Source organism: Providencia sp. LY12, from assembly GCF_057621555.1.
The window spans coordinates 2,130,388-2,361,073 of record NZ_CM172594.1 but is presented as its reverse complement, the minus strand read 5'-3'; the positions used below and the strand labels follow the sequence as shown (position 1 = coordinate 2,361,073).

The window sequence follows — 230,686 nt, the reverse complement described above, 5'->3', positions numbered from 1 at the left end:
GAATATGAATCACATTGGATTTGCGGGGGATTCTGCTGGTGCGATGTTATCCCTTGCTACCGTATTATGGTTACGGGATAAACAAATCCACTGTGGTGATATCTGCGCAGTTTTACTGTGGTATGGGTTATATGGTTTACAAGATTCAGTCAGTCGTCGTCTGTATGGCGGTGAATGGGATGGGCTAAGACCAGAAGATCTTCAAGAGTATGACAACGCTTACTTAGGCGAAGAAGGAAGCCGTGAAGAACCTTACTATTGCTTGTTCAATAACGATCTGACGCGAGGTATTCCGCCTTGTTTTATTGCGAGTGCAGAATATGACCCGTTACTTGATGATAGCGTGACATTATTTCAAACGTTCCAATCACATAAAATACCTTGTGAATATAAAATGTATCCAGGGACGCTGCATGCCTTTTTACATTACTCGCGTATTATGCCAACGGCAGATAACGCCATTCGAGATGGCGCGGAATATTTTAAAAAACGGCTATTTGGATGATTTTTTCGCTCGAACCTTCTGAATATTGGTCACTTGGCTTTCAACCCATCCATCATTTAAGCGAGTTTTGAGCTGTTGACCTAATTTCACCTGGCTGGTTTTTTTTAATACCGCGCCATCCGTGGTTTCGCTGATACTGAAACCTCGAGCGAGGGTAGCAAGAGGGCTGACAGCCTCCATTTTTGAGCAGGCAACAGCAAAACGCTGGCGGTAGTTATTCACTAACTGAGTCAGCATATTTTGCAAATGGTACTGAGTTTGCTGCAATTGTCGCTGTTGGCGTTGTAATTGAGGACGCAGGTCATTTTGCATCAAACGGCGTTGGTTTTTATCGAATACAAAGGTGGCGGATTGTAGCTGGCGGCTGATGGCATTGGTCAGTTTTTGGCGTAAGGCTGAAAGCTGATTTTGTTGCCGAGCAAGGCGTAATTGCGGGTGTTGCTGCTGTAAACGGTGCTGAAGACGTGCGAAACGTTGCTGCTGCGCTGCCAAATAATAATCCATCGCCATCTCTAGGTGCTGTTGCCCTGATTTCAATTGGCGCAGCATTTCGGTTTGATTGCGACTGACAAGCTCCGCGGCTGCAGATGGAGTCGGTGCGCGTACGTCGGCAACATAATCGGCGATGGTCACATCCGTTTCATGCCCAACGGCGCTAATGATGGGTAATCGACTAGCAAAAATAGCGCGCGCTACGACCTCTTCGTTGAATGCCCATAAATCTTCCAGTGACCCGCCTCCACGCCCCACAATGAGAACGTCGCATTCATTGCGCAGGTTGGCCAGTTCGATGGCTCTGGCAATTTGTGCTGGCGCTAAATCCCCTTGAACTGCCGTCGGGTAGATAATCACGGGAAGAGAAGGGTCACGGCGATGCAGGATATTTAAAATATCATGCAGGGCAGCTCCTGTAGCAGAAGTGATAATCCCCACGCGCTTTGCTGGAGATGGCAAGGCTTGCTTGTGAATAACATCAAATAGCCCTTGGGCATTAAGGGTTTGTTTGAGTAGCTCAAAGCGCTGTTGCAATAAACCTTCACCAGCGGGCTGCATGCTTTCAATGATTAGCTGATAGTCTCCACGCGGCTCATACAGTGTGACAGTGGCACGGACTAACACCTGTTGCCCATTTTGCGGACGGAAAGTGACGCGGGTATTCTGACCACGGAACATCGCCGCGCGAACTTGGGCACGATCATCTTTGAGTGTCAGGTACCAATGTCCCGAACTTGGTTGCGAAAAATTGGAAATTTCGGCCGTTAACCAAATTCGTCCCATTTGGGTATCAAGAAGTTCTCTTACCGTTTGGTTGAGCTTGCTGACTGAGTAAATTGCGCTATTTTGTTGAGTCGACATGTGAGCTAGATCAAATTTTAAAACAATGACTTAATTGACTGATACTAACGTAGCCGACGGACTTATCAAGTTTTTTTTGAAAAAAGTGCTGGAAGCAACCGATTACGGTGTGTATAATGCCGCGGCAATATTTTATACCTTTCATAACGCTGCCTGGTGGGATATTGCCTATGTTACGCATTAAAAAAGAAGCACTAACTTTCGACGATGTTTTACTCGTCCCTGCACACTCAACTGTACTGCCAAACACGGCAGATCTGTCCACTCAACTGACCGCAAAAATCCGCCTGAACATTCCTATGCTCTCCGCAGCGATGGATACTGTCACCGAATCTGATCTGGCTATCGCACTGGCTCAAGAAGGTGGTATTGGATTTATCCATAAAAACATGTCCATTGAGCGCCAAGCTGAAGAAGTCCGTCGTGTGAAAAAACATGAAAGCGGCGTCGTGACTGATCCTGTCACTGTTACCCCAGAAACCACAATTCGTGAAGTGCAAGAAATGGCTGAACGTAATGGTTTCGCGGGTTATCCTGTGGTTTCTAAAGATAATTCTTTAGTGGGTATTATTACAGGTCGTGACGTACGTTTCGTGACGGATTTAGACCAACCAGTAACTGCGGTGATGACGCCAAAAGAGCGTTTAGTCACCGTGAAAGAAGGCGAAGCACGCGAAGTCGTTTTACAAAAAATGCATGAGCAACGTGTTGAGAAAGCCTTAGTTATCGATGATAACTTCCATCTGTTAGGTATGATCACCGTTAAAGATTTCCAAAAAGCAGAACGTAAACCAAACGCATGTAAAGACGAGCAAGGTCGTCTGCGTGTGGGTGCGGCTGTTGGTGCCGGCGCAGGTAACGAAGAACGTGTTGATGCACTGGTTGCAGCAGGCGTTGACGTTCTGCTCATTGACTCATCACACGGTCATTCTGAAGGGGTTTTACAGCGTATTCGTGAAACTCGCCAAAAATACCCTGATTTGCAAATCATTGGTGGTAACGTTGCAACAGCGGAAGGCGCGAAAGCGTTAGCAGACGCTGGCGTTAGCGCAGTGAAAGTGGGGATCGGCCCAGGTTCAATTTGTACGACTCGTATCGTGACTGGCGTGGGTGTACCTCAAATCACGGCAATTGCTGAAGCCGCGGGTGCATTAGAAGGCACTGGCATTCCTGTTATTGCAGATGGTGGTATCCGCTTCTCTGGCGATATCTCTAAAGCTATCGCGGCAGGTGCAGCGTGTGTGATGGTCGGTTCCATGTTTGCAGGTACCGAAGAATCTCCGGGTGAAACTATCCTGTTCCAAGGTCGTACCTATAAAGCATACCGCGGCATGGGTTCTCTGGGGGCAATGTCTAAAGGTTCTTCAGACCGTTATTTCCAATCTGATAACGCAGCAGACAAACTGGTTCCAGAAGGTATCGAAGGTCGCGTGGCTTATAAAGGTCGCTTAAAAGAGATCATTCACCAACAAATGGGCGGCTTACGTTCATGTATGGGTCTGACAGGCTGCGGTACTATCGATATGCTGAGAACGAAAGCTGAATTCGTGCGTATCAGTGGAGCAGGTATTCAAGAAAGCCACGTTCATGATGTGACTATCACTAAAGAGTCTCCTAACTATCGCTTAGGGCAGTAATTATTGTTTAGGATAATAACGGCCATTTCGGGACGCTATTATCCTTTAAAACAGTAATCGAAAAGTTTCAGGGTGGCGCACATATTGATGGCGTCACCACCTTTTATTTTGACTTGAATTGCTGGAATTCTCCTCAAATGACTACAAATATCCATAAGCATCGCATTCTTATTCTTGATTTCGGCTCTCAGTATACTCAGCTGATTGCGCGTCGTATCCGTGAAATTGGCGTCTACTGTGAACTGTGGGCGTGGGATGTAACCGAAGAGCAAATCAGAGAGTTTAATCCTAACGGGATTATCTTGTCTGGTGGTCCAGAAAGTACGACAGAAGCTGATAGCCCACGTGCACCAGAGTATGTATTTAATGCGGGCGTGCCTGTTTTAGGCATCTGCTACGGCATGCAAACTATGTCCATGCAATTAGGTGGCGCGGTTGAAGTGTCTGGCGAACGTGAGTTTGGTTATGCGAACGTTGAAATTCTGGAAGATTGCGACCTGTTCCGCGGCATCCAAGATGCGCTGAACGAAGATGGCAAGCCAGTTTTAGATGTGTGGATGAGTCATGGCGATAAAGTGACCGCTATCCCGTCTAGCTTCAAAACGATTGCAAGCACCCCAAGTTGCCCATATGCCATCATGGCTGACGTTGAGAAACGTTTCTACGGTGTTCAGTTCCACCCAGAAGTGACTCACACTCATCAAGGTTTAAATATTTTAAAACGTTTCGTATTGGATTTGTGCCAATGTGAAGCGCTGTGGACGTCAGCTGCGATTATCGAAGATACCGTTGCTCGCCTGAAAGAGCAAATCGGTGATGATCATGTTCTGTTAGCACTGTCTGGCGGCGTGGATTCTTCTGTTACTGCGCTGTTATTAAATCGTGCGATTGGTAAGCGCCTGACCTGCGTATTCGTTGATAACGGTTTACTGCGTTTAAATGAAGCTGACCAAGTCATGGAAATGTTCCAAGGTAAATTTGACCTGAACATCATCCACGCCAAAGCAGAAGACCGCTTTATGAACGCACTGGCTGGCATTTCAGATCCAGAAGCTAAGCGTAAGAAAATTGGTCACGTATTTATCGAAGTGTTCGATGAAGAGTCGTCTAAGCTGCCAAATATCAAATGGTTGGCTCAAGGAACGATTTACCCAGATATTATCGAGTCTGCGGCATCAGCAACAGGTAAAGCGCACGTTATTAAATCTCACCATAACGTGGGTGGCTTACCGGAAGATATGAAGTTGGGTCTGGTTGAACCTTTGAAAGAGCTGTTCAAAGATGAAGTGCGTAAGATTGGTCTGGAGTTAGGCCTGCCATACGATATGCTGTATCGTCATCCGTTCCCAGGCCCAGGTTTAGGTGTTCGTGTTCTGGGCGAAGTGAAGAAAGAGTATTGTGATCTGCTACGTCGCGCAGATGCTATCTTTATCGAAGAGCTGCACAAAGCGGATCTGTACAATAAAGTTAGCCAAGCATTCACCGTATTCTTACCAGTGCGCTCTGTTGGCGTAATGGGTGATGGTCGTAAGTATGACTGGGTTGTTTCTCTGCGTGCAGTTGAAACCATCGACTTTATGACTGCTCACTGGGCTCACTTGCCATATGACTTCTTAGGTCGCGTGTCTAATCGCATTATCAATGAAGTGAATGGCATTTCCCGCGTAGTTTATGACATCAGTGGCAAGCCACCAGCGACCATTGAGTGGGAATGATTTAGCTATTATCGATAGCGATTTTTAGAAATCATTAATGTTAAAGGCATCGGTTAGTTACTGGTGCCTTTTTGTTTTTTCATTAATTGAATTACCATTCTAGCTCTTCACCTTTGTTGCTAATGTATTGCTTTGAGATTAGTTGCTGCTTTTTAGCTTGTTATTTCCTTAATTTTTTCAACGTAGACTCATTGAACTCCATTCTTATTCATAGCGTCCTTAAATAGGGACACAGCCAGTATAAAGATGATTTAAAGTCCATATTAGTGAACTTTAAATATGAGTTGCTTTCTTTCTAGGAACAATAGCCCCTAACGAATAGCATAGGCCAGTTAGCCCTGCGAGGCTTAACGGCAAAATCATGACGCTATCATTTTTGAGTGGGTTATCTAGGTTAAACATAATCACGATTAAAAATAAATTACTCGCAAAGGTGGCGGCGGTATAGATAACTGCCACCTTTTGAGGTAAACGAATTAACGAAAAATTTTCGGCAAACTTATCAAAATGCTCCCAAATAAGGTGAATAACTAAGTAAGCAAGAATAAGCGTAAAGTAAAATATGCTGAGTGCTTGTGTTGTTTGTGGGTGGAAAAACTCAATCATATTTTATCGAGATATAGATGAAAATAACGCTGAGTATAGCCGCTAGAATATAAATATTAGTGGTTGTTAAAATCAGAGATGGAACGATAAGCGATATAGCACCATTGAGTGCTAAGGCGGAACCAACTCCTCCTGTAAGAGGATTCATTATCTTTTGAATTATCCAATTCATAGTTTCCCTTATTAGTTAAAATAACGTGCGTTAAAAACGAGGTAACGGAACAGCCAACAAGGCTAAAATACAAGCCCCCAAACACAAACGCACCCAGAATAATATTATCTAAAAAGAAAAACATACCCCGAACAAGGTAATTTAAAGCAGAAAAAATGATTATGAGAGCAGCCTCGTAAAAAACATTATTGAGGTATTTAGAGGTAGTTGTATTGCGGTAAACAAGATATGAGAAAAGAAATTCCAGAGTGACTTCCATTATAAATTCACTTAAAGTGATTTTTTATTCAAATATTGGTAATTATTGCTTGTTCAATTAATTCATATTGTTATTATCAGTAGCCTATATACATTGAAAGTATATGTTCACTCCCCGTAATCATAATAATAAAGGTGAGGGGAAACTCACTGATCCATGGCTAAGGATAACAACGTGGCATTTCGTCTGAAATATCTTGCTCTTCTTCCTCTGCTGGTGGCGACTGCATGTCAGCAACCTGCGAAAACCAACATCATAGAAACTCCATCTGCACAAATTCAACCTGTGCTAGTTAACAATGCGTGGATAGAAATTTCTCACAGTGCATTGGATTACAATATCAAGAAAGTACAAGCATTATTGGGTGATAAAGCGGGTATGTGCGCCGTTTTAAAAGGGGATGCATATGGGCATGACCTGACGCTAGTTACCCCTGTAATGATTGAAAATAATGTCCAGTGTATAGGGCTCACCAGTAATACAGAATTGAAGCAAGTTCGTGATTTAGGCTTTAAAGGTCGTTTAATGCGTGTGCGTAACGCCACTGAAAAAGAGATGGCTCAAGCCACTGAATTTAATGTAGAAGAATTGATTGGTAACTTAGAAATGGCGCAGCGCTTAAATGCTGTAGCGGCGAAACAGGGCAAAGTTATTCCGATTCACCTTGCATTGAACTCGGCAGGAATGTCACGAAATGGCTTGGAGGTCAGTAATGCTGAAGGATTGCAACAAGCTAAGCTAATCTCGCAGTTACCTAATTTAAAAATTGTCGGGATTATGTCTCACTATCCTGAAGAGGATGAAGCACAAATCCGAAAAGATCTGGCTAAATTCAAAAAAGAGTCTCAACAAGTTCTGAATGTGACAGGATTGAAACGCGAAGATGTTACTCTGCATGTTGCGAATACTTATGCAACATTGACCGTGCCAGAATCGTGGTTGGATATGGTGCGTGTTGGTGGCATTTTTTATGGTGATACGGTTGCCACTAAAGATTACAAACGCGTGATGACGTTTAAATCGAATATTGCGGCGGTGAATCACTATCCGAAAGGAAATACCGTCGGTTATGACAGAACGTATACGCTGAAGCGTGATTCTGTATTAGCGAACATTCCTGTCGGTTATGCGGATGGCTATCGCCGTGTATTCAGTAATGCTGGGCATGTGTTAATCAATGGGCAACGCGTACCTGTTCTTGGGAAAACATCAATGAACACAGTAATGGTCGATGTCACTGATATTAAGAATGTACAGCCAGGGGATGAGGTTGTCTTTTTTGGTAAACAAGGAAAAGGGGAAATAACCGCTGAAGAAGTTGAAGATATTAGCGGTGCGCTGTTTACTGAAATGTCCATATTATGGGGTGCAACCAATAAGCGTATTTTAGTGAACTAAACCACATCATTTTAATAGAAGCCCGCTACAAATGAAGCGGGCTTTTTTATTGGCTAAATAGGAGTCAGATAAACTGCAATTTACAATAGAGATCCGATTAGTGCGGTTTAACAGAATTGTTATCGAATCCTTGGTGGCGATATGTTAGCTTGAGATAACCTTTTCAATCTGAATAATGTCAGAAGGCAAATAGAAGAATTAGAAGGATATTTTATGTATCAAGTTGATTTACATGCGCACACCATTGCCAGCACCCATGCATTTAGCACTGTTAATGAATACTTTGCGGAAGCTGCCGCTCGAGGAATGAAACTATTTGCCATTACCGATCATGGCCCTGAAATGCAAGATGCCCCACATGAATGGCATTTTGGCAATATGCCAATATTGCCGCGCATTATTAATGGTGTTGGTTTGTTATATGGAATTGAAGCAAACATTAAAAATAAGCAGGGTGAGACAGACTGCAATGAAAAGATTGCTCGTCATCTAGATATTATTCTAGCAGGATTCCATGAGCCAGTTCTAGAACCACAAAGTCTAGAAGACAATACAGAAGCGATGATTGCTACTATTCGTAGCGGAAAAGTGCAAATTATTACTCACCCTGGCAACCCTAAATACCCAATTGATATTAAAGCTGTAGCCCAAGCTGCTAAAGAGAGCAACGTAGCACTAGAGATGAATAACTCCTCTTTTTTGCATTCTAGAGTGGGTAGTAAGAAGAACTGCATAGAAATAGCGAAAGCGGTGAAAGAAGCAGGCGGTTGGGTTGCTTTAGGCTCAGATTCACATCATGTCAGTTATTTAGGGCGTTTTGATGAAGTGGTTGAGATGTTGAAATCCATCGATTTTCCAGAGTCCCGAATTTTGAATACCACACCACGCCGTGTTTTAGACTTTTTAGAGGCTCATGGACGTAAACCTATTCCTGAGTTTGCTCATTTTTAATTTTCAAATCGAATATCGTAACTTCAAAAGCCATTCAAAATTGAATGGCTTTTTTACTTGAAGTAAGCAGAAAAAGTTCTCTTTAGATAAAAATAAAAGTGAGCTTATCTTCAAAAAAAGAAACTTTATTAAATTGGCAAGATAAAAAGTGAGTTTTTAAAAGAAAAATGAAGAAAAAATAGATATCAAATAAATTGGAGTGAAGGTAATCTTTAAAATCAAAAAATTAACATCAAGGTTGTTTTTAATTTATCTAGTTGATATTTATAAATAAATTAATTTGCGGTGAGTCTGAAAAAGATTGGAAATTAACCATTTAAAAGTAAATGGAGTATCAACAAAATTAAAATATTTATTCATTAAAATAACCTATAAAAAACTTAAGAATCTTTAATATTCTCCTATTGCGAAATGATCTGTAGATATGATTTATTAATGTGGCAAGAACATCCTTGCTTAATAAATTAATCTTAAGGTACTTAGTATGAAAAAGTTATTAGCAATCGCAACTGTATTGTCATTAGCTGTTTCTGGTGCTGCATTAGCAAATACAACAACCAAAACTGAGCCAGTAGCGCCAATTGCTACCGCTCATCACTCAGCGAAAGCTCATCACGCAAAAGTGAAAACTGAGAAAAAAGTGAGTGCAACTAAAGATAAAAGTGCCGAAAAAGCCATTTAAATTTTTAGCTACACCAAAATATAAGTTTTATACCAATTACTCGTTAGTTTGAATTTAAATAAGGCGTTCAAAATGAAAAAATTATTAGCAATCGCAACTGTTCTGTCATTAGCTGTTTCTGGTGCTGCATTAGCAAATACCACTGCGAAAACTGAACATGTAAACCATGGTGTGAAAACGCACGAAGTTGCCAAAGCAGAGCATGGTAAAAAAGAAGTTAAAAAGAGTGAAGTGAAACAGCCAGGTGAAGTCAAAGCACCTGAAGCGGCTAAAGCAGGTAAATAAGTTCGCTATACTCCTCTAGATTACGTCACGGTGCCATGGGGTATAATTCCATGGCGCTGCTTGACAGCTTATATGGTATACTGAGCATTATTTTTAAATCAGTGTAACCATATGAATTATCAATGCCCCTTGTGTTTAAAACCCCTCAATTTAATTAACAGTAGCTATCGTTGTGAAGCAAATCACCAGTTTGATTGCGCCAAAGAGGGTTATGTTAATTTGCTCCCTGTACAGCATAAGCGTTCTAAAGATCCAGGTGATAGCCTAGAAATGATGGTTTCTCGTCGTCAGTTTTTAGATGCGGGTCATTATCAGCCAATGCGCGATAAGGTCGCTGACAAGCTCGCTCAATATCTACCTGAGAGCAGTGAAAATATACTCGATATCGGTTGTGGGGAAGGGTATTACACTGATCATTTTGCTCAGTCATTAAAGGCGGCATCTAAATCTGTTAGTGTGTATGGGCTGGATGTATCGAAAGTGGCAATCCGTTTTGCTGCTAAGCGCTATAAATCAGTTAATTTCTGTGTTGCTTCAAGTCATCGTTTACCGTTTGCGGATTCGAGTTTGAGTGCCATTATTCGTATTTATGCACCCTGTAAGGCGCAAGAATTAAGCCGAGTATTAACACCAATGGGAATTTTAATTACGGTAACGCCGGCAGCAGAACATCTGCAAGAATTAAAAGCCTTGATTTATGATGAAGTGAAATTACACCCTGCAAAAGACGAAGACCTTCCAGACTTTAAATTGATTGATGAGACTCGCTTAAATTATGTGATGGATCTTGAAGGAGAAGAGGCATTTGCATTGTTAGAGATGACGCCGTTTGCATGGCGAGCTTCTGAAGAGGTGAAACAGCAATTAAAGCAGGGAAACGTGAAAGATTATACTGCTGATTTTCTGATCCGAGTTTATCAATATAAAGACTAAAACCCGTATTAAATCTCAAACTGTTCCCCCTGAATGACTCAGGGGGAACAGGAAGATCATGGTGCGTACATAAATAATTCGAGATGCTCAAAGAGGATATTAAATCCAATCGCAATAAGCACCAGCCCGCCTAAAATCTCTGCTTTTTTTCCTAATAATGGACCTACGTAACGGCCAATCATCATTCCAATTGTGGCCATTATCATCGTGGTTAAGCCGATAGTCATCGCTGTATGGACGATATCTACTTGCAGGAAAGCCAGACCTAAACCAATTGCCATAGCATCAAGGCTGGTGGCGATGGCAGATAACACTAAATTTCCTGCACTGTGACTAGATGGTTTAGCGCAGCAATCTTCATCTTTGGTGGTTAGACTTTGCCAGATCATACGTCCGCCAAGAATGAATAGCAGGGCAAACGCAATCCAGTGATCCCAACGGATAACATACTGGCTGGCTAAAATACCAATGCCCCAGCCAATGATCGGTGTGATAGCTTCAATAAAACCAAAGATAAAACCAGTACGAAGAATTTCACGAAAACGAGGTTTATGGAGCACTGCGCCCTTACAAATAGCGACAGCGAAAGCATCCATAGAGAGCGCGAAGGCAAGGATGAGAGTTGCGTAAAAGCTCATAACAATAATCTCGGTTGGGTGTTTCCATATACACATAAATTACCCCCAACCAAAAGGCGTATTTATGTGTCTATGGTCTTGCCAACCAATAAATGGCATCCGCACCACGTTTAAAAACAAACGAGTATGTTGACACGGATTTTCTGGAAAGAATACATTCCAGAACAGGCTACTCCCCAATGACGTGGGACGAAAGATATCATAGATTTTAATAAAGGCAAAATATTAATTATTAATAAATATATTTTTTAAATGAGAATAATTTTCATTTTCGATATTAACAAAGTTAAGGTTAATTAAACATTTAATTAACCTTAATATTTATACCAATATATAAAGTAGTTATTTATGATTAATAAAAAAATCATAAATCTTTTGTAAATCATCAAGATGGTTGACTTGAATATGGACTTTTTTTTGCTCTAATCCAATCATTAAAATACCATCTTCAGATAAATTCATTGTTTTAATTCGCTCATATAAAATAAACGTATTGGCTAAATAAAAGCCGGTTTGTTTAAAAAATACTTTTGGGCGACGAATAAAAGCTAAATAAATAGCCATAAAAATAGTAATCATTAATAAATAAGTGGTTAATAAATTACCATGTCGAACAATATTTGTATAAATGACGATACAAATGAGAACAATAAAAATGATGGCATCCACTCGATGTTTACGTTTTAAGTTAACTTTTAATAGAGTTTTGCCTTTTAGTGTTCCTTGAATAAATTCATCATAGATTGCGTATACAAGCATGATCAAAATGATAATGGCTAAAACGACATCATTTAAGGTCATTTGAGTACCCATGACTAAGTGGACGAATTACCAAGCTTAAAAGTAAAAAAGGGAGGCTGCAACCTCCCTTTTTTATTATTTAACAGAAATTATGGCGCTAAGAAGTTTAACCAAGCACCCAGAATACCTAAACCGAAGAAGCCGATAATGATCCATAAAGCATTCACTTTACGGCGTAACAGCCACATACAGGCGAAGGTCAGCAATAGAGGAACTAATCCAGGCATTAATTGGTCGAGGATCATCTGAACAGTAGTGATATCTTCCACACCCGTGGTTTGGTTTTTGATCCGCGAAACTTCGAGTGGAATGTTGACGTGAGTCCATTTATTGACCAGCGCCCCCATAACAAACAGGCCTAGAATCGATGCTCCTTCTGTCAGTTTTTGCAGGAATCCACCGCCCATATCTTGAACGATATCAATCCCTTTCTTGTAGCCATAGGCCACGCCATAATAGCGAGTTAACAGACGTACAAGGTTAAACAGAACGAAGAACAGTACAGGACCTAACAAGCTACCTGTCATCGCGATACCAGCACCCAGAGCAGCGAATACAGGGCGCACAGTTCCCCAGAAAATTGGATCACCCACACCGGCCAATGGTCCCATTAGACCGACTTTGATACCGTTGATTGCACCATCGTCGATGTCCGCGCCATTAGCACGTTCTTCTTCCATCGCCATCGTTACACCCAAAATAGGCGCAGCAACGTAAGGATGGGTATTGAAGAACTCTAAGTGACGTTTAATCGCTTGTTTACGGTCATCATTATTTTCTGGGTATAAGCGACGGATCACGGGAACCATTGAGAAACAGAAACCCAGAGCCTGCATACGTTCAAAGTTCCATGAACCTTGGAATAAGTTAGAACGTAAGAAAACCCCACGAATATCGCTTTTTGTCAGCCGTTTTTCAGTAGATTGAGTTTGTTCAACCATTTTTACGTTCCTTCTAGTCTAATTCGTTATCAAGATTGTTGTTACTGTTTGATTGGCTGACAACAACTTGGGATTTGTTGTATTTCGGGCTTAGTTGGATGTACAGAATCGCCATCACAACACCAATCACACCAAGTGCAACAAGGTTGAAGTTAGTAAAGGCCGCAGTCACGAAGCCTAAATAGAAGAACGGCATCAGATAGCCAGCGCGCATCATGTTGATAACCATCGCATAACCGACCACAACAATCATACCACCTGCAATGTTCAGACCGTTGGTAACGACTTCAGGGATAGAGTTCAGTAAGTGCTGGACTTCTGAAGTTCCCACTGAAATTGCGACGATCAGTGCAGGGATTGCGATACGCATTGCTTGCAGTAATAACGCAGAAACGTGGATAATGCTCAGGGAGGTTAAATTACCGGAGACCGCAGCACGGTCAGCGGCGTGTTGGAATGCAACGGTAATAGTACGAACAATGATTGTCAGTACTTGTCCAGCTGCTGCCAGTGGGATAGCCAGTGCAATACCGGCACCGATACTTTGACCACCTGCAATAACCAGAATGGTTGAAATGATGGAGGCTAATGCAGCATCTGGTGCAACGGCCGCACCGATGTTCATCCAACCTAACGCGATCATTTCCAGTGTACCACCGATAATAATACCGGTTTTCATATCACCCAGAACAATACCAATAAGCGTACAGGCAATGAGAGGGCGGTGGAACTGGAATTCATCGAGGATCGATCCCATACCGGCGATACAAGCCACGACGAAGACCATTACTATTTGAACAACGGTAAGTTCCATTGTTTAATCTCCTGTAACCAACAAGTTTCTAAGTCTGTTTTTGAGTAACGGTTCAATAAGAACTAATTTCTAAAACATTATTTTTTGAGTTTATTAATTAAATCCATCATGTGGACTTTACTGTCTGAAGCGACTTTACGAACTTCTAACTCAATATTTTTGTCATTCAGATAATTGAATGCATCGATATCTTTTTGGTTAATTGATACGGCATTGGTGACCATGGTTTTACCTTCGGTATAGGCCATCCCACCAATATTGACCGAGTCAATCTCAACGCCTTGCTCAACAATACGCTGTACATCTGTTGGGTTAGTGAATAACAGCATCACGCGCTCGCCGGAATATTTCGGGTTGTTGTAAACACGGACACATTTGTCTACGTCAACAACGTGGGCGGTAACACCTGGAGGAGCAACTTGTTTCAGTAAGGTAGAGCGAACGGTATCTTTGGCCACTTCATCGCTGACAACGATAATGCGTTTAACGCGCATCTCTTTTGTCCAGCGAGTCGCCACCTGACCGTGAATTAATCGGTCATCAACACGCGCTAAAGCAATAATCATGTGTTCACCCGGGCCTGCAATAACAGGTTGTGGAGCAGGTGCACTGACCGCTGCGGGCGCAGGAGTTCCTGCAATAACTTCTTTAAACTTGAATGGACGGATGCCACCGCGACCTGTTTCTAGCGCGACGGTGATCAGCTCATCCATGGATGGGTTGTCATCGCGGCACATAAAGGTCTCGACGAGCATTGGGACATTTACGCCTGTAATGATTTCGTAATTGTCATGCTCATTGGCAATGCGTGTAGCAGCATTAAATGGACTACCTCCCCATGTATCAACAAGAAATAGCACACCCGCTGAGGTATCAAGAGTAGTCAGCTTTTGTGTGTATTTTTCAAATAGGGTGTCAGCATTTTCCCCAGGGACAAAGTCAATAAACGAGACGTTTTCTTGCTCGCCTATTAACATCTCGGTGGTTCGGAGTAGCTGTTCAGCAGCAACTCCGTGGGTACCAATCATAATAGCTATACTCACTATTTTTCCCTCTTAACAGATAAATCGAAACATCATTGACGATAGAATAGAAGTTAGAAACTGGACTCCTTCTCTATGTGTTTCCCCTGCACCTTAAATAGTAGCTGAATAAATTCAAACTAAGTGGCTAGCTAATAATTAGTTAAGTGCAATTATTAGCTGAATGGTCAGTCTGATCATATCACTAGGATTAATCTAAAAAACTTGTTTCGCGTCAGAAAAATAAAAACAGATCCAAATATTACTGATAAATAAACCTATAACTCTAAATATATAAATATTTACAGAGTATAATTTTGGTTTATTTCAATAAGAAAGAGTGACACTCTGTTATCGGTAACAAAAAATCGGTTTATTTGATAAGAAATTCGTCATGGAGAGTAAAAAGTGAGCAAAAACAGGGCTGACCAATAGAATTTAAAGGAATAACAGAATGGAAATAGCGATTCAAAAAATAGAATCCCGCGTGAGAGTACTGAAGAAATAAAACGTTCGTAGACGATAAAAATCGAAAGCTGAAACGAGAAAAGCAAAAAGAGGGGAGATGTTATTTTGATGAAGGTGTTGGAGTTTAATAGACTTAATTAAAAAAATTAAATAAGCGCAGAAAGAGTGAGGGTAAAGCTCCCTCTTCACCATTTAAATGAGCAATGAAGAGGGAGGCTTAATCTTACTGATTAATCACACTGGACTTTGATAGCTAAGCCACCACGAGATGTTTCGCGGTATTTGGCATTCATATCTTTACCCGTTTCGTACATGGTTTCGATAACTTTATCGAGAGAAACGCGAGGCTCGCTGGTTCTACGTAAAGCCATGCGTGCGGCATTGATAGCTTTAACAGAGGCGATTGCGTTACGTTCAATACAAGGTACTTGAACTTGTCCGGCAACAGGGTCACAGGTTAAACCTAAGTTGTGTTCCATACCAATTTCAGCTGCAATGCAGACTTGCTCTGGGCTTGCGCCAAATAATTCTGCTAAACCTGCCGCCGCCATTGAGCAGGCAACACCAACTTCGCCTTGGCAACCCACTTCTGCACCCGAAATAGACGCATTCATTTTATACAGAATACCAACGGCGCCGGACGCTAAGAAATAGCGCAAGTAAAGTTCTGGTGTAACGGGTTCAACGCAATGGTTGTAGTAGGCCAAAACAGCCGGAACGATACCACAAGCACCGTTAGTTGGCGCTGTAACAACACGACCACCCGCTGCGTTTTCTTCGTTAACGGCCAATGCATACATGTTGATTAAATCAACCACGTTCATCGGGTCATTAGACAGTTTACTCGCAGAGGTCACTAAGCGGTTCAGTGCCGGTGCACGACGAGGAACGCGCAATGGACCTGGAAGGACCCCTTCAGTGTTCAGGCCGCGTTCAATACAGGCTTGCATGGTTTTCCATACATCCGCAAAGTAAGCGTCAATTTCTTCACGAGGGTGCAAATCCAGCTCATTTTTCATCATCAGGCTAGAAATCGATAAGCCAGATTCTTTACATTTTAGGAGTAATTCACTCGCGGAATTAAACGGATAAGAGACTGGTTTACTGTCTGAAGAGGTTTGACCAAAATGTTCTTCATCGACAATGAAACCACCGCCGATGGAATAATAAGTTTTAGTGTAAATTTCCTTATCGCCAGCAAAGGCGTGGATAGTCATACCGTTTTCATGTAACGGTAAGTTATCTTGACGGAAATTCATGCCACCCTCACGTGGGAAATCAACAGTATGAGTGCCATTGGCTAATAGCAGCTTTTCTGTTTCTTCCACATTCTTGATAAAGGATGGAATTGATTCAATGTCAACGGTAGCAGGGAGGTTACCTGCTAAACCCATAATAATGGCGATATCGGTATGGTGACCTTTACCTGTTAGGGATAAAGAGCCATAAACGTCTACTGCGACACGGGTGACGGATGGCAATAATTGCTTATTGACCAAATCATCGACAAATTCTTTCCCAGCTTTCATCGGACCAACGGTATGAGAGCTTGAAGGGCCAATGCCCACTTTAAACATGTCGAAAACGCTTATCACGCAGGACTCCTTAAACAAAAGATGAAGATATAGTGATTTATTTTAAAGGGCGCTACTTTACTGTTATTTCGTAGTGTTAACCAGTAAGTTTAAAGTATTTTTTGAAATAAGGTAGTTACATAAGGTGGATTGGTTATAAATAGCACTAATTGTATTTTGGATAGTGGAAAAATGATTGAATAAAAGGATTATTGACTATGAAGACTAATCCAGTTGTAGGGCAAGCTGATGCAGGATGGATGCAGTTAGACCCCAGACTAAGTGATTGTTATACCAATAGAAAAAGATCCGTTTTTCGCGGCCGGAGCGGTTGATATCCACATATTTATGTTTTTGCAGGGATAACGCATCAAACAGGGGGATTTCAAAAATAGAGGAAACTTCGCTTGGATTCGCCTGATAACGAATATTATCGGGAACAAGACCCACAATTGGGGTGACTTGATACCCGCCAATACTGGAGATAGGTGCAAGTTGCCCTAAGACCTGTACTTTCTCTGGTGGAATGGCGACTTCTTCGTAGGCTTCTCGTAATGCGGTCGCAATTAAGTTTGAATCTTCAGGATCGCGTGAACCGCCTGGAAATGCCACTTGACCGGCATGAGAACGTAATAGTGGTGACCGTTGCGTGAGCAATAATGTCGGATTGGATTTATTAATAATTGGCAATAGCACTGCGGCCGCTTTACCCGCCGATGTGGCGGGTTGGCGAGAAAGCGGGAGTGTAAATTGAAAACGGTTAATAAAGCTATTTAGCTCAGTCATCGCTATCGAGTTTTCCTAGTTTTGGCAAAATCAGGCGTAATTTGTCAAAGGTTTCTTGGTACTCTTTATCTGCTTGGCTATCAGCAACAATACCGCCACCAGCCCAGCAATAAATCTGTTTTTTATCAGTTATCAGTGTACGGATTGTGATGTTCGTATCCATATTGCCACAGAAACTAATATAGCCGATTGCGCCACAATATCCATGTCGACGATTGGGTTCTAATTCTTCAATGATCTGCATTGCACGAATTTTCGGGGCGCCCGTAATGGAACCGCCAGGGAAACAGGCACGCAGTAAGTCGGTAGCTTTGTATTGGCTGTCTAATGTGGCAGTGATAGTGCTCACGAGGTGATGAACTGCGGGAAATGGCTCCACTTTGAAAAGCTCAGGAACGCGTACGGTGCCCGGCTTAGCAACGCGTCCAATGTCATTGCGCAGTAAATCCACAATCATCAAGTTTTCAGCACGATCTTTTGGCGAAATGGCTAACTTTTCTGCTTGGAGTTGGTCTTCTTCTGGTGAGTCTAAGCGAGGCAAGGTTCCTTTAATCGGGCGAGTTTGAATTTCACCTTTCTCTAGTAAAATAAAGCGTTCAGGAGAAACACTGATAACCGCATTATCGGGTAAGCGAATAAACGAGGAGAATGGGGCACGGTTGCTTTCATTCAGCGTTAAAAATGCATCCCACTCATTGCCCTTATATTTGGCTTTAAAGCGCTGGGCTAGGTTGATTTGGTAGCAATCCCCCTCACGTAAATATTGATGGATACGGGCAATATTTTCATGGTATTGCGCTTCGGTCATGTTGGCATGCCATGGGGATGTTAGTGCGAAGGCACTTTTACGAGAGGCTTTTTGAGCCTGCAACCAAGCGAGTCGTTGCTCGACATCTTGATGGCTGTATAAGGTCACACGCTGTTCATGATGGTCAACAATAAGAGCCCATAAATAGATGCCCACCGCCATATCGGGAAATTGCAGTTCAGTGGTAGCAAGTTCAGGAAGTTTTTCGATACGGCGACCTAAGTCATAGCTCCAAATTCCCATTGCACCACCTTGGAACGGCAGAGTTTCATCAGTAAATTTGGCGACTTGATATTGATCCATATATTGCTGTAAAAGGGCAAAGGGATCTTTTTCTGAAAACTGAGCAGGCTGATTTTGCGCTTGAATTTCCGTTTGCAAACCGCGCGTTAATAGGGTGACAGCTGGATCAGCGACAATCATATCGTAACGGTTATGAGAGTGTTCAGCTTGACCAGAATGAAGCAGCATGGCCCATGGTTGGTGCGATAACGGTGCAAAATAATCTAATGCCACATTGGGGCTGTAAGGGAGTTGTATTTTATTAATAGCCATATCAATCAATTAAAATCAGGTTCCACAAGTGAATAATGCCAGATTACCATATAATCTTACCTTATTAAGGCAAGAGCTGTTAAAATTTGCTGAAAATCTTAACGTATTAAATAAGTCTGCAATTTAAAGAGGTTGATTATGTTTTCAGGTATGCCAGCACTTTCCCACGCAGAGCAACAAGAAGCGGTTGAACGCATTCACCAACTGATGGCAGAAGGCATGAGCAGCGGAGAAGCGATTGCGCTGGTTGCTCAAGAAATCAGGGAAAACCATCAAGGTAAAGAGCAAATTGTTGCTCGATTCGATGACGAAAATTAATAATTAATAAACATCCTATTAACATTTAAAAATATTTCTGATAAATTCATATCAGTTAAGTCATTTTGCTCATAGGTTTGATTTTTACAACTACACTAAATAGACAACGTCTGCCTATACGCGCGTTGTTAATGATGCTGCAGTTTTGGTGAGTACAATGGATCTCAATTTCATCTACATTTCGTAGATGCCGGAGGACGGTATGAATGTTAATAAAAAAATAGCAATGGTTTTAGGCAGTTGTGCGCTTGTATTAAGTTCGTTTGCATTCAGTGCTAACAAGGAAGAAGGTAAAGCAGCGGCATTTGTGAGCTGTGGCAATCTTACTGAGCCACAAATTGCGGCGCAGGTTAAAAATGATTTTATGAATAACCGGTTACCACGTTGGGCGGATGAAAAAGCGGCCGTGGGTAAAAAAGCGGTTGCATGGATCAATGATAGTGAAGTGACGAAAACGGAAGATGGCTACTCGCTGCCTTTAGTGGTCAGAGGGTCGAAATCCGATTTGCATTATCGTGTCGCTGTGGATTGTAAAAACAATACCATCACCTATAACACCAGCAAATAATCTGTGGGTTTATAGAATGAAAAAGGAGAGTCTAACTCTCCTGAGGTTGATGACAAAGAGGGATAAAACGTGGTTGTTCCCTCTTTGTGTTATCAGGCGAAAATCAATACATTGATTTTCCTTGTTAATTTTACAACCCAAAAGAGCCATTTCCAAAACTATAGGTTTGAAAATGGTCAAAGGAGAATTACATTCTCCTTTTTTTGTGTCTAAAATTCCATTCTTAGCGATTTCTTGGCTCGTAGGGCATGCGAGCGAAATTCATCGATAACTGGCGATAGTGGACCAGTCTTTCACGAAAATAATCTCGCAAATGTTCTGGTTGCTCACGTTCGATGGCATCAGGAATAATGGGAATATTATAACGTTCCTTAAAAGCAACACCGGAAGCCAGCAGGTCAACGTTAATTTTGTCCATCTCTTCTTTTGGGAGGGTGGCAAGATTGTGGCTCATTTCAAATCCTAACGGTTAACAACATCAGCGTGAATTGTAGCAATTGAAGTTCAAAAAATCTTGATGAAATAGTGAGATGGTTAGCGAATAAAATTAAATTCAAACATGATAATAGTAAGCAATTAGGATTATCATGATGAATAAAAGCTAATGCGACTGATTCGTGTTATTTTTACAAAAAGTTATTGTTAATCAATAAATTAATTTTTATAGGAAGAATGTTTTCTGAATGCATTTATTATGTTACTGTGGGATATAACTTCATAAAATCATCATCATTAAGGTAAAGATATGTTAAAAGCTGACATGATTGAAGCGTTAAATAAACAACTGAATCTTGAGTTTTTCTCCGCTAATCTGTATTTGCAAATGAGTGCTTGGTGTAGTGATAAAGGTTTTGAAGGTGCAGCTGCATTTTTGAAAGCTCACTCACAAGAAGAAATGGAGCATATGCAGCGTTTATTTAATTACCTTAGCGATACAGGGGCATTACCACGCTTAGGCGCGATTGCTGCACCACCAGAAAATTTTGATTCTATCGCTGATGTGTTCAATAAAACGTATGAGCATGAGCAATTAATTACTTCAGAAATCAATAAACTTGCGCATTTAGCCATGACCACCCAAGATTACTCAACATTCAACTTCCTGCAATGGTATGTTGCAGAGCAGCATGAAGAAGAGAAACTGTTCAAATCTGTACTGGATAAACTGGGCATGGTGGGTGAGTCTGGTAAATCATTATTCCTGCTGGATAAAGATTTGAAAGGCTTAGCGGCAGCGGCACACGTTTAATTATTCTTTTCAATAACTCGATTTTTGGGTTATTTATCAAGCGCCAATTCAGAGATGAATGGCGCTTGTTCTATTTTTGCGAGTGAGTTTTATTCGCATTTTGTGCCAAGCCTCACAAGCTGAATGATAAAATCTGATTTTATCGCTGCGTATCGTATTATTTTCCGTATAATGATTGGCAATATATCTAAATTCACCTGCAAATTAAGAGGTTACTATGCCAATCAACCAAATAAAATCTTCTTGGCGTAAATTAAGCGCGGTCGCTGTACTGTTCTTAGGTATGTCATTCCAACAAGCATTTGCTCATGCGCATCTTAAAGATCAATTACCTGCTGAGGGCGCGGCATTAGAGCAGGCACCAGAAGCTATCACATTAAACTTTTCTGAAGGTATTGAAGTTAACTTTACTAAGGTCAATGTAACGGATGAGAACAAGCAAATAATCAAGACGGGTAAAGCCGCGTTAGATCCTAGCAATAACACCAAAGTTATTATTCCTGTTGAAAGCAAATTAGCCGCAGGTAAGTACGATGTTCAATGGAGCGTTGTCTCTGTTGATGGGCATAAAACCAAAGGGAACTATAGCTTCACTGTGAAATAATATGTCACTGGAAGCATTTTATACCTTAACGCGATTTGCTCATTTTATCGCCGCAATGTTGATGTGTGGAATGTCGATGTTTGCGGTGATAGTTTCCCATGGGCAATTTCGCGTACTACTCCAAGATACACTGAAAAAAAGCATTATATTTAGCGCAGTTATTACTATCATCACCACATTTTGCTGGATGATTGCACAATCTGGTTTGATGGGCGATGGCTGGGAAGATGCGTTGAATATGGATATTTGGCAAGGTGTACTTGGCACTACCTTTGGTCAAATCTGGCGTTGGGAAATCCTCAGTTCTGTCGGTTTGTTTGCCGTTCTATTTATACGCCCGATCACCTTAAAACTTTATCTCATTCTTGGTTTCTCCGTCATTACTCTGGGTCTGCATGCCTTTATTGGTCATGCGGCGATGCATGAAGGGTGGCTGGGAATTGCTCATCAAACTAATCAATTCATTCATTTAATTAGTTGTGCGTATTGGTTTGGGGGCTTGTGGCCTTTCCTTATTTGTATTCAATTTTTACGTAGTAAAGAACAGTTAAAAGCAGGGCTAGAAACGCAAATTGTTGTATCAATGAAGCGTTACTCGCAATTAGGGCATATTGCTGTGATTTGTGTACTAATAACGGGGATTATTAATAGCCTGATTTTATTGCCGGGCTGGCCATTCACCTCAACACTATCCGAATACCAATCTTGGCTATGGCTAAAAATTGCGTTGGTTGGGTTGATGGTGCTATTGGCATTAACGAATCGTTATTGGGTCGTACCACGTCTTCAACAGCAAGGGCAGATTAATTATTTGATAATAAATAGTTGGGCTGAATTGCTGCTTGGTACGATTGCCATCCTTGCCGTGGCTATTTTTGCTACCTATCAACCTGTATAATGGCGCATATCTTTGTATAACCCCGTTTGACAAGGTCATTTTCAATGAAATTCAAATTCATAATTTGTGCGTTAGTACTGGGTGGAACATTCAGTACGGCGATGGCGGCTCCACTGGCGAGCGTTAGCAAAAAACAGTTTGGCGACGATTGGCCGCTAAAGCGTGAAGAAGTAATGTTAGAGTGTCGAGCGAATGGCGCATTGGTGGTCATCAACCCATCTACGTTAATGCAGCATCCATTGAATGGTATTGCAACGGCACAAATGGAAAAGAAAGAGATCCAAGCACAACCGATTGATGTGCTATTAGCGCCTATCGAAACCACTAAATCAGTTGAAGAGCGAGTATTACCGCTGAAGCAAGCCGCCGAGAAACTGTGTGAGAGTAAATAGGATGTAGTTAGCCTTTAGCTAGAAATATCAAGGAGATGGCAATTGAAAGGTTTTGCTGATTGCTTAGATAGGTTTAACTTATCATGCAAATAGCTCAATCTTAGAAAATTAAGCAGTAAATTGTGTTAAAAATATGTAAATTAATTGCTAATTTAAGTGGTAAGAACGTAAGCTGAACGCTAGTATTAGGGAGTACTTTGTTACGTCTCAATGGCAATTTTAGCGCACGGCTCTGCCAGAGCCATTTCCCAAGGCCCGGTAATCGGAATCTACCAGGCCTCTTTTTTTTGTGTTATTTCCCATCTAACCGTTCTATTGAATACCACCATCTTCATCAAGCAATTCTCATTAGCCAATGATGATTTTCTTTATCATAACGCTGGCGATAGAGCAGAACCGGTTTTTCATCCAGTGTCGCAGGGATACTCGTGTGTTCATCCCAACCATCCAATTGCATACAAAACTCAGAATCGGAATCGCAAGGAATACTCACAGTATCACTACGCTTATCAGTCATGACTGCATCATTGATTTCATAGGAAGAGATTTTCAATTTAACTATGCTCATAACGTTTCCTCTTTACTCTTTATTTTTACAATAAAAAATCAGCCCAACGAAATTAAGCATAGTATAAATGGAATTCGTTTCCAAAATATATTTTCAGTAGAATGGAATAAAAAAGGCGTCATGCTGTGAAACATGACGCCTTGTGAGGGATTATTTTTTGGGAATAGGGGTTCCCCAGTCTAACCAGTCCGCAGGTGGCTCTAATTTCAGAATGAAATGCTGATCAGGCTTAGCTTTAGGTGCCAGTGGCACTGTTGGCGGGGTTGCCAGCGAAATTCCACCACGAACAAACTGCTTGAATGTACCGCTTTTCACTACGCCGCCTGTTAAACCAAAGGCGAGATTGTAACCGGAAGATAACCAGAACTGGGTATTATCGCGGATCAGATATTGGTATTCTTTACCTATGCGTGTTGCAATATAAACGCGATCGGAAAGTTCTCCCAAATAAAGCCCAGTGACGGTTCCGATTTCTAATCCTCTAAACAGAATTGGCGTTCCTACCTGAATAGACCCCGCTTCGCTAGCATCAAGGATAATGGTGAGACCATCGAGATAACGGGAATCTGTAATGTTGGCAGTTTGCAGTTCAAATTGGAAACGGCTCTTATTACTGCGCCCAGGCTCTGCACTGATATACGGTTGGATCAGCGTATCGAGGTTGTTAACCCCCGATGGGGAAAGTTCAGGGGTCACAATGGCGAAACGGCTGCCAATTTTGGTGAAGTTTTCTACATATTCAGGATACAGAATCGCTTTCGCTTTTACTTCGCGGTTATCCGCAGACAGTTTCAGTGATTCAATTTGTCCGATATTAATCCCTAGGTAGCGAATAGGCATGCCTTCGGATAGCTTAGACGCATCAAAGGTTGTCAGTGTTACCGCACTACCAATCGCTTTTGCCGCCGTTTCTGATGGATAAAGTGTATGTTGGCGTGAAGTATCTAAAGAGCCAGTTTGAATATTGTCAAAGCTAATTGCACCACTAAACGCACGGCTGAGCGGGGAGGCTTGAACTGTTAAACCTCCAGCATTTAACTGAACTTTAGCACCACCTTCAGCCCAGAATACGCTTTGTGGAGTCAATAAATTACGGTATTGACCTGAGATATACACATTCACTGCAAAGCCGTCATTGTTTGGTTTAATCGACACAATTTTACCGACTTCAAATTGGCGATATAACACCACTGAACCTTGTTGAATGTCGGGAAGGGTATTGGTGTTTAGCGTAATGGTGGTCGGTAACATGGAACCTAAAATACCCGCCTTGGCATTTTCATCGGTACGATATAACGGGAATGAGTCTGGTAATGTATCTTTCCCTTTTCCTGGAATGATATGTAAGCCACCTTCCAGCCATTCTTGAGGTGTCGCACCTTGGAATTGCAATCCGCTCATACCTAATTGCACATCGACACGGCTATTGGCGACAAATTTACTGTCTTGTTTAACCAAATGTTTAAATTCATTAAACACGGCAATTTGGAACTGAACATTGTCATCTGTTAAGTGACGTTGTAACACTTCACCGATTTTTATTCCGCGGTAGATAACAGGTTGCCCCACATTTACCCCGAAGGTATCCAATGCGGTGAGGGTAAGTTGCAAGTCTATATTGCCTTGCTGATCAAGCGGTTTGACATCCTCTTTACTCGGCTGCAATTCATATTGCTGCCCGGTTTGTGCTGGCAGGCTGTTTTCTGGGGAATCGAATGCGACAGCGCCATTGATCACTGCCGAAAGGCTTTCCATTTTGATACTGGCGCCAGTATTTAAGTCGAATCCTCCCTCAATACCAGAGATATTCCAAAATTGGCTATCCGATCGTACGAGATTCACGTAGCGTTTTTTAATAATAACCGCGATGGATACGCCTTTATTTTCAGGTAATAAGGAGTAATCAGAAATATAACCGACCGGAACTTTACGGTAATAAACAGGGGAGTTTTCGTTTAATGCACCTAAATCTTTCGCGGTGAGGTAAATGAGTAATTCACCTTCGTTTAAGTTTCGCTGAGGTGGTGTATCGAGCGCCACAAATTGGGATTTTTGCGAGCCAGTGCTTGGCTGCATCCCAATATAGTTCCCACCTACCAGAGCATCTAAGCCTGATACACCGGCTAGTGAGGCTTTAGGCGTTACTAGCCAAAAGCGCGTTCCAGAAGTGAGTGCAGAGCGCATATCTTTATTCACATTGGCGGTGACAATTACGCTTTTCATATCGCTACTAATAGAAACGGTTTGCACCATGCCAACATCCACACCTTGGTAGCGAATTGGCGTTCGACCTGCAACAACGCCAGAGGCAGATGAAAATTGAATGGTAATTTGCGTGCCACGTTCCACCCATTGTTGGAATAGCAGCCAGCCTGCGATCATGATCGCGATGATGGGAAGCAGCCAAAAGGGCGAAATTGTCGTCCTTTTACGGCTGATAACCTCCGAAACTTCATCCGAAGCTTCATTTTGATGGTTTTGATTTTCCATAAGAATCCCAAATTAATCGACTGTCTAACCACTCAACAGCAAGGATAGTTAAAATAACAGCGGTACCAAAATATAAAGCCGCAGGCCCCATAGTAAATGACATTAGCATATCGCGGTTAACTAAGGTCATCATCAAGGCGATGACGAATAAATCTAACATCGACCAACGCCCAATCCATGAGACGAATTTCAGCAATTTCATCCGTAACACAGGGTCTGTATGGCTTTTAAGTTGAATTGAAAATAATAACAGTATCATGATGATAATCTTTACGAAGGGCACCAAAATACTGGCAATAAAAACGATAATAGCAATCGGCCAGTTTCCTGAATCAATTAAGGAAACGACACCGGAATAAATTGTATCTTCTAAGCGTCGCCCATTTAAATAAAACGTCGAAATAGGCAGTAGGTTAGCAGGGATTAGCAATACCATGGCGGCAATCAGTGCGGCCCATGTTTTTTGTAAGCTTAAAGGTTCGCGATGGTGAAGTGGGCGGTGGCAGCGCTGGCACTTGCCTTTCTTATTGGGTTCGCCAGTAAAATGGCAGGCTAGGCAGGTTTCTGCATGAGGCGCATCTGCATTTTCTTCTAAAGGATAAAGCCGCCGCCACAGTTCATTGAGATTAATATGGATTAAAATGATAATACTAATCAAAGACATAGTGCTAAACGCAATCAACCCGTGCCCGACATAAACTGTCGCGTAATCTTGCATTTTAATCGCGGCGATACCCAAACCGACAAGATAGACATCCAGCATGACCCACTCTTTGAGATGCTTCATCATCAGTAAAATGGGGCGCATGTTGATGGACAGGTAACGCGCTAATACCAAAGATAAAATTGAAATAGGCAAAAGTAACGGTGCTGCTATCGCACAAAAAGCTACAATGCTGGCGGTAAAAGGGTCACCTTGCTCGCTAATTAAGCGGATACCATCAAGCACATTAGCATTGATTTGGGTGCCAAATAGATGAATAGAAATCAATGGCTGCCAAAAAGCGATGGGCGCAAGAAGCAATAAAGTGATAGATAATAGAGCAAGACGACGGAGTGACCATGAGCGCCCATCATTTAGTTGACTAGAACATCTTGGGCAAACAATGACTTGCCGTGGTTGAAAAGGCGGAGTCACTATTTTTTGGTTACAATGGCAACAACGTTGCAAATTCATGGCAGTATGATTAATGTGGGTCATATATATTGATTGTATGAATTAATTTGCTTGTAATCTAGTGTAAAAAAATTTACGTAAAAGTGACAACTTGCTAACCTACGGTCTACGCTTACTAATATTTTTTTACTTGTTTACGTATAACTGAAAATAAATATGGATAAAAAGAAGTATTATCACGAACTTTCAGATAGTTTATCTGCACTTATCGCTGGAGAGTATGATTTAATTGCCAGTTTGGCAAATAGCAGTGCGTTATTATTTGAACGTTTATCCGGTATCAACTGGGTTGGTTTTTACTTGAGTGATGGAAAGGAACTGGTTCTCGGTCCATTCCAAGGTAAAATCGCTTGTGTACGGATCCCGTTCAATAAAGGCGTCTGTGGTGCTGCATTTTCCGAAGCGCGAGTTCAGCGTGTGGAAGATGTGCATGCTTTTCCAGGTCACATCGCGTGTGATGCGGCAAGTAACTCGGAAATCGTCTTCCCTCTATGTGTAAATGGCAAGATAATTGGGGTTTTAGACATCGATAGCCCAAATATCGGCCAATTCGACGAAGAAGATGAAAAAGGGCTTCAATACCTTACAGACCAGTTATGCCAGCACTTGGCGATGTGTTCTATACCAAAATATTATTAATTATTGGTATGTAAAATCAATAGGAACGTGGCAATTGTCAGCAACACGATTATAATGTCCGCTTGTTCATGCCCGTGAGGTTGGCAAAATCGTTGTTATCAGGAAATTTCATGGAAAATCAACCTAAGTTGAATAGTAGTAAAGAAGTTATCGCATTTTTGGCAGAGCGTTTTCCACGCTGTTTTATCGCTGAAGGCGAAGCACGTCCGCTTAAAGTCGGAATTTTTCAAGATATCGTAGGGAACTTAACCGAAGAAGATGGTATTAGCAAAACGCAATTACGTTCAGCGTTACGCATGTATACCTCTAGCTGGCGTTACCTTTACGGTGTTAAAGAAGGCGCAAAACGTGTTGACTTAAATGGAGATGACTGCGGTGAATTAGATGCAGAGCACATTGCCCATGCGCGTCAACAATTAGCTGAAGCGAAAGCGAGAGTCCAAGCGCAACGCGCAGAGCAACAAAAAACGCAAAAGCGTCCTGCTGCGAAAAAGCCTAGCGACAAAGCACCTCGTCAAAATGATGCGAACAAAGAGAACTTATCTCGTCGCCGTCCATCAGACAAAAAAGAACGCCCACAAAATACAGCTCCGAAAAAACCTCGTAGCAATCCAGCCGAAGAAAATTTGAAATCAGTTACTGATATCAACACACTGAAAGTCGGTCAGACTCTGAAAGTGAAAGTGGGTAGCAGTATGATGGATGCCTCTGTGCTGGAAATTGCCAAAGATGGTGTTAGGGTTCAATTGCCATCTGGTCTGGCAATGATTGTGCGCGCGGAACATTTAAAGTTCTGATACGGAGGTCACTCAGGTCATGAACAAATTACTCAAAGTTGCATTTGTTGTGAGTCTCGCGACTTTCGGCACCGCAATAGCTAATACTCAGGCAGTGACTCCGGTCACTGCTGCTCAGTTACCTCTTTTAAAGCAGAATACACAGCACGGAACCGTGAGTGAGCGTGTGACATCACGTTTTACGCGCTCTCACTATCGTCAATTCGATTTAGACAAAGAGTTTTCTGGGAAAATATTTGACCGTTATCTCAATATGATTGATTACGGACATAATGTTTTACTTCAATCCGATGTTGACCAGTATGCAAAAGATAAAGCAAAAACGGGCGAATGGCTTGAAGATGGCAAGTTAGATAAGTTCTATGACCTGTATAACCTTTCTCAGCAACGTCGCTTTGAACGTTTCAAATATGCGCTGGCGCGTTTAGATCAACCGATTGATTTAAACGCGACGGATTCTATTGAGGTTGATCGAACTAAAGCACCTTGGCCGAAGGATAAAGAAGAACTAGACCGTTTATGGGACCAAAAAGTCCGCTATGATTGGTTAAGTTTGAAATTAACGGGCAAAGATGACAAAGAGATCAAAGACAAACTGACTAAGCGTTACAATTTTGCATTGAAACGCTTATCTCAGGCACAAAGCGAAGACGTATTCCAATTAATTATGAATGCGTTTGCTCGCGAAATTGACCCACATACCAGTTATTTATCACCTCGTAGCACTGAACAATTTAACTCAGAAATGAGTTTATCCCTTGAGGGGATTGGTGCCGTGTTACAACAAGATGATGATAATACGACAATTAATTCTTTAGTTGCGGGTGGTCCTGCGGCTAAAAGCAAAGAGCTAAAAGTCGGCGACAAAATCATTGGTGTTGGTCAAGTTGGTAAACCTATTGTTGATGTCGTGGGTTGGCGTTTAGATGACGTCGTCGCATTAATCAAAGGGCCAAAAGGTAGCCAAGTTCGTTTAGAAGTTGTTTCAGATACGAAAGGTGCTAAGCCACGTATCGTGACAATTGTTCGCGAACAGATCCGACTGGAAGATAGAGCAGTAAAACTGTCTATCAAACAGCAAGGTAAAGAGAAAGTTGGCGTATTAGATATTCCAGGTTTCTATGTTGGTTTGACCAACGATGTCAAAACTGAATTGCAAAAAATGGCGAAAGAGAATGTTTCGGCTCTGATTATTGACCTGCGCGGTAATGGCGGTGGGGCATTAACAGAAGCAGTCGCATTATCTGGGCTGTTTATTAATAAAGGACCGGTTGTTCAAGTTCGTGATAACAATGGTCAAGTTCGCCAAGATGCGGATGACGATGATGTTATCTATTATAAAGGTCCATTAGTTGTTCTGGTTGATCGTTTTAGTGCTTCTGCATCAGAAATTTTTGCTGCAGCAATGCAAGATTATGGTCGCGCTTTAATTGTGGGTGAACCGACTTTTGGTAAAGGAACGGTACAGCAGCACAGAAGTTTAAGCCGTGTTTATGACCAAATGCTAAAACCAGAATGGCCAGCATTAGGTTCAGTGCAATACACTATTCAGAAGTTCTATCGGGTTAATGGTGGAAGTACTCAGCGTGAAGGTGTGACTCCAGATGTGGTTATGCCAACAGGGCAAGATCCAGCAGAAACAGGTGAAAGCTTTGAAGATAACGCATTGCCTTGGGATAGCATCCCGGCTGCGAATTACACTAAATCTGGGGACATTAACGCTGATTTATCTCCGATTAAAACCAAGCATTTAGCCCGTATCAGTGTTGACCCTGAGTTCAAATATATCGATGAAGATATTGCGCGTTACAAGTCATTGAAAGCGACAAAGAATCTGATTTCTCTGAACTATGCTCAGCGTCAGAAAGAAGATAATGAAATTGATGCGACCAAACTAAAACGCATTAATGAACGCAATGCAAAACTTGGTAAACCGCTATTGAAGTCGATTGATGATTTACCGAAAGATTACGAAGCGCCAGATCCGTATTTAGATGAAACGGTGAAAATGGCAATAGACCTTTCGAATCAAAACACTAAGATGCTTTCTGGTGCCAAGCAGTAAAAATAAAAAGTATTTTCTAGAGCCAGCGTAAGCTGGCTTTTTTATATCTATTGATTTTGTAATTTATTGATTTGAAAATGATTTAATGTATTTAGTATTTTATTTATAGTCTCGGTTTCAACTAAACCTAAATTTTTGTTCAAAAAAATAGTAGGTTTTCTTTCGCTTTTTCAAAAATATCCTACACTTCAGTTAGTAATATCCCTTATTAATGAGGCAAAGCAATGCGTAAATTATCTGTAGGTTTATTAACTGTCATGGCGGTCATGATGTCGTCAATGGGTTCTGCGAATGCAAGTAACTACCCTTGTTCAGGCGCTAAAGGCGGAATTGCTCGTTGTGATGGCGGGCAATTTATCTGTAATGACGGAACAACCAGTCGTTCAGAGCAAGTCTGTACAAATGAGCTAAAAAACTCAATCAATAAAAGTGCAGGTATTGGGGCGGGTGTGGCAAAGCAGTCCAGCAAACCATCTGCGGTAGATTCTATCAAAGAGACAGGTGACAACATGAGTAAAACTGCAAAAGATAAAGCATCAAAAGCAACTGATAAGGCAAAAGCTGCTGAGAAAGAAACATCGAAAGCGGTGAAAGATAAGGCAAAAGCAACAGAGAAAGAGACCTCTAAAGCTGTAAAAGAGAAAGCGGATAAAGCCAAAGCTGCTGACAAAGAAACCTCTAAAGCCGTAAAAGAGAAAGCAGACAAAGCGAAAGCTGCCGACAAAGAATCTGCAAAAGCAGTGAAAGAAAAAGCAGATAAAGCCAAGGCTAAAGAGAAGGAAACCTCTAAAGCGGTGAAGGAAAAAACCGACAAAGCTAAAGCGGTAGAGAAAGACAAAACCAAAGCAGCAAAAGAGAAAGCAGACAAAGCAAAAGCGGATAAAGCAAAAGCCGACAAAGCTAAAGCTGCAGCAAAAACAACCGCAAAAGTTTCTAAAGGCAAACCAACTAAAGGTAAAGTGAGCTGATCATTTTCTCGTAGTGCCTTATCGTTATCATTTAAATGCCGTTTATTAAAACGGCATTTTTTATTGCTGTGTGTAAAGATATGTTATTTTATGACTTTTTCCTGTTAATGGGCTTGAAATGGTGTGAAAAAACCTTATTTATGAAGTAAATTTGTCGTGATGTTTGTTTTGACCAAGGAACCTATAAAAAATGATGAGAATTGCTTTATTCTTGCTCACAAACTTAGCTGTTATGTTTGTGTTCGGGATTATTTTAAGTTTAACCGGGATACGTGGAAGTAGTGCTCAAGGTCTGCTGATCATGGCGGCATTGTTTGGTTTTGGTGGCGCATTTGTGTCGCTGCTCATGTCCAAATGGATGGCGCTGAAGTCCGTTGGTGGGGAAGTTATCGAACATCCACGTAATGAGATGGAACAGTGGTTAGTTAACACTGTTAGCCGTCAGTCCCAGCAAGTCGGTATCAAAATGCCACAAGTGGCAATTTACCATGCACCGGATATCAACGCATTTGCAACGGGCGCACGCCGTGATGCTTCTTTGGTTGCGGTAAGTACGGGTTTATTGGAAAACATGAGCCGTGATGAAGCTGAAGCAGTTATTGCCCATGAAATCAGCCATGTCGCTAACGGTGATATGGTTACCATGACCTTATTGCAAGGTGTTGTGAATACCTTCGTTATCTTTATTTCACGTATTTTGGCGCAAGTTGCGGCTGGCTTTATGTCAAACAACAATGACAATGAAAGTGAAAGCAGCAATGGTAACCCAATGGTTTATTTTGCCGTTTCGATGGTATTAGAAATCGTGTTTGGTATTTTAGCGAGCATCATTACGATGTGGTTCTCTCGTCATCGTGAGTTCCACGCGGATGCAGGCTCTGCCAAATTAGTCGGCAGAGAGAAAATGATTGCTGCACTGCAACGCCTGAAAACAAGCTATGAACCGCAAGAAGAAGGGCGCTTGATGGCATTTTGTATCAATGGTCGTGGTAAAGCATTTAGCGAACTGTTTTTATCTCACCCACCATTAGATAAACGTATTGAAGCATTACGTTCAGGCCAGTATCTGAAATAGCCTACGATGTTAATACGATAAAATGAAAGGGAAACATCATGTTTCCCTTTTTTATTTACTCATCCTACCACTACTCCCGCCGTATTCGATTTATCATTTTATCTAACTATTTCAGCGAATAGTGCCAGTAAAGCAGTGTGCTAGTAAAAGAAAAGTGACGGGTATTTTATGCTGAAGAGAGTTAAATAAATATACTGAAAGAAACCGGCACTCAGATTGAATCGAATTAAACCCTCAGTTTAAAAATTACGACTATTTTATAGGTATTGACGCTTATTTATTGAGTAAATGTTGAGTAAATAGGCTAAATACTCCTTTGGGGTTATTTAAATCTAAATAAAGTTAGAAAGATATATACGCGTTATTGGCGTTAAATCATGTGAATAAAAAAATAAATACCACGTGTAATATTGCATATTTACGGTTAGCTAAAATTAATAGCCTGCCATTAATTTCTGAAGATTATTTACCATAATTAATATATTTATTTTATATATTTTTATAATTGCTTTCTGTAACTATTACTTTTTGAAAAAATCAAAAAATAGAGCATATTTATGCATTAATAATTATTTGTAATTTATTAATCTGTTATGTTATGGTGCGAAAGTATCCTTTTCAATCAAAGTAAGTGTCGAATTATCATAGGGTTTCTTCTCCTTGGGTTAAATCTGGCTTTACTCATCGTTGTTGTATATGCATAAAATGTGCATAGATAGCGCTATGTTTTGCGCGTCAAATGGAATATGACGATAATATTATCGGCTATGAGTAATAAACATTTCATTTTGTTTGGAATAAAAATCTTATCGCGCGGGAGCCAATTTTCTCAGTGAAATATCTCGCCATAAAATAATAGGAACTCAACATGCACAATGAATTTTTAGTACACGAAGCAGAGATGCTGGATTTATTAAAGCAAGTGGTTAATACCGAATCCGGTTCATACGATAAAGAGGGTGTTGATAATCACGCTGCATTCTGGTGTGAACGTTACCAATCAATGGGCTTTGAAGTTGAGATAATCCCAAATGAAAAATTGGGTAATAACTATCGTCTTTATCACCCATCTACCACGCCTGAAATTTTGATTTTGCTGCATCTTGATACCGTATTTCCAAAAGGAACCGTAGCGGAAAGACCATTTAGTATTGAGGGTGATAGAGCCTATGGCCCCGGTGTTATCGATATGAAAGGCAGCCATGTCATGGTGCATCAGGTGATCAAACAGCTTTATGCCACCAACGATGAACGCTACAAAAAAATTGAAGTGCTGCTGAACTGCGACGAAGAGATAGGTTCTATTTCGTCACGTCCGGTCATCGAGGAATGTGCGAAAGGCAAACGTTACGCGTTAGTGATGGAGCCTGCGCGTGCTAATGGTGCCATTGTCAGCGCTCGTCGTGGTGTGGGAACCTATGTTCTGACCATTCAAGGGAAAGCGTCTCACTCCGGTATTGCTCCTGAAGCAGGGATCAGTGCTATCCAAGAACTTGCTTTCAAAATCCAAAGCTTACATGCACTTTCTCAGCACGATAAAGGGCTGTCAGTGAACGTGGGTCTGATTACAGGTGGAACATCCGTCAATACCGTTGCGCCAAATGCGCGTGCAGAAATTGATGTGCGGATCTCTTCTGAGCAGCAAGGTATTGAAATCGACAAGAAAGTACGTGAAGTGTGCAGTCAGCCTGTTCTAGAAGGCATTCAGCTTTCACTGACCGGCGGGATCAACCGTCCACCAATGGCAAAAACGCCAGAAAGCGCCGCGCTTATCGACATCATCAAACAAGAAGCCGACAAACTGGCAATCACACTGGAAGACGTCTCTACAGGCGGTGGTTCTGATGCTTCATTTACCGCGGGTGTGGGGACGCCAACGGTAGACGGTTTAGGTCCAATTGGCGGCTATCAACATAGTGATAAAGAGTACCTCGAAATTCCCTCTTTAACTGAGCGCGCTCAGCTATTTTTCAATGTGTTAAAACGCATTACGCAGTAATTATGGCTAACAAAACAAATAATAATCCAACAGGATAAATCTATGGCAATAACATCAACAACACCACCACCACAAAAAAAGCGTTCTGATGGGATAAACCCGTATGTATTGCTCTTTTTCATCCTTGTCGCGGCAGCGGTTGCGACTTGGATCGTTCCTGCGGGGCAGTATGCCTCTGAAACGAAAGTTATCACAACTATCAAAGATGGTGTGGAAACCCAAGTTAAGAGCTCTTATACCATTCCAGGGAGTTATGAGCGTTTACCTGAACAGCATGGCGTCTTACCAGGACAGGTTTTCACGTCGATTGCTGACGGGCTAGTTAAAGCGGCTCCGATCATTTTCTTGATTATCTTTACTGGTGGCGCGTTACATCTGCTTGAAACGACTGGTGCAATCAATAAAGTCTTGAGTAATATTTCACGCAGTAAAAAGCTCAATGACTTTTTGTTGATCACTATCTTCTTTGTGGTGTTCTCCATTTTGGGTACCACTGGAATTGTTGTGAACTCGATAATTGCATTCGTGCCAATAGGTTTATTGGTGGCGAAGTCCGTTGGAATGGATGACAAGTTTGGCGCAGCAATTGTCTATGTTGCGGCTTACTCCGGCTTTAACGCCTCGGTAATGGCACCGATGACCGTAGGGTTATCTCAAGGTTTAGCTGACGTTCCGTTGCTATCGGCATTTGGCTTCCGTACTGTGGTTTATATTAGCTTTGTGATCGCAGGGATTATCTTTTTAACCTTGTACGCGAAGAAAAGCCGTCGCCAAGGGATGGTGCGCCCAGAAGTACAGATTGATGACAGCCAATTTGAGACCTCAAAAATCTCTTTACGCCACGTCATTACATTATCCTATGCCGCATTCTGTTTAATTGGCTTTATTTTCGGTGCCATCGAGTGGAGCTGGGGCGAAAAAGAGATGATGGCCATGTTTATCATCTTAGGCGTGGGTGTGGGTGTACTGAATAGAATGTCACCGAATGATATTGCAACCGGCTTCCTGAAAGGTTGTGCTGGCATGGTTGGTGGGGCATTTATCGTTGGTATGGCCCGTGCGATTGCGATTGTATTAGCGGATGGCATGATCTTAGACACCATCGTGAACTCGATTATTTCTCTGATGGATGGTTTACCGAAAACATTATCTGCATTATCTATGTTCGGTACTGCTGCTATCATGCACTTCTTTATTTCTTCAGGTTCCGGTGAAGCGGCTGTTTTAGTCCCTATTTTCACCCCAATGGGCGATCTGTTAGAAATCACCCGTCAAACTACCGTTCAAACGGTATTAATGGGCGAGGGTGTCGTGAACTGTATTAACCCAACATCAGGTATCCTGATGGCGGTGTTAGCGACGTCGAAAATCCCATACACTAAGTGGCTGAAGTTTATCTGGCCGTTGGTATTAACTTGGGTCATTATTTCGATTATCTCGATTGTTTACGCCGTCATGACAAATTTAGGTCCGATTTAAGTCTGTTTATTACGTTATTTAGACAGACAGGGTATTTATCCAAGCGCCACTCGAAAGAGTGGCGTTTTTTGTTTTTGGGTAATGAGTAGGCAGGATTTTAGGCAAAAAAAAAGCCCCCTTCATAGGGATCTGAAGGGGGAGCTAAATGAATAAAGAATGGTTTAATTCGAGATCAAAGATAAAGGATCCTAGTGGACGAAACTTAGGTTTTTGTGCACTTTAGTTCGCTGTTTTGAGTTAGCGTATAGAATCGCATTTATCGCTAAAGCTCTTATTGGCGATAACCAGTCTTGATTTGTTCTAAAATGTTTTTGTAAGTCTCAGCTTGCTTTTCATCTTCCATCGAAGCGACTTCGCGTTGCATTTTGATCAAAATTTTACCCGCATCAGCCTGACCGATAGCTTTAAGCATATGAGTAACAAGATTTTTTAAACAAGTTACTTCGTCTGCTAATGCGTTTACGTCTGGCTCAGTTGGAAAATGGGTTTTCATTTAGGAATTCCTGTAAGAATAAAAAGTAATTTGCAGATTGTAGCATAGAAGAAATGATTCTGTCGCTTTTCAAACTGACATGAAAATTAAAGGGGTGTGACTGTTTCTCTATGAAAAAATAGTGTGAACATGATAATTTTCAATCCTTTAAAGATGAATGGTGAATGTGATATTATTCACAAAAATGTACTAAAGGTTGTTCTTTACCTTAATTATCATCAACAGGATGTCGTAAACCATGTCCCAGGTTTCTCGAAGCACTGCATGGATCCGTGTATTGGCGCTTTCCGTTGCGGCTTTTGTCTTTAATACCACCGAATTTGTTCCTGTCGCATTACTGAGTGATATTGCTGAAAGTTTTGATATGACCGTTGCCCATACGGGGTTAATGATCACCATTTATGCGTGGGTTGTCGCGGTGATGTCTCTGCCATTAATGCTGATGACGGGGAAATTTGAGCGGCGAAAATTACTGGGAATTTTGTTTGTTGTCTTTATTCTCAGCCATATTTTATGTGGGATTGCGTGGAATTTTGAAGTGCTGATTATCGCGCGTATTGGTATCGCATTATCTCACGCAGTTTTCTGGTCGATTACTGCATCATTGGCGATCCGCGTCGCGCCTGCGGGTAAAAAAGCACAAGCATTGGGCTTGCTCGCAACGGGAACGGCACTGGCAACTGTGTTGGGATTACCGTTAGGGCGAGTGATTGGGCAATGGATGGGCTGGCGAGTGACATTTTTGTGTATCGGCGTGCTTGCGTTATTAACCCTGATTGCGTTATTACGCTTTTTACCACGTTTACCGAGCGAACATTCCGGTTCATTAAAAAGCCTACCTGTTCTGTTTAAACGTCCCGCATTGATGGGTGTCTTTGTGTTAATCACCGTCGTCATTACGGCTCATTTTACTGCGTATAGCTATATTGAACCTTTTGTGCGTGATATTGCCTTACAGAGCCAAAATTTTGCCACACTCTTATTATTAATTTTTGGTGGGGCTGGTATTTTTGGTAGCGTTTTGTTTAGCCGCTACAGTAGCCGCTTTACGCTCTCATTTTTACCTGTATCGATGACCTTACTGACGCTTTGTTTAGTGTTATTCATGCCACTAAGTGGCGATGTTTGGACACTGATTGGTACTTGTATATTCTGGGGTATGGCGATCATGTGTATTAGCCTCGGGATCCAAGTAAAAGTGTTGGATTTGGCGCCAGATGCGACCGATGTCTCGATGTCGATTTTCTCTGGATTATTTAATATTGGCATTGGGGCTGGGGCATTATTAGGGAACCAAGTGATTACCCATATGGGAATGACCAATATTGGGTATGTGGGAGCAATTATCAGCCTTTTAGCACTTGCTTGGTGTGTGTTTATCTATACCCGCTATCGCTCAGCTTTTGCAGAAAAACAGTCAACTACTGCTAATTATTAAGGTGGATTTATTCATTTGGCACTGTACTAATTAAAGGTTAGTGCGGTGCTTTTTTGTGTGTTAAATTTCTGCCAAATTTTAGGCTAAAAAATAGAGAAAGGTGAACGATGAAAGGATTGGGCTTCTTATTAATGTCCATTATTGCGGAAGTGATTGCGACAACAACGTTAAAAGCGTCGGATGGTTTTAGCCGTTTTTGGCCTTCTTTAGTGGTTATCATTGGCTATGCAGTCTCTTTCTGGGGGCTTTCCCAAGTCGTGAAGGTGATGCCACTGGGGATTGCGTATGCTATTTGGTCAGGATTGGGAATTGTGTTGGTTTCTGTGGCGGCTATCTATATTTATAACCAAAAACTCGATTTACCCGCAATTATTGGTATGCTATTAATTATCATTGGTGTATTAGTCATCAACCTGTTTTCTAAAAGTGGTACCCATTAATGAGATTCAAAACATAGTGGGACTCAAAACAGCGCTGATACTATCGGAGAAAGAGAATGAAAAGGAAAAGTCAGGCGCTGTTAAAAACAGTCGTGGCAATGGGTTCAGCTACCGTATTATCTATTTTGCTTTCAGCGTGCAGTAGTCCTGATAATAGTAAAATGACAAGAGCAGAAACGTCCGGTTCTCAATATGCTCAGCAAGTGGTGAATTTAGGTCCCGGTGCTCAAGAGGCATGTACTTCTGCTGGTGGGCTGCCTTCACTGAATTTAGAACTCAATGGTGAAAAGACCCCAGTTTGCCAATTTGCAAATGGGCGCCGTTGTGCCGTTTCGGCAATCCGTAGCGGGGCGTGTATCTAAGTATTTTTGTTAGCTAATGATTTGAATCGCCCATCAAGCATAGTTGATGGGCGAAAAAGAAAGGCTATTTTTTGCTCGGGAAGAATAGGCTGATCGCAACGATGATGCCAACTAAGATGTAAGCTGCAAAAATACCGACTAACCACTGCGGCATGTCTAACCCTAAGAATGCCCACTGTCTAACGGCACAATCACCTGTCGCTTCAAACACAGAAGGTACCCATTCTTGAAGTGGTAACCAGTCTGGGAAATTAACAAAGAAATCACAGGATGCAAACGGAGATGGGTATAGTTGCAGCATGGTATGTTCCCATGAAAGGTCTAATCCACGCCAACCCGCATACAGCCAAACCACAATCGCAATCACTTTAACGACGGTGCTTTTCGGTGCAATCGCTCCGATTAAACCGGCCGCAATAATTCCCATCAATGCAACGCGTTCATAGATACACATTACACAAGGTTGCAGTTTCATAATATGTTGGAAATACAGAGCAGCACATTCAAGCATAAACGCAGTGAATGCCATAAGCAGCCAAGCTGACCGTCCTTGAGAACAGTAATTAAAAAATCTGAACATAATAAATTCCCTTCATCAATAATCGGCTTATTTTGCCTCTATCTGGGTGATAAAAAAAGCAGCAAAATCAGATTAGAATAAGATTAGCTTAGTTTTTACGTTTTATTACAAAAAAAGCCGCATAAATATGCGGCTTTAAATCCAGAAACTGAACAATCAATATTGATTAACGTGGAATAGAAATTAACCCTAAGCTTTCCATCCAATCAGTTAATGGGATAAGCCATAGCTCAACACCTAACAGACCGACGATTGTCATCACAACCGTAAATGGTAATGCCATCCACACCATTCTACCGTAAGACAGACGAATCAGCGGAGACAGTGCTGAGGTTAACAGGAACAAGAAGGCGGCTTGTCCATTTGGCGTTGCAACCGACGGTAAGTTTGTTCCGGTGTTAATGGCGACCGCTAAGTGCTGATATTGCTCGGCGGAAATTAAGCCCGCATTAGCGGCTTTCAGCGCTTCCGTAATATACACGGTGCCGACAAACACGTTATCTGATACCGCAGAGAGCAACCCGTTAAACAGATAGAATAGGGACAGCTGCGATGATTCAGAGGATTGCAGTACATACTGAATGAATGGCGTAAATAGCTGTTGGTCAATGATCACGGCGACAACGCTGAAAAAGACCGTCAGTAGGGCAGTAAACGGCAGGGCTTCTTCAAAGGCTTTACCGAGCGCATGTTCTTCAGTGATCCCACAGAATGTCGTGGCAAGAATGATCACGGATAGACCAATCAGACCCACTTCAGCGAGGTGAAGTGCCAGCGCGACAATTAACCAAATTCCGATAAGACCTTGAACAATCAGCTGTGCTTGCTCTTTCTTACTGCGCTTAGCACTCATTTTTTTGTCGTGTTCGGTTAACACTTGGCGCACGGTATCAGGTAACTCAGCCCCGTAGCCAAATACTTTGAATTTCTCAACAAGGAAACAGACCACGAGCCCGCAGAGGAAAACAGGGATGGTCACTGGTGCCATACGCAGATAAAAGGTAATAAAATCCCACTCAACATGTTTGGCGATGATCAGGTTTTGGGGTTCACCCACCATGGTCATTACACCGCCAAGGGCAGTACCAATACCCGCATGCATCATTAAACTACGTAAGAAGGCACGGAACTGTTCTAACGTCTGCTTTTTCTCCGCCGTATCAATGAAGGAATCGTTTTGTAGATCCGTATTGCTAGGCTGGCTAGAGGCATACTGATGGTAAATGGAGTAGAAGCCAATAGAAACGCTAATGACCACAGCAATGACCGTTAAAGCATCTAAGAAAGCGGATAAAAACGCACTTGCTAAGCAAAATGACAACGCTAAAATTCGTTTAGAACGGACGTTTATTAACAGCTTCGTGAAAACATACAGCAGAAGTTGCTTCATAAAGTAGATGCCAGCCACCATAAAGATCAGTAACAGAACCACTTCAAGGTTATTACTAATTTCATGAGAAATCTGCGCTGGAGAGGTCATACCAATGAGCACGGCTTCAATGGCTAATAGCCCGCCAGGTTGCAATGGGTAGCATTTTAGTGCCATCGCTAAGGTGAAAATGAATTCAATGACGAGTAACCAACCGGCGATAAATGGGTTAACAAAGTAGAAAACAATTGGGTTTATTATTAAGAACAAAATGATAGCAAGTTTGTACCAATCTGGAGAATTTCCCAAAAAATTCTTCAAGAATGCTCTTTTTAAACTAAAATCCATTATGACTTTTAATCCTCTTTAACTGGTGTTGTGTGACTGCGCGTTACATACTACTCTTATCTTTTATAGAATTTAAGCTTATTTGCTAATAGATAATCCATTAATTATATGGGGTTTTTACGATTCACCTGCGGTTTATTAGAAAGCTAACTATCTCGGATTGTGACAATCTGGTATGCTTTCGCGTAGTCCGTCTAAAAATGTTTGGAATAATAAAAATATGGTTATTAAAGCTCAAAGTCCGGCAGGTTTTGCGGAAGAGTACATTATTGAGAGTATTTGGAACAATCGTTTTCCTCCAGGATCTATCTTACCCGCGGAGCGTGAGCTATCTGAATTAATCGGCGTAACTCGTACGACATTACGTGAAGTTTTACAGCGTTTAGCCCGTGACGGCTGGTTAACCATTCAACATGGTAAGCCAACCAAGGTCAATAATTACTGGGAAACGTCAGGATTAAATATTCTGGAAACGCTGGCGAAACTCGATCACGACCGTGTGCCTCAGTTAATTGATAACTTATTGGCAGTACGTACCAATATTGCGGCTATTTTTATTCGTACTGCATTTCGTAATGATCCAGAAGCCTCATTAGAAGTGTTATCAGGTAAAGATAAAGTTGAAGACAACTCGGATGCATTTAGCGATTTAGATTACAACATTTTCCGAGGATTGGCCTTTGCGTCCGGTAACCCAATCTACGGCTTAATTATTAATGGATTGAGAGGGCTATACACACGAGTTGGGCGTTATTATTTCTCTAACCCTGAAGCTCGTCGTTTAGCGTTAAGTTTTTACCAACAGTTGAGCAATTTATGCCGTGAGCAAGCCTATGATCGTATTATGGATTGCGTCAGAAACTACGGTAAAGATAGCGGCGTAATCTGGCACAATATGCAAAGCAACATGCCATCTGATCTTGCAAATAATATTTAATTCATCACTTCTTTTTCAATAAGAGCCAGTGCCTAGCGCTGGCTTTTTTGTTGTGGTTAATCATATTTAAAATATTAATTTAGTAAACAAGTGCAGGAGTCATCCATTGTAACGATGTTGTAGTAATCGACTTTTTTGTTTGATAGTTCTTTAACCAGCCTATCTATAAAATTATCATCTGACAAATTTATAGAGTCATCATTTATTATACAATGGAAACCCGCACGTACCGTACTTGTGGTGGATGCTAATGCATAAATTGGACATTTAGGTATGGGCATCGTGCTAAAACAGACATTGTCTCCATGAATCTCAACACGTGTTTTTCCTTCAGGGTCACAAAGCGCTGTTGCAAAACTCATGTGGGAGAATAAAAACAAAATAGCACTTATCCCCATTAATCGTCCTACAGAAAAGATCTTTCTCATCATGTCGCTACCCCCTTTAATTAACTTGTTGAATTTATATTGGATAGGAAATATCAATCACTGCAGATATTCCAGTTGAATAATCTAGAGGATTGTAACTTTTTAGTATTAAGTGAAGTGATCATGAAGTTAATTAAATTGGCACATAATATGTTGCACTTAAATTAAAGCACAAAATATTGAATTTTATTATTTTTTGGAAAATGACTTTTAAATTAATTGCATACAATTCAATTGGGTATGTTTTTTTGAAGATTTTCACCTGAAATAATACGCTGCATTGCAAATTTAAAAGGCTCTTAATCAGCTTTATTGTCTTTTTTGTTAAAAATGTTAATCAACTGTATTGGAAAATAAAAACTAGAATATTATGCTAACAGTAATTCCATTTTGTTCTCTTGAGGGGTTCTATGAAAGTTCTCGTTTTAGGTGCTGGCGTTATTGGTGTTACCACTGCGTGGTATCTAGCACAAGAAGGGCATGAAGTTTGCGTCATTGATAGACAGCTTGATGTGGCTGAAGAAACCAGTGCAGGTAATGCTGGGCAAATATCTCCAGGGTATGCAACCCCGTGGGGTGCGCCGGGGATCCCTCTTAAAGCCGTAAAATGGATGTTTGAAAAACATGCTCCTTTAGCGATCAAACCCGATGGTAGCCTATTCCAATTACGCTGGATGTGGCAAATGCTGAAAAACTGCGACATGCAGCACTACACCATGAACAAAAGCCGTATGGTGCGAATTGCAGAATATAGCCGTGATTGTATTCGCCAACTTAGAGCAGATACAGGGATTGGCTATGAAGGGCGCCAAGGCGGTACGTTACAATTGTTTAGAACCGCAAAACAGTTTGATAATGCAGCCAATGATATTGCGGTTTTACAGCAAGAAGGTGTGCCATACGAATTACTGACCTCAGAACAGCTCATTACGGCTGAACCTGCATTGGCTTTTGTAAAACATAAGCTGACAGGGGGGCTGCGCTTACCCAATGATGAAACGGGTGATTGCCAGCAATTTACTAAAAAACTGGCAAAAATGGCGGAGCAAGCTGGAGTAACATTCCGTTTTGGTTGTCATGTGGAACAAATTTTGACGGATGGCAAGCGCATTAGCGGCATTAAGGTCGACGGCGAGATTTTGCTGGCGGATCAGTATGTCGTTGCAATGGGGTCATATTCCACTCAGATATTGCAGCAATTGGTGAAAATTCCAGTTTACCCTCTGAAAGGCTACTCATTGACGATGCCAATCATCGATGAATCACGCGCCCCTGTTTCTACAGTGCTGGACGAAACCTACAAAATTGCAGTAACACGCTTTGATCAGCGTATTCGCGTCGGGGGAATGGCGGAAGTGGTTGGTTTTAATCTTGATGTACTGAAAAAACGCTGTGAAACCCTGAAAATGGTGGTGCAAGATCTCTATCAAGGTGGTGGAGATATTAGCCAAGCGCAATTTTGGACAGGACTGCGTCCAATGACACCGGACGGCACCCCGATTGTCGGACCGACAGAATTTAGCAATTTATATTTGAATACGGGACATGGAACCTTAGGTTGGACAATGGCTTGCGGCTCTGGCAAATTGTTGGCTGACTTAATTTCAGGGAATACGCCAGATATTGCGGCGGATGATTTATCGGTATTTAGATATACCGATGGTTTTAACACAAAATTAGTCAATACTGGTCATTTATCGCCTGCGCGTTAATTGAGCGACGTAAAATATCAATAATAAGGAATCGCAATGCCACGCCCAATTCGTGCTGTCATTCATCAACATAATTTAGAACACAATTTAGCGGTGATCCGCCAGAAAATCGGCCAAGCGAAGGTCTGGTCAGTCATGAAAGCGGATGGTTATGGTCATGGTATTAAACGAATTTGGCGTGGGCTAAAAGACTCTGATGGTTTTGCTGTTTTAGATCTCCATGAAGCCATTTTATTGCGAAATGAAGGGTGGAAGGGACCCATTCTATTATTGGAGGGGTTCTTCCAAGCGGAGGATCTGGCTGTTATTGACCAGTATCAGTTAACAACCAGCGTACACAGCCGCTGGCAGTTAGCCGCCATTAAACAAGCTTCACTGAGCAAACCTATTTCTGTGTATATTAAGCTCAATAGCGGGATGAATCGCCTAGGTTTTTCGGTAGATGAGTATGCGGATATTGTGTCTCAACTGAGCCAAATGGAAAATGTTGCTGATGTGACGCTAATGAGCCATTTTGCAAATTCAGATTTGGTTGAAGGAACTCAAGCGCCGTTAGCGAAAATTCAGCAATTTTCAAAGCTATCACTGCCGATCTGCATTGCGAATTCGGGGGCAGTTTTATGGCATAAAAACACCCATTATGATTGGGTTCGGGCTGGAATTGTGCTGTATGGCGCATCTCCGAGTGGCAAATGGGGCGATATTGCTGAATATGGTTTAAAAGCGGTGATGACGCTGCAATCGGAAATTATTGCAGTCCATGATATTGAAGCGGGTCAATCCATTGGTTACGGTAGCAAATTTACGTCAGAAAAACCGATGCGTATCGCGACGGTCGCCTGTGGTTATGCGGATGGGTACCCTCGTCATGCGCCAACTGGAACGCCTGTTTGGTGTCAGGGGCAGCGTTGTGCGTTGTTAGGTGCGGTTTCCATGGATATGCTAACGATCGATATTAGCGATTGTCCTGACGCGGCTATTGGCTCTCAAGTAGAGCTGTGGGGCGAAAACTTACCTGTTGATGATGTGGCACAATCGGCAGGCACAATCGGTTACGAATTATTATGTGCATTAGGACGTCGCGTACCTATTGATTTTTAATGAAAAAGGCCCTTATTCATTCACTTGGCTTATATTCTTGATTGAGAAAGATAGACAATCAAAGTAATTTAGCTTTAAATGTGAAGCATCTCATTAACGTGGGTGAAATTTCCCACGTTATTCATTGTTTATTGTTAACTTCATCTGAATAATTTGGGTTTAATTTAAAATGTCTAAAACAATCAAAATGACCACACTTGCCATTGCGTTAAGTGCGGTTTCAAGTGCTGCGTTTGCTGGAACTTGGTCTGTTGGTGGCTCTGTATTAGCGCAATCAACACCGTATAAAGGCATCAAAACGAGCGACTATATTTCGCCTGTTCCCGTTGTAAATTATGAAAGTGAAAATTTTTACTTCCGTACTTTAGCTGTAGGTTATTACCTCTGGAATGATAAAGTTGACCAGTTGTCTTTAGATGCATACTACTACCCACATTTCTTTAAACCAAAAGATAATGATGATGCTGACATGCGTAAGCTGGATCGTCGTCGCGATACTGTGATGGGTGGCTTTACTTACCGTCATAATGCTGACTGGGGTACATTGCGTTTCAATGGTTCTTTCGACATGCTATGGGAAAGCGAAGGGATGCGTGCAGAAGCAGCTTACCTGTATGCATTTAAAGGTGATAACTGGTCTTTAACGCCAGGTGTAGGTATCAAGTGGGATAGCGCGAAACTGAATCGTTATGAGTTCGGTGTGACATCCAAAGAATCTGCCAACAGCGGATTAAAGCGTTATGAACCAAACTCAAGCTGGACACCGTATGTGGAGCTGTCAGCTAATTATAAAATGACAGACAGCTGGTCTCTGTTTGCGCTAGGTCGTGTTGATAAACTGTCTAGCGAAGTAAAAGACAGCCCAATGGTCAATAAATCTTATTCAGCGATTATGTGGAGCGGTGTGACTTACACCTTCTAATTCATATTCTGGAATAGAATAAAAAACCCCAAAATGGCTAGGCTGTTTTGGGGTTTTATTTTGCATTTATTCTTACGCTTATTTTTCGCTTGGTTATTCTTGCTGTGGCTGCGGTTTATTTTCGCGACATACCATCACGAGAGAAAGGCGAGAAGGGCTTTGCGCTTCAGATTTCATTGGCATATGAATACGAGCCGTTTCCACACAAACCATCTGTTTGTAACCATTATTAGGCATATCTTGCATGCTGCACGATAATTCTGCCCAAGGGTTCCAGCACACCACATCACTGTGATGATAATGATGTAACTCAATGGTGCGATTCCAGCCATCATCACGTAGCAAGCTGTATTCTTCTGGCTCGGTGTATATGCGGTCAGTGTGCTTATTAAATTTCAGCGGCTCTGAAATATAAGCTTCTCTGTCAGCCACTTTATCAATGTAATGTCCACCAAGACCATAAACGGTGGCTTTCTGGATATCACTGATATTGAAATAGCTGTGTAATGCGGCAGTAGCCTCGAAGTCACCGTAACTTTCTAATTCAAGCTCGCAGGTTTCCCCGAGCTTCATTCGTAAAATCAGCGTGAACTCATGTGGCCAGAGTTTGCGGGTGTATTCGTTGTCCGTCAGGGTAAAGGTGAGGATCACGCCACAATCATGTTCATTATGAGCTGTAAATTGCCAAGGTAAGATACGGGCAAATCCGTGACTAGGGCTGTTTACAGGACCAAACCATGGCCAGCAAATAGGAATACCACCACGAATGGCAACCCCTTCTTTAAATGCACTTTCAGGGCTTAGCCAAAGACAGGGTTTTTGACCTGCGGGTTGCCAGTCAATTAAGTGGGCACCTTGTAAGCTCACAGCACCACGCACTTTTGGATGCGAAATGACGATCAGTGGTAAATCCCCAAGTTGACGTTGGGTAATGTAAGGGGAAATTTGTTTGATAACAGGTAAAGCAAAAATTTTATCATGCATTGTCTTGCGCCTGTGGTTGTTGGTCCATCATCACGACCTAAATCAGCGACTATAAATAGAACAGCGCCTATAAATAGGGCAGTAACTAGAAATAACAATATAACAAACTCACGATACTGCAAGTGGCATTGAATGGAGTGGGGGACGCAGCTTGGAGTATATTGAGCTGAGCTTTAATTTTGAATGTATGAAAGATACAAAAGAGCCGCCAAAAGGCGGCTCAGTCACACTGATTACTTAACAACGCTTATTTAGAGATGTGAGCGATCAGGTCTAGAACTTTGTTAGAGTAGCCAGTTTCGTTATCATACCAAGAAACCAGTTTCACAAAGTTGTCGTTCAGAGCGATACCTGCTTTAGCATCAAATACTGAAGTCAGTTTTTCGCCGTTGAAATCGGTAGATACAACGTCGTCTTCAGTGTAACCCAGAACGCCTTTCAGCTCGCCTTCTGCTGCTTCTTTGATAGCGTCACAGATTTGTGCGTAAGTTGCTGGTTTTGCCAGACGTGCAGTCAGGTCAACAACAGAAACGTTAGGAGTTGGAACACGGAAAGACATACCAGTCAGTTTACCGTTCAGCTCAGGAATAACTTTACCTACAGCTTTAGCAGCACCAGTTGAAGATGGGATGATGTTCTGAGAAGCACCACGACCACCACGCCAGTCTTTGTGAGATGGACCATCAACAGTTTTTTGAGTTGCTGTGGTTGCGTGAACAGTAGTCATCAGACCTTCAACGATACCAAATTTGTCGTTGATAACTTTAGCCAGTGGAGCTAAGCAGTTAGTTGTGCAAGATGCGTTAGAAACGATTTCTTGACCTGCGTAAGCTTTGTGGTTAACGCCCATAACAAACATTGGAGTGTCATCTTTAGAAGGACCAGTTAACACAACTTTCTTCGCGCCTGCTTGGATGTGTTTACGAGCAGTCTCGTCAGTCAGGAAGATACCAGTTGCTTCAGCAACAACATCAACACCGACTTCGTTCCATTTCAGGTTTGCAGGATCTTTCTCTGCTGTAACACGGATTTTTTTACCGTTAACAACTAAGTGACCATCTTTAACTTCAACAGTACCGTTGAAACGACCGTGAGTTGAGTCGTATTTCAACATGTATGCCATGTACTCTGCATCGAGCAGGTCGTTGATAGCAACGATTTCGATGTCAGAACGCTCTTGTGCAGCACGGAAAACGATACGGCCGATACGACCAAAACCATTAATACCTACTTTGATAGTCATAGTATTTCCACCAGCTATTTTATTTCGTGAATTAAGATGTACTTAAAGTTACCAAAACCTTGCCAGCCGTCAAGCGGAATCGTGTCAATTATTGAAAAAAATCAATTCTGATACCACTATCTGCATATTTGTCAGTCACTTCAGCAGCAAATACAGCCGCACGTATTATCGGGATTGTTCAGCATAATGAAACCATCCATCAGTGATATATGTGAGGCTCATCACAAATCAAACCGTAAAGTTCTAACCTTAATAGTCTAGAATAGTTTTCCACTGAGCGTTGTTAAGTTTTTGTTGCTTGAAATGGATGCAAAATCGTTTTAATGCGCATCTTTTTGAAAAAAAGTAGGTAATCAATGTCGAATAAAGATAAGCAAGCTATTGATTTATCAAAGCTTAACCAAGTCCAGCTGCATGTTACACAACACGCTGGCACAGAGCCCCCGTTTAGCGGCCAATTATTGCATAACCGTAAAGATGGCGTGTATGAATGCCTCTGTTGTGGAACCCCTTTATTCCTTTCTGAGACCAAATTTGATGCAGGCTGCGGATGGCCGAGTTTCTTTCAACCGATTGATGAAAGTTTGATAAAATTTATCGAAGATTTTTCTCACGGTATGCATCGAATAGAAGTGCGTTGTGGTAATTGCAATGCGCATCTTGGGCATGTATTTCCTGATGGCCCACAACCAACAGGACAGCGTTACTGCATAAATTCAGCATCGCTAAGTTTTACGGATGACCAAACGGGTGAAAAGACCCTAGGATAACGTGCTGAAGCTTGCTGAAGTGTCAAAATACATTTGGCAATAACGATTCAGCTAGTTATTCAAAATACACTATAGATATAACACCGCAAGAATAATTATCGAGATTGCCACTAGATTGATGTGATGAGGCGTAACGTGAGCGTAGAAATGGATGCACAACAAATAGATCAATTGCTGTCTGTCATGACCCCTGAAATTTACCAGCGTTTAGTGACTGCAGTGGAGTTAGGTAAATGGCCAGATGGTGTGGCATTAACGCCAGAGCAGAAAGAAAATACTTTGCAGATGGTGATGCTATGGCAGTCACGCCATAACCATGATGCGGAACACATGACGGTCGGTACTGACGGTCAAATTACCATGAAGAGCAAACAAGAGTTAAAAGCGCTTTTCCAAGGGAATAGACTTGCGACATTGAAACCGCAGGATAACGACTAAGTCAGTATCTCGCCCCGTCAGCTAACGGGGCGAATTTCAAACCTATATCATGGCTAGTTACTACAGCATTCTAGCGGGATGATGTGATTAGACTAGCCCCCGCACTCTGCATTTCCGCTAAAGCCTTCTGGCTATCTTCAGGGGCTAAATTAACGCCACGGCACCCATCCATTAGCACATCAACACGATAGCCCAGCCTCAGTGCGTCCAGTACAGTAAATTTCACACAATAGTCCGTCGCAATGCCCATAATCATTAAATGGCTGATTTGTTGTTGCTGAAGCCATGTATGCAGCTCTGTTTGACTGACTCTGTCATTATCAAAAAAGGCACTGTAGCTATCGACTTGCGGATTTTCACCTTTAGTAAATACCTTTTGAATAGCTTGGTGATTAAGCTCTGGATGAAAATCAGCACCATGGGAGCCTTGCACGCAGTGAACTGGCCACCAAACCTGTGGCAATCCATTAAGTTCACCAAGGGCACCAATAGGCTGGCCAGAGTTCACGGCAAAACTGAGATGGTTTTCTGGATGCCAATCTTGGCTGGCGATCACCGTGATACCCTGTTTTTGGCATTGCTCAATAACTTGGTTAGCGGTTTCAATAACCTGTTCGCTTTGTTTTACAGCGAGAGCACCACCAGTACAAAAATCATTTTGTAAGTCTACTAACAGTAATGCTGATTTCATCTTTCTTCTCAGTAAGTTATAGCTTATTCATCAGCGTAGCTTAATTCACCACGCAGGTTATTTTGCATTAATTCGCGAATAAGCTCAGAGGTATAATCTTGGCTTAGTAAGTAATGTAATTTACTCAATGCGGCTTCAAAAGTCATATCAAAACCACTGATCACTCCAGATTCTGCTAATGCATGTCCTGTGGCGTAACCTTCCATATTTACACGCCCAGAAATACATTGGGTGAGGTTGACGACAATAATGCCGCGAGAAGTTGCTTCACGAAGGATGCGTAAAAGCTCGGGTTGCTGAGGAGCATTACCGACACCGTAAGAGCGCAAGATTAGCGCTTTAACCGGTTGTTGAAGAATATTTCTTACGATTTCAATGGATAATCCAGGGTAGAGCGTGACAACTCCAATAGGTTGCGGGGTAATGCGATGAGTTTTTAATTCCCCAATGCCAATCGGTGCAGGGCAGGCATTGAATGTACGGATATGAATACCGGCTTCCATCAGTGGAGAGCAGTTTGGCGAAGTGAACGCTTCGAAACCATCAGCATGCGCTTTTACTGTGCGGTTACCGCGATACAGTTTGTTATTGAAGAATAAACCCACTTCGTTGATCGGGTAGTTTGCCGCTAAATAAAGCGCATTAAGCAGGTTGGTTTGCCCGTCGGAACGTAGGGCTTCCAGCGGGATTTGTGACCCTGTCACAATAATGGGCTTCTTCAAGTTTTCAAACATAAAGGAGAGCGCAGAAGCGGTAAATGCCATGGTATCAGTGCCATGTAGGATCACAAAACCATCATATTTATCGTAATTTTCACTGATGTCATCGGCGATATTTTGCCAATCTTCCGGTGTAATGTCCGAAGAGTCGATTAATGGCTGGTGTTCACGAATCGTAAATGTTGGCATTTCAGGGCGATGAAACTCAGGCATTTGGGCTAATTGTGCCTGTAGGTGACCAGAAACAGGAATATAGCCTTGAGGAGAATGGCGCATGCCGATGGTGCCACCCGTATAAACGACATAAATCGATTTCTTCTGCATTTTGTTACCTAACGATGACAGACGAAGTTCTGTATGAATAAGAAATTCAGTGTGTGAATAATTTGGATTATAAGGATTTTGGCTTATTTACTGGAGATAATCTATGGATAAAACAAGATATTGCAGATTGTTGTGATGGAAACTTCAGTTTACGCTAGCGTCATTCACCGTGTAATGGCAGCCCCCCTACGGTTGCTTTAAGAGGGGAGCCATGGGTGGAAATGAATAATTAGTTAATTTCTGCGCAGTTTAAGCAAAATGCGTAACGATTTTGTGGATCGTTCATTTTTAAGAAAAACTGAGCTTGGCGGCGAATATCAGTAGCGACTGCTGGCGGTAGGAATGTTTGCAATGCATCAGGCATCATGACTTGAACGTTGCTAGTCAGTTCAAGGATCAACTGATCCATAAAGGAAAGTTCAGGTTGCATCCAATCCAGCTCGACAGATTTTACTTTCGCTAATTCGGCGGCTTTTGCGACGGCATCATCGAAATCACCAAGTTCATCAACTAAACCAATCTTCAGCGCATCCTTACCAATCCAAACACGACCTTGGGCAATCTTATCGATTTCTTCCGGTGTTTTATGGCGAGATTGAGCGACTAAGCCAATAAAGGTTTGGTAGCCATTTTCGATGGTGATTTGCATCATATCGGAAAATTGAGGACTGATCCCCTTAGTGACAGAAACGCCCGCTAATGGTGAAGTCGAAACACCGTCAGTATAAACGCCAATGGATTCTAATGAGTTTTCAAAGGTATTGATCACACCGAAGATACCGATAGAACCTGTTAAGGTGCTTGGGCTTGCAATTATGTAGTCAGCTGGTGTTGAGATCCAGTAACCGCCTGATGCGGCCATGCCACCCATTGATACGACGACAGGTTTCTTCGCTGCGCGGGCTGCGGCTAATTCACTGCGGATCAGGTCAGAAGCGCTGACACTTCCTCCAGGGCTATTAACACGTAATACGATGGCTTTAATGTTTTCATTTAAACGGGCATCACGGATTTGAGCTGCTAGGGTTTCGCCACCAGCAATACCGGGAGTTTGCGGACCATCCATGATGGCACCTTGTACTACGATGACTGCAATATTGCCGTCGCTGTTGCTGGTATCGGCAATTTTAGTGGAGTAATCATAGATGCTAATGCCATTGAATGTTTTATCTTCTTTATTCCAACCAAACTGATTAGAGAACACATTTTCGGCTTGTTCGCGGGTGTAGATCTTATCCACTAATTTTTGCTGTAAAGCATATTGCGCAGTATCACCTTTGGCTGCGCGAAGTTGTGCAATGAGTTTATCCGCTCCCGGGAAGATTTGCTCTGCTTTAGATTGGCGATTCTCTGCGATAGAGCCTAAATAGTTATCCCACAAGGTATTTAACCAAAGCAGGTTAGCTTCACGGGCTTCAGGTGACATATTATCACGCATCATCGGTTCAACCGCAGATTTGTAGGTACCAACGCGGAAAATATGGGTGCTTACCTTGAGTTTTTCTAATAACGATTTGTAATACAGGGTATCCGTTGAGAAACCGTAAATACCCACGGCGCCATGGGGTGCGAGATAAATTTCATCTGCAAAGCTCGCTAAATAATATTGAGCTTGTGTATAGCTATCGCCCATGGCATAGACTGATTTCCCAGAGGCTTTAAACTCTTCAATCGCTTTACCGATGTATGCCATGGAGGGTTGATCCGCGCCAACCAGATTATCTAAACGTAGTATTAGACCTGTAATGCGGTCATCGTCAGCGGCGGTACGAATGGTATCGACGATATCGAATAGCGAGTTTTCTTGCATTAAGTTATTGGAGGTACCAAGTAATTCGCGGCTCATACGTCCGAAAGGATCTGGGGAAGAGACTTGGTCAACAACAATCCCTTGTAGATCAACAACCAGTGCACCAAAATAGTTTTTTTCTGGTTCGTTGTCGGATTGCAAGAGAAAATAACCGCCGATCACTAAAAATAACAACACGAAGAAAATTGCGTTGAAAACAAATTGTCGAATGAAATTAATGACTCGCCAGCTAAACTTAAAAACAGTGGCGAAAATATCCCAGAGTTGTCGCATTTTTTCTCCAGTGTGAGGATATCAATCAAGATGGCGGCATAAGATGACGCGCGAATGATTTAGAATATCATCTATTTGACAGATGATTAATAGATAGATTAATCAATAGATTTAATCCTATACAGTATCAAACGATGACAGATACCAAATAATGTAATACAGGATTATTCATAACAAAACCATTGTGGGCGTTGTACAATAGCCCGATAGTATTTCTATTTTGCTGAGCACTACATCAGCTTACTCTTAATCGGAGATCAATATGGATGCATTAACCCTTTTGTTGAACCGCCGTTCAGCTTCACGCTTAACCACTCCCGCGCCACAAGGCGAACAACTCGACAATATTCTTGCAGCAGGAATGAGAGCGCCAGACCACGGAGCGTTAAAGCCATGGCACTTTGTTGTTATGCAAGGAGAAGGTATCGCTCGCTTTAGCCAACTACTTGAAAAAGCAGCCGTAGAAGGCAAGCTAGGCACGGAAGTTGAAGAAAAAGCGCGTAATGCACCATTTCGTGCGCCGCTTATCATTACCGTGATTGCGAAAGTGAAAGATCATCCCAAAGTGCCACAGTGGGAACAAATCGTTGCCGCAAGCTGCACCGTACAAGCGATGCAAATGGCCGCTTTAGCACAAGGCTTTGGCGGTATTTGGCGTTCAGGCTCATGGACGGAAGATGCTATCGTGCGTGAAGGATTAGGTTGTGAAGAAAATGACCATATCGTCGGTTTTCTTTATTTAGGTACACCAGAATTAAAAGCACCTGTAAAAGCTCAACAACCGGATATGACAGGTTTTGTGACCTATTTTTAAAGAGACAGACAATGACAGAAAAAATTAGATTGACCCAATATAGCCATGGTGCTGGCTGCGGATGCAAAATCGCACCAAAAGTATTAGAGCAAATTTTACATACTGAACAAGCTAAATTTCATGATCCTCATTTATTAGTGGGAAATGAAACCAAAGATGATGCCGCAGTTTATGATTTAGGCAATGGCATCGGCATTATCAGTACCACTGACTTCTTTATGCCTATCGTGGATAACCCATTTGAATTCGGGCGTATTGCGGCAACGAATGCCATCAGCGATATTTTTGCGATGGGCGGTAAGCCAATTATGGCAATTGCGATCCTAGGCTGGCCGATTGAAAAATTACCACCAGAAGTGGCTCGCGAAGTGATTGAAGGTGGGCGTGCTGCTTGTGCGGATGCCGGAATTTCACTGGCAGGCGGCCACTCCATTGATTCACCAGAGCCTATCTTTGGTTTAGCGGTGACAGGGGTCGTAAACACAGATTACGTGAAGAAAAACAGTGCAGCGTGCGCAGATTGCGAACTGTTCCTAACCAAACCGCTGGGTATTGGCGTGCTGACTACGGCTGAGAAAAAAGGCGTATTAGCACCAGAACATGCGCACCTTGCTGCGGAAACTATGTGCCAAATGAACAAGTTCGGCGCGGTTGTCGCTCCTCTAGAAGGTGTAACGGCAATGACGGACGTAACGGGCTTTGGTCTGTTAGGGCATTTAAGTGAGATCTGCGAAGGTTCTGGTGTTCGTGCTCAGATCGCCTTTAGTAAAGTACCAAAACTTGCTGATGTGGAAAAATATATTGAAGCAGGCTGCGTACCGGGTGGAACTCAACGCAACTTTGATAGCTACGGTCACTTAATTGGACCAATGAGCGACCTACAACGCAAATTGTTGTGTGATCCACAAACGTCAGGCGGGCTTCTAATCGCGATTAAACCATCGGAAGTGGCTAAAATTAAAGAGATTGCACAGCAGCAAGGTGTTTTGTTACAGTCTGTCGGTACCTTATTACCTGCACAAAGCGGTGTGCCTTTAATTGAAGTGATCGATTAATCTATGCGTTTGTTTATTGCGGAAAAGCCTAGTCTTGCACGGGCCATTGCGGATGTACTGCCAAAACCTCATCGTAAAGGGGATGGTTTTATTCAATGTGGCGATGACCAGATGGTCACGTGGTGCATTGGGCATCTTTTAGAACAGGCTGAACCGGATGCTTATGATCCGCGTTATGCCCGTTGGAACTTACAAGATTTGCCAATCATTCCTGAAAAGTGGCAATTGAAGCCCCGTTCCGCAGTAACCAAACAATTAAACACTATCGACACACTCCTTAAGCAAGCCAGCGTCGTTGTCCACGCAGGAGACCCCGATAGAGAGGGGCAACTTCTGGTGGATGAGGTGCTGGATTACTTCAAGCTTGATCCCGAAAAACGTAAAAGCGTGAAGCGCTGTTTAATTAACGACTTGAACCCTCAAGCTGTTGAGCGAGCGATTGATCGTTTACGTGAAAACCGTGAATTTATCCCACTATGCGTTTCTGCATTAGCCCGCGCTCGTGCAGATTGGCTGTATGGAATCAATATGACTCGTGCCTATACCTTATTAGGGCAGCGAGGTGGTTACCAAGGGGTTCTCTCTGTTGGGCGCGTACAAACTCCCGTATTGGGGTTGGTGGTTAGGCGCGACGAAGAGATAGAACACTTTGTACCAAAAGACTTTTTTGAAGTTAAAGCACATATTGTCACACCTAAAGATGAGCGCTTTGTGGCAATTTGGCAGCCAAGTGAATCTTGCATCGATTTTCAAGATGAAGAAGGGCGTTTAATTCATCGTCCATTGGCGGAACATGTGGTTTCTCGCATCGAAGGTAAACCGGCGATTGTCACGCAATACCAAGATAAGCAGGAAACCGAGATTGCACCATTGCCATTTTCATTATCCGCTTTGCAGATTGAAGCTGCCAAAAAATACGGTTTAAGTGCCCAAGAGGTGCTGGATATTTGTCAAAAACTGTATGAAACCCATAAGCTTATCACTTACCCGCGTTCGGATAGCCGGTATTTGCCGGACGAACATTTTGCAGGGCGTCATGCGGTATTAAATGCGATTGCAGTACACCAACCCGCATTAACTGAATTTGAATTACCCGAACTGGATAAGAAAAATCGGTGTTGGGATGATAAAAAAGTGGATGCTCACCATGCCATCATTCCGACCGCTAAAACAGCCTCCGTGCGTTTAACTGAAAATGAAAGCAATGTTTACCAGTTGATTGCTCGTCAGTACATTATTCAATTTATGGCGGATGCGGTTTACCGCAAATGCACTATCGATTTAGACATTGAAAACGGCAAGTTTAATGCCAAAGCGCGTTTTCTTGCGGAAGCAGGATGGCGAGTCGTGTTAGGCGGGAAAGAGCGTGACGCGGAAAATGATGGCATGCCATTGCCTATCGTGAAAAAAGGCGATGAGCTTTTATGTGAAAAAGGGGAAGTGGTCGAACGGCAAACTCAGCCACCTCGCCCATTCACCGATGCAACGCTGCTGTCTGCGATGACTGGGATCGCCCGTTTTGTGCAGGATAAAGCATTAAAAAAAGTATTGCGTGAAACGGATGGTTTAGGAACTGAAGCGACGCGAGCGGGGATTATTGATTTACTGTTTAAGCGTCAATTTCTGTTTAAAAAAGGGCGCTATATTCACGCCTCCCCCGCTGGGCGAGCGCTGATCCACGTTTTACCCGATATGGCGACCTTGCCCGATATGACGGCTCACTGGGAGTCAAGGTTAACGCAGATCAGCGAAAAACAGACGCGTTACGATGATTTTATGCAGCCGTTGAGCCAGACGTTAATCAACTTAATTCAGCAAGCTCGTCAATACACAAACTTGCGCGCATTTCGTGAATTGCCACCTGTTGCCAATAATAAAGGGGCAAAGAAGGGCACGAAAAAAGCGAGTGCGAGTAAAGGGAAAAAATCGTCACCGTCAGAATAGGTGCAGTGGATTTCTAAACTTGAGTGCGCTAAGTAGTAATTTGGGTAGGAAGGATATCTAGGGGAAAGCATAGGGCATATGATTATGCCCTATAAAGAGAGACTCAGGATTACTTCGTCAGGTCGAACTCAGCCCAAACAGGTGCGTGGTCAGACGGTTTTTCCATACCACGGATGTCGTAATCAATACCCGTTGCGCTACAACGGCTGGCGAGTTTCTTAGAGGCCAGCAGAAGGTCAATGCGCAGACCGCGATTATCGTCAAAGCCTTTGGAGCGGTAATCGAACCATGAATAGCAATCGGTGGTATCTGGATGCTGCTCACGGTAAGTATCAACAAGCCCCCAGCTCAGTAGTTTATCCAGCCATTCACGTTCTTCAGGTAAGAATGAGCATTTTCCGGTTTTCAACCAACGCTTACGGTTAACTTCACCAATACCGATGTCTAAATCGGTATGGCTGATGTTCATGTCACCCATAATCAGCAATTGGGAATCCGTGGTTTGCGTTGATGTTACGTAATCTTGCAGATCACGATAGAATTTTTCTTTTGCTGGGAATTTGGTTGGGTGGTCACGGCTTTCTCCTTGAGGGAAGTAACCATTGACGACTGTCAGAATCCCTTCGCTGGTTTGAATATCAGCCATGATGATGCGGCGCTGAGCTTCATCATCATCAGTTGGAAAGCCTTTTCTAACGGCTAGTGGTTCATTTTTCAGGAGTAATGCTACGCCATAGTGGGCTTTTTGACCGTGAAAATAAACATGGTAGCCTAATTTACTGACTTCCTCGTAAGGGAACATATCATCGTGGACTTTTGTTTCTTGTAGCCCAATGACTTCAGGTTGGTGCTTCTCAATAATCGCTTCCAGTTGATGAGGACGTGCTCTTAGGCCATTAATGTTGAACGAAATAAATTTCATGGTTACTTATCACCCATTGCTTTGAATATGACTGAGGGGATTCTATCAGATGCTAACAATAGTGTAACTATTAAATATTTTTTGTTTATATAATTGCGGATAATTTATTAGGGAACTTTAATTTTTAATAATAATATATCTATAGCTGTTAATTAAAAAATGTTTGTTAGTTTTATAATCAACTACTGAAAAGTTCATTTAAAGTCAGTTGGTTATTTATATTTTAATGTGATTTAATGGTGGGGCAATAAAAAATAATCAAATGAAACAATATAATATATTGCTTTGCTATGTTGGAAATTATAAAAATACTTTTATGAAATATTGTTAATCATCAAATCAAAAAATTTATTTAAATTTTTATTTGATGTGGAAGATTATGGGTTAATCAACATGCTGTTATTTAAAATAATCATGTTGGTTTACATTTCAATAAATAGAATGGGGTCATAGATATGTTCTTTTCAAGAAAATTAGAGGCGTTTATGGCAGTTGTTGAGAATGGCTCGCTAAGCAAGGCTGCAAGGGTGATGAATCGCACGACACCCCCCATCGCAAAATCCATAAAAGACTTTGAAACGAGTTTGGGTAAACGGCTTTTTAAACGAGAAAAATTTGGAATGACATTAACTAAGGATGGCCAAGAACTTTATAACGATCTTAGAGATCTCTACTTGCAGGAGAAAGAAATAACGAAAAAACATTTTTCTGGTTATATTGTCAATGAAGCTAATATTTATTATGACTGGGGGAAGGAAAATCATCTAATTAATTTATATCAGGCAGCACATAAGAATAATGTACAGGTTAATATATTAAGATTTAACTATGATGAGGTAGATGAAATTGTCGATTATGATGGAAATACTTTAATTTTAAGTTCTGAATTAGTCATCAGTGAAAGGTTTTCATTACAAAAAAAAATAGAGAATGCGCCTTTAGGTATTTATTGTAGAAAAGAGTTATACGAGAAATTTAATCATGATGTTGTAGTCTTACTACAACAAAGTACTTGGCTATGCGATCCCTCATTTTATAAAAGCTCACTGATGAGTGACTTGCTGGCTAAAGTTGAAACCGCAGAGAATAAATCCAGTATACGACAGATGGATAATATTGGGTGTTGTCAGAGTTTCATTCAAGACGGTGATTTTATCGGGATTATTGACTATTATCCTGAGGATGAGCTGATCGATAGATCGCTGATCTATGTTTCATTAAATGGACTTTTGGATAAAAGTGACTGTTACATTTATAAATCAAAATCACATTCAAGTGTATTAAATCGATTTATTGGGGTAGTTGATAAACTTGGAAAAGACGTTGCTTAGATGGTGGTGGGAGAAGGATTCGAACCTTCGAAGTCTGTGACGGCAGATTTACAGTCTGCTCCCTTTGGCCGCTTGGGTATCCCACCAGATTTTGAATTGCTGTAATCGTTCACAGCGGGCGGCATCATATCAAATGACGCGCCCCTGTAAAGTATTAATTGAAAAAAAATGTCTGAATGCTGATTTTTTAATCTCAATGCGTGATAAATCAACAAATTACTACAATTAATAACCGATACGCTCTGTTATAAAATAATGGTTCGATTGCCATAAACAAAGACGCGCTGTGCCAATACCCAATATAAAGCATGGCTCAGTACGTTCTTTTCAACGTCGCGGCCTGCACGCATCATATCATCCGCAGTAAATGTATGGTCCACATTGATAACGTTTTGCGTGATGATTGGACCTTCATCCAAATTATCATTCACAAAGTGAGCGGTTGCTCCAATGATCTTAACGCCACGCTCATAAGCTTGGTGATAAGGACGTGCGCCTATGAATGCCGGTAAGAATGAGTGGTGAATATTAATAATTTGATTAGGGTAGTGCTGAACAAAAGCGGGGGTCAACACTCGCATATATTTAGCAAGGACAACATAGTCAGGCTGATATTGATCAATCTGAGCCGTGAGTTTCTCATCGTGCTGTTCGCGCGTTAAGCCTTCATGGCTAATATGATGGAATGGAATACCAAACTGCTCGACAAGGTTTTTCAAGGTGTCGTGGTTGCCGATAACGGCAGCAATATCGACATCTAACCCATCGTAAGCACTCTTCATCAGAAGATCACCAAGGCAGTGCGCTTCTTTTGTGACCATAATAACAATGCGGCGACGTCCTGCAGAGTTTAATTCACGCTTAGAGCCTTCTGGTAATGCATCATCTAAATCTGCCAGTAAGGTTTCATCGTTAAAAATCCCTTCCAGTTCCGTTCTCATGAAGAAACGACCAGTACGGTGATCAACAAACTCATTATTTTGGATAATGTTCAGCTGGTGTTTGTAGCAAATATTGGTGATTTTAGCGATCAATCCTTTTGCATCAGGACAAATGGTTCTGAGAATTTTTTTCTGTACATTTTTGTGTTGCATGGAACTGTCTAATCCTTAACTGACTAAAGCCTAATAATTTAGGCTAATCGTAATTTATGCAATGAATATACGAATTGATAAACAGAGAATTAATAACTATCGCAGCACTTCTTAAATTTTTTTCCTGAGCCGCATGGGCAATCATCGTTGCGCCCAACTTTTGGTGTTATTCCGTCAATGTAATACCACTGTGCATCAATGCGAAGAAAACGGGAACGTTCGTGAATAAGCTGTTTATGATCAGCTTTTTCATCAATAAAGCAAGCCGAAAATTCGACATAAGCTTCGTCAGGATTTTTAGCATGAGAAGAACTAATGACTCGCAGTCCCAGCCATTCAGTTTGTTCAAAACTATCTAAGATAGCTTCTCGCCACTCTTGTGCTTGGCAATCTGGGTGCCACGTTTTGATGAGGTAATCTACATTGTGATGGACATAAGCGCTATATCGTGAGCGCATTAATTGCTCTGGCGTTTCAGCAATAACCAGCCCAAGCAACAGCGGAGAGCAGCATTGGTCAAACGGCAAAGGATGACCGCAACTACAATTATTTTTTAAAGATTGGCTCATTCTTTTCTCGATAAAATAACTATACTTAAAAAATATAGTCGTTAATGATTTTATAATATGACTATTGGCGTCAGAATATATTACTTATGAAACCAGGGTTGTCGTGGTAGGTATGATATGAAAAATAGAAAAATACTCATAGTTGAAGATGAAAAAATTTTTTGTACTATTCTTCGTGAATACCTCGAAAGTTTAGAAACAGAAGTCTACATCGCTGACAACGGCGCGCTTGCACTTGAACTGATCACGCAACAAAATGTGATTCCCGATGTCATTCTTTGTGATCTCAACATGCCCATCATGAATGGTGAATCATTTATGGCGGAGCTGGTGGAGCGTAATATTAATGTACCTGTGATTGTTATTTCAGCAACTACGGACTTCACGCAATTAGATAGAATGTTTCGTCTTGGTGCGAAAGATGCTTTGTTAAAGCCAATAAAAAATCTTGATGAAGTGAAAGTGACGATTCATGCGGCACTGTATCCAGAGCAATATGACTCTGAAACACTCATTGAAAATGAAATCCAGAATATTTCGAACATTTTGAATAATGACAAGTTGGATATGTTAGCCATCTTGAAACAATTACAGCCTCCAGTCGCGCAGGTTATAAATGGCTATAAGATAAACTATAGACAATTAAATGAAGCGAATCGTTTTGGGTTGCTGTTGGATATCGCGGCAATATCTGAGGAGCAAATCGGATTTTATTGCATTGATATAGAACGCTCTCCACAAGAAGGGGTGATGGCGGCGTTTTTAATTCGTGTTGTGTTTAATGACCTCTTAAAAAGTGCGGTGAACAACCGAGATAAAAAATTACCTCAAATTGATAACATTATTAATCAAATAAATCACTTACTGGAAGATTCTGGCTTTTCAGGTCAGTTTCCATTGTTACTCGGTTACTTTAATACCAAATCTAAAAATGTGATTTTGGCGAGTGCAGGACTGGAAGCCAATATTACGACGGAGCAGCATCATTACCATCTCGCGCGAAATGTCCCGCTAGGTACGCTAAAAACATACCATTCAAATCGATTAGACTTTCAAGGTGAGAGTTGGAAGTGTCTTATTCATAATTCGAATCAAAAAATCAAGTTAATGTTTAATCCCTATGCTCAGAAATAATGCACTTATTTAATGGATCTAGGTTCTATTTATCCTAAACGAACCCATCTCTATTTATTCAATAATGAATCCTGATATACTGGCGCGCACTAAAAACGCGCCAGTATAGTTTATTGAAAATATAAACGGTGCTTATTAAATTTTTGGAGTTCTCGAGATGATCAAACGCAAGGTGCGTAAAGCGGTAATCCCTGTAGCAGGTTTAGGAACACGTATGCTTCCAGCGACGAAAGCAATTCCTAAAGAGATGCTACCAGTTGTTGATAAGCCTTTAATCCAATATGTGGTTAATGAGTGTATTGCTGCAGGAATTAATGAAATTGTGCTAGTGACACATTCATCTAAAAATTCTATTGAAAACCACTTTGATACCAGCTTTGAACTTGAAGCCATCTTAGAAGCGCGAGTTAAGCGCCAATTGTTGGATGAAGTGAAATCCATTTGCCCAAGTCATGTGACTATCATGCAAACACGCCAAGGCATTGCTAAAGGTTTAGGTCATGCTATTTTATGTGCGAAACCATTGGTGGGTGATGAGCCTTTTGCCGTAATCCTTCCGGATGTTATTTTAGATCGCTATAGCACCGATTTAACGAAATTTAACCTCAAAGAGATGTTAGAACACTACGAAACTACTGGAGCTAGCCAAATTTTAGTCGAGCCAGTACCAGAAGACGATGTTTCTAACTACGGGATTGTGGATTGTAACGGTGTGACTTTACATCCGGGCGATAGTAAACCGATTTCCCGTATGGTTGAGAAACCGAAGCGTGATGAAGCACCATCCAATTTATCTATTGTAGGGCGTTATGTATTATCCGAAAAGATTTGGGATGCATTAGCGAAAACAGCACCGGGTGCTGGCGATGAAATCCAATTAACGGATGCTATCGCATTAATGATGGAAAATAAGGAACCCGTTGAAGCATACCACTTATGTGGTAAAAGCCATGACTGCGGAAATAAATTAGGTTACATGAAAGCCTTTGTAGAATATGGTATGCAACACGATACACTAGGAAATGATTTTTCCGCGTGGATTAAAGAGTTAGCCGCTAATTTAGGTTCATCATCGAAATCTAATTAAAATACGAATCTTTGTTGTACAGATAAAAGCTAGCCTTTATGGTTAGCTTTTTTTATGGGCATTTTATAGAAATATGTAAAAAGGAGTACTCAGATTTTAAGTGTCATTAAATGTCAGTTATATAATATAAATCGATATAACCCGTGTGGCGTGTAAATTAATTAGTGTAGTGGGCTAGGAGGAGATTAAAGAATATCACTTGATTAGATTACGTAACTTTACTTTAACGTATATTTTGTATCACTCTTTTTGATTAGAAATAGATGAGGGGGGATTGAAACAGAGGAGATGATAAATGGATAATAACAAGGCTACTATAAATAAAAACACCCTTATAAAAAGGGTGTTTAGAATTTGGAAGGTTATCAATATTAGATTAAGAAATCGTCTAAAGATTTGCCTTGTTCTTCGATTGCAACTTTAATTACTGCTGGAGTACGACCTTGGCCTGTCCAAGTTTTAGTTTCGCCGTTCTCATCAACATATTTATATTTTGCTGGGCGAGCAGCACGTTTAGCGCGAGTGCTGGTGCTTTTACCAGAATCCATAGTTTGCAGAAGGTCATTTAAATCTACGCCTTGTTCTAAAATCATTTCGCGAACTTTTTCCAGTTTGCGATTACGTTCTTCAACTTCAGCGCGAGCTTGGCTTTCTTCTTCACGACGTTCGTCAACAACGACAGTTAATTTTTCCAGCATTTCTTCTAAAGATTCTAAAGTGACTTCTCGTGCTTGAGCACGAAGCGTACGGATGTTATTTAATGCTTTTAATGATTCGCTCATTTTCCTGGTCTCAATTTTATATGTTGGCATGTGTACAGTAATAATAGAGTGCTATTTTAAATTCTGCAATAGCTAAATTACTTCGGTAGTTTAAAAGTTATCTTTAACGAATGCAATTTTTTTACAAAAGAATTATAAAAATTTTCGTTGCTATAAATTGCTCTATTATCAATAACGGTACTAATGAAAAAAGGTAATTAGAAAATGTCACTAAAATTTATATTAATAGCCTAGTGATAACCATTACCTTTTGTTTGTCGATGTATCAATGGATGTCTTTAACGGAAATTTTCTTTTTTTGACAGAATAAACTTAGCAATATGTGCCAATATCTATACCAGATAAAGTTAATATCAGTTTGAGATTAATTGTCTACAACACAGATGGTGTGTGATCTAAAGGAACTAATTTAACATAGTGATGGATGGAAATTCATACACTTACTTATCTACATAGGTTTAAGTTAATCTTAAAAAACCTTTATGCTAAAGTATTCGCGAATATTATTTTTTAGGGAACCGCCCAATGGCACAGCTATATTTCTATTATTCTGCGATGAATGCGGGTAAATCGACTTCATTATTACAATCTTCCTATAACTATCACGAACGTGGAATGCGTACGCTGATTTTTACCGCTGAAATCGATAACCGCTTCAGTCAAGGTAAGGTATCTTCGCGGATCGGTTTATCTGCGGATGCGTTATTATTTTCGCCTATAACGAATATGGCAAAAATTATCAAAAACGAGAATAATGCTCAAAAAGTACATTGCGTACTTATTGATGAATGCCAATTTCTGACAAAACAGCAAGTAGAGCAATTATGTGATGTCGTCGATAATTTAGACATTCCGGTACTCTGTTATGGTTTACGAACGGATTTTTCCGGAGAGTTGTTTGCAGGAAGCCAATATTTATTAGCATGGGCAGATAAACTCGTTGAGTTAAAAACCGTCTGCTACTGTGGACGTAAGGCAAATAAAGTTTTACGGATTGGTGGTGATGGCATCCCAGTATATGAGGGGGATCAAGTGGATATCGGCGGGAATGAAAAGTATATTTCAGTTTGTCGAAAGCATTACTCAGACGCTATCAAGCAAGCTCAATTAATGAATAGCGGTGCAATTGAAAAAATACCGTTTAACTTCAAATAATCATTAATTAAGATTAATGAGTTATATAGTTTACAAATAGGAATATCAGATTATTAAGATATTTTTGTCAAATAAAGTAAATGAATTAATAAAATACTCAGCTCGCTAGTTCTTAAAAGGGATGCATGGCAGATAAAGTTTCAGCGTTCATAGAATAAAACCGGATTGAGTGAGATTTGATAAGCCTCATGTTTTTAACATGGGGCTTTCTTTTTATGCCAGTTTAATTTCACACTTTGGCACATATCATATAATCAAAAAATGCAAATTTACTCGAAACTGTAGGGCGTAATGAAATTTAGCATTTCAGCATTTAAAAACGGTCGTTGTAATGAAAACTTCAAACTATCATCAATGGCGAGTGTGATTGCAGGAAACCCCAACATCGTCAATAAAAACAAAAATAGAGAAAAGCGCACCAATCAAATGGGAATTATTGACTTATTTACTCTTAACTGACGGATAAATAATAATGTCAGAGAGACCACCAAAATCATTAATCATCTGCCAACTAGCTTGGGAAATATGACCTTGTAGACCAGTGATTTCAGTATCACTAAATGGCGTGAGGATTAGGCTTTTCCTATAGTTTTGCTGGTTATATTTGAGGTTTACCACCGTGAGATAATAGGGGGTAGGGTTATTAAACACCCATTGTTTTCCCTGTTTTTTTAGAGTCACTTGCTGAAATACTGCATTATTAGGCACTGCCAGTTGATTAGGGCGGTAAAAGACTTTAATCACGATATTCGTCACAAACGAGCGTTTGGCATCATTTTTCTGTTCATTAGGATGCTTTTGGGCGGGAATAGCCCGTGTATTTAAAAAGAACAGAGATTCTCTATCTACGGGTAATTCCCTTTCATTTTTTAATAATACATGAGCACTAAACTTACTATTTGCATCTAATCTGAACAGTGGTGGTGTCACAGCAAAATAAAGGGATTTGGCACCTTCAAGTTGTTCAGTTACAGAGGTCTGAATTAGATAGGGGTTCAAATCATCATTCACAATGGTAAATGTAGCATTGGATTTAGTGCTATTTAGGATTAATCGAGTTTGTTCCAAACGCAAGTCAGCACTGTAAGCAAAAAAGCTTACTATGAATAAAAGTATGTAGGTAACGCCAGCCAGTTTTTTCATATCAGCTTATTAATCCACAATAAAGGAAAAATCATTGTCGATTGGAAAGCATCAATTTGCGGAACGCATATTTTTCCAGATGGACACCTAAGATAAGTATAAAGTATTATGACGAAATAACGAGAAAGGCTCCAAAAGCGTTAGGAAAATCCTAAATCTTTTGAAGCCTTTTTTATGTATTAATGGCTAAGCCATCAACGAGTTAACTATTTTTTACTGCTTTTCTTTTCAGCTTTTGGTGCTGCTGGCTCTGCACTTTTTTCAGTAAATTCACGACCGTAGTAAGAATCCAGTAACAGTTGTTTAATTTCAGATATCAGCGGATAACGTGGGTTAGCGCCAGTACATTGGTCATCAAATGCATCTTCAGACAGTTTATCTAAGTGAGCTAAGAAGTCCGCTTCGGCAACGCCAGCTTCACGGATAGACTTAGGAATGCCTAAATCCGCTTTCATCTCTTCTAACCAAGCCAGTAAGCGTTCAATCTTCGCACCAGTACGGTCGCCTGCTTTGGTTAATCCTAAGTGGTCTGCAATCTCAGCGTATTGGCGGCGTGCTTGAGGGCGGTCATATTGGCTGAATGCTGTTTGCTTAGTTGGGTTATCATTTGCGTTGAAACGAATTACGTTACAAATCAATAGGGCGTTTGCTAAACCGTGTGGAATATGGAATTCCGATCCCAGTTTATGCGCCATTGAGTGACAAACCCCTAAGAAGGCGTTAGCAAAAGCAATACCGGCTAATGTTGCCGCATTATGAACACGCTCTCTTGCTACTGGGTTTTTTGCTCCTTCGTGGTAGCTTGCTGGCAGATAATCTTTTAACAGGGTCAGTGCTTTGAGTGCTTGACCATCAGAGAACTCATTTGCCAGAACAGAAACATAAGATTCTAATGCGTGAGTCACTGCATCCAAACCACCAAATGCGGTTAAGGATTTAGGCATGTTCATCACGAGGTTAGCATCAACAATCGCCATATTTGGTGTTAATGCGTAGTCCGCTAATGGGTATTTTTGACCTGTTTTATCATCCGTCACAACAGCAAATGGCGTCACTTCTGAACCTGTACCTGAAGTGGTAGTGATAGCGACCAGTTTTGCTTTCACACCCATTTTCGGGAATTTGTGAATACGTTTACGGATATCCATAAAACGTAATGCTAATTCTTCGAAGTGTGTTTCTGGATGTTCGTACATCACCCACATAATTTTCGCAGCATCCATTGGGGAACCACCACCTAAAGCGATGATCACATCCGGTTGGAAGGCTTGCATTTGAGCTGCACCTTTACGCACAACGGATAATGTTGGGTCAGCTTCGACTTCAAAGAAAACATCGGTTTCAATATGGTGTTTTTTCAGAACATCTACAATTTCATCAACATAACCATTATTAAATAAGTAGCTATCGGTCACGATAAAGACGCGTTTTGCACCATCAGTGGCTATCTCTTCTAAAGCGATTGGAAGACATCCACGGCGGAAATAGATTGAACTAGGAAGTTTATGCCACAACATATTTTCAGCTCTTTTTGCCACGGTTTTCTTATTGATTAAATGTTTTGGTCCCACGTTTTCAGAGATGGAGTTACCACCCCAGGAACCACAACCCAAGGTTAAAGACGGTGCCAGTTTAAAGTTATACAGGTCACCGATACCGCCTTGAGACGCAGGGGTATTAATCAAAATACGCGCCGTTTTCATTTTTTCGCCAAAATAGCTGACTCGGTCATGTTGGTTGTCTTGGTCAGTATAGAGACAAGAGGTGTGACCGATACCGCCCATTTCCACTAACTGTTCAGCTTTCTCTACCGCATCTTCAAAGTTTTTAGCGCGATACATTGCTAAGAGTGGGGACAGTTTTTCATGAGCGAATGGCTCTGACTCATCAACAAGTTTGACTTCGCCAATTAGGATCTTAGTGGTTTCAGGAACGACAACACCCGCCATTTCTGCAATTTTAAATGCAGGTTGACCTACGATAGCCGCATTTAAGTTGCCATCTTTCAAAATAATATTTTGTACCGCTTTGAGCTCTTTACCTTGCAGCAGATAACCACCATGAGTAGCAAAACGTTCACGGACTTGATCATAAACCGCATCAACCACCACAACAGATTGTTCAGAGGCGCAAATCACACCGTTATCAAATGTTTTTGACATTAAGATAGAGGCAACGGCACGTTTGATGTCTGCGGTTTCATCGATAACAACTGGCGTGTTACCTGCACCCACACCAATCGCAGGTTTACCGGAACTGTAAGCCGCTTTCACCATGCCTGGGCCACCTGTCGCTAAGATCAGGTTAATGTCAGGGTGGTGCATCAGTGCATTGGACAGCTCAACAGATGGGGAGTCAATCCAGCCAATAATATCTTTTGGTGCGCCAGCTTCAATGGCCGCGTTCAATACAATCTCAGCAGCACGGTTAGTCGCAATTTTAGCGCGTGGGTGTGGAGAGAAAATAATAGCGTTACGGGTTTTTAAACTAATTAATGATTTAAAAATTGCAGTAGAGGTTGGGTTAGTGGTTGGAACGATACCGCAGATAATACCAATCGGCTCAGCAATGGTGATGGTACCAAAAGTTGGGTCTTCAGATAGAACACCACAGGTTTTCTCGTCTTTATATGCGTTGTAGATATACTCAGAAGCGAAGTGGTTTTTAATCACTTTATCTTCAACAATCCCCATGCCTGACTCTTCAACTGCGAGTTTTGCTAATGGAATTCGTGCATCAGCAGCAGCAAGAGCAGCGGCGCGGAAAATACGATCCACTTTCTCTTGAGAGAAGCTGGCGAATTCACGTTGAGCTTTTTTGACACGAGCAACAAGTTCATTGAGTTCAGTAACGTTTGTTACGGACATATAGATTACTCCTGATAAAGTTAAAATTTTTAAGCCAATGAGCAAAGCATCTAAAAAAAGCTGTTGTGACTAGAACATCTAAAACGACCACCCAAAACAACAGTATAGATAAACTTAATAATAATGCTTTCCGCCCATGCTAATTGGCTTATAAATCTCAGATAAATAGCTCAAAAAGTAAAAATTAACTGATTGATTACCGCGTTTATCAGTTGAGACTAGATTAACAAAAAGGGAATTTAATAAAGTGATCTAAATCACAAAATATGCAAGCTGACTCCATTCAGCATGCCGTTTTTATGGGATTCATTGATTTGCAAAAAAATGATTAATTTATCGCTAAAAAGAGGTGAATAAATCATCCTTTTTTTGTCATTAAGATAATCTGCAATAAATAATTCTACTAAGATGCACAAAATTGTTCTTTAACTAAGGATTTTAGCGATTTCAGTGATAAAATTAGTTCAGGTAAGCGTTTCTTGTTTAAGAATTTTATGAGGGTATTAATGGGTGAGCGCAACATTACTTGATTTATCAGGCTATATTAAATTTTTTATTGGTCTATTTGCGTTGGTAAACCCGGTTGGTATCCTGCCTGTGTTTATTAGTATGACAAACTATCAAACCGTTGCGAGCCGCAATAGAACTAATACGATAGCCAACTCATCAGTCGCAATTATTCTTTGTACATCGTTGCTGGTGGGGGACTCGATATTACAGCTGTTTGGTATTTCAATTGACTCATTCCGCATCGCGGGGGGAATTCTGATTGTCACCATCGCGCTATCAATGATCAGCGGTAAAATTGGTGAGGACAAACAGAACAAACAAGAAAAAACGGAAACCGCAGTGCGCGATAGCATTGGGGTGGTGCCGTTAGCGCTTCCGTTAATGGCGGGGCCTGGTGCAATCAGTTCGTGCATTGTCTGGTCATCACGTTGGACAGGCTGGCAGAACTTTATTGGTTTAGCGTTAACCAGTATTTTGTTTGCTTTTTGCTGCTGGCTGTTGTTCCGCTCTGCATCTTTACTGGTTCGTTACTTAGGGCAAACGGGGATCAACGTTGTCACCCGTATCATGGGCCTGCTACTTATGTCATTAGGTATCGAAATCGCTGTAACGGGCGTTAAAGCCATATTTCCAGGACTTTTATAGTTTGAGCATTATTTAGCCGTCTTACGAGGCGGCTATTCTCATCCGCCTTTCCCACCATTCTATTATTTCTTTCGAATTCAAAATACTCACTCAATTATTTTGGTTTTTTCTGCGCAATCAAACCGTCCTTTACAATCAAAATAATTCCTCTACGCGATAAATTTGGAATGTGATTATGTGTCGCACTTTTTGCAAAATCAGGCATAAAAAGTAAGGAAATGTGAGCTGCGTAAATTTATTCACTATTCTCATTAGAGATTGTTAATGATATGTTTGGATTAATGTTGATGAAAATTTTAAGAGTAACTTAAGGTTTTTTATTATCTAATTGTTTTTATTTGAGTATTTAAAGATTGAGGAAGTGTGTAACCCCTTTTTAATAGGCTCTCCAACTTTAAATGTTAAATAAATGTAATTTTTTATAACTTTTTTTTATAAGCTTTCTGAGCGAAATTGCACCGTTAAGGAAAGCTTTTGGTGGTTAAATTAGAAAACAGCTTAAGAAACAGTGACTAGAGCAGTAGTAAATCAACAATGTGTAGGCGAACTAAACGTCGTTCAACATACGTTGAAACGTTAACTGTAAAACCGCAACTATGAAATGGAGAAGGCGCAACGATGAAACTTACTACCAAGCACAGTTTACTTTCCTGTCTCATTTTCTCATTAACAATTTCTGCTCAAGCCTCATCAACCCCCGATAAATCCCCATTAAATACAACATCCATAAATAAAATAGTGGTCAATAACGGTTCAGAAGTGACTTCACTCGATCCTCATAAAGTCGAAGGGGTACCTGAAGGCAATATTATTTTAAATTTATTGGAAGGGCTGGTTTATGACAATATTAATGGTGTGGCGGTTCCTGGTATGGCAACCCATTGGCAAAATGAAAATTACACCGTATGGACATTTACCCTACGAGATGATGCCAAGTGGAGTGATGGCACTCCCGTTGTTGCAGAGGATTTTGTATATAGTTGGCAGCGTTTAGCGGATCCTAAAACTGGTTCGCCTTATTCCAGTTATTTACAAAATGCTTATATAGAAAATGCAGACGCTATTTTAAAAGGTCAAAAACCTAAAGAATCATTGGGCGTTAAAGCCCTTGATGACAAACATTTGCAAGTCACGCTAAGCCATCCCGTCCCGTATTTTATCGATATGCTTTCCCACACATCAATGAAACCCGTTAACCGTAAAGCTATTGAAAAGTACGGCGATAAATGGACTCAACCGGGTTCCTTTGTGGGCAATGGCGCTTATGTTTTGGATGAGTGGACGGTCAACGAGCGGATTATCATCAAGCGTAATCCGTTATATTGGAATGACGCAAAAACGCAGATTGATCAAGCGACATTCTTAGCGATTACCTCTGAAGTCAGTGATAACAATCGCTATCGCAGTGGGGAAATTGATATTAGTAATTCGGCTATTCCTCCAACACTGTTCAAAAAGATGAAAGCAGAGAAGCCGAACGAACTGTATGTTCGTCCGTTTTTGTGTACGTTTTATTATGAAATTAATAATCAAAAAGCCCCATTCACGGATCCTCGAGTACGCGAAGCCATTAAGTTAGGTTTAGACCGAGAAACCATCACTAATAAAATTATCGATCAAGGACAGACGGTGGCTTACGGTTTTACGCCAACGTTTATCCATAATGGTAATTTTGCAGTGCCAGAATGGGCAAAGCTCACGCCAGAACAGCGTTATCAGCGTGCGAAAGAGTTGCTCGCGGAGGCTGGGTATAACGCCAAAAATCCGCTCAAGTTTACCTTGCTATATAACACCTCAGACCAAAATAAACAGCAGGCGATTGTAGCGGCATCCATGTGGCAGAAAAATATTGGCGCAGAGGTAACACTGCAAAACCAAGAGTGGAAAACCACACTGCAAAATCGCCATGAAGGGAATTATCAGGTTGCAAGAGCAACATGGTGTGCCGATTACAATGAACCTTCTGCATTCTTGAATTCATTACTATCAGAAAACAGCAACAATACGGCGGCCTATAAAAATAAAGCCTATGACCAACTGCTATTAGAGGCTTTAACGGCTCCGAATGACCAAGCTCGTCAACAGATTTACCAACAGGCGGAAACCCTGCTGGATAAGGAATCTGCGCTAGTTCCCGTGTATTACCGTGTGAGTGCAAGGATGATCAAACCCACAATCGGAGGATTTAAAGGTGAAGACCCTCTTGATCATATGGATATTAAGCGGTTATATATTAATTCTACTAATTAATAATTTTGTAATAAACAAAATAATTGCTTACTGATTCAGTAAGCAGATGCATCAACAACACAACCAAAACAATAGTATGGGAGTAACCAAAATAATGAGCAAATTACTGAATAAGACATTTGTTGCTTTAAGCGTTGCTGCTGGGTTAATGGCAGGGACGATGGCGACAAGTTATGGTGCAGTGGTTCCAGCAGGTGTCGAACTGGCTGAAAAACAAAATATGGTTCGCAACAATGGTTCTGAACCTCAATCCCTTGATCCGCATAAAATTGAAGGTGTTCCTGAGTCAGCTCTAGCGAGAGACCTTTTTGAAGGGATTACGATTGTTGGCCCTGATGGTGAAATTTTACCGGGCTCTGCTACAAGCTGGGAAAATAAAGATTTCACCGAGTGGACGTTTAAAATTCGCGATGGCGCCAAGTGGTCAAATGGTGACCCTGTCACGGCGGAAGACTTTGTTTATAGCTGGCGCCGACTCGCAGATCCTGATACCGCATCCCCATACGCGAGTTATTTGCAGTATGCACATATCAACAATATTGATGATGTTATTGCCGGTAAGAAAAAACCAGAAGAGCTGGGCATTAAAGCGCTGGATGATAAAACTTTAGTGATTAGCTTGAGTGAAGCCGTCCCTTATATTCCAAAATTATTGGCACACTCCTCGATGTCACCAGTGAATAAAAAAACAATCGAAAAATATGGTGCTAAGTGGACTCAACCAGCTAATTTTGTGGGTAATGGTGCTTATAAATTAAAAGATTGGACGGTTAACGAACGTATTGTTTTAGAACGTAGCCCAACTTATTGGGATAACGCAAACACCGTGATTGATCAAGTGACTTTCCTGCCTATTTCCTCTGAAGTAACAGATGTTAACCGTTACCGCAGTGGTGAAATTGATATGACCTATAGCAATTTACCAATCGAACAATTCAAGTCACTGCAAGAAAATATGCCAAAAGAGCTGCGTGTAAATCCGTATCTCTGTATCTATTATTACGAAATTAATAACGAAAAACCGCCGTTTAATGATCCGCGTGTTCGTGAAGCGTTAAAGCTTTCAATGGACAGAGATGTCATTACTTACAAAGTGAAAGCGCAAGGTGATATTCCAGCTTATGGCTTCACACCACCGTTTACCAGTGGCATGAAAACAGAAAAACCAGACTGGTATGCGAACATGACTCAAGAGCAGCGTAACGAAAAAGCCAAACAACTGCTGGAAGAAGCGGGTTATAACAAATCAAATCCACTGAAATTCAACTTATTGTATAACACGTCAGATTTACATAAGCGTATCGCTATCGCCGCATCGTCCATGTGGAAGAAAAATATTGGTGCTGATGTGAAACTGGAAAACCAAGAGTGGAAAACCTTCTTAGATAGCCGCCACCAAGGTAACTATGACGTAGCGCGTGCGGGCTGGTGTGCGGATTATAACGAACCGTCATCCTTCTTAAACATGCTGCTTTCTTATAGCAGTAACAATACCGTGCATTATAAAAACAAAGATTTCGATGCCACCATGAAGAAAACACTTCAGGTGAAAACGGATGAAGAGCGTGCTGAGCTGTATCAGCAAGCCGAAAAACTGTTAGATAAAGATTCTGGTATCGTGCCTCTCTACTACTATGTGAACACCCGCTTAGTGAAGCCATATGTGGGTGGATATACGGGTAAAGATCCATTAGATAACTTACATACTAAAGATCTGTATATCATCAAACACTAATCACAACAGGCTGGCTCCTTGTGAGCCAGCCATTAGCCTAAATGGCAATAGAAGTAGGAAAGGGCAATGTTTAAATTTATTTTGCGTCGTTTGCTTGAAGCAATTCCGACTTTACTGATTCTTATCACCATCTCATTTTTTATGATGAGACTCGCGCCGGGTAGCCCGTTTACCGGCGAACGTAAACTTCCACCCGAAGTTATGGCCAATATTGAGGCGAAGTATCACCTTAATGACCCTATGTATAAGCAGTATTTCAACTACTTATTCCAACTTTCTCAAGGGGATTTCGGTCCTTCTTTCAAATATAAAGACTACAGTGTCAACGACTTAGTTGCGAAAGCCTTTCCCGTGTCTGCAAAATTAGGCGCCACCGCCTTTGTGGTTGCCGTGTTATTTGGTGTTACTGCGGGGGTGATTGCCGCATTAAATCAAAATACCAAATGGGACTTTACAGTCATGGGATTTGCCATGACGGGGGTTGTCATCCCAAGCTTTGTTGTGGCACCACTTTTGGTGCTGATTTTTGCCATTCACTTGAAATGGCTCCCCGGTGGAGGTTGGGATGGTGGTAACGTCACGCACATGATTTTACCGATGGTGGCACTCTCTTTGGCGTATATCGCCAGTATTTCGCGTATTACCCGTGGTTCAATGATTGAGATCATGCACTCAAACTTTATTCGTACTGCGCGCGCCAAAGGGTTACCGCTACGCACCATTATTTTCCGCCATGCGTTAAAGCCAGCATTACTGCCAGTGCTCTCTTATATGGGACCTGCATTTGTGGGGATCATCACGGGCTCTATGGTGATTGAGACCATTTTCGGCTTACCGGGAATTGGGCAGTTGTTCGTTAATGGCGCACTGAACCGTGATTACTCGTTAGTGCTCAGCTTAACGATTTTAGTTGGGGTATTGACCATTGCCTTTAACGCCATTGTCGATGTGCTGTACGCCGTCATCGACCCGAAAATTCGTTACTAAGACCGGAGAAACACTATGTTATTAAACAACAAAAATAGTGAAGCTCTGGAAAATTTTTCTGAGCAACTGGATATTGAAGGGCGCAGTCTTTGGCAAGATGCAAGACGACGCTTTATGCATAACCGTGCGGCAATTGTTAGCCTATGCGTGCTATTTTTTATCACGCTGTTTGTGATTTTTGCCCCGATGTTATCGCCGTTTTTATATGATGATACCGACTGGGAAATGATGTCGACGCCACCTGATTGGGCGACGGGACACTATTTTGGAACCGATGCTTCAGGGCGTGATTTACTTGTGCGCGTGGCAATTGGTGGACGAATTTCCTTAATGGTCGGCGTAGCGGCGGCATTAGTCGCGGTGGTGGTCGGAACCTTATATGGCTCACTGGCAGGTTATGTGGGCGGTAAAGTTGACTCTATCATGATGCGCTTACTGGAGATTTTAAACTCCTTCCCGTTCATGTTTTTCGTTATTTTGTTAGTGACGTTATTCGGTACCAACATCCTGCTGATATTTGTCGCCATTGGGATGGTGTCGTGGCTGGATATGGCGCGTATCGTGCGTGGACAAACATTAGGATTAAAACGCAAAGAGTTTATTGAAGCGGCATTAGTTTGTGGTGTCAGCACGCGTCACATTATCTTGCGTCATATCGTCCCTAACGTACTGGGGGTGGTGGTGGTTTACGCATCATTATTAGTCCCAAGTATGATCCTGTTTGAGTCATTCTTAAGCTTCCTTGGCTTAGGAACGCAAGAGCCACTTAGTAGCTGGGGTGCTTTACTCAGTGATGGCGCTAACTCTATGGAAGTCACGCCGTGGTTACTGCTGATCCCTGCTGGGTTCTTAGTTATCACGCTGTTCTGTTTTAACTTTATCGGCGATGGCTTACGTGATGCCCTCGATCCGAAAGATCGCTAAGGGGCTAATTTATGGAACATTCAACACGCAAAAGCCCTTTATTATCGGTACAGGATTTAAACGTCACATTCGCCACCCAAGATGGGGATGTGACGGCGGTGAATAAACTTAATTTTGAATTGAGTGCAGGGGAAACTCTGGGCATTGTGGGGGAATCTGGTTCGGGTAAATCCCAAACTGCCTTTGCTTTGATGGGATTGCTGGCAAAAAATGGCCGGGTAGGTGGTTCCGCCATGTTTAATGGCCGTGAGATTTTAAACCTCAAAGAGAAAGAGCTTAACCGCATGCGTGCGGAAGAAATCTCTATGATCTTCCAAGACCCCATGACCTCCTTAAATCCATATTTGAAAATTGGTACGCAGTTATCTGAAGTATTGATGCTGCACAAAGGGATGAGTAAGAAAGAGGCTTTTGAAGAATCTGTACGCATGCTGGATGCGGTAAAAATGCCGGAAGCCCGTAAACGTATGAATATGTATCCGCATGAGTTTTCTGGTGGTATGCGCCAGCGTGTGATGATTGCGATGGCGCTACTGTGCCAACCAAAATTGCTGATCGCCGATGAACCGACAACCGCATTGGACGTCACGGTGCAGGCGCAGATCATGACATTGCTGAATGAACTGAAGCAGGAATTTGATACCGCGATCATCTTAATTACCCATGACTTAGGGGTTGTCGCCGGTGTGTGTGACAAGGTACTCGTGATGTACGCGGGGCGCACGATGGAGTATGGCAGCGCACGAGATATTTTCTATCAGCCATCTCATCCATATTCTTTGGGTTTATTAGCGGCAGTGCCACGCTTAGATGGTGATGACGATAACTTAGCCACCATTCCAGGCAATCCGCCAAACTTATTACGCTTACCAAAAGGGTGTCCGTTCTCGCCGCGTTGCCAATATGCAAACCAACACTGTGTAGAGCAAGAGCCTCAATTATCCAGTTTTGCACAATCTCGTTTACGTGCCTGCTTTAAGCCTGTGGAGGAATTAGTATGAGCCAAGAAAATAGGCAGGTGCTGCTGGAAGTCAATGACTTAAAAGTGCATTTTTCCATTAGAGATAAACAGCAATGGTTCTGGCAGCCGGATAAAAGCTTAAAAGCCGTCGATGGAGTAACCCTGCGTTTATACGAAGGGGAAACCTTGGGCGTGGTGGGAGAATCTGGCTGCGGTAAATCCACATTTGCGCGTGCATTAATTGGTTTAGTGAAATCCACTAGCGGCACGGTGACATGGTTAGGGCAAAACTTGCTCACCATGAACGACAAGCAGTGGCGTAATGTGCGTAGCGATATCCAAATGATTTTCCAAGATCCACTGGCATCCTTAAACCCACGGATGACGATTGGAGATATTATTGCAGAGCCGCTGAAAACTTATCATCCGAAGATGCCACAAAAAGAAATCACTGAAAAAGTGAAGAAAATGATGATGCGAGTTGGCTTATTGCCGAACCTGATCAACCGCTATCCTCATGAATTCTCCGGTGGTCAATGTCAGCGTATAGGGATTGCACGGGCGTTGATTTTAGAGCCGAAATTGGTGATTTGTGATGAGCCAGTGTCTGCGCTAGACGTCTCCATTCAAGCGCAAGTGGTGAACTTACTGCAAGAACTTCAGCGGGAAATGAAACTTTCCTTAATCTTTATTGCCCACGATCTTGCGGTGGTAAAACACATTTCTGATCGCGTATTAGTGATGTATTTAGGACATGCAGTGGAGCTGGGGACTTATGATGAAGTGTATAACAACCCGCTGCACCCTTATACGCGCGCATTGATGTCTGCGGTGCCAGTACCGGATCCAGATAAGGAAAAAAATAAGCAAATTGAGCTTCTTGAAGGGGAATTGCCATCGCCCATTAATCCGCCTTCAGGCTGTGTATTCAGAACACGCTGCCCAAGTGCTGATGCAGAATGCGCCAAAACCCGCCCATTACTCGAAGGAAGTTTCAAGCACGCAGTATCTTGTTTGAAAATTGATCCACTGTAATTGGTAAGATTTGCGTTTTATTGTTGTATTAAGGCTCCCTTTATCATTTATAAAGCGGAGCCTTTTTTATGGGAAACAATTTTCAGAGAATTCAAACCCAATTGCTACTTAAAATAATCAGTTAGCTATGATATTAAAGGCAATGATATTAAAGGCTAAAAATAAATAATTAAAACTTGATAGGACAGTAACCGTTAATGAGTGATCACTCGCAACAAATTTATCAAATATGGCAAGACATCAATCAGCGTTATGCGGATGACCAAATTCAACGTATACAACAAAAACTCCCCCTTGCTAAGCAAATGGACAGCGATGAAGAGTTGTTCGGAGCGGACAGCCACCATTATCAGCTTAACCCTCCTTTGGATATGGCACAGATAGCGCAGTGGCAGCGCCGAATTGGGGTGAATTTACCCCAAGAATATGTACAGTTTATGACGCAGTTAGGTAATGGTGGCGCAGGCCCTTATTACGGTATAGAACGTTTTGAAGACAGTGAAAATCGCTATGATGCGGTGGCATTACCTTGCGTGCTTAGCCCAACCATGAGCGATAAAGAGTGGCAAACACTCAGCCACTTAGCGGAAGACTGCAGTGATGAAGAGTATGATTCACGGGAAAGCGTGATCCACCAAGGGCTGTTTTACCTTGGTACTTGCGGCTGTACGTATGACATTCTGCTGGTGGTGACGGGCGAACATGCCGGGCGTCTTGTTTATACCCACGAATGGTGCGATTCACCAACACCGTATCAGTTTGTTTATGAACGCCATTTTTTAGATTGGTATGAGCGCTGGCTGGATGAAATTATTCAGCAATACGATACAGGCTGGTTTGGGCATCGAATGGGTGGCAATGAAACCACGTTATTCAACTTATTTCATCATGACGATAATGAAAAAACGAAGCTGGCGGCACTAGAAGGACTGAAAAAGTTACCGTCATTATCGGAAAAGGGCATTGAGCAACTCACTCGTATATTAGATAACGAAGCACTCAACGTTTACCATGTGAAGTCACTGGAAGTATTAGCAAAATATTCCGTTGCCGCTTCAGCTGATTATTTATCTCAAGCGCTTGAGAGCCAAGATCCTGAACAAGTCACTCGTGGATTGCAGCTGATTTATTGGTATCAAAAAGCGGATTTAGCGAAGTATCAAGCGGCTATTTTAGCTAAATTAGCACAGTGCGAACATGTAGATACAGTGAGCTTTTCGGGGTATATCCTTAAGGAGTTGCAAACGGTCAAAGTGGAAGATTTCCAACACTTATTTAGTCATGCTGATAGTCAGATTGCCGTCAGTGCGTTATATGCAGCTTCCCATGATGTGAATTTTAGTCAAAAGGTCGCTAATTACTTTGAATATATGATTGCGGATAAGAGTGAGGTTGCATTAACCGCGATCCAAGCTGTCGCGCGTTCGCCTGAACTTGCTGACGGGGTGGAACCCTATATTGTAGCGGCGTGGGAAAAATACCCATTAGATAAGAGTGACTATATTCGCAATAATCTGCGTCTCTATATTAAGAAGCATCATTTGCAGTTGGATTTAGTAGAATAAAGTTTAATAAAAAATGGGGGAATATTTCCCCCATTTTTATTTCTGCTTACTGTTTCCATTCGATATGTTGGAAAGGGTGCTTAGGGTTACGACTGATAAGAATTCGTGCAAAGATATCGTCAATTTCATCCTCTGGGCTTTTAGCAAGCCCGATCACCACTTCACTCATTTGCGCTAAAGGTAATCCTTGGGTGGCAAGAATATGCCAATCTTGACTAAATGGCACAATTTCAGCCGCGCCACACTCTTCGAACTGTAACGCGAAAATCACTTGGTCGGCAGGCTCTAAGTTATCCATCGCACCTTCAAGGAAAAGGTCATAGGCAATTTCAATGATTTCATCTTCATCGATTAGGTTAATACTTGGGTTCTGGCTCATGACGTTTTCCTAACGGTTAAGCAATAGTAACTATTATGATCATAATAATGGGCTAAAGAAATAGCACAGACGCTCAATCACACGGTTCCAGAACGGGCGTTGTTCCCATTCTTCAATATCTAAGCGTGTGGAGCGAGCCATATAATCATACTGAACCAGCGTCAGATCGCTACCAAAACTTTTATCGTCAATCACGACTGTGATTTCAAAGTTCAGCCATAAGCTGCGCATATCTAAGTTCACTGAACCGACTAAGCTTAATTCCCCATCAACACAGACACTCTTGGTGTGCAGTAATCCATCTTCAAATTGATAGATTTTCACGCCAGCTTCCAGTAATTCCGTGTAAAAAGAGCGGCTTGCCCAGCGAACCAAGAAAGAATCATTATGGCGTGGCATGATGATACTGACATCAACGCCGCGCATCGCTGCGGTACAAATTGCATGCAGTAAATCATCACTTGGGACAAAGTATGGGGTCGTCATGATCAGCTGCTTACGAGCTGAGAACATCGCCGTCATTAATGATTGCTGAATAAGTTCTTCAGGGAACCCAGGACCTGATGCAATCATTTGGGTGGTATGTCCGTTATCTTGCTCGAACGGCATGATATTGCTATCTGGTGGTGGCGGTAAAATGCGTTGTCCGGTTTCCATCTCCCAGTCAAAGGCGTAAACAATCCCTAATGTGGTACTCACAGGGCCTTCCATACGGACTAAAATATCTACCCACTCACCGACCCCCGCATCTTGTTTAAAGTAGCGAGGATCCACCATGTTCATACTGCCGGTGTAAGAAATATAGTTATCAATCACAACGATTTTGCGATGCTGACGTAAATCCATACGGCGCAGGAAAAAACGCATAAGGTTTACTTTTAGAGATTCGACAAACTCAATCCCTGCGGCACGCATTTTATCGGGATAATCACTGCGGAAAAAATGCCAGCTTCCTGCGGAGTCCACCATAATGCGGCATTTAACACCACGTTTTGCCGCATTGAGAAGGGCTTCGGTGACTTCATCGACAAGCCCACCTGGCTGCCAAATATAGAACACCATTTCGATAGAGTTCTTGGCATTATTAATATCATTGGCAATGGCTTTTAGTGAGTCTTCGCTGGTGGTCAGTAATTGAATGCGATTGCCTTTGACGCCTGCAATACCTTGGCGTTTCTCACACAGTTGGAATAATGGCTCCGCAACGGGGCTGTTATCATTAGCAAAAATATGTTTGGAGAGGCGTAGATTTTCCAGCCAAGTGGCAACCGATGGCCACATTTGGTGGGCTTTATCGATACGACGTCGACCTAAATGGAGCTCACCAAATGCGGCATACGCGATGATCCCCACCAGAGGCAGGATATAAATGATCAGTAACCATGTCATCGCCGAAGTGACGGGGCGACGTGTGACGAGGATACGAACAGTAACCCCAGCAACAATTAACCAATACAGGAAAAACAGTAACCAACTCATTAAGGTGTAGACGGTTGCCATAATGGATAACAAGCCTCACTGACAGAGAGAAAAAGAGTCGAAAAAAGAAAATATGTCTTATTAAATATAGACTAAGAATAAACATACCAGAATTTAGTAAAAATTCTGAATAAAAACTGAGTTAAATAGATAAAAGTGCAATTAATGACAAATTCAATGAATCTACCTCTCTTTTACGGGGTAAATTTCATCAACACTTTGATAACTTCCACTTGGTTCTCGTGAGCAAAGGCATATAATATTTCGCTGTTACGAACATACACCTGATAAGGATTAAAAAGATGAGACGCAGTAGGCAAGAAGTGGGTCGCTGGAGAATGCTAAGACAAGTCGTTCGCCGCCGTCGCCGTTGGTTAGAAAGACACTCTCGCCGCAATATGCACATTTATTCGCTCCGCAAAATGGACATCTATAAACGCCGTCATTCCCTGTTATTTACACAGTGGATTGAGTAAGGGTATTCACGTTTATACTCACATTTTTAACTTTGTTCGCTAAACCTTATTGAATATGATTGCTATTTGCATTTAAACTATTAGCCATATTCAATAAGTAAAACGGTGTAGGGTAAAAATTGCATATGCGTGGTATCAGACTGTTAGTGATCATTGCTGTTTCATTATCAATTCATGCGGGCTTGGCAATGGCATGGATTTTTAATCAACCGAAATTTCCTCAACCTGAGGAGCCAATCTCGATAGCAATGCTTTCTTTTGCTGAACCAGCAGCCACTCCACCAGCTGAAACACAGGCAGAGCCAGAGCCTGTGGTTGAACCTGAACCTATCATTGAACCCGAGCCTATAGTTGAACCGGCGATAGTCTTACCTCAGAAAAAACCAGAAGTAAAAAAGAAACCTGAACCGAAGAAAGAACCTAAAAAAGAGCCGAAAAAAGTTCAAGAGCCCGTTAAACCGGTTGAAAAACAACTGGCGATGAACAAAACACCATCCACAAATACAGATACTACGCCAAAAGAAGTCACTAACACGCGCGGAACTGATACTAACGTCAAAAATAATGCAACAGCATCTAACCAATCCACTGGTCAGCGTGGTCCAAAAGCATTAAGTAAACAAGCGCCTGAATACCCAGATCGCGCTCGTCGCCTAGGGAAAAATGGTTATGTGAAAGTACGCTATGACATCGATGAAGATGGGCGAGTGCAAAATATTGAGTTTGTTGAAGCTTCACCTAAAGGGATGTTTGAGCGTGATGTGAAGCGTGCAATGAACCGTTGGAAATATGAAAAGCTACCAGCGAAAGGTTATACCACTGAAATTTACTTCAAAGTAGATGGCACAGTAAGCCAAGCTTAAATGCTAGGAAATATCGGGATCAAAAAAGGGCGCTTATGAAGCGCCCTTACTGTATATGAATGATTAAGCCTGAGGTTGTGAACTTTCTAATTCGAAATGTTGTTTATCTTCAGGTAACGCACGAGGCGTATTGTCATCATTGACCGCCACATAAGTAAATACCGCGTCAGTAGCTTGATAACGCTGACCTACAGGGTGGGTTGCCACTTTTTTCACCCACACTTCAATATTGATAGTGACGGAGCTTTTCCCTGTTTTTAAGCAGCGAGCATAACAACAAACAACATCACCAACAGCAACTGGTTTTTGAAATTTTATGCCATTGACTGCCACTGTTACTACGCGACCCAGAGCAATCTCTTTTGCTAAAATAGCGCCGCCAATATCCATTTGAGACATTAGCCAGCCACCAAAAATATCGCCATTCGCATTGGTATCTGAAGGCATTGCCAAAGTACGTAAAACGAGTTCACCGTTAGGTAATTGCATATCAAACTCTTTATTAAAAGGAATTAAACACTATGATTTTGTTGCTCATTTATAGCAAACAAACATAAGTATAGTAAACCGCTAGAGTACATCCAGTCACAGATAATTGTAACAAATCACTGTGATAGGCATAAAAAAGCTGCGAAAGTGCGCAGCTTATTTATCATCATAATATTTCGAAGAAATAAATTACTCTTCCGGCTTTTCCGCCTGAGGTTCTTTAGTCATGTGTTTGAAAATATATACCACGCTAAGGATAGTGAAAATTAAGGTGCCAGCCGTCAATCCAAACACTTTAAAGTTGACCCAAACACTCTCAGCCATCCAATAAGCCACGTAAATATTAATAACAGCGCAAGCAATAAAGAAAATACCCCAAGCGGTATTTAATTTTAACCAATAGCTGTCCGCTAACTTAATTTCTTGGTTGCTACCCAACATTCTTTGAATGAGCGGTTTTTCTGTAAACCATTGGCTCGCAAACAGAGCAATACCAAAAAGAGCATAAATAATGGTGACTTTCCATTTGATAAAGTCAGCGCTGTGAAATAACACCGTTAACCCTGCAAATACCATCACAATCGCACAGGTGATTTTTGCCACTCTTTCCACTTTTTTATAAATAAAGTAAGTGACCAATAAGGAAATCGGGGTGGTTATCAGTAATGATTGGCTAGCAACATAAATGTCGTATTGCTTATAAAAGAGAAAAAAGATAACCAAAGGAATAAAATCAATAAGTTGTTTCATAACAGTGGATTCAGATCCTTAACGTGAACATAGTCAGCTTAAATAGAGTCAATTCAAACAGAGTCAACTTAAACATAGTGGCGTAGTTTAACTGATTTTGCGCAGATTGTTAAAAGTTTGCTCTCTTTTACCAAGAATTAAGCCTGTAAACCAATCAAATTTGCACTATTTTACCCTTATTTGACTTAGTCCTAGATAAACTTTAATAGTTCGGATATAAATAGTCTACACAAGAAATTAACTGATTAATTTTTAGAGATTTTTTCCATGATAAAGGCGCGATTATTTAATCTGATGCCCGGTTTACAAACCTTTAGCCAATATCAGTTGGCGAACTTGGGACCGGATGTGAAAGCGGGGTTGTCGGTCGCCGCCGTGGCGCTGCCTGTGGCAATTGCTTATGCTGAACTCATGGGGATCAATGCCATTGTCGGGCTATATGCTTGTATTTTACCAATGCTGATGTATGCATTGTTTGGAACCTCTAAACAATTAATCATTGGACCGGATGCAGCAACCTGTGCGGTGATCGCCGCTGCCGTTGCACCCTTGGCGATGGGGGATGAAAACACCCGTTGGCAATTAATTATTGTGATGAGTTTAATGACGGGAATATGGTGCCTAATTGCGGCGCGCTTTCGTCTGGGGATGTTTGCTGATTTTCTATCAGGGCCGATTTTACAAGGGTTATTAAATGGCGTCGCACTGACCATTATTGTCAGCCAGTTAGGCAAAATTTTTGGTATTGACTCGCTGCCTTCTGGGTTTATCGAGCGTTTAGTAGCGCTACCGCTCGCACTACCTGAAACCCATATTCCGACATTAACGGTGGCGGTGTTAACCCTTACTGTGACGATGGTGATCAAACGGGTACGCAGCAAATGGCCATCACTGCTTATTGCGATGGTCTTGGCAACCAGCGCCAGTATTATCTTTAATCTTGAACAATATGGCATTAGCACCGTGGGTAATTTGGGTAATGGATTACCTTCAATAGCCGCTCCAGATTTTAACCCTGGCTTATTGCGGGATTTGGTAACGCCATCCTTAAACTTGGCAGTGATCAGCTTTGTGAGCTTTATGATGACGGCGCGGAGCTTTGCTAGCAAAAATGGTTATACCGTGGATGCTGATCAAGAGCTACGAGCCTTAGGCATGGCGAATATCGCTTCTGCATTATCTCAAGGGTTTGCTGTGAGTGCGGCCAGTAGCCGAACTGCTGTGAACGATATGATGGGCGGTAAAACACAGATGGTATCGGTCATTGCTGCGCTCACTATTTTGGTGGTGTTGCTGTTTTCAATGGATCTACTGGGTTATATTCCGATGCCCGCATTAGGTATGGTGTTGGTGGTCTCGACGTTTTCACTGATTAGTTTTCGCAGCATTTATGCAATGCGTAAACGTAACCGACAAGCCTTTTTCTTATGCGTTTTTACTTTATGCGCGGTGTTAGTGGTCGGCTTGATCAGCGGAGTGGGCTTTGCCGTGTTGTTAGGTTTGCTGCAATTTTTGCGGGTGATATTCCGCCCGACAGATCAGTTATTGGGTGTTGACGAGCAGGGTATGTTGCACTCAATGAACCCGGATAATGATATTCAGGCGGTTGAAGGCGTGCTGATTTATCGTTTTAACTCACCGCTGACCTATTTCAATGTGAACTATTTTAAAGATCGTTTAAATAAGCATATAGATAGCGAACGTAAACGTCCGGCGTGGGTTATTGTCGATGCGGCGGTCAGTTTTACCCATAACGACGTGAGCGTATTCTCTGCACTTAACGAGCTGGTGACGTCATTAAAAGCCAAAGGGGTAACGCTGGTGCTAGCTGGGCGACGAACATCCCTAAACCGTTGGTTATCACAAAATAAAATTAGTCGTTCTGATGATGATTTACTGGTGGTGCCAGATATCTATTTCGCTATCCGCTTGATCCAGAGTAAGCAGCATATTCAGCAAAAAAGTGTTGAAGAACGCAAGGAGAGCGAGGAAGGAACCGCTGATAGTAAGTTGTCAGAGTAATGGTATCGATAGGATTAAAAACAAAAGGGCGTCACTTTGAAGAGACGCCCTTTTTGATCATTAAATCTGTTTCTATTTATGCGTAATGCGTAATGCGTTATACGTTATGCGTTTTTGCTGCTCAGCATATATAAACGGAAAAAGTAAATTAAGGCAAAAGCGGCAATCATGTTGTTGATCAGGAATGAAATACCATTGACCACAATATGATTCAGTTGCAGGCTGCTTAACAGCATACTGACTAACATTTGCGTTGCCATCCAAATTAAAATCATTGGGGCAGCGATACGCCAATTGGCAAATGCCAGCTTCCAGCTTCTACCCATCGCATTAAATGGATTTACTTTTTCATTCATTAAAATGGCAGGGGCAAGAGAAAAGCCAATCGCCAAAATCAGACCAGGAAGCACCATCAAGGTGATACCCAGCTGAATTAATAAGGAACAGATAATCAGCAGCAGGAACATCGCAGGGGCTTTAGGTAATGATGAAACTAATGCTTGAGTTCCGTTCACGGCTTCACCGCGAGATAAATTGGCGATATAAGAGAGCACGCCGCACATCAGTACCAAACTTCCCAATGCTACGGATAAAATCAAGCCCATAGATACGCGCAGAATGCTGTTTTTCTCGTCTTCAGGTAAGCTCAGTACCCAATTTTGTAACCCGGCATTACCCGCTTCAAGTAGCTGGTTCTGCGCTTCAAGTAACACGCCGATCATCCGTTCATTAGGAATTAACATTGCGTAGACAATCACGCTGATTGCGGTGGCGATTAACACAATGGTGAAGAGGCCATTCAACTGGTTTTTAAAAAAGTTGATGCTGTCACGAAAGAGTGAGTTGGCCGAAATGGACATGTAACTGCTCCTATCTACAAACGGAATAAAAATTTGACGGTGATTGTAACTGAGTATCGGACGTATAGGTAGAGAAAGATAAGAAAAGTCTGGGAGTTAGCCTAAATAAGTGTGCTACACAATAAATGAGTGTATCACTATTAATAAAGAATAATCTTAAAGATGTATTTTAAATATATATTTAAATCGCGATTTAATTAGCCATTAATATAAAATCATTTTTTATTTTAATAGTTATTTCATGAAAATTGATTCAAATCAAAATAGAAAAAACCAGTAATGGAATAATAAACTCAGCTTTATTAAGAAATATATAAATTAGCAAAAGATGTGATCTTGATTTGAATATTAAATTTAAGAATAGGCTATATTTTTGCTAAATAATAAACATAGGAATGGGATTGACAATGAAAAAACTCACTGCGCTTGTATTGGCTGCTGCAACTTTAGCTCCAGCGGCTTCATTTGCTCATGAAGCTGGCGACTTTTTATTCCGTGCAGGTACAGCTACTGTAAGACCAAATGTTGGCGGGGACGATGTTAAACTGGGCAATGCGAATTTAGGTCATTTTGATGCAAATAATAATACCCAATTAGGTTTAACTTTCGGTTATATGATCACCGATAATATTGGTGTGGAATTATTAGCAGCGACTCCTTTTGAGCATAAAGTTGGTACTGGCCCAACAGGAAATATCGCAACAGTTAAACACTTACCACCAACTCTGATGGCTCAATATTACTTCGGTGGCAAAGAAGATAAACTGCGTCCTTATTTAGGTGCAGGTCTGAACTATACGTTCTTCTTTGATGAGAAATTTAATAGTACTGGTAAAGAAGCAGGCCTGTCTGACCTAGACCTGTCAAGCTCTTGGGGCTTTGCAGCGCAAGCAGGTATGGACTACATGCTTGATGAAAACTGGATGTTAAACGCCTCTGTTTGGTGGATGAATATCGATACTGACGTTAAATTCAAAGCAGGTGAAGACCGCGTTAAAGTTGATACTCGTTTAGACCCATTTGTATTTATGTTTGGTGTGGGTTACCGCTTCTAATTTCTTAAGGACTTCGGCAAGTTTATTCTTGCTCGCTAATGGATTAGAAAGCAGTAAAGAAATCCGGGAATTTACTCCCGGATTTTTCGTTTTTAGAGAATAAAGAATATAATAAGCAGAAAACTCAATGTTAAATCATTTATATTTTATTTAACATTAAATTCACAATGTCAAAAGAGACCAATAATCAGAGTGAAAATTTAAATTTATAATTAAATATCAAGATGGATATTTAAACTAAATTAGCCTGAGTAACTTTACCTAATATATTTTAAATATTATCCGTAAAGTGGAAATTTGACAGAAACCATTGAATGCATTAACGGCTATTTGAAATGAAAAAAGCCATCAAATTATTGATGGCTTTCTGACACAATGAAGAAAATAAATTAAGGTACTATTTTTGTGTGGCGGCTTTCATATTTGCCACAAACGTCGTTAATTTACTGAGCATTTCTTGTGGTTGTTGTAGGTTATTTTCAATGATTTTTACCACAGCAGAACCCGATATTGCCCCCGCAGCGCCATTACGAATCGCTTCAGTCACTTGAGCAGGCTCCGAAATACCAAATCCTTGAAGTGCAGGTGCTGCGCCATATTGGGTTAATTTGCTCACTAAATGAGTTAATGGCATTTGCGCTCGCTGCTCTGTACCAGTGACGCCTGCGCGAGAGAGTAAATACGTATAACCTTGGCTATGTTCTCCAATCTCTTTTAGCAGTGCGTCATCCCCATTTGGTGGACAAATAAAGATTGGGGCGATGCCGTGGGTGATGGCTGATTCACGGAACGGCTTTGATTCACGCATTGGCACATCGGCAACTAAAACGGAATCTACGCCAGCTTGTTGGCAACGTTGATAAAAATGGTCGATCCCATTGGTGAAAACCAAGTTAGCGTACACCAATAAGCCTATTGGCATATCGGGGTGTTTAGCTCGAATACGGGCTAACAACTCGAAACATAACGTCGGCGTGATATCGCTTTTAAAGGCGCGTAAATTGGCATTTTGAATTGTCGGACCATCCGCTAAAGGGTCAGAGAAGGGGATGCCAATCTCTAAGGCATCCGCACCACCGGCAATTAACGCATCGACAATTTTTAAAGAAAGCTCAGCATCAGGGTCACCTAGCGTGACAAAGGGAACAAAAGCGCCTTGGTTTTGTTGGTTTAAACGCTGAAAAAGTTGAGTATAACGCGTCATCAGATTTCCCCTTTGCTGGTCAAAATATCATGTACCGTAAAAATGTCTTTATCACCACGACCGGATAAATTGACAATTAACAACTGCTCTTTATTTGGATTTTGCTCTGCCATTTTGAGGGCATACGCCAATGCATGAGATGACTCTAATGCAGGAATAATCCCTTCTTTGCGTGACAGTAATTTAAAGGCGTTTAGCGCTTCATCATCGGTAATCGAAACATATTCAGCACGACCAATACTGTTTAAGTGCGCATGTTGAGGCCCCACTGATGGGAAATCTAACCCTGCTGAAATGGAGTAAGATTCTTCAATCTGCCCTTCAGAGGTTTGCATCATTGGGGATTTCATACCGAAATAAATCCCAACACGACCATGTTTTAACGGAGCGCCGTGTTGCCCTGATTCAATACCGTGACCGGCAGGTTCAACACCAATTAACCCGACGCTTTCTTCAGGGATAAATGAAGCGAACATACCGATAGCGTTCGAACCACCACCAATACAAGCGATCACCGCATCCGGTAGGCGACCTTCTTTGTCTAAAATTTGCTGTTTAGCTTCATCACCGATCATGCGCTGAAATTCACGCACAATAGTCGGATATGGGTGAGGACCTGCCGCAGTACCTAATAAATAGTGCGCGGTTTCATAACTGCCAGACCAGTCTCTTAGTGCTTCGTTACAAGCATCTTTTAAGGTTGCAGAGCCGCTATGGACAGGGATCACTTCAGCGCCCATTAGCTTCATACGAAACACGTTTGGAGATTGACGCTCAACGTCTTTTGCACCCATGTAAATACGGCACTTCATATTTAATAAGGCGCAAGCTAGGGCGGTAGCAACACCGTGCTGACCCGCACCCGTTTCAGCGATAATTTCATTTTTACCCATCCGTTTGGCGAGTAATGCTTGCCCCAACACCTGGTTGGTTTTGTGGGCGCCACCGTGGAGTAAATCTTCGCGCTTTAAATAAAGCTTAGTTTTGGTTCCTGCTGTCAGGTTGCGGCACAGAGTTAATGCGGTTGGACGACCCGCATAGTTTTTAAGTAGATCATGGAATTCCGTTAGGAACGCAGGATCATTTTGTGCGTCAATAAAGGCATCTTCTAGCTGGTTCAATGCTGGGATCAAAATTTCTGGGACATATTGCCCACCAAACTCACCGAAATAGGGATCTAATTTGCTCATTATTTATTATCCATTTTAAGTTTATATGTTCAGTATGATTAATATGGCTTTGCGCTAAATCGCCATACGGGCTGATTTCAATGCATCAAAGACTTGGTTTAATTTCTGTTCGGATTTAATACCCGGTTCGATTTCAATGCCAGAGTTAAAATCAAGCCCATTGCAGACGAGTTTTGCGGCTTGCAGGCAGTTTTCAGGGGTAAGTCCACCAGCCACCATCAGTTTGTGACCGCTATTTGTTGGTATTGATGACCAATCAAAGGTTTTTCCTGTACCGCCAGCGCCGTTATCTAATAGCAGCAAATCAATTAACGCAGGGTCATAATCGGCGATTTGGCTATCAGCCATATTCAGCGCTTTCCAAATATGGCAGTGAGCTGGCAACATTTCACGTAATTGTGCCATGTAGGTATTATCTTCATCGCCGTGGAGTTGAACTGCGTGCAACGCCAATTGTTGGGCAATATGCGCCACAAAATCCGCGGATTGATTACGGAAAACACCCACAAATTTAAGTGGCGCAGCATGAATAATCTGCCTTGCTTGTGACAGCGTCACTTTGCGAGGGGATTTTTCAGCAAAAATCAGTCCACCAAAGTTAGCCCCTGCGGCAAATGCGGCTTTAGCATCTTGTTCACGGGTTAAGCCACACACTTTATGCTCACCAATCAGCAAGTTACGCAGTGCTTGAGGTAAGTTTGCTTGCTCCATCAGGGCGCTACCAATTAAGAATCCGTTCGCGACATCTGCAAGACTTTGAATATGTTGATGTTGAAGAATACCTGACTCGCTGATCACCACGGTTCCTGCTGGTAAACGTGGCGCGAGCTGACGTGTACGATTTAAATCGATAGACATATCGCGCAGGTCGCGGTTGTTGATCCCAACCACTTTAGCTTTCAATTTTATCGCACGTTCCAGCTCTTCGTCGTTGCTCACTTCGGTGAGTACGCCCATGTTCAGTTGGTGTGCTACATCGGCAAGGGCAAGATATTGTTCATCATTCAATACGGACAGCATGAGTAAAATAGCATCCGCTTGGTAATAGCGAGCAAGGTAAATCTGATAAGGGTCAACGATAAAATCTTTGCACAGAACTGGCTGTTTAACGGTGTTACTGACAATCGTCAGGTAATCCATCTTCCCTTGGAAATATTTTTCGTCAGTCAAAACTGAAATGGCAGAAGCATAAGGGGCATACATGCCCGCAATCACCGCGGGGTCGAAATCTTCACGGATAAGCCCCTTCGATGGAGAGGCTTTTTTGCACTCTAAAATAAATACTGGGCGCTTCGCTTGTAGAGCTGAGTAAAAATTTCGTTGCGCAGGTTGCACTTCAGATTGAAAACTTGCCAGCGGTTGACGTTGTTTGCGCTCCGCTAAATAGGCAAATTTATCATCTACAATCTTTTGTAATACCGTGCCTTTCATCTTAGTGCTCCCTTGCAGCTAGTGCCAGAACGCGGTCAAATGCTTTGCCGCTACGAATAATATTGAGTGCGTGCTCGCTGTTTTCTTTTAAATCTTCGTAACCATTAATACGTAACAACATGGCGACGTTTGCGGCGACAGCCGCCTCATGAGCCGCTTGACCATGACCTTGTAATAATTGCGTCAGCAGAAAACGGTTTTCATCTGGGGTGCCGCCTTCCAAATCTTTCAATTGATAAGGCGCTAAGCCAAAATCTTCAGCTGTCAGAGTATATTGCTGAACTTCACCATTTTTTAATTCGGCAACATGGGTTGGTGCATGAAGTGAAACTTCATCCATCCCTCCACTATGTACCACAGCCGCACGGGTAAACCCAAGCATTTGCATGGTTTTTGCTACTGGCTCAACCAATGAATCCTGATAGACGCCCACTAACGCTAATGGTGGACGAGCGGGGTTAATTAATGGGCCCAGCACATTAAATAAAGTACGGGTTTTTAATTGGCTGCGTACAGGCGCGGCATGACGGAATCCACTGTGATATTGCGGCGCAAATAAGAAACATAAGCCTAACTCGTCTAACGCATCACGGGCACTTTGAGCGCTTAGATCTAAGGCAATGCCAAAGGCGGCGAGTAGATCCGATGAACCTGAACGACTGGAAACGCTGCGGTTGCCATGTTTTGCGACTTTTATCCCACATTCTGCCGCCACAAATGCGCTGGCAGTGGAAATATTAATACTGTTGGCGCCGTCTCCTCCTGTGCCGACAATATCACTGAATTGATAGTCAGGGCGTGGGAAAGGTTGGGCATTTTCTAAGCATGCCAATGCAGCACCGGCAATTTCTTGTGGTTGTTCGCCACGCATTTTCATGCTGATCAAGACGGCAGCAAGTTGGGGCTCAGTGAGTTCACCTTGAATAATCGCGTTAAATAAATATTGGCTCTCTTGTTGAGTTAACGCTTGCGCCTTAAATAATTTATCGTAAATGTTTTGCATGATTGGCTCTCTGTGTCCCATTAGTGCGAATGTGATGTTGTTTTGTTGGGGGAAGAAAGCGCCCATGCCACCGTATTTTCTAACAACAATTTTCCTTGGGTGGTTAAGATGGATTCGGGGTGAAACTGGAATCCACACACTCGCTGTTCATCATTGCGTACCGCCATGACCATGCCATTGGATTGTGCGCAAATCGTTAATGATTCAGGGATTTGGCTACCCACTAAAGAGTGATAACGAGCCACTGAAATAGGGTTTTCTAAGCCTGCAAACATGGCTTGTTCATCGTGGGTTGCCATTGAGGCTTTGCCATGTAAAATTTCACCCGCAGGGGAAACGGTTCCACCATAAGCTTCAACGATAGCTTGATGCCCTAAGCAGATGCCAATCACTGGAATGGTGCCTATTACTGACTTAAGTACTTCCGGCATACAGCCCGCGTCACTGGGTTTTCCTGGACCCGGTGAAAGGACTAAAATCGCATCATCGAGCTGATTCAGTACGGATAAAACATGCGCCGCATTAACGGTGTTGCGGTAGATCACTACGTGATGACCGCTGGCGCGTAATTGGTCGACCAAGTTGTAGGTGAAGGAGTCGACGTTATCGAGTAGTAAGATATTAGCCATTAAAATAACTCCTCAACTTGGTGGGCTTGGGCAATAGCGCGGATCACTGCGCGGGCTTTATTACGAGTTTCGTCGGCTTCACCTTGTGGAGAAGAGTCGAGGACAACGCCGCCGCCAGCTTGAACGGTAGCAATGCCATTTTCGACATATGCGGAACGAATAACGATGCAGGTATCAAAGTCGCCTTTACCATTAAAGTAACCCACTGCGCCGCCGTAGGAGCCTCTGCGCTCTTTTTCACATTCCGCGATCAGTTGCATGGCTTTGACTTTCGGCGCGCCTGTTAATGTCCCCATATTCATACAGGCTTGATACGCATGGAAAACATCTAAATCGCTGCGTAAAGTTCCCACAACATGGGAAACTAAGTGCATGACAAAAGAGTAGCGGTCAACTTTGGTCAGGTTGGCAACATAACGGCTACCAGCTTCACAAATTCGTGCTAAATCATTACGAGCTAAGTCCACCAACATAATGTGTTCTGCCAGCTCTTTTTCATCGGTACGCATGGCTAATTCAATACGGCTATCTAAATCTAAGTCGATGTTTCCTTGCGCATTGCGTCCACGAGGGCGGGTACCTGCAATTGGGTAGATTTCAACCACACGAGTTTGTTTGCTGTATTTCAAGGCGCTCTCTGGTGAAGCGCCAAACAGGGTGAAATCGTTGTCTTGCATATAGAACATGTACGGACTTGGGTTTTGCGCCTTAAGTTTTTGATAGGCAATCAGCGGTTGAGCACATGGCATACTGAATTTGCGTGATGGGACGACTTGGAAAATATCCCCGCGGTAGATAGCTTCTTTTAAGGTATTGACGACACGGCCATATTCTTCATCGTTTTTATTGATTGTGACGCTGAAGTTGTCTTGTTCACCCAGAGGTAATGCGGGTAAGTAAGGGCGGCACGCAACGATAATTTCGCTGTGACGCTGCTGTACTTGCGCGACAATGTGGGTGTCTGCGGTAAATAATAGGCTTTTTAAACGTGCGGCTTGGTTTTGATGGTCTATCACTAAATAGTGTTCTGCGACAAAAAAACAGAAATCCGGGCATTGGTTTGTGGCTGCGACTTCCGGTAATGCTTCAAAATTTGCCACTAAGTCATAGGCAAATAATCCGCCCATAAACAGGATTTCTGGTCTTGGGAAATGGGCTTGTGCAAGTGCTGGTAATGCGCGTAATACATCCAAGCATGAAGCACTTTTTAAACGGCTATCTTCATCTAATTGGCTTTCTGGTTGAGCAAAGGTGACAGTCAGATGGTTTGTGGTTAAATCGCGAGAAATCGCTTTCTCGGCTAATTGTAGATTAATTAAAGGTAATAGGGCTTGACCATTTTCAGTTAACGCTTCAATTTCAACTCGTTGACCAAATGCACGGATGCGTAATGCGCTGTCGATGATTAATAAGCTTTGTAAATTGGCTTTGTTGTTGACTTCAGCCGACTCTAACAGCATGGTAGCGGCTTTATTCTGGCACAGGTGATTAAATAACAACGTAGGATCCGGTTGATAGTTAATTGGGCTATCCAGATGATTAAAATGTGCTAATGTGGTGTTTTGTTTGTTCATTTTGCTGCCTTAAGCTAATTTTAGACGTAAAAAAACCCGCTGGTTGAGGGCGGGTTCGGCACTGAGGCATTAACAATTTATGCGCGTGCGGCTTCCGCCCAATTTGGGAAGTCGCGCCACCAACGATTTGATAAATTGAAAATAGTCATACATGCCTCACTGGATAAACAAATTAAGTTTTAAATGCTTTTGCATACTAATTCTTTTGAATACTAATAGCTTTTGCATAAAAGTAATCTTGCGTACTAGTAAACTGGATCGCGCGGTTGATGTCAATAGCTGTTTGTATTTATTTTTAATTTTCGTTAAGACGAAAAGGGAGAAGGTAACAATATGTCGCAAGATTCGACGCCAATAGTGACTCGCTATGACTTACATAGCCATACGAATGCATCAGATGGAGAATTGCCTCCCGCTGAGTTAGTCGAACGTGCGATAGCAATGGGTGTGAATATTTTATCAATTACGGATCATGATACTTGTGATGGCTTAATTGCTGCCAAAGCGTATCTTGCTGACAATCCACGTCCATTAACATTAGTTAACGGGGTTGAAATATCCACCTTGTGGGAAAATATTGAAATTCATATTGTTGGGCTGAATTTTTCACCGAGCCATCCTACGATGGAAACGTTACTCTCGCAGCAATCACAACGCCGCCTAGACCGCGGGATTGAGATAGGTCGTCGCTTGCAAAAGGCAGGGATTGAGGATGCGTGGGAAAATGCTCAAGCGATTTCAGGTGGCGGCCAGGTCACTCGCGCGCATTTTGCACAGTACATTGTCAAAATTGGCAAAGAGAAAACCATCAATAATGTGTTTAAGCGCTATCTTGCGAAAGGGAAAACTGGCTATGTGCCTGCGCAGTGGTGCACCATTCAGGAAGCTGTGGATGCTATTCATCTATCTGGCGGTGTCGCGGTACTGGCGCACCCATCAAAATATCAATTATCGAATAAATGGCTAAGACGCCTGATCGAACACTTTAAAGCCTGCCAAGGGGATGCGATGGAAATATCTCATTGCCAGCAGCCGGCGAATGAGAAGCGATTTTTAGGAGAGTTGGCACAAGAGGCTAACTTGAAAACTTCTGTTGGGTCAGATTTCCATCGCCCTTGTTCGTGGATTGAGTTAGGGCGGAATTTATGGCTTCCTGATGATGAGCAAGCGGTTTGGACCCTCTGGGATAAAGTGAATTGATAGAAAGCTAAAACCTCTTAGTTTGTAAGAATATTACCTAATTCGTTGATGGATCACGGTTTGGGTGTAAAATAGTCTGTATATGAATTATTTTGTTGAGTCACAATATTATTTGATAAAGATATTACTGTGACCGTTTTGTTTTGTAAGAATAGATAGATAGTGCCATTTTTAGGTCGTTCACCGGATGATGCTGTCGATACTCAACTATAGAGGTCACTATGAGCCAGTTTTTTTATATCCATCCGGACAACCCTCAGGCAAGGCTAATTAGCCAAAGTGTTGAGATCCTGAATAAAGGCGGTGTTGTCGTCTACCCGACAGATTCAGGTTATGCCATTGGTTGTCGTTTAGAAGATAAAAATGCCCTAGAACGAATTTGCCGTATCCGGAAATTGGATGCGAACCATAACTTTACCTTGATGTGCCGTGATCTATCCGAAATCTCTAATTATGCCCATGTGGATAACACGGTATTTCGTTTAATCAAAAACAATACGCCAGGTAATTACACCTTTATTTTAAAAGCCACCAAAGAAGTGCCTCGCCGTTTGATGAACGAAAAGCGTAAAACTATTGGGTTACGCGTACCATCAAACCCAATTGCCCGTGATTTACTGGAAGCAGTGGGGGAGCCACTTATGTCCACCAGTTTGATTTTACCGGGCGATGATTTTACTCAATCTGATCCAGAAGAAATCCGCGATTTACTGGATAAACAAGTGGATTTAGTGATCCACGGTGGTTACATCGGGCAAAAACCAACCACGGTAATTGATTTTACTGATGACACTCCAGTTGTCGCTCGTGTCGGAACTGGCGACCCAACCCCATTTGAATAAGCCAATCTTCCTTGAAAATTCATTCTTTCAGGGAAGACGATTAGTCATAGGGGATCACAATAAACCTGTGTATAATGCGCAGGTTTTCAAATTCATCACTTTTTGCCGATGACACAAGACTTGTTAATTGAGCGAGGCTTGTTTTAATAGCGCAAGAAGCTATTTGACGCCTGTGAAGGCGACAGCTGAGGATCTCATGAGTTCTAAACCGCAACAAACTGAAAAGCTACAAAAAATTCTTGCCCGTTCAGGGCATGGTTCCCGCCGAGAAATCGAAGGCCTATTGAAAGAAGGCCGCATTAGTGTTGATGGCAAAATGGCAACATTGGGTGATCGTGTTGAAGTCAAAGCCTCCACAAAAATTCGTCTTGATGGTCGTGTCTTAGCGATAAAAGAGCCTGAAAAAGAAATTTGCCGCGTGATGGCATACTACAAACCGGAAGGGGAATTGTGCACGCGCCATGACCCTGAAGGTCGTCCAACGGTATTTAACCGTTTACCAAAACTGACTGGGGCTCGTTGGATTGCTGTAGGGCGTCTAGATGTGAACACCAGTGGTTTATTGTTATTTACAACCGATGGTGAATTAGCTAACCGCTTAATGCACCCAAGCCGTGAAGTGGAACGCGAATACGCAGTACGTGTATTTGGTGAAATCACGGATGCAAAAATTCGTCAATTAACTACAGGCGTGCAATTAGAAGATGGTCCGGCATCCTTTAAGACTGTGTCGTATCGCGGTGGTGAAGGGATGAACCAATGGTATAACGTCACTTTAACCGAAGGTCGTAACCGTGAAGTTCGTCGTTTATGGGAATCTGTTGGTGTGCAAGTGAGCCGCCTGATCCGTGTTCGCTACGGAGATATTGATTTACCAAAAGGTTTACCACGTGGTGGTTGGACTGAATTAGGTTTAGAGCAAACTAACTATTTAAGAGAGTTAGTTGAACTGGATGTTGAAACAGAAAGTAAAGTGTCTGTTGAGCGCGATCAGCGCCGCATCAAAGCTAACCAAATTCGCCGTGCGGTGAAACGTCACACTCAAGTGGCATCTCGCCCAGCAGCGAAACGCCAAACTTCACGCCCAACGGCTAAGCGCCGCACTCGAATCTAATCGTTTTAACGTTATTCGAATGATTTAAAATGAAGGTTATGGTATTTACCATAGCCTTTTTTTATTTCAATTTAATAGAATAGCGAAATGTTCTGTCATTCTGTTTGGTCATTTCAATAATTCATTCAACTTTGATTTTTCTAAAAATCGATTCATTCTGAATTTTATTTTCGAATAATATGAATAAGCCATCCTAATCTTAAATTATTATTTACTTGGCATCTTTTTTTGACTAGAAAATGATAAAGTTAAAAAAGCTGTGTTATTTCACTTATTACTTTTATTTCTTTGTTATTTTGATATTTAAAACTTAAAATACGCCAATATAGAGTTTATAAGGTATCTGTCACATTATGAGGCTTTTATATTGTACAACTCATCTATCTAAACTATTTTTATCATAATGAAATAATAAAAGGTTTTAATGTTTATGTTATGTGCAAAGTCGGCGAAATATGCAGCACTATTGAGTTTTGGCATAACAAGTTGTGATGTTTATCAACCACATACTTCTGAAAGTGGGCGATTCTTTTTTAGTAATGACTCGTCGGAAAATTATTCTTTCTTTATTGATAATAAGCTGATGGTGATCCCGAAAGCGTCAGTGGGTAGCTTGTATTTAAAGCAAGGCTTACATTCCATGACAACCGAAGAAGGTCAGCACATTTATTTTATGATTTACCCAGGTAATAAAGGAGGGATATTAAATCCCCAAAAGCAACTTTATTATTCTTACAGCTTTGTATACGGTAATAATGGAATTCCTTCTGTTCATAATCAAACAATACAGGAATTAACTATTGGTGATTATCAAGTGAAAGGAAGAGTTGAGAGTAGTGATGATATCATTATTGATAATAACGTATTCAACTGTGATTACCCGATAGGGACACGGATCCCTGAACAGTTAAATTCGCTAACGACTGTCAGCAAAATAAAAACAAAATGTTTTTCTTTTTCAGAACTCATTACGGCGATTTCGTCGGATGATAAACAAATGACGCAACTGGTTGTGCGTCAAAATGAGCCAGTGCAAAACAATACGGTAAGTTTAACATTTGACTATCCAGTCACACTCCCTGCTTTTGAAGATCAGCAAATTCAGCAGTATGCGGTGAAGGTGAATACGCTGATTCAAGCGTATCGAGGATCCGCTGACCCAGAAAAAAAACAGAACTTTTATAATCAATACCATGTAGCCGTATCGAATATGGCGGAGCGCTATAGCCAATGGGAGACAGGGGATAATTGCCTTGAGGAGCGACAAAAATATTTGCAATTCTTATCACAAACTGCCGCCATTTTTAGTGCTGGGGTTTTAAAACTAAATGTAGCACCAAAATAGCCTGTGGCTGCTAACTAGCATGTTGCCAAAGGCTACCAATCAATCCCTTTTTGCGCTTTGATCCCTGCATCAAAGGCATGTTTAACAGGGCGCATTTCTGTCACCGTATCGGCAAACTCCAATAGGTCACGGTGGCACCCTCGACCCGTAATAATGACGGATTGATTTTCAGGACGGCAACTTAATGCATTCATTACTTCAGCAAGAGGAAGATAATGGTAACTGACCATGTAGGTCAGCTCGTCGAGGATCACCAAGTCATATTGAGGGTCTTGCAATAATTCCACTGCATGTTGCCAAGTTTCTAGGCAAGCTTGTGTATCAGTCTGCTTGTTTTGTGTTTCCCAAGTAAACCCGGTGGACATCACATAAAAGGGGATGCCGTGAGGCTCTAAAAGATTGCGTTCGCCATTATCCCAGCCACCTTTAATAAACTGGACAACCGCGACTTTTTTGCCATGACCGACAGCACGACAAGCGGTGCCAAATGCTGCCGTCGTTTTTCCTTTTCCATTGCCAGTAAAGACAATCAGGATCCCGCGCTCCAGCTGGGCTGCTTCAATTCGCTCATCTACTTTTTGCTTTAAACGTTGTTGGCGTTCTTCGTGTCGGTCTTGGCTCATAGCTTGCTCCGTTTCGGTCGAGTTTAAGCTTTAATCGGTTTTAAATTGGGCTGAGCGTCTACGCTGGTTCCTGTTTGCTCGGTGCTATCATCACCCATTAAGTATAGATAAGTCGGCATGATATCGGCAGGTGTTTTTAGGGTCATAGGATCTTCACCGGGTGCCGCACCTGCACGCATAGCGGTACGAGTGCGCCCAGGGTTAATACAGTTAATACGTAATCCAGTGCCTTGATACTCATCGGCTAAGACTTGCATTAAACCTTCAGTCGCAAATTTTGAAACGGCATAAACGCCCCAATTAGCGCGTCCTTGTTTACCGACACTTGAACTGGTGAAAATCAGCGATGCGTGTGGGGCTTTTTCTAATAAAGGAAGTAATGCTTGTGTGAGCATAAAGCCCGCATTGACGTTAACTTGCATGACGTCATGCCAGAGCTGAGTCGGTTGTTCACTGATTGGTGCGATATTTCCTAGCAAACCTGCGCTATGTAATACGCCATCCAAGTAAGGGTGTTGTTTGGCAATATCGTCAGCGATAGCTTGGCAAGTTGCCTCAGTCGCTGTCAGTAAATCAATCACATAGGTTTCTACGGATGCACCGGTAGAATTAATAATTTGTTGTTTAACCGCCTCTAATTTTTGCGAGTTACGGCCTAATAAAATGATGGAGGCGCCAAAGCGTGCATACGTTAATGCTGCTTCTTGACCAATCCCGTCTGTAGCACCGGTAATTAAGATAGTTTTACCATTTAAAAGATCTTGTCTAGGCTGATAATGAAGCATAATTTTTCCTATCGTCATGAGTCGCGTTGAGGGTTATCATCGCGTAGATTGCACGGGAGGGCAATTTACCACATTTGTTTCATGTCTGTGGTTATTGATAACAGTTTTTTTACTGGTTGTTTGTGAACAATCATGCGATCATTTTTTTATTAGCGTTAAATATTAGAAGGATCAACTTGTGGAGTATTTCTCTTTGTACGGACTGTTTTTAGCAAAAGTGGTCACCATTGTGGTCGCCATTGCTGTGATTGCAGTATTTGTATTTGGCGTAGGTATGAGACGTCAAGGAAGTAAAGGCGCGTTAAAAATTACTGACTTAGGTGAAAGTTATCGTGAACGCCAACGTCAAATGCAGCAGATCAAAATGAATGATTCTGAGCAAAAAGCGTGGTCAAAGGCATTTAAAAAGCAGGAAAAAGCCAAGTCTAAAAATGAAAAAGCTGGGGCGAAAATGGGGCAAACTGCCGTCAAAAAGCCTTGCTTATATGTCTTAGACTTTAAAGGCAGTATGGATGCTCGTGAAGTTAGCTCTTTACGTGAGGAAATCAGTGCAATTCTTGCAGTTGCAGATCAGCAAGATGAAGTTTTATTACGTTTAGAAAGCCCAGGTGGTTTAGTCCATGGCTATGGCTTAGCAGCTTCTCAGTTGATGCGATTGAAAGAGAAAAATATTCCGCTAACAATTGCAGTTGATAAAGTAGCGGCAAGTGGCGGCTATATGATGGCGTGTATCGCGAATAAAATCGTTGCGGCACCGTTTTCTATTATAGGTTCTATTGGTGTTGTCGCTCAGGTTCCCAATATTCACCGCTTACTGAAAAAGCACGATGTGGATGTGGAGCTGCACACCGCAGGGGAATATAAACGTACACTGACCATGCTTGGCGAAAATACAGAGCAGGGGCGTAAGAAATTTGTTGAAGATCTGAATTCAACTCACGAACTGTTTAAAGATTTTGTTCATCAAAATCGCCCATCCCTTGATATTGCCGCGGTGGCAACGGGTGAGTATTGGTATGGAACACAAGCATTAGAGAAAGGGCTGGTTGACCAAATTGGTGTTAGTGATGATTTGATCATCGATGCAATCGAAACCAAAGAGATTATCAGCATCCGTTTTGTGATGAGCAAGAAAATGGTTGAGCGTTTTACCAGTAGCGCGGCAGAGAGTGCGGATAAGCTCTTATTACGCTGGTGGCAGCGTGGTCAAAAGCCGCTTTTATAAAAAAGCCAATAATGTTCACTGAATATTCATGACACAATATTTAAGTTGGACTACCCTTAAAAATACCGGCGATAAAAGCCGGTATTTTTTTATGTCTATTCTGATTCTTGCAGTCGGTACTTATCAGAAAAGAGGTGCGCCAAATGCTTATACATATTAAAAGCCGCTGGACTTTTTAAGGATGGTATTCCGTTTTCATCAAGGAAGAACTCGCCTTTAAAAACTAAAACACCACGATGTTGCTCGACATTATCCACGAACATGCCATCAAGGTACTCATCGTGGTTTTTGATGATTTCGTTGGCTTTTTCAAGTAGTTCTTGCTTTGAAATAGTTTGAATCTCATTGTTCATAGAATGCCTCTCTTGAAAAAATAATTGGTTGCTTCTAGCATTTTATCAGGTACAGTGTGTGTTTTTCAATGCGGCTAAACTGCATTATGTGGTTAAAATCAGTCAACTAGAGCAATTTGTATGCTTTACAAAATAATGTGACTGATGGATAAAATTCGTTTCGTTACAAATTATTGTGCGAAAAAATATTGATATATTGTGATTCTGTCGCAATATAAAAAAGAGATTCTCATTTTGCGCATTTGAATAGAAAAATGCGCCTTCGTTGATAGTAGGTAAAGGTAAATATGGGTAAAGCTCTTGTTATAGTGGAGTCCCCGGCAAAAGCCAAAACGATCAATAAGTATCTTGGCAGTGGCTACGTTGTAAAAAGCAGCGTTGGCCACATTCGTGATCTGCCGAAAAGCGGCTCTGGTTCACAATCCGGCTCACCAAAGAGTACAGGCTCATCTACCGATAAAGCAAAGACCGACAAAACAAAGAAAGTTAAAAAGGATCCGCAAGAAGCGTTAGTTAAACGCATGGGGATCGACCCTTATCATGGTTGGAAAGCGAATTATCAAATTCTGCCGGGTAAGGAAAAGGTGGTTTCTGAATTAAAAGCGTTAGCCGAAGATGCTGACCACGTCTACCTCGCGACGGACCTTGACCGCGAAGGGGAAGCTATTGCGTGGCATTTACGCGAAGTGATCGGTGGTGATGATTCTCGTTTTAGCCGAGTGGTGTTTAACGAGATCACTAAAAATGCAATTACTCAAGCATTTGAAAGCCCTGGCGAATTGAATATCGACCGTGTTAATGCTCAACAAGCTCGTCGCTTTATGGACCGTGTCGTGGGTTATATGGTCTCTCCATTATTATGGAAAAAAGTGGCGCGCGGATTATCTGCTGGACGCGTACAGTCCGTCGCAGTCAGACTTATCGTTGAGCGTGAACGTGAAATTAAAGCGTTTGTTCCTGAAGAGTATTGGGAACTCCATGCGGATCTAGCGGATAAAAACGCCGTTAACTTACGTTTAGAAGTGACTTCCCAAGCAGGAAAAGCTTTTAAACCTGTCAATAAAGTCCAAACGGAAGCTGCGGTTAAATTACTGGAAAATGCACGCTATCAAGTGATTGATCGTGAAGATAAACCAACGTCCAGTAAACCAAGCGCACCGTTTATCACGTCGACACTCCAACAAGCGGCGAGCACTCGCTTAAGCTTTGGTGTGAAGAAAACCATGATGATGGCTCAGCGCTTATATGAAGCGGGTTACATCACTTATATGCGTACGGACTCAACGAACTTGAGCCAAGATGCAGTGAACATGGTTCGTGGTTATATTTCCGATAACTTTGGCGCTCAGTATCTGCCAAAAGATGCCAACGTTTATACCAGTAAAGATAACTCCCAAGAAGCGCACGAAGCTATTCGCCCATCCAGTGTTGATGTACTGCCTGATTCACTGAAAGACATGGAAAACGACGCTAAGCGCCTCTACCAGTTAATTTGGAATCAATTTGTTGCGTGTCAAATGACACCAGCGAAATACGACTCCACCACGTTAACGGTTAAAGCGGGAGATTTCGAATTAAAAGCCAAAGGTCGTACGTTACGTTTTGATGGTTGGACAAGAGTCATGCCAGCACTGCGTAAAAATGACGAAGATAAAACATTACCTGCGATTCAAGTGGGTGCTGAATTATCACTGCTGGAATTACTACCAAGCCAGCACTTTACTAAGCCACCAGCGCGTTTTAGTGAAGCTTCTTTGGTTAAAGAATTAGAAAAACGTGGCATTGGTCGCCCATCAACGTATGCGGCAATCATTTCAACGATCCAAGATCGTGGCTACGTAAAAGTGGAAAACCGCCGTTTCTATGCGGAAAAAATGGGTGAAATCGTTACAGACCGTTTAGAGGAAAACTTCAGCGATCTGATGAACTATGACTTCACCGCTCGCATGGAAAACCAGCTGGACCACGTTGCGAATCATGAAGCAGAGTGGAAAGCGGTATTGGATGAATTTTTCTCCGATTTCAGTAAGCAGCTTGATGTTGCAGAAAAAGATCCGGAAGAAGGCGGTATGCGTACAAACCCAATGGTGATCACCTCGATTATCTGTCCTGACTGTGAACGTCATATGGGGATTCGTACTGCATCCACTGGGGTATTCTTAGGCTGCTCGGGCTATGCACTGCCACCAAAAGAGCGCTGCAAGAAAACCATCAATCTGATCCCTGAAGATGAAGTATTAAACATCCTCGAAGGTGACGATGCAGAAACTAACGCCTTAAGAGCGAAACGTCGTTGTCCAAAATGTGGCACAGCGATGGACAGCTATCTGATTGATAATGGTCGTAAATTACATGTGTGTGGTAACAACCCTGCATGTGAAGGCTATGAAATCGAAGAAGGCGAGTTCCGTATCAAAGGTTACGATGGTCCGGTGATTGAGTGTGATAAATGTGGTTCTGAAATGCACCTGAAAATGGGACGTTTTGGTAAGTACATGGGTTGCACCAACGAAGAGTGTAAAAATACCCGTAAGATCTTAAAAAGCGGTGAAATTGCACCACCGAAAGAAGACCCAGTACCACTACCAGAATTACCGTGTGAAAAATCGGATGCTTATTTTGTGTTACGTGATGGCGCAGCTGGCGTATTCCTTGCTGCAAACACTTTCCCGAAATCAAGGGAAACACGTGCGCCATTAGTGGCAGAGCTGCAACGATTTAAAGACAGATTACCGGAAAAACTGGCGTACTTAGCGGAAGCACCAGCACAAGACGAAGAAGGCAACCCAACAGTGGTTCGCTTTAGCCGCAAGACAAAACAGCAATATGTTTCGTCCGAGAAAGATGGCAAGGCGACGGGGTGGAGTGCGTTTTATGTGGATGGTGCCTGGAAAGCCAAAGAATAATTTTTTATTCTTCATACTTTGCACCATAGCGGCGTTGGCTGCACTCGCTAACCCTAGTCACATACTTGTATATGCTCCTAGGGATTAGCTCGATTACCGCCTTGCTACAGCACAATTATTTTGAATAAATCTATTGATTATATTCAGGATGACTCTGGTGCTAACCGCCGCCTGCTCTAACGCGAATTATTTAGAATAACGGTTTGGAATTTTGTAACGAAGTTCAAAGCCGAAACCGCAATCATTATAAAAGAGCCCTTAGGGCTCTTTTTTTTGTTCATAATTCGATAGCTCTCACATAACAAAAGCAGTAATCGCCCATTTTTATTCATTTATTATGCTAACGTTTAGCTTAAGGATAATAATCACGATGAATGACTGGAGGCAGTATGAAGTTCAAATTATGTTTGTTAGCGGCACTATTCACAACTGGCGCAGCGTATGCGGCACAAACTACGGTAGAGCTGAAAGAAGCGACAGCTAAAGGCGAGGGTAAGGCCATTGGTGAAGTGGTGATTTCTGAAACTGAATACGGATTACTCTTCACGCCAAAACTATCTGGTTTGCAAGCGGGTGGCGTGCATGGTTTCCATGTGCATGAAAACCCAAGCTGCGAACCGGGAGAAAAAGACGGTAAAACCGTTCCGGCACTCAAAGCGGGCGGACATTTAGACCCAGCCAAAACAGGGGTTCACAAAGGACCTTATGACAAAAAAGGCCATCTCGGAGATTTACCGGGCTTAGTGGTAGATAGCCAAGGTAATGCCACCTACAGCGTGCTAGCGCCAAAATTAAAATCCCTGAAAGATGTTCAAAACCGCGCGCTGATGGTGCATGTGGGTGGGGATAATTATTCCGATCATCCAGAGGCTTTAGGCGGTGGCGGCGCAAGGATGGCTTGCGGCATCATTCCTTCGTCATAATTCGCACCGTAGCTGTGTTGGCTACACTCACTAACCCTAGTCACATACTTGTGTATGTTCCCCGAGATATCCGCCTTGTTCTAACGCGATTTATTTAGAAGAACGGCAATGTAATAAAAAGGCGCATTTGGCGCCTTCATCAAATATTTACTGCTTATAATCTTAATTCGAATTAAAGATTGTCTGAAAGTTCTAGTTAAATTTTATAAAACAATATATTCATTACTCCCTCCCATGATACAACTAGGTTGGCTGTAATCATTGAATATGAAATTGACTTAATTAATTGATATTTATAATTTTTTATTGAAACTGATTGGGCGGGTTTATTTTTAATTCAATGATTATATAAGTATCCTTGCAGTATTTAATGATGAGATATTTGGATGGCATGTAGTTCACACAGGATGGTGCACGAAAAATTACAAGGTTTTGATATATACAGGTATATTGATGTTGAATATACTTTTTCCGAAGATACAACTAGACAGGTTACGTTTAGGTTAGTCTTTTATAAAGAAGAGTGTAATCAATTTTTGGTTGATCTTTATGGTGATGGGCTAACTGCGCTCGTTGTTAGCGTGGTAAGTTTTTATAATATTGATGCGGAAGATAACGAAAAATGTGACTCTTTATTCGATAAACCGCCAGATGCAGCGGCTTTGACCATGGTTGAGACTCGTTACTTCTACACAACCCTGATTGACATCATTTTTAAAATAGCTGAAACTGAAAACATAAAAATATTAACTTTTCAGGCTTATAGTGAAGAACTGAAAAAGGTTTATGACAGATTAGTAAAGCGATATAGCAAAGCGATGAACTTAACAACTCATACTAAAGGAGCTTGTTATGTTATACGAATGGAAGATATAAAATTATGAACGTAAATATTGACTATGATGCAATTAAAGCTGAGAAAAATGAAATGATTCAACGTTTTTTGCAGGCTAAAAAGAAAGCGGAACAAGCTGGACAAGTTGTTGCAAAACCTATCTAACCTTCTTCATCGATAAAAAAGCCTCTTACACAGAGGCTTTTCAACGCTATTTTACCGACTTAACCAATCACCAAATCTTAATTCGTTTCTCCGGTGCGAGGTAAAGGGCATTATCCTTATCAACACCGAAGGTGGTGTACCAATCATCGATATTACGGACGACGCCATTAGCGCGGAACTGATTTGGACTGTGTGGATCGGTGAGGATTTTGTTGCGCTCGGATTCTTTATTTGACAACTCTTGCCAGGTTCTGGCCCATGAAATAAAGAAACGCTGTAAGCCAGTCATACCATCAATAATCGGTGGCTCGCCATTTGGGTAGTTCTCTTTAGCAAATTGCTTATAAGCGCTTAGTGCGATATTTAAGCCGCCTAAATCGCCAATATTCTCACCGAGGGTTAACTCGCCATTCACTTTCTGTCCATCGACGGCAAAGCCATTATATTGATCCACCAACTTGGCGGTTTTCTCTTTAAAATGCGCTTTGGCACTGTCGCTCCACCAATTACGTAACTGGCCTGTACCATCATATAAGCTGCCTTGGTCATCAAAACCGTGACCCATTTCATGACCAATTACTGCACCAATCGCACCGTAGTTATAAGCAGGATCCACATTTGGGTCGAAGAATGGTGCTTGCAAAATAGCCGCAGGGAACACAATTTCATTTTGTACGGGATTGAAATACGCATTGATGGTTTGTGGTGTCATGCCCCATTCCCATTTGCGAACAGGTTGGCCAATTTTGCTCATGGCATCATTATATGACCAGGCTTCCACTTGCTTAAAGTTATCCATCAATGTGTTCGGTTTCAAATTAATGGTACTAAAATCATTCCATTTATCAGGGTAGCCAACTTTGACCGTAAACTGCTCTAGCTTTTTCAGTGCTTCTTGGCGAGTTTGCTCATCCATCCAATCATTATCTTTCAGACGCGCATTAAAGGTACCGCGTACATAACTGACCAAATCTTGTATTTTCTCTTTAGATTGTGGATTGAAATATTTCTCCACATAAATCTGTCCGAGAGGCTCACCTTGCAGTGAATTGACCGTTTGAAGAGCACGCTCTTGACGAGTCCGCTGTTTTTCAACGCCATTGAGTTTTTTCGAGTAAAAATCAAAGCGTGCGTCAGATAAGCTTTTATTTAAATAACTCGCATGGTCGTTCACGTACTGGAACGTTAGGTAATCTTTCAGGACTGAAACCGGGGTCTTGGCAAAAATCTGTGCCGTTTTTTCTACCGCCGTATCGTTCTCAACCACCACTTTCGCCAGTTGCTGATCCGTTAATTTCCAGTGCTGAATAAAGCTATCCCATGCAAAGCCATCGGTAAATTTTTTCATTTCAGCGAGGGTCATAGGATGATAGTTTTTGATGGTGTCACGGCGAGCTTCTGGGCTCCAATGCACTTCAGCAATGGATTTTTCAAGGTCGAAGATCTGTTGTGCCTTTTTCTTAACGTCTTTTTCGCCTGCTAATTTCAAGATTGTCGCAATATACGCGATATAGTTTTTGCGGATCTCTTTCATTTGCGGGGTATCGTCAAGGTAGTAATTACGATTAGGTAATCCAAGCCCACCTTGGCCAAGATACAGAATATAGGTATCTGGCGCCTTGGCGTCTAAATCCACCCAATAAGAGAGCACGGAAGTATAGCCCGGCAGGGTCATCAGACGGCTAATATCATTATGATCTTTGGCTTTTGCAATAGCCGCTAAGTCGGATTTGATTGGCGTTAAACCCGCTTTTTCAATGCTGGCTTCATCTAAATAACTCAAATATAAGTTACGAATATTTTTCTGATTATGATCCAAGCTGCTCTCAGGGGCTTGCTTTAATTCATCGATAATAGCTTGAGTCTGCTTCTCGGTACTTAAATACAAATCCACAAAAGAGTTAATTCGTGGCATACCTGTTGGGATTTTCGCCTTATTAATCCAATCATGGTTAACATATTGGTAAAAGTCATTACCCGGCACGATGGTGTCTGATAACACGATTTTTTGCTGACCGTAAGATAGCTCTTTCGCTAATAAGTGAGGCGCAAAGGATAGGGTTGATAAACCGACCATCATGGCTAAAACTTTTATACGCATCTAGATAACCTCTCTGTAGTCTAAATAGGATGCTCACCGCAAAAATGGAAATAAAATTCGCATGCTAATTATTCAAGCATAGTCGAAGAAAAAAATAATCTGACTTTGCAATACCTTACTTGGGTGCCGCCTTTTTTTCACAACAAGATGAAATAATATCATCATACTGTTTATTCTCATTAGTTTGATGTTATATTGGTTATATATAAATTAAACAATATTACTTTTTGTTATATGTAATGTTTTTTAGCTATAGCAGAAATGATTTCCTGTAAGAGGTGGAGCGAGTATGAAGTTACAGCAACTGCGATATATTGTTGAAGTGGTTAATCACGACCTGAATGTTTCATCAACAGCAGAAGGGTTATTTACTTCCCAACCGGGGATCAGTAAGCAAGTCAGAATGCTGGAAGATGAACTAGGCATTCAAATTTTTGCGCGTAGTGGTAAGCATTTGACTCACGTGACTCCAGCTGGTGAGGAAGTTGTGCGCATTTCCCGTGAAGTGCTCTCCAAAATTGAAGCTATCCGTTCTGTTGCCGGTGAGCATACCATTCCTGATCGCGGTAGCTTAAAAATTGCCACGACACATACCCAAGCTCGCTATGCCTTACCGCCTGTAATCAAAACCTTTATTGAGCGTTATCCTCATGTTTCCTTGCATATGCAGCAAGGCTCGCCAACCCAAATCGCTGAAGAAGTTTGCAAAGGGAATAGTGATTTTGCTATCGCGACAGAAGCGCTCCATCTGTACAGCGACCTTATCATGTTGCCGTGCTATCACTGGAACCGTTGTGTGGTGGTACCGAAAGGGCACCCACTGACCGAGAAAAAGAACGTTACGATTGAAGATATTGCAGAATACCAAATTGTGACTTACACCCACGGGTTTACTGGGCGTTCAGAGTTGGATGTAGCATTCCAAAAAGTAGGCTTAGAGCCCAAAATTATTTTCACTGCCACGGATGCGGATGTGATCAAGACCTATGTGAAGCTCGGTTTAGGGATTGGCATTATCGCCAGCATGGCGGTGGATCCTGAGGTGGATAAAGACCTCGTGGTTATCGATATGCGCGATAAATTTAGCTACAGCACCACGAAAATCGGTTTTAAACGTACCAGTTTCCTGCGCAGCTATATGTATGATTTTATTTGGCGTTTTGCCCCGCATCTCACACGTGATGTGGTGGATAAAGCCATTGCCTTGCGTAACAACGAAGATATCGAAGAATTTTTCAAAGAAATTGAGCTTCCTATTCTTTAATTGGCACAAAATCTATAGAGGAAATGATTATGAGGACTATGATTAATAATACTGCGTAAAAAAATAAGGTGATAAAAACGCCAAGGAGGAGTTATGTCGTTGAGTTTAAAAACAAACAGTGCTGCAACACTGAATGTCGGTAACAAACAGTATAATTACTTCAGTCTTGCCCTTGCAGAGAAACAATTAGGCAGCGGGGCGAGACTTCCTAAATCCCTCAAAGTTCTACTCGAAAACCTACTGCGTCATATCGACGGTAAATCCGTCGTTGACGCCGATCTCCAAGCCATCATCGATTGGCAAAAAAACGCTCATGCGGATAGAGAAATTGCTTATCGCCCCGCGCGGGTGCTGATGCAAGACTTTACCGGTGTTCCTGCGGTTGTCGACCTCGCCGCTATGCGTGAAGCGGTTAAATCCCTTGGTGGCAACGTCAACCAAGTTAACCCATTATCTCCCGTTGATTTAGTCATTGACCACTCAGTGATGGTCGATGAGTTTGGTAATTCCCAAGCGTTTGATGACAACGTCGAAATCGAAATGAAGCGTAACCACGAACGCTACCTATTTTTACGTTGGGGACAAAAAGCGTTTAACCGCTTTAGGGTAGTACCGCCGGGAACGGGAATTTGCCACCAAGTTAACCTTGAATACCTCGGCAAAGCAATTTGGCATGAAGAGATTGATGGCAAATTAGTTGCTTACCCTGATACGTTGGTTGGAACTGACTCCCACACCACCATGATCAACGGTCTGGGGGTATTAGGCTGGGGTGTTGGCGGAATTGAAGCGGAAGCCGCAATGCTGGGGCAACCTGTTTCCATGCTGATCCCCGATGTGGTGGGCTTCAAGCTAACCGGTAAATTAGCAGAAGGGATCACCGCGACAGACTTGGTGTTAACCGTTACTCAAATGCTACGTAAGCATGGTGTGGTGGGTAAATTTGTTGAATTCTATGGGGATGGATTAGCTGACCTGCCATTAGCCGACCGCGCGACCATTGCCAATATGTCACCAGAATATGGGGCAACCTGCGGCTTCTTCCCGATAGACGAAATTACCCTTGCGTATATGAAACTGACAGGGCGTGAAGATGATGAAATTGCGCTGGTGGAAGCCTATAGCAAACAACAAGGTTTATGGCGCCATCCAGGGGATGAACCGATTTTCACCAGTACCTTAGCGCTGGATATGGGCACGGTAGAGTCCAGCCTTGCAGGACCTAAACGCCCACAAGACCGTGTTGAACTGAGCCAAGTTCCGAAAGCATTCCAAGGCGCAGTGGATTTAGAGCTGAATAAGCAAGATAAACATGCGCATCCTCGCGTGAACTTTCAAGGGCAGGAATTCGACCTTACCGATGGCGCGGTAGTGATCGCCGCTATCACATCCTGTACCAACACCTCTAACCCTAGCGTATTAATGGCAGCAGGGTTACTGGCGAAAAAAGCGATAGAAAAAGGACTTTCTCGTCAGCCATGGGTTAAGTCTTCTCTCGCACCGGGTTCGAAGGTCGTGACTGATTACCTCGCGTTAGCAGGATTAACCCCTTATCTGGACAAACTGGGCTTTAACCTTGTGGGGTATGGTTGTACTACCTGTATTGGTAACTCTGGTCCGTTACCTGCACCGATTGAAGAGGCAATTAAACAACATGATCTGACGGTTGGGGCAGTACTTTCAGGTAACCGTAACTTTGAAGGACGCATTCATCCGTTGGTAAAAACCAACTGGCTGGCATCACCACCACTCGTCGTTGCCTATGCACTGGCGGGCAATATGCACGTTAATTTAAAAACCGACCCATTAGGGGTGGATCAACAGGGTCAGCCTGTCTACTTGAAAGATATCTGGCCATCCAGTGCGGAAATTGCCAGTGCGGTGGAGAAAGTCAAAACTGACATGTTCCATAAAGAATATAACGCGGTCTTTGAAGGGGACGAAGCTTGGCGTGCGCTGGATGTTGAAAGCTCCTCAACCTACCATTGGCAAGGGGATTCAACCTATATTCGCCATCCACCATTCTTTGAAAACATGCCTGCGCAACCTAAGCCCGTCGCGGATATTCACGGGGCAAATATTCTCGCTATTCTCGGGGATTCGGTAACCACTGACCATATTTCTCCGGCGGGGAATATTAAGAAAGAAAGTCCAGCGGGGCGTTATCTCCAAGAACACGGTGTAGCGGTTGCGGATTTTAACTCTTACGGTTCTCGTCGTGGTAACCATGAAGTCATGATGCGCGGTACGTTTGCTAATATTCGTATTCGTAATGAAATGGTACCGGGGGTGGAAGGCGGCTATACCTTACATATTCCAACAGGCAAACAGATGGCTATCTTTGATGCGGCGATGTTGTATCAGCAACAAAAACGTCCGTTAGCCATTATTGCGGGTAAAGAATATGGTTCAGGCTCTAGCCGTGACTGGGCGGCAAAAGGCACCAATTTACTGGGTGTTCGTGTGGTGATCGCCGAATCCTATGAACGTATTCACCGCTCTAACTTAATTGGGATGGGGGTTATTCCATTAGAATTTACAGGTGGAGAAACCCGTAAAACCCTGGATTTAAAAGGCGATGAGCGTATTGATGTTACTGGTTTACAGTCTCTGACTCCAAGCCAAAGTATCACCGTAAAAATTACGTATGGTGATGGCAAAGTGAAAGAGGTGAATACTCGTTGCCGCATCGATACTGCGACGGAAATGGAATATTATCGACACGGCGGGATCTTGCATTATGTGATCCGCCAAATGCTCAATTAATCTCCGTTTATGGCGCCTACAAGATTTCTTGTGGGCGTTTTTTCTTTATTAACGCTTAATATTGTTATTTCTCAAGTTTTTTAGCCAGTTTCTCAGTTATTGTGATAGTCAGTATTCAGAAAAAGCTCAGTAGTTTGATGGAATGAAGTGACCGCATTTATCGAAAATAGCGTAAAGGAAATCAATATGGCAAATATCAATGAAACTGATTTTTTCAAGGGTGCATTATGGGCGGCAGACATTCTATTAAGCACTTCACATTGTGCGGGTGCGAATGATGAAGTTCGTGACATTTTAGAACATATTCCGAATCTTTATTCAGTTGTCATGAGAACCCCAGAAACCGAAGTCCATGATTTAAGATTATATGCAGATAAAGAGTTTCCATTAGGCTTGAATGCCGAGTACACCGCAATTTCTATTGCACCACTCAAAGATTTCTTTGATATTTTGCCTGTCACCGATCACGAACTTGATTGTGAAGCCATGGATATCGAAACGTGGGGCGTCGTTGCTGACCTTGCAAATGGTAAAAAAGATCTTCTGATTGCAGGGCTACTGACCCCAGAAACAGCACAAATGTATGCAGACCGGCTATCCGAGCAGCTAGAATTCCAACAGAAAAAGGCGAGTTAATCTTCATATCGTTGAATAAATGAGCGGAAATGAACAAAAACGCCGATACTGTATTTATATCCAGTATCGGCGTTTTATTATCTTAAAGAGAGACTACAGGATCTTATTTTCAGCTAATTGCAGTGCGAAATAAGTAAAGATTAAATCTGCACCAGCGCGTTTAATGGCCCCTAAGCTTTCTAACGTGACGCGAGTTTCATCAATGGCGCCTGCTTGCGCGGCAAATTTGATCATGGCGTATTCACCACTGACTTGATACGCACCAATAGGCAATTGGGTACACTCACGCAGGTCACGGATAATATCTAAGTAAGCACCCGCGGGTTTTACCATCAGCGCATCTGCGCCTTCTTGCATATCAATCAGCGACTCGTGCAGCGCTTCACGGCGGTTCATTGGGTTCATTTGGTAAGTCTTACGGTCACCTTTTAAACATGAACCTGCTGCATCACGGAATGGGCCGTATAGAGCTGATGCGAATTTCGTGGAGTAAGACATAATCGCTGTATCGGTAAATCCTGCTTCATCAAGTGCATGGCGGATTGTGGCAACTTGCCCATCCATTGCAGCAGAAGGAGCGATAAAGTCAGCACCGGCACGCGCAGCAGCAACGGCCTGCAGACCTAAATTATGGATAGTTTGGTCGTTATCAACCACGTCACCGTGCATCACACCACAGTGACCGTGAGATGTGTATTCGCAGAAACAGGTATCTGACATCACAATCATTTCTGGGACGGTCTCTTTACAGATACGAGACATACGCGCTACCAGACCATTGTCTTGCCATGCATCGCTACCATTTTCATCTAAGTGATGAGATACACCGAAGGTCATGACCGACTTAATGCCCGCTTTTGCAATACGCTCAATTTCATAGGCTAAGCGTTTTTCTGGAATACGCACAACGCCTGGCATACTCGCAATCGGTGCGTAATCATCTAAGCCTTCTTCGACGAAAATAGGCAAACACAAGTCATTGATGGAGAGGTGGGTTTCTTGGAATAGGTCGCGGAATTGTTCACTTTTACGCAGTCTTCTCATGCGCTGGATGGAATGCAGGTTATTCACACTATCTCCTTGGTAAACGAAAAATAGACATTTCCCATTCGGATTATTATGTGGGAATGTTCAACTCTTATTTTTCGATGTATTTAATAATGAATGGGATTAAGTTGCGAACAGTATAAACCTTATAAAAAGAATGTGAATATATCACTCGTCAATTGTTATAGATTCGATTGTTATGATGAAAATGGGAATTAAGGCAAGAATAATAGGAAGAACAAGGGATGCTCTTCCTGATTGAGAAGGATAATTATTGGTGCTTAAATAACATATGACCCATTTTTTGTGCTTTCACATCTAAATAATGTTCATTGCTAGGATTTCGTCCAACAATTAATGGCACACGTTCAACGACGTTGATACCCGCTTCACGCATAATATCAATTTTTTTCGGGTTATTAGTCAGTAAGCGAACTTCATTAATGCCTAATAATTTATACATATCAGAACACAGGGTAAAATCACGTTCGTCGGCTTTAAATCCTAATTTTAGGTTAGCTTCAACGGTATCTAATCCTTGGTCTTGTAATGCATAAGCACGGATTTTGTTCAGTAACCCAATATTACGACCTTCTTGGCGGTGATACAGCAGTACCCCTCGGCCTTCTTCACTAATTTGCTTGAGTGCAGCTTCTAATTGAAAACCACAGTCACAACGTAAACTAAATAATGCATCGCCAGTTAAGCATTCGGAATGAATTCGACTGAGTACTGGCGTTGCGCCTGTAATATCACCAAAAATAAGCGCGACGTGGTCACGACCTGTTGCGATTTCTTCAAACCCTACCATTAGGAATTCACCGAAAGGGGTAGGTAGTTTGGCTTCGGCAATACGTTTTAGCTGCATATTTTCTTTCATTAGTTAAAGTAACTCTTGCTGAATTAAACACGTAAATCGATATAGTACTAAAGTTATATGGTCACTAAAGTTAAATATATCGATGCTATATGACGTTTGCATATAGAGTCCGGCATTCTTTGCACACAGCCGACGCTATACTACTATAACAGAGATATTTGCAGGCTATGTAAAATTTGTTAATTAGGAAATAATTAAAACGTAAGGAATATTCTAGATGAGAAAGAGTGCCTACCTTATCGCAATAAGTGTCATTTTTTTGCTGTTACCGCCGATAGTTATGATAGCCACAGGCTGGCAGTGGACTCCTGATCATCAGCCATCGATGAAATGGCTACTTTGGTTGACGGATAGCGCGGGATTACCTTATAGCTATGTGACGTTTGTATTTTTAACTCTCTTAACGTTAATCGTCTTTCGTCATAAGCGGAATCAATGGCTAAAGCTGCTGGTGGTTATAGCGTTATGTATTCTCGGTGCGCAAGGGGTGAAGTCCTTAATGAAAAGCACCTTCCAAGAACCGCGTCCCTATGTGGTGTGGCTGGAAAAAACGTATCAAATTCCCCATCAGGAATTTTATGATTTAAAACGCGGGGAGCGAGCGGATTTAATTAAGAATACCGTGAAGTCAGACTCGCTTATTCCTAAATGGCAGCGTAAACATTGGCAGGCAGAAACGGGCTACTCATTTCCTTCAGGTCATATGTTCTTTGCTGCGGGATGGGCATTGCTATTAATTGCGCTGTTTTGGCAACAACGTCAATATGCATTGGGAATCATCATATTATGCTGGGCGCAGGGCATCGGATTAAGCCGTATGCTACTAGGAATGCATTGGCCCCTTGATATTATTGCCTCCACGTTGATGAGTGCGCTTTTCGCGTTGTTAGGTTACTGGATATATCAATCTCGATTCTTAGAGAAATGAATTTAACGCTAATCGGATTATCATGATGAAAAAGGGCGGTTTTTAGAGCGAATACTCTTGGCAGGCGAATAATTTACTTTGTCTGAATGCGCTGAAAATGCTACCTTATCAGAGATATGTTTTGGAACGATAAGAACTGATAACGGGAAAAAATGTGAAATATTTTCTGATTTTATTACTAGCGGTCGCCGTTTTTATTGTGTCGATTACGCTAGGTTCAAGCAATGATCAGGTTATTACATTTAACTACCTGATTGCAAAAGGGGATTTTTCTTTATCTTCCTTACTTGCAACCTTGTTTGGTGTCGGTTTTGTGCTGGGGTGGCTGGTGTGTGCGATGTTCTATTTGCGTACCATTGTTAGCCTTAAGAATGCACGTCGTAAAATTAGACGTTTAGAATCACAATTGGGTGCTGGAGAGAAAACTATTTCTGACTCAACCGAATTAGTGACAGCTCAGAACAAGGAATAATCCTCAATGTTCGAGTTGCTTTTTCTGTTGCTACCTGTTGCCGCTGCATATGGTTGGTACATGGGGCGCAGAAGTGCTCAGCAAGATAAGCAGCAGCATGCAAATCGCTTGTCCCGTGACTACGTGACAGGCGTGAACTTCCTATTATCTAATCAACAGGATAAAGCCGTTGATTTATTCCTCGAAATGCTCAAAACGGAAGATAGCTCCGCCTTTGAGGCTCACCTAACTCTCGGTAACTTATTCCGTTCTCGTGGCGAAGTTGAACGCGCGATTCGAATTCACCAATCGCTGGTGGAAAGTGCAGCACTGTCTTTTGAACAACGTTTATTGGCCACTCAACAGCTTGGTCGTGATTATATGACCGCTGGTGTGTATGACCGCGCTGAAAACATGTTCCAGCAATTAACCGATGAAGTGGACTTTAAACAGAGTGCGCTGCAATCTTTGTTATCGATTTATCAGTTAACCAGTGATTGGGGCAAAGCCATTGAAACGGCAACCAAGCTGGTGAAATTAGGCGCTGAAGAGTTACGGGAACAAATCGCCCATTTCTACTGTGAGTTAGCGACTCAAGAATTGGCGAGTGATGATATCGACGAGGCCTTAAGCCTATTAAATAAAGGCGAGCAAGCGGATAAAAACTGCGCACGCGTTTCGATTATGAAAGGGCGTATTTTTATCGAGCAAGGCAATTATGATAAAGCGATTTCTGCCTTAGTGCAGGTTTATCATCAAGATAGAGAACTGGTTTCTGAAACACTGCCAATGCTGTACGAATGCTATCGACACACTGGGCTGGCGGAAGGCTGGGAAAGCTATTTACGTCAATGTGTTGATGGAAATACAGGTGCCATTGCCGAGCTTTATCTCGCCGATATTATCGTTGAAAAACAGAATCATGAAGCGGCTGCTAGCTATATCAATGACCAAATTCAGCGCCATCCAACCATGCGCTTATTCTACCGTTTGATGGATTACCATCTGGCGGAAGCGGAAGAAGGTCGAGCCAAAGAGAGCTTGATTTTGCTGCGTAAAATGGTGGGGGAGCAAATTCGTACTAAACCGGATTACCGTTGCCACAAATGTGGTTTTACCTCCCGTTCGCTCTATTGGCACTGTCCATCTTGTCGCTCTTGGGACACCATCAAGCCAATTCGCGGGCTGGATGGTCAGTGACAGCGTCACTTATAATTTCTGACAATACTCAATAAAGGCTATGAAATGATCTCCTCAACTGAGAACCTCGTTCGCGTAAACACTGACTCGCCTATCATTGTGGCTCTAGACTATGAAACTGCGGATGCCGCACTTGCATTTGTGGATAGGATTGACCCGCGCGACTGTCGCTTGAAAGTGGGCAAAGAAATGTTCACATTTAATGGTCCTCAATTTGTTAAGTCACTCCATGACCGTGGTTTTGATGTTTTTTTGGATCTTAAATTCCATGATATTCCGAATACGGTTGCTCGTGCGGTTTCCGCAGCGGCAGAAATGGGCGTTTGGATGGTGAATGTTCACGCTAGCGGCGGCGCACGAATGATGGAAGCGGCACGCCAAGCTCTTGAAAGCTACGGTAAAGACGCTCCTTTATTAACAGCTGTCACCGTATTAACCAGTATGGATGCCTCAGATTTAGCGGGTGTTGGTATTAACTTAACGCCAGCAGAGCATGCTGAGCGTTTAGCGCTGTTAACTAAGCAGTGTGGTCTTGATGGTGTCGTGTGCTCAGCACATGAAGCAAAAGCGCTAAAAGCGGCATGCGGGCAAGAGTTCAAGTTAGTTACTCCGGGTATTCGTCCTGTAGGCAGCGAAGTGGGTGACCAGCGTCGTATTATGACCCCACAACAAGCGATTGAAGCAGGTGTCGATTACATGGTAATCGGGCGTCCGATCACCCGTAGTGAAGACCCAGCGCTGACCTTACAACAAATTAATCAGTCCATTAAGGATATCGCATGAGTGACGCTAACAGCCGTCTCGTGTATAGCACAGATATAGGACGCATTGAGGAAGAAAAACCGAAAGCCGAGCGTCCAAAAGGCGATGGTATCGTGCGTATTCGCCGTGAAACATCCGGCCGTAAAGGAAAGGGTGTTTGCGTTGTGACGGGCTTAGATCTGGATGATGCGGAATTGATAAAGCTGGCCGCTGAATTGAAGAAAAAATGCGGTTGCGGCGGTGCAGTAAAAGATGGTGATATCGAAATCCAAGGTGATAAGCGTGACTTGCTGAAACAATTACTGGAAGTCAAAGGCTACCAAGTTAAATTAGCAGGTGGTTAATTAGCAGTATTTAAGAAATAACCATCCTAATAAAAATGGGGGAAATATTCCCCCATTTGTCATTAAAGTGTGTGTTAAATTTACTTCTTCACTTGATGTCCAATAATCCCGCCGATAGCCGCGCCGCCTACTGTGCCCAGAGCGCTTCCATCCGTTAATATTGCGCCTCCAACAGCACCGACAGTCGCTCCAATCGCTGTGTTTTTATTCTGTTTTGACATATTTGAACAAGCACTGAGACCCAGCGCCACCGTTGCGATAATGACAAAAGAGAGGATGCGTTTCATGATGTTTACTCCAACTTATTTTTTATAATGATAATTACGTATCAACATATAGCCGAATTAAAATATCATGAAAAAAGAATAGGCGGATCGGAATAATCAGAAATAAATGTCAGGAAATGTTAGATGTTTAACATTAAATGCTAACTCATTCATATTGAATGTATTTTGACCATATAAAAAAAAAGCCATTACTCATAAGTAATGGCTTTTTTGATACGAAATGGAGAATGACTACGCGGCTGGGCGAGCCACGATATTACGGGTTTCCATACGCACTTCGGCGATATTGACATCAATAATATCGTTTAATTGATAGGCTTTTTCGCCTTTGATTAGCACACTGCCAGTCTCTTGGCTGCATTGAATTTCATCACGAACACTGTGAAGGAATGGGGCAGGAATAAAGGCAACGGCGCCATTATCCACTAAACGCACACGCACACCACCGCGAGTAATATCGATAATTTCCGCAGGGAATTTAGTATCAGTGCCTTCAAACGGTTTCAGATAGCGGGAATATAGCCAATCACCCACATCACGCTCAGCCATACGGTTAGCACGGCGGCGTTCTGCCAGCTTAAGAGACAGCTCTTCAGTTGGTTTTTCTGGTGTTGGTGCGCCCGCAATAATCGATTTCAGCAAGCGGTGGTTGACGATATCGGTGTATTTACGAATTGGCGATGTCCATGTGGCATACGCGTCAAAGCCTAGACCAAAGTGAGGACCCGGATCCGCTTTCACCTCCGCAAAGGTTTGGAAGCGACGAATACGGCTGTCTAAGAATTGAGTCGGCTGTGAATCCAAGAGGCGGCGTAATTGACGGAAGCCTTCAAGGGTTAATAGCTCTTCGCCTTTTGCTTCGATGCCATTATCTTTCAAGGTCTGAACCACTTGCTCGATTTGCAGAGGCTCAAAGCCCATATGGACGTTAAACACACCGAAACCTAATTTGTTTTTCAGCACGTTAGCCGCACATAAGTTAGCGGTGATCATCGCTTCTTCAACAATGCGATTTGCGGTACGACGGCTTTCTGAGACGATATCCACCACGTTGCCATTTTCGTCTAAAACAAAACGGTAATCCGGTCTATCTTTGAAGACTAAGGCGTTATCATGGCGCCACTGTAAGCGCTTATCAGCCATCTCTTTTAATAGCAGGATTTGCTGAGTATCAGCGTCAGATTGTGGTTTCCAAGAACCCGTTTCTTCTAACCAATCAGAAACTTCGTCATAAACTAACTTAGTTTTAGATTCAACCCACGCACTGAAGAACTCAATATTGCTATCAATGGCACCGTCTTGCAGGATCTGCGTAACGCAAACTAGAGCAGGGCGACGAGCATTCGGGCGCAGTGAACATAAATCATCAGACAGCTGGCGAGGCAACATTGGAATGTTGAAGCCTGGCAGGTAGTTAGTGAATGAACGGGCTAATGCCAGTTTATCCAGCTCACTGCCTTCTTTGATATAACTGGTTGGGTCGGCAATCGCGATATACAGTTTCAGGTTGCCTTCAGCTGTTTTCTCGATATACAGCGCATCATCCATATCTTCAGTGCTTGCACTGTCGATGGTGACAAAGTGAAGGTCAGTTAAATCAAGACGTTCTAAGCCTTCATCATCACGCTCACTTTCCACCATTGCAGGTTCAGCGCGATCTAATTGGTGACGGCGTAACGTAACCCACCACGGTGCGAAATGGTCATCACCGAAGGTAATATATTCTGTAATTTCTGCGTAGAAACCTTTGTCGCCTTTTAATGGATGGCGACGCATTTCTGCGACAACCCAGTCACCTTGCTTAAATTCATGAGTGATACCATTGATTGGGCGACAGGAGATAGCATCTTTTAGCAGTGGGTGATCAGGAATAACGAACAGGCGATTGTCGTTATCTTTCTTCTGAATTTTACCAACAAAACGGTTAAGGAATGGCTCGATAAGCTCTTCAGGCTCGGCAAATTCACGGTCTTTATCCGTATGAACAGCGGCAGAAATTCTATCCCCGTGCATCACTTTCTTCATTTGCGGCGGTGGAATGAAATAGCTTTTTTGTCCATCGACTTCTAAAAAGCCAAAGCCTTTTTCAGTGCTTTTCACCAGACCTTCGACGCGAGGTGTTTTGGCATGCAACGTTTGTTTGAGTTGCGCTAATAATGGGTTGTCTTGAAACATACTTACCGTTTATTTGATGTTGAGTTTGGCTCTATTGTTGCGTAAGACAAAGTCTTAGAGCAAGAAAAAAATGCGAATGACTTTATAACTGTGTGGAAATTCGCATCTTGGGCTAAGTTGATTAATTTTCAGGGTAAATTTTATCTTTAAACTCGCAAAGATCTTCAATGATGCAAGATCCACAGCGCGGTTTGCGGGCGATACAGGTATAACGACCATGGAGAATAAACCAGTGGTGGCAGTCGACTTTAAATTCAGCAGGAACCACTTTTAATAGTTTTTCCTCGACTTCCACAACATCTTTGCCGGGAGCAAACTTGGTGCGATTACACACGCGGAAGATATGGGTATCAACGGCAATGGTCGGCCAGCCAAAGGCGGTATTGAGCACAACGTTTGCCGTTTTACGCCCAACACCTGGCAAGGCTTCTAATGCCTCGCGGTTTTCAGGGACTTGGCTATGATGCTTTTCAATCAGGATCTGGCAGGTTTTATAGACGCTTTCGGCTTTGGTATTAAATAACCCAATGGTTTTAATATACTCTTTGATGCCATCAACGCCGAGAGCGACCATTTGCTCTGGCGTATTGGCGACCGGATAAAGTTTTGCCGTCGCTTTGTTGACGCTGACATCGGTGGCTTGCGCAGACAGCAGCACCGAAATCAGTAATTCAAAAGGGGAGCTAAATTCTAGCTCCGTTGTCGGATGAGGATTGTTATCGCGCAGGCGAGTGAGAATTTCGATTCGTTTAGTTTTATTCATTGCTCACAAAGCTTCAAATTTAAGAAATATGAGTGCCACAACCTTGTTCTTTTTGGTATTCACGAGCAGGTTGTTGACCTGATTTTAGCGCCGCGCGCTTTTTCATTTTTTCATCAATAAGGTATTTACCGGCTAGCATCAAGGCTAAGCCAATAAACGCGCCCGGTGGCAGCATAGCGAGTAAAAAGGGTGAGTCAAGGTGTAAGACTTCCACACGTAACGATTTTGCCCATGAACCTAGCAGTAGGTCAGCGCCATCGAACAAGGTGCCGTTACCAAGAATTTCACGCATAGCACCTAGTACAAACAGTGCGGCTGTTGCTCCTAATCCCATCGCCAAGCCATCGATGGCAGATAAAGGAACTGTGTTGCGAGATGCATAAGCTTCAGCGCGTCCAATGACGATACAGTTTGTGACAATCAGCGGAATAAAGATCCCCAGAGACTCATACAAACCAAACGCATAGGCGTTGATCAGCATTTGTACGGCGCTCACCACGGAGGCGATAATCATCACATAAATAGGAATACGGATTTCAGCAGGAACCCAGCGACGAAATGCGGATACTGCTACGTTAGTGCAGACGAGAACGAGGGTCGTTGCTAGCCCCAAGCCTAATGCGTTAGTCGCTGTTGATGATACCGCTAATAATGGGCATAACCCCAGTAGTTGTACCAATGCAGAGTTATTCTTCCATAACCCTTGTGCAAATAATTCTTTAGTTTCGCTACTCATTATTCATCCCCACAAATTGGGTAATTCGCTAATTCTTCAGGTACCGTTTGGATAAATGCCGCGGTACGTTTTGTGGCATTGACAACCGCACGAGGCGTGATTGTGGCGCCTGTAAATTGATCAAAATCACCACCATCTTTTTTCACTGCCCAATGAGGGTCTTGCGCAGACTCTAACTTTTTGCCCGTAAAATGGGTGATCCAATCAGAAATGCGGGTTTCAATTTTATCCCCAAGCCCTGGTGTTTCATGGTGTTCTGTGACGCGTACACCCAAAACATTGCCTTTAAAATCTGCACCAACTAACAGATGAATTGCGCCGGAATATCCATCGGGAGCCGTGCTTTCTAAAGCCGCAGCAACAGGCTGACCATCCTTACGGGCAATATACAGATGTCGAGGAAGTTTATTTCCCAGTATAGTTTCATTGGTGACCAGATAGCACTCTTTGGCGAGCTCATTGTCATATAAGGATTCAGGCACCACTTGGTCGAGTAATTTCTTCTGCACGATAGCGGCTTGTTCTGCAATGATATCTTTCGTTAGCGTATATACAGCGGCGCTCAGTGCAGTTGTACCTGCCGCGAACAGAGCCAAGATTGTGCCATGACGGCGCATTGTATTTAACATGCTGGCTCCTTACTTATGTCCATACGCACGAGGCTGCGTATAGTGGTCGATTAATGGTACGGTGATATTGGCAAGCAAGACAGCAAAGGCCACGGCATCAGGATAGCCGCCATAAACGCGGATCACCCACACTAAGAAGCCGATTAACACACCAAAAATAATTCGTCCTTTTGGCGTTGTCGATGCGGTGACTGGGTCGGTTGAAATAAAGAATGCCCCCAACATTGTCGCACCGGACAGCAATTGGATTAATGGCGGAGAATAGCGGCTATCGTCAATTAACCAGCTAATCACAGCGAGTAGGGCTAAGGTACCAATAAATGCCACGGGAATGTGCCAGCTAATAATGCGGCGGCTTAACATAATTAATCCGCCTGCCAGATAGGCAAGGTTCACCCACTGCCAACCGATACCGGCTAAAGAGCCTTGCAGGATTGGTTGCTGTAGTACATCGGAAATGGAATGGGTGAGTAAGCCCGTTTTAAAGCTATCTAACGGAGTCGCTTGGCTCATACCATCAATACCGGTACGTAATTGATCCAGTGTTATTCCCGTCGAGGTATGCCCGCTAAAGATCACCATCAAGCTATCAAAACCAGAAATATGTAGCTGTTGCAATTCTTGAGGAGGCAACCAGTTCGTCATTTGCACTGGGAATGAAATCAGCAACACCACATAACCGACCATAGCAGGGTTAAATGGATTCTGTCCCAAGCCACCGTAGCATTGCTTAGCAATAATAATGGCAAATACAGTGCCTAACACAATCAGCCACCAAGGTGATAGTGGCGGTAAGCTCACACCCAGTAATAACGCGGTAACAATCGCGGAATTATCTTTCAAAACAGGCAGCACAGGTTGCTGGCGTAAGCGGATGGAGATGGCTTCTGTTACTGCGGCAGTGACCATCGCAATGGCGATTTGGTATAAGGTTCCAACACCAAAAAAATAGGTTTGCACTGCAATGCCGGGGATAGCGGCAAGCAGAACCCAAAACATGACTTGACTGGTACTTTGGTTATCATGAGTAAATGGGGCGCTAGCAATTTTTAAACGGCGTGCTTTGCTATCAAGCGGTCTAAATTTCATCTGTTTATCACTTACTCTGTGGTGGTTTGTTCGTTTGATTGTTGTTCTGTAGGTCGCTGTTCAGCGGCTTTTTTTGCCTTAACTCGGGCAATCGCAGCGGCGACGGCAGCTTTGCGCGGGTCGACTTCCTCAGTGGCTTCAACAGGCGCTTCAACAACAGGCTCTGAAGTTTGTTGCGCAGCCGCTTTTTTCGCTTTCGCTCGAGCAATGGCAGCGGCGACGGCAGCTTTGCGCGGGTCGACTTCCTCAGCGGCTTCAACAGGCGCTTCAACAACAGGCTTTGAAGTCTGTTGCGCAGCCGCTTTTTTCGCTTTTGCTCGAGCAATGGCAGCAGCAACGGCAGCTTTGCGCGGGTCGACTTCCTCAGCGGCTTCAACAGGCGCTTCAACAACAGGCTCTGAAGTCTGTTGCGCAGCCGCTTTTTTGGCTTTCGCACGGGCAATTGCAGCAGCGACGGCAGCTTTGCGCGGATCGACTTCTTCAACGGCTTCAGCCGGCGCTTCAACAACAGGCTCTGAAGTCTGTTGCGCAGCCGCTTTCTTGGCTTTCGCACGAGCAATTGCGGCAGCGACGGCAGCTTTGCGTGGGTCGACTTCCTCAGTGGCTTCAGCAGGCGCTTCAACAACAGGCTCTGAAGTCTGTTGCGCAGCCGCTTTTTTCGCTTTTGCACGAGCAATTGCAGCAGCGACGGCAGCTTTGCGTGGGTCATCACCCTCAGCGCCATCTGCAATAACTAAGTTATCAGATTGAGTTTGGTCCGCGACTTTTTGTGCTTGCTTCGCACGAGCTTGGGCTTTACGCGCTTCTCTTGCTGCAATAACGGCACTATTATCCGGCAATTCGCCCGAAATAATTTTTATTGGTTCAGAGGTTGAGGCTTTCTTCGCTTTAACACGAGCCAGCGCCGCATTAACCGCGTCTTTATCCGCGGTATCCACTTGAACAGCTGCTTTTTTATGGCGCTCTTCACGGGCCAGTTTTTCACGTTCCATTCGCTGTTGTTTGGCTTCAAAGCGCAGTTTTGCTTCCGCGGAACGACGTTCCTCTTGGTCTATCTCGCGAATTTCAGCTTTTTCTTGGCGATAATATTGCACCAACGGAATATTACTTGGGCAAACATAAGCGCAAGCGCCACACTCAATGCAGTCAAACAGATTATGCTTTTGCGCTTTTTCGTGTTCGTTGCCTTTACTGAACCAATATAATTGCTGGGGCAGTAATCCCGCAGGGCAGGCATCAACACATAAACCGCAACGAATGCAGGCTTCTTCGACTGGCTTTTCACCCATTTCTTCTTGGGTAGGAACCAATAAACAGTTACAGATTTTCACCACTGGCACATTCAGATCCGGCAGCGTAAAGCCCATTAATGGGCCGCCCATAATCACCATTTGCTCACTTTCAGGTTCAAAACCAGATTGTTGAAGCAGGTGCTTAACTGGGGTGCCTAAACGCGCCCAGAAGTTACCAGGCTGTTTAATCGCTTCGCCCGTCACTGTTACGACACGTTCAATCAGTGGTTGTCCATCAATCACTGCGCGTTTAATGGCAACAGCGGTACCGACGTTTTGCATTAGCACGCCGATTTGAGATGAACGAGCGCCAGAAGGGACTTCCTTTCCGGTTAAGATTTTTGTGAGCTGTTTCGCGCCACCTGATGGATATTTAGTTGGGATCACGCGTACAAAAATCTGTGTATCTATAGGCGTCAGTGCACGTTTTAATGCCTTGATAGCTTCAGGTTTATTATCCTCAATACCAATCAGCACTTGGTCTGGATTGAGCAAATGTTGTAAAACGCGGCAACCTTCGATGACCTCTTGGGCGTGTTCCTGCATTAATCGGTCATCTGCGGTGATGTACGGCTCGCACTCAGCAGCATTGATAATCAATGTTTTAATGGCATCTTTCCCGCCCGCTAGCTTGGATGCTGTCGGGAAGCCTGCACCACCAAGACCGGCGATACCCGCTTGTTCAATCTTATTGAGTAAATCGGCACGTGAAAGTTGTTGGAAATTAGGCTCGGGTTGCAAAGGTGCCCAAGTATCTAAACCATCCGATTTAATTTTGACACACAGCTCTTTTAACCCTGAAGGGTGCGCAGTCACCATGGGTTCAATGGCAACAATGGTTCCTGATGTTGAGGCGTGAACCGGTACGGTACGACCGGAACCTTTGGTGAGCGGCTGCCCTTTAAGGACGGTGTCACCAACCTTAACAATCAGTTCACCCTCAGGTCCTAAATGCTGTTGTAGCGGAATAATCAATTCGTCAGGGACGGAAGCCACTCGCATAGGCGTTTGGCTGGATTGCAGTTTCATCTCTGGCGGGTGAATGCCACCATCGAAGTCCCAAACATTATCTTTTTTCAACCACTTAAATAAATTAAGCATGGGAACCCTCTTTAACTGAAGAAAGAGGTACATCCGTAATGTTTTTAACAGGAATGGTGTTTAAATCCCATTTCCAGTTAGCGGTTGTGGTTTTAACCGGTACCATTTCAATACAATCCGTAGGGCAAGGGGCTACACACAGGTCACAGCCTGTACACAAATCTTCAATCACGGTATGCATAGCGCGAGTGGCGCCCACAATGGCATCCACAGGGCAAGCTTGAATACATTTGGTGCAACCAATACAGTTTTCTTCATCGATGACCGCCACTTTACGAACGGGATTTTGTGCCTCTTCATCGCCATCAATCGGCTGAGGATCTACGTTCATCAATTCGGCTATTTTGAGCATCACTTGCTCGCCGCCAGGGGCACATTTGTTAATCATCTCACCGTTATTGGCAACGGCTTCTGCGTAGGGACGGCACCCCGGATAACTGCATTGACCACACTGACTTTGCGGTAAAATCGCATCCAGTTTTTCAACAATCGGGTCTTCTTCAACTTTAAAACGTAATGAGGCATAGCCTAAGATCAGACCAAAGATCAGCCCGAAAACGGCTAATATGCCAATCGCAATCCACAAAGACATCATTAGAATTTCACCAAACCACTAAAGCCCATAAATGCGAGGGACATTAACCCTGCTGTGATCAGGCCAATTGACGAACCTTTAAAAGGCGCTGGGACATTTGCGACAGCCAAACGCTCGCGAATAGCCGCGAAAAGTACCATCACAAAAGAGAATCCGACGGCGGCGCTAAAGCCATAGACCGCAGATTGCAAGAAATTATGGGATTGGTTGATATTTAATAAGGCCACCCCAAGAACCGCGCAGTTAGTGGTGATCAGCGGTAAAAAGATCCCCAATAAGCGGTATAACGTTGGGCTGGTTTTTCTCACAACCATTTCGGTAAATTGCACAACGACAGCAATCACAAGGATAAAGCTCAGTGTGCGCAGATAGACTAAATCCAGCGGGATTAAGATCAACGTATCGATTAGCCACGAAGAAATAGAGGCGAGAGTCATCACGAACGTTGTCGCAAACCCCATCCCAATGGCAGTTTCTAGTTTTTTTGATACACCCATAAATGGGCATAATCCCAAGAATTTAACGAGGACAAAGTTGTTGACTAACACTGTCCCAATAAAAAGTAGAAGATAGTCGGTCATGTCATAGCCTGAAGAGAGAAAAAAGCCCAAAAACTGACCGCAGTCAGTTTAACGGAGGCTATGATATCAAAGCTATTTTTGTGATGCTTATCGATCTTGTGTGAAAGTCATTTTCACGCGTTTAGAAACTTTCATATACGGGACGAAAAAAGCAGCCCCTAAGAGTGGCCATGCAAGGATTTGCAAGGCTGTCTGGTCATCAATCGGGGAAAAGGCGAAGGTTTTTAGCCCGATTAACATTAATGCTAATAACCAGATAGTAAAACGACGGGGGAATTGGCGAGAACGTTTAAACATCAATTGCGCTACATGCACGCTAAACAGTGACATAGCGAGGCTGATAGCGAATGATAAATACCACTGAGGAGTAATGAAACTACTCCAGCTTTCAACGGTAGTCACTATCTCATAAAACTTAATGCAGTACATCACAGTCATGCTGCAAGCAGCAAATAATGTCAGCAGTAAATAGCTAGCGGGGACTAATAGCCAGCCAGTAATGCGGTCTGCGTTATAAACAGAAGTCATAAATAAGGGATCCGTTATCACTAAATAGTACAGATAAATAATAATCCTATCATAGATTTATTTGCTAATTGATTCATTCTGATGGTACTTTTTTAAAATAGCAAAATATGCCACTAATGTGAGGTCAACATGTCCAAGCCAATTAAAGTTGGGATTGTCGGGTACGGTTATGCCAGCAAAACTTTCCATGCCCCATTTTTAGCCATGTTAGAGGAGTTTGAACTAACCACAATCTCCAGTAGCGATGCGAGCAAAGTTCATGCCGACCATCCTAATGTTAAGGTGGTGGGGACACCCGAAGAGCTGTTCGCGGATGCTGAAATTGAACTGGTGGTGATCCCAACCCCGAATGACACTCACTACCCATTAGCCTGTAAAGCGCTAGCGGCGGGTAAGCATGTGGTGGTTGATAAACCATTTACGCTCGACGTTAAAGAAGCCGAAGATTTACAACAACGCGCTGAAAAAGCAGGTAAATTGTTGTCGGTATATCATAATCGTCGCTGGGATTCTGGTTATCGTACCGTGAAAAAAATCCTGCAAGATGGCTGTTTAGGTGAGATTAAATATTATGAATCTCATTTTGACCGTTTTCGTCCCGTGGTTAGGCAACGCTGGCGTGAGGCCAATATTCCCGGAGCAGGGATTTGGTACGATTTAGGACCACACGTTATTGACCAAGTTCTACAATATTTTGGCAAGCCAAAAGCGATTACGGTGGATCTTGGTATTATTCGTCCAGGTGCGGAAGCGGTGGATTATTTCCATGCAATGCTGGATTACGCAGATAAAAAAGTGGTTCTACACTCAACGACGCTTGCCGCTGCACCAATGCCAATCTATACCATTCATGGGATGAAGGGCAGCTACGTGAAATATGGTCTGGATACTCAAGAAGATGCGTTAAAAAGCGGCGCGATTCCGCAAGGAGAGCATTGGGGGGAAGATCCGAATCATGGAGTTGTGACCCTGTCACAAGGTGATGAAATGGTGACGAAGCCGTGGAACAATGAAAAAGGCAACTATGGCGGCTATTATGAAGCTATTCATGACGCTATCCGTCTCGGTAAGCCAAATCCAGTAACGCCAAGTGAAGCCATCGAGATTATGAAACTGATTGAAGCCGGTATTCAATCAGCGAAAGAAAAACGTACCATCGAAAATATTTTCTAAGGTTCAACGTTGAAGATAAAGCCAGAGTGAAACCTGGCTTTAGACGATTTTCAGACCTAATTGGTTTGAAAATCGCTATTTTTGGTTGCAATAATCAACGAGGAAAATCAATTCATTGATTTTCGCCTGATAACACAAAGAGGGAAAAACCACGCTTTTATCCCTCTTTGTTAGCAACATATTGCCAGAGTGAAACCTGGCTTTTTATTTGTGGAAAATCGAATGAATTTATTAGCAAAACTTAAAATAGACTCTTTTCTGTTGATCATGATTGGCGTGGTTGTTATCGCCAGTATTTTTCCTTGTGAAGGGGAAGTCAAAACCGTTTTTCAGCACCTAACTACAGCGGCAATCGCGCTACTGTTCTTTATGCATGGTGCTAAGTTATCCAGAGAATCTATCGTTGCAGGGATGGGGCACTGGCGGCTTCATTTACTGGTATTTGCTAGCACTTTTATTCTCTTTCCCATTATTGGTATTGCGTTACGTTTCATGGTGCCTCATTGGATGTCACCGACGGTGTATATGGGTTTTCTCTATTTATGTGCATTGCCAGCAACCGTGCAGTCAGCGATTGCATTTACCTCAGTAGCAGGGGGCAACGTTGCTGCCGCGATTTGTAGTGCTTCGGCATCGAGTATTTTAGGGGTTTTCCTTTCACCTGTTTTGGTGGGAGTACTAATGGATACCGATGGCAGCCAAGCCATGGACACTTTGAACGCGATTGGCTCCATTATGTTGCAATTAATGGTGCCGTTTATTGTTGGGCATTTGTGCCGTCCGCTAATTGCTAACTGGATTAATCGCCATAAAAGATTAGTTAATACCACAGACCGCTCATCGATTCTTCTAGTGGTTTACGTGGCGTTCAGTGAAGCGGTAGTGGAGGGTATCTGGCAAACTATCGATGCTTATTCATTGTTTATCATTACATTAGTTTCTTGCGTCGTGTTAGTGGTGGTGATGGTGATTAACGTGATGTCTGCGCGCCTTCTTGGATTTAGCAAAGAAGATGAAATTACCATCTTGTTCTGTGGCTCGAAAAAGAGTTTAGCAAACGGAGTACCTATGGCGAACGTTTTATTCCCAGCGGCAACGGTGGGGATTATTTTGCTGCCATTAATGATTTTCCACCAAATTCAATTAATGGTGTGTGCGGTTATCGCCCAGAAATATGCCAAACAATTAGAAAAACACTAAGATTAGAAAAATACTAAGAGTACAATAAGGCAGCGATAGCTGCCTTTATCAATATGCTATTTTAGTTACAACATACTATTGGGTTTAATACTATAAATAGATTAGCAGCGGAGAAAGCTTGAAGTATCGAAGGGTTAAATAGGGCAGAGAGAGGTTCTGCCCTAGGATGGTTATAACGCTGAGGCAGTTATAACAGAGGTAGGCTATAACGGAAATTAACGGTTAGCAGCTTTACGTGTTAATGCCGCTTTTTCGCTATCAGAAAGAAATGCCATGGTTAAACCATTACGTTGAGCTAGCTCAATTTCAGCCTGTGTTAGGCCCGCTTGCGGTGCAGCCACATTATATTCGTATGGCAGCTCAATACCTTGAACAGCAGGGTCATCGGTATTAATGGATGCTAATACACCGTGGGATAAAAACGTTTTCAATGGGTGATGAGCCAGTGAAGGGACGGTGCTGGTTTGAATGTTTGAAGTTAAACAGCTTTCAATACCAATGTTATTTTTTGCTAAAAATTCAACCAGTTCAGGATCTTCAATGGCTTTTACGCCATGGCCAATACGCTGAGCACCTAAATGCTTGATCGCATGCCAAATACTGGCTGCACCCGCGGCTTCTCCTGCATGAACAGTGATATTGAGCCCTGTATTACGCGCTTTGGTAAAATGTTCTTCAAATAGGGCGCCAGGGAATCCTAACTCATCACCCGCTAAATCGAGAGCGCACAGTTTATCTCTATGAGCAAGAAGACCGTCTAATTCTATGGCACAGGCTTGCTGTCCAAATGTACGGCTTAGAATGCCAATCAGGTTAACTTGAATATCATATTGGCGACAACCCGCAGCAATACCATCAATAACTGCGCCCACAACACCTTCAACAGGAAGTTGGTGTTTCATGGCCATATAGTAAGGGGAGAAACGCAACTCTGCATAGTCGATGCCTGCGTTGAACGCATCTTCCACGTTTTCATATGCGACGCGCTTACAAGCATCTAAATCTGCGAGGACAGCAACACCCCAATCCAATTTAGTCAGAAAGCCCACTAAATCGGCTTCTTGTCCCATAATTTGAACGTGAGGGCGTAATGCTTCAATTTCATCGGCGGGAAGCTGAATATGATGTTGTTGTGCAAGGGAAAGGATGGTTTCTGGGCGAATATTGCCATCAAGGTGGCGGTGTAAATCCGTGAGTGGGAGTTGTTTGTTTATCACAATAAATGATCCTTATAGATATATTACCTCCATTTTGTCTGTAATTGAGTAAAAATCAATGAAAAAGAGGGTGATAAAAAGAAAAACGCCAGTCTGTGTGACTGGCGTTTACTTGATTTATCTTAAGGGAAAATTATCTTAAGAATCAATTACTGTGCAGCTGGCGCTTCTGCTGGTTGTTCTGCTTCAATTGCAGGTTCTGCAACTTCTGCACCATCAGCTGGTTGAGCTTCTTCTTCGTAACCCATTTCATCTTCTGCGCCCGGCATCATTTTCATCTTAGTTAAGAATTCAGCTAAGGTATATTTGTCATCGTTGAAGGTCAGGTCGTTACCAGAGAATTTAACAGTCATGGTTAAATCGTTTTCGCTGTCGATCATCCAAGGGTGTTTTTTCTCTTTCGCTTTTTCTGCACGTTGTTCATCAGTCATGAACATTTCTTCGAACGGGTTAGAGAACATATCCGCAGTCAGCATTTGTTGAACGCCTGCGAACTCTTCAGAAACTTGTTCTTGAACCGCTTTCTTGTCTTCTGCTGATACTGCTACGCCACCATCTAAGATCATCGCTTGAGTCATTGACTCAATGATCATTGGCTTGTTCAGTTTCATGCTGAAGTCGAAAGAAGTGATCAGTTGTTTGAACGCTTCATCCACTTTGTTTTGCATTGCTAACGCAGTGATTTCGTCTTGATTCCACTTGTTGAATGTGATGCTCAGGTCGATAGAACTTTGACCAGCGTCGTTTTTCCAGTAGAACGGGCTCACAGTGAATACAGGCTTGCTTTTCATCAGCTCAGGCAGAGTCGTGGTCATCATCTGCATTGCGATTTTTTCGCTAACTTCACCTGGGTTGCCTGTTGCTAAGCCATCAGCCAGTGCTTGGTTGTATTGCTCAACAAATTTGCCTAATGCTTTCGCATCTAATTTCTCGATAGCAACCGTCAGCTCACCAGAACCTAAGTTTTGCTCTAACGCTTTTACATCGCTGATTTTGTAAGAGATGTTACCTTTAACATCATCACCGTTGATAGAAGTATCACTTGAAACGTCTAAGTTTTTGAACGAGAACTTAGTTTCAGGGATACTAACATCAGTATCTGCGATCACGAAAGATTGAGTACCAGTATAGAAGCCGTGTTGAGATTTCGTTACGTTAGAAACCAGTTTCAGGCCTTTCATGGTGATAGAGCCTTCTTCCTTGGTGCTGCTAATGACTAAGCTATCAGTCACTAAAGATGCATCAACGGTGCTTAAGTCAGAACCCGTTGCGATATCAAATTTAGCGCCACTGAAAGAGAATTTACCGTCATCTTTAGTGTACTCAAGTGGGATCAACTCAATGTTAGAATCCACGTTTTTGCTGTAGCCGATAACTGCAGAACCATGCATGAATGGCTTGCCTTTAGTCGCTTCAAACAGCTCTTTAGTCACTTTGGTGTTCGCTAATTCAACATTCACTGCGCCCAATTTTGGCATCAGGTTGAATTTAGCGACTTGAGATAATGGCAGTGGACCGTGTGAGATATCCGCTTTAAAGACGATGTTTTCGTCAGCAGAAGTGGTTGAAGTAATGACGATGTCAGCTTGAGAAGAGAACACACCACGTTTGTAGTTCTCTAATTTAAAGACAACATCAGCACTTGGATCGTTAGCGGTGATAAACGCATTGGAATTCGTAATCACTTTATTCAGTTCAGCTTCGACTTTTGAACCTGTGTACCATGATGCGCCAGTCCATACTGCGCCCAGAGCAACGATAACACCTACCGCAACTAATGACTTTTTCATTATCAACATCCATCCTTTCAGTACGTACAAAACGTACTTATGTAAAAATAATATAAGTTTTATTACCCGTTTGGCTGTGTGTACCAACGGCTAAATACAGAATACGACCTAAAAATTAAATACTCGGGCTAATTGACCATTTCCTTTAATAGAAATGTTATCCTCATAAGCAGGTAAGAAAACAGATTCACCAGAATTTATGTTTATTTCTTGATTACCTGATCGCAATACTAACTTACCTTCAATACAAAACAAAATTGAAGCAACATGGTTAGTTATGGATAACCCAGAGCAGTCAATAGAATATATATTAAATGAAAAATCTTCTACTGGGATCTTATATTTCCAGACATTTCCAGATTTTTCGGGAATGTTGAACAAATCTTCAGCTTTAATTGATTTAAAATCAATATTATCAACCAGTTCTTTAACATCGATATGTTTACTGGTCAATCCAGCCCGTAAAACGTTATCTGAATTAGCCATCACTTCTAACCCGACACCTTCTAAATAGGCGTGAGGGGTTCTAGCGGCTAAGAACATGGCGTCACCTGGTTGTAATTCAACGATATTTAGCATTAAAGGTGTAAATAAACCATTATCGTCTGGATATAAGTTCACCATTTGTTTAATTGAATTCCAAGGCTCACCTTGTTTACTATTTAATGCGGCTTTTAATACCCCTATAGCAAGATCTTTTTGTTCGCCTGTCAAATTAAGAATCTGTGCAAATAATTTTTTAAGTCGTTCTTCACTTGGCGTTTGAACGAAAAGTTGAATTTCAGGGTGTGCGGCTGCAATAAAGCTAAATAATTCGACAATCTCATCTATAGGACGAAATGCATTCATTGCTTTAAAAGGCGTTAATGCATAAATCAGCTCTGGTTTATGATTATCATCTTTATAATTACGTATAGGAGAATCTAAAGGGATCCCTTGCGCATTTTCTTTAGCAAATCCTATTTCTGCATCATGTTTATTTGGATGAACCTGAACGGATAGAGGCTGAGCTGCACACAACACTTTAAATAAATAAGGTAATCGACCAAAGCGCTCGGCAATATGCTTGCTCAGTATTTTCTCTGGGTTTTCTTTAATGAAGTCATTTAACGAGATTTTCTGATGCGTTAAGGGGGATATGACCTTAGAACTGGCTTTGGGGTGAGCGCCCATCCAAAGTTCAGCCATAGGTAAATTATCCGGATTAGGATAACCATACAATTCATTGAGGGCAGTTTTACTTCCCCAATCATAGTGTTGGATTTGGTTTATCATTTTTAGCATATCAAAACTCTCTTTTTGCAAAAATCAACTAATTTCCTTTTTACTACAGCACAATAAGCTCGACCAAGTCTCATAAATGAAATTCAATTTGTGGCATTATACTGCTCGGTTATTTGCTTACCTGCAAGCAGATGATTCTAAAATTAATTATTCTGAATATGTACCTAAGGAGCTAGTAATGGCAGCCACTCGCATTGAAAAAGACTCAATGGGACCAATTGAAGTACCTGCTGACCACTTGTGGGGCGCGCAAACGCAGCGTTCTTTAGAACATTTCCGTATCTCTGTAGAGAAAATGCCTGTTGCTCTGATCCACGCATTAGCCGTCACTAAAAAAGCGGCCGCAAGCGTGAACATGGATTTAGGTTTACTGCCAAAAAATCGCGGTGATGCGATTATCGCTGCGGCAGACGAAGTCCTTGCTGGCAAGCATCCAACAGAATTCCCTCTCGCTATCTGGCAAACTGGTTCTGGTACTCAAAGTAACATGAACATGAATGAGGTTCTTGCTAACCGTGGTAGCGAAATCCTCGGCGGACAGCGCGGTAACGACCGTCTGATCCACCCAAATGACGATGTTAACAAGAGCCAAAGCTCTAACGACGTCTTCCCAACAGCAATGCACGTGGCGGCCGTTGTCGCGATGCGTGAACATTTGCTGCCAGAACTGAAAGTTCTGCATAAAACCCTCGATGCGAAAGCAAAAGAATTCAAAGACATTGTTAAGATCGGTCGTACGCATTTACAAGATGCAACGCCATTAACATTGGGTCAGGAAATTTCAGGTTGGGCGGCGATGTTAGCTCACAATGAAAAACACATTGAAAATGCAGTGCCGCATGTTTGCGAGCTTGCATTAGGTGGTACTGCGGTCGGTACAGGGTTAAACACTCACCCTGAATATGCGGTTCGTGTTGCGAAGAAAATTGCTGAATTAACGGGCCAACCGTTTGTGACCTCACCGAACAAATTTGAAGCATTAGCAACCTGTGATGCATTAGTCCACGCACACGGAGCATTAAAAGGCTTAGCAGCTTCTTTAATGAAGATTGCTAACGATGTTAGATGGTTAGCATCAGGTCCTCGTTGTGGTATCGGCGAAATCTCGATCCCTGAAAACGAACCAGGCAGCTCAATCATGCCAGGCAAAGTGAACCCAACTCAGTGTGAAGCATTAACCATGCTATGCGCTCAAGTGATGGGTAACGATGTTGCAGTTAACATTGGTGGGGCTTCAGGTAACTTTGAATTGAACGTATTCCGTCCAATGGTTATCGATAATTTCTTACAGTCTATCCGCTTATTAGCAGATGGTATGCGTAGCTTCAACGAACACTGTGCGGAAGGTATCGAACCAAACCGTGAGCGTATCGAGAAATTACTGCACGAATCTCTGATGCTGGTAACTGCGTTAAATACCCATATCGGTTATGACAAAGCAGCTGAAATTGCGAAAAAAGCGCATAAAGAAGGCTTGACGCTGAAAGAGTCTGCACTGAAATTGAACTACTTAACTGAAGCTCAATTTGATGAGTGGGTTCGTCCAGAAGATATGGTTGGTAGCATGAAATCGTAATTATCTTTATCTAAGATAACGTTTTTAGCCCCTGTACTAGAAATAGGCAGGGGCTTTTTTCATCGCTCTATATACAGATTTAGGCGCGGTATCAGTAATTCAACAGGTTTGGCTTTTGGGCGATTACGCAGTGCGATGCTGTCTTGATGATAATCCGCCAGCTCACCCAGTTTTATGTCACCCAACGTTTTATCGACAGCAAAAACCAATATCGGCGTCGCACATGGATATTGCGTCTGTTTCTGAGTTTCTTTGTCCCAAACTCGGGCTATAGGTTGAACTTTTACCGGACGCTGTGTTTTTAGAATGCAATCATGGGGAAGGGAGCGAATTAACTGGATCTCAGTTTCTAACTGCAACTGCCAATGTTCGCGCTGTAAATGAGCCGGTGTTCTTCCGCTTTCTAAACTGGCTTGTAAACGGTTGAGCATCTCTTCTTGAGTCACTTTGTTAATCACTTTCTTATTTGCCCACCCAAAACGAATAGTGTCGGGATCGACAACAGAGGTGAGGGTTCGATAGGTATTCAGCGTAAGTAGCCCATGCAAGCTTTCTCTTATAAATTCAAACCGATGAGCTTCATCAATATTGGTCACTATTTGCTTTATATCTATTTTTAACTGGTTGATATCGGAGATTAACTGCTGAAATTGTTTATATTCTGCATAAGAGGGCGCTAAACAAATCGCTCCAGGTAAACGTATTGCCGTTTTATTGCTAACCAATTCTGATTTTTTATGAATAAACAAAAGCTTAAATAATTTTATTGTTTGGGCTATTGCATCGTTTCCCGTATGTTTATCCACAAAGATAGAATAGACTTCATTGTTTTCTTCCCCTTTAAGGGTTTCAGGTAAACTAAACACGGCCGCATTGACGTCTTTTTGCGCCTGAAGCAATTGGCATAGCAGATTAATATTCGACTCTAATAGATTGAATGAGCTAATTAACTGTTGTTTGGACATTTGAGGTATACAACCTTATATTTAGTTACAACATTCTTTATGTTTGTAAAACAAAACTAGCATTAACATCTCAGTTTATCAACAGGCTTAATCAGGAAGTTAAGGGATAGCGAGGTAGGGTATTATACTATCCCATCATGGTTTTTTCTTGCTGTTATTGCTTATAATCTATTTCTATATCAATGGCTTGATAGAATGCATTGGCCGTATCATTTATGGTCCAAACCCCCAAAACAATATGGTAGCCTTGGTAATCTTGGGGGAGCCTGCAATTGTGTTGCACTAAACTCGCTGGCGTCTCTATTTTTTCGTACTTGCAAAATGGCGTTAATTCAAATTGCGCTCGGGTTAATGGTTCACTTGGGTTCCAATCTTTCCGTGTAATAAAATATTCCCATTTCGTTGTTTTGTGGATCGCCGTTAATCGCCAGAAAAAATCAAAATCAGGCGTTTCTATTAACATACGAGTCCAACGAGACGGATGCTGAACATCGATAGGCGAGAATGCGGGCACACCTGCACTGGCAATTTTACCGTCAGCCGGCCCTTTTTGAGGAAAACCTTTCAACCCTTCAACAGACTGAGGTTCATACTGGATAGCGCCACAGTTTTTATTGGTTTGTAATTTACACAGGTAAGCTCGGCTTGCGGGATACTCGATATAGCCATGAGGCAGGGCAAAGTAGCTATAGCAGAGTAATAAAGGAAATAATAATAATTTTTTCATTGAAGATCCTCATCATTGATTAATTTATATATTCTCTATTAACTATGATGAGGATGTGAATTCTAACCTTTGGTAGCAGTTAACTTATTGGATTATTCGGTAATTTATAAGCCACTAACATTTTGTTTTTAACTTATAAGCGATACCTACACCGGCCAGTAGAAGAGCCGCAATAAATAATGCCACGCCATTCCAACCATATGCCGACCAGAAAAAGCCACCCAATGTACCGGCAATACTGGAACCCGCATAATAGCTAAACAAATAGAGGGAAGATGCTTGTCCTCTTGCTCGTTTAGCGCGACGTCCCACCCAGCTACTTGCAACGGAATGCCCGGCAAAGAATCCGGTGGTCAATATTGTCATACCTAATAAAATGACCCAAATATTACTGTGTAACGTCAAAATTACGCCGATTAACATCATCGCAATGGCAGCAATTAAAATTCGCCCAAAACCATGTTTCTGGGTCAAACTCCCCGTTTTAGTCGCACTGTAAGTTCCTGTTAAATAAATAACAGATAAGAATCCCACGACAGACTGACTAAAATTATAAGGCGATTCAAGTAAGCGGTATCCAATGTAGTTATACATGGTGACGAAGCCGCCCATCAAGATAAAGCCCTCAATAAATAACCAAGGTAATCCCGTATCGCGTAGATGTAAGTGTAAGTTAACCCAAAGGTTTCTAGGTTTCAGAGAACTCGCGCGAAAGTGTTGGGATGGTGGTAATAAGCGCCAGAATCCAATCGCGGCCAGCAACGCCAATGAGCCTAAAATAACCACAGCAACGCGCCATGAATAATAGTCGGCTATAACCCCAGTCATTAAACGCCCACTCATTCCCCCAATTGAGTTACCACTGATATATAAGCCCATCGACAGTGCAACATAGCTCGGGTGAATTTCTTCGCTCAAATAGGTCATGGCGACGGCGGCGACACCGCTAAGTGATAATCCCACTAATGCACGAGCGATCAAAATCCCTTGCCAACTTTCCATTATCGAGCTCATTAATGTAAAAAGTGCCGCACAAGTCAGGGAAATGACCATCACATTTTTACGACCAATTGCATCGGAAATAGGACCGGTGATCAGCAATCCCAATGCCATTAATCCGGTACTTAAAGAGAGTGATAAACTGGCCGTCGCTGGGGAAATATTAAAATCCGCTGACAACATTGGCAAAATAGGTTGTACAAAGTACAGCAACGCAAATGTTGCAAAACCTACAGTAAAAAATGACAGAGTGACACGCAGGTACAGAGCATCGTCCCGTTGAATATAATGTTTTTTCGGCTCTGTATTGGTCAAGGTTTTGGTTTGTTTTCCTTGGAGAGATTGGCTCGTTGAGAGGCTATTTGACTGCTGTTCCATGTAAATTCCTTGACGACTAAACGGACTTGATTTCGATCAAAGAATAGAAACTTTCTATTTTTTTGTCTAATATATTAATAATACATAATGATACATTTAAAATATCAATCAAATGAACATAGAATTACGCCACCTACGTTATTTTATTGCGGTTGCCGAAGAGCTACATTTTGGACGGGCAGCTGAACGCTTGCACATGTCTCAGCCACCACTAAGCCAACAAATACAGGCGCTTGAAGAAATGGTGAATGCCAAATTATTAGAGCGCAATAACCGCAATGTCGCCTTAACCCCAGCTGGCGCCATGTTTCTCAAAGAAGCCTACCAAATTTTAGGGCAGGTCGATGCCGCAGCGACCAAAGCGGCTCGGATGGAAAAAGGGGAACTGGGCGAACTGTCTATTGGTTTTACGTCAACAACGCCATTCATGCACAAAGTCACCATGAGCCTACGCCAATACCGAGAAGCATATCCTGATGTTTCTATTCATATGCATCAAATGAATACGAAGCAGCAAATCCCGCCTTTAGTGACCGGGCGCATAGACATAGGCATCATGCGAAATACAATATTGCCTGAGCAATTGGACTATCAATTATTGTTTAGAGAGCCTTTCATGGTTGCGGTTTATGAAGGGCATCCTTTACTGGCTTTTGAAGAAAGTGGTGTCGACATTAAGCAACTAGCCGCTTATCCGTTAGTTTTCTTTGAGCGGGAAGTAGGGACGGCACTGTATGATGAGATTAACCAATTATTAGCTTCCGAAGGAGTGGTTCCTACAATTTCCCAAGAAGCAGGGGAAGCCATGACTATTCTAGGATTAGTTTCTGCGGGAATGGGAATTTCCATCATTACTGAATCCTTTACACGAATGAAGATTGACGGTGTGAGGTATCTAAAACTCGCGAATATTCAAGCTACTTCAGAAGTCTGGTTGGTCTACAATACTCGACGAACGCCACCTGCTGCGGCTAAAAAACTAACAGAGTTACTGCTGCACAATATTGTGGGTATATAAGTATTGTGAGCATATAAGGCGTAAGATTTGAAATGATTAACGAGATTTGCATCACGTTTTATATGTAAATGTAGCCGAGTTTTCATTTATATCAGGCATAATCAATCATAATTTATAACGATTTCTGAGTGTTAAGATGATAAACCAAACGGGGAATACCGACCAAATAAAGCAATTAAATACAGGGCTTGTGTACCGAATTATTGCACAGCATGGTCCTATTTCCCGTATTGCGTTATCAAAACAGTCTCAATTGGCTCCGGCGAGCATCACCAAAATTACCCGTGAATTGATGGATGCTCACTTGATACAAGAACGTGAATTTCCTGTATTAGGGTTAAGAGGGCGCCCAGCCGTTGGGTTAGTCATTGAAAGTGAAGGTTGGCAATTTTTAGCCATTCGAATTGAACAGCAACACGCCATTATTTCGTTAAAAGAAATTAATGCTAAAACCCTCACGGAGCAATGCTATCCTTTTGATGTAAAAGGTAATCAACAATTTAGTGATCGGTTATCGGAACTGATTAGTCTATTTTTCGAAGAAAACGCATCTCATTTAGAAAGAGTCACGGCGATCAGCATCTTATTAGATGGTCTCTTAGACTCTTATTCTGGAGTTATCTATGGGCTGCCTGACTACCATGTTCACCAACTGGCTATCGGCGAAATGCTGACCGAAAAAACAGGGCTGCCCGTCTATCTTCATCCGCCAGTTAATGCTCTGGCTATCGGTGACCACCTCAAGCATTCAGAATCTCGAGCACAAAAAAATATTATTTATCTACAAATTCAAGAAGTGGTTAATATCGCGGTACTGAACCACGGTTATTCGCTGGATTCAATAACACGTCAGCCTATATTATTTGCACATACTCCAACTGATTCAGAAAGACCACAATCTTGCTATTGTGGCGGAAAGGGCTGTTTAGAAACCCAAATATCCATTCCTGCCATTGTTCAGCAAGCAAGGGATTTACTTGCAGATTATCCTGCATCTATTTTGCATAAAGAGAGTATCGATATTAATGCAATTAGTCGAGGTGCAATAGAAAATGATCCATTATGTATTTTATTACTCGATATAGTAGCCAAACAACTCGCTTATCCATTAGCAATGATGATTAATTTATTTGGAACCGAATTGATTTTAATTAATTCGCCTTTAACTGATGAGCAAAATTACTGGCTTACTCGCCTACAATATTTTATCTCATTATATGGGAATCCACTTTACAATAATAAATTAATGTTTGAGAAATCAACAATTTCAATTAAAGAAAGTGAAACGGCATTAATTCAAAATGCACTTTATGATGGCTCACTGTTGTTGCAATTACTGCAAGGCTAATACAATTTGATAAACTTCTCATTATCTTACACAAAATTGAGCTAACGCAAACTTATCATTTCCCCATTCCCATAAACTGAATTCATATCATTTTTATAGCATTTTGCTGACTTTAGTCTGTCACTTCAGGATAGAACAACCATGAACAATCTATTTATTACCGGGACAGATACAGATGTCGGGAAGACGGTATCGACACTAGCAATATTACAAGCACTTAATAATCAAGGTATTAAAGCAGTAGGGTACAAACCTATTGCAGATCAATGTATCGATACACCTGAAGGGAAGCGCAATAAGGATGCACTTCTTATTCATCGTGTTTCGCAAGATCTAGTCTCGTATGATGAAGTTAACCCTGTCAGACTTGGTGATAATTACAGCCATGAAAACAGTATTGATTTTAATAAAATCAATAAAGGGTTAGATCACCTTCACGAGCAAAGTGACATAGTGGTTATCGAAGGTAATGGTGGGTGGCGTTATCTTCTCGATGATAATACTTTTTATGCTGATTGGTTGAAAAAACAATCTGTTGGCGTGATCTTAGTCGTCGGCATTCAGCATGGGTGTGTCAATCATGCATTATTGACAGCTGAAGCTATTCGAGCGGATGGTTTACCGTTAGTCGGTTGGTTAGCCAATAGAATCAACCCAGGCTTGGCACATTACGCTCAAATTATCCAGCGTATGCAACAACATATTAATGCGCCATTATTGGGTGAAATTCCTTATTTATTGCGTCCTGAAGAAAAAGAGTTGGGACATTATTTAGATGGTGAAAAACTGCAAGAGTTTGTTTCGGTTCCTGCATTTTAATCTTTATAGAGATTTTAATTTATTATCTAAGCAAAAGGGCGCAAATAGCGCCCTTTGTTTTATCGATATTATCTATTTTCAACTATGGATTGATAATTGGACGACCTGAGTTAACATCAAGACAACGTTGAGTATTTGGCTCCCAATACGCATTAAGATTCAAACTTTTCTCACATTTATCTTTAGCATCAAATGCGGCGTCAATCTTATCAAACTCTTTTTCGGTGCGACGGTTAACTTTAGAACGCAGCATTTTAGTCTCATCCCACTGTTCTTTATCTTGTCGCGCCTGTTCCTTATTCAACGGGTCATTACTACCATTACCGACAGAAACACAAGTGCTACCCGCAGCGCATGATGTATTAGCTGCTTGCGCCGCATTAACCCACATCAAAGGGAGGCAGAAGCAGATTGCAGCCAGACCATTTTTGATAAATTTTTGTGACGTGCTCATGTAATTTCCTTTCGTTTCAATACTCGCTCTATAACCAGAGTATAGCTAATAAACAATAATGCCGTCTTTATAGAATAGTACGAAAATTTATTATTGTTTATGTACGGTTAAGCCAGCAAATGTTTGGCACACCGGCATTAATTCCAGTGTATTAACGTTCATATGAGCCGGAAGTGTTGCCACCCAGTAAACAGTTTCCGCAATATCTTCAGCGGTAAGGGCATCCGCGCCTTTATAGGTGTTCGTGACTTTTTCATCATCACCTTTAAAGCGGACATTTGAAAACTCAGTTCCACCGACTAACCCTGGTTCAATATCGGTCACACGGATTTTTTTGCCCACTAAATCTGCACGTAATCCTAAGGAAAATTGTTTTACAAATGCCTTGGTTGCACCGTAAACGTTGCCACCTTTATATGGCCAAGATGCCGCAGTAGAGCCAATATTAATAATATGCCCGTGATTTTTTTCCACCATACCTTGCAGCACTTCATAAGTCATATTGACTAAGCCTTTGGTATTTGTGTTGATCATGGTTTCCCAGTCATCCGGATTAGCATTAAATGCAGGCTCTAATCCTAATGCAAGTCCCGCATTATTCACTAAAAGGTCGATGTTTTTTAAGTGGGAGGGCAAATTGGCTACAGCGTGTTGAATAGCTTTTCGATCTTGTACATCCAGAGTTAATGGATAAAATTTGTCACCCAATTCTTGGTGTAATGCATTTAATCTTTCAGTTCTGCGTCCTGTCCCAATCACAGTAAAGTTATGCTGAATAAATTTGCGAGCAATAGCTTCACCAAATCCTGATGTTGCGCCGGTTACTAGAATAATCATTAGGTACCTCAGGTTGTTATCGTTGTTTGTTTTGAATCATTCTAACCTTATTATTAAGGGGCTTCCAAGCCTCTTATTTAGTTCTTTTACACCGGTAAAATAATTAACTTATTTAGTGAGTTATAATCCATTAATCTGCTTATTTTTAGGGTATTTCAGCGTATAACTTAGTGGTAACTCGACGGTTTCTTGAGGTTTAAGCGTTAAATCCCATTCAATTTTATTCTCTGTTTCATCCAATTTTCCGCCTTTATATTCAGGGTTGAGCACTTTAATATCAGTATCTCTACTCGTCGGAAGTTGGTCATAGACTGACAGCTTAATATCATTTTTCCGCGTATTACGTACTTTAATCAAGAAGCTTTCTTTTTGCTCAACCGAGGAGCCCATAAAGGTCGGTTTTTTACGCATACCTGCATTATTCACACGAGAAATTTGAATGTTATCATCCACCCCGAATGGAATATCGAGAGTCTCAGTTAATTGCCCTGAATTCACATAAAAATCACCCACATAGCTGTTCATAAAGTAAATATTTGCAGGACCATTCAGTAAGTTCAGTGTATCCCAGTCATCAATTTGTGCTTGCAAATAGACTTCTTCAGCCATTTTTGGCGTTGATGTATAACGATATTTAGCATCAACATCCGCTTGCTTAATGGTAATGGATTTTGCTTTAGGGGTAGAGGCTAAGCTAAAAGGCAAGTCGATGTTATAACTGAGATTCACGCCATTGGTGTTGGTCGACACATAGTTTGCCATTCCAGGGCTGCGTTTTTTTACTGCTGAGAGTTCCGCTACTGGCGCAGGTGCTGCTACCTCCATATCCATGGTTGCGGACATTTTTCCGCTCATATAGCCTTGATTATATTGGTCATAAACAGACAATAACCATGGCGTTAACAATGGCGGGGTGATATTGCGTGTTGGGTTGGCAGAGGAAAGGGTGAGTTTAATTTTGTCCCAGTCCATGCCGGTATTTTGAATAACATCAGCTTTGTAGGTAATACTGACTGGTTTATCTATATCTTTAGCGCGAATATCATAACTTGGAGACCAACCGGCATCGGGAGTGACATACGAGATTTGCATATTAGTACTCAAATTTTTGGGAGCATCAACCGTCAACACAATTTGCGTCTGTTCACCAATATTATCGGGAAGAATGCCTTCATATTTTGCCTGCAATAATGTTTGTTTCTCTGTCAATTCATCAATCTGCTGCTGATACGCTAAGTTTTCACTCAATATCGCAGACATTTGCTTGCGAATAAATTCCAATTTGGATGCGGACTGCTCAAGGGATAATGTCGTCGTTTCACCAAAAAAGCGCTGGTCTTTCAGTAAAGCAAGTTGGTCATCACCCACTTTTATTTTGATATTAAGTTCTGAAATTTGCTTAGTTATCGCGTCTATTTGCGTTTTTAAATTTGCCACTTCCCCCGTGTAAACCGGCTCTACAGCCACGGTTTGCACGTCAATTGAACGAATCAAAACATCTTCATTATCTAAGCTAATAGAAAGGCTTTTTTGATCAAGATGGTCAGCAACGTTGGTAAAAACCAGTTTACTTTCGCCTTGCGGTAAATTAACAGTGGCGCTATTTGTTAACTCGACACCACGTAAAAAAATCGTGGCTTGATTGAGCTTAAGAGGGTGCAAAAGCGGCGCTGATTCAGCAAATGCTTGCCATGACGCTAACGCCGATACAAATAAAATTCCTTTGGTGAATTTGCGAGTGACAAACATATTGATACTCCATTAGCTGGATAAATTAGTTTTGTTGGTAGTTTTTAATCATATTGGAATTTAATCCGTTGAGATAACAGAATAAGCTTAAATTAGGGTGACTCCGTAGGCCGCACTCTCATTTATTTTTGGGGATTATGGTCACTATGATTGTTGCAACCATGTGAATATTTCAGTAGTCTTAGCTCTTTCGGAGATAGCACATGTCCGTTACAGATTCTCTACTTGCTTACACTCTCGCAGCAACACTTCTCACCTTAACGCCAGGTCTTGATACCGCACTCATTCTCCGTACTGCGGCCGTTGAAGGTGGACGAAAAGCCTTTCATGCAGCATTGGGCATTGATATTGGCTGTTTTATTTGGGGCGCGTTAGTGGCCTTTGGTTTAGGGGCTTTATTAGCGGTTTCTGAATTTGCTTATACAATGCTGAAATGGTGCGGGGCTGCCTATCTTTTCTGGTTAGGCATTCAATTGTTACTACGACCACGACAACAATTTAGCTTAAGTAAGGAAGAAGGGAGTCCTTCAAGCAATTGGTTCCTAAGAGGAATGTTGGGTAATGTGCTTAACCCCAAAATGGGCATCTTCTATGTTTCATTTTTACCGCAATTTATCCCAACCGGGCATTCACCCATAGGCTGGACATTTCTTCTGGTTACGATCCACGTAGTGATTGGCACGCTGTGGTCATTAACACTCATTGCTGCTACTCGATATGCTTCTGGAATTTTGAAAAAGCCAATCGTAGTTAAATGGATGGATCGCATGACCGGATTGTTATTCTTATTGTTTGCAGCAAAATTAGCGATAAGTCGAAGATAGTTTGAGGCGTAAGGAGAATGTTGAGATAAAACACCCATCACCAGGTGTTTTATCTTATTAGGCTAAAGTAACTTACTCTTCGAAATACCAATATCCCTGATTGATAAATTCGGTCAACTCAGCGACAAAAATTGGGTTCTCCAATGCTTCACCGAGTTCATTTATTCCGATTTCCGTAAGCTGGCATAATGTATCGGCCCCCTTTATTTCTGTGGTATTCCAACCATCTGAATTAACAAAGAAATGATCGCCGATGCGCATAACACGCAGTCCGCTCAGTCGTATCAATTTTTCACCGGCATTCAAGGCACTCAGTACTTCTTCCGGCTGATATGGCGGTTCCGCAGGAGCAATATCCAGCTCATGGCGAGGGGTGGTTGCAAAACGACCTAACCACTGCTCAAAATCACCGGGCTTGTTGACCATTTCAATCATCATAGCGCGTAAGCGTTCCACCTCATGAGGTTCCATGGTTCCCGCATTTTTACTGACTTTCAGGTCAGGATCTCCATAATTTATTCCGCCCAAATCCTGTTCCAGTGCATAGTCAGCAAAACTGCTCAGCAAGTCGCGTCCGGTCGGACCACGGAAGCCGACAGAATAGTTCATGGTATCTTCGAAGGTGAAACCATCGTGAGGGAATCCCGGCGGAATATACAGAATATCGCCCGGCGCCATTTCTACATCAATAATCGGTTCAAATGGATCAACATGTAATAATGCCGGATGTGCGCAAAACTGACGCATGGGAAGGGCGTCACCGACTCGCCAGCGGCGGCGTCCCATTCCTTGGATGATAAAAACATCATAGTTATCAATATGTGGCCCAACACCACCACCAGGCACCGAATAGGAGATCATCAAGTCATCAAGACGCCATTCGGGTAGCACGCGGAACGGTTTCACCAATTCAGCGGCAGGCATATGCCAATGGTTGACGGCTTGTACTAGCAGTGACCATCCTTTTTCGCCTAATTCGCTGTAGTCTTCAAACGGACCGTGGCTCGCTTCCCATTTGTTATCAATGAAGCTGACTAGACGACTGTCAACTTCCGGTTCCATCGCCAAGCCAGCCAGTTCATCTGGAGTGATAGGGTCTACAAAATCAGGAAAGGCATTTTTCAATACAACGGGTTTTTTCTGCCAGTATTTTTCTAAAAATTCAGGCCAGTTAAGATTCAGTTTGTTAGCCATGTGACCACATTTATATGAGTAAATAAGCCAGTCATTATAGAAGTAATATGCCGTTATATTTTTGTTTGGCGTCAAGTGCAGGTCGATAATTTTTTTGGGGTTCTAACAACACTGAAAAGCTTAATTGGTCATAGAAAAGGTAGTTTCAGCGATAAACAAACCGACACGATTAACCAGCCAGAATGCTGGATTTCTTTATTTCATACTTAAGTTCGCATAATGCATATTATGTTAAATAGGATATATGGACAGATAATAGCCTTATACCTATCTCTCTACTGCTTACTACTACTTATCGGGGTTCTTCCATTGAACCCCAACCTACAACAAGTAATTCCAATATTCTAGTGACTAAGGTATTCGTCAAATATATGTGAACCTAAAATACGAATCACTTCTGAGCGTTCATCCAAAGAAGTATCCGCTTTTCTTACATAGATGCTGATGAAAACAGGATCATGATTATTTGACCAGACCATCGATGTTATCCCTCTGACACCATAGTCACTTGCACCTGATCTATCAGCGATTTTCCATCCTTTAGGAAGCGAAGCTCTAAGCATATTATCAGCGACTTTATTATTGACCATCCATTCTTTCAATTGTTCTTTTGATGAATTACTGAGAACTTCGCCAGTCAAAATTTTCTTGATACTCTTGCTCATTGCATCAGGAGTTGTTGTGTCTCGCAAATCACCCTCAGGATTGACTGTCAATTCTGGCTCATATCTGTCAGAACGAGTAACCGTATCTCCGATAGCCCGCATAAATGCCGTCAGAGCTTCTGGTCCCCCACCCGAAAAAATAGCAAAATTAGCGGCAGTATTATCACTGTATTCATTGGCCGCTTTGCAAGCTTGTTCAAGCGTAAATGGCTTATTCATATAATCTTTAGCAACGGGTGAATATGTCACAATATTTTTTTCAGTCACTATCATCGAATGATTTAATGAAAGTTTCTTTGCATCAACCTTTGCCAGAACATTGGCGCAAGCAATTGATTTAATTGTACTATCTAAAGGAAAACGTTGATTTCCATTTATAGAAATCGTTTTATCATCTGAAAATATAATTGACAAACCAACCTTCCAACCCTCTTTTTCGTATTGCTTAACTTGATCCTGTAAAGTCAAAGCAAATGCAGAGGATACAAGAGGCATGCTTAAAATTAATGCGGCAAATGTTTTAAATCGTAAAGTCATAGTAAACCTTTGATGGCCAATATTTATATAATGAGTTTATTTCAGCATAAGTTGAAATTTAATTTATGTAGGGTCTTATTTTTACTCATGATTATATTTTCTTTTGTATTGTTCACAAATGATGATAATTTTTAGTAGCCTATAGAAAAACTTATGGCTTGATTCCATAATAGTTGTAACTTGCTGAAAACCCCTACTCTGTATTTTCCGAAGCCCCCTTAAAAATAATCCATATAGGCTGTTTTTATTTAATTGATTACCCTTTAAGCAATACTTATCAATTCAAAGGTAAATCCAATATGGCGTTAATTTTATTGATCTTCTTTTTAGCTGGATTTGTTAAAGGAGTCATTGGGCTAGGCTTGCCAACATTATCTATGGGTTTGTTAACAACGGTCATGGAGCCTGCTGTTGCAGCAAGCATTCTAATTATTCCATCTTTCGTCACCAATATATGGCAACTTATGATCGGTGGTAAGTTTTTAAACTTAATTCGACGATTTTACTTATTTATTATCGCTATTTTTATTGGCACTGTTTATAGCCCATTACCAAAATTGAGCTCAGCAGCAGAATGGGTATTTCCTGCATTAGGTCTGATATTAATCATCTATGGATTAGTGGCCATGTTCCTCCCGAAATCGTCAACATCGGGTAAAAATGAGCAGTGGTTATCCCCACTAATTGGTTATATCACTGGTATTATTACCGCAGCCACGGGGGTTTTTGTGATCCCTGCTGTTCCTTATTTACAATCGCTAAATCTTAATAAAAATGAATTAATACAAACATTAGGACTCGCGTTTACCGCGTCAACAATTGCGTTGGCCATATTATTAATCAGGGAGAATAATAGTGAGATTATAGATTATTACACATCGTCAATTGCACTTATTCCGGCGATTATTGGCATGTATGTAGGGCAATATTGTAGAAATTTGATCAGTGAAAAAATATTCAGGCGTTGTTTCTTCTTAGGATTGATCGCTTTAGGTATTTACATGTTATTCAAGTAAGAACTTAACAAACTCATCCATATAACTCGGTAATTCATCAAACCTTCGGGCGCAAATGTACAATTTGCGCTTTGCCCATTCATCAGATAAAGGGATGATATTTCCTGGATATATTCCGATAAACCGTGATATGACTTGTCTCGGTAAAATGGCATAGCCAAGCCCTTCACTCACCAATTGCATCACCGCGTCCATCGTTGCTAAACGCATTCGGTAATTAAGTGAGATTCCTCCACTCAGTGCATGATGATCAATATAATCTTGCAATGCATTACCTTGAGAAAGTCCAATAAAATCATGGTTTCCAATTTGATTTAATGAAGAGATGCCGTGATCATTCAAATCATTGGATGGTGGTGCGAAAATAACTAAATGGTCATCACATAAAAATTTAAATTCTAAGTCATATAATGACGATGGATTTGCAACAATGCCTAAGTTTGCCATTTGATTATTAAGGCTGTTGATGATTTTCTCACTCGACATTTCACGGATCCCAACGCTAATGTTCGGGTGTTTTTGTAGATAGTCCGCTAATTTTTGGGGAAGAAAACCAGCTTGTGCCGAAGAGTTGCATAATAGGTCAATATACCCTCGTAGTCCTTGGCTATATTGACGCAATTCACTGCGCATATGGTCGATTTGCAAGAGCACTTGATTCGCGTGATTTAATAATGCTAGCCCTGCATTTGTCAGCTTTATTCCCGACGAAGAGCGCGTCAATAATAAAACACCAAGTTCACTTTCCATACCTCGAATACGTTCACTGGCTGATTGCAAACTTAAATTAGATAAATTGGCACCCGCAGTAATACTCCCAGCTTTGTGAGTATTTACAAATAAACGCAAATCAACCATATCAAAACGCATAGTCGCTCCAAAAATGTTTATGACCCATGCTTAGACTAAGTTTTAGCATTAAAACTCATCAGCAAGGCGCGATATCCGGGAACGTGCCTCATCGATGTGACCGCGTAACGTTTGTAAACATAAAGCAAAGTTTTCAGAAAAACAGTGGCAATCATTGGCTAAAGTAAAAAACGTCTCAGCTAACGCCAACGCTTCCCGCCAAGTTTCTCCACGGATCCCTTCAAGTAATGTTACTGGTCTAAGAGTATTAACGATTTCACCACCCGACTTAGGCGCAAACCCCATCGGTAAGATATCGTAAGCTGGTGCAAGATGGTATGGGCGGCCATGACTACTAATAAACGATAAATTACCATGATGCATATCGGTATTGCCGATGAGCATACCAAATGCCCAAAGCCGTGCTGTACTGGTGATAGCATCGGGATGTACATGTTTTTGCTTAACTAATTCATTGACCAATACAGGCCAAGGCTCCCTTGCCCGTCCTACAAATTCTGCATCCAGAGCTTGTAAAGAAAAAAGCCCTCGACGGCCGAGTAAACCAACGCGATCGAATCGAGGAATTTCAAGGAAACGTTGTCCTTCAAAATCAAATACCTCTGTTTCAACTCCAAGTACCTTTAAAGCAAGGTGCTCTGCTTGTAACAAATCACGCCAACGTTCACTGATTGGGTTATTATCTTGCGCCGTAAATTTTACGATGACATGACCCCGTTCAGTGTAGGTACAAAACTTAGGTTGCTCACCGCCTGCGGATGATCCTGGAACCTCTCCCGAGCTAACCGCTCGCGCTAATGTTGGATACACAGTGGCTCGATCAACGGGTGTTGGTGCCTGCATTTCCAGAAATTGGTTTCTTGCCTGCTCCCCAATTAATAAGTTTCCTACTGCATCATGCCCATGAGCGAGCAAGGCTCTTATAATATCGGAGTCTGACCAGCGATCTGGATTTGGTGATATTCCAAGTTGCGTTGAATAGGCGGATGCATAAGCTCGACCAAGGTATCCTTGTGGGCGCATATCAAATAGCCACCATGGTAAACCATCACTATGAAGGCATACTCCGTCAACTTGCTCCATAACAAACCCATCGGGATAAACCGGAATCAACTGACCTAGAGATCGTAATGTACCCTCTTCTGTGATGCGATAAATAGGAGCAGAATTAAACCCTCGAAACGTATCACGCAATGCATATTGAATAGAGGATGCAGCACCAATCCGGACAATATCGTCACCTAACGCTTTTAGCGCCCGAGACAACGTTGGCTGACTAATGTTCATAATATCAGTTAGTTGCCTTGCTGCTGTTGGCCCATTACGGAGCAATTGACGTATCATCTCAGATCGATTGGTCATGGTATTAGCCGCTTAGTGAATAAATGAATGAATAGATGCATGAATAGATAATTTAGCAGCTATTTCTAGTATTGTCATCTTTCAGAGCTATCTAACCACTGCACTAACTCATCGATCTCGGAGTGAGAAAATACAGAGACCCCTGACTGAGATAATAACGTAGTTGCAACCCCCATTCCTTGAATGGTTTTTCCACTGAATGTGCCATCATAAATCTGATTTACACCACAAGTAGGGCTGCCATCTGTTAATAATGCAGCAACACATCCTTCTTCTTCAGCTCTCCGTAAAGCGAGCCATGCCGCCAATTGATATTGTTGCGTGACATCATTTCCAGTCTTTTCGACCATTTTGGCCTTTCCTTGCATAACCTCATAGCCTGTGGCTGAAATAATCTCTACGGGCAAACGCGGTGTTGGAAGCCCTGCGGCTAGTTCAGGACAAAAAATGACTAACCGTTGATCTTCATGCATACGGGCTAAAACTGTTTGTAAATTTGCCTTTGCCGTTCCATTGTAACGAACGTTATGTCCCATTAAACAAGCGCTAACAAGAATTTTTTATTCATCTCATTGATTCACATAAGAAAGAATAAAATTAACTCGGTCCTTAACGGGTAAACAAGGGATCTCGATTAATTCATAGTTATATTTTTTATATGTCGTCACCATCGCATGGTAGGTCATCACTGCTTCATCAAATGTTTGTTTTCTTTCCGTATCTTGCACATATATTTCTTGCCATGGCGGTGTGATAAATACGTTTTTATTATACTGAAACGTATTTATTGCTCGTTCTATATGCTTGGGAATTGGAATTGAACATAAATTCAAATAGCCCTCAATATCAGGCAGCCCCCGGTCAAAAAAACAGATTTCATTATGATGATCAGCCAAATGCCATGATCGCAATTCCCAGCAAAGCATCATTTCAGCAAATGCTTGTCTATCAAGCCATGGCAATGCGTTACCACCAATACAGACTTGATCTTGAATAATGGCTCTACCCGATTCCGGTAAACAAGAGTATTTTTTTGCTATTAAATTTTCAATAATTGCACTTTTACCTGCACCGGGGCCACCAGTAATAATAATCTTTAGTCCAGCATTAATCATATATTTCCTTCATCTTTACTATTTCCTATGACTAAAAAACACCATTTTTCTTCAAATGAACTGAGTTAACCATTCTTGATGTAAATAAGTCATCAACCATAATTCAATTCAGAATAGTTAGGTGATAAGTTAGCGGATAAACGTTATTTATATAGAGCGCAAAATTATTATGAAAACACTCTCTATCAGCCAAGTATCCGAACTTACGGGTCTTACCTCTGCAACTATTCGTTTCTATGAAATCAAAGGGTTGATTCAACCTATTGGCAGAAAAGGTTTAACTCGGTTATATGCCACTGAAGTTCTCACTCATCTTTCACTCATTATTCTTGCTAAACAAGCTCAGTTTTCACTGGATGAAATAGCAAACATACTAAATCGTATGCCAGAAAAAGGAATTGAACGCCCTATTTTGCGGGAAAAAATAGATGAGATTGACCAAAAAATCCAAGAGTTGCAGAAACTTAAGCAAGGGTTACAACATATTGAACAATGTCCGTCGGAAAATCACTTGCAATGCCCTAAATTTCAGAAAATTTTATCTGTAAGCTTAAAACAAAATATCGCAAAACTGACCAAAAACATCGCTTGACTTAAAGTCAACTTGAAGTTTTATCATCCGGCATATTCGTTTTCTCCCTCTACTATTGTTGATTTTTATGAGCAATAAGGAATGATTATGCCTCGTTCAGTTTTTTGGCTCGCCGCCGCACTCGCATTATTTACAACTGGTAATGCCCTCGTTCTTTCTGTTGCAGTGCTGATTGGTTCGCAATTAGCGGATGACCCAGCCTATGCCACCATACCCCTGTTATCACAATATATTGGCTTGATTGTAGCCTCCATTCCCATGGCGCATTTTATGATGAAATTTGGTCGCCGAGCTGGTTTTCTGTTGGGAAATATTGGCGGATTAATGGGCGCAATTTTCGCTATTTCAGGCATTTACACTCAAAGTTTTTGGCTATTTTCTCTGGGAACTTTTTTTACGGGTATTGCGATTGGTACGGCTCAACAATATCGCTTCGCCGCGTTAGAAGAAGCGCCAATTGCCCTGCGTGCAAAAGCCATCGGATTAGTCATGAGTGGTGGTATTGTCGCTGTATTAGTAGGACCTACATTAGCGATGTCAACTCGCACACTTATTGCCCAATATCCATTTATGGGCACCTTCGCAGCACTGACGATCATTTATATTTTGGCATTCATACTTTTATTAATGATCCCGTTAACCACGCAGCATAAAACGGTATTTTCTGCTGATACTCCGAAGACTCGCCCATATTCAAAACTCTACTCTCAGCCATTACTTATTTTAATCGCTTTCGTTAGCGCAATAAGTTATGCCTTGGTCGTTTATATGGTTGGCGCATTTCCATTGGCAATGAAAGCACATGAATTTACATTCACCTCCATTGCCTTTGTTTTCCAATGCCATATTTTAGGTATGTTTGCCCCTTCCTTTTTTACAGGACATTTGATCAGTCGCTTTGGCGTAAAACCTTTTTTATGGCTAGGGATAGTCTGCCTGATGGTCGCCAATTTATTAAATTTAACGGGTGCCAGTTATACACACTTTTTAATATCAATGACGCTAGTCGGCCTTGCCTGGAATTGTATTTTAATTGGTACCACGCACTTATTGCCACGCACATACCGCGATCATGAACGAGGTAAAATACAGGGAATGACCGATTTTCTTATCTTTGGTTTTGGTGCTATTGGCAGCTTATTAGCGGGATTCGCCTTTTATTTTGTCGGCTGGCAAGTGACCAATATGATTGGATTTATTGTTGGCGTGGCTATTTTTTCCGTGATGCTATTGCTTCGTCGTAGCATGAGTGAAACACCCGAATTGGCTAAATCTTAGTGTGAAAATAACCGCCTCGAACCTTAATTCATCGAGGCGGCTAACCTTCACTATTTCATTTTTGGTAGGAAGCTTATATCCATATAATATTTATTGGCATTATTCTTATCGAGATAAATCGTGACGGTTTCTCTATCAATATATGGCGATGGGTCAAAATAAATATTTTCACTCTTATAACGTTTAATCGTATTCGTGCTTTTATCATGCACATCCGCCAAAATTTGGTATGGCGACTGCTTGTTTATCTGGATCATCGTATTTTCTTCAACCCCTGTAATTTTGACTTGGATTGGCGTACCTTCACGTAATAACCGCGTATTTTTCTTTTTACCTACCATGCCAAAAGCAAACGGAACACCGCCAATTAATGTAAATACAACGCCGAAAATACCACAAAATATACTTAGCCCATAAATACCAAAGAACGAATTAATCACCGCATCATGGGGGTTATTAGGGTCATATAACACATCAATAGACTGCCCTATACTGCCACGATAGCTACTGCTGCCCATCGAAGATCGAAATTCAATTTTTTGATTATCTTGCGTCGTAAATTCAATAATCGGAAAATAGCTTTTTGATTTATCCTCTGAAACACTGACATCTAGATCAGTCACAATCCCTGTTGTTTCCACTCCATTTTTTGTCATATCCATGCTGGAATAGAGCGAGAATGCAGTACCAATCAGAAATAGGATCCCAATCACTAAAAAAACCGTAAATATAATATTTTTAATCTTCACCCTTGTATTCCTTTAGTTGAGCTTTCATTCGCCTCTATTATGGTACAAATCGACAGTAAATTTCAGATAAGTATAAGCTAAAGAGAATATTTAAGACTGTTTACCGGTTCAAAATGCCCTTTGGTGGTAAGCAAATATTGATTACAGTGAATAAGCTTTGTTATAGCAACCTTAAGAGAATCTTATTTAAGTCCAGATAAACCTATTTGGTGAATAAAAAAGATTGCCTCAGCGCTGAAAGCTTGAATATATAGGCTCTCTAGCAGCAATATATAACATCAACAAAGGGGCCACTATGTTCCATGGATTATCTGCATTTCCACTGACACCACTGCGCAATAACCAAGTCGATCAACACGCATTTTCAGTTTTAATCGCGCGATTGGTTCAGGCAAAGGTTGATTCCATTGGTGTGCTCGGTTCTACGGGCTGTTACCCTTACCTATCAGAAAAACAGCGCCAGCAAGTGACTCAATTGGCTGTTGATATGGCTGGGGATATTCCCGTCATGGCCGGAATAGGCGCAACGAACCTATACGATGTTCTCACTCATTGCGAACGAGCTCAACACGCTGGTGCCACCGCGCTAATGCTGGCTCCCGTGTCCTACCATGTTTTGAATGACGATGAAGTTTATGCGTTATTTGAGGCAGTATCCCGACAGGTTTCAATACCTATTTGTGTATATAACAATACAGGGACAACCCATTTTTCTTTCAGTGATGAGCTCTACATAAAGATTGCACAACTTCCGAATATTGGTGCAATAAAAATGCCCGCTATCTCGAAAGACATTCCGCAAGCTAAGCAACGGCTCGCTTCATTACGTCAGCAATTACCAAAACATATCAAATTAGGGGCAAGTACAGACAGCCTCGCAGCTTACAGCATAGCCAGCGGTATGGATGTTTGGTTTTCTGCAACTGCGGGCTTGTTACCGGAAAAAATGCAAGAAATTGCCATTGCAGCGCAAGCTGGCAATTTAGATATCGCCATTACACTGTCTGAACAATATTCCCCACTTTGGGAATGTGTCGCACAAAATAAAGGCAGCGTGCGTTGTGTGGCAGCCATTGCTGAAATATTGAAACTGGTTGACTCACCTTGCTTACCTCCCCCATTAAATAGTGTGCAAGGCGCAGATAGAGAAAAATTAGTCTCACTCATTAATGAGTTAAAACTGAGTTAAAAACCATTTTATTAATAAGGTGCTCACCACCTTATTAATATTGAATAGATTAAGATAGGAATCTAGAGGTAATCGCCCCTCCTTCACTATACGATTATCCTGAAACCCCCGCCTTCCATTCGCACTTCCCAAATAGCGATTTTACGAAATAATTTGCGAGTAATTATATTTAGTTCAGTGCAATCCACTCATTGAATGATTCTCATTTAATTATATATTGCCTGAATTGATACCTTACGTTGATAATATACGCGGTTTATTTCCCATCCATGCACAAAATCAACTGTTTTATACGTGATTTAAAGGATTTTTATATGAAATACAATAAATTAGCAATACTTATCACAACTCTGGCATTTGCAGGCGCAGCTAACGCGGCAGAAGTTTATAACAAAGATGGCAACAAATTTGATGTCTATGGACAAATTGATGTTCGCCACTATATTGCCGATTCAAAAAGTGGTGAAGATGGTGATGATTCACGCGTTCGTTTAGGATTCCGTGGTGATACGCAAATCAACGATCAACTCACAGGTTATGGTCGTTTTGAATGGGAAACTCCAACCAATAAATCTGAAAGTGATCATGAAAACCAAAACCGTTTAGCTTATGCCGGTTTAAAATTCGCTGATTTTGGTTCTTTGGATTACGGTCGTAATTATGGTGTGAACTACGATATCAATGCATGGACTGATGTTCTCCCACTTTGGGGCGCGGACACCATGGATCAAGAAGATAATTTCATGATGGGACGTAACCGTAACTTATTAACTTATCGCAATAATAATATGTTCGGTTATGTTGATGGCTTAAGCTTCGCCCTGCAATACCAAGGCAAGAATGGCGATCAAAATAAATCCTCTGGTGAAGATGCACTAAAAAATAACGGTGATGGTTATGGTTTATCCACCGCTTATGAATTAGGTTACGGCGTCACCTTAGGGGGCAGCTATGCAAACTCAAGTCGTACACCAAGCCAGCGTGACGGCGCTATTGGAGCAAAAGGTGAACGCGCGCAAGTGTGGAACGTCGGGGGTAAATTTGAGTGGGAAGACCTTTACATCGCAGCGATGTATGGCCAAGCACTGAATGCAACTCGCTATGGCGAAGATGATGCTGAAGCTGTTGCCAATAAAACAGAAAACTTAGAAGTTGTTGCGACTTATACCTTAGATTTCGGCTTAACCCCTTCAATTGGCTACAACCAATCTAAAGGGAAAGATCTCGGCGAATATGGCAGCAAAGATTTAGTTAAATATGTAGCTGTTGGCGCAGCTTATGAGTTCAACAACAACATGTCCGCTGTCGTTGATTACAAAATTAACTTATTGAATAAAAATGAGTTTACTCGTGATCACAACATCAATACGGATAATGTCTTAGGTCTGGGCTTAGTGTACCAGTTCTAATCTAGATCTCGAAAGTGGCGCTATCTTCAGTATTAAAGATAGCGCCATTTCTTTGATTTCACTCTTATTTTTACTGATTTTTCTTCAGATAGTCATCGTCGTCAAGCACCCAAAGCGGTTCTATATCGCTATCCTTCTTAATGACTAAAGAAGGGTCAGAACGTAAACATGCACCACCATAATGCCCACCTACCGTAAATGTACAGACCTGAATATAACGTTCTGCCACTTTCGGTAAACACCATAATTGCTGATAAACATTCTCTTGATGGGCAAATTGCCCACAAGTTTCATCCAGAATATCGTCTTGATGATCAACTAGCCCAATATTATTACCACAGCGCCCCGCGATAGGCTTCACGGCATACCCCGTTTGGCGTAGCTCATTGTTAATCTCAAAATCAGTATCCAATAAATATGGATGATGCGGGAACAGTGACCATAGAATCGGCAGAATTGATTTATTCCCAGGGATCACTGTCCATAACGGTTCAAAAACACGAATTTCTGGACGCAACAGCACATCAATCAGCCGGACATCATTATGATGTGGATGACCAGTTCGGATAGGTAAACCAGAAAGGTCACTTTCACTCTCTTGGCGTAACTGCTCCAGAGCAGTTTCCCATGCCCATGTTTTCCATACACATTGAAGCACCTGCCCTTCACCATCCACCACTTGACCCGTTTCATTCCAGACTAACTCATCCAAACCATGGATAATTTTACATTCAAATCCCGCCGCTTTAATGGATTGAGCCATAAACAGAGCGTGATAATCCTCTTCACTATCCTTATCTTGCATGATGTGAATAAACGGTTTTGCAGTGGTGTGTTTCCATGTATCCGTAAGTAACTCTTGCAGTCGTTCACCAGGATTCCAGCCCGCGTTGATACCGCCTACTTTTGACCATTTATCAATAATTAACCCTGTTTCAGTATGACAAGAAGCTGAATCCGCATTGTATTCATAAACTTTCAATCCTCGATGATCCATACAGAAATCAAGGCGACCCGTCACCATATCATGACGGCGGTTTTGCCATGATAAACGCAAACGCGGCCAGAGAATTTCGGGAATATTGAAAAGTTTCAGTAAGTTGTCATCTTTGAGGACTTTTTCAGTCGCATGCAAATACATCAAATGAACTTCATTTGTTGCCTGCATGAGTTGATTTTCGGCAGTACTGGAAATCGTGAAATATTCGTGAGGGTTGGCATTCAGTTTATGCCCATGGTTAGCCTTAACATAGGCTAATTCAATCGGGTTAGATTCATCTAACCAGCGTTGATTGAAGTTAACTTGGCTATCTAACTGAGCCGCGTGCAGTTCCATCAATTGCGGATTAATTTCAGGTTCTTTATAGGCATACTGGTTATTATCCGTTTGTATCATCCAACCGAGGATCGTGGTATCGGTGAATGTATCAGACAACGTATAACTTCCATTATCAGTGTTTAACGGTAGCTCTCGAGTCCACTGCTGACCCGCTGGGAGTTTATGGTGTAAAACATTTTGCTCAACAACTCTAACTTTGTTATCAAAAACTTGGGTAATAATCGCAACATGCCCAGTATGCTCAAATTCCCCCCCCTCCGCCCAAATCAGTAAGCTTCCTGCGGTGGGTTTCATTTGGCTGCCATTTTGATACGCGCGCAATGGCAAAATGCCGTCATCCACTACATGGCGCAAAAAACGTAATGCGAAAATTTCATACGCCATGCTGACATCGGTAAACACCACTCCATAATTGAGATAAAGAAAGCGGCGAGCAAATTCAACGCATTGCCATTTATATCCCATGTATTCATTATTGATATAACTGCGAAAAGAGATATCATCCCGTTCACCTAAATCGGGAATGGAACTGTAATTGGAAGAGTAAATTGCAACACCACCGGGGGCGTAGCCAAGTAAAGTGCCAAACGGTTCATGTTCTTCTGTCATGATCAGACTCCTATTACAGCTCACTGATATTATTTAAATTGCAATTATATGAATGCTAATAATCAGTATACGCTTGTAATAGTCAAAACACTGCGTTTTTTCATGGCATAAAAAAAGCACCTATTAATAGGTGCTTTTTGGTGTTGATCTTGAATTTAATGAGAAAATTTTGTTAGCGATAACCGCGAGTATGGTTGTTAGATGACCAGTTGTAGGTCGCATTGCTTCCTGTTACGTGCTCTTTTTTCTTTTGGGTTCTTAAGGCTTTGGCTTCTTTTTCAACTTCAGCCGAGATTTCGGTAATGATCAATTTTTTGACTTTGCTTTCTTCTGAATTGGTCAACTCGCGCCCTAAACTTTTACGTTCTTGAGCCAGCCGTTGCCTCACCCGCATTCTTTGCGTTTCAGTCATCTCTTGCAGTGTTAGGGTTTTCATGTCATTACTCCTTCGAAAGTTGAAAGACGACTTCCAATATAGCACTCCGTTCTCTTTTCGTCCCAGATAAGGTGCCATCATCCCTATTTAGGAGTATAGTAGCCCTTATCGAAATCCGAATTGATATGAATCATTTTATTTATTATGGAATTAGCGCTCTCCACACCTGAAATTCGCCAGATCCTCGCTTCTGACACCCCAATCATTGATGTTCGTGCCCCCGTTGAATTTCAACAAGGCGCGATGCCATCGGCACTCAATTTACCCTTAATGAATGACGATGAACGTACCACCGTCGGGATCTGTTATAAACAAAAAGGCTCCGACAAAGCGGTCGAGTTAGGGCATCAATTAGTCTCGGGTGAATTACGTGAAAATCGAATTAATGCTTGGAAAACTGCGTGTCAACAAAACCCAGAAGGCTATCTTTGCTGCGCTCGCGGCGGAATGCGCTCCCATATTGCTCAACAATGGTTAAAAGAAGCGGGCATTGAATATCCGCTTATTAATGGGGGTTATAAAAATTTACGCCAAACTGCCATCGATGCAATTAACGAACTCGCTCAACGCCCAGTAATATTGATTGGCGGTTGCACTGGAAATGGCAAAACACTATTAGTTCAAAGCCTTGAAGATAGTATTGATCTAGAAGGTATTGCCCATCATCGAGGCTCTTCCTTTGGGCGTACTTTAGAAGCCCAATTTTCACAGGCGACGTTTGAAAACCATTTAGCGGTTTCTATGTTAAAAAAAGCTCCTAATCACAACCGGTGGGTGCTTGAAGATGAAGGTCGAGCCATTGGCGTGAACAGCCTTCCCGATTCACTACGCCAAGCAATGGAAACAGCAACAATTGCGGTGGTTGAAGACCCCATTGAGCGCCGAATGGAAAGGTTAAAAGAGGAATATTTTGACCGAATGACCCACGATTTTCTTGCCGCATTTGGTGAAGAACAAGGTTGGAATGCCTACAGCGAATACCTACATCATGGTCTACATGCTATTCGTAAACGTTTAGGTTCCCAGCGAGCGATTGAACTAACTAAACTCCTTGATGATGCGCTGATTACTCAACGTAAAACGGAAAAAACAGACGTTCATTTCTCATGGCTTACACCACTTCTTCATGAATATTATGATCCGATGTACCGCTATCAGTTAAGCAAGAAACAGGATCGAATTGTTTTCAAAGGAACATTTGAGGAAGTCACTGAGTGGGTAAAATCCACCGCTCAATAATGTTACACGTATCCTTCAATATTAAAATAAGGTGACGCTGTCACCTTATTGACCATTTCCAAGCCTGTTTAACGTACTTCCTGTTTAGCGTAACAGTGCACCCACTAAAAATAGTGCCCCCAATATCAAGCTGCACCCGGAACTGACATACCAAAATAGGTCGCTATTGCCTTTAAAGCGGCTTTTGATCAGTGGAAATATCGCCGCTCTAATTAAAAATACAGCAGCAATGGCAATTAGAATGGATTGAGTAAAGGGTAAAGAAAAAGAACCTTGAGCTGCACTGAATGCGTACAATCCCCAAATGGTTAATACCGTGCCGACAAAAATCGCCGTAAATGGTGGATACCAATGCCCTTCTTGAGCCTGTTTAACGATCCGTTCCCCTGCTCCGAGCCACTTAAATCCAGCTGCACCCCAAACCAGACACGCAAAATGCAATAGTGCAACAATCCATGTCAGCACAGCCGCCAAATACAATGCAGTTATTCCCATTTATGGTCCTTTCAGTGAGGTTTATTTTTTAAAGGCAATCTCAGTAATACCTTGGTAAATTAATTTAGAAGCTAACCCGCCTAAAATCAATCCGACCACTTTGCCTATCACTTTATGGATACGGGAATATGTTCGCCTTACAGAAGATAATGAAAATGTCTGGCATAATATAATACGCCAAATTAGAGAAGCTACCACAATTCCTAGCCAAATCACAAGTTTAGTCCACAATGGTGTCGAAGGTGAAATCGTAGTAGAGAAAATACTCATGAAAAATAGAACGGTTTGAGGATTAGATAAGTCAGCAATTAACCCTCGACGAAAATAAACGCCTGTTGGGAAATTTTCTGTATTTTTTTCGGTGGCAAGAGACAGTTGCGTTTTATTTCGAAAGACACTGATCGCGTAATATAATAAATATAATCCACCCAGAATCTTAATCAGGGAAAATAGCGACTCAAACTGTGTCATTAATGCCACCAGCCCAAATAACCCTAACCCTGAATAAATCGCATCCCCCAGAACAACTCCATAACCACAAGTTAATCCGGCTTTTTTACCTGAACTTAACGTTGTTTGAACTACCGTAAATAAGTTTGCTCCGGGGTTAAAAAAGGTCAAAACAAACAAAAACAAGGTAATCAGAATGCTGTGTAGTGGATCCATCATGGTGTCTCACATTAGCGGAAGATTTTTTTATTATAGACAGGGATAACCCATCGAGGTGCAACCTACGTCAGGTTATTGAAAATCCACCGTATGCGAATGAACTAAAAACACTATCCCAACGATTTTCGACGTTGCAGCAGCCACTTATCTAACTCATTTGCAAATTGTTGGCGATCACGTTGGTTTAAGCTAGCAGGCCCCCCAGTTTGCACGCCGCTAGCTCGCATCGTGTCCATAAAGTCTCTAATTGTCAGTCTTTCACGAATGGTGGCTTCACTGTAACGTTCACCTCGAGGGTTCAACGCCACCGCGCCCTTTTCCATGACTTCCGCTGCCAACGGAATATCAGCAGTAATCACTAAATCGCCGGCTTGTGCGCGTAAAACAATCTCATTATCTGCAACATCAAACCCAGCGGGAACTTGCAGAGTTTTTAAAAACATCGAAGACGGAACCGATAAACGCTGGTTCGCCACAAATGTAATTTGCACTTTTTCTCTATCAGCCGCGCGATATAACACTTCTTTAATCACTTTAGGGCATGCATCCGCATCCACCCAAATCACCATCATTGACATATAACCTATCTATTTCATCTTTAAAAAATTAATGGTGAGCATAATAGCATGACGCGGTCTTTTAAGAGGAACAAACTGCCGTTTCTTGTCGCATCAATAGCCCGTAACTCATGAGTGAGCACACCACCACCAAAATACCGCCAGCAATAGCAACCCAATATCCTGCATAAATTCCAAGCTCATCCACCATTTTACCTGAGAGCATCGCCCCAAATGCCACGCCAATATTGAGTCCCGCAAGTAGCCATGTCATCCCTTCCGTTAAACGGTGATCGGGAACAATATTCTCCACCAGTGACATACCGATAATCATCGTTGGTGCAAAAAATAGCCCAGATATAAACATTACCATCGCCAGCGACCAAATTCCCCCAACCCACAGCAACGGAATAATCGACAGCAATGTCAGAACCCCGCTGATTAGCAACATACGCGGCAAAGGCATTGATAAACGCATCCCTCCAAATACCACCCCCATCACACAAGAACCAATGGCATACAGTGATAACACTAAACTCGCCATCGCCGGCTGCCCTTGTATCTGTGCCAGCGTCACACTCAAAATATCCACTGTCCCCACAATCACGCCCAGCGAAATCATGAGAATAATCAACAGTTGTAAACTTGGCAGGCGCAAAATAGACGCCTTCGCGCTCATCATCTGGTGCTTATCGACTAAGGCAGGTTCTGTTTTACGTTGAGAAACTAAGAGCAAGACTCCCACCAGCAATAAAATACCCGCAATCATAATTCCCGCTTGTGGGAACAGAACCACTGTCAGCCCGACGGATAAGGGAGGCCCCGCAATAAACGTCAAATCATCAAATACGGTTTCCAATGAGTACGCAGTTTGCAGCAGCGGATCCCCTTTGTAGATCTGCGACCATCTCGCGCGGATCATCGCCGACATACTCGGCATAAAGCCCGACAAAAACGCCCCTAAAAACAGCCAAAAGTGAGAAAGTTCTAACCACGTTGACGTCACGATCAGCCCCATGCCCAGAACACTAATAAAAGTCACTAACGGCAATACGCGAAACTGACCAAGGCTATCCACTTGGCGAGAAATCTGCGGCGATAATAAGGCATAAGTCAGCACAAAAGTGGCTGAAACGCCACCTGCCAGTGCATAACTTCCTTGCAACATTGACAGCATGGTAATAATCCCAATCCCCATCATGGGTAACGCTAAGCGAGCCAAAAGCCCTGCTAAGGCGAATTGGATGCTTCCTGAAGCGTGAAAAAGTTGTTGGTATCGACTCAGCATGCAGTATCTCCATGATAAAAATTCAATATATATACGGTGTGTATGTATAAAAATGATATATTGATACGAGATGAATGTAAATAATCATACGCAATGTATGTAAGAGGTTTTATGGCAAGACGAACACAAGCCCAAATGGAACAAACTCGCGCCCTATTACTGGCGACGGCACGGGATTTTTTCTGCCGTTTAGGCTATGCAGACACATCAATGGATGATTTAACTGCCAGTGTTGAATTGACTCGCGGCGCGCTATATCACCATTTTGGGGACAAACAAGGATTATTCTTAGCTGTTGTCGAACAAATAGATGCTGAAATGAACCAACGTTTACAAACAATTACGGACAACGGCGATGACCTGTGGTCAAGCTTTCAACAACGCTGTCATGCCTATTTAGAAATGGCGCTAGAGCCTGAATATCAGCAAATTATTTTGCGAGATGCTAAAGCGGTATTAGGAGAAGCCATTGCAAAATCTAACTTACAATGTGCGGACGCTATTGAAAAAATCATCGCCAAGCTGGTAGAAGATAATGTTATTGCCAACGTAGAGCCTCGCGCCCTCGCCGCGTTACTGAATGGAGGCTTATCCGAAGCGGCCTACTGGATAGCGCAAGATAAGAGTGAAATTCGGCTAAAACAGAGTATTGCTAGCATTGATATGCTACTGAATGGACTAAAACTCCCTGCTAAATAATCGCTGATAACAGTAAGCCCATATAGTGGGCTTACTCATGACGCAATTAACGCAGTGACTTAAATACGCTTATAAATTTTTCAACATCTTGTTCGCTTGTGGACCATGAAGTACACAGACGCACACAAGTTTTACCCGCTTCAGGCGCTGGCATACTGCTTAAAACGTAATGTTCCAACAATTTCTTCGCTAAATCATCCGGTAGCACCACAAACACTTGGTTTGATTCAACTGGCGCTAAGAATTCAAAACCTTGTTGAGTAAAGAATGCCGCTAAATGCATCGCCATATCATTGAGATGTTTACCCAATTTGAAATAAAGGTCATCTTTAAACAGTGCTTTAAATTGAGCCGCTAATAACCAACCTTTCGCCTGCAATCCCCCTTTTTGCTTGATGCTAAAGCGAAAATCAGATTTTAAGCTTGGGTTTAAAATCACCAGAATTTCACCGGTCAATGCTCCAATCTTAGTACCACCGATATAAAAAATATCCGTCAACTGAGCGATATCTTCAATCGTTACGTCGCTCGCATGGGACATTAAGCCTGAGGCTAAACGTGCACCATCCATAAACAGCCATAAACCATGCTCATCACACACTTTACGCAGTGCAACCAGCTCATCTTTACGGTATACCGTCCCAATTTCTGTCGAGTTACTGATATACACCAATTTGGGCTGTACACAGTGCTCATCAGTATGATGTGCCAAAACTTGCTCAATCAGCGCTGGGGTTAACTTACCTGATGCCGAAGGAACAGTGAAAACTTTATGCCCAGTGGCTTCAATTGCGCCCGTCTCATGCACCGCGATATGCCCTGAATCTACCGCGATAGCTGCCTGATGAGGTCTTAATACATGGGAGATGGTGGTTAAATTGGTGATCGTGCCACCATTAAAGAAATGGATATCTGCATCTGGGCGCCCAATGCGCTGTTTCACTTGCTCAGCCACACTGGCACATAACGTGTCGGTACCATACCCTTCAAAACGCTTCCCCGCTAAACTATTAAGTTCTTCCATCACTGCTGGGTGCGCTATTTCATTATAATCATTAATAAAGCTGTACATTGGCAACCTACCGTTAAGTTAAAAACAAGCCAACAGTTATATGCGGATATTATTCAATATTCAATGATATTTTTTGGCTTGCAGAAACGAGTCACTTCATAAGCTGTGAGCGACGAAATGTCAGATTAAAACGGTAAGCCCCAAGTTGAGGATGAACGCCTGATTTGATTTGTCGTACCCCGTGGTAATGGAGCCGCGAACGCCCGCCCCACACCAAAACATCTCCATGTTCCAGAGGGACAGCTTGACGTGGAGATTCTCGTGTCTTTCCACCAAAATCAAAGATAGTGGGCAATCCTAATGAAAAGGAGACAATCGGCTGGGAGAAATCAGCTTCATCTTTATCTTGATGCAACGACATTTTAGCCCCCACACCATAGCGGTTAACTAGGCAGGCATCTGGATCAAAATGAGAGAAGCCGACTTTTTCAGCGGCATTTATCGCCAACTGTTTAAATAATGCGGGCATCATGGGCCATGGCTGCTGAGTCATCGGATCGATAGAGGAATATCGGTAGCCTTTATTATCCGTCACCCATCCCCAGCCACCGCAATTGGTCATTGCCACAGACATGGCGTACCCGCCAGGGGTTTCCATATGACGCAAAGGCGCTTGAGCAATCACTTCATGCAATGCAGCTAATAACGGCTCCCCTTGCCCAAGCAAAAAACCTTTAAGGAGATAAGCATCTGGCGCAATCTCAATCGTATTCTCTTCATCAGGAAATAACATAGTCACCACAACACATATTGTCACCACTCAGTAAAATGGGTGTCTACCTATATAAGACACCCTGACCATTTAAGCGGCTTGTTGCTGCCTTTTCAATGCCAATTTACGCTCTGCTTTTTGGCTACCCCAGACGCTGAGTAAAATCACCAACATGCCGAGTAACTGTAATGGACTGAGTTGCTGGTCGAGCCACAGCCACCCCAGAATAACAGCGCTCATCGGGCTTAAGAATCCCAGGGATGCTACTGAACTGGGTCCTAAGATAGCGAGACCGCGAAACCATAACGCATAAGTTAGTGCGCCACCTATCAAAGTTAAATAACTCAGTCCTGCGATATTTAACAAACTCAGTGACGGTAACGCAGGTTCAAGTAACAGCGCAAACGGCAGTAAGACTAACCCGCCTGCGGTTAATTGCCACGAGGTAAAAGTTAAGGCGGAAACGGGCGGCTGCCAACGACGGCTTAATACCGTTCCTGCCGCCATAGAGAATGCCCCAGCTAAACCTGCAATAATTCCGGTTAAATCTAACGCGGCATTTGGCGTCAATAATAAAATAGCCACCCCGAAAATACCGCTCAGTGCGGCAAATATCGAAATACTCGATAGCGGGCTACTTAATAACCAACGGCTAAGGAATAACACAATCAGCGGTTGAATCGCCCCGACCGTTGCTGCCACGCCACCCGGTAAACGGTATGCGGAGATAAACAATAGCCACCAAAACAACGAAAAATTCAAAATGCCAAGAATCAGCACTCGTCCCCACCAAATTCCCTGAGGCAATTTGCGTAAAAAGAGTAAAAGCAGCAATCCTGCGGGTAAAGCGCGGAGCATAGCTAACGTCAGAGGCATGCCCTCAGGCAGCATTTCCGTGGTCACCAAATAGGTACTTCCCCAAACTATCGGTGCTAATGCCGTTAAAAACAGAACCCAATATCTATTCATGAATACGCTCACGTTGATTTATCTTGAGGTCAAGATAAATTCAAACTACCTTGACGTCAAGATAGATTATTGTATGATTTGCCTATGGATAGAATCGATAAAATCACTCAACAGTGGGAACGTGAACGCCCCGACCTTGATATCAGCGCCATGGGGTTGATTGGTCGCTTAGGCAACGTTGCCCATCACCTGACCCGTGAAATGGAAAAGGTATTTGCCAAATTTGGTCTAAACCGATCAAGTTTTGACGTACTCGCCACTTTGCGCCGTGCGGGTTCCCCTTACACACTATCACCCAGCGAGATGCTTGCGACCTTGATGGTGACATCCGGCACCATGACCAACCGCATCGATCAGCTCGAGAAAGCTGGTTATGTGGCGCGTCATGTCAATCCTGATGATGGACGCGGTTTTTTGGTGAGTTTAACAACTGAAGGGTTGGATTTGATCAACCGCGTAGTGACAGCCCATACTGAAAATCAGTCTCGTTTAGTGGCATCACTGACTAATGAAGAGCAACAAGCGCTGAATCAGCTACTACGGACGTTTCTAAGTCATTTAGAATCATGAAACTTTTAGAGGGGAATTCCTTTCCCCTCACTATTTTTACGAGCTAAATTAGCTATTCAATTCAAATGGCATCAATTTTTGCGAACGCTCAAATTGGTCGCAAAGATACACCAAGCGCAGTAAATTTTCGGCGGTTTGATTTTCCCGTTTTAAATAGTGTGCCAGTTGCTTAGCAAACCATAACATCCCCAAGTCGTGCAATGTCCTGACCACAAAGTTTAACTCGTCAATTTGACTCGCTGATAACTGTGCGCGCCCTGTGCAGCTTTGTGTTTCCAATACCGCCAAGATTGGGCGGGTAATCTGCTGTGCCAGTGTTGGCACTGGCGCAAATGCCGTGCGGCCTTGCTGTTTTTTCGCCATATATTCAGCAATCGACGTCATAAATTTGGAAGACTGTTTTTTACGAGGCACCGATTCAAAGTCGAGGTAAAATAACTCAATACCCTGCTCTTTTTTCAACCAAAGCGTTTTCGGCGTAAGCTGTAATTGCTGCTGAGACACGCTGACTTGAACGGAAACCGCACTAATTTCCCAACCTTTCTGAGTGATAAAACGCAGTTCTTCAATTTTGTGGTTTTCTGTGCCTTGCCAATTTAATCGCAAAAATGCCCGATTCTGGTTCCCATCCAGCACCGCCCAACTGACGCACTGCTCGGTTTCATTCCAATGTAGCGGTTCGTAGCTGTCGATATGCAGCACAACAGGCTCAAACTGAGCATCATCGGTAAGCGCATTGAAATAGGCCGTTGCCGCTTTCCAATCCTCAAACCCCAGCTCACTTTTCAATGTTTGATAGTTATCGAATGAAATACATGGAACGTGACTCACCGCACTGCGACTGACTGCATAGCTATCGCCGCTAGCCGCAAGTTTGCCCTCATCGGATAAGCGGGGATTGTGCAACTCAAAACCGCTACGCATCAGGTTATCTGCCGTTTGTTTCCAAATAGCTAACGTTTGCCAGACACTGTGACGAGTGAAATTCGGGTCGAGGGTATTGGCGCGTGCTTGGCTACACTGCACCACTTTTTTCTCTTGGTTATCCCAAAAACTAAACGTTCCCCCAATGGCACCACTTTGGGTTTGCCACCACTCGGCATGAATCGGAGTCAACGAGAGAATGTCCGTTTTACTATCATATTGACGACGACCAAAAGCACGTAGTTGTCCAATTTTATCGTCGCTGGCATGAGTTAATTGGTAAAGATAGCCACTAATTTGCGCGATAAACCGCAAAACTTGTCCTTCATCCATCGTGAAATGTCGCTGGGCTAATAACTTCACTTGATAGCTTAAACGCTTTAAATAATTGGCCAAGCGAGGCAAACCTTCCGCACGCGCCGACATATTCAATAAATGCAATTGCGCGGCGCTGCTTTGGCTTATATGGGAAAGCCCCTGACGCAGCATATCGTGAATAAAACGCTGGATAGTCGCAATAACCGCTTGCTCATCGTCGCTCAATGTAAGCATGACCTCGCGATTAGGCATCAGATCGTCAGGCCAATTCCACGGCTGATTATGCTGAAGAAATACCTTAGCGATCGCTGCCAAATGGAGGGCTTTTTGCTGCTTCTCTGGTAATGACGACAACATCCCTTGAAAGCCATTCCCCCGAATATAGATAATTGGCTCATCATAATGAGGAATAGTTATTTTCAACTGATTCGATTGGTCCTCCAAGATCAATGCATGATCTTGCCAATCCTGTAAGATCTTCACCGCCAGGCGGCAATCTGGCTTACTGTTTTGCTTGATTAACGCGGGAACATCGAATGCCAGCAGCTCAGGTAATAGCGGTTCAATATCGACAGATTCTGAACTATCTTCTGTAGAATCAATCGATTGTTCATCGCGGTTTGTTTGTACCCAAAGCACCGCGGCCAGAATATGTTTGCAGCAACCCGAGGCCGAACAATCGCAGCTGGCTTTTTGCACCCCTTGAGGATCTAACGTGACTTGCTGACCGTCGCTGGCAAAAGTTCCATCTGCTAAACAAACCGGAGAAACTTTACCACTTTCCAGATCCTTACGGGCGCGTCGCAGCAATCCAACATTGGCAAATACGGCTAATGCGTCGTCATCATAATGTAAATAAACGGTTTTCCAACTCATTGCATCACCTCAGCCAGCCAGTGAGCAAAATGCTCTGGGGTTAACGCCGCCACACTCATACCGCGATCCGCCAGCTTCTGGGCAATCTCCGAATCATAAACTGGCAATGCATCATCATCTAAAGCGGCGAGTCCCAACAATTTCACTTGCTGGCTATTCAAGCGCTCGGTGCAATTGAGCAGGTTATTCAATGCCCCGCCTTCTTCAAAGTCGCTGATCAACGAAATCACCGTGCGTTTCGGATTGCGGATCAAGCTCTCGCAATAATGCATCGCTTTGGCGATATCGGTTCCTCCACCGAGCTGCACGGTCATTAATACTTCCACCGGATCGTGGGCTAAGTGGCTAAGATCCACTACTTGGGTATCAAACACCACCAAAGAGACACGCACCGTCGGTAATGCCGCTAAAATACTGGCGCACACCGCCGCATACATAATCGAACTCGCCATCGAGCCACTTTGGTCGACGCACAAAATCACATCCCACGGCAAATGCTGTTGCTGGCGGGAGTTAAAATACGGGGTTTTTATCACTAAGCGCTGATTTTGTTGATCATAATTCTTTAGGTTCGCAGCAATGGTGGCTCGCCAATCGAAATTACGGCTATTGGGGAGTAGCGAACGCTTAAAGCGGTTGCGACGCCCCGTTAATGCTTGGCGAAATTGGTTTCGCATTTGGCTTAAAATATCATCCACCACTTTGCGAATAATATTCTTCACCGCATCCCGCGTATCTTCGCTCATTTTACCGCGTAAACTTAATAACGATTTAGCTAAGGCTTTGGTGGGCTCCATTGCATTCAAGGCTTGCGGGCTTTTTAATAAGCTACTGATCTCATAACGCTCTAATGCCTGCGACTGCATTCGCTCAAAGGTGCTGTTCGGGAACAATTTGCGGGCTTGGTTCAGCCAGTTAACCGCCGTTAATTGGGACGCGTCTAACGAGCCATGACGTCCGCCTTCTTGGCGTAAACCGCGACGTTGATATTCACGGCGATATAAAAAATCCAATGACCGCTCGATTTTGAGCTCATCACCATTTAGCGCCGCTTGTCCCAGAGCGCCATCCGCATATTGGCCTAAAATAAGGCGCCAGCGTTTCGCTAATTGAAGCTGTTCTTCGGTTAATTGCGCATCTTCTGGCTGCTTATCCATGAGATAGCCCCTCATTTTGTAACGCAAACCACTCGGTTAACCCTTGGTTTTCAAGCTGATGCTGAATTTTTTGTTCTAATTCCATGGCTTGGAGTAATTGTTGCTGATTAAATTGTGTCTGATGGAGGGTTAAATCTTGGGTATCCATCGATAATTTTTGCGCGACCACTCGCGCCATTTGCGCATTCTGTTTTGGGGTTAATTGGCTAAACGCAAAGCGCAGATCCGGTAACACTTGCAAAAACCGCCCATCATCCCACTCACCCAATAGTTCATTGAGTAACTCTATTAATAGGGGTAAACGCACAACCAATTCCGGTGCGGTACGCATAATGCCAATGAAATAACCGATAGCCAGTTCCGGGTCGCTACCTAGACTAAACGTTCGCTGAATTTCCAGGGTCAGTACCGATTCATCAATTTGACCACCAAGATAACGAATAGCATCCACCGCCCCTTTGATTAGCGGCGCGTGATTAAGGCGCCCATCCAATCGGCTCAATTGTGCATAAAATTCTGCGGAATAATCCATATCGCAGCTAATTTCCGGCATAAAGGTGATTAATTCACGACAAGACAGCAGCGCATTAAAATAGTGTTCTTGTTGCTGTTCATCCCCTTGAGCCACCTGATCTAAGCAGAAAAAGGCCTGGGAGAGTACTTTATCAATCCGCTGTTTGATGCCCGTTTCATCTTCGAGGTCAAAGAAACTACGCCCGCGCCATAGGTGTACCAGTTTATGGCCACATGCCACCAATGATTCAAACTGGCTATCTTGCTGAATATAGCTATCTAATAACGTAAATAACGTTGGAATGCGCTGATGAAGCCCAATCAACGCCGCTTGCATTAGCAATGTCACCGCACTTTGGCTCGAGCGGCTGACGCCTTGCTCTTCAAGTTGCTTTTCCATCGCCAAAATTTTATTCAGTGCAATGGCTTTTAATTGCGTGCCTTTTTCAGAAAGCGCGATCAGCTCCCCTTCCACATTTGGCGTCCACGCGTATTGCCACTCTTCAAACAATAAATCCAGCTGGTTGCCCGAAAGAAAATTGGGACCAGAAAGCGGTTTGGCGAAGTGGATTTCTAAAAAACTCAAAAGATGCAGAAAACGGCTGCGTAAACGGTGCTGCTTATTACGGTATACATCTAAGCGGCTGACTTTGGCTAAAGTATCGTCCAGTTTAAAGCGGAACGCTTTCGCCAATGAATAGGTTTCAGACACCAATGGCGGTGTGATGGTGCCTTTGGGGATCTGCCCCAAGGTAAAGCCAGAAAAACAAGTTTTGATTTGCTGCCACAGTTCATCTTGACTTTCATCTAAGCTGCCTTTGATAAATGCACTTTGCAGCCCATCCAATAGATCATAGCGACCCGCGCCCGTGTGCCCTCGAAATACGGCAAGTCTCAGACTTTGCTCTGCGGCGAGCTTAACAGATAAAAACCCTGGCGCTGCATCAAATTGTTTTTCCCGTAACACTTCAGCCACGTAAGCCAAAAATTGAATACCAAGCTGATTTCGATAAGCCGCCGTGGCAGCCACTTTTTGCTGAGCTTGATCAGTGCGTTGTGCCAGCAACCCTTCCCACACTTTTTGATAAAAGGCGGGGGACGGCATGCCGGAGGCGTAACCATTTAATGCATCGAGCCGGTCAAAGCTATAACGGATAAGCCAAGCGCTGTCACGGTCTGCCAACTTTTGCTGAGATGCAAATTGCTTTTGTTGCTCGGAAGAGAGTTTAAATTGCTGCGACGCCGCTTCCCCAAGCCCTTCAAGCAGTGCCAAGGTATGAAACCCGCCCGTCACGACCACAATTTTCGCGTTTGGCTCTGCCGCTTTAATGGTTTGAATGTGCGCTTGCATATGGGCTTCACGCTGAGTTGAACCCTCCGAAGCCAGTACTTCTGGCTCGTAATCTAAACGCGCCAAGGCACACCAAATAAAGGTATCGCGGAAGAAATCAGCCCAATTGGCAACCGACGTTAATGGGCGCAACTCAAACAAATGTTCCCACAGTTCATCGTGATCACGGCACCCACACTTTTTCGCTAGCTGAGCAATAAATAAGCTATGGGCAAGGTAGCGTTCCCGTTGCAGGCTTTGATGCTGGCTTTCGCCTTCCAGATCAAGTTCCACCTGTGCTGTCCACGGCAAATCAATAAAACGCAGCTGAGCTTGATACTGCTGCCCTACGTGTAACGCTTGCCACTCAGGGGAATATTCACAAAATGGGAAATACGCCGATCTCGTGACAGCGTCACTTTCATCTGATTCAGTAGGCGCACTTTTCAGGGTAGTCTGCCCCATAATCGCCACGGGCGGACGTGTATCGCCATCCAATAAACCCGCGATTAATGGGTTAAAACTGTCAGGGCCTTCTATCAGCACATAGTCAGGCTTAACCTGTTCAATTAAGCTCAATACACTATAAGCACAGGCGGGACTATGGTGACGAACGGGCGCAAAATAGAGCTGTTGCTCATCCAGTATTTTCCACTGTTCAAGCGCTTGCTGTAGCCGTTCTGGCAATGTGATGTTTGATAAACTCACCGATGATGTCTCTCATAGGGACAGTGTGGTGATGTATTTACCACCACACTGCGACGACGGATATTATTACCAGAATTCACGGGATGCATCGAAAAAGGCTTTCCATGCTTCGCTCTGTTTCGCACGTTCGCGGGCAACATTATCAATGTAATAACGCATCCGTTTGATATCATCCGCATTATCTTTGAGTACCACACCAATCAACTGGCGCGCCACAGCGCCTGCGTTCAGTGTGCCATTCCCCAAATAGTGAGCTTCCAATGCACAGGCATAGGCGATGTTAACCGCTTCCGCCGTAGACATCACCGCATCTGGGGTTTTGATACTTCCACCATCTTTGGTATTGCCTGAACGTAATTCTTGGAATGTCGTGACTAATAATTCGATCACATCTGTTGGGACAGTCACTTTGCCATCCAGCTCACCCAGTTCAACGGTCAATTGCTTGTTGATCAGTTCAATTTCAAATGCTGGGTCTTGGATAGGTTTGACCGTTTCGAAATTAAATCGACGCTTAAGTGCCGATGACATTTCATGCACACCGCGGTCACGTAAGTTGGCAGTACCAATCAAGTTAAAGCCTGATTTGGCGCTGATCCGCGCATTATCTTTCATTTCAGGGATCATCATTTGCTTCTCAGACATCATACTGACCAGCACGTCCTGAATTTCAGGTGGGCAGCGAGTGATCTCTTCAAAACGCACAATTTTGCCTTGTTGCATTCCTTGGTAGAGGGGTGAACTCACTAATGCTTTCTCAGTTGGACCTTCCGCCAGTAACAGCGCGTAGTTCCACGAATATTTAATATGATCTTCCGTGGTACCCGCCGTGCCTTGAATGGTTAAACCGGAGTCACCGCTGATCGCCGCCGCTAATAACTCGGACAGCATGGATTTCGCCGTACCCGGCTCCCCTACCAGCATTAACCCTTGTTTACCCAGTAAGGTCACAATGGCGCGATCTACTAGCGCATCGTCACCAAAAAACTTGGGGGTAATTTGCAGTGCTTCATCCCCAAGAATAAATTGACGAACCGCCCGCGGGGAACGTAGCCAACCTTGTGGTTTTGGATTGTCTTTATCCGCTTGGGTTAATCGTTCTAATTCATCCGCAAAGCGCACTTCTGCGCTTTCACGCAGAACGCCTTCTGTTACTTTTTTCGCCTTAGCCATGTTTGGTTTCCTAAATTTATGCGTCGATTAATCAATGATTACCACGGGGTTTTCTTTTCCCATTCAGGGTCAAAACCGCTACAGGCATCCGCGACTTTCAGGTAGTCAGCATAGCTTTCGGCTAACAGGATCGGCGGCACGTTTTTCAGTTCCACATAGCCTCTATCCCACGAACTTTTTTGTGCTTGGTCGAAACTCAAGGAGTACAACACCGCAGGGATATTTTCTTCTGGGACATAGCTACCACTGAATTCCATATACACATAGCAATCTAGGCTGGAGAAATATTTGAAGTAATGACAGAAGCTTCCCCCGTCTTCCGCTTGACCGCGCTGATACCCCATTTTGGTTAACACGCCGCGTAAGGTGAAGGTATCCGTTAGCCAGCCTTTTCTATCTTCGATTTCGGTTAGTGTTAACGCCAGATCTGGAATGGTGTGATCCATCTGCGAGAATAGGAATTTGACTTTGTAATCTTTAAAATGAGTAATCCACGCTTTACGGTCAGCGTCTGATAATAACGCCGCATGAGCGAGCTTGATGCTGGAATCTGCGCTCAATTCGACTTCATCGTCATCAAGGTTTAACAAGCAACCATCATCGGATGGACGGAATTGGTTGATCACTTGGTCATCTTTCACTTCTAACCAAACCAGTCGTTCAATCAATCCACGCATCACTGGGTGATTTTGAATATATTCCTGCCAATCCGCCGTGCTCCACAGACGCTCAGCACACATCGCTTCATACAGACGCGCAGTTTGTAATTCAATAACTTGCTTAAGCTCTTTTTTACTGGATGTCAGGAGTTTTTTCGACTCTTTAATCAGCTCTTCGTTGTCGGTTTTACGTGCCGCCGGCAGCGCTTTGATCTCTTTACCTTCTGGGTTAAATAACACCAGTTTTTGCTGGGCATCGAGTTTAGCCGTAAATGTGCGATCGCCATATTCCAGTACTAAGGTGCCAGTTTCGTCCATACCTGCAGTTGGGATGGTTCTGTCTGCCAGTTCATCCGCGCTCCAACCGTTACGCTGCGCAATGTCAGAGACTAATCCGCGAGCTTTTTCTTGGACCGATGCGGTACGATAACGACGCGATAGTGATAATAAAAGCTGGATGATCAGCGGATCATTGCTGACGGCAATCGCGTCAATCATCGCTTCAATTTGGGCGCGACGCTGGTAATGGTCACGCATATAGTTACGCAGCATGGTTACGGCAACATGCCCCTCCACGCCACAAATCAGCGCAAGCATCCCTTTTTCACTGATAGCCGAGCCTAAATAACGGCCTAATACTTCGTTTTTGATCTCGTTGATGGTCTGCTCAAGGGTGAAGTTTTCATACTTGGCATAGTATTCAGGCCAGCGTTTTACCCAATCTTGGTAGTTTTTCAAGCGTGATGGAGCGTCTCTTTCCGCTTCCGCCATCGCCGCTTCCAGTGACGGTCCCGCCACATCTTGGCTAATAAAACTGTTGAGAATAAAGCTACCTAACTTACGCTGGCTGTCTAATGATAATAAGCTGATATATCGCTGTAATAGCCCATTACCCGCTGGCATTTTTAACTTCACCGCCAGAATGATCCACCAGCGGATGATGTCCGCGTCCACCTTTTTATTATCTTGCCAGGTCATGGCTGGAATAGCGTCCAGATCAAACCATGCCATACTCGCCGGTGCTTTGGCTTTTAAGCCTTTTTGCGCTTCTGCCAGCAGAACTTTCGGAGCTAAGTAACCGGAAATATCTTCGCCAAATTGCTCTAATGCCGTTAATAATGCGGCTCTTACCACTTCACGTTTCTCTTTTTTCAGCAACGCGTACAGCGGTTTTAGGGAATCTGGATGTTTTAAGCGAGCTAACCATTCGATGGCAGTCACGCGGATCTCTTGTTTACCAGAGTCCAATCCTTCTGCCGCATTGACGTGAATGCTTGGTAAGGTTTCCAGCAATTTTTGAGCGCTTAAACGGTGGGTTTTGTTTTCACCCAGTGCCAACTCCATAATGCGAGGAATGAATCGTGCTGGAATGGTCGGGTATTTACCTAAAATGGTTACCGCATTAGACGCATCATACTCTTGGTAATAACGATGCCCTTGGTGCTGCGGGATAAGCCCCAGCGCTTCGCTTAAGAAATCAGGGTACTGCATAAAGAACGGCCAAATTTGTTCCGGCGCTCTAAATAGCCCTAATCCATCACTGTATGAACGCAGGCATAAGTCAGCAATTAAGCGACTCGCATTTTTAAAATGGCACTGCTCAAGCCCTTTTTCTAATTGACGTAAATCGAGCTGCGACAGGATGCGAACGGGAACTTCACGAGTGAGTTGATAGTGAGAAAAATGCTCAACATCAGAACGGTTATGACTCAGCAAACGCAACGCGTGGAATAGCGTGAATTCCGGTAAATTATTAATGCGCTCTTTGTGCTTGATGACATTGTATTCATGATCAGTGATCACCCCAACGCCCGAGTTTAATTTAGCTAATAAGCCAGCACACTCGTCTTCACTGTGTTGACTGAACTCTTTGTAATGGCGTTGTGACCACGTGTATTTATGCTTTTCTTGTTTGTTTTCTTCCAGTTCGCGCTCAGCATTTTCTTTCGCTTTTTGCAGCATTTCACGGAAGTTAGAGACCAAAATATCGACGGCGCTTGCTGGCAATGGCGTATCTTCCATCGGAATAACGTCTGGAATTTCCACCGCTTCCACTTCACTCGCACAATCCATCACATCAAAACGAGAAATCGCACTTTCAACGCTCTTGAGGACGGTTTTGTTGGTTTCCACTTTCAATGCCGCTTCAAGAATATCTCTATCTTTACCAATACGGGCGAACAGATCCGCCGCTTGCGTACGCTGTTTTGGCGTTCCTTCAAGCAGTACTTTGGTTAAGTGGGTTTTAACCGCCTCTTCCGGCAGAATAGACATCACTGGCTCAGCCGCTGAACGCACGGTTTTCAGTGAACTGGTTGCCAATAGCACTAAAATATCGGCAAACACGCTATACAGAGCTTCGTCTTTTCTCAGCGTGTCGATCAATTGGATCTGACCACTGGCGGATAAATTGCTCAGCAGGCTTTGGCGAATAAAATCTTGCTCAGCAATTAAATATTCTTTTAAACCTGGAATAGCGAATAATAACGCCATATTTTCGTAGTGATAATCAGACAGGTTTTGTCTATCAAAAATACCGTATAGCACGGTGTTACCCGGTTGTTCGGCTTCATTTTCCACTAACTGACTGAGCAGACCGTAGTTCCAGTGTTTACGGTGTTCATATTTAGCATGGCGTGAATTTTCAAAGGTGGTTACAAACGCATCACACAGTAAATACAGCATCCAAGACGGCAATTCTGGCGTCAGAATTTTGATATTTACCTCTTGGCAAGCCGCCGCGACCACTTTTGCAAAACGCGCGATCTGCGCTGGCGTAATATCATCACCCACTTTGGAATACAGTTTATGGCGAGCATTTTTACCTTGGCGGATTACTTTGCTATACGAGCCGGCATCAAAACTGTGGCTTCCCCACCACCAATCCACCGTTCCCGGTTTGTCTAACAAAATTGTGGCTTTTTCTTTGTCCAACTGCCCCAGTTTCATCAGAATTTCAGGGGATTTACCCTCAATGACATAATCAAAGAGCGATTTGGGTAAGCTTTCTTCAAATGCGGCAAAAGGAAGCAGGGATTCTTGTAAATATTGTAATCCTGCGGTTTCCCCTTTTTCGCCATAAATAGCCAGAAGGTCAAAGGTAATTTTAGCCATGTTAATTTCCTAAATGTAGTTATATAACAACTTCTTATCATTTTTAGTTATTCATCTCAATTTGATTATTCTTATTCCTGATTATTTAACTTTACTGCTTAATTATTCATCTGGAATTAAATACCAATAATTTAATTATTCCCCCGCTATTTTCCCAACACTTGCTTCAAATACCGCCTGTTTATGGAAGATTGATCAGTAATGTATGACGTTGTGAGCAAAATGCCATCTATAACAATCTTTCTCATTTTTAGCTTGATCTGCCCAGATATCATCGGCAAGTTGACGAAAATTTTTAGTTCATTTAAACAGCAAAAAAGCCATTGACTAAACATATAATCTAATATTAGACTTATTGTATAAGTTAAATTTCCGAATGAGGAAAATCAATGAGCCAAAATACCGCTTACACAGATATCGTATACACTAATGCTTCCCAGCTGGTTCCACCAAGAGGGCACTATTCACACACAGTCACGGCGAATGGTTTCGTGTTTGTATCGGGGCAATTACCCACAGATAGCCAAGGAAATGTCCATGCGGACGCACCCTTTACTCAGCAAGCAGAACAAGTATTAGTAAATTTAGAGGCTTGCTTATCTGCCAGTGGTGTCGGTCGGCAACAATTGGTTCAGGTTCGGGTTTATATCGCGGATATGGACAATTGGCCGGTGTTTAATCAAATTTATGCCAATTGGATTGGCGAGTTTCGTCCTGCTCGCGCTGTTGCGGGTGTCAGTGAACTGCATTTTGGTGCGGGGATCGAAATTGAAGCAACCGCTGTAGCGGCAAGTTCATTGTTATAAAAATCAAGTTATTACCAATTAGCCATTTAATAATGGGGTATATCATGTCTGAATTAACATTACCGACCTATCAAGATGTCGAAGCCGCAGCACAGCGCATTGCAGGTATTGCTCACAAAACCCCAGTGATGACGTCCACGACAGTCAACAAAGAGTTTGGCGCTGAGTTATTCTTTAAATGTGAAAATTTCCAACGTATGGGGGCATTTAAATTTCGCGGCGCGTTAAATGCTCTTTCACAACTTACTCCAGCGCAAAAAAAAGCAGGAGTAATCGCATTTTCATCAGGAAACCATGCTCAAGGTATCGCGCTGGCGGCACAAATGTTGAATATTCCAGCCACCATTTTGATGCCGATTGATTCTCCAGAAGTCAAAGTTGCCGCCACTCAAGGCTATGGAGCTAAAGTGATTAGATTTGACCGCTATACCCAAGATAGAGAGCAACTTTGTCGCGATCTTGCCGAAAAAGAAGGATTGACCATCATCCCACCTTACGACCATGTGGATATTATTGCGGGTCAAGGTACTGTGGCTAAAGAGCTGTTTGAGGAAGTTGGCGAGCTGGATGCCCTCTTTGTTTGCTTAGGTGGTGGTGGGTTGCTCTCTGGATGTGCACTCGCAGCGCGCGCATTATCGCCGAATTGCAAAGTGTATGGCGTTGAACCTGAAGCCGGTAATGATGCGCAGCAATCTTTCCGTAGTGGAAAAATTGTGCACATTGATACGCCAAAAACTATTGCAGATGGTGCACAAACTCAACATGTGGGGAACTACACTTTTGAGCTAATCAAACAAAATGTGGATGACATTTTAACTGTGACCGATGCGCAATTAGTTGATCGCATGAAGTTCTATGCTGAGCGTATGAAAATAATTGTGGAGCCGACAGGTTGCCTTTCTTTCGCTGCCGCCTTGAAAATGAAAGAACAGCTGCGCGGCAAACGTATTGGGATTATTATTAGCGGCGGAAATGTGGACATTAAGCGCTTCGCAGAATTAATGTTAGCTTAAGCAATTTATGCCCCTTCTCTATTAGAATTGAAAAAAATAGTTTAATATTTAAAGAGATATCCAAAATAGATGAAGGGGTAGAGCTATGGCAAAGCCACAAGAAAACAGTTTATTGGCACAAATTGAAGCCATAGCACAAGGGTTAAGTGAGACCTTCGCCCCTTTCTGTGAAGTAGTGGTTCATGATCTGAAAAACCCCGAACATTCGATTATTTCGATTCATAACAACCTCTCTGGGCGCAAAGAAGGTCAACCGACAACTGAATTGGGTCTCGCCCGTATTGAATCCGCCGATTTCCCCAATATCATCGCCAATTATGCCAATCAATTTCCAGATGGACGCCCAGCCAAGAGCACATCAATCGGTATCAAAGATGAAACTGGGCAATACGTTGCCGCATTGTGCCTCAATTTAGATATGACCCAGTTTCGCAGCATGCAAAGTATGCTGTCACAATTTACAGAGGTGGGATGCAGCCCCGTCAAAGAGCATTTAGAACCCAACGGCAGCGAAGCTATTCGTACTCGCATCGATCAATACGCCGCTTCTATCGCCGCCACTCCCCGAACCTTGAAGGCTGATGACCGAGTTGCCTTAATTGAGATTTTACGCAAAGAAGGTCTTCTTGATATTAAAAAATCCATGGATACCATCGCGCAACACCTTGGGGTTTCTCGAGCTTCGGTCTATTTATATGCCAAAAAAGACAGTTAAAAATCCCAAATTGCTTTTCCTTGCCAGCATTCATCGATCAACGTTAGGAAGTAGCTCACTTTGAGCGGCAAATAACGTTTTGTCGGATATAAAGCGCAAATCGATGATTCTTGGCGAGAAAATTCACTCAATATCGGTAGTAGTTGCCCTTGCTGAATAGCAGTTCCCACTAAGAAAGCCCCTAACTGGCAAATTCCTTCGCCTTCAATGCTGGCATCTAGAATTGCCTGAGTGTCATTCAACGTCAGGCGCCCTGATACGGGGAATAGTTGCTTTCCTTGAGGGGTATGAAATTGCCACGGAACCACACTACCCCGATGTTTAAACGCCAACTTTTGGTGCTTTACTAACTCGGAAATGCTCTGTGGAGTGCCATATCGTTGTAAATAGGTAGGAGATGCACAAGTGACCATTCGATGTGGTGCTAAGACTTTGCGGATCAGCCGGTTATCATCATTTCCCCCAATACGAATGGCGAGGTCAAAACCTTCCCCAACAATATCGCTATAGTCATCCGAGAAATGAACGTCCACCTCTACATGAGGCCATCGCCGTGCATATTCTTTGACAATAGGCATGATGTACAAACGCCCAAATATAACCGGAACCGTAATACGCAATAATCCTTTTGGTTGCTGTTGTCCCTGACTCAGTTCGTTTTCGATATTGGCGACTTCGTGTAAAATTTTGAGCGCACCTTCATATACAGTTTGCCCTTCATCACTTAAGCGAAGGCTTCGCGTTGTGCGATGCAATAAGCGAATTTGTAATCGGTTTTCTAACCGCGCGACACATTTCCCCACGGCTGAACGCGAAATACCAAGTCTTTGTGCTGAATGCGTAAAGCTTCCTGTTTCAACCACATCCACAAAAACTTTCAGGTCGAACAAGTTATCCATCAGTAATGATGCCGGATTAGACACGATTAGCCCCCAATGAAGCCACGATAGTGATGTTTATTATCAATAATGTCCCAGATAAGATCAATTAACGCTTGAAACTATTTACTGACCGCCATTATTTGGAACTTTATATGACGAACACAATAACGATTGAAACCAATGCAACTTTTCAACAGCGATGGGGAGCCATCCTGACGCTCATGCTGGCGACCTTCAGTGTGGTGACAACCGAGATGATCCCCGTAGGGCTATTAACGCCGATTGTGGAGGATTTTTCTGTTTCCTTAGCAACCACCGGTTTCTTAATGACACTTCCAGCTATCAGCGCCGCCATCAGCTCACCGCTGATTGTGTTATTTACGCGTTCTATTGACCGCAAAACACTGTTATTGATTGGGGCGCTTTTACTGACCCTTTGTAACTTAGTGGCGGCTTTAACACCGTATTATTGGCTACTCTTGATCAGTCGTCTTTTTGTTGGCGTTTGTATTGGCATTATTTGGGCCTTAGCAGGCGGGTTAGTGCCTCGCTTAGTGGCTGCCCCCGCTGTCGCGCTAGCAACTTCGCTAGTTTTTGGTGGCGTGGCAGCAGCGTCGGTACTGGGCGTACCTTTCGGCGTTTTAATGGGCGAATGGTTAGGCTGGCGTGCGGCATTTGCCTCAATGTCCTTTATTTCTTTGTTACTTTTCTTCTCTTTGCTCATGCAATTACCTTCACTTCCCGCGATGACGTCTCCCACATTCAAAACGTTTATCATTGAAATTAAGCGTCCCATCATTATCAATGGGCTGTTAATAACGCTACTTATTGTATCCGGGCATTTTATGGCATTTACCTATATTCGTGCGCTGCTATCCAATAATGGTTTGATTTCCGTGGACCTTTTAGGAGGCTTATTACTGATTTACGGGTTGGCTGGTATCGTAGGTAACTTTCTGTTTGGGCTCACCGCCAACAAACACCTAAATTTTGCGGTCGTGATGATAGCCAGCGGTCTTGTCTTAAGTTTAGGCGCATATATATTCCTTCCAATGAGTGTATGGATGGCATTATCCATTATGGTACTTTGGGGAATTGCTTATGGTGGCGTATCGGTCACTTTAATGACCTGGATGATGCGTTACAGCGCTCATAATATTGAAGCCACAAGCTCCTTGTATATTGCCTTTTTTAATGGCGGAATCGCCTTAGGCTCTGCACTTGGTGGTATTTTCGTCTCACTGTATGGATTAATTGGCAATTTGCATGTCGCGGTATTGTCATTTGTGGCTGCGCTTGCGCTGTTAGGGATCAATTATTACCAGAAAAAAGCTCGCTAAATTCTCTAACAAAGTCGATTTATTATTAATAACTAAAGTAAATGGCGTTTAAATTAGTAGCGATTGTTTTTTTTAGCGCTAGCCTTTCTTGCTGAGTTATTGCATAAATAGCTATCACCAAAAATAGGGAAATAAAATGACAAAAACAGCACCATTAACACTGTATTACGATACCTTTGGTCAGCCAGAACACCCTGCTGTCGTACTTATTGCAGGGTTAGGTGGACATAACATTAGTTGGACATCAGAATTTTGCCAACAAATTGCCGATGCAGGTTTTTATATTATCCGTCCCGATAACCGTGATGCGGGTTTATCGCCACATTTAGATAATTATCCGCCACTAAATATTGGGGAAATGGCTGAGCGCTTACAAAACGGCGAGCATGTCGATGTTCCCTACACCTTATTTGAAATGGCCGATGATATTATCGCCTTGTTAGATAGCTTATCCATCGAAAAAGCCCATATTGTAGGGCGTTCAATGGGTGGAATGATAGCGCAAGTGGTTGCATCAAAAGTTCCGAACCGCACTCTTTCACTTTGCCCAATTATGTCATCAACGGGTAATCCGCAATTGCCGCAAAGCGAGCCGGATGTCATGAAAATGCTAATGTCTCCTAGCGTAGATCCTAAACAGGATTTTGAAGGCTACATTGCTGGGCAACTCGCATTTTACCGCCGCATTGGTTCAACGTGCGTGCCGTTCGATGAAGAAAATTGCCGTGACTATATTGCACAAGCATTCCAACGTAACTACTCTCCTGAAGGCACTAAACGTCAGTTAGCCGCCGTTGCAGTAACGGGTGATTTGAGACCTCTCCTTAGTGCCATCACCGCCCCAACGCTGGTGATACACGGCTCTGTTGACCCATTATTCCCCGTCACTTCAGGTCAGGATATTTTTGATAATATTGAAACGGCAAAATTAGAAGTGATTGAAGGTATGGGGCACGATACGCCAGCCGAATTAAACCCTCAAATTGCTGAAATGATTATTGAGAATATGCGAGAGAGTGAAGTGAATTAATAACGTTAAGTTTGTAAATAAGCGCCTGAAACGAGGCGTTTATTTATAGCCAGCCTTGCTGTTTATGTTGTGCGCAAATTGGGCACAGAGTTTCTTCCGAAGTCCATGCCGAAAAAGGTAATTGGCATTTTTGGCATGTCCCATCAAAATAATAGAAATGCTGTGGTTCGCTATTTTTTGCCACGTGAGGATGAACTTGAATTGATTTTGGGAAACAGACCACTTGGCAACTCATACAGCCTGTACAACGCTTATCGTCTAAACTAAATTGATGATCTTCTAGCTCTATCGCCTGCTCATCACACACTTTCGCGCATGCGCCACATAAAATGCAACTGGCCGTATCTAATGCAATATGGAACCAGCTATCCTCAGGATAAAACTGTTTTCTGGCATTCAATCCCGTTTTAACCTTGCCACTATCTAATGGCTGACTATCTAATTTTTGACGAAAAAGCATTCTACGCCGCCCACTATCCACTTCCGCAGGTTTGGTGATGGTCAAACTCCAAATAGGCTCTTGTAATGCTTCTAGTTTTAAATTTAATGCCGCTAAAGCTGGCAACCATTTATCCACCAACGGTTCAGGAATTTGCATACCTCGAATGGCATATTGACGATGCCAAACAATCAGTTCTTCAGGGCTAGCAAGTGGCTCATCATGGCTGATAACCAAAAAACCATTTTGATAGGTTCGTTCATGAGGTTGAATATTTTCAATGGCATCGACTGGACAGGTAAATAAGCAGTTACCGCATTGATAACACAGTTCATTATCAATTTTCGCATCCATAAAACCAAAAGAAATCGCACCCACAGGACAGCTGCTCGCACAGTTGTCACAAACACTATTTTTCAAGCGCTTATGGACACACTTTTCATTAATAACAGGTTCTTGAGGAAGATCTAACTGAATGAACCGCCGCATAATCTATTCGTTTACCTTTGATGATTAAGCTTAATAACTTTCTATCATCTTAATGCAACGGCTTAAAATTAACATGACATAAATTAAAAATTAACGAGATATGATGGCATTACACGCAAAGGCACTCACTTGCTCTAAGATTTTGTCCAATAAATCTTTATCAAGACTTTTTTGATTCAAGCGTTTTAATAGTGATTTTTTCGCAATCACAAATCCCAAAACTTGCCCAATTAAAGCATGTGCTGAAATAATCGCCGTCGCTTGATCTTTATCCGTAATAAATTGGACAAGTGAAGTTAAGCGAGAATGAAAAGGCTCGATAAACTCTTTAAAGATAATATCTGCATTTTCTGTAGGTTCTAGCTGCTCTCTTAGGATTAATATTGAATAATACTCATGTTCCGGTGACAGCAACGCCAACCCTAGCCCTTTAATTAATAGCCGGAGTAATGATTCAACCTCTATTACCTCATGGCTTGCCCGTGATTTTAATTGCTCAAACTGCACATCAAATATGCTCACATTGCTCATTTGGGCAAGATCTGCCGCAATTTTATGGATAACAGCTGCATAGACCCCCATCTTTCCACCCATATGATAAGGGATGGCAGATTGGTTAACTCCAGCACTTTCAGCCAGTTGACGAGTTCTCACGCCATTAATACCATAAAGAGCAAACTGTTTGATGCCTTCATTGATTAATTTTTCTTTCGTCAGCTCCGAAGAGAGTGTGTTTTTGTTTATTTCTGTCATATGCAGCTGAAACCCTAATTACATTAAATGAGTAACATTATACGTCGGCACGCATTAAATGCGTCGAATTATTATTTAATTCTATCCCCTTATCTTTTCCCACAATAACGGTACCGCCTAAATTACATAAATGATAATCAAAGGCACAACTGGGTTCAAACGCAAATGTCATTCCTGCTTTTAAGATTAATTCACGCCCAGGATTAGGCAGTCGGCTTATATGTCCATATTTTTGAGCTAACGGTAATATTTCAATTCCTGGAGCCGTACCAAAGCCAATTGGGCCATAAGGATTAATGCTATGAATAAGCGGATGAACATGCCAACCTTTTGCCTTTAATAATGGTTGTTCCATTTTGTCCACCAACTCCCCAAAGGTAATGCCTTCTTTGAGATTCTCTACACCTATCTCATAACATTCTCGCGAAACTTGTGCAGCTCGCTCAATATTAGGGTGTATTTTCCCGACTGCCACCGCAGCTTGATGCTGGGTTTCATACATCCCATACAGTGCGAAAATTTCAGTTAATACAATATCTCCATATTGTATTTCCCTTGGTTTTTGCGAGCGGTACTGCCATGCTGGTTGTCCCCAACCAATATATTCAGGGCCTGAACCCATTAAAATTTCTGCTGTAAACCCACCCATCGATAAACATGTTGAAGTCACTGCCGCAGCAATATCCGCTTCGGTATTTCCGGGAATCGCTGTTTTGCGCATCGCTTCACTCATGGCTTCACCAATCATGGCCGCATGTTTGATATGCGCGATTTCTTCATCGCTTTTGACCGAGGTTAATTGGAAAAAGGCTTTATAAACCGGCACAAAACTCACATTCGGTAATTGCTCTTTAATACCTGACAACGTATTAAACGGCATTGCACCATCAAAATAGAATGGCGGATATGGTTCAAGCCCAATGACGCCTATCTGAGCATTCGGCGATACCCCTAACTGAATCAAAATATTGCCGATATTGCGCCCTGTTTTTCCCACCATAATCTGTTCAGGTGAAATCCATTGCATATCATTACGTAAAGACGCCTGCATATGGTCGGCCACCATCATCGGCGCAAATGTCACCACTATTGGAGCTTTATCTTGATGGAACAGCACCACCGAGCCCAGTCTGTCATTAGTAAAATAATGATCGATACAAAATGGTGCCGGTGCGGCGGACTCCCTATCGCCATACACCATCAAAACTTCCAGATCATGCTCCTTCATAATTTTACGAGCCAAATCCCATCGTCTATCACGCTCTTTAAGGGTAAATGGAGCGGGTATCATTGAATTCATCATAATTTCCTCATTTGCATTATATTTAATTCATTTGAATGAATTAAATATTGATCGTGGTGATATCGAAGTCAAATTAATCATAAGCATTAAGTGCTATCGCTAGGAAATTACTTACCCCAAAAACGGATAGTGAATTGAAAATTCAGAAATAAATAAACAAAGTCCCAATCAAACTTTTTGATCATCCTTTGAATAGTTTCGAGTGTATACTAGTGTAATCTCAACGTTTTTAACCCTAACCGATGCCAAATGACATCCCCTACCATTCCCAACCAAAGGTTTGTATATGAATAATTTTGAGTTTTACAACCCAACGCGCATTGTTTTTGGTGAAGGTAAAATAAGTGAATTGGACCGATTGGTTCCCGCGAATGCAAAAGTCCTCGTGCTATTTGGCGGTGAAAGTGCTCGCAAGAATGGCACCCTCGATGAAGTTGCAAGTGCATTGAAAAATCGCCAGATTGGCTATTTTGGTGGGATTGAAGCCAACCCTCGCTATGAAACCTTAATCAAAGCTGTCGCGCAAATTGAACACGAAGGTTATGATTTTTTACTGGCTGTTGGCGGTGGCTCCGTCATTGATGGTACTAAATTTATCGCGGCGGCAGTCAATTACGCAGGAGATAAATGGGAAGTGGTGACCAGCGGCGGTGCCACTATTGAACACGCATTACCTTTTGGTACGGTGTTAACCCTCCCTGCTACTGGCTCTGAAATGAACAAAGGCTCTGTGATCACGCGTGAGGAATTACATGCAAAATTAGCCTTTATGAGTGACAAAGTTTTCCCACAATTTTCTATTTTAGACCCCGTTAAAACCTACTCATTACCACCTCGTCAAATCAGTAATGGGGTTGTGGATGCGTTCGTACACGTTATCGAGCAGTACCTCACCTACCCTGTAAATGCCAATGTTCAAGACACATTTGCTGAAGGTCTACTGAGAACCTTGATCGATATTGGCCCGAAAGCCTTAGCAAATCCAACCAATTACGATGTGCGCGCCAATTTAATGTGGACAGCAACATTAGCGTTAAATGGTTTAATTGGTGTTGGCGTACCGCAAGACTGGGCAACCCACATGTTAGGTCATGAAATCACCGTTCTCTACGGTTTAGATCATGCCCAAACCTTAGCCATTATCCTGCCTTCCTTAATGGAAGAAAAACTGCCTCAGAAACAAGCGAAAATGGCGCAGTATGCAGAACGCGTCTGGGATATACGTGAAGGCAGCGAAAAAGAAAAAGCACTCAAAGCCATTGAATTAACAAGAGACTTTTTCGAATCAATGCAAGTGAAAACACGCTTTAAAGATTATCAGCTCAACCAAGATATCGTAGAGCCTTTAGTTGAGAGCCTCGTGGCGCATAGCATGGTGACACTCGGGGAACACCGTGATATTACCCCTGAAGTGAGCCGTCGAATTTATCTCGCTTCATTATAATGACCGTGTATTATCAAAAGAGCGCATTCCCTTGCGCTCTTTTTTAATGACTCGAACAGGGTTTTAAGTTCACTTCCGCGACCAACCATTTCAACAATAACGCCGCGCACCAAAAACGATGACTTTTGATATTGAGAAAGGCAACCGACTCTTAATTTATATGCCGATTAAATAGGATGATGAATCAATAATTAATTGATTTTTTATGCAGTTAAGCAGATAGCAGATAACTCTACTATCTGCGTCGCCGCTATCTTTAGCCAGATAATTGATTGGCAATGGCACAATAGCATGATCAAAATATTGTTTTGATTTCCCGCCCTAATAACCCGTTTCTTGGTGCCGCAATTTTATGTATTTTATATAACAAAACTACATAAAACATTTTTGTAACAATCGTTTTTATAGCTATCGTTTTTATAACAACCATTTTTATAACAACAATGTACTCCTAGGTCGTGAGCCATGTTTTCTAAATCCAATATCTCGAATACTGCCCTGCTCGCGTCTTCGCTGCTATTAACCATCGGGCGCGGCGCCACATTACCATTTATGGCAATTTATCTGACACGCCAATACCATATGGCGATCGATATCGTCGGTGTTGCTATGACTATTGCCTTAACGGTCGGCGTGCTATTCAGTATGGGATTTGGCATGCTGGCGGATAAAGTCGACAAAAAACGCTGCATGCTTATTGCGGTGATAGCGTTTATTTGTGGATTTATCGCGATCCCGCTCATGAACAATGCCCTATTGGTGATTATATTTTTCTCACTAATTAACTGCTCTTATTCTGTTTTTTCGACTGTTTTAAAAGGCTATTTCGCAGATACTTTATCACTATCCTTAAAGACTAAAGTGTTTTCGCTCAACTACACCTTTATCAATATCGGTTGGACGGTCGGGCCCCCAATGGGCACATGGTTATTAATGTACAGCATTAATTTACCATTTTGGCTAGCGGCAGTCTCCGCAGCCGCCCCTATCTTTTTTATTCAGCGATTTGTTCAAAGCACCAAACCTGCTAGCCATGTTGATGGTCAACCGCGAGTGTGGAACCCTAAAGCAATGCTCCACGACCGTGCATTGGCTTGGTTTATTCTCTCCACTTTTCTCGGCTCACTCGTTTTCGGCTCTTTTACCACGTGGATCTCCCAATATGTGATCACCGTTGCTAACAGTGACTTTGCACAAGCGGTAATTGGCGTGATTTTACCTGTCAACGCCGTCGTCGTTGTCACATTGCAATATACGGTAGGTAAACGCATTACGCCGGATAACTTAAGACGCTTAATGACCATTGGTAGCGTATTCTTTTTAGGGGGGTTAGCGGTATTTATGGGGTCTGGCGATAATCTCTATTTATGGGCATTAGGCTCATTTATCTTCACATTGGGCGAACTTATTTACGCACCGGGGGAATATATGCTAATTGATAGCATTGCCCCTGAAGGCATGAAATCCAGTTACTTTTCCGCACAGGCGCTAGGATTACTTGGCGGGGCATTTAACCCTATGATGACGGGGTTCGTTCTGACTGAACTTCCTCCGTATTTTATCTTTATTATCTTAATGGTGGTGACAGTACTGGCATGGCTAAGTATGCTTAACGGCATGCGAATTAAAAATAAACAAACTCTCGCATTGGCAATATAAACTGCGGTAAACGTGGTTTGCTGTATAAATAATCTTCCTTATGTTTAATTACCCGCTAATAGCTATTATTAGCGGGTTTCTTTTTTCTATTTCAACGCCCTATTTCAACAGGGTCATTTTTAAGGTTTCCCCGAGAATTTTTATCGCGTTGCGCCGTCTTGGGATCAACTCTAATGCATAGTTAATACGCAGGTGGTTTGGGTAGCAATCCCCTGTGGCAAAGTGGGCTCCCGTCAATACCGTCACTTTATTGCGATGTAAAATCTCCATCAATTTCGCAGTATCTGCTGCCGGATGCTCGACCCATAATGAAAATCCGCCTTGAGGCCTTGAAATTCGAGTATTCACGGGGAAATGCGTTTCAACTAATTCCCGGTATTGGCACTGTAATTCACGATATTGCTGACGCATTCGGCGTAAATGCAAAAAATAGTGTCCTTCTTTTAAGAAATTACTCATCACTTGCTGCATAAAAACTTCGCCAGAACAATGTGATAAGTATTTTAAATGCATAACTTTCTCTTTGTATTTACCGGGAATTATCCACCCCGTCCGTGTTCCCGGTGCAACGGCTTTAGAAAATGAACTGCACAGAATCACATGACCTTCGGTATCCAGAGATTGGATCGTTGACGGACGCGGATAAACATATGCAAGAGGCGCTAAACAATCATTCTCGATAACCGTACCTTGATATCGATTAGTCATCTCAAGTAACCTTTGCTTATTTTTTTCCGGCATAATACTGCCCATCGGGTTATTGCATGTCGGCGTCACCACCACCGCTTTAACTTGCCAACATTGAAAAGCTTCTTCTAACCTATCCAAGTTAATTCCTATTTGCGGATCAACGGGAATTTCGATGATTTTACGACCCAGCCCATAAAGCGTCTGCAATAATCCAGGAAACGTCGGCGATTCAACAGCAACCACATCATTCGCTTGGGTACATGCTTGAATTGCAATAGAAATCGACTGATGAGCGCTAGTGGTCGTCACAATATCATCAGGGGTAAATGACTGGCGATAATCAGACACATGATAAATTTGCTCTCTGAGTGCAGCTAACCCTTGTAAGCTATCATACTCAAGTGTTAACGGATTACGGCGGCGAGCCACCATGTTCATTTCTTGCCATAAAGGTTCTAAGGTTTTATCGGCAATATTAGGTACCGCACACGATAACGATGTGACCCCTACGTGCTCTTCAACACGCAAAAAGTCCATCGTCGGGTTCCACTTATCAATATGAACAGGCTTTTGAATATAATTAGCCACTTTCGGTAATTGTGCTGTGATCTTTTCAGGGATCACGAAATAACCCGATTTTGGTACTGCATAAATGAGCTGACACCGTTCCAATTCACGATAAGCTAGTTGAGCCGTGGTAATGCTCACATCATGGCAGCGGCTAATATCACGTACCGACGGCATTTTCTCACCACCAAGAAACTCCCCTCGATGGATTTTGCTCTGTAGCATTTGGGCTATCTGTTTATAGAGCATCGCACTCATTTCCTTAAAATCGAATTACCGTATCTGTAATTTAATACAAATTTCGCTGAAATGATCTGTATTTTACAAAAAAGCCAATCTGTCACTTTTTTAAGTCAATTTCTCATGCGAAGCTAAATAAACAAAATACAGCAATAGGATTTTATTTATGGAATATGAAAAAAACATAAAGGGTAAACCATACCCAAAATTTATATTAATACAACCAATCACGTTCATGTTTCGGTGGTTAATATCATTATTTATAAGGAAAAAACATGAAAAATATAAAAACCAAAAAATCTAAGCGTTTATTTAAAAAAATTAAATCGACCTTAATTAAGTTAATTTTCGAAGGATATAAAACAGAAACCGCTCACTATAATAAATAGAAAGGATAATTTTAACTTCAAAACTAACTATCTAATTAGAGAATATATATGGTTTTTATATTAAAAATTGCTGCGACAATAGCGATATTGGCGCAGCTTTATTCTTTTTCAAAATAGACCTTATTATTTTTTTGCAGATTCTTTTAGTAATAATGCTCGCTTTCGATCGATCCCCCAGCGATATCCCGATAATCCACCATCCGTTCTCACTACTCGGTGACATGGAATCGCCACCGCTAGCATGTTTGCACCACATGCATTCGCCACTGCTCTAAACGATTTTGGTGTGCCCATTTTTTCCGCAATTTCACGATAACTCACCGTTTTTCCAGCGGGAATCGTTCTTAAAATTTGCCATACTCGCTGCTGAAATGCGGTTCCTCGAATATCCAAAGGAAGGTCAAAACCTATTTCTGGGGCTTCAATAAACCCAATAACTTTAGAAACCACTTGATCGAATGCTTTATTTCCACCAATCAACTGAGCATGGGGAAATTTATCTTGTAAGTTATTTAGTAATTGCTCGGGATCATCTCCGAATAAAATTGCACAAATGCCTATCGGACTTTGTGCAACAAGTACATTGCCCAGCGAACAGACCGCCAGCGCAAAATAGATTTGGCTCCCTTCACCACCAGATTTCCATGCTGTCGGCGTCATCCCCAATCGCGAATTAGCTGTTTCATAAAAACGACTGTTCGAATGAAAACCCGCATCATAAATAGCGTCAGTGATCCGTTCATTTTCCTGTAATTGTGCTTGTACTTTTTGATGAAGATAAGCATCACGATAGGCTTTTGGTGTTAATCCCGTTTGCGATTTAAATAACCGATGAAAATGAAACGGGCTTATTCCGACATAATCAGCTAACTCAGCCAATGTATATTTCTGGGTGTTTTGCTCAATATACCGACAAGCAAGCTCAATTTTTTCTTGATAAAACTGAGCTTGCTGTGACATTTCATGACGACGACGTTTTCCAGAATGAAATCCATGCGCTATCGCTTGCTGCTCATTATCAAAAAACAGCACGTTATCTCTCTTCGGTAGTCGTCCCGCTGCGGATGGATGGTTATAAAGTTTCGATGTTTTCACACCATACACAAAATAACCATCTGCGGATTTATCTCGTAGTTTCAGTGCATTCCAGCGCTGCTCATCTGTGACCCATTGATTTTTCGTCGACATATATTTAACCCTTTACTGATTTCACCGTGATCAGTATCTCTGGTTATTATATGTCGAACACTCCAAACCTTGCTTTTTAATTCGCGCTACACATTACGCCCTGCGTTTGTGTTTCGCTATTTTTCCGGCGTACGATCAGCAAAATCACTATAAACCCGACTATTGCTAATAATGCGCCCATAAAACTCATCGTCGTGTAACTGTAACCATGGGATAAAATCGCCGCACCGACAGCCGCCCCAATGGCATTTCCCAAATTAAATGCACCAATATTCACCGAAGATGCTAGCGCTTGAGCACCAACAGCCGCATTCATCACTAATATTTGAATGGGTGGAACGAGTGCAAAGCTGACAATACTCCAGAATAATAAACCAATAGTAGCCCCAGCGATATTTGTCGCAATAAATGGGAATATCACCATGCTTATTGCCGATAATACAAATAAGGTTAATAAGGTTGGATATAAGTTTTTATCCGCAAAATAACCACCGAGATAATTACCAATACTAAAACCAACGCCAATGACCATTAACATCATTGTAATTGTCTGGTCTGCAGCCTGAATAAAATTCATCAACATTGGCGTTATAAACGTATACAAGGTAAACATTGCACTTGCTCCGAGTACCGTCGATAACATACCTAACATCACTAATGGGCGTCTTAAAATACGCAATTCATTTTTAACGTTAACCTGGCTACCTTGTAAACGCGCAGGAATAGCAAAAATTAAACTGGCGATCGTGAGCAATCCAATACCCGAAATTAAATAGAATGCCTCACGCCAGCCGATTAATTGCGTTATTTTAGTAACTAATGGAACGCCACCAATACCCGCGATGGTCAGCCCCATAAACATTGCCGCAATCGCACTCGCTTGTTTACCAGCGGGTACCACACTAGCCGCAACAATGGCACCTAAACCAAAAAATGCTCCGTGATTTAGGCTAGTAATCAACCTTGAAAGTGACAGCGTCACCAAGTTAGGCGCTAAACCTGATAATAAATTCCCCACCGTGAAAATCGCCATTAAAAAAACCAACGCAACCTTTGGGCGCTTGCTCACTAATAATAGCGTCATGATAGGTGCTCCAATCATCACCCCCAGCGCATAAATCACCACAATCGCACCGACAGAAGGAATGCTTTCATTAAGATTTTCAGCGATATAGGGAAGCATTCCCATCGGAGAAAATTCGGTAATACCAATGGCGAATGCTCCAACGGATAACGCGAGCAATGCTGTGTTTATTCTCATTTTTATGCCTTATAAACCAATCTCAATTGACCGGCGGCAATTCTTCCATATTGAAAGCGGTTGAAAAACCCATTATGGTGAGAATAACTTTTGCGGGAAATGCAATAATGAAAATTACATTAGAAGAGCTCCAAACATTTATCAGCGTAGTCGATTATGGCTCTATTACAGCGGCAGCCGATCAGCAATGTATGACGATATCCACCGTTAGTCGCGCATTATTGCGTTTAGAAGAGAAAGTCAAAACCACGCTACTTTACCGAACCACTCGCGCCATCAAACTCAGTGATGAAGGTGCCGCATTTTTGCAAAAAGCGCGAGAAATAGTCCGACTAGCACAAGAAGCCGAAGATTTGCTATCCGCTCGCCAATCGATTCCATCAGGTAAACTACGCATTGATGCTTCAACCCCATTTTTAACCCATGTAATCGCTCCACTGATCCCTCTATTTTATGAACGATATCCCCAAGTTGAGTTAGAAATAAATAACTATGAAGGTGTGACAAACCTATTAGAGAAAAAAACGGATGTCGCGTTTAGAATTGGCATGTTAAAGGATTCTTCACTCAGTGCAACCCTATTGGGTTATACCCAAAAAAGGCTAGTTGCTAGCCCCGCGTACTTAGAAAAATATGGAATACCGGAAACGATAGAAGATCTCCATAAGCATTGTTTGCTTGGTTTCACAACGCCAGAGTCATTAAATTATTGGCCACTCAAAAACGCCGATGGCAGCTTACTCAAAATTACCCCCCATATCGCCTGCGCCAGTGGTGAAGTACTCCATCATTTAGCGCTGCAAGGAACGGGCATTCTCTCTTCTTCCGACTTTGTAAGCTTAGATGCTTTTGCCAATGGCGGACTCGTGAAGGTGCTCGAACAAAAAACCATAACAATGAAACAGCCGATTAATGCTGTCTATTATCGCAACCAAGCTGTTTCACCAAGGCTACGCTGCTTTATTGATTTTATTAAAAAGCATTCGACAAAAATCGACCCGAGTTAATTCTTATTCACTCTTTTTCTAAACTCACTTAATGTCGCACCAGTATGCCGCTTAAAATAGCGGCATAAATACGAGGTGTCTTCAAAATTTAACTCATCAGCAATACTCTGAATGGTGAACGTTCCTCTCTCTAACAGAGCTTTAATTTCTAAAACCACTTGCCTATCAATCAGTGCCTTAGGCGGATCGTTGAAGAAGTCCTTCACAATTTGCGATAAATAAAACGGTGTAATCGAAAGTTGATTCGCATAGAACTTAACCTCTCTTTGTTGTTTACAATGCTGGGTTATTAATGCCCAAAATTGCCAACATAATTGTGATTTACGGCTACGTTCATCTGAAAAATGGGACTGTGTATGATTGACCTGATTGGCAATTTCTAAAAATAGATTTTGTAAATGTTGGCGTAATTGTAATTTCCCATACTCCGCGCGTTCTTGTTGGTAATATAAAAATAGCTGATACCAATGTGAAAATAGTGTGGATTGTGCCGATGACATCGATAAACGTGGTTGAAAATTGAAATAGGCAAACAATGAATTAGGTAAAACAAATGCAATATCTGTGGCAAATGTCTTATCAATATGGATGTAATCTACAATAAAATTCCGAGAACGCTTCTGTAACATAACAAAAGTGTCATCATACAAAACAAAGAGTTCATTTTTGCGTAAGGCATAACGCTTAAAATTAATATTGAAAATCCCAGCCCCTTGCCTACAAATACATAGCGTCACATAGTCTGGAGACAATACTGTATTTTGCAATTCTTTCAGTGTCGTCGAGCCGATGCTGACTACCCCTTCCCATACAGATTGATGCTGCTCTTTCATGTTCAACACACTCACATTTCATTCATGCCATTAGCTTTATTAACTTATTCTACCTCGTTTTTTTAAAATGTCAGTTTTCATAAGTACCCAAAATGCCGAGGTTAAACTATTAAAAAAAGCAAATAAATACCTAAAATAGATGGCGTACTATCAATGCAATGAAGAGAAAATAACATGATTTTATATACACAAAGGCTAATTTTACGCCCTTGGCATATTACTGACGCGGCAGACCTTTATCATTATGCAAAAGATGAACGTATCGGCCCTATTGCAGGCTGGCCACCTCACCAGAGCGTCGAAGAAAGTGCGAAAATTATTCAATCCATTTTTATGCGCGATGGTGTATTCGCTGTTGCACTAAAAGAAGATAACAAAGCCATTGGCTTGATTGGTTTATCTATCGGAAAAGAGAGTAATTTTCCAATTGGGGATAACGATGCGGAAGTGAGTTATTGGATAGGTGTACCATTTTGGGGAAAAGGGTTTATTCCTGAAGCTATCAGAGAAATCATGCGACATGGATTTAAAAACCTCAAATTGGATAATCTATGGTGCGGTTATTTCCAAGGCAATCAACAATCTAAAATTGCTCAAGAAAAATGCGGTTTCCAATATTACGCAACATTAGCCCCACAATTTATTGAGCTTATTGGCGAGACAAAGACTGAAGAAATTAGCCGTATCACTTATCAGCAGTGGCAATCACAAGCTTAATAACCCTTACTACGCTATCTCAAAAAGATAGCGTACCCTTCAATACCATAATCTTGCAGTTTATCTGACTTTCAGCATGGATTTTGTAACAATCTACTGCAACATAATGAAAATATCCGACAGCCTACTTCTATCAATGCTATGATTTCCTGATATTTATAAACTACACGTCATACAATAAAAATATCCAAGGTAAACACATGCACGACTATGGTATTTGGACAATTATCACGCCAATTGTCACTATCCTTTTAGCTATTCTCACTCGCCAGGTGATGCTTTCATTAATGCTCGGCATTTTAGTCGGTTTTACCGTCATTAATGACCACAATGTATTACTCGGTATTCGCGGAACTGTGGATGGCATCATCGATACATTTTCTTCCGCCGGCAACACTCGCACCATCGTCTTTATGGTCATGATTGGTGGGATCATGCGCCTAGTCGTCGTCACGGGCGGTGTCCGGGCATTAGTTCAGTTACTGACAAATAAAACAAAATTAATTAAGAATAGAACGGCAACACAATTACTCGCCATTGTCATCACTGCCTTAATTTTTATTGAGAGTTCCATTAACCAATTAGTTGCGGGAGCATCCACTAAAAATTTAGCCAGACAATATGGCGTTGCCCCAGAAAAGATGTCCTATCTTATTCAAACTGCCTGCGTTTCTGTCTGTTCATCCGCCATTATAAATGGTTGGGGTGCGGTGATTATGGGACTCATTGGTGTACAAATTTCCCAAGGTCTTATTTCGGGTGAACCCTTCGATATTTTAATTAAATCTATCGGCTACAACTTAATGGCATGGCTATCATTGGCCACCATTTTATTCTATGTGTTCACCAATATTTCATGGGGACCAATGAAAAAAGCCGAAATGAAGTATCAAGAAAATTTCATGGCAGGAAAATTAGCCGAATCTTCACGTAAAAATGAAGAGGAAGAGATTATTGAACATCCAAATGCCCATTCAGCCTTGAACTTTTTCATCCCAATTCTTTCGACTGTTTTAATGGTTCCTGTGGCCTTATATATCACTGGTGATGGGGATTTCAGTAAAGGGAGCGGCTCAACGTCCGTTTATTGGGGCGTTATGTTCGGTACCGCAATTTCTTTTTGTTGGTTTATCGGAAGAAGGCTATTAAATATTGATAGCTTCTTTAAAGAGCTATTTATTGGCTATGCTAGCATGTTAAAAATCAGCTCCATCATGATTTTAGCTTTCCTGATGGGAAATGTATCTTCTGAACTGAATACGGGTGCTTATATTGCTGAAGTCACTCAAGGCATTATGGCGCCTGGATTCTCTATCGGCTTTATCTTTATTATTAGCGCCATTATGTCTCTGGCTACGGGTACCTCATGGGGAACCTTTGCCATTATGATTCCGATTGGTGTCCAATTAGGATTATCTGTCGGTATGCCAATTGAATATATGATTGGCGCAGCCATTTCAGGATCTATTTTCGGCGACATGACCTCACCTATTTCTGCGGATGCCATTGTTGCCTCTATGGCTACTGATTGTGATCATATTGAACATATTCGTACTCAAATGCCTTATGCATTAGTAACAGCAAGCTTCGTACTTGCCATTTATCTCTATTTAGGTTTTACCAATTAATACAGGGGAATTTAGATGTCTCTTCAACAAAAATTAACTCAATTCGCAAAAGTTGACTTGCTTAAAGCATCGACCCCATTGAATCGACTCGATAATTTATCGCGTTTATATGGTCGAGAAATCTACATTAAACGCGATGATATGACGCCGTTAGCAATGGGCGGAAATAAGCTACGCAAACTTGAATTTTTAATGGCGGATGCCTTAGCCCAAAATGCAAAGATTATCGTGACAGCGGGCGCGATTCAATCAAATCATGTTCGTCAAACTGCTGCGGTAGCGGCAATGTACGGACTAAAATGTGTCGCTTTATTAGAAAATCCTATTCAAAGTGAAGACAGCAATTTCCTGCATAATGGCAATAAACTCCTCACCGATTTATTTGGTACTCAATGCGTCATGTGTGACGAATTAACCGATCCACAAGCACAAATGGCAGAGTTAATTAAATCGTTAGACTTGCAAGATGCTTATATCGTCCCTGTCGGCGGTTCCAACGGTCTGGGCGCATTAGGTTATGTTCAATGTGCGATTGAAATTGCTCAACAAAAACCGACCAATATTGAATTTGATAAAGTGATTGTGGCTTCTGGCAGTGCCGGAACTCACGCTGGCTTAGCGATTGGCTTACAAGAATTACTCCCTACTTCACAACTCATTGGTGTCACCGTTTCTCGTAAACAGCAAGATCAGGCACCAAAAGTTGAAAAACTGCAAAATGAATTAGCAGAATTACTGCAAATTAAAAAAACACCAGACATTACACTTTGGGATGATTTCTTCGCACCAATGTATGGTATGCCAAACCGCGGTGGTTTAGATGCAATAGCGCTATTAGCTCAAAAAGAAGGGATCCTTCTTGACCCAGTTTATACAGGAAAAGCCATGGCGGGTTTGATTGATTATTTAGACAATTCTTCTGAAAGAACGCCTGTATTATTTGTCCATACTGGCGGTGCTCAAGCCCTTTTCGCCTATTCAGAAATTAACAAAACCATTAAATAATAAATATCGCTCTATGGAGTCAGTTATTTCCATAGAGCGCCTATTTTATACTCTCGATTTATTCGTTACCCATAACCCGAAGATAACCACTATCCCACCCAATAATGCAGAGAATGTAATTTCCTCATTTAAAAACAGCGTTCCTATTATTACCGCCGTCAACGGATTAAGTGCAATGAATGACCCGGCTCCCGCGGCACCTAACTGATCAACACCTTGGTAATACCAAATATAAGCCAGTGCTGAGCCTAATACGCCAAGGTATAACAGACTCATAACATCGATATTTGTTAAGTGTGTAATTGCGCTAAGCGTTAATTGCCCCATGATACTTGACGTGATAACCAATAATGCAGTTCCTAATAGCACGGCATAAGCGACCGTATGTATAGCGCCAATTTCACGGATGACATTTTTACCTACAACGGTATAAATCCCCCAACTCACGACACAACCTAATATGGCAAGATCACCTTGGTTTGTTAAAAACCCACTCACATCTGACGTCTTTGCTGATAACAATATTGTTGCCCCTAATACACAACAACCAATACCCACACCTTTAATTTTCGTGATTTTTTCTCGCCATAATAAATAGGAAATTAAGGCAATCATCGCAGGATTAATTGCTACTAACAGTGCCGCTCGAGATGCAGGAATAAGCTGTAGCCCATAGAAAAAAAAGACTTGGTAGATAAATACACCGCTACATCCCAACAAGAGAATTTGAAAAAACTGACGCGAATTCACTTTTACCCAACCAATACGAGTGCAGCTCAGTAAAATAAGCAATGCAACACTCGCAAAAATAAAGCGAAGCGTCGCTGAAAATAATGGTGATATATCGGTTTGTAACACCCTACCAGCAATGAATGTTCCTCCCCATAATATCGAGACACAGATCATTTTTAGAACAACAATATTGACTGACTTTTGTCGAACCTGCCTTTTTGTTATTTTTAATTCCATTGCGATGTTTCCCCATCCAGATCAGATATTGTGCACTTTATTGACTCAATCATTCGATACAGATAAGGTATTTGTTATCCAAGATCATAATCAAATGAGTATTTACTCATGACACTAAGTCAACTGGAAATATTTACCCGTGTTGCTGAGCTAAAAAGTTTTACCTTGGCAGCAATGTCTTTGAATATTTCCCAATCAGCGGTTTCACATGCCATTAAATCCCTTGAAAAAGATTTCAATGTCAGTCTATTTACTCGGGAACAAAACCAAGTCACTCTGACCGAAATTGGTAACACACTGCTAAATCGCGCCCAACATATACTGAGCCTTCAAGAAGCAATGCGGCAAGAAGCGCTAGCGTCTAATGGATTAAAGAAAGGTGTTTTACGGATAGGATCTTTCGGCCCCGGATCTTCAACGGGTATTTTGCCTCCATTATTAAAGACCTTTCGTCAGCAATACCCAAGTATTGAAATTATTGTTGATGAGGGAGACGACGAGAGCGTGGCTCAATGGTTGCAAGAAAAGCGCATAGATATTGGTGTTGTGGTCCTGCCGGACGAACGCTTTGATACTTTTCCCATAAAACACGACCAATATGTGGCAATTTTGCCGCTAAACCACCCTTTGACTCAGTACGACGGAGTTACACTAAAACAATTGTGTGAGTACCCCTTCAACTTAACTCAAGCCGGTTCAGGTAAAATTGTGATGGGACTATTTTCTGCACAAAAGCTGACACCTAAAATTCAATTTAGAACCCGCCAGCTTCTTAGTACGTTTTCATTAGTTGCACGAAATGAAGCCGTATCGATTGTGGCTCAACTCGCCATCCCTGAAAATATTAACAACATCGTCGTGAAGCCATTAATTCCCCGCGTGACTCGGGATATTGCCTTTGCTGTTAATAATTACAGTGATGCGTCTCCGGCCACAAAAGCATTTATTAAACTAGTAAAAAGCCGTTATCGTGATTAAGCGTTTTCCGTTGTTAATCGGTAATGAATAACATACAAGCAATTTTCTGTTGGGTATATTTCACGAATTAAAGCTTTCAACGTTTCTAATGTCATCGCTTCTTGGGTCGCGTGATACTCTGAAATATCATCGTAGTTTAGTGGCTCAACAGATAGTATTTCAATGTTGGTATAGTACTCGCCAGTTTCTAACGCGTGGACTTTGACAACCGAGCCAGCTACATAATGACTCTCACTTTCATCACGAATGGTGATCACTTTTTCACCGGAAACAACCAGTGGTAATAAACGCTCAAAGAACGTGATGGTTTCGGGGATATTATTCACAGATATTCCTTAATCTTCTCTTAATTCAACAAATGCTATCCCATGTACCATAGTGACAGCAATCTCAATTTCCTCAATAGACTAGGAACGTTCAGTTAATTTATTAGGACACCATGAAATGATTCACAACGAAGCGTGTTTTTACTCATTAGAAGATATTTTTTGGTCTGCAATTTGCCTAAAGACGCATCATGTAGAACCAAATACGTTTGCCTATTTTACTGAGCTAAAAACTCCCGCTTTTAATTATATTTATTTGCATTCAGGAGCAACTATTGCTGGTTTTGAAGCGGCAAATACATTGTTTCAACAACAGTCAAAACCCTATATTTTAGTTGTTCACACCGATGAATTACTCAAGTTCTCAAATTGTATACAACAGCATGATCTTATTGATGATGGTGAATCAACAGCGATGGTGTTTGAACTTACGGAAAATGAATTCGAAACGGAAAATCAGTTACCAGATGGCTATCATGTAAAGCTTAGTAATCATAATCTCTCAGACTGGTCAAAACCGCTTATTACTGCGTTTCCTGTAGTCAATGAACTCGATTGCGATAATGATGAATCCATCATTGATGAATATATTCGCTATCATCAGCGCGCGTTGGACAAGCAAACCAATATCATGCATTTTGTCTTATTTAATCAGCAGGTCCCTGTATCATCACTGACACTCACGTTACACAATGATATTGCACGCTTAGATGATATTGGTACAGATATTGAATTCCAGAGACAAGGGCTTGCCACGGCATTGATTAAACATGCTTTACAGATTTGTCGTCAACATAGAATCAAGCAGTGTTATTTGGAAGCGTCTAGCGATGGTTTATCGGTTTATCAAAAACTAGGTTTTAAACCAATTTTTAAATATCACAGTTATATTTCAGAATAATATCCCAAAATGCCCAACTAAAAATTCTTTAGTTGGGCATCTATCCAACCTATTTTTTGATATTTAATTTTGTATACCAATCCTGAATATCGGCGATAACGACTGCGGTCTGATTATTGTCCTGACTGTCTTTAAAATAGTGATCTAATGTGGAATAAGTTTTATAGGTAATATTGGGGTTATTAATCTCATTCATCATTTTCTGTGAACCTTCCACATCCACATTAATATCGGTGAGCGTTTGGATCACTAAATGGGGTTTACAAACACCTTGAAGTAGTTTTTTATTATCTATCGTTAAGGCTTCATACCACCAATTTTGCCCATGATTGCTGGGAAATTGGTCATCGTCTAAATGATCATTCAAAACTGCATCTGCAAACTGGTTAAATCCTTCTATTGCACCTTGCGCTTCTTCAGCGGGTAAACTTTTATTAATGCTGTAAATCACATCATTAATAAAAAATTGTCCGCCACCATTTAGCGAAATAGCCGCATCAATAAAATTAACTTTAGATGCAATAATATTCGTGACTATCGCACCTTCACTACCCCCCAATAAAACAATATGCTGATACTGATTTTTTAACTGGTTCAGCACAGCAATATAGTTATCCACTCTCTCAAAATAAGAGTCATTTCTCATATATTCTACAGGGCAGTTCTCTTCTAAGTTATTTGGATCATCCAGTCCTACATCAGGTGTTAAGCCTGTTTTTTCTACTAAAAGCACATCACTATTAGGTAATACTCCCCTAAAATTCTTAATCATGTTTTGGTTATTCACGACACTTTTGCAGTCGGAACCTTGGATTAATACTAATAATTCTTTAGAGGGATTAGAGTCACTTTTAAGCAGGTAATAATGGATTTCTTTATCATCGTGTTTCAGTATTTGCCTATCAAAAGAATTTTCAGCTGATTCTGAAAACACTGAATAGCCGACTAAACTCAAGGCAATTAATATAAATTTTTGCATTACTTTAACGTAACCTCAGTCATCTTTTATTTTTCAAAAACAATACATTGAAGAATATAACGTTTACAACTCTATTTATCTTATTTACGTCACGCTATTTAGCATATTTATGCAGGTACGATCTCTTTATTTCTACTATCATAATGGAGAAATTAGTAAGATAATCTCATTGAGTTACAAAGCTTTTTATAAATTTACATGACATTTTATAGAGTAAATGAGCAATGTAAGATAGCATTAAATAACAATCTATCTGCATATCGCACGAAACGCCTTAATTCATCTTCAAATTTACTTTATAGATATTGATTAATGACACTGAAAACGTTGCACAAGAGTGAGATCTAAGGTCAAAGATAAGATGACAACTGCCGCAACGGTTGCTGATTTTAAAGGTTTAGTTATTATCAATAGATAGATCACAAAGGCTTTAATGCCAATAAGTTAACAGAATTTTACATGGAGTCAGATTTGTTATTTGCTCCATTTGACTAACACATTTTGTATCAGGTAACTGACTAATGAACATACCGCTCTACTATTTACGACATTACCAATCGATCGAAAAGACGTTTTGGACTTCGATTTGTGAGCACAGTATCCAGATTGCACAACATACAATTTGTTATTTAACGCCATTAAATTCTCCGGCGTTCAATTTTATCTATCTGCAACCCGACTCTACTCATCATGCTTTTATGCAAGCGTACAACCTGTTCGTATCGCAGAAAAAGAATCACACTTTGGTGATCCCTGAAGAGATGTTGCCAAAAGTCGTCAGAGATATTGAAGCTCTTAACTATAAACGTGACAGCGTCACAACAGCAATGGCGCTAACATTGTCACAGCAGAAAGAAGTTGATTTGCCTGATAATCAGGTAGATATCGTGCTCGCAAACCATGATTTATCCCTTTGGGCTAAACCATTGGTTTCTGCGTTCTATCTTTCAGAAGAGCACGATATGGTGATCCAAGAGTATGTTCGCTACCACGAAGATGCCCTGCAACAAGGTGCACCACAATTCCATTTCGTCTTATTGGTCAATGGAGAGCCCGCAACATCCATGACGGTCACCATTGAAGGTGAATTGGCGCGTTTCGACGATATCGGTACTGAACCTAAGTTTCAGGGTAAAGGCTATGCTTCTCAGCTTATTGATTATGCCCTCGCATTTTGTCGTCAACAACGAGTCGAACATTGCTTCTTAGATGCTTCAGAAGCAGGATTTGATTTATATAAAAAATTTGGATTTGAGCCGTTATTCCGTTACATCAATTATGTTTGGTGCAACAAAAACGCAGTGAATTAATGAGATAACTTTATAGTGATATTGCCGATAGCAGGCTGCTATCGGCAAAAGTTGCGGAAAATATCAGAGATTAAATTTCATCACAGGCTGTTTTTAATGCAGCTGTTTGCTGGAATTTTTCAATCCCAAGTTCAATTAAACGACTGATCAGTTCTTGATAAGTCATACCGCCTTGTTGCCACAGCTTTGGGTACATACTGATATTAGTGAAACCTGGTAATGTGTTGATTTCATTAATCACAACATCATTCGTTTCGGTTAAGAACACATCAACGCGGGACATACCGCTGCAGTTTAAGGCTTGATAAGCTTCAAGTGCAATTGCACGGATCTTTTCACTCACATCTTGCTTTAAATCCGCCGGAGCAACAACAGACGCACCATTTTCATCAATATATTTAGTATGATAAGCATAGAAACTGTCATGCAGCACGATTTCACCACATGGGCTAGCGAGTGGATGTTCATTTCCAAGCACCGCACACTCGATTTCACGCCCTTTTACAGCGCTTTCAATCAGCACTTTCATGTCAAATAAGAATGCAAAATCTAATGCCGCGTTAAACTCGCTTTCATTATTAACTTTACTGATCCCAACCGATGAACCTTGATTAGCTGGTTTAATAAATAATGGTAAGCCCAGTTTCTCAACCGTTGCAGCATAGCTGATTTCACCACGACTGCTTTTCAATAGCGTAATAAATGGTGCAATGTGCAACCCTGCATCCCTTAAAAGGCGTTTAGTGACATCTTTATCCATACAAGCTGATGAGCCTAGAACACCCGGTCCAACAAACGGTAGGTTCGCCATACGCAGTAAACCTTGTAGAGAACCATCTTCACCTAAATTACCGTGGACAATTGGGAAAATCACATCAATTTGTGGGAGAGGTTTAGCATCTTCTAGAGAAATGAATTGTTCACTTTGTTTGCCTGGAACGATTGCAATGCTACGCTTTGGAGTATTTAACGCGATATGAGCAGGATCATCGCCATGTAACAGGAAGTTCGCTTCATCATACTCATGCCATTGCCCTTCTTTATTGATACCGATAAGGCAAACATCAAACTTACTACGATCTAATCCATTAATAATATTTTTAGCTGATTGCAACGAAACTTCATGCTCAGTGGATTTACCACCAAAAATGACACCAACCCGGATTTTGCTCATTATTTACTCCAACATAAAGACATCAAAAACGATTCTGGGAAATATAGCACGCAGCGAAATAGTTAGGGCATAAAAACTTCACTACGCAAGTAGGTTCGGTGATTAAATGACCAAACCCTTAAAATTATACAAATTTTATGCCGATTACTGAGTTAACAACAGGCTTTGATTCACGTTTGTTTCTAACCACTCCATAAAAATGGCTGCTGGGGTATCCGCTTTTATTTCTTTAGGTGAAAGCAAATAATATGCAGAACCATCTTCAATAAAACCTTCTGGGGCCATTAATTGTTGTGTATTAATTTCATCAGCAACCATTAGGAACGATGCAATTGTAACGCCCTGTCCTGCTAATGCAGCCTGCAAACACAAGTAGAAATGTTCGAAATTAACTTGTTTATTATGTTGTAAATTGATGCCACTACGGGCTTGCCATGTACGCCAAACATTTGGCCGGGAGGCTGGTACAAGCAAGTTCAACTCATGATAGGGCTGGCTATCATTTTTCTTGATGATGCCTATCCATTCTGCACATATTTTTTTCGCATAAATATTGTCATCCCAAGTGAAATCATTACGACGAAGAGCAAGATCGACCCCCGCCTTATTAAAATCAATGGGACCACCTGCGGCAATCAAATGTACGGTAATTTCAGGGTGTTGCTGATAAAAACCGGTTAAACGAGGGATCAGCCATTTCATTGCGATGGTCGGCTCACACGATAAACTAACAACTTGGTTATGAGGACGCTGAGTAATTTTTTCGACGGTATCTGAAAGTTGCTGGAATACGTGTGTTGTCGTTTGAAATAACAGTTTACCTTCTTCTGTCAAAAAGATAGCTCGATTACGCCGTTCAAACAGTAAAACACCGAGATGATCCTCAAGTAATTTTATCTGGCGGCTAATTGCACTGTGCGTAACATGCAGCTCTTGCGCGGCTTTAATAATACTTTCATAGCGCGCAACAACATCAAAAAACCGTAACGATGTTAATGGAGGCAGTTTCATAGAATTAATGTCTTCATAAAATTAAGGGGCTTATAAAATAAGTGACTTCACAATTAAATAGGTAACGAAAACTGACAGATTTTATTGAGAATAAATCGCTTTTTATCTAACTACAATCTATTGATAATCAATATCTCTAATTAATCAAATCTATTTTTACCCAAAAAATTAAGTCAGTTTTTATTACCATTAGGATCTCACTATGAATGAAATTATCGCTGTTGCCACCATCACTATTTTGGCGGTTATTAGCCCTGGTCCCGACTTCGCTATGGTCACCAGAAATAGCTACTCCTATGGCACCAAAACGGGTTTACTCAGTGCCCTTGGTATTGCTGCTGGAGTGCAAATTCATGTGCTGTATACCATTTTTGGCGTGACTCTAATCATTATGAGTTCCCCTACATTATTTATGGCAGTCAAACTCCTTGGCGTCGCTTATTTGGTGTATATCGGCTTTAAATCCCTAACAAACAAAACAGCCATTAACGCCAGCGATAACCTTAACCCAACATCAGCACCCTCTTCATTTTCCGCATTTAAAATGGGTTTTTTAACCAATGCCCTCAACCCTAAGACGATGTTTTTCGTTGTTTCGGTCTACACCCAAGTGATTCAAACTGGTAATTCTCAATGGCTAAACTTCAGCTACGGATTATTTATTTCTTTTGCACATTGGGTTTGGTTTAGTTTAATTGCTCTATTTTTTGCAGCACCGTTGATTAGAAATAAAATCTTAAAATATCAATTCATTATGGATAGAGTTATCGGTGCCTTATTAATTATGCTTGGTATCTCTTTGCTCTTTTTTAATATTTCATCATGACTGAATTCATTTCGAATGAGCCGAACCATTTTGAAAATGTTCATTCACCATAATGGCAAGCTCCACCACATCTTTAGGAAGGTTTAAGTCATTCATTTCACTAAGAGGAATCCAATGAAAATCTGAATTGCATTGGATTTCTTCGTCTATGAGCTCACAGAGATAAACCATATCGATATGCCAATGATCTCCTTGGCGCTTATCTGCAATGAATTCTTTTAAAATGGCTAAAGGAATTGGTAAAGAGAGAGTATTTTTTGAATCATTTACCTTTGAGTGCAACGGATAGCGGCAATCAATCACTCGGCACCGTAAGCCTGTTTCTTCAAACACTTCACGAACAACAGTATCTTGTGGTTCTTCATTTGGATCAACGTGACCTCCAGGAGGTAGCCAGATACCTAGCTTAGGATGCTCATGCAATAGAAATTCCCCTAGAGAATTACAGATCATCGCCGTCGCCGTAAAATGTTTGATGTGTTCCACTATTTTTCTTCCTTTATACTTATCATCTTTATAAATCAATCAAATACAGTACAACATGCCTAATCGCTTCTATTGCCACCGCCAGTTCTTCATGGGATAAGGTACTAATTGCTATTCTTAACGCCTGCGGTACTGAGTTTGATGTGCAGTAAGACTCTGCGCTGCTAATGGCTATATTTTGCTTTTTTAATTCACTGACGACTGCATCAGCGCGTACGCCATCAGGTAATGGTAACCAAACAAAATAGCTGGCAGGATGCGCAATATAGGGTATATCCGTAAAAATTTTCTGGACTATTGCTTGCCTTATTTTTGCATCCCGTCGCTTATCTCTTTCAATGCTATCTACCTCACCTTTTTCAATCCAATCACAGAGGATAGCCGTGGTTATTGCCGGTGTATTCCATGTTGTAATTCGGATAATACGCTCGATGTTTTCAATATATTGTTGCGGTGCCAATACCGCACCGACACGTAATCCCGTTGCAATATTCTTCGAAAAACCTGTTGTATAAAATGTAATTTCAGGTGCCAGCGTTGCTAATGGAACAACTGCTGGTCGCTGTAAAAAGGCATAAGATCCATCTTCAATTAAGAAAAATTGGTGCTGTTTGGCTATGTCCACCAGCTTTTTACGCTCCGATAAACTCATCACCCAGCCTAGCGGATTATGCAAAGTCGGCATCGCATAGTAAGCCCGAATTTTTCTCTGTTGGCATAGCTTATCCAGTGCTTGTAAGTTTGGACCATTTTCTGCCGTAGGCACAGATATCAGTTCTAAATGGTAAATTTTTGCAAGAGCCTTAAACCCCGGGTAAGTTAAGGCATCGACGGCAATAATATCCCCAGGACTGAACATACCTAAAATGATGGTAGCTAAACCATGTTGACCACCACTCACTAAAGCCACTGTATCTGCCGTTGCATGAGTTAACCCACGCTGTTTTAAGTATTTAGCGACCATTTTTCTTTCATGTTCACGCCCTGTATGTTGTTGATAATAAAGAATCCCTTCTAGATCACCACCAACCGCTATTTCCCGTAACGATTCCCGTAATAGTTTGGTTTGTTCTTTCGCAATCGGATAACTAAAATTCAGGTCTAACGTGTTTTTAGCGACATCTTGCTCAATACTTAACTTGGGCAATAGATTGATATCTCGGACAAAGGTGCCTCGCCCGGTTTCTCCGATGATCAAGCCCCGTTCCATCAGTTCTCGATATACCCGCGAAGCTGTCACTAAGGAAATACCCGATTTTTCCGCAAAATGGCGATGCGTAGGCAAACGCTCCCCCGCTTTAAATTCGCCACTCATGATTTGCGCTGAAAGCAAGTCAACATGCTGCTTATAACGATTCTGAGCCATGAAATTGTACCTATGACAATTTTTTGATTGTCATGATTATGTCGATTAGCTTAGTAAAACTCAATTACTAATAATAACGGTCAATTATGAATCAAATTAAATCATTAACATCGAGCAGTGTTTCCATAACGGATTCATCTCATACCACTCGCGGTTGGATCAGTGGCTTTATTGGCGTTGCTATATTTAGTGGCTCACTTCCCGCAACCAAACTGGCTATCAGTGGATTTTCGCCCGATTATTTGACCATTCTGCGGGCTACTATCGCTGGGATTTTGGCTCTGATTGTTTTGATAGTTTTACGCCAAAAAATTCCAGCAAGACAAAAGTTGATTCCTCTTCTTATCGTGACATTTGGTGTGGTGCTTGGCTTTCCATTCTTAACTGCTGTTGCATTACAGTACATTAGCTCATCTCACTCCATTGTATATTTAGGGCTGCTTCCTTTGTCTACCGCTTTATTCGGTGTTTTACGAGCAGGCGAGCGCCCTCGCAAATTGTTTTGGTTGTTTTCAATCATGGGAAGTTTATTTGTAATCGGCTTCGCAATTCTTCAAGGAGCCACTCACGCATGGCAAGGTGACTTATATATGGTCATTGCTGTAATTGTCTGTGGGTTGGGCTACGCAGAAGGTGCTGTACTTTCAAAATCATTAGGGAGTTGGCAGGTGATTTGCTGGGCGTTGGTTTTAGCATTACCCATCATGGTGATATTCAGTATTTTGCGCTTACCACCCACGTTTTCTACTGTTCCATTTGAAGCATGGATGGGCCTAGGTTATGTCTCTCTGTTTAGTATGCTAATTGGTTTCTTTTTTTGGTACCGAGGGCTGGCTGAAGGCGGAATTTCGGGCGTCAGTCAATTGCAACTATTACAACCGTTTATTGGATTAGTGCTTTCCGCTTGGCTGCTTAATGAAACAGTTAATAGCGTCATGATCATGTCTACACTTGGAGTCATTCTGTGTGTCGCAGGTTCAAAACGTTTTTCACGTTAAATATTGAAATAACTAACCTTAACGGAAAATTAAGGTTTAACTTTGGTTTATGGTAATACTGAGGCGATTTCATTAATTTACCCTCAATATCACGATTAGGATTTATGGGTTTATGAAACGTTTTAGTATTACCTCCCTACTGTTTTGTATGCTGTTTATATCGCCGGTCTCATTTTCTGAAACCATGCGATTAAGTGTGACTTCACCTAAGCAAATACCCTATACGGAAACCTTGGTCTTACCAGGGACATTTGTTGCAAAAAATGAAATTGCGATTGGCTCACCTTTGCAACAACAAATGGTGATTGATGTACTGGTTGAAGAAGGTCAATGGGTTGAAAAAAACCAACTACTCGCCATATTAGAATCTCCACTCCAAAATGCATCTGTAAGCCAGTTACAAGCTGAAACTGAAAAAGCCACAGCCTATATTAAGCAGCAAAAAGCTGTGGCAGAACAAGCGCAAAAAGAACTTTCTCGCCTAGCTCCGCTGGCTAAAACTGGGGTTATTTCTGCCAACGACTTTGAAAAAGCAAAATCAGAATCTTTAGCGGCGAACGCACTATTAGATGCTAATAAAGCAGAACTGCGTCAATTACAAGCTCAGCTCGCGAAAGAAAAAAGCCAACAAGATAAGTCACGGATCATTGCGCCTATTTCTGGTGTAATCAGTGAGCGTCATGCTATTCGCGGAATGCTAACGGATAATCAATTACTGTTTAAAATCATTGAAGATGGTGAAATTGAATTTAATGCTTTAGCGCATATTTCAGAATTAAAACGTTTATCAAATCTGACGTCTATCCAATTAAAAGCGCCTAATAATCATCAAATAGCAGGAAAATTACGTTACTTAGCACCGAAAGTAGATCCTATTTCACAACAAGGAAAGATTCGTATTTCTCTCGCTGAAAATGGAGATAATCTACAAGCTGGAGAATCAGGCACAGCAATTATTTCCAATCCAGAAAAACTGCAAACTACGCTCCCATACAGTGCCATTCGAACATTTGATAATGGTGAACGAGTCATTTTTACTGTCGTTGATAATAAAGTGAAGCAGCAAAAAATAACGACCGGAAAAATTCATGATGGCCGTATCGAGATTTTGTCCCCTATTTCCAGTGATACCGTTGTTGTCACCAATGCCCAAGCCTTTTTAACTGAAAATGATACTGTGACCCCAGTCAAGGATAGTCAATGAAACTCCAACTATCTTCATGGGCAATCACACGCCCTATTCCTACTATCGTTATGTTCTTAGCGCTCACGATTGCGGGTATATTTTCTTTTAATCAATTGCCTGTTACTGCAAACCCGGTAGTTAATTTTCCAATAGTCACAGTGACCATTACGCAAGATGGCTCATCCCCGACCGAAATGGAAAACGCTATCACGAAACCAGTTGAACGGGCAGTTTCTGGTATTCCAGGGATCCGTCATATCACATCAACCATCACTGAAGGCATTTCCACCACCACTATTGAATTTGATTTAACTGTGGATGCCTATATTGCAACCAATGATATTCGTGAACAAATCGCACAAATTCGCAGCGATTTACCGCAAACAATTGATGAACCATTAATTAACCGTATTGATATCGAAGGCGGTGCAATATTACGTTACGCCGTTTCATCAGATAGCCAATCCCTTGCCGATTTATCTTGGTTTATTGATGATACAGTCAGTAAACAGTTAATTACGGCCCACGGAGTACAAAAAGTCAGTCGCCTTGGTGGTGCTGATAGCGTTATTCGCATCGAGCCAGACGCCGATAAACTTGCAGCATTGCAATTGTCTATCCTAAGTATTAATGAACTACTCAGAAGCACGCATCAAAATTCCGCTGGTGGCTCGTCTAAATATAATGACCTACAACATACTATTCGGATTTTAGGTGAAAAAAAGAACGTTGATGAAATTAAAAATATCCAATTACCTATTGGTAATCAACAGTGGATTAAACTCGGGGATATTGCTGCAATTTATCAAGGTCAAAAAACAACCAAAACCATTTCGCAATTAAATGGTAAAGATGTAGTTGGTTTTGCCGTATTTCGCGCTAAAGGCTCCAGTGATACCGAGGTCGCAAATAATGTTGAACATGAGCTTGCACAATTAAAACTGAAACACCCTGATATTTCTATTCAGCTTGTTTCATCAACCGTGAAATATACAGAATCAAGCTACCATTTAACGATCCAAACTTTATTAGAAGGTGCATTTTTAACCGTTATCATTGTCTTCTTCTTTTTAAAAAGTTGGCGAGCCACCTTGGTCGCGGCTGTTGCATTACCTTTATCTATTCTTCCCACCTTTTTGGTATTGGCAATATTTGGCTATTCACTTAATAGTATGACACTGCTTGCTTTGACATTAGTCATCGGTATTTTGGTCGATGATGCGATTGTCGAAATTGAAAATATCCAAAAATACATAGAACGAGGCGAACGCCCTTATTTAGCTGCGTTAAAAGCCTCGGACGCGATTGGTTTTGCCATTGTAGCTATCACACTCACTATTGTAGCGGTATTCTTGCCCGTCAGTTTTATTGGCGGCTTTGTTGGTAAATACTTTGTGCCTTTTGGTATTACAGTTTCCGCGGCTGTTTTATCTTCATTACTCGTAGCCCGATTAGTCACGCCATTAATGGCGGCCTATGTTTTATTACCTGCAAAAAAGAAAGTGACCGAACATTCTGTACCTAACTGGATCAATCGATATTCTCAATTGTTAGTAATGACATTGAAACATCGCAAACTCGCCCTTTCATTCGCATTTATATTTTTGATTGGTTCAATTTCCAGTATTACTTATCTGCCTATTGGCTTTATGCCTGAAGGCGATATTAGTGTTAGCCAGATTGAAGTGGAATTACCACCAGGAACCCCTGTTGAAGAAACTCAAAAAGCGGTTAGGAATATGGCTGAACAATTGAAATCACGTACTGAAATAAAGTCAATTTATACCATTGCGGGGATCAGCGATGACGCCGATGGAATAGCTCAGCATAAAGGTCAAATAATTCTGACATTAACAGAACCAAATGAACGTGAAATGTCACAAAAACAGTTTGAAAACTCAATTTCTCACCTATTACAACAAACTCCAGATGCACGCTATACCTTCAGTAATAGCGAAGGAAATAAAGAATTTTCATTGACCTTTACAGGAGCTGATCCCAAAGAGCTAGAGATTCAAATGCATAAGCTTCGCGATGCAGTTGCCAAAGTGAATGGAATTAATAATGTCCGTGTTGTTAAGCCACTTTTACGTAAAGAGCTGATTATTTCCCCTGACTTGCAAGATTTAGGAAGAACTGCAGTTAATGTAGAAGAAATCGCCAATACATTAAGAGTGGCAACAATGGGAGAATCAAACTCTCGCAGCGCTAAATTTAATTTACCGGATAGACAATTAACGTTACAGGTTGTTTTACCTGACAATCAAAAAAATGACGTAAGCGCGTTGCGTAATCTCTATATTCGTAGCGGTAATGATTTAACTGTGCCACTTAAATCCGTCGCTAACATTAATTTTAGCGATGGACCATCACAGATTGACCGCATAAATCGAGCTAGGAAAATGTCTATTGAAGGTAATTTAGATGGGTTATCACTTGGCGAAGCATTGGAACGCGTTGTCGAACTTCCTGAATATCAATCACTACCAAAAAGTATTGAGCCATTAGAGTATGGTGATATGGAGTTCATGCTCGATATGTTTGAACGCTTTAGTACAACAATGCTTTTCAGTGTATTACTGGTATTCGCCATACTCATTATTCTGTTTAAAGATTTTATGCAACCTATAACGATTTTAGTGGCACTACCATTCTCTATCGGTGGAGCCATTATCGCCTTAGTGTTATATGGTGCGATGATAGATCTTCCTGTCATTATCGGTATTTTAATGTTGATGGGGATAGTGACCAAAAACTCGATACTTTTGGTGGAGTTTATTCTTGAAAAAGAACGAGCTGGTTTAAATCGACAACAAGCCATTATAGAAGCCGGTCAGGAACGAATTCGACCAATAATTATGACTACTTTTGCTATGATTGCGGGAATGATCCCTCTCGTACTCACTACAGGGGCTGATGCGGGATTTAGAGCGCCAATGGCAGTTGCTGTTATCGGCGGCTTGATGAGTTCAACCGTTCTCAGCTTACTATTTGTTCCCGTTATTTATAGCTTGATGGATGATTTGAAAAAGAAAACATTGCCACTATTAGCAAAATGTACATCTGTCACTCAATCTGATAGAGATATAAAACGCTGGTAAGAATAATTACGATAATAAGAATAACTGCAATAATCTGGCTCTCCATACCAACGATGTAGAGCCAATAACGAGATGTTTTAAATAATTGTGCTTGAAAGCTAACTTACCCTATTAACTTACTGTTTTTTAGTTTTACAGCCGTTTGATACCAGTGCTTATTATAATTCTGTGCCGCTTTGGGTAAAAGTGAATAGGTTTTAATCACTTCATCAATTAGTGGCATCGCTTCAATCACACGTTTTTGTTCAAATAAAAACTCAGCGTAAGCAACCTTGTATTCAATATGGTCACGATGACTTAATAAGGCACGAAACTCATTATCAGCTTCTGTAACCAAACCTAAGCGCACTAAAGAACGAGCATATAAAAAATGTCCCGTATTCGAGTTGAACGTTGGATTTTTTTCACACAATAGGTCTAACGTCTCTTTACAACGCGTGTATTCTCCCGCTTCATACAGTGCATCCGCATATTTCAACATAATATCCGGTGAATACTGATTAATTCCTTGCAGTGATTCCTGATAGTATTTAATCGCATTTTGATAGTCACCTTTATCGGTATATGCGTCAGCTAGTGTTACACAACTATTCGTAGTCGGATTTAATTCATACTCTTTTAGAGCTTGATTGATACTTTTATTGGGTGCTAATTGTTTTTTAATCGCTCTTTCTATTTTATATCCTTGGCGGGAATAACGCATAGCCGGCATCCAAATGACCAGCGCATAAACAACCGAGCCCAAAATTGGGAAAACAAATAAAATGAACAACCAATAAGAGTTTTGATTACTCTTTATTGAATGGACAGCGAAATAAATCGCAGGAATAAAATAGATTAATAATCCCAGAATGTGCATAACAACCTCAATTAATATCAATTCGATGGTTTTGTATATGGCCATACTCATACTTCCTTGTACAGCGGCTTACTTAGTCGTGACTAAATTAGCGTCATAATGACAGGCATCACTCTGAAGGCAAACAGGAAAAAACCTGAAAAGATAAATTAAGAACAAAAAAATAGCTGGCACATTCGCCAGCTACCCTTTGATAAAAATTTATAAATCAATAAATTAGGCTGTTAATGCTAATTTTGCACCGAACATTAAAAAGACAGCACCAATACAGCTATTTGAAAATTTAGATAATTTTTTATTGTGTTTTACCATATTGGTCACTGCAACAGCACCAAATATCAGCATTGATAGATAAAACATGCTGCATGCTTCTAATATCACGCCGAGCACAAAAAATGGCACCCCTGCACTTGGGTACGCTGGATCAATAAATTGAATGAAGAATGAAACATAAAAAATGATCATTTTTGGATTTAGCAAACTTAAAAAGACGGCTTTCTTATAAGTCCCTTTTGTTTCTAATATGATCCCATCGACATCTGTTGCAGATTCTTTTTTATGTAATACTGAATATAACGTTTTAATACCTAAGTAAAATAAGTAGGCAGCACCCGCATATTTGATCACGCTAAAAAATATAGGAGACGTTTTGACTAAAGACGCGACACCTAAGAATGATAAAAAAATGAGCAATGCATCACCAGTAAATACACCAAGTGCTGCTTTGTAACCATTTTTTACACCATATTTTGCGCTACTCGTTAAAACAAATAGAGAATTAGGGCCTGGTACCAATGTAATAAAAATTACACCGATAAGATAAGTCCATAAGTTTGTAATACCGAAGTTTTCAAGCATAATAAACCCGCTAACTCAATAAAAGTTATAACAATTAATTCACATTCTTGCTTAATGGGTACTATGATACACACTTTTTATTTTTAATAAAAGATATCACCATTTAGATGTTAATATACGGAATATAAATCTATTGATTTACTTATTATCCGGCAATTTATATAGATATTGGCATTTAAAATTGAAATTAAATTCCAATCAAAATCACTTAATCAGCATCAAGCCAAAAAATTTTTTTAATCAATATAAAACTTCATAAACAAATAACAAGTTAGTTTTTAATACCATTTAAAGTCTGTAGGTAGAGATAGTGATTTGTTCCACATTTCACGATATAACAATGGATGCCTACAGCGTATCGAATAATGATTTTTACTCTAAATACCTGTAGTTAAATCAACATTGTCTTTGTTTAGACTTTTATTCAATGAATGACATTTCAACATACAGGTGCACATCGATGTCGTCTCAACAACCAAAGCCATGGCAACGCGCAATGATGGATGGAGCCGTCCACACATTACCCTTAAATCTTGCAGTTATTCCGTGGGGGATTCTTGCGGGTTCCATGGCCATTGAAACAGGGCTTTCTTTTTGGCAAAGCATCGCAATGTCTGCAATGGTTTTTGCAGGCGCAGCCCAGTTAGTCACTCTAGGTTTACTCAATTCTGGAGCTGGCTACATTACAATTGTGATTTCTGTTTTCTTTATTACATCACAACATCTTTTATATGGGCTAACCATGCGCCCTCACGTAAAAGATTTCACGACACCACAACGTTTAAGCATTGGCTTTCTATTAACTGATGAGCTATTCGCCATTAGTGCAGCCAAGCGTCAAGCCCTCAGTTTTTCCTATTTATTTGGTGCCGGATTTAGTTTTTATCTTGTGTGGTTAGTCACCAGCCTATGCGGCATTGTGATGGCAAATTTGGTGGGTGATTTAAGTAAATTACATTTAGATTTCTCAGTCGTCGCGACACTATTGGCCATTGTCGTTCCACTCACTAAAAAAATAAGTACCGCCTGTGGTGTTTTATTTTCATTAATTACTGCAATTACCTTATCAATGTATTCGATCAGTAGTGCAATTGTGATTGCCGGCGTTGGTGGAATGTTTGTTTCTGTTGGTGTCTCTCACTTATTAAGGGAAGAAAAATGATCTGGATTTTAATTATCAGTTTAACGGCTGTTGTTTTCTCTCTCCGTTATATTTTTCTGATCCCCCAATTACCCATACGGTTACCATTAATTGTACGCCAAGCGCTCAGCTATTCTGCCCCCTGTTTGCTTACCGCAATTTGTGCTCCTGTAATCTTATTAGAAAACCATGAATTGCGTAGTTTTCCTGATAATCCTTATCTTTGGGGAGCGCTATTTTGCGTTGTGGCTGCATCCTTACTGAAAAATATGTTAGTAACCGTCGGATTAACTTTAGTCTTTTTCTATGGACTGATTTACTTTATGGGCTAACCAATAATTTATAAAGCATCGGTAGCCGCCTTTGCTTTATAATAACGTTTCATGGCTAATATAAGCCTGTTTTTTAATCGATCCGTTGGATAATTAACCCCATGCTAAATAATTACGTTTTACGAAGTCTTCGTTATATGTTGGATTTGAGCGATGCTCAGATGGTTGAAATCGTAAAACTTGCAGACTTTTCAGTCACAAAAGAAGAAATGAGCCTCTGGCTAAAGAAAGATACCGATCCAGACTACGTTGAATGTAGCGACCTTGTGCTCGGTCACTTTCTTAACGGATTGATTTACCATCGCCGTGGTAAAGATGAAAGTCGTCCAGCGCCTGAAGTTGAAGATAGAATCAATAACAATATTATTTTCAAGAAATTGCGTGTTGCCTTTGAACTTAAAGACGTTGATTTACTGGATATCTACCAATCTGTTGATTTCCGAGTTTCAAAACCAGAATTAAGTGCTATTTTCCGTAACCCAGAACATAAAAATTATCGTGAATGTGGCGACCAACTATTACGTTACCTATTAAAAGGCCTAACGTTACGCCTACGCGGAAATAAATAACTCGAATCACCATAATGTTTATTGGCATTATGGCAATAGGCTGATAGTAATATCAGCCTAAATATTTTTCAGCAAGTAACTTAAAAAGGTATCAACTTTCAGCGAAAGTGAACGCTTTGAGGCATAAACAGCACGTAGCTCAATCGGCGCTGGATACATGTCATCAAAACTAACTTCCACCAATGTTCCCGCTTGTATTGCGCTTTGGCATCCCTCTTTTGATAAAATAGCAAATCCCAACCCATTGAGTGCCGCCGCACTGGCAAGAATACCGCTATTCACACGGTACTGACTGTTTATACTGACTTTTTTTAACTGGCCATGATGTGTGCTAAAAACCCATGGTTGCCCCTGCAACGCACTGAAACTCGTGATACAGGGCATCATGCTGAGTTCATCCACGGTGCTGGGTATCCCTTGTTTTTCAATTAATTTAGGAGCAGCAACGACAACACTTTCCCATGACTTAACCAATTTTGAGTGATAACTACTATCAATCAATGCTCCACGATGAAAAGTCAGTAATAAATCCACGTCATCACCAATAACATCCAGAGGGGCTAGCTGCGTGTCACAGTGGATGGCAAGGTCAGGATGAGTAAGCGCAAATTGAGCCAGTAAATCTGCAAATAATACACTGCCAAATTCACTTGGAATAGTTAACCGCAAAGTGCCACTTAATATTTTTGAGGTGCTAATTTGTTGCAAGGTTTCATCTAATTCTAAATACAATTTTTGGCTTTTATTTAATAATAAAGTACCTTGTTCAGTTAAACGCATTTGCCGTGTAGTTCGTTCAATCAATCGGCAATTAAGTTGAGTTTCAAGCTGCTTAATTTGCCGACTCACATTTGATGTTGGCATTGAGAGATGTTTTGCTGCATTAGCAAAACTTCCCTGAGTGGCCACTGCAACAAATACCTTTAGTAAATTAAGATCAACAGACATAATACAACCTAATTTTAGTGTTCATTAATGCCCCACTAATAACATTAGCAATAGCCAATTTCCATTATTTTTTGGTAGCGTAGATCCAATAACGTATCCTTATCTAATGCACTAAGTTGGTTTAAATCGTAGATAAGTTGCTGCTTCAGATATTGTGCAGCTAATGCGTAATTTCGATGCGCTCCGCCTAACGGTTCAGGAATAATTGTGTCGATAATTCCTAACGCTTTTAGTCTTGGAGCAGTCATTCCCATCACCTCAGCTGCAACTTGCGCTTTTTGGGAATCTTTCCATAAAATAGAAGCGCAGCCTTCCGGAGAGATTGCTGCGTATGTACTGTATTCCAACATATTAATTCTGTCCCCCACACCAATCCCGAGCGCGCCTCCGGAACAACCTTCTCCGGTGATCACACAAATAATCGGCGTTGTTAGGCAAGACATTTCCTGAATATTGCGCGCAATTGCTTCAGCTTGCCCACGTTCTTCAGCGCCAACACCAGGATAAGCCCCTGCTGAATCAATGAAGGTAATAACTGGCAGTTTAAATCGCTCCGCCATTTTCATTAACCTAAGCGCTTTTCGATAACCTTCAGGGGATGGCATTCCAAAATTACGTTTTACTTTTTCCTTCGTATCCCGCCCTTTCTGTTGCCCCATTACCATAACTGGGCGACCGTCTAAACGAGCTAATCCACCAACTAAAGCTTTGTCGTCAGCAAATGCTCTGTCCCCAGCTAGTTCCTGAAATTCAGTAAATATAAGAGAAATATAATCAAGCGTGTATGGGCGCATTGGATGACGTGCTAATTGCACTATTTCCCATGCACCTAAAGAAGAGAAAATATTCTCAGTGAGTGATTGGCATTTTTTTTCTAATAATTGGATCTCCTCATCAAGCTTTAGTTCTGATGGATGACCCTTTTGCTTAAAGGCATTTAATGCTTCAATTTTTTCATGAAGCTCAATAATGGGTTTTTCGAATGCAAGAAAGTGGCTAGACATAGTGACCTTAAAATCGACCAAGTAATTTTAAGAGTCTACTAAGAGGAGCAATCCTATTCTATAAATAAGAATAGGATTGATAGTTATCAAAAATGGGAGAATTAAGACTGGATAAGATTTTTACGCAACAATACCGAGATACTGCCGTTCATGAAAACTTCTTTATCTTGTATATACCCTAACTTTTCAGCAACACGCAGTGACGGTATATTTTGTGGTCCTATAAAGCAGATACTTTCTTGGTGTTTTTGCTCCGCGATTAACCAAGATAATGCAGCTTGCATCGCCTCCGTCGCGTAGCCTTTGCCTTGATATTCAGGCGCAATCACCCATCCCGCTTCTGGAATACCTTTAACGTGGGGTTCAACAATGCGATGAAAATCGGCAAACCCAAGGTCTCCCACATAATTTCCTGTCGCTTTTTCTCTCACCGCCCAATAACCAAACCCGAGTAAAGGCCAAAGTCCGCCATACGCGAGCATACGCATCCATGATTCGCGCTCCGTTGAGGGAACACCGCCAATATGCTGAACCATTGAGCGTTGTCCCCATAACTGCGAAAGTGCTGAAAAATCACTAACCTCATGTTTTGCTAAAATTAATCTATCTGTTTCAAGTTTAGGGATCACGAATTCCCCTCCTCTAGATTATCTAAATGGCGGCTCGTCGAATGTTCTTAATTTTCGGGAGTGTAGCTTATCACCTTCTTGTCGTAGCAGATCGATGGCACGGATCCCAATTTGTAGATGCTCCGATATTGCGCCTTCATAAAAACTATTTGCTTGTCCCGGAAGTTTGATTTCCCCGTGAATCGGCTTGTCCGACACGCAAAGTAATGTGCCATATGGGACACGGAAACGGTAACCTTGTGCGGCAATTGTGGCACTTTCCATATCCACAGCAACTGCACGACTAAGGCTGAATCTGCGTGCGGTTGCAAAAAATCTTAGCTCCCAGTTCCGGTCATCGGTTGTGACCACTGTTCCCGTACGTAAACGTTGTTTAACTAGCTCACCAGGCATATTACTCACCTGTTTAGTGGCGTCATATAGCGCCCGCTGAACTTCAGCAATACTTGGAATAGGAATATCTGGTGGTAATACATCATCTAAAATATGGTCATCACGTAAATAGGCGTGAGCTAGAACATAGTCACCTATTTTTTGGCTTTCACGCAGCCCACCGCAGTGACCAATCATTAACCACGTGTGAGGACGTAATACCGCTAAATGGTCACAAATGTTTTTCGCGTTTGCTGGACCAACACCAATATTCACTAATGTAATTCCTCTGCCATCACGTGCAATCAGATGATATGCAGGCATTTGGAATTTTTTCCACGTTAAATCGGATGTGGCAAATTGAGGATCCGCATTTTCAGCGGTTAAATAGTTATGTCCTACACAAGATAACGCGATATAGCGGCTTTCCGGATCACGAATTTGCTCACAGGCCCAATTCACAAACTCATCAACATAGCGGTTATAGTTGGTAAACAAAATATAAGGCTGAACATGCTCTGGCGGTGTTCCCGTATAATGTTTTAATCGCGCTAAAGAGAAATCAACACGTAGTGCATCAAAGTGGGATAATGGCATATCATCCGTCACATGATATAAACCATCTGTAATATCATCACTGATATGAGAGAGATCGGTAATAGGAAAATGAGCGGCTAAACTGCTACTCATACTTCTATCAAGAATTAAATCTGAACCATCAATCACGAATGGATATGGAATTTCAGTCTTAGACGGACGAACTGCAAAAGATACGTCATAGTCTTGTTGAAAAATGGTTAATTGCTCAACGAGGTAAGCTCGAAACAAGTCAGGTTGGGTTACAGTAATGCTGTAATCTCCCCGCTTCACAAAACGGGCATAAGCTCGCGTTTTTTCACAATGGTCAACTTTTCCTTTCCAAGTCACGCACAACTCAGGGTAAGCAAACAATCCATTTTCTCGGGCGTTAGCATCGGGTAACGTTCCATTTTCAACATAGGTTGCAATGGCATTTCTCAAGGCTTCAATGGCATTTGAATAGAGTAATGAGAGTGTTTCGATTGTCTCTTCTATAGAAAGATTTTCATATTTTCGGCATTGTTCCAAAGACACGCTTAACTCCTTATCAAATGACGTAAAATTTACGCCTTCAGTGTATGTTATTCATCGAACACTCACAAGAAATTGCATTTAATCCTTGAAAATTTAATAAGTTAAAATCTTCGTTTATTCTATTTATTGTTTAGTCATTTTTACTTATTGCTAGCTCCGCACTTAATTCAATACAAAGAATATATTTTTCAATTAATTTTAAGATAACGCTTATGGATTATTTAAAACCTTATTTAAGTTATCACCCTCTATATTAATAAAATGAAAAATCCCTAAAGACACTTATATAGTTATTTATGAAAGAGATAAAATCAAAAATTAAGAATATTATTAAATTTCATCAAATAGTGAATAAATGTTTATGCAATGTATATTTAAAAGTAATACTATGTCGCTGTAGCTTATGGTTTCAATGTTTATGAACGCTGGTATAAATACTTAAAAGGTATTAAGGAAATCCAATGAAAAAAACTCTTTTAGTTTCTTCTATCGCTGCATTATCAATTTTGGCTGCATCTTCATCTGCATTCGCAGCTAAAACACAAACCTATAACTGTGATGGACAAAAAATTAAAGTTTCTTTTCCTAATCAAGATACAGCAGTGATGCTTTACAGCGATGAACTGATTTTACTGAAAAGCAAAGAAGCCGGGAGTGGCGCTCGCTATGTTGGTGAAAACTTCCAACTATGGAGCAGCAAAGCAGGCTTAAACTTAGCCACTATTTCTGAAGATGATGCTGTTAATAACCGTATTTCTGACGACAAAGGTCGTGATTGCAAGCTGGTTAAATAATTGCATATCTAACTGCACATAATCGTAAAAAGCAGCAACGTAATTATTATGATGCTGCTTTTTTATATAAAAATAATCTTATTGGATAATTAATGTTAAAACTAGCGGTAATGTAATAACGGCAAGAATAGTTTGGAAAGTAATAATCCCTGCTATTAATTGGCTATCTCCATTAAGCTGCTTAGTTAAAATATAGGATGTTGGTGCGGTAGGTATGGAGAAAAAGATAACTAAAAGCACACTTTCTAATGTAGGTAATTCAAATAAATAAGCCGTAAATGAGGCTAGAATAGGCATAGCAAGCAAGCGAAATAATGTTGAAACCATAATAGGTTTAAACTCTTTTCTGAGCGTTGCTGTTTGTAATGCCCCACCAATACAAATTAGCCCCAAAGGTAAACTGGCTGCAGCCAATAATTTTAAAAATTGATCAGACCCAAATGGTAAACCTATCGGTAATAAATTTAATAATATTCCGACAACACAAGAAATAATCAATGGGTTTTTCACAATAGGCATGACTAGCTGCTTTAATGAAACTTTTTTTCCTGCACTTAACGACAGTACTGCAATAACATTACAGCTGGGAACTAAAATCGCCATAATCACCGCTGAAATCGCAATCCCTTCCGATCCAAAAAGATCCGCAACAATCGCCAACCCTAAATAAGTATTAAAACGAATAATTCCTTGAATGTGAGCTCCAAATCGTGGAATTGGTATTCTAAATAAATATTTATTTATCACGACAAGCAGTGAACTTACAGCAAGGATGAAAAAAATGGCGCCGGCAAGATAGGGTAATTTGGGGTTATTGAGCGGTGCATTCGCCAAACTGTTTATTAATAATGCAGGGAATAAAATAAAGTAATTGAGTTTTTCTGCACTAGGCCAAAAATCGGCAGAAAATAGTGCCGTTCTACGTAAAACAAAACCCATTGCGATGAGAGCAAACAACGGCCACAACACGAGTAAGATCTTTTCCATGATTAAGAAATTCTTTTTTTTCAAACCATTATGAATTGATAAATGTGACTATATCGTTAAAATTAATGGGATGTTAGTTAAAAAAAGCGATGTTGCTAGATACCCTTCCAGAGTGTGAACTTTATTCAAAAATACAGTGCAGGTTATTCTGATAGCCAACACATTTATTTATCGTTACTCTCATTAAATCTAATTATTATTTTTTCAAGTTATTCCTATGGATATAAAAAACCTTTGTAAGCTCTACCGAACTGGTAAGAAATTTAAGTATGTCTTTTTCTGGGGGCATCAAACCAAGCAACAGCAAGTCACAAAAAGCTGTTTTAGCCAATGGTACCCTGCCCCTTTTATCGTTGATGGTAACCGTTTCGCCAGTGCTGAACATTTTATGATGGCAGAAAAAGCACGTTTATTTGGCGATAGTGAAATTCTGCAAAAAATTATCCATGCTCCGAATCCTGGAGCAGCAAAAGCCTTTGGACGAGAAGTTCGAGGCTTTAAACAAGATATTTGGGATGCAAACAGATTTGATATTGTTGTAAAAGCTAATTTGGCCAAGTTTTCTCAAAATGATGCACTAAAGCAGTTCTTATTGGCAACCAATGAGCGCGTCCTTGTGGAAGCGAGCCCTGTCGATAAAATATGGGGAATTGGTTTAGCGGAAGATGCGGAGAATATTGAAAATCCGCTTACATGGAAAGGCTTAAATTTATTGGGCTTTGCATTAATGGAAGTACGGACACAATTAGCCAATTAAGATTTTTAGCACAAATATCCCGCTGTTATCAAACAGCGGGTCTTCATTTTATTAAATACTCATTTATAGTGGCATTCTATATTCAATAACGCCCGGTTTTTCTGCGACCCAATTGTATAACTTTTGTCCACGTAAATTGGTTTCCTGGGTATGCCAATATAAACGTCCACACTGTTTCTGCTGCGCTTGTTGCTGAACAAACTCAATTAATTGCTTCCCTACATGGCGACCACGAACTTCAGGGGTCACATAAAGATCTTCTAAATAACAAAAATCATTTTCTGCCCAAGTGGAACGGTGGTAAAGATAGTTCACAAAACCAACCACTTTGTTCCCTTCCAACGCAACAGCACAATGCATTGGCTCTTTTTCATCGAAGAAACGCGCCCATGCTTTTAATGTAATTTCTTCACTTAAATCCACTTGATAAAATTTTTGATACTCCAACCAATAAACTAACCATTCTGGGTAGTGCTCAGGAGAAACAAACTCAATAGATACCAGTAGTTCTGCATTATTCATAATAACCCTTCCATTTGTAGACATATAACTGAATGAGGTTATAGTACAGAGCTATCTGGTACTGTATAAGATACACTTTTGTTATTTATTTAGGATCCACTTATGAGAAGAAAGCAGCAAGCTCAGTTCCCACTGTTATTAATTGAACAGGGTCGAATTAATGAAGGGGTTTACCATACGATCCGTAATGCAATATTGGATGGACGAATTGCTGCTGGCCTAAAATTACCTTCGACTCGGGCGTTGGCTGAGATGATGTCAATTTCGCGCAACTCAGTCATTGCTGGATTTGAACGCCTAATCGATGAAGGTTATTTATATTCAAAGCAAGGCTCTGGAACGTATGTTTCTGCACAAATTCCTGACGAGTTAGTTCGTACAATAACCACCAATCAAGCCGCTTTCCAACGAGAGAATCCTGCACTTTATCTGAACCCCATATTGAATAACCTTCAGCCACTTTGGGCACAGTCTCGCCCCAATACCAATAAGCGCTCAATATTTAATATTGGCGTTGGTTGTGTTGATCAGTTTCCCCATGACCTTTGGGGGCGGTTATTAGGAAGAGTTTGGCGAAAATCCAAGCATGATATCACGCACTATAATCATCCTGATGGCTATATACCACTCAAAAAATTATTAGCTGATTATGTGCGTTCAACCCGAGGTGTTCATTGCAATGACAAGCAAATTATTATCGTCAACGGAACCCAGCAGGCAATAAATTTAGTAGCTAAAGTCTTATTAAAACAAAGCGATACTGTTTGGCTCGATGACCCTGGTTATGATAGTGCTCGTGCAATTTTAACCGCCGCTGGCGCCAATATTTCACCGATCCCTTCCGATAATGAAGGGATGAATATTGAATACGCGGCTGCATATCATGGTGATGCCAAACTGATTTACACTACACCATCACATCAATTTCCACTTGGAACAACTTTAAGTCTACCCCGCCGTCTTGCACTATTAGATTGGGCGCAACAGAACAATGCTTGGATATTTGAGGACGATTACAACAGCGAATTTCGTTTTCTATCCAAACCGATTCAAGCCTTACAAGGGCTTGATAATC

Annotated in this window: 212 protein-coding genes, 1 tRNA gene, 1 pseudogene, 1 riboswitch and 1 other annotated feature (2 of these 216 running past the window's edge); of the genes and pseudogenes, 104 read left to right on the top strand and 110 right to left on the bottom strand. The window is 41.9% G+C overall.

Annotated features, from left to right (window positions below; all coding sequences use genetic code 11):
• Positions 1–505: the 3' portion of an acetyl esterase gene (gene aes / locus ACY3ZI_RS11160; RefSeq protein WP_211885771.1), read on the top strand. Its footprint begins 464 nt before the window's first position; the window shows 505 of its 969 coding nt (coding positions 465–969); its start codon lies off the left edge, out of view; it ends in the stop codon at positions 503–505.
• On the opposite strand, the gene xseA is transcribed toward aes, so the two are convergent.
• The gene (xseA, locus tag ACY3ZI_RS11155; protein WP_487375168.1) at positions 494–1,861 is read right to left on the bottom strand and encodes an exodeoxyribonuclease VII large subunit; all 1,368 of its coding nucleotides are present in this window, start codon (positions 1,859–1,861) and stop codon (positions 494–496) included. The genes aes and xseA overlap by 12 nt on opposite strands.
• 170 nt (positions 1,862–2,031) lie before the next feature.
• On the opposite strand from xseA, the gene guaB reads away from it, so the two are divergent.
• Together guaB and guaA are read left to right on the top strand one after the other, a co-directional pair.
• Positions 2,032–3,498, top strand: coding sequence for an IMP dehydrogenase (gene guaB / locus ACY3ZI_RS11150; protein ID WP_036953269.1), 1,467 nt, complete (start codon positions 2,032–2,034; stop codon positions 3,496–3,498).
• A gap of 137 nt (positions 3,499–3,635) precedes the next feature.
• Complete coding sequence (guaA, locus tag ACY3ZI_RS11145) at positions 3,636–5,213, top strand: glutamine-hydrolyzing GMP synthase (RefSeq protein WP_036953431.1); 1,578 nt, start codon at positions 3,636–3,638, stop codon at positions 5,211–5,213.
• 273 nt (positions 5,214–5,486) lie between these two features.
• On the opposite strand, the gene ACY3ZI_RS11140 is transcribed toward guaA, so the two are convergent.
• Together ACY3ZI_RS11140 and ACY3ZI_RS11135 are read right to left on the bottom strand one after the other, a co-directional pair.
• Entirely contained in the window at positions 5,487–5,819 is a 333-nt protein-coding gene (locus tag ACY3ZI_RS11140) for a hypothetical protein (protein ID WP_036953354.1), read from the bottom strand.
• 56 nt (positions 5,820–5,875) lie between these two features.
• Positions 5,876–6,250, bottom strand: coding sequence for a hypothetical protein (locus tag ACY3ZI_RS11135; RefSeq protein WP_487375167.1), 375 nt, complete (start codon positions 6,248–6,250; stop codon positions 5,876–5,878).
• A gap of 174 nt (positions 6,251–6,424) precedes the next feature.
• On the opposite strand from ACY3ZI_RS11135, the gene alr (ACY3ZI_RS11130) reads away from it, so the two are divergent.
• The 5 genes from alr (ACY3ZI_RS11130) (at position 6,425) to rlmA (ending at position 10,499) form a co-directional block, all read left to right on the top strand.
• Entirely contained in the window at positions 6,425–7,648 is a 1,224-nt protein-coding gene (gene alr / locus ACY3ZI_RS11130; protein WP_211886419.1) for an alanine racemase, read from the top strand.
• 213 nt (positions 7,649–7,861) lie between these two features.
• On the top strand, positions 7,862–8,599 hold the full coding sequence (locus tag ACY3ZI_RS11125; protein WP_487375166.1) for a PHP domain-containing protein: 738 nt from the start codon (positions 7,862–7,864) through the stop codon (positions 8,597–8,599).
• A 484-nt stretch (positions 8,600–9,083) separates the two neighbouring features.
• Positions 9,084–9,281 carry an acid-shock protein gene (locus ACY3ZI_RS11120; RefSeq protein ID WP_211885768.1) on the top strand — a complete coding sequence of 66 codons (198 nt, stop codon included), beginning with the start codon at positions 9,084–9,086 and terminating at the stop codon, positions 9,279–9,281.
• A 72-nt stretch (positions 9,282–9,353) separates the two neighbouring features.
• On the top strand, positions 9,354–9,566 hold the full coding sequence (locus tag ACY3ZI_RS11115) for an acid-shock protein (protein WP_211885767.1): 213 nt from the start codon (positions 9,354–9,356) through the stop codon (positions 9,564–9,566).
• 111 nt (positions 9,567–9,677) lie between these two features.
• Positions 9,678–10,499 (top strand): 23S rRNA (guanine(745)-N(1))-methyltransferase, encoded by an 822-nt coding sequence (gene rlmA / locus ACY3ZI_RS11110; protein ID WP_211885766.1) that lies wholly within the window; start codon positions 9,678–9,680, stop codon positions 10,497–10,499.
• A gap of 56 nt (positions 10,500–10,555) precedes the next feature.
• Here the strand turns inward: rlmA and mntP are convergent, their stop codons facing one another.
• The 8 genes from mntP to pabB all read right to left on the bottom strand — a co-directional run bounded on the left by mntP (position 10,556) and on the right by pabB (position 18,906).
• A complete protein-coding gene (gene mntP, locus ACY3ZI_RS11105; protein WP_148444745.1) occupies positions 10,556–11,137 on the bottom strand; it encodes a manganese efflux pump MntP in 582 nt (193 codons plus the stop codon).
• 6 nt (positions 11,138–11,143) lie between these two features.
• Positions 11,144–11,327, bottom strand: a riboswitch (yybP-ykoY riboswitch).
• Between the two features lie 152 nt (positions 11,328–11,479).
• A complete protein-coding gene (locus tag ACY3ZI_RS11100; protein ID WP_036953374.1) occupies positions 11,480–11,938 on the bottom strand; it encodes a DUF986 family protein in 459 nt (152 codons plus the stop codon).
• Positions 11,939–12,027: 89 nt separating this feature from the next.
• Positions 12,028–12,879 carry a PTS mannose transporter subunit IID gene (locus tag ACY3ZI_RS11095; protein WP_036953376.1) on the bottom strand — a complete coding sequence of 284 codons (852 nt, stop codon included), beginning with the start codon at positions 12,877–12,879 and terminating at the stop codon, positions 12,028–12,030.
• 13 nt (positions 12,880–12,892) lie between these two features.
• Positions 12,893–13,693, bottom strand: coding sequence for a PTS mannose/fructose/sorbose transporter subunit IIC (locus tag ACY3ZI_RS11090; protein WP_036953378.1), 801 nt, complete (start codon positions 13,691–13,693; stop codon positions 12,893–12,895).
• 77 nt (positions 13,694–13,770) lie between these two features.
• On the bottom strand, positions 13,771–14,736 hold the full coding sequence (gene manX, locus ACY3ZI_RS11085) for a PTS mannose transporter subunit IIAB (protein WP_487375165.1): 966 nt from the start codon (positions 14,734–14,736) through the stop codon (positions 13,771–13,773).
• A 677-nt stretch (positions 14,737–15,413) separates the two neighbouring features.
• Positions 15,414–16,778, bottom strand: coding sequence for an L-serine ammonia-lyase (locus tag ACY3ZI_RS11080; protein ID WP_036953382.1), 1,365 nt, complete (start codon positions 16,776–16,778; stop codon positions 15,414–15,416).
• Positions 16,779–16,982: 204 nt separating this feature from the next.
• Positions 16,983–17,543 carry a CoA pyrophosphatase gene (locus ACY3ZI_RS11075; protein WP_211885765.1) on the bottom strand — a complete coding sequence of 187 codons (561 nt, stop codon included), beginning with the start codon at positions 17,541–17,543 and terminating at the stop codon, positions 16,983–16,985.
• Positions 17,536–18,906, bottom strand: a complete 1,371-nt coding sequence (gene pabB, locus ACY3ZI_RS11070) for an aminodeoxychorismate synthase component 1 (protein WP_487375164.1) — start codon at positions 18,904–18,906, stop codon at positions 17,536–17,538. Before pabB ends, ACY3ZI_RS11075 begins: the two co-directional genes overlap by 8 nt.
• A gap of 138 nt (positions 18,907–19,044) precedes the next feature.
• Between pabB and ACY3ZI_RS11065 the strand changes: the two genes are divergently transcribed.
• Positions 19,045–19,224, top strand: a complete 180-nt coding sequence (locus tag ACY3ZI_RS11065; protein ID WP_036954826.1) for a YoaH family protein — start codon at positions 19,045–19,047, stop codon at positions 19,222–19,224.
• Between the two features lie 202 nt (positions 19,225–19,426).
• The gene (gene yebF / locus ACY3ZI_RS11060; protein ID WP_036954829.1) at positions 19,427–19,792 is read left to right on the top strand and encodes a protein YebF; all 366 of its coding nucleotides are present in this window, start codon (positions 19,427–19,429) and stop codon (positions 19,790–19,792) included.
• 223 nt (positions 19,793–20,015) lie between these two features.
• Here the strand turns inward: yebF and ACY3ZI_RS11055 are convergent, their stop codons facing one another.
• Positions 20,016–20,246 carry a DNA polymerase III subunit theta gene (locus ACY3ZI_RS11055; RefSeq protein WP_036954833.1) on the bottom strand — a complete coding sequence of 77 codons (231 nt, stop codon included), beginning with the start codon at positions 20,244–20,246 and terminating at the stop codon, positions 20,016–20,018.
• 291 nt (positions 20,247–20,537) lie between these two features.
• Between ACY3ZI_RS11055 and ftnA the strand changes: the two genes are divergently transcribed.
• The 4 genes from ftnA to ACY3ZI_RS11035 all read left to right on the top strand — a co-directional run bounded on the left by ftnA (position 20,538) and on the right by ACY3ZI_RS11035 (position 22,935).
• Positions 20,538–21,041 (top strand): non-heme ferritin, encoded by a 504-nt coding sequence (gene ftnA / locus ACY3ZI_RS11050; RefSeq protein ID WP_006658792.1) that lies wholly within the window; start codon positions 20,538–20,540, stop codon positions 21,039–21,041.
• A 217-nt stretch (positions 21,042–21,258) separates the two neighbouring features.
• The gene (copC, locus tag ACY3ZI_RS11045; protein ID WP_036954840.1) at positions 21,259–21,645 is read left to right on the top strand and encodes a copper homeostasis periplasmic binding protein CopC; all 387 of its coding nucleotides are present in this window, start codon (positions 21,259–21,261) and stop codon (positions 21,643–21,645) included.
• Between the two features lies 1 nt (position 21,646).
• Positions 21,647–22,543, top strand: a complete 897-nt coding sequence (gene copD, locus ACY3ZI_RS11040) for a copper homeostasis membrane protein CopD (RefSeq protein ID WP_487375163.1) — start codon at positions 21,647–21,649, stop codon at positions 22,541–22,543.
• 44 nt (positions 22,544–22,587) lie between these two features.
• Positions 22,588–22,935 carry a DUF2511 domain-containing protein gene (locus tag ACY3ZI_RS11035; RefSeq protein ID WP_211885760.1) on the top strand — a complete coding sequence of 116 codons (348 nt, stop codon included), beginning with the start codon at positions 22,588–22,590 and terminating at the stop codon, positions 22,933–22,935.
• Between the two features lie 334 nt (positions 22,936–23,269).
• Here ACY3ZI_RS11035 and ACY3ZI_RS11030 read toward each other — a convergent pair whose 3' ends face one another.
• The 3 genes from ACY3ZI_RS11030 to yebS all read right to left on the bottom strand — a co-directional run bounded on the left by ACY3ZI_RS11030 (position 23,270) and on the right by yebS (position 27,194).
• Positions 23,270–23,503, bottom strand: coding sequence for a DUF1480 family protein (locus tag ACY3ZI_RS11030; RefSeq protein WP_211885759.1), 234 nt, complete (start codon positions 23,501–23,503; stop codon positions 23,270–23,272).
• A gap of 150 nt (positions 23,504–23,653) precedes the next feature.
• Entirely contained in the window at positions 23,654–25,993 is a 2,340-nt protein-coding gene (locus ACY3ZI_RS11025; protein WP_211885758.1) for an MlaD family protein, read from the bottom strand.
• A complete protein-coding gene (yebS, locus tag ACY3ZI_RS11020) occupies positions 25,968–27,194 on the bottom strand; it encodes a membrane integrity lipid transport subunit YebS (RefSeq protein ID WP_487375162.1) in 1,227 nt (408 codons plus the stop codon). Before yebS ends, ACY3ZI_RS11025 begins: the two co-directional genes overlap by 26 nt.
• A 132-nt stretch (positions 27,195–27,326) precedes the next feature.
• On the opposite strand from yebS, the gene ACY3ZI_RS11015 reads away from it, so the two are divergent.
• From ACY3ZI_RS11015 to ACY3ZI_RS10985, 7 genes are all read left to right on the top strand, one after another.
• The gene (locus ACY3ZI_RS11015) at positions 27,327–27,809 is read left to right on the top strand and encodes a GAF domain-containing protein (RefSeq protein WP_211885755.1); all 483 of its coding nucleotides are present in this window, start codon (positions 27,327–27,329) and stop codon (positions 27,807–27,809) included.
• A gap of 110 nt (positions 27,810–27,919) precedes the next feature.
• Positions 27,920–28,606, top strand: coding sequence for an RNA chaperone ProQ (proQ, locus tag ACY3ZI_RS11010; RefSeq protein ID WP_132496032.1), 687 nt, complete (start codon positions 27,920–27,922; stop codon positions 28,604–28,606).
• A gap of 19 nt (positions 28,607–28,625) precedes the next feature.
• Positions 28,626–30,671: a carboxy terminal-processing peptidase gene (gene prc / locus ACY3ZI_RS11005; RefSeq protein WP_211885753.1), complete on the top strand. Its 2,046-nt coding sequence runs from the start codon at positions 28,626–28,628 to the stop codon at positions 30,669–30,671.
• Between the two features lie 224 nt (positions 30,672–30,895).
• Positions 30,896–31,639, top strand: a complete 744-nt coding sequence (locus ACY3ZI_RS11000) for a YdcA family protein (protein WP_487375161.1) — start codon at positions 30,896–30,898, stop codon at positions 31,637–31,639.
• A gap of 190 nt (positions 31,640–31,829) precedes the next feature.
• The gene (gene htpX, locus ACY3ZI_RS10995; RefSeq protein ID WP_211885751.1) at positions 31,830–32,714 is read left to right on the top strand and encodes a protease HtpX; all 885 of its coding nucleotides are present in this window, start codon (positions 31,830–31,832) and stop codon (positions 32,712–32,714) included.
• Between the two features lie 868 nt (positions 32,715–33,582).
• On the top strand, positions 33,583–34,713 hold the full coding sequence (locus ACY3ZI_RS10990; protein WP_211885750.1) for a M20 family metallopeptidase: 1,131 nt from the start codon (positions 33,583–33,585) through the stop codon (positions 34,711–34,713).
• A 42-nt stretch (positions 34,714–34,755) separates the two neighbouring features.
• On the top strand, positions 34,756–36,192 hold the full coding sequence (locus ACY3ZI_RS10985) for a YfcC family protein (RefSeq protein ID WP_036954877.1): 1,437 nt from the start codon (positions 34,756–34,758) through the stop codon (positions 36,190–36,192).
• A gap of 271 nt (positions 36,193–36,463) precedes the next feature.
• Here the strand turns inward: ACY3ZI_RS10985 and ACY3ZI_RS10980 are convergent, their stop codons facing one another.
• Positions 36,464–36,685 carry a DUF2594 family protein gene (locus ACY3ZI_RS10980; protein WP_036954881.1) on the bottom strand — a complete coding sequence of 74 codons (222 nt, stop codon included), beginning with the start codon at positions 36,683–36,685 and terminating at the stop codon, positions 36,464–36,466.
• Between the two features lie 238 nt (positions 36,686–36,923).
• On the opposite strand from ACY3ZI_RS10980, the gene ACY3ZI_RS10975 reads away from it, so the two are divergent.
• The 3 genes from ACY3ZI_RS10975 (at position 36,924) to ACY3ZI_RS10965 (ending at position 38,925) form a co-directional block, all read left to right on the top strand.
• A complete protein-coding gene (locus ACY3ZI_RS10975; RefSeq protein ID WP_487375160.1) occupies positions 36,924–38,123 on the top strand; it encodes a sugar transporter in 1,200 nt (399 codons plus the stop codon).
• A gap of 107 nt (positions 38,124–38,230) precedes the next feature.
• Positions 38,231–38,563, top strand: a complete 333-nt coding sequence (locus tag ACY3ZI_RS10970) for a DMT family transporter (protein WP_154603690.1) — start codon at positions 38,231–38,233, stop codon at positions 38,561–38,563.
• Positions 38,564–38,619: 56 nt separating this feature from the next.
• The gene (locus ACY3ZI_RS10965) at positions 38,620–38,925 is read left to right on the top strand and encodes a DUF333 domain-containing protein (RefSeq protein WP_154603691.1); all 306 of its coding nucleotides are present in this window, start codon (positions 38,620–38,622) and stop codon (positions 38,923–38,925) included.
• A 64-nt stretch (positions 38,926–38,989) separates the two neighbouring features.
• Here ACY3ZI_RS10965 and dsbB read toward each other — a convergent pair whose 3' ends face one another.
• Together dsbB and nhaB are read right to left on the bottom strand one after the other, a co-directional pair.
• Positions 38,990–39,505, bottom strand: coding sequence for a disulfide bond formation protein DsbB (gene dsbB / locus ACY3ZI_RS10960; protein ID WP_036954894.1), 516 nt, complete (start codon positions 39,503–39,505; stop codon positions 38,990–38,992).
• Between the two features lie 166 nt (positions 39,506–39,671).
• Positions 39,672–41,222 (bottom strand): sodium/proton antiporter NhaB, encoded by a 1,551-nt coding sequence (nhaB, locus tag ACY3ZI_RS10955; protein ID WP_487375159.1) that lies wholly within the window; start codon positions 41,220–41,222, stop codon positions 39,672–39,674.
• A 220-nt stretch (positions 41,223–41,442) separates the two neighbouring features.
• Between nhaB and fadR the strand changes: the two genes are divergently transcribed.
• Positions 41,443–42,159 (top strand): fatty acid metabolism transcriptional regulator FadR, encoded by a 717-nt coding sequence (gene fadR / locus ACY3ZI_RS10950; RefSeq protein ID WP_036956460.1) that lies wholly within the window; start codon positions 41,443–41,445, stop codon positions 42,157–42,159.
• Between the two features lie 74 nt (positions 42,160–42,233).
• Here fadR and ACY3ZI_RS10945 read toward each other — a convergent pair whose 3' ends face one another.
• Positions 42,234–42,590 carry a hypothetical protein gene (locus ACY3ZI_RS10945; protein WP_211885746.1) on the bottom strand — a complete coding sequence of 119 codons (357 nt, stop codon included), beginning with the start codon at positions 42,588–42,590 and terminating at the stop codon, positions 42,234–42,236.
• Between the two features lie 407 nt (positions 42,591–42,997).
• Here ACY3ZI_RS10945 and ACY3ZI_RS10940 point away from each other — a divergent pair, with 407 nt between their 5' ends.
• The 3 genes from ACY3ZI_RS10940 to ACY3ZI_RS10930 all read left to right on the top strand — a co-directional run bounded on the left by ACY3ZI_RS10940 (position 42,998) and on the right by ACY3ZI_RS10930 (position 46,322).
• Positions 42,998–44,299, top strand: a complete 1,302-nt coding sequence (locus ACY3ZI_RS10940) for a D-amino acid dehydrogenase (protein ID WP_211885744.1) — start codon at positions 42,998–43,000, stop codon at positions 44,297–44,299.
• A 36-nt stretch (positions 44,300–44,335) separates the two neighbouring features.
• Positions 44,336–45,400, top strand: a complete 1,065-nt coding sequence (gene alr, locus ACY3ZI_RS10935; protein WP_487375158.1) for an alanine racemase — start codon at positions 44,336–44,338, stop codon at positions 45,398–45,400.
• A 169-nt stretch (positions 45,401–45,569) separates the two neighbouring features.
• Entirely contained in the window at positions 45,570–46,322 is a 753-nt protein-coding gene (locus ACY3ZI_RS10930) for a MipA/OmpV family protein (protein WP_487375157.1), read from the top strand.
• A gap of 93 nt (positions 46,323–46,415) precedes the next feature.
• Here the strand turns inward: ACY3ZI_RS10930 and ACY3ZI_RS10925 are convergent, their stop codons facing one another.
• The gene (locus tag ACY3ZI_RS10925; RefSeq protein WP_286271185.1) at positions 46,416–47,306 is read right to left on the bottom strand and encodes a D-hexose-6-phosphate mutarotase; all 891 of its coding nucleotides are present in this window, start codon (positions 47,304–47,306) and stop codon (positions 46,416–46,418) included.
• A gap of 247 nt (positions 47,307–47,553) precedes the next feature.
• Positions 47,554–48,549, bottom strand: coding sequence for a glyceraldehyde-3-phosphate dehydrogenase (gapA, locus tag ACY3ZI_RS10920; protein ID WP_006658762.1), 996 nt, complete (start codon positions 48,547–48,549; stop codon positions 47,554–47,556).
• 356 nt (positions 48,550–48,905) lie between these two features.
• Here gapA and msrB point away from each other — a divergent pair, with 356 nt between their 5' ends.
• Complete coding sequence (gene msrB, locus ACY3ZI_RS10915) at positions 48,906–49,319, top strand: peptide-methionine (R)-S-oxide reductase MsrB (RefSeq protein WP_036956472.1); 414 nt, start codon at positions 48,906–48,908, stop codon at positions 49,317–49,319.
• A 147-nt stretch (positions 49,320–49,466) separates the two neighbouring features.
• Positions 49,467–49,757 carry a YeaC family protein gene (locus ACY3ZI_RS10910; RefSeq protein WP_211886418.1) on the top strand — a complete coding sequence of 97 codons (291 nt, stop codon included), beginning with the start codon at positions 49,467–49,469 and terminating at the stop codon, positions 49,755–49,757.
• Positions 49,758–49,827: 70 nt separating this feature from the next.
• Here the strand turns inward: ACY3ZI_RS10910 and pncA are convergent, their stop codons facing one another.
• The 3 genes from pncA to sppA form a co-directional block, all read right to left on the bottom strand.
• On the bottom strand, positions 49,828–50,448 hold the full coding sequence (gene pncA / locus ACY3ZI_RS10905) for a bifunctional nicotinamidase/pyrazinamidase (RefSeq protein WP_487375156.1): 621 nt from the start codon (positions 50,446–50,448) through the stop codon (positions 49,828–49,830).
• Positions 50,449–50,471: 23 nt separating this feature from the next.
• Positions 50,472–51,491 (bottom strand): asparaginase, encoded by a 1,020-nt coding sequence (ansA, locus tag ACY3ZI_RS10900; RefSeq protein WP_036956478.1) that lies wholly within the window; start codon positions 51,489–51,491, stop codon positions 50,472–50,474.
• Between the two features lie 229 nt (positions 51,492–51,720).
• On the bottom strand, positions 51,721–53,574 hold the full coding sequence (gene sppA / locus ACY3ZI_RS10895; protein WP_154637566.1) for a signal peptide peptidase SppA: 1,854 nt from the start codon (positions 53,572–53,574) through the stop codon (positions 51,721–51,723).
• Positions 53,575–53,836: 262 nt separating this feature from the next.
• On the opposite strand from sppA, the gene ACY3ZI_RS10890 reads away from it, so the two are divergent.
• The 3 genes from ACY3ZI_RS10890 to ACY3ZI_RS10880 are packed head-to-tail and all read left to right on the top strand — an operon-like array spanning position 53,837 to position 57,387.
• Positions 53,837–54,388, top strand: coding sequence for an NAD(P)H nitroreductase (locus ACY3ZI_RS10890; RefSeq protein WP_487375155.1), 552 nt, complete (start codon positions 53,837–53,839; stop codon positions 54,386–54,388).
• 11 nt (positions 54,389–54,399) lie between these two features.
• A complete protein-coding gene (gene selD, locus ACY3ZI_RS10885; RefSeq protein WP_211885734.1) occupies positions 54,400–55,443 on the top strand; it encodes a selenide, water dikinase SelD in 1,044 nt (347 codons plus the stop codon).
• A gap of 3 nt (positions 55,444–55,446) precedes the next feature.
• Positions 55,447–57,387 (top strand): DNA topoisomerase III, encoded by a 1,941-nt coding sequence (locus ACY3ZI_RS10880; protein WP_487375154.1) that lies wholly within the window; start codon positions 55,447–55,449, stop codon positions 57,385–57,387.
• A gap of 109 nt (positions 57,388–57,496) precedes the next feature.
• On the opposite strand, the gene xthA is transcribed toward ACY3ZI_RS10880, so the two are convergent.
• Positions 57,497–58,309 (bottom strand): exodeoxyribonuclease III, encoded by an 813-nt coding sequence (gene xthA, locus ACY3ZI_RS10875; RefSeq protein ID WP_036956487.1) that lies wholly within the window; start codon positions 58,307–58,309, stop codon positions 57,497–57,499.
• Between the two features lie 455 nt (positions 58,310–58,764).
• Between xthA and ACY3ZI_RS10870 the strand changes: the two genes are divergently transcribed.
• Positions 58,765–59,640, top strand: coding sequence for a LysR family transcriptional regulator (locus ACY3ZI_RS10870; RefSeq protein WP_211885730.1), 876 nt, complete (start codon positions 58,765–58,767; stop codon positions 59,638–59,640).
• A gap of 1 nt (position 59,641) precedes the next feature.
• On the opposite strand, the gene ACY3ZI_RS10865 is transcribed toward ACY3ZI_RS10870, so the two are convergent.
• The 3 genes from ACY3ZI_RS10865 to ACY3ZI_RS10855 form a co-directional block, all read right to left on the bottom strand.
• Positions 59,642–59,726 (bottom strand) — tRNA-Tyr (locus ACY3ZI_RS10865).
• A 159-nt stretch (positions 59,727–59,885) separates the two neighbouring features.
• Positions 59,886–60,734, bottom strand: coding sequence for a formyltetrahydrofolate deformylase (gene purU, locus ACY3ZI_RS10860; protein ID WP_036956491.1), 849 nt, complete (start codon positions 60,732–60,734; stop codon positions 59,886–59,888).
• Between the two features lie 89 nt (positions 60,735–60,823).
• Positions 60,824–61,303 (bottom strand): YchJ family protein, encoded by a 480-nt coding sequence (locus ACY3ZI_RS10855; protein ID WP_108478069.1) that lies wholly within the window; start codon positions 61,301–61,303, stop codon positions 60,824–60,826.
• A gap of 117 nt (positions 61,304–61,420) precedes the next feature.
• On the opposite strand from ACY3ZI_RS10855, the gene rssB reads away from it, so the two are divergent.
• Both rssB and galU read left to right on the top strand, forming a co-directional pair.
• On the top strand, positions 61,421–62,437 hold the full coding sequence (gene rssB / locus ACY3ZI_RS10850) for a two-component system response regulator RssB (RefSeq protein ID WP_487375153.1): 1,017 nt from the start codon (positions 61,421–61,423) through the stop codon (positions 62,435–62,437).
• A gap of 157 nt (positions 62,438–62,594) precedes the next feature.
• Positions 62,595–63,524, top strand: coding sequence for a UTP--glucose-1-phosphate uridylyltransferase GalU (galU, locus tag ACY3ZI_RS10845; protein ID WP_487375152.1), 930 nt, complete (start codon positions 62,595–62,597; stop codon positions 63,522–63,524).
• Positions 63,525–63,895: 371 nt separating this feature from the next.
• Here the strand turns inward: galU and hns are convergent, their stop codons facing one another.
• Positions 63,896–64,306 (bottom strand): histone-like nucleoid-structuring protein H-NS, encoded by a 411-nt coding sequence (hns, locus tag ACY3ZI_RS10840; protein ID WP_006661675.1) that lies wholly within the window; start codon positions 64,304–64,306, stop codon positions 63,896–63,898.
• A 525-nt stretch (positions 64,307–64,831) separates the two neighbouring features.
• On the opposite strand from hns, the gene ACY3ZI_RS10835 reads away from it, so the two are divergent.
• Positions 64,832–65,461, top strand: coding sequence for a thymidine kinase (locus ACY3ZI_RS10835; RefSeq protein WP_036956500.1), 630 nt, complete (start codon positions 64,832–64,834; stop codon positions 65,459–65,461).
• Positions 65,462–65,902: 441 nt separating this feature from the next.
• Here the strand turns inward: ACY3ZI_RS10835 and ACY3ZI_RS10830 are convergent, their stop codons facing one another.
• The gene (locus tag ACY3ZI_RS10830) at positions 65,903–66,604 is read right to left on the bottom strand and encodes a fimbrial biogenesis chaperone (protein WP_487375151.1); all 702 of its coding nucleotides are present in this window, start codon (positions 66,602–66,604) and stop codon (positions 65,903–65,905) included.
• 206 nt (positions 66,605–66,810) lie between these two features.
• A complete protein-coding gene (gene adhE / locus ACY3ZI_RS10825; protein WP_211885716.1) occupies positions 66,811–69,471 on the bottom strand; it encodes a bifunctional acetaldehyde-CoA/alcohol dehydrogenase in 2,661 nt (886 codons plus the stop codon).
• Between the two features lie 510 nt (positions 69,472–69,981).
• Here adhE and ACY3ZI_RS10820 point away from each other — a divergent pair.
• The 8 genes from ACY3ZI_RS10820 to ACY3ZI_RS10785 all read left to right on the top strand — a co-directional run bounded on the left by ACY3ZI_RS10820 (position 69,982) and on the right by ACY3ZI_RS10785 (position 80,083).
• A complete protein-coding gene (locus tag ACY3ZI_RS10820; RefSeq protein WP_036956506.1) occupies positions 69,982–70,626 on the top strand; it encodes a YchE family NAAT transporter in 645 nt (214 codons plus the stop codon).
• A gap of 618 nt (positions 70,627–71,244) precedes the next feature.
• Positions 71,245–72,876: an ABC transporter substrate-binding protein gene (locus tag ACY3ZI_RS10815; RefSeq protein ID WP_211885714.1), complete on the top strand. Its 1,632-nt coding sequence runs from the start codon at positions 71,245–71,247 to the stop codon at positions 72,874–72,876.
• 148 nt (positions 72,877–73,024) lie between these two features.
• Complete coding sequence (gene oppA, locus ACY3ZI_RS10810; protein ID WP_487377525.1) at positions 73,025–74,611, top strand: oligopeptide ABC transporter substrate-binding protein OppA; 1,587 nt, start codon at positions 73,025–73,027, stop codon at positions 74,609–74,611.
• Positions 74,612–74,677: 66 nt separating this feature from the next.
• On the top strand, positions 74,678–75,598 hold the full coding sequence (oppB, locus tag ACY3ZI_RS10805; RefSeq protein ID WP_154603724.1) for an oligopeptide ABC transporter permease OppB: 921 nt from the start codon (positions 74,678–74,680) through the stop codon (positions 75,596–75,598).
• Between the two features lie 15 nt (positions 75,599–75,613).
• A complete protein-coding gene (gene oppC, locus ACY3ZI_RS10800) occupies positions 75,614–76,522 on the top strand; it encodes an oligopeptide ABC transporter permease OppC (RefSeq protein WP_154603725.1) in 909 nt (302 codons plus the stop codon).
• Positions 76,523–76,533: 11 nt separating this feature from the next.
• Positions 76,534–77,523 carry an ABC transporter ATP-binding protein gene (gene oppD / locus ACY3ZI_RS10795; protein ID WP_036956515.1) on the top strand — a complete coding sequence of 330 codons (990 nt, stop codon included), beginning with the start codon at positions 76,534–76,536 and terminating at the stop codon, positions 77,521–77,523.
• Entirely contained in the window at positions 77,520–78,518 is a 999-nt protein-coding gene (oppF, locus tag ACY3ZI_RS10790; RefSeq protein ID WP_154603727.1) for a murein tripeptide/oligopeptide ABC transporter ATP binding protein OppF, read from the top strand. The genes oppD and oppF overlap by 4 nt, the downstream gene beginning before the upstream one ends.
• A gap of 197 nt (positions 78,519–78,715) precedes the next feature.
• On the top strand, positions 78,716–80,083 hold the full coding sequence (locus ACY3ZI_RS10785; protein ID WP_487375150.1) for an SMI1/KNR4 family protein: 1,368 nt from the start codon (positions 78,716–78,718) through the stop codon (positions 80,081–80,083).
• Between the two features lie 46 nt (positions 80,084–80,129).
• On the opposite strand, the gene ACY3ZI_RS10780 is transcribed toward ACY3ZI_RS10785, so the two are convergent.
• Positions 80,130–80,462 (bottom strand): HI1450 family dsDNA-mimic protein, encoded by a 333-nt coding sequence (locus tag ACY3ZI_RS10780; RefSeq protein ID WP_036956522.1) that lies wholly within the window; start codon positions 80,460–80,462, stop codon positions 80,130–80,132.
• Positions 80,463–80,501: 39 nt separating this feature from the next.
• Positions 80,502–81,962, bottom strand: coding sequence for a cardiolipin synthase (gene cls / locus ACY3ZI_RS10775; RefSeq protein ID WP_036956524.1), 1,461 nt, complete (start codon positions 81,960–81,962; stop codon positions 80,502–80,504).
• A 281-nt stretch (positions 81,963–82,243) separates the two neighbouring features.
• On the opposite strand from cls, the gene ACY3ZI_RS10770 reads away from it, so the two are divergent.
• Together ACY3ZI_RS10770 and ACY3ZI_RS10765 are read left to right on the top strand one after the other, a co-directional pair.
• Positions 82,244–82,417, top strand: coding sequence for a YciY family protein (locus tag ACY3ZI_RS10770; protein ID WP_132496008.1), 174 nt, complete (start codon positions 82,244–82,246; stop codon positions 82,415–82,417).
• Positions 82,418–82,542: 125 nt separating this feature from the next.
• The gene (locus ACY3ZI_RS10765) at positions 82,543–83,280 is read left to right on the top strand and encodes a TonB family protein (RefSeq protein WP_036956526.1); all 738 of its coding nucleotides are present in this window, start codon (positions 82,543–82,545) and stop codon (positions 83,278–83,280) included.
• 63 nt (positions 83,281–83,343) lie between these two features.
• Here ACY3ZI_RS10765 and yciA read toward each other — a convergent pair whose 3' ends face one another.
• Positions 83,344–83,769, bottom strand: a complete 426-nt coding sequence (gene yciA / locus ACY3ZI_RS10760; protein WP_006658727.1) for an acyl-CoA thioester hydrolase YciA — start codon at positions 83,767–83,769, stop codon at positions 83,344–83,346.
• A 189-nt stretch (positions 83,770–83,958) separates the two neighbouring features.
• A complete protein-coding gene (locus tag ACY3ZI_RS10755; RefSeq protein ID WP_154603731.1) occupies positions 83,959–84,519 on the bottom strand; it encodes a septation protein A in 561 nt (186 codons plus the stop codon).
• Positions 84,520–84,786: 267 nt separating this feature from the next.
• On the opposite strand from ACY3ZI_RS10755, the gene ACY3ZI_RS10750 reads away from it, so the two are divergent.
• Positions 84,787–86,541, top strand: a complete 1,755-nt coding sequence (locus ACY3ZI_RS10750; RefSeq protein WP_487375149.1) for a SulP family inorganic anion transporter — start codon at positions 84,787–84,789, stop codon at positions 86,539–86,541.
• Positions 86,542–86,645: 104 nt separating this feature from the next.
• Here the strand turns inward: ACY3ZI_RS10750 and ACY3ZI_RS10745 are convergent, their stop codons facing one another.
• Complete coding sequence (locus tag ACY3ZI_RS10745; protein WP_211885705.1) at positions 86,646–87,401, bottom strand: YciC family protein; 756 nt, start codon at positions 87,399–87,401, stop codon at positions 86,646–86,648.
• 407 nt (positions 87,402–87,808) lie between these two features.
• On the opposite strand from ACY3ZI_RS10745, the gene ompW reads away from it, so the two are divergent.
• A complete protein-coding gene (ompW, locus tag ACY3ZI_RS10740; protein ID WP_036956531.1) occupies positions 87,809–88,456 on the top strand; it encodes an outer membrane protein OmpW in 648 nt (215 codons plus the stop codon).
• Positions 88,457–88,853: 397 nt separating this feature from the next.
• Here ompW and trpA read toward each other — a convergent pair whose 3' ends face one another.
• From trpA to ACY3ZI_RS10715, 5 genes and pseudogenes are all read right to left on the bottom strand, one after another.
• Positions 88,854–89,660 carry a tryptophan synthase subunit alpha gene (gene trpA / locus ACY3ZI_RS10735; protein WP_487375148.1) on the bottom strand — a complete coding sequence of 269 codons (807 nt, stop codon included), beginning with the start codon at positions 89,658–89,660 and terminating at the stop codon, positions 88,854–88,856.
• Positions 89,660–90,850 carry a tryptophan synthase subunit beta gene (trpB, locus tag ACY3ZI_RS10730; protein ID WP_154603735.1) on the bottom strand — a complete coding sequence of 397 codons (1,191 nt, stop codon included), beginning with the start codon at positions 90,848–90,850 and terminating at the stop codon, positions 89,660–89,662. The genes trpA and trpB overlap by 1 nt, the downstream gene beginning before the upstream one ends.
• A 54-nt stretch (positions 90,851–90,904) precedes the next feature.
• Complete coding sequence (gene trpCF / locus ACY3ZI_RS10725) at positions 90,905–92,281, bottom strand: bifunctional indole-3-glycerol-phosphate synthase TrpC/phosphoribosylanthranilate isomerase TrpF (protein WP_487375147.1); 1,377 nt, start codon at positions 92,279–92,281, stop codon at positions 90,905–90,907.
• Between the two features lies 1 nt (position 92,282).
• Positions 92,283–93,913, bottom strand: a pseudogene (trpD, locus tag ACY3ZI_RS10720) (bifunctional anthranilate synthase glutamate amidotransferase component TrpG/anthranilate phosphoribosyltransferase TrpD).
• Positions 93,913–95,487: an anthranilate synthase component 1 gene (locus ACY3ZI_RS10715; protein ID WP_487375146.1), complete on the bottom strand. Its 1,575-nt coding sequence runs from the start codon at positions 95,485–95,487 to the stop codon at positions 93,913–93,915. The pseudogene trpD and the gene ACY3ZI_RS10715 overlap by 1 nt, the downstream one beginning before the upstream one ends.
• 26 nt (positions 95,488–95,513) lie before the next feature.
• Positions 95,514–95,615: a sequence feature (Trp leader region), on the bottom strand.
• Between the two features lie 205 nt (positions 95,616–95,820).
• Here ACY3ZI_RS10715 and rnm point away from each other — a divergent pair.
• The 4 genes from rnm (at position 95,821) to ACY3ZI_RS10695 (ending at position 99,988) form a co-directional block, all read left to right on the top strand.
• A complete protein-coding gene (gene rnm / locus ACY3ZI_RS10710) occupies positions 95,821–96,687 on the top strand; it encodes an RNase RNM (protein ID WP_487375145.1) in 867 nt (288 codons plus the stop codon).
• A 221-nt stretch (positions 96,688–96,908) separates the two neighbouring features.
• Positions 96,909–97,529 carry an L-threonylcarbamoyladenylate synthase gene (locus tag ACY3ZI_RS10705; RefSeq protein WP_036956539.1) on the top strand — a complete coding sequence of 207 codons (621 nt, stop codon included), beginning with the start codon at positions 96,909–96,911 and terminating at the stop codon, positions 97,527–97,529.
• A gap of 196 nt (positions 97,530–97,725) precedes the next feature.
• A complete protein-coding gene (gene rluB / locus ACY3ZI_RS10700; RefSeq protein ID WP_036956541.1) occupies positions 97,726–98,643 on the top strand; it encodes a 23S rRNA pseudouridine(2605) synthase RluB in 918 nt (305 codons plus the stop codon).
• Between the two features lie 640 nt (positions 98,644–99,283).
• Entirely contained in the window at positions 99,284–99,988 is a 705-nt protein-coding gene (locus ACY3ZI_RS10695) for a hypothetical protein (protein ID WP_249218321.1), read from the top strand.
• Positions 99,989–100,020: 32 nt separating this feature from the next.
• Here ACY3ZI_RS10695 and cobO read toward each other — a convergent pair whose 3' ends face one another.
• Both cobO and ACY3ZI_RS10685 read right to left on the bottom strand, forming a co-directional pair.
• Entirely contained in the window at positions 100,021–100,611 is a 591-nt protein-coding gene (cobO, locus tag ACY3ZI_RS10690; protein ID WP_487375144.1) for a cob(I)yrinic acid a,c-diamide adenosyltransferase, read from the bottom strand.
• Positions 100,612–100,634: 23 nt separating this feature from the next.
• A complete protein-coding gene (locus ACY3ZI_RS10685) occupies positions 100,635–101,396 on the bottom strand; it encodes a YciK family oxidoreductase (RefSeq protein ID WP_211885684.1) in 762 nt (253 codons plus the stop codon).
• Between the two features lie 178 nt (positions 101,397–101,574).
• Between ACY3ZI_RS10685 and sohB the strand changes: the two genes are divergently transcribed.
• A complete protein-coding gene (gene sohB / locus ACY3ZI_RS10680; RefSeq protein WP_211885683.1) occupies positions 101,575–102,621 on the top strand; it encodes a protease SohB in 1,047 nt (348 codons plus the stop codon).
• 95 nt (positions 102,622–102,716) lie between these two features.
• Here sohB and ACY3ZI_RS10675 read toward each other — a convergent pair whose 3' ends face one another.
• Positions 102,717–102,974, bottom strand: a complete 258-nt coding sequence (locus ACY3ZI_RS10675) for a DUF2498 family protein (RefSeq protein ID WP_036956549.1) — start codon at positions 102,972–102,974, stop codon at positions 102,717–102,719.
• 287 nt (positions 102,975–103,261) lie between these two features.
• On the opposite strand from ACY3ZI_RS10675, the gene topA reads away from it, so the two are divergent.
• The 3 genes from topA to ACY3ZI_RS10660 all read left to right on the top strand — a co-directional run bounded on the left by topA (position 103,262) and on the right by ACY3ZI_RS10660 (position 107,687).
• Positions 103,262–105,880, top strand: coding sequence for a type I DNA topoisomerase (gene topA / locus ACY3ZI_RS10670; protein WP_211885682.1), 2,619 nt, complete (start codon positions 103,262–103,264; stop codon positions 105,878–105,880).
• 389 nt (positions 105,881–106,269) lie between these two features.
• Positions 106,270–106,803: a superoxide dismutase [Cu-Zn] SodC gene (sodC, locus tag ACY3ZI_RS10665; protein WP_487375143.1), complete on the top strand. Its 534-nt coding sequence runs from the start codon at positions 106,270–106,272 to the stop codon at positions 106,801–106,803.
• Positions 106,804–107,189: 386 nt separating this feature from the next.
• Positions 107,190–107,687 carry a hypothetical protein gene (locus ACY3ZI_RS10660; protein WP_487375142.1) on the top strand — a complete coding sequence of 166 codons (498 nt, stop codon included), beginning with the start codon at positions 107,190–107,192 and terminating at the stop codon, positions 107,685–107,687.
• Between the two features lie 183 nt (positions 107,688–107,870).
• Here ACY3ZI_RS10660 and ACY3ZI_RS10655 read toward each other — a convergent pair whose 3' ends face one another.
• A complete protein-coding gene (locus ACY3ZI_RS10655) occupies positions 107,871–109,904 on the bottom strand; it encodes a M13 family metallopeptidase (RefSeq protein WP_132495995.1) in 2,034 nt (677 codons plus the stop codon).
• A gap of 289 nt (positions 109,905–110,193) precedes the next feature.
• Between ACY3ZI_RS10655 and cysB the strand changes: the two genes are divergently transcribed.
• From cysB to ACY3ZI_RS10640, 3 genes are all read left to right on the top strand, one after another.
• Positions 110,194–111,168 (top strand): HTH-type transcriptional regulator CysB, encoded by a 975-nt coding sequence (gene cysB / locus ACY3ZI_RS10650; RefSeq protein ID WP_036956553.1) that lies wholly within the window; start codon positions 110,194–110,196, stop codon positions 111,166–111,168.
• 93 nt (positions 111,169–111,261) lie between these two features.
• Positions 111,262–113,934: an aconitate hydratase AcnA gene (gene acnA / locus ACY3ZI_RS10645; protein WP_487375141.1), complete on the top strand. Its 2,673-nt coding sequence runs from the start codon at positions 111,262–111,264 to the stop codon at positions 113,932–113,934.
• Between the two features lie 186 nt (positions 113,935–114,120).
• Positions 114,121–114,570 (top strand): hypothetical protein, encoded by a 450-nt coding sequence (locus tag ACY3ZI_RS10640; RefSeq protein WP_187129139.1) that lies wholly within the window; start codon positions 114,121–114,123, stop codon positions 114,568–114,570.
• A 93-nt stretch (positions 114,571–114,663) separates the two neighbouring features.
• Here the strand turns inward: ACY3ZI_RS10640 and hemB are convergent, their stop codons facing one another.
• Both hemB and ribA read right to left on the bottom strand, forming a co-directional pair.
• A complete protein-coding gene (gene hemB, locus ACY3ZI_RS10635) occupies positions 114,664–115,641 on the bottom strand; it encodes a porphobilinogen synthase (RefSeq protein ID WP_487375140.1) in 978 nt (325 codons plus the stop codon).
• A gap of 247 nt (positions 115,642–115,888) precedes the next feature.
• Positions 115,889–116,485 carry a GTP cyclohydrolase II gene (gene ribA / locus ACY3ZI_RS10630; RefSeq protein WP_036956569.1) on the bottom strand — a complete coding sequence of 199 codons (597 nt, stop codon included), beginning with the start codon at positions 116,483–116,485 and terminating at the stop codon, positions 115,889–115,891.
• Positions 116,486–116,714: 229 nt separating this feature from the next.
• Between ribA and ACY3ZI_RS10625 the strand changes: the two genes are divergently transcribed.
• The 5 genes from ACY3ZI_RS10625 (at position 116,715) to yciH (ending at position 120,182) form a co-directional block, all read left to right on the top strand.
• Entirely contained in the window at positions 116,715–117,425 is a 711-nt protein-coding gene (locus tag ACY3ZI_RS10625) for a phosphatase PAP2 family protein (protein WP_487375139.1), read from the top strand.
• A 154-nt stretch (positions 117,426–117,579) separates the two neighbouring features.
• The gene (locus tag ACY3ZI_RS10620; protein ID WP_211885673.1) at positions 117,580–117,897 is read left to right on the top strand and encodes a LapA family protein; all 318 of its coding nucleotides are present in this window, start codon (positions 117,580–117,582) and stop codon (positions 117,895–117,897) included.
• Positions 117,898–117,903: 6 nt separating this feature from the next.
• Positions 117,904–119,076: a lipopolysaccharide assembly protein LapB gene (gene lapB, locus ACY3ZI_RS10615; RefSeq protein ID WP_211885672.1), complete on the top strand. Its 1,173-nt coding sequence runs from the start codon at positions 117,904–117,906 to the stop codon at positions 119,074–119,076.
• 45 nt (positions 119,077–119,121) lie between these two features.
• Positions 119,122–119,859 carry an orotidine-5'-phosphate decarboxylase gene (gene pyrF / locus ACY3ZI_RS10610; RefSeq protein ID WP_487375138.1) on the top strand — a complete coding sequence of 246 codons (738 nt, stop codon included), beginning with the start codon at positions 119,122–119,124 and terminating at the stop codon, positions 119,857–119,859.
• Positions 119,856–120,182 (top strand): stress response translation initiation inhibitor YciH, encoded by a 327-nt coding sequence (yciH, locus tag ACY3ZI_RS10605; RefSeq protein ID WP_211885671.1) that lies wholly within the window; start codon positions 119,856–119,858, stop codon positions 120,180–120,182. The genes pyrF and yciH overlap by 4 nt, the downstream gene beginning before the upstream one ends.
• A gap of 80 nt (positions 120,183–120,262) precedes the next feature.
• Here the strand turns inward: yciH and osmB are convergent, their stop codons facing one another.
• From osmB to ACY3ZI_RS10555, 10 genes are all read right to left on the bottom strand, one after another.
• On the bottom strand, positions 120,263–120,469 hold the full coding sequence (gene osmB, locus ACY3ZI_RS10600) for an osmotically-inducible lipoprotein OsmB (RefSeq protein ID WP_006659769.1): 207 nt from the start codon (positions 120,467–120,469) through the stop codon (positions 120,263–120,265).
• A 231-nt stretch (positions 120,470–120,700) separates the two neighbouring features.
• Positions 120,701–122,644, bottom strand: coding sequence for an exoribonuclease II (locus tag ACY3ZI_RS10595; RefSeq protein ID WP_187129136.1), 1,944 nt, complete (start codon positions 122,642–122,644; stop codon positions 120,701–120,703).
• A gap of 121 nt (positions 122,645–122,765) precedes the next feature.
• Positions 122,766–123,407, bottom strand: coding sequence for an endonuclease III (nth, locus tag ACY3ZI_RS10590; RefSeq protein WP_036956562.1), 642 nt, complete (start codon positions 123,405–123,407; stop codon positions 122,766–122,768).
• Positions 123,408–123,426: 19 nt separating this feature from the next.
• A complete protein-coding gene (locus ACY3ZI_RS10585) occupies positions 123,427–124,143 on the bottom strand; it encodes an electron transport complex subunit E (RefSeq protein ID WP_211885669.1) in 717 nt (238 codons plus the stop codon).
• The gene (gene rsxG, locus ACY3ZI_RS10580) at positions 124,143–124,772 is read right to left on the bottom strand and encodes an electron transport complex subunit RsxG (protein ID WP_211885668.1); all 630 of its coding nucleotides are present in this window, start codon (positions 124,770–124,772) and stop codon (positions 124,143–124,145) included. The genes ACY3ZI_RS10585 and rsxG overlap by 1 nt, the downstream gene beginning before the upstream one ends.
• Before the next feature lie 9 nt (positions 124,773–124,781).
• Entirely contained in the window at positions 124,782–125,861 is a 1,080-nt protein-coding gene (rsxD, locus tag ACY3ZI_RS10575) for an electron transport complex subunit RsxD (RefSeq protein ID WP_487375137.1), read from the bottom strand.
• 11 nt (positions 125,862–125,872) lie between these two features.
• A complete protein-coding gene (gene rsxC, locus ACY3ZI_RS10570; RefSeq protein WP_487375136.1) occupies positions 125,873–128,254 on the bottom strand; it encodes an electron transport complex subunit RsxC in 2,382 nt (793 codons plus the stop codon).
• Positions 128,247–128,849, bottom strand: a complete 603-nt coding sequence (rsxB, locus tag ACY3ZI_RS10565) for an electron transport complex subunit RsxB (protein ID WP_036952312.1) — start codon at positions 128,847–128,849, stop codon at positions 128,247–128,249. The genes rsxC and rsxB overlap by 8 nt, the downstream gene beginning before the upstream one ends.
• Positions 128,849–129,430: an electron transport complex subunit RsxA gene (gene rsxA / locus ACY3ZI_RS10560; protein WP_036952315.1), complete on the bottom strand. Its 582-nt coding sequence runs from the start codon at positions 129,428–129,430 to the stop codon at positions 128,849–128,851. Before rsxA ends, rsxB begins: the two co-directional genes overlap by 1 nt.
• A gap of 87 nt (positions 129,431–129,517) precedes the next feature.
• Positions 129,518–129,958 carry a DUF2569 domain-containing protein gene (locus ACY3ZI_RS10555; RefSeq protein WP_211885655.1) on the bottom strand — a complete coding sequence of 147 codons (441 nt, stop codon included), beginning with the start codon at positions 129,956–129,958 and terminating at the stop codon, positions 129,518–129,520.
• Between the two features lie 129 nt (positions 129,959–130,087).
• Between ACY3ZI_RS10555 and ACY3ZI_RS10550 the strand changes: the two genes are divergently transcribed.
• Positions 130,088–131,131, top strand: coding sequence for an oxidoreductase (locus ACY3ZI_RS10550; RefSeq protein ID WP_211885653.1), 1,044 nt, complete (start codon positions 130,088–130,090; stop codon positions 131,129–131,131).
• Positions 131,132–131,353: 222 nt separating this feature from the next.
• On the top strand, positions 131,354–132,331 hold the full coding sequence (locus tag ACY3ZI_RS10545; RefSeq protein WP_487375135.1) for a bile acid:sodium symporter family protein: 978 nt from the start codon (positions 131,354–131,356) through the stop codon (positions 132,329–132,331).
• Positions 132,332–132,546: 215 nt separating this feature from the next.
• On the opposite strand, the gene add is transcribed toward ACY3ZI_RS10545, so the two are convergent.
• From add to manA, 3 genes are all read right to left on the bottom strand, one after another.
• Entirely contained in the window at positions 132,547–133,548 is a 1,002-nt protein-coding gene (gene add / locus ACY3ZI_RS10540; protein ID WP_487375134.1) for an adenosine deaminase, read from the bottom strand.
• Between the two features lie 149 nt (positions 133,549–133,697).
• Positions 133,698–135,338 (bottom strand): YdgA family protein, encoded by a 1,641-nt coding sequence (locus ACY3ZI_RS10535; RefSeq protein ID WP_211885649.1) that lies wholly within the window; start codon positions 135,336–135,338, stop codon positions 133,698–133,700.
• A 108-nt stretch (positions 135,339–135,446) separates the two neighbouring features.
• Positions 135,447–136,622, bottom strand: a complete 1,176-nt coding sequence (manA, locus tag ACY3ZI_RS10530; protein WP_211886416.1) for a mannose-6-phosphate isomerase — start codon at positions 136,620–136,622, stop codon at positions 135,447–135,449.
• 178 nt (positions 136,623–136,800) lie between these two features.
• Here manA and fumC point away from each other — a divergent pair, with 178 nt between their 5' ends.
• Positions 136,801–138,198: a class II fumarate hydratase gene (gene fumC, locus ACY3ZI_RS10525; protein WP_211885648.1), complete on the top strand. Its 1,398-nt coding sequence runs from the start codon at positions 136,801–136,803 to the stop codon at positions 138,196–138,198.
• A gap of 59 nt (positions 138,199–138,257) precedes the next feature.
• Here the strand turns inward: fumC and tus are convergent, their stop codons facing one another.
• The 3 genes from tus to ACY3ZI_RS10510 form a co-directional block, all read right to left on the bottom strand.
• A complete protein-coding gene (tus, locus tag ACY3ZI_RS10520; RefSeq protein WP_487375133.1) occupies positions 138,258–139,163 on the bottom strand; it encodes a DNA replication terminus site-binding protein in 906 nt (301 codons plus the stop codon).
• Positions 139,164–139,317: 154 nt separating this feature from the next.
• A complete protein-coding gene (locus tag ACY3ZI_RS10515) occupies positions 139,318–139,890 on the bottom strand; it encodes a lytic polysaccharide monooxygenase (protein WP_211885646.1) in 573 nt (190 codons plus the stop codon).
• Positions 139,891–140,004: 114 nt separating this feature from the next.
• A complete protein-coding gene (locus ACY3ZI_RS10510) occupies positions 140,005–141,267 on the bottom strand; it encodes an MFS transporter (protein ID WP_487375132.1) in 1,263 nt (420 codons plus the stop codon).
• A gap of 112 nt (positions 141,268–141,379) precedes the next feature.
• Between ACY3ZI_RS10510 and ACY3ZI_RS10505 the strand changes: the two genes are divergently transcribed.
• From ACY3ZI_RS10505 to bioD, 3 genes are all read left to right on the top strand, one after another.
• Positions 141,380–142,285: a LysR family transcriptional regulator gene (locus tag ACY3ZI_RS10505; RefSeq protein WP_036947913.1), complete on the top strand. Its 906-nt coding sequence runs from the start codon at positions 141,380–141,382 to the stop codon at positions 142,283–142,285.
• Positions 142,286–142,421: 136 nt separating this feature from the next.
• The gene (locus ACY3ZI_RS10500) at positions 142,422–143,633 is read left to right on the top strand and encodes an ROK family protein (RefSeq protein ID WP_487375131.1); all 1,212 of its coding nucleotides are present in this window, start codon (positions 142,422–142,424) and stop codon (positions 143,631–143,633) included.
• Positions 143,634–143,774: 141 nt separating this feature from the next.
• Complete coding sequence (gene bioD / locus ACY3ZI_RS10495; protein ID WP_036947919.1) at positions 143,775–144,452, top strand: dethiobiotin synthase; 678 nt, start codon at positions 143,775–143,777, stop codon at positions 144,450–144,452.
• Positions 144,453–144,534: 82 nt separating this feature from the next.
• Here the strand turns inward: bioD and ACY3ZI_RS10490 are convergent, their stop codons facing one another.
• The 3 genes from ACY3ZI_RS10490 to ACY3ZI_RS10480 form a co-directional block, all read right to left on the bottom strand.
• Entirely contained in the window at positions 144,535–144,906 is a 372-nt protein-coding gene (locus ACY3ZI_RS10490) for a DUF1283 family protein (RefSeq protein ID WP_006659792.1), read from the bottom strand.
• A gap of 90 nt (positions 144,907–144,996) precedes the next feature.
• Positions 144,997–145,743 (bottom strand): bifunctional NADP-dependent 3-hydroxy acid dehydrogenase/3-hydroxypropionate dehydrogenase YdfG, encoded by a 747-nt coding sequence (gene ydfG / locus ACY3ZI_RS10485; RefSeq protein ID WP_108478107.1) that lies wholly within the window; start codon positions 145,741–145,743, stop codon positions 144,997–144,999.
• Positions 145,744–145,863: 120 nt separating this feature from the next.
• Entirely contained in the window at positions 145,864–147,492 is a 1,629-nt protein-coding gene (locus tag ACY3ZI_RS10480) for a DUF4139 domain-containing protein (protein ID WP_487375130.1), read from the bottom strand.
• A 203-nt stretch (positions 147,493–147,695) separates the two neighbouring features.
• Here ACY3ZI_RS10480 and ACY3ZI_RS10475 point away from each other — a divergent pair, with 203 nt between their 5' ends.
• Positions 147,696–148,316: a LysE family translocator gene (locus ACY3ZI_RS10475; RefSeq protein WP_211885642.1), complete on the top strand. Its 621-nt coding sequence runs from the start codon at positions 147,696–147,698 to the stop codon at positions 148,314–148,316.
• A 72-nt stretch (positions 148,317–148,388) separates the two neighbouring features.
• Here the strand turns inward: ACY3ZI_RS10475 and ACY3ZI_RS10470 are convergent, their stop codons facing one another.
• On the bottom strand, positions 148,389–149,510 hold the full coding sequence (locus ACY3ZI_RS10470; protein ID WP_211885641.1) for a ribosomal protein uL16 3-hydroxylase: 1,122 nt from the start codon (positions 149,508–149,510) through the stop codon (positions 148,389–148,391).
• Positions 149,511–149,854: 344 nt separating this feature from the next.
• Positions 149,855–150,712, bottom strand: a complete 858-nt coding sequence (gene bla, locus ACY3ZI_RS10465) for a class A beta-lactamase (protein WP_211885640.1) — start codon at positions 150,710–150,712, stop codon at positions 149,855–149,857.
• A 299-nt stretch (positions 150,713–151,011) separates the two neighbouring features.
• Here bla and ACY3ZI_RS10460 point away from each other — a divergent pair, with 299 nt between their 5' ends.
• Complete coding sequence (locus ACY3ZI_RS10460; RefSeq protein ID WP_487375129.1) at positions 151,012–151,728, top strand: sulfite exporter TauE/SafE family protein; 717 nt, start codon at positions 151,012–151,014, stop codon at positions 151,726–151,728.
• On the opposite strand, the gene ACY3ZI_RS10455 is transcribed toward ACY3ZI_RS10460, so the two are convergent.
• The 4 genes from ACY3ZI_RS10455 to ACY3ZI_RS10440 all read right to left on the bottom strand — a co-directional run bounded on the left by ACY3ZI_RS10455 (position 151,717) and on the right by ACY3ZI_RS10440 (position 155,075).
• On the bottom strand, positions 151,717–152,598 hold the full coding sequence (locus tag ACY3ZI_RS10455) for a LysR substrate-binding domain-containing protein (protein ID WP_487375128.1): 882 nt from the start codon (positions 152,596–152,598) through the stop codon (positions 151,717–151,719). The genes ACY3ZI_RS10460 and ACY3ZI_RS10455 overlap by 12 nt on opposite strands.
• 48 nt (positions 152,599–152,646) lie before the next feature.
• Positions 152,647–153,960 (bottom strand): type II toxin-antitoxin system HipA family toxin YjjJ, encoded by a 1,314-nt coding sequence (gene yjjJ / locus ACY3ZI_RS10450; RefSeq protein WP_487375127.1) that lies wholly within the window; start codon positions 153,958–153,960, stop codon positions 152,647–152,649.
• A gap of 74 nt (positions 153,961–154,034) precedes the next feature.
• Positions 154,035–154,496 carry a 2-thiouracil desulfurase family protein gene (locus ACY3ZI_RS10445; protein WP_487375126.1) on the bottom strand — a complete coding sequence of 154 codons (462 nt, stop codon included), beginning with the start codon at positions 154,494–154,496 and terminating at the stop codon, positions 154,035–154,037.
• Positions 154,497–154,529: 33 nt separating this feature from the next.
• Positions 154,530–155,075: an AAA family ATPase gene (locus ACY3ZI_RS10440; RefSeq protein ID WP_211885636.1), complete on the bottom strand. Its 546-nt coding sequence runs from the start codon at positions 155,073–155,075 to the stop codon at positions 154,530–154,532.
• Between the two features lie 169 nt (positions 155,076–155,244).
• Between ACY3ZI_RS10440 and ACY3ZI_RS10435 the strand changes: the two genes are divergently transcribed.
• Together ACY3ZI_RS10435 and ACY3ZI_RS10430 are read left to right on the top strand one after the other, a co-directional pair.
• Complete coding sequence (locus ACY3ZI_RS10435) at positions 155,245–155,667, top strand: MerR family transcriptional regulator (protein ID WP_211885635.1); 423 nt, start codon at positions 155,245–155,247, stop codon at positions 155,665–155,667.
• 87 nt (positions 155,668–155,754) lie between these two features.
• Positions 155,755–156,945 carry an MFS transporter gene (locus ACY3ZI_RS10430; RefSeq protein WP_487375125.1) on the top strand — a complete coding sequence of 397 codons (1,191 nt, stop codon included), beginning with the start codon at positions 155,755–155,757 and terminating at the stop codon, positions 156,943–156,945.
• Positions 156,946–156,995: 50 nt separating this feature from the next.
• On the opposite strand, the gene ACY3ZI_RS10425 is transcribed toward ACY3ZI_RS10430, so the two are convergent.
• Positions 156,996–157,694, bottom strand: a complete 699-nt coding sequence (locus tag ACY3ZI_RS10425) for a DUF3592 domain-containing protein (RefSeq protein WP_487375124.1) — start codon at positions 157,692–157,694, stop codon at positions 156,996–156,998.
• 295 nt (positions 157,695–157,989) lie between these two features.
• Between ACY3ZI_RS10425 and ACY3ZI_RS10420 the strand changes: the two genes are divergently transcribed.
• A complete protein-coding gene (locus ACY3ZI_RS10420) occupies positions 157,990–158,883 on the top strand; it encodes a dihydrodipicolinate synthase family protein (RefSeq protein ID WP_487375123.1) in 894 nt (297 codons plus the stop codon).
• A gap of 314 nt (positions 158,884–159,197) precedes the next feature.
• The gene (locus ACY3ZI_RS10415; RefSeq protein ID WP_036947969.1) at positions 159,198–160,292 is read left to right on the top strand and encodes a porin; all 1,095 of its coding nucleotides are present in this window, start codon (positions 159,198–159,200) and stop codon (positions 160,290–160,292) included.
• A gap of 70 nt (positions 160,293–160,362) precedes the next feature.
• Here the strand turns inward: ACY3ZI_RS10415 and gss are convergent, their stop codons facing one another.
• Both gss and ACY3ZI_RS10405 read right to left on the bottom strand, forming a co-directional pair.
• Positions 160,363–162,240, bottom strand: coding sequence for a bifunctional glutathionylspermidine amidase/synthase (gene gss, locus ACY3ZI_RS10410; RefSeq protein ID WP_487375122.1), 1,878 nt, complete (start codon positions 162,238–162,240; stop codon positions 160,363–160,365).
• 172 nt (positions 162,241–162,412) lie between these two features.
• Positions 162,413–162,676: a YjbD family protein gene (locus ACY3ZI_RS10405; RefSeq protein ID WP_487375121.1), complete on the bottom strand. Its 264-nt coding sequence runs from the start codon at positions 162,674–162,676 to the stop codon at positions 162,413–162,415.
• A gap of 144 nt (positions 162,677–162,820) precedes the next feature.
• Between ACY3ZI_RS10405 and mnmH the strand changes: the two genes are divergently transcribed.
• Positions 162,821–163,915 (top strand): tRNA 2-selenouridine(34) synthase MnmH, encoded by a 1,095-nt coding sequence (mnmH, locus tag ACY3ZI_RS10400; RefSeq protein ID WP_487375120.1) that lies wholly within the window; start codon positions 162,821–162,823, stop codon positions 163,913–163,915.
• A gap of 84 nt (positions 163,916–163,999) precedes the next feature.
• Here mnmH and ACY3ZI_RS10395 read toward each other — a convergent pair whose 3' ends face one another.
• The 4 genes from ACY3ZI_RS10395 to ACY3ZI_RS10380 form a co-directional block, all read right to left on the bottom strand.
• Positions 164,000–164,410 (bottom strand): hypothetical protein, encoded by a 411-nt coding sequence (locus ACY3ZI_RS10395; protein WP_036947981.1) that lies wholly within the window; start codon positions 164,408–164,410, stop codon positions 164,000–164,002.
• 21 nt (positions 164,411–164,431) lie between these two features.
• Positions 164,432–165,079 (bottom strand): homoserine/threonine efflux transporter, encoded by a 648-nt coding sequence (locus tag ACY3ZI_RS10390; RefSeq protein ID WP_132495961.1) that lies wholly within the window; start codon positions 165,077–165,079, stop codon positions 164,432–164,434.
• Positions 165,080–165,189: 110 nt separating this feature from the next.
• Positions 165,190–165,648, bottom strand: coding sequence for a YaiI/YqxD family protein (locus ACY3ZI_RS10385; protein ID WP_487377522.1), 459 nt, complete (start codon positions 165,646–165,648; stop codon positions 165,190–165,192).
• 70 nt (positions 165,649–165,718) lie between these two features.
• Complete coding sequence (locus tag ACY3ZI_RS10380) at positions 165,719–166,924, bottom strand: MFS transporter (RefSeq protein WP_487375119.1); 1,206 nt, start codon at positions 166,922–166,924, stop codon at positions 165,719–165,721.
• A 111-nt stretch (positions 166,925–167,035) separates the two neighbouring features.
• On the opposite strand from ACY3ZI_RS10380, the gene ACY3ZI_RS10375 reads away from it, so the two are divergent.
• Positions 167,036–167,623, top strand: a complete 588-nt coding sequence (locus tag ACY3ZI_RS10375; protein WP_154636949.1) for a TetR/AcrR family transcriptional regulator — start codon at positions 167,036–167,038, stop codon at positions 167,621–167,623.
• 46 nt (positions 167,624–167,669) lie between these two features.
• Here ACY3ZI_RS10375 and ACY3ZI_RS10370 read toward each other — a convergent pair whose 3' ends face one another.
• From ACY3ZI_RS10370 to ACY3ZI_RS10360, 3 genes are all read right to left on the bottom strand, one after another.
• Positions 167,670–168,695: a threonine aldolase family protein gene (locus ACY3ZI_RS10370; protein WP_487375118.1), complete on the bottom strand. Its 1,026-nt coding sequence runs from the start codon at positions 168,693–168,695 to the stop codon at positions 167,670–167,672.
• 91 nt (positions 168,696–168,786) lie between these two features.
• Positions 168,787–169,428, bottom strand: coding sequence for a DNA oxidative demethylase AlkB (gene alkB / locus ACY3ZI_RS10365; RefSeq protein WP_487375117.1), 642 nt, complete (start codon positions 169,426–169,428; stop codon positions 168,787–168,789).
• Between the two features lie 69 nt (positions 169,429–169,497).
• Positions 169,498–170,376, bottom strand: coding sequence for an EamA family transporter (locus tag ACY3ZI_RS10360; RefSeq protein ID WP_487375116.1), 879 nt, complete (start codon positions 170,374–170,376; stop codon positions 169,498–169,500).
• Between the two features lie 84 nt (positions 170,377–170,460).
• Between ACY3ZI_RS10360 and ACY3ZI_RS10355 the strand changes: the two genes are divergently transcribed.
• Positions 170,461–170,946: a MarR family winged helix-turn-helix transcriptional regulator gene (locus tag ACY3ZI_RS10355; RefSeq protein ID WP_487375115.1), complete on the top strand. Its 486-nt coding sequence runs from the start codon at positions 170,461–170,463 to the stop codon at positions 170,944–170,946.
• A 48-nt stretch (positions 170,947–170,994) separates the two neighbouring features.
• Here ACY3ZI_RS10355 and ACY3ZI_RS10350 read toward each other — a convergent pair whose 3' ends face one another.
• The 5 genes from ACY3ZI_RS10350 to ACY3ZI_RS10330 form a co-directional block, all read right to left on the bottom strand.
• Positions 170,995–173,064: an SWIM zinc finger family protein gene (locus ACY3ZI_RS10350; protein ID WP_487375114.1), complete on the bottom strand. Its 2,070-nt coding sequence runs from the start codon at positions 173,062–173,064 to the stop codon at positions 170,995–170,997.
• Complete coding sequence (locus ACY3ZI_RS10345; protein WP_487375113.1) at positions 173,061–174,221, bottom strand: VWA domain-containing protein; 1,161 nt, start codon at positions 174,219–174,221, stop codon at positions 173,061–173,063. The genes ACY3ZI_RS10350 and ACY3ZI_RS10345 overlap by 4 nt, the downstream gene beginning before the upstream one ends.
• Positions 174,214–176,772 carry a DUF5682 family protein gene (locus tag ACY3ZI_RS10340; RefSeq protein ID WP_487375112.1) on the bottom strand — a complete coding sequence of 853 codons (2,559 nt, stop codon included), beginning with the start codon at positions 176,770–176,772 and terminating at the stop codon, positions 174,214–174,216. The genes ACY3ZI_RS10345 and ACY3ZI_RS10340 overlap by 8 nt, the downstream gene beginning before the upstream one ends.
• Positions 176,773–176,838: 66 nt before the next feature.
• A complete protein-coding gene (locus ACY3ZI_RS10335) occupies positions 176,839–177,945 on the bottom strand; it encodes an ATP-binding protein (protein WP_487375111.1) in 1,107 nt (368 codons plus the stop codon).
• A 38-nt stretch (positions 177,946–177,983) separates the two neighbouring features.
• The gene (locus ACY3ZI_RS10330) at positions 177,984–181,718 is read right to left on the bottom strand and encodes a DUF4132 domain-containing protein (protein ID WP_487375110.1); all 3,735 of its coding nucleotides are present in this window, start codon (positions 181,716–181,718) and stop codon (positions 177,984–177,986) included.
• Between the two features lie 389 nt (positions 181,719–182,107).
• On the opposite strand from ACY3ZI_RS10330, the gene ACY3ZI_RS10325 reads away from it, so the two are divergent.
• From ACY3ZI_RS10325 to ACY3ZI_RS10315, 3 genes are all read left to right on the top strand, one after another.
• Positions 182,108–182,524, top strand: a complete 417-nt coding sequence (locus ACY3ZI_RS10325) for a RidA family protein (RefSeq protein ID WP_211885594.1) — start codon at positions 182,108–182,110, stop codon at positions 182,522–182,524.
• Positions 182,525–182,568: 44 nt separating this feature from the next.
• Entirely contained in the window at positions 182,569–183,537 is a 969-nt protein-coding gene (locus ACY3ZI_RS10320; RefSeq protein WP_487375109.1) for a threo-3-hydroxy-L-aspartate ammonia-lyase, read from the top strand.
• Between the two features lie 85 nt (positions 183,538–183,622).
• The gene (locus ACY3ZI_RS10315; RefSeq protein ID WP_036948015.1) at positions 183,623–184,252 is read left to right on the top strand and encodes a helix-turn-helix transcriptional regulator; all 630 of its coding nucleotides are present in this window, start codon (positions 183,623–183,625) and stop codon (positions 184,250–184,252) included.
• Here the strand turns inward: ACY3ZI_RS10315 and ACY3ZI_RS10310 are convergent.
• On the bottom strand, positions 184,249–185,175 hold the full coding sequence (locus ACY3ZI_RS10310; protein ID WP_336431236.1) for a LysR family transcriptional regulator: 927 nt from the start codon (positions 185,173–185,175) through the stop codon (positions 184,249–184,251). The two genes, ACY3ZI_RS10315 and ACY3ZI_RS10310, sit on opposite strands and share 4 nt — an antisense overlap.
• Positions 185,176–185,285: 110 nt before the next feature.
• Between ACY3ZI_RS10310 and ACY3ZI_RS10305 the strand changes: the two genes are divergently transcribed.
• Positions 185,286–186,473 (top strand): MFS transporter, encoded by a 1,188-nt coding sequence (locus ACY3ZI_RS10305; RefSeq protein WP_211885593.1) that lies wholly within the window; start codon positions 185,286–185,288, stop codon positions 186,471–186,473.
• 136 nt (positions 186,474–186,609) lie between these two features.
• Entirely contained in the window at positions 186,610–187,503 is an 894-nt protein-coding gene (locus tag ACY3ZI_RS10300) for an alpha/beta fold hydrolase (RefSeq protein ID WP_487375108.1), read from the top strand.
• Between the two features lie 43 nt (positions 187,504–187,546).
• On the opposite strand, the gene ACY3ZI_RS10295 is transcribed toward ACY3ZI_RS10300, so the two are convergent.
• The 3 genes from ACY3ZI_RS10295 to ACY3ZI_RS10285 all read right to left on the bottom strand — a co-directional run bounded on the left by ACY3ZI_RS10295 (position 187,547) and on the right by ACY3ZI_RS10285 (position 190,484).
• Entirely contained in the window at positions 187,547–188,431 is an 885-nt protein-coding gene (locus tag ACY3ZI_RS10295) for a 4Fe-4S binding protein (RefSeq protein WP_487375107.1), read from the bottom strand.
• A 90-nt stretch (positions 188,432–188,521) separates the two neighbouring features.
• Positions 188,522–189,184 (bottom strand): CerR family C-terminal domain-containing protein, encoded by a 663-nt coding sequence (locus tag ACY3ZI_RS10290; protein ID WP_211885590.1) that lies wholly within the window; start codon positions 189,182–189,184, stop codon positions 188,522–188,524.
• 37 nt (positions 189,185–189,221) lie between these two features.
• A complete protein-coding gene (locus ACY3ZI_RS10285) occupies positions 189,222–190,484 on the bottom strand; it encodes a M24 family metallopeptidase (protein ID WP_487377520.1) in 1,263 nt (420 codons plus the stop codon).
• 289 nt (positions 190,485–190,773) lie between these two features.
• Here ACY3ZI_RS10285 and ACY3ZI_RS10280 point away from each other — a divergent pair, with 289 nt between their 5' ends.
• Both ACY3ZI_RS10280 and ydeE read left to right on the top strand, forming a co-directional pair.
• The gene (locus ACY3ZI_RS10280; protein WP_211885588.1) at positions 190,774–191,931 is read left to right on the top strand and encodes an iron-containing alcohol dehydrogenase; all 1,158 of its coding nucleotides are present in this window, start codon (positions 190,774–190,776) and stop codon (positions 191,929–191,931) included.
• 465 nt (positions 191,932–192,396) lie between these two features.
• Positions 192,397–193,590, top strand: a complete 1,194-nt coding sequence (gene ydeE, locus ACY3ZI_RS10275) for an efflux MFS transporter YdeE (RefSeq protein ID WP_036948034.1) — start codon at positions 192,397–192,399, stop codon at positions 193,588–193,590.
• A 99-nt stretch (positions 193,591–193,689) separates the two neighbouring features.
• On the opposite strand, the gene ACY3ZI_RS10270 is transcribed toward ydeE, so the two are convergent.
• From ACY3ZI_RS10270 to ACY3ZI_RS10260, 3 genes are all read right to left on the bottom strand, one after another.
• Positions 193,690–195,096, bottom strand: coding sequence for an aminotransferase-like domain-containing protein (locus ACY3ZI_RS10270; RefSeq protein WP_487375106.1), 1,407 nt, complete (start codon positions 195,094–195,096; stop codon positions 193,690–193,692).
• A gap of 503 nt (positions 195,097–195,599) precedes the next feature.
• A complete protein-coding gene (gene ada, locus ACY3ZI_RS10265) occupies positions 195,600–196,664 on the bottom strand; it encodes a bifunctional DNA-binding transcriptional regulator/O6-methylguanine-DNA methyltransferase Ada (RefSeq protein ID WP_487375105.1) in 1,065 nt (354 codons plus the stop codon).
• A 76-nt stretch (positions 196,665–196,740) separates the two neighbouring features.
• Positions 196,741–197,925: an MFS transporter gene (locus ACY3ZI_RS10260; RefSeq protein WP_211885583.1), complete on the bottom strand. Its 1,185-nt coding sequence runs from the start codon at positions 197,923–197,925 to the stop codon at positions 196,741–196,743.
• 107 nt (positions 197,926–198,032) lie between these two features.
• Between ACY3ZI_RS10260 and ACY3ZI_RS10255 the strand changes: the two genes are divergently transcribed.
• Entirely contained in the window at positions 198,033–198,932 is a 900-nt protein-coding gene (locus ACY3ZI_RS10255; protein WP_487375104.1) for a LysR substrate-binding domain-containing protein, read from the top strand.
• On the opposite strand, the gene ACY3ZI_RS10250 is transcribed toward ACY3ZI_RS10255, so the two are convergent.
• Positions 198,929–199,765 carry an AraC family transcriptional regulator gene (locus ACY3ZI_RS10250; protein ID WP_249215394.1) on the bottom strand — a complete coding sequence of 279 codons (837 nt, stop codon included), beginning with the start codon at positions 199,763–199,765 and terminating at the stop codon, positions 198,929–198,931. The two genes, ACY3ZI_RS10255 and ACY3ZI_RS10250, sit on opposite strands and share 4 nt — an antisense overlap.
• 174 nt (positions 199,766–199,939) lie before the next feature.
• On the opposite strand from ACY3ZI_RS10250, the gene ACY3ZI_RS10245 reads away from it, so the two are divergent.
• The 3 genes from ACY3ZI_RS10245 to ACY3ZI_RS10235 all read left to right on the top strand — a co-directional run bounded on the left by ACY3ZI_RS10245 (position 199,940) and on the right by ACY3ZI_RS10235 (position 203,115).
• The gene (locus ACY3ZI_RS10245) at positions 199,940–200,482 is read left to right on the top strand and encodes a GNAT family N-acetyltransferase (protein WP_211885571.1); all 543 of its coding nucleotides are present in this window, start codon (positions 199,940–199,942) and stop codon (positions 200,480–200,482) included.
• Positions 200,483–200,682: 200 nt separating this feature from the next.
• Positions 200,683–202,110: a Na+/H+ antiporter NhaC family protein gene (locus tag ACY3ZI_RS10240; RefSeq protein ID WP_211885569.1), complete on the top strand. Its 1,428-nt coding sequence runs from the start codon at positions 200,683–200,685 to the stop codon at positions 202,108–202,110.
• Between the two features lie 15 nt (positions 202,111–202,125).
• The gene (locus tag ACY3ZI_RS10235) at positions 202,126–203,115 is read left to right on the top strand and encodes a D-cysteine desulfhydrase (protein ID WP_211885567.1); all 990 of its coding nucleotides are present in this window, start codon (positions 202,126–202,128) and stop codon (positions 203,113–203,115) included.
• A gap of 45 nt (positions 203,116–203,160) precedes the next feature.
• On the opposite strand, the gene ACY3ZI_RS10230 is transcribed toward ACY3ZI_RS10235, so the two are convergent.
• Positions 203,161–204,084: a DMT family transporter gene (locus tag ACY3ZI_RS10230; RefSeq protein WP_211885565.1), complete on the bottom strand. Its 924-nt coding sequence runs from the start codon at positions 204,082–204,084 to the stop codon at positions 203,161–203,163.
• A 108-nt stretch (positions 204,085–204,192) separates the two neighbouring features.
• Between ACY3ZI_RS10230 and ACY3ZI_RS10225 the strand changes: the two genes are divergently transcribed.
• Complete coding sequence (locus ACY3ZI_RS10225) at positions 204,193–205,062, top strand: LysR family transcriptional regulator (protein ID WP_211885563.1); 870 nt, start codon at positions 204,193–204,195, stop codon at positions 205,060–205,062.
• Here the strand turns inward: ACY3ZI_RS10225 and yqfB are convergent.
• Complete coding sequence (yqfB, locus tag ACY3ZI_RS10220; RefSeq protein ID WP_211885561.1) at positions 205,059–205,388, bottom strand: N(4)-acetylcytidine aminohydrolase; 330 nt, start codon at positions 205,386–205,388, stop codon at positions 205,059–205,061. The genes ACY3ZI_RS10225 and yqfB overlap by 4 nt on opposite strands.
• 118 nt (positions 205,389–205,506) lie before the next feature.
• Between yqfB and ACY3ZI_RS10215 the strand changes: the two genes are divergently transcribed.
• Entirely contained in the window at positions 205,507–206,289 is a 783-nt protein-coding gene (locus tag ACY3ZI_RS10215) for a GNAT family N-acetyltransferase (RefSeq protein ID WP_211885555.1), read from the top strand.
• A 49-nt stretch (positions 206,290–206,338) separates the two neighbouring features.
• Here ACY3ZI_RS10215 and ACY3ZI_RS10210 read toward each other — a convergent pair whose 3' ends face one another.
• A complete protein-coding gene (locus tag ACY3ZI_RS10210; protein ID WP_211885554.1) occupies positions 206,339–207,268 on the bottom strand; it encodes an acyl-CoA thioester hydrolase/BAAT C-terminal domain-containing protein in 930 nt (309 codons plus the stop codon).
• Positions 207,269–207,789: 521 nt separating this feature from the next.
• Here ACY3ZI_RS10210 and ACY3ZI_RS10205 point away from each other — a divergent pair.
• Positions 207,790–208,578 carry a GNAT family N-acetyltransferase gene (locus ACY3ZI_RS10205; RefSeq protein WP_211885553.1) on the top strand — a complete coding sequence of 263 codons (789 nt, stop codon included), beginning with the start codon at positions 207,790–207,792 and terminating at the stop codon, positions 208,576–208,578.
• A gap of 70 nt (positions 208,579–208,648) precedes the next feature.
• On the opposite strand, the gene ddlA is transcribed toward ACY3ZI_RS10205, so the two are convergent.
• Together ddlA and ACY3ZI_RS10195 are read right to left on the bottom strand one after the other, a co-directional pair.
• Positions 208,649–209,752, bottom strand: a complete 1,104-nt coding sequence (gene ddlA / locus ACY3ZI_RS10200) for a D-alanine--D-alanine ligase (RefSeq protein WP_211885552.1) — start codon at positions 209,750–209,752, stop codon at positions 208,649–208,651.
• 144 nt (positions 209,753–209,896) lie between these two features.
• On the bottom strand, positions 209,897–210,763 hold the full coding sequence (locus ACY3ZI_RS10195; protein WP_487377396.1) for a LysR family transcriptional regulator: 867 nt from the start codon (positions 210,761–210,763) through the stop codon (positions 209,897–209,899).
• A 202-nt stretch (positions 210,764–210,965) separates the two neighbouring features.
• Between ACY3ZI_RS10195 and ACY3ZI_RS10190 the strand changes: the two genes are divergently transcribed.
• The gene (locus ACY3ZI_RS10190; protein WP_211885550.1) at positions 210,966–211,589 is read left to right on the top strand and encodes a LysE family translocator; all 624 of its coding nucleotides are present in this window, start codon (positions 210,966–210,968) and stop codon (positions 211,587–211,589) included.
• A 6-nt stretch (positions 211,590–211,595) separates the two neighbouring features.
• Here ACY3ZI_RS10190 and ACY3ZI_RS10185 read toward each other — a convergent pair whose 3' ends face one another.
• Positions 211,596–212,075 (bottom strand): NUDIX hydrolase, encoded by a 480-nt coding sequence (locus tag ACY3ZI_RS10185; RefSeq protein ID WP_336431235.1) that lies wholly within the window; start codon positions 212,073–212,075, stop codon positions 211,596–211,598.
• Positions 212,076–212,103: 28 nt separating this feature from the next.
• Entirely contained in the window at positions 212,104–213,441 is a 1,338-nt protein-coding gene (locus tag ACY3ZI_RS10180; protein ID WP_211885549.1) for an aminotransferase-like domain-containing protein, read from the bottom strand.
• Between the two features lie 86 nt (positions 213,442–213,527).
• On the opposite strand from ACY3ZI_RS10180, the gene ACY3ZI_RS10175 reads away from it, so the two are divergent.
• The 3 genes from ACY3ZI_RS10175 (at position 213,528) to ACY3ZI_RS10165 (ending at position 218,726) form a co-directional block, all read left to right on the top strand.
• Positions 213,528–214,439, top strand: coding sequence for a DMT family transporter (locus tag ACY3ZI_RS10175; RefSeq protein WP_487377392.1), 912 nt, complete (start codon positions 213,528–213,530; stop codon positions 214,437–214,439).
• 112 nt (positions 214,440–214,551) lie between these two features.
• The gene (locus ACY3ZI_RS10170; protein ID WP_249215393.1) at positions 214,552–215,643 is read left to right on the top strand and encodes an efflux RND transporter periplasmic adaptor subunit; all 1,092 of its coding nucleotides are present in this window, start codon (positions 214,552–214,554) and stop codon (positions 215,641–215,643) included.
• On the top strand, positions 215,640–218,726 hold the full coding sequence (locus tag ACY3ZI_RS10165; RefSeq protein WP_487377390.1) for an efflux RND transporter permease subunit: 3,087 nt from the start codon (positions 215,640–215,642) through the stop codon (positions 218,724–218,726). Before ACY3ZI_RS10170 ends, ACY3ZI_RS10165 begins: the two co-directional genes overlap by 4 nt.
• A 103-nt stretch (positions 218,727–218,829) precedes the next feature.
• Here ACY3ZI_RS10165 and ACY3ZI_RS10160 read toward each other — a convergent pair whose 3' ends face one another.
• Together ACY3ZI_RS10160 and leuE are read right to left on the bottom strand one after the other, a co-directional pair.
• Positions 218,830–219,630 (bottom strand): tetratricopeptide repeat protein, encoded by an 801-nt coding sequence (locus ACY3ZI_RS10160; protein WP_487377388.1) that lies wholly within the window; start codon positions 219,628–219,630, stop codon positions 218,830–218,832.
• 171 nt (positions 219,631–219,801) lie between these two features.
• Complete coding sequence (leuE, locus tag ACY3ZI_RS10155) at positions 219,802–220,443, bottom strand: leucine efflux protein LeuE (RefSeq protein ID WP_154599283.1); 642 nt, start codon at positions 220,441–220,443, stop codon at positions 219,802–219,804.
• A gap of 460 nt (positions 220,444–220,903) precedes the next feature.
• Here leuE and ACY3ZI_RS10150 point away from each other — a divergent pair, with 460 nt between their 5' ends.
• From ACY3ZI_RS10150 to ACY3ZI_RS10140, 3 genes are all read left to right on the top strand, one after another.
• Positions 220,904–221,605 carry an AzlC family ABC transporter permease gene (locus ACY3ZI_RS10150; protein ID WP_487377386.1) on the top strand — a complete coding sequence of 234 codons (702 nt, stop codon included), beginning with the start codon at positions 220,904–220,906 and terminating at the stop codon, positions 221,603–221,605.
• Positions 221,602–221,916: an AzlD domain-containing protein gene (locus ACY3ZI_RS10145; RefSeq protein WP_036948090.1), complete on the top strand. Its 315-nt coding sequence runs from the start codon at positions 221,602–221,604 to the stop codon at positions 221,914–221,916. Before ACY3ZI_RS10150 ends, ACY3ZI_RS10145 begins: the two co-directional genes overlap by 4 nt.
• Positions 221,917–222,053: 137 nt before the next feature.
• Positions 222,054–222,485 carry a DUF1456 family protein gene (locus tag ACY3ZI_RS10140; RefSeq protein ID WP_243698981.1) on the top strand — a complete coding sequence of 144 codons (432 nt, stop codon included), beginning with the start codon at positions 222,054–222,056 and terminating at the stop codon, positions 222,483–222,485.
• A gap of 57 nt (positions 222,486–222,542) precedes the next feature.
• On the opposite strand, the gene ACY3ZI_RS10135 is transcribed toward ACY3ZI_RS10140, so the two are convergent.
• From ACY3ZI_RS10135 to ACY3ZI_RS10120, 4 genes are all read right to left on the bottom strand, one after another.
• Positions 222,543–223,433, bottom strand: a complete 891-nt coding sequence (locus ACY3ZI_RS10135; RefSeq protein ID WP_211885543.1) for a LysR family transcriptional regulator — start codon at positions 223,431–223,433, stop codon at positions 222,543–222,545.
• Between the two features lie 44 nt (positions 223,434–223,477).
• Complete coding sequence (accA, locus tag ACY3ZI_RS10130) at positions 223,478–224,437, bottom strand: acetyl-CoA carboxylase carboxyl transferase subunit alpha (protein ID WP_132495913.1); 960 nt, start codon at positions 224,435–224,437, stop codon at positions 223,478–223,480.
• A 101-nt stretch (positions 224,438–224,538) separates the two neighbouring features.
• Positions 224,539–225,066, bottom strand: a complete 528-nt coding sequence (locus ACY3ZI_RS10125) for a GNAT family N-acetyltransferase (RefSeq protein WP_211885542.1) — start codon at positions 225,064–225,066, stop codon at positions 224,539–224,541.
• 18 nt (positions 225,067–225,084) lie between these two features.
• Positions 225,085–226,512, bottom strand: a complete 1,428-nt coding sequence (locus ACY3ZI_RS10120; RefSeq protein WP_487377518.1) for an AMP nucleosidase — start codon at positions 226,510–226,512, stop codon at positions 225,085–225,087.
• 500 nt (positions 226,513–227,012) lie between these two features.
• Between ACY3ZI_RS10120 and ACY3ZI_RS10115 the strand changes: the two genes are divergently transcribed.
• Complete coding sequence (locus tag ACY3ZI_RS10115) at positions 227,013–227,345, top strand: MliC family protein (RefSeq protein ID WP_487377382.1); 333 nt, start codon at positions 227,013–227,015, stop codon at positions 227,343–227,345.
• A gap of 78 nt (positions 227,346–227,423) precedes the next feature.
• Here the strand turns inward: ACY3ZI_RS10115 and ACY3ZI_RS10110 are convergent, their stop codons facing one another.
• Positions 227,424–228,332 carry an AEC family transporter gene (locus tag ACY3ZI_RS10110; RefSeq protein WP_211885539.1) on the bottom strand — a complete coding sequence of 303 codons (909 nt, stop codon included), beginning with the start codon at positions 228,330–228,332 and terminating at the stop codon, positions 227,424–227,426.
• 217 nt (positions 228,333–228,549) lie between these two features.
• On the opposite strand from ACY3ZI_RS10110, the gene ybiA reads away from it, so the two are divergent.
• Positions 228,550–229,089 (top strand): riboflavin biosynthesis intermediates N-glycosidase, encoded by a 540-nt coding sequence (ybiA, locus tag ACY3ZI_RS10105; RefSeq protein WP_211885538.1) that lies wholly within the window; start codon positions 228,550–228,552, stop codon positions 229,087–229,089.
• Positions 229,090–229,152: 63 nt separating this feature from the next.
• Here the strand turns inward: ybiA and ACY3ZI_RS10100 are convergent, their stop codons facing one another.
• Positions 229,153–229,611, bottom strand: coding sequence for a GNAT family N-acetyltransferase (locus tag ACY3ZI_RS10100; protein ID WP_211885536.1), 459 nt, complete (start codon positions 229,609–229,611; stop codon positions 229,153–229,155).
• Positions 229,612–229,713: 102 nt separating this feature from the next.
• Here ACY3ZI_RS10100 and pdxR point away from each other — a divergent pair, with 102 nt between their 5' ends.
• Positions 229,714–230,686: the 5' portion of a MocR-like pyridoxine biosynthesis transcription factor PdxR gene (gene pdxR / locus ACY3ZI_RS10095; protein WP_211885534.1), read on the top strand. Its footprint extends 515 nt past the window's final position; only the first 973 of its 1,488 coding nucleotides appear in the window; its start codon is at positions 229,714–229,716; its stop codon lies off the right edge, out of view.

Excerpts from the sequence above, each read along its gene's own strand:
- ACY3ZI_RS11055 (WP_036954833.1), bottom strand. The coding sequence starts at position 20,246 with ATGAGCCACAATCTTGCCACCCTCCCAAAAGAAGAGATGGACAAAATT.
- ACY3ZI_RS10985 (WP_036954877.1), top strand. The coding sequence starts at position 34,756 with ATGGCAATAACATCAACAACACCACCACCACAAAAAAAGCGTTCTGAT.
- ada (WP_487375105.1), bottom strand. The coding sequence starts at position 196,664 with ATGTCGACGAAAAATCAATGGGTCACAGATGAGCAGCGCTGGAATGCA.
- ACY3ZI_RS10965 (WP_154603691.1), top strand. The coding sequence starts at position 38,620 with ATGAAAAGGAAAAGTCAGGCGCTGTTAAAAACAGTCGTGGCAATGGGT.
- ACY3ZI_RS10445 (WP_487375126.1), bottom strand. The coding sequence starts at position 154,496 with ATGGGACATAACGTTCGTTACAATGGAACGGCAAAGGCAAATTTACAA.
- ACY3ZI_RS10640 (WP_187129139.1), top strand. The coding sequence starts at position 114,121 with ATGGCAAATATCAATGAAACTGATTTTTTCAAGGGTGCATTATGGGCG.
- dsbB (WP_036954894.1), bottom strand. The coding sequence starts at position 39,505 with ATGTTCAGATTTTTTAATTACTGTTCTCAAGGACGGTCAGCTTGGCTG.
- ACY3ZI_RS10490 (WP_006659792.1), bottom strand. The coding sequence starts at position 144,906 with ATGAGCACGTCACAAAAATTTATCAAAAATGGTCTGGCTGCAATCTGC.
- fumC (WP_211885648.1), top strand. The coding sequence starts at position 136,801 with ATGGCAGCCACTCGCATTGAAAAAGACTCAATGGGACCAATTGAAGTA.
- ACY3ZI_RS10675 (WP_036956549.1), bottom strand. The coding sequence starts at position 102,974 with ATGAACAATGAGATTCAAACTATTTCAAAGCAAGAACTACTTGAAAAA.
- ompW (WP_036956531.1), top strand. The coding sequence starts at position 87,809 with ATGAAAAAACTCACTGCGCTTGTATTGGCTGCTGCAACTTTAGCTCCA.
- ACY3ZI_RS11115 (WP_211885767.1), top strand. The coding sequence starts at position 9,354 with ATGAAAAAATTATTAGCAATCGCAACTGTTCTGTCATTAGCTGTTTCT.
- ACY3ZI_RS10455 (WP_487375128.1), bottom strand. The coding sequence starts at position 152,598 with ATGCGTTTTGATATGGTTGATTTGCGTTTATTTGTAAATACTCACAAA.
- ACY3ZI_RS10500 (WP_487375131.1), top strand. The coding sequence starts at position 142,422 with ATGATAAACCAAACGGGGAATACCGACCAAATAAAGCAATTAAATACA.
- sppA (WP_154637566.1), bottom strand. The coding sequence starts at position 53,574 with ATGCGACAACTCTGGGATATTTTCGCCACTGTTTTTAAGTTTAGCTGG.
- leuE (WP_154599283.1), bottom strand. The coding sequence starts at position 220,443 with ATGCTTGAAAACTTCGGTATTACAAACTTATGGACTTATCTTATCGGT.
- ACY3ZI_RS10225 (WP_211885563.1), top strand. The coding sequence starts at position 204,193 with ATGACACTAAGTCAACTGGAAATATTTACCCGTGTTGCTGAGCTAAAA.
- rsxB (WP_036952312.1), bottom strand. The coding sequence starts at position 128,849 with ATGATGTCTTTGTGGATTGCGATTGGCATATTAGCCGTTTTCGGGCTG.
- pabB (WP_487375164.1), bottom strand. The coding sequence starts at position 18,906 with ATGGCTATTAATAAAATACAACTCCCTTACAGCCCCAATGTGGCATTA.
- ACY3ZI_RS10990 (WP_211885750.1), top strand. The coding sequence starts at position 33,583 with ATGCACAATGAATTTTTAGTACACGAAGCAGAGATGCTGGATTTATTA.
- acnA (WP_487375141.1), top strand. The coding sequence starts at position 111,262 with ATGTCGTTGAGTTTAAAAACAAACAGTGCTGCAACACTGAATGTCGGT.
- ACY3ZI_RS10280 (WP_211885588.1), top strand. The coding sequence starts at position 190,774 with ATGAATAATTTTGAGTTTTACAACCCAACGCGCATTGTTTTTGGTGAA.
- ACY3ZI_RS11075 (WP_211885765.1), bottom strand. The coding sequence starts at position 17,543 with ATGACTGAGCTAAATAGCTTTATTAACCGTTTTCAATTTACACTCCCG.
- rluB (WP_036956541.1), top strand. The coding sequence starts at position 97,726 with ATGAGTTCTAAACCGCAACAAACTGAAAAGCTACAAAAAATTCTTGCC.
- copD (WP_487375163.1), top strand. The coding sequence starts at position 21,647 with ATGTCACTGGAAGCATTTTATACCTTAACGCGATTTGCTCATTTTATC.
- ACY3ZI_RS10975 (WP_487375160.1), top strand. The coding sequence starts at position 36,924 with ATGTCCCAGGTTTCTCGAAGCACTGCATGGATCCGTGTATTGGCGCTT.
- ACY3ZI_RS11100 (WP_036953374.1), bottom strand. The coding sequence starts at position 11,938 with ATGACCTTAAATGATGTCGTTTTAGCCATTATCATTTTGATCATGCTT.
- alkB (WP_487375117.1), bottom strand. The coding sequence starts at position 169,428 with ATGTTATTTCCTGATGAAGAGAATACGATTGAGATTGCGCCAGATGCT.
- ACY3ZI_RS10930 (WP_487375157.1), top strand. The coding sequence starts at position 45,570 with ATGTCTAAAACAATCAAAATGACCACACTTGCCATTGCGTTAAGTGCG.
- ACY3ZI_RS10510 (WP_487375132.1), bottom strand. The coding sequence starts at position 141,267 with ATGGAACAGCAGTCAAATAGCCTCTCAACGAGCCAATCTCTCCAAGGA.
- trpA (WP_487375148.1), bottom strand. The coding sequence starts at position 89,660 with ATGACGCGTTATACTCAACTTTTTCAGCGTTTAAACCAACAAAACCAA.
- ACY3ZI_RS10180 (WP_211885549.1), bottom strand. The coding sequence starts at position 213,441 with ATGGCTCAGAATCGTTATAAGCAGCATGTTGACTTGCTTTCAGCGCAA.
- ACY3ZI_RS10240 (WP_211885569.1), top strand. The coding sequence starts at position 200,683 with ATGCACGACTATGGTATTTGGACAATTATCACGCCAATTGTCACTATC.
- prc (WP_211885753.1), top strand. The coding sequence starts at position 28,626 with ATGAACAAATTACTCAAAGTTGCATTTGTTGTGAGTCTCGCGACTTTC.
- ACY3ZI_RS10260 (WP_211885583.1), bottom strand. The coding sequence starts at position 197,925 with ATGAGAATAAACACAGCATTGCTCGCGTTATCCGTTGGAGCATTCGCC.
- ansA (WP_036956478.1), bottom strand. The coding sequence starts at position 51,491 with ATGCAGAAGAAATCGATTTATGTCGTTTATACGGGTGGCACCATCGGC.
- ACY3ZI_RS10785 (WP_487375150.1), top strand. The coding sequence starts at position 78,716 with ATGAGTGATCACTCGCAACAAATTTATCAAATATGGCAAGACATCAAT.
- ACY3ZI_RS10325 (WP_211885594.1), top strand. The coding sequence starts at position 182,108 with ATGAGCCAAAATACCGCTTACACAGATATCGTATACACTAATGCTTCC.
- ACY3ZI_RS10210 (WP_211885554.1), bottom strand. The coding sequence starts at position 207,268 with ATGCAAAAATTTATATTAATTGCCTTGAGTTTAGTCGGCTATTCAGTG.
- ACY3ZI_RS10100 (WP_211885536.1), bottom strand. The coding sequence starts at position 229,611 with ATGAATAATGCAGAACTACTGGTATCTATTGAGTTTGTTTCTCCTGAG.
- cysB (WP_036956553.1), top strand. The coding sequence starts at position 110,194 with ATGAAGTTACAGCAACTGCGATATATTGTTGAAGTGGTTAATCACGAC.
- ACY3ZI_RS11120 (WP_211885768.1), top strand. The coding sequence starts at position 9,084 with ATGAAAAAGTTATTAGCAATCGCAACTGTATTGTCATTAGCTGTTTCT.
- tus (WP_487375133.1), bottom strand. The coding sequence starts at position 139,163 with ATGTCCAAACAACAGTTAATTAGCTCATTCAATCTATTAGAGTCGAAT.
- ACY3ZI_RS10175 (WP_487377392.1), top strand. The coding sequence starts at position 213,528 with ATGAATCAAATTAAATCATTAACATCGAGCAGTGTTTCCATAACGGAT.
- ACY3ZI_RS10910 (WP_211886418.1), top strand. The coding sequence starts at position 49,467 with ATGGATGCACAACAAATAGATCAATTGCTGTCTGTCATGACCCCTGAA.
- mnmH (WP_487375120.1), top strand. The coding sequence starts at position 162,821 with ATGGAATTAGCGCTCTCCACACCTGAAATTCGCCAGATCCTCGCTTCT.
- ACY3ZI_RS10385 (WP_487377522.1), bottom strand. The coding sequence starts at position 165,648 with ATGGTGATTTGGGTGGATGCGGATGCATGCCCTAAAGTGATTAAAGAA.
- ACY3ZI_RS10685 (WP_211885684.1), bottom strand. The coding sequence starts at position 101,396 with ATGCTTCATTATCAGCCTAGACAAGATCTTTTAAATGGTAAAACTATC.
- ACY3ZI_RS10625 (WP_487375139.1), top strand. The coding sequence starts at position 116,715 with ATGAGAAAGAGTGCCTACCTTATCGCAATAAGTGTCATTTTTTTGCTG.
- ACY3ZI_RS10755 (WP_154603731.1), bottom strand. The coding sequence starts at position 84,519 with ATGAAACAACTTATTGATTTTATTCCTTTGGTTATCTTTTTTCTCTTT.
- ACY3ZI_RS10925 (WP_286271185.1), bottom strand. The coding sequence starts at position 47,306 with ATGCATGATAAAATTTTTGCTTTACCTGTTATCAAACAAATTTCCCCT.
- ACY3ZI_RS10205 (WP_211885553.1), top strand. The coding sequence starts at position 207,790 with ATGAACATACCGCTCTACTATTTACGACATTACCAATCGATCGAAAAG.
- ydeE (WP_036948034.1), top strand. The coding sequence starts at position 192,397 with ATGTTTTCTAAATCCAATATCTCGAATACTGCCCTGCTCGCGTCTTCG.
- ACY3ZI_RS10350 (WP_487375114.1), bottom strand. The coding sequence starts at position 173,064 with ATGAGTTGGAAAACCGTTTATTTACATTATGATGACGACGCATTAGCC.
- ACY3ZI_RS11140 (WP_036953354.1), bottom strand. The coding sequence starts at position 5,819 with ATGATTGAGTTTTTCCACCCACAAACAACACAAGCACTCAGCATATTT.
- ACY3ZI_RS10295 (WP_487375107.1), bottom strand. The coding sequence starts at position 188,431 with ATGCGGCGGTTCATTCAGTTAGATCTTCCTCAAGAACCTGTTATTAAT.
- ACY3ZI_RS10215 (WP_211885555.1), top strand. The coding sequence starts at position 205,507 with ATGATTCACAACGAAGCGTGTTTTTACTCATTAGAAGATATTTTTTGG.
- ACY3ZI_RS11065 (WP_036954826.1), top strand. The coding sequence starts at position 19,045 with ATGTTTTCAGGTATGCCAGCACTTTCCCACGCAGAGCAACAAGAAGCG.
- ACY3ZI_RS10150 (WP_487377386.1), top strand. The coding sequence starts at position 220,904 with ATGTCGTCTCAACAACCAAAGCCATGGCAACGCGCAATGATGGATGGA.
- ACY3ZI_RS10380 (WP_487375119.1), bottom strand. The coding sequence starts at position 166,924 with ATGCTGAGTCGATACCAACAACTTTTTCACGCTTCAGGAAGCATCCAA.
- bla (WP_211885640.1), bottom strand. The coding sequence starts at position 150,712 with ATGACTTTACGATTTAAAACATTTGCCGCATTAATTTTAAGCATGCCT.
- ACY3ZI_RS10470 (WP_211885641.1), bottom strand. The coding sequence starts at position 149,510 with ATGGCTAACAAACTGAATCTTAACTGGCCTGAATTTTTAGAAAAATAC.
- rsxC (WP_487375136.1), bottom strand. The coding sequence starts at position 128,254 with ATGCTTAATTTATTTAAGTGGTTGAAAAAAGATAATGTTTGGGACTTC.
- pncA (WP_487375156.1), bottom strand. The coding sequence starts at position 50,448 with ATGAAATCAGCATTACTGTTAGTAGACTTACAAAATGATTTTTGTACT.
- ACY3ZI_RS10195 (WP_487377396.1), bottom strand. The coding sequence starts at position 210,763 with ATGAAACTGCCTCCATTAACATCGTTACGGTTTTTTGATGTTGTTGCG.
- nth (WP_036956562.1), bottom strand. The coding sequence starts at position 123,407 with ATGAATAAAACTAAACGAATCGAAATTCTCACTCGCCTGCGCGATAAC.
- ACY3ZI_RS10115 (WP_487377382.1), top strand. The coding sequence starts at position 227,013 with ATGAAAAAAACTCTTTTAGTTTCTTCTATCGCTGCATTATCAATTTTG.
- copC (WP_036954840.1), top strand. The coding sequence starts at position 21,259 with ATGCCAATCAACCAAATAAAATCTTCTTGGCGTAAATTAAGCGCGGTC.
- ribA (WP_036956569.1), bottom strand. The coding sequence starts at position 116,485 with ATGCAGCTAAAACGTATTGCCGAAGCCAAACTACCTACCCCTTTCGGT.
- ACY3ZI_RS10750 (WP_487375149.1), top strand. The coding sequence starts at position 84,787 with ATGATAAAGGCGCGATTATTTAATCTGATGCCCGGTTTACAAACCTTT.
- trpB (WP_154603735.1), bottom strand. The coding sequence starts at position 90,850 with ATGAGCAAATTAGATCCCTATTTCGGTGAGTTTGGTGGGCAATATGTC.
- purU (WP_036956491.1), bottom strand. The coding sequence starts at position 60,734 with ATGCAACACAAAAATGTACAGAAAAAAATTCTCAGAACCATTTGTCCT.
- ACY3ZI_RS10880 (WP_487375154.1), top strand. The coding sequence starts at position 55,447 with ATGCGTTTGTTTATTGCGGAAAAGCCTAGTCTTGCACGGGCCATTGCG.
- ACY3ZI_RS11000 (WP_487375161.1), top strand. The coding sequence starts at position 30,896 with ATGCGTAAATTATCTGTAGGTTTATTAACTGTCATGGCGGTCATGATG.
- ACY3ZI_RS10475 (WP_211885642.1), top strand. The coding sequence starts at position 147,696 with ATGTCCGTTACAGATTCTCTACTTGCTTACACTCTCGCAGCAACACTT.
- lapB (WP_211885672.1), top strand. The coding sequence starts at position 117,904 with ATGTTCGAGTTGCTTTTTCTGTTGCTACCTGTTGCCGCTGCATATGGT.
- ACY3ZI_RS11025 (WP_211885758.1), bottom strand. The coding sequence starts at position 25,993 with ATGGAAAATCAAAACCATCAAAATGAAGCTTCGGATGAAGTTTCGGAG.
- ACY3ZI_RS10375 (WP_154636949.1), top strand. The coding sequence starts at position 167,036 with ATGGCAAGACGAACACAAGCCCAAATGGAACAAACTCGCGCCCTATTA.
- ybiA (WP_211885538.1), top strand. The coding sequence starts at position 228,550 with ATGGATATAAAAAACCTTTGTAAGCTCTACCGAACTGGTAAGAAATTT.
- ACY3ZI_RS10285 (WP_487377520.1), bottom strand. The coding sequence starts at position 190,484 with ATGAATTCAATGATACCCGCTCCATTTACCCTTAAAGAGCGTGATAGA.
- ACY3ZI_RS10355 (WP_487375115.1), top strand. The coding sequence starts at position 170,461 with ATGGATAGAATCGATAAAATCACTCAACAGTGGGAACGTGAACGCCCC.
- ACY3ZI_RS10420 (WP_487375123.1), top strand. The coding sequence starts at position 157,990 with ATGTTCCATGGATTATCTGCATTTCCACTGACACCACTGCGCAATAAC.
- ACY3ZI_RS10360 (WP_487375116.1), bottom strand. The coding sequence starts at position 170,376 with ATGAATAGATATTGGGTTCTGTTTTTAACGGCATTAGCACCGATAGTT.
- ACY3ZI_RS10660 (WP_487375142.1), top strand. The coding sequence starts at position 107,190 with ATGGCATGTAGTTCACACAGGATGGTGCACGAAAAATTACAAGGTTTT.
- sodC (WP_487375143.1), top strand. The coding sequence starts at position 106,270 with ATGAAGTTCAAATTATGTTTGTTAGCGGCACTATTCACAACTGGCGCA.
- cls (WP_036956524.1), bottom strand. The coding sequence starts at position 81,962 with ATGGCAACCGTCTACACCTTAATGAGTTGGTTACTGTTTTTCCTGTAT.
- ACY3ZI_RS10255 (WP_487375104.1), top strand. The coding sequence starts at position 198,033 with ATGAAAATTACATTAGAAGAGCTCCAAACATTTATCAGCGTAGTCGAT.
- ACY3ZI_RS10435 (WP_211885635.1), top strand. The coding sequence starts at position 155,245 with ATGAAAACACTCTCTATCAGCCAAGTATCCGAACTTACGGGTCTTACC.
- yebS (WP_487375162.1), bottom strand. The coding sequence starts at position 27,194 with ATGACCCACATTAATCATACTGCCATGAATTTGCAACGTTGTTGCCAT.
- yebF (WP_036954829.1), top strand. The coding sequence starts at position 19,427 with ATGAATGTTAATAAAAAAATAGCAATGGTTTTAGGCAGTTGTGCGCTT.
- osmB (WP_006659769.1), bottom strand. The coding sequence starts at position 120,469 with ATGAAACGCATCCTCTCTTTTGTCATTATCGCAACGGTGGCGCTGGGT.
- ACY3ZI_RS10170 (WP_249215393.1), top strand. The coding sequence starts at position 214,552 with ATGAAACGTTTTAGTATTACCTCCCTACTGTTTTGTATGCTGTTTATA.
- cobO (WP_487375144.1), bottom strand. The coding sequence starts at position 100,611 with ATGAGCCAAGACCGACACGAAGAACGCCAACAACGTTTAAAGCAAAAA.
- selD (WP_211885734.1), top strand. The coding sequence starts at position 54,400 with ATGACAGAAAAAATTAGATTGACCCAATATAGCCATGGTGCTGGCTGC.
- fadR (WP_036956460.1), top strand. The coding sequence starts at position 41,443 with ATGGTTATTAAAGCTCAAAGTCCGGCAGGTTTTGCGGAAGAGTACATT.
- ACY3ZI_RS10830 (WP_487375151.1), bottom strand. The coding sequence starts at position 66,604 with ATGAAAAAACTGGCTGGCGTTACCTACATACTTTTATTCATAGTAAGC.
- gapA (WP_006658762.1), bottom strand. The coding sequence starts at position 48,549 with ATGACTATCAAAGTAGGTATTAATGGTTTTGGTCGTATCGGCCGTATC.
- ACY3ZI_RS10940 (WP_211885744.1), top strand. The coding sequence starts at position 42,998 with ATGAAAGTTCTCGTTTTAGGTGCTGGCGTTATTGGTGTTACCACTGCG.
- ACY3ZI_RS10145 (WP_036948090.1), top strand. The coding sequence starts at position 221,602 with ATGATCTGGATTTTAATTATCAGTTTAACGGCTGTTGTTTTCTCTCTC.
- ACY3ZI_RS10780 (WP_036956522.1), bottom strand. The coding sequence starts at position 80,462 with ATGAGCCAGAACCCAAGTATTAACCTAATCGATGAAGATGAAATCATT.
- yjjJ (WP_487375127.1), bottom strand. The coding sequence starts at position 153,960 with ATGACCAATCGATCTGAGATGATACGTCAATTGCTCCGTAATGGGCCA.
- ACY3ZI_RS10870 (WP_211885730.1), top strand. The coding sequence starts at position 58,765 with ATGTTCTTTTCAAGAAAATTAGAGGCGTTTATGGCAGTTGTTGAGAAT.
- ydfG (WP_108478107.1), bottom strand. The coding sequence starts at position 145,743 with ATGATTATTCTAGTAACCGGCGCAACATCAGGATTTGGTGAAGCTATT.
- ACY3ZI_RS11125 (WP_487375166.1), top strand. The coding sequence starts at position 7,862 with ATGTATCAAGTTGATTTACATGCGCACACCATTGCCAGCACCCATGCA.
- ACY3ZI_RS10980 (WP_036954881.1), bottom strand. The coding sequence starts at position 36,685 with ATGAAAACCCATTTTCCAACTGAGCCAGACGTAAACGCATTAGCAGAC.
- ACY3ZI_RS11015 (WP_211885755.1), top strand. The coding sequence starts at position 27,327 with ATGGATAAAAAGAAGTATTATCACGAACTTTCAGATAGTTTATCTGCA.
- ACY3ZI_RS10945 (WP_211885746.1), bottom strand. The coding sequence starts at position 42,590 with ATGATGAGAAAGATCTTTTCTGTAGGACGATTAATGGGGATAAGTGCT.
- rssB (WP_487375153.1), top strand. The coding sequence starts at position 61,421 with ATGAAAAATAGAAAAATACTCATAGTTGAAGATGAAAAAATTTTTTGT.
- ACY3ZI_RS10230 (WP_211885565.1), bottom strand. The coding sequence starts at position 204,084 with ATGGAATTAAAAATAACAAAAAGGCAGGTTCGACAAAAGTCAGTCAAT.
- guaA (WP_036953431.1), top strand. The coding sequence starts at position 3,636 with ATGACTACAAATATCCATAAGCATCGCATTCTTATTCTTGATTTCGGC.
- yciA (WP_006658727.1), bottom strand. The coding sequence starts at position 83,769 with ATGCAATTACCTAACGGTGAACTCGTTTTACGTACTTTGGCAATGCCT.
- ACY3ZI_RS10405 (WP_487375121.1), bottom strand. The coding sequence starts at position 162,676 with ATGAAAACCCTAACACTGCAAGAGATGACTGAAACGCAAAGAATGCGG.
- ACY3ZI_RS10235 (WP_211885567.1), top strand. The coding sequence starts at position 202,126 with ATGTCTCTTCAACAAAAATTAACTCAATTCGCAAAAGTTGACTTGCTT.
- ACY3ZI_RS10315 (WP_036948015.1), top strand. The coding sequence starts at position 183,623 with ATGGCAAAGCCACAAGAAAACAGTTTATTGGCACAAATTGAAGCCATA.
- ACY3ZI_RS10290 (WP_211885590.1), bottom strand. The coding sequence starts at position 189,184 with ATGACAGAAATAAACAAAAACACACTCTCTTCGGAGCTGACGAAAGAA.
- adhE (WP_211885716.1), bottom strand. The coding sequence starts at position 69,471 with ATGTCCGTAACAAACGTTACTGAACTCAATGAACTTGTTGCTCGTGTC.
- ACY3ZI_RS10305 (WP_211885593.1), top strand. The coding sequence starts at position 185,286 with ATGACGAACACAATAACGATTGAAACCAATGCAACTTTTCAACAGCGA.
- ACY3ZI_RS10440 (WP_211885636.1), bottom strand. The coding sequence starts at position 155,075 with ATGATTAATGCTGGACTAAAGATTATTATTACTGGTGGCCCCGGTGCA.
- galU (WP_487375152.1), top strand. The coding sequence starts at position 62,595 with ATGATCAAACGCAAGGTGCGTAAAGCGGTAATCCCTGTAGCAGGTTTA.
- ACY3ZI_RS10160 (WP_487377388.1), bottom strand. The coding sequence starts at position 219,630 with ATGGCCATATACAAAACCATCGAATTGATATTAATTGAGGTTGTTATG.
- rsxG (WP_211885668.1), bottom strand. The coding sequence starts at position 124,772 with ATGTTAAATACAATGCGCCGTCATGGCACAATCTTGGCTCTGTTCGCG.
- xthA (WP_036956487.1), bottom strand. The coding sequence starts at position 58,309 with ATGAAATTTATTTCGTTCAACATTAATGGCCTAAGAGCACGTCCTCAT.
- ACY3ZI_RS10245 (WP_211885571.1), top strand. The coding sequence starts at position 199,940 with ATGATTTTATATACACAAAGGCTAATTTTACGCCCTTGGCATATTACT.
- ACY3ZI_RS10695 (WP_249218321.1), top strand. The coding sequence starts at position 99,284 with ATGACAACCGAAGAAGGTCAGCACATTTATTTTATGATTTACCCAGGT.
- oppF (WP_154603727.1), top strand. The coding sequence starts at position 77,520 with ATGAGCCAAGAAAATAGGCAGGTGCTGCTGGAAGTCAATGACTTAAAA.
- accA (WP_132495913.1), bottom strand. The coding sequence starts at position 224,437 with ATGTCTAGCCACTTTCTTGCATTCGAAAAACCCATTATTGAGCTTCAT.
- nhaB (WP_487375159.1), bottom strand. The coding sequence starts at position 41,222 with ATGGATTTTAGTTTAAAAAGAGCATTCTTGAAGAATTTTTTGGGAAAT.
- rsxD (WP_487375137.1), bottom strand. The coding sequence starts at position 125,861 with ATGAAATTTAGACCGCTTGATAGCAAAGCACGCCGTTTAAAAATTGCT.
- ACY3ZI_RS10655 (WP_132495995.1), bottom strand. The coding sequence starts at position 109,904 with ATGCGTATAAAAGTTTTAGCCATGATGGTCGGTTTATCAACCCTATCC.
- ACY3ZI_RS10505 (WP_036947913.1), top strand. The coding sequence starts at position 141,380 with ATGAACATAGAATTACGCCACCTACGTTATTTTATTGCGGTTGCCGAA.
- ACY3ZI_RS10480 (WP_487375130.1), bottom strand. The coding sequence starts at position 147,492 with ATGTTTGTCACTCGCAAATTCACCAAAGGAATTTTATTTGTATCGGCG.
- guaB (WP_036953269.1), top strand. The coding sequence starts at position 2,032 with ATGTTACGCATTAAAAAAGAAGCACTAACTTTCGACGATGTTTTACTC.
- gss (WP_487375122.1), bottom strand. The coding sequence starts at position 162,240 with ATGACAGAAGAACATGAACCGTTTGGCACTTTACTTGGCTACGCCCCC.
- ACY3ZI_RS10545 (WP_487375135.1), top strand. The coding sequence starts at position 131,354 with ATGAATTTATTAGCAAAACTTAAAATAGACTCTTTTCTGTTGATCATG.
- ACY3ZI_RS10835 (WP_036956500.1), top strand. The coding sequence starts at position 64,832 with ATGGCACAGCTATATTTCTATTATTCTGCGATGAATGCGGGTAAATCG.
- ACY3ZI_RS10190 (WP_211885550.1), top strand. The coding sequence starts at position 210,966 with ATGAATGAAATTATCGCTGTTGCCACCATCACTATTTTGGCGGTTATT.
- ACY3ZI_RS10300 (WP_487375108.1), top strand. The coding sequence starts at position 186,610 with ATGACAAAAACAGCACCATTAACACTGTATTACGATACCTTTGGTCAG.
- ACY3ZI_RS10745 (WP_211885705.1), bottom strand. The coding sequence starts at position 87,401 with ATGTCCATTTCGGCCAACTCACTCTTTCGTGACAGCATCAACTTTTTT.
- ACY3ZI_RS10135 (WP_211885543.1), bottom strand. The coding sequence starts at position 223,433 with ATGTCTGTTGATCTTAATTTACTAAAGGTATTTGTTGCAGTGGCCACT.
- ACY3ZI_RS10165 (WP_487377390.1), top strand. The coding sequence starts at position 215,640 with ATGAAACTCCAACTATCTTCATGGGCAATCACACGCCCTATTCCTACT.
- ACY3ZI_RS10855 (WP_108478069.1), bottom strand. The coding sequence starts at position 61,303 with ATGAGCCAATCTTTAAAAAATAATTGTAGTTGCGGTCATCCTTTGCCG.
- ACY3ZI_RS10890 (WP_487375155.1), top strand. The coding sequence starts at position 53,837 with ATGGATGCATTAACCCTTTTGTTGAACCGCCGTTCAGCTTCACGCTTA.
- ACY3ZI_RS10415 (WP_036947969.1), top strand. The coding sequence starts at position 159,198 with ATGAAATACAATAAATTAGCAATACTTATCACAACTCTGGCATTTGCA.
- topA (WP_211885682.1), top strand. The coding sequence starts at position 103,262 with ATGGGTAAAGCTCTTGTTATAGTGGAGTCCCCGGCAAAAGCCAAAACG.
- hns (WP_006661675.1), bottom strand. The coding sequence starts at position 64,306 with ATGAGCGAATCATTAAAAGCATTAAATAACATCCGTACGCTTCGTGCT.
- ACY3ZI_RS10970 (WP_154603690.1), top strand. The coding sequence starts at position 38,231 with ATGAAAGGATTGGGCTTCTTATTAATGTCCATTATTGCGGAAGTGATT.
- ACY3ZI_RS10815 (WP_211885714.1), top strand. The coding sequence starts at position 71,245 with ATGAAACTTACTACCAAGCACAGTTTACTTTCCTGTCTCATTTTCTCA.
- mntP (WP_148444745.1), bottom strand. The coding sequence starts at position 11,137 with ATGAGCTTTTACGCAACTCTCATCCTTGCCTTCGCGCTCTCTATGGAT.
- manA (WP_211886416.1), bottom strand. The coding sequence starts at position 136,622 with ATGCTAAAAATGATAAACCAAATCCAACACTATGATTGGGGAAGTAAA.
- ACY3ZI_RS10555 (WP_211885655.1), bottom strand. The coding sequence starts at position 129,958 with ATGACTTCTGTTTATAACGCAGACCGCATTACTGGCTGGCTATTAGTC.
- ACY3ZI_RS10320 (WP_487375109.1), top strand. The coding sequence starts at position 182,569 with ATGTCTGAATTAACATTACCGACCTATCAAGATGTCGAAGCCGCAGCA.
- ACY3ZI_RS10515 (WP_211885646.1), bottom strand. The coding sequence starts at position 139,890 with ATGAAAAAATTATTATTATTTCCTTTATTACTCTGCTATAGCTACTTT.
- ACY3ZI_RS10430 (WP_487375125.1), top strand. The coding sequence starts at position 155,755 with ATGCCTCGTTCAGTTTTTTGGCTCGCCGCCGCACTCGCATTATTTACA.
- rnm (WP_487375145.1), top strand. The coding sequence starts at position 95,821 with ATGTCGCAAGATTCGACGCCAATAGTGACTCGCTATGACTTACATAGC.
- pyrF (WP_487375138.1), top strand. The coding sequence starts at position 119,122 with ATGATCTCCTCAACTGAGAACCTCGTTCGCGTAAACACTGACTCGCCT.
- ACY3ZI_RS10770 (WP_132496008.1), top strand. The coding sequence starts at position 82,244 with ATGAGACGCAGTAGGCAAGAAGTGGGTCGCTGGAGAATGCTAAGACAA.
- ACY3ZI_RS10390 (WP_132495961.1), bottom strand. The coding sequence starts at position 165,079 with ATGATGGATCCACTACACAGCATTCTGATTACCTTGTTTTTGTTTGTT.
- ddlA (WP_211885552.1), bottom strand. The coding sequence starts at position 209,752 with ATGAGCAAAATCCGGGTTGGTGTCATTTTTGGTGGTAAATCCACTGAG.
- yciH (WP_211885671.1), top strand. The coding sequence starts at position 119,856 with ATGAGTGACGCTAACAGCCGTCTCGTGTATAGCACAGATATAGGACGC.
- ACY3ZI_RS10535 (WP_211885649.1), bottom strand. The coding sequence starts at position 135,338 with ATGAAAAAGTCATTAGTTGCGGTAGGTGTTATCGTTGCTCTGGGCGCA.
- oppA (WP_487377525.1), top strand. The coding sequence starts at position 73,025 with ATGGCAGGGACGATGGCGACAAGTTATGGTGCAGTGGTTCCAGCAGGT.
- ACY3ZI_RS11035 (WP_211885760.1), top strand. The coding sequence starts at position 22,588 with ATGAAATTCAAATTCATAATTTGTGCGTTAGTACTGGGTGGAACATTC.
- ACY3ZI_RS10250 (WP_249215394.1), bottom strand. The coding sequence starts at position 199,765 with ATGAAAGAGCAGCATCAATCTGTATGGGAAGGGGTAGTCAGCATCGGC.
- trpCF (WP_487375147.1), bottom strand. The coding sequence starts at position 92,281 with ATGAAAGGCACGGTATTACAAAAGATTGTAGATGATAAATTTGCCTAT.
- ACY3ZI_RS10370 (WP_487375118.1), bottom strand. The coding sequence starts at position 168,695 with ATGTACAGCTTTATTAATGATTATAATGAAATAGCGCACCCAGCAGTG.
- oppC (WP_154603725.1), top strand. The coding sequence starts at position 75,614 with ATGTTATTAAACAACAAAAATAGTGAAGCTCTGGAAAATTTTTCTGAG.
- alr (WP_487375158.1), top strand. The coding sequence starts at position 44,336 with ATGCCACGCCCAATTCGTGCTGTCATTCATCAACATAATTTAGAACAC.
- ACY3ZI_RS10460 (WP_487375129.1), top strand. The coding sequence starts at position 151,012 with ATGGCGTTAATTTTATTGATCTTCTTTTTAGCTGGATTTGTTAAAGGA.
- ACY3ZI_RS10715 (WP_487375146.1), bottom strand. The coding sequence starts at position 95,487 with ATGAACAAACAAAACACCACATTAGCACATTTTAATCATCTGGATAGC.
- ACY3ZI_RS11090 (WP_036953378.1), bottom strand. The coding sequence starts at position 13,693 with ATGGAACTTACCGTTGTTCAAATAGTAATGGTCTTCGTCGTGGCTTGT.
- ACY3ZI_RS10585 (WP_211885669.1), bottom strand. The coding sequence starts at position 124,143 with ATGAGTAGCGAAACTAAAGAATTATTTGCACAAGGGTTATGGAAGAAT.
- rsxA (WP_036952315.1), bottom strand. The coding sequence starts at position 129,430 with ATGACCGACTATCTTCTACTTTTTATTGGGACAGTGTTAGTCAACAAC.
- ACY3ZI_RS10395 (WP_036947981.1), bottom strand. The coding sequence starts at position 164,410 with ATGGGAATAACTGCATTGTATTTGGCGGCTGTGCTGACATGGATTGTT.
- msrB (WP_036956472.1), top strand. The coding sequence starts at position 48,906 with ATGTCGAATAAAGATAAGCAAGCTATTGATTTATCAAAGCTTAACCAA.
- ACY3ZI_RS10595 (WP_187129136.1), bottom strand. The coding sequence starts at position 122,644 with ATGTTTCAAGACAACCCATTATTAGCGCAACTCAAACAAACGTTGCAT.
- ACY3ZI_RS10270 (WP_487375106.1), bottom strand. The coding sequence starts at position 195,096 with ATGCTCTATAAACAGATAGCCCAAATGCTACAGAGCAAAATCCATCGA.
- ACY3ZI_RS10335 (WP_487375111.1), bottom strand. The coding sequence starts at position 177,945 with ATGGCTAAGGCGAAAAAAGTAACAGAAGGCGTTCTGCGTGAAAGCGCA.
- ACY3ZI_RS10330 (WP_487375110.1), bottom strand. The coding sequence starts at position 181,718 with ATGGCTAAAATTACCTTTGACCTTCTGGCTATTTATGGCGAAAAAGGG.
- oppD (WP_036956515.1), top strand. The coding sequence starts at position 76,534 with ATGGAACATTCAACACGCAAAAGCCCTTTATTATCGGTACAGGATTTA.
- proQ (WP_132496032.1), top strand. The coding sequence starts at position 27,920 with ATGGAAAATCAACCTAAGTTGAATAGTAGTAAAGAAGTTATCGCATTT.
- ACY3ZI_RS10110 (WP_211885539.1), bottom strand. The coding sequence starts at position 228,332 with ATGGAAAAGATCTTACTCGTGTTGTGGCCGTTGTTTGCTCTCATCGCA.
- ACY3ZI_RS10345 (WP_487375113.1), bottom strand. The coding sequence starts at position 174,221 with ATGGATAAGCAGCCAGAAGATGCGCAATTAACCGAAGAACAGCTTCAA.
- bioD (WP_036947919.1), top strand. The coding sequence starts at position 143,775 with ATGAACAATCTATTTATTACCGGGACAGATACAGATGTCGGGAAGACG.
- ACY3ZI_RS10765 (WP_036956526.1), top strand. The coding sequence starts at position 82,543 with ATGCGTGGTATCAGACTGTTAGTGATCATTGCTGTTTCATTATCAATT.
- ACY3ZI_RS11135 (WP_487375167.1), bottom strand. The coding sequence starts at position 6,250 with ATGGAAGTCACTCTGGAATTTCTTTTCTCATATCTTGTTTACCGCAAT.
- ACY3ZI_RS10140 (WP_243698981.1), top strand. The coding sequence starts at position 222,054 with ATGTTGGATTTGAGCGATGCTCAGATGGTTGAAATCGTAAAACTTGCA.
- ftnA (WP_006658792.1), top strand. The coding sequence starts at position 20,538 with ATGTTAAAAGCTGACATGATTGAAGCGTTAAATAAACAACTGAATCTT.
- ACY3ZI_RS11030 (WP_211885759.1), bottom strand. The coding sequence starts at position 23,503 with ATGAGCATAGTTAAATTGAAAATCTCTTCCTATGAAATCAATGATGCA.
- ACY3ZI_RS10550 (WP_211885653.1), top strand. The coding sequence starts at position 130,088 with ATGTCCAAGCCAATTAAAGTTGGGATTGTCGGGTACGGTTATGCCAGC.
- ACY3ZI_RS10705 (WP_036956539.1), top strand. The coding sequence starts at position 96,909 with ATGAGCCAGTTTTTTTATATCCATCCGGACAACCCTCAGGCAAGGCTA.
- htpX (WP_211885751.1), top strand. The coding sequence starts at position 31,830 with ATGATGAGAATTGCTTTATTCTTGCTCACAAACTTAGCTGTTATGTTT.
- ACY3ZI_RS11095 (WP_036953376.1), bottom strand. The coding sequence starts at position 12,879 with ATGGTTGAACAAACTCAATCTACTGAAAAACGGCTGACAAAAAGCGAT.
- oppB (WP_154603724.1), top strand. The coding sequence starts at position 74,678 with ATGTTTAAATTTATTTTGCGTCGTTTGCTTGAAGCAATTCCGACTTTA.
- xseA (WP_487375168.1), bottom strand. The coding sequence starts at position 1,861 with ATGTCGACTCAACAAAATAGCGCAATTTACTCAGTCAGCAAGCTCAAC.
- rlmA (WP_211885766.1), top strand. The coding sequence starts at position 9,678 with ATGAATTATCAATGCCCCTTGTGTTTAAAACCCCTCAATTTAATTAAC.